The following is a 224,184-nucleotide window of genomic DNA, read 5'->3' on the forward strand; positions in this document are numbered from 1 at the left end:
CCCGGACCCTGCGTCAGCTCCAACATCTGCTCGACACCTACCGCGAGCACTACAACCACCGCCGCCACAGCGCCCTCACCGCCCGCGCCACCCCGCACCACGCCTGGCACACCGCCACCCGCCACGGCGGCCCCCAAGCCCTACCCATCCAAACCGACGCGACCATCCACCGATCCCGCGTCTCCACCACCGGCACCATCACCGCCGGCAGCACCCGCATCGGTGTCGGCTGCACCTGGCGCGGACACACCCTCACCGCCATCCGCGACCACCAACACATCACCGTCTACACCACCGAAGGCCACCCCATCGGCCACGCCACCATCACCAACAGCACCTACACGCGCCTCACACCCACCACTGACACACGTCCCGGGACACACCCTTGACACACCTACCGGGACATGACAGCCCCCGCGAGGGCCGCTTCGTACCAAGATCTCCACAGCGTCAGCAGCTACTGGATCGAGAAGGACGTGGCTCACCCGTGGCCGTCGAGGAAGCCGGCAACGGCCCGGCGGAAGTCGTGTGGGTTCTCGACCCACGGCAGGTGGCCGGATCCGGGCAGGCTGACCCGTTCGCAATGGGGCAGCGCCTTCTCCAGCGAGTCGACGCCCCAGCGGGGACGGATGCCCTCGGGGCCGTCGACGATCAGCACGGGGAGGTCGAGTGCTCGGCACCGCGCGGCGATGTCGGACTCCCTGAGCTCCTGCTTCACCTCGGCGTTGACGGCCCGGTTGCAGTCGTGGTTGATGCCCAGCCACGGGGTTGCCATGCCCTCGGCGTGCGTCATGGCGGCGTCAGGGTCGGCGAAGTCGGCCGACCACTGCAGGATCGCCCGTTCGCGTTCCTCGGCAGGTGTGAGGGTGCGTGCACCCAGCACCTCCCACCGGTTCAGGTGGGGCCCGAGTCGCCGCCTGAGATTCCGCTCGTAGTGCGGGTGCCAGCTTCGTTCGGGGTCGATACCGGTGCCGGAGACGTAGATCAGGTGACTGACCCGTTCCGGGTGCTCGATCGCGTACCGCAGCGCCAGGTACGCGCCCCACGAGTGGCCCAGCACCGCCGTTCGCGGTCCGGCCAGGTGTTCACGTACCGCGTCGAGATCGGCGACGAAACGGCCGACCGAGTACGGACCACGCCGCTCGGAGCGCCCGCAACCACGCTGGTCCCACCGGATGACGCGGGCGTGCCGGTCGAGCAGCCGGGCGACCGGGCCGAGGTGGTCCCACAGGCCCGGACCGCCGTGGCAGAGCACCAGCGGCGGCCCGGCGCCGACCTGGTCGGCCCACAGGCGACAACCGTCTTCGGTACGCACGTCCGCAAGTTCGGCGGCGACCGGGCGCTCACGTTCCGGGTCGTGTCAGTCGGGCCCGAGGTGACGCACATGGGCTGGATCTGGCTGACCGGCTACGTGCTCGACCGCCGGGGCAACGCGACCGCGAAGCGGGACATCTTCGTGCAGGTCGCGGGGCTGCGCCGAGCCGGCGGGCCGCCGCCGGATCAGTTGCGCGTGCCGGCGAACAGGGTCCAGGCGTCGATCTCGGTCGGCGCCAGCGGCCGCGCCGGCAGGTAGGACGCCAGGTCGCGGAAGTCCGCCACGGCGTTGTGCACGCACACCGCCAGCGAGAAGTGCAGCAGTTCCCGCGCCACCTGCGCGTCGGGCGCCGTGACGTCGCCGAGCAGCGGGCCGCGCACGTCGAGCGCGAACACCACGTGGCAGGCACTCTGGTCGGCCTTCACCACGCAGTAGTAGCGCCCGGCCTCGGCCAGCCGGTTGCGGATGTTCGCCCAGGCCATCGCCCCGGAGATGTCCGGCACGTCGGCGCCGGCCGCGCAGGCCATCCGGAACACCCAGCGGGCCGGATCGTCCGGCGACACCGCGCCGTAGACCAGCACCAGGCCGCCGCGGTGGAACACGGCGAAGCCCTGCACGTCGGGGGTGAGGTGCAGGAAGTCCGGGGTCCAGACCCGGTCGTACTGCCGCTCGGCCAGGGACCGCAGGTATGTCACGGCCTGACCGGCGGCCTGACGAGCGTCTACGCCCATGCGTTCTGGTCCTCCCCCGAGGGATCACGGAGCCTCACGCTACGAAGCGCTTCGATCACGGATCAAGGTGCACCGATCGACTCTGGATGGTCGGTCCCGTGAACGGGACCGAAACCGCTCCGAGTCCCACGGATAGGACTACGGGGCGGCTCCTCCGATCGGTCAACACCCGACGCGCGGCTGCGCGCGTACACCGGCCGCTGTTGTTAGCGTGGATCGCGGACCGCCACGGCGGTCCGGCCACCCCTCGCCCGACGGCCCGCGCGTCCCGGTGACGCCCCGGGACGCGGTGCGGCGATCCGCCATGGAGGGGGTGCGATGACCGCGGTGCCGGAGGGGCCCGAGCCGGGCGGCGGCCGGCCGAAGCCCGGCGCGCCGGTGGACACCCGGCGGCGGCGGTGGGCCGGACGGGCGCGGGCGCTGGGCGAGGCGGCGCGCGTGCGGACCCGGCGCTTCTGGGACGGCGCGCAGCCGACGCTGCGGCAGCTCTGGTGGACGGAGGAGCCGGTGACGCCGGTGACCACAGTCGACCGGCGCGTCCCGGAGCCGCTCGCGGTGCCGGCGCAGGGCCAGGTGTACGTGTTCCTGGTGCGCGCCACCTACACCTGGTCGTCGGAGACCGCCCGGCCGGAGCTGTTCGGCTGGTACGTGGACTACTTCCAGCAGCAGGCCACGCAACGCCTGCACCGGCTGGCCGTCCGGTGCGCGGCGGAGGTGCCGCCGCACCGTCCGCGCGACCTGCACGCCGCGCTGACCGCCGCGCTCGCCGACGAGGACCCGCCACCCTGGACGTACGCGCGCGGCGAGGTGACGTTCGCCTGCGAGCCGGACGTCACAGTCCATCTGGACGCGCGGGTGCGCAAGCTGCTCCAGCCGTACTGGGAGCAGCGCATCGCGCTGGAGTGCGAGCGCGACCTGGCCCGGCGCCGTGCCGAGTACGCCGAGGAACGCGACCGGCGCGAGCGGCCGACCTCGACGCGAGCCGGGAAGGACGGCGAGCCGGCCACAACGGCACCGACTGCCGACGGGACCGGGCCGGCAGGCGCGGCACGGGACGCGCGAGGGATGCCAGGCGAGGCGGGCCGGGCGCGGCGTGGATCGCGGCCGGGCGGACCGGTGGAGTCCTTCACCCCGTTGGAGCCGTTGCTCCCCCCGCCCGCGCCGCGTACGGCCCCGGGACAGCGGCCCCGCCCGGGCGAGCCGGAGCCGCCCCAGGTCTGAGCCGGGGCGTCAGCCCGGAACGGCGGCGGTGTCGGGGCGGGCCTGGCGGGCGCAGGGCTCTCCGCGCGGCCCGCCGATCCGGTAGTACCCGGGAGCGCCTCGGGTTCCGTCCCGGCGGCCGCCTCTCCTACGTTCAGCCGACCAGGGCGGCGTACCGGCCGCGCCGGTCCAGCAGCGCGTCGTGGGTGCCGGACTCGACGATCCGGCCGTGGTCGAGCACCGCGATACGGTCGGCGTCGCGGACGGTGGAGAGCCGGTGCGCGATGGTCACCACTGTGCGGCCCCGGGCCAGTTCGTCCAGCGCCCGCTGGACCGCGCGCTCGGTCTCGGTGTCCAGCGCGCTCGTCGCCTCGTCGAGCACCAGGATCCGCGGGTCGCGCAGCAGGGTCCGGGCGATCGCCAGGCGCTGCTGCTCGCCGCCGGAGAACCGGTGGCCGCGCGAGCCGACCATGGTGTCGTACCCGTCGGGCAGCGCGCTGACGAGGTCGTGGATGCGGGCGGCGCGGGCGGCGGCCTCGATCTCGGCGTCGGTGGCGTCCGGGCGCGCGTACCGGAGGTTGTCCCGCACGGTGCCGTGCAGCAGGTACGTCTCCTGGCTGACCACGCCGACGACGGCGGCCAGGTCGGCCGGGCGCAGGTCGCGCAGGTCGATCCCGTCGATGGTGATGCGGCCGGCGTCCGGGTCGTGCAACCGGCTGATCAGCGCGGCGAGTGTGCTCTTGCCGGAGCCGGTCTCCCCCACCAGGGCGAGGCTGGTGCCGGCCGGGACGTCCAGGCTGACGCCCGCGAGGGCGGCGGTGTCGCTGCCCGGGTAGCTGAAGGTGACGTCCTCGACGCGCAGGTGGCCACGGGCGGTGGCCGGGTCGAGCGGGACCGGGCGGGCCGGCTCGGCGACCTCGACGGGCAGGTCGAGGTATTCGAAGATGCGGGCGAACAGGGCGAGCGACGCGGTGAGCGTGACGCCGACGTTGAGCAGGCCCATCAGCGGCCGGAACAGGTTGCCCTGGAGCGCGGTGAACGCGACGAGCGTGCCGATGGTGAGCGTGCCTGCGGTGCCGGGCAGGCCGGCGCTCAGGTAGATCACCGCGGGGATGGCGGCGAAGACGATGCTCATGGCGGCCATCCGCCAGCGCCCGGCCAGCTCCGAGCGCAGTTCCAGGTCGACCAGGCGGGCCGAGGAGGCGGTGAACCGGTCGACCAGGGCCGGGCCGGTGCCGAGCGTCTTGGCCAGCCGTACGCCGCTGACCGACAGCCCTTCCTCGATGGTCACGGTGAGGTCGGCCAGTTCACGCTGGCGCTGGGCGGTGATCTCCCGGCGCAGCCGGGCGACCCGGCGGGTGAGCCAGAGCGCGGGCGGCAGCACGACCGCCGAGACGAGGGTGAGGCGCCAGCTCAGCGCCAGCATGGCGACGGTCGTGGCGACCACAGTGGTGAGGTTGGCGGCGATCGAGGCGGCGGTGGAGGTGACCACCGCCTGCATGCCGCCGATGTCGTTGGTGATGCGGGACTGCACCTCCCCGGTGCGGGTGCGCACGAAGAAGCCGATCGACTGCCGCTGGAGGTGGGCGAAGACGTCGGCGCGCAGCCGGTGCATGACCTCCTGGCCGACGCGGGTGGAGATCCAGGTCTGCGCGACGCCGAGCACGGCGGTCACGGCGGCGACAGCGACCATGCCCGCGACCAGCCAGGTCAGCAGCGTCAGGTCACGCTCGGGCAGGGCCCTGTCGATCACGGTACGCAGCAGGAACGGCGTGGCCATCGCGATGACCGAGGACGCCACGATGATCGCCACCACGGTGGCGAGCGGGCCGCGGTGTGCGGTGAACAGGCCGCCGATGCGGCGCAGCGACACGTCGCGGGCCTGGGCCTTCTCGGCGGGGGAAACGGTGCGGCCGTCACGGCGGCCGTCGGGGATGCGATCCAAGAGTGCTCCTCATGCAGGGGGACGATACTGAGGTTACCTCAACATGAGGGAACAACAACAAAGGCTGTTACCGTATTCCCCGTGAACGGCAGCGACGAGAGCCTGGCCGAGACGTTCTGGGCGGTGACCCGCCGGCTGCGGCACCAGACCAAACGCGCGCTGGAGCCGTGGGAGATCAGCCCCGGGCAGGCGCGGGCGCTGGGCGTGCTGATGCGTCACGGCGCGCTGCGGCCCGGCGCGCTCGCCGAGCACCTGCGCATCGCGCCGCGCTCGGCCACCGAGGTGGTCGACGGGTTGCAGGAGCGGGGCCTGGTCGAGCGACGGCCCGACCCGGGCGACAGGCGCGCCACGCTGGTCGCCCCCACCGCCGAGGGCGAGCGGGTGGGCACCGCGATCCGGCAGGCCCGGGCCACCGAGGCGGAACGGTTCTTCGGCGCGCTCGCACCGGACGACCGGGCCGAACTGACCCGCATCCTTCGCCTGCTGCGCGAGGACTGAGCACCAGGCCGGCCACCTGGACCGGCGAGGCCGGAAGCCGGCCGTCGGCGCCGAAGTCGGCCGGAAGACCGGCCGCCGGAAGCGTCAGCGCAGGCCGGCGGCGATCGCGTCGACCAGCAGCGCGCCGAGCGTACGGGCCATCACGGCGCGGGCGGCCTCGACGTCGAGCCCCATCGAGTCGCGCATCATCGACCACGCCGACCAGGTGCCGGCCACCGTGAGCGCGTCCAGCAACTGCGCGCGGCCCGGCCCGGCCTGCGCCAGTTCCGGGGCGAACACCGCCTCGATCTCCTGCCGGACCCGGGCGACCGCCGCCTCCCGGTTGCGCCGCAACTGCGGGGAGAACGGTTCCCGCAGCGCCGACGCGCGGGCCGAGGGCGCCAGCACCTCCAGCAGCCGGGCGCGCTGCTCGCAGAACGCGGCGATCCGGGCGGTCAGCGGCAACTCCGGCGGCACCGGCCGCCAGAGCGTGGCCTGCCGCTCGCCGACCCGCCGCCCGGTCGCGGCGAACAGCGTCTCCATGTCCTTGAAGTTGGTCCAGAGCGTGCGCAGCGACACCCCGGCCCGCTCGGCGATCCGTTCCCCGGTGGGCCGCAGGTCACCGGAGTCGATCAGGGCCAGGTGCGCCTCCACGATCGCGGCCCGGGTCCGCTCGGCCCGCGCCGCCCGGCCGTCCACCCGCTCCGGCGGGTCGGCCTCCACCTCGATCATGGGTACGGGATCTCCTGTTGCTCGGGTACCGGCGGCCACTCTACGTGCGTGCCGCCGGGCGACCGGCACCCGGCCGCCCGGCGGCAGCACGGCGGTCAGGACGTCGGAACGGCGTCCGCCGGCGGGTTCGTCGGCGGCTCGGTGAACTCGGTGACCGCGCCGTCGCCGTCGTCGGTGGTGTACGCGGGACCGAAGTACTCCTGCACGCCGTTGCTCACCTTGGTGAGCCGCACACCGCCGTAGCCGGCGTGCACGCCGTCGGCGTACCGGAAGGGGGTCAGGCCCGGGCCGCGGAAGCCGCCCTTGCGCACGGCCTCGACCAGCTTCTCCCGGGTGGGGTCGGGCCCGGCGGCGAGCATGGCCTGGACGAACGTGTACGCCATCGAGTAGCCGTAGATCGCGTTGCCGTCGACCGGGTTGCCCGCGTTGTACTTCTGGTGGATCTTGGTGAACTCCTGGATCCACGGGTTCGCGGTGTCGGCCACGTTCGGCAGGTAGTTGTCGGCGACCATGCCCTCGAGGATCACCTTCTTGTCGCCGAGCTGGGCCGACAGCGTGGTGTAGTCGGCGCCCACGTTGGAGACCACCCACTGCGCCTTGAAGCCCTGCCCGGCGGCCTGGCCCATGGCCAGCGCGGTGAAGCCGGGGATGGTCGCCGAGATGACCACCTGGCAGCCGGCCGCGCGCAGCGCCCCGATCGCCGGGCCGACCTGCTGGTTGGTGGTGGTGTACGTCTGCTTCGCCGCGACCGGGCCGAGGACCTGCTCGACGCCGGCCAGCGAGTCCCGCCCGAAGTCGTCGTTCTGCCCGAAGTGGCAGACCTTCGCGCCGGGGAACTCCCGCTTGACGTAGCTCGCCAGGATCTTGCCCTCGACGGTGTAGTCGGGCTGCCAGCCAAACGTGGTCGGGTACTTGTCCGGCTGGTTCCAGTTGCGGCTGCCGGAGGCGACGAACAGGTCCGGCACCTTCTGCGTCTTGACGAACTCCAGCACGTTCGTGTGCGTGGGCGTGCCGAGGCCGCCGAGCAGCGCGAAGACCTTGTCGTCGAGCACCAGCTTGCGGACCACGTTCTCGGTGTTGGCGGGGTTGTAGCCGTCGTCCATGACCTTGTAGACGATCTTGCGGCCGTGCACGCCGCCCTTGCTGTTGACGTGCTCGAAGTACGCCTTGGTGGCGGCGGAGATCTTCGAGTAGCCGGGCGCGGCCGGTCCGGTGAGCGGTTGGTGGGTGCCGATGACGACCTCGGAGTCGCTGACGCCGGGGACGTTCTCGGCGGCCTGCTTCTCATCGTCGGCGCAGGCCGGCAGCGCGGCCAGCAGGGCCAGGCCGGCGGCGGCCGCGAGAACGCGGCGGGTGGTGGGGCGCATGGTTCTCCAATCCGGTGCGACGGTGCGAACGGTGGGTGGAACCGGTGGGGTCAGCGGTCCGGCGACCGGCGGGCGGCGCGACGGCGGCGCAGCGCGGCGCGCAGCCGGGCGCCGACGGCACGCACGCCGCCCTGGAGGCCGCCCGGGGCGGCGAGCATGACGACGATGAGGATCAGGCCGAACACGGCGAGCGCGAGGTTCCCCTCCAGCCGCCGGGCCAACCCGGCGGACAGGCTGAGGTGTTCGGTGAGCAGGCCGGGCAGGTCCTGGAGCGCGACCAGCAGCACCGCTCCCCAGACCGCACCGGCCAGGCTGCCCAGCCCGCCGATCACGATCGCCATGAGCAGGAACAGCGACAGGTCCAGCGGGAACTTGCCGGGCGCGACGGTGGCGGTGAGCATCGCGTACACGCCGCCGCCGAGGCCCGCGCAGGCGGCGCTGACCACGAACGCGAGCACCTGCGTGCGGGCCACCGGGATGCCGGCGAGCCGGGCCGCGACCTCGTCGTCGCGGACCGCCCGCAGGGACCGGCCGAAGCGGCTGCGTACCAGGTTGGCCAGCAGCAGCATGGTGAGCAGCGCGGCGGCCAGCGCGATCCAGGCCAGCCAGCGTTCCGGCTGGAAGTAGGCGCCGAGCGCCGCCGGTGGCGTCTGCGCCGGGAACCGCAGCCCCTGCTCGCCGTTGAACACGCCGGTGAAGATCGTGGTGACCGCCGGGACGAGCGTCGCCACCGCGAGCGTCACGCCGGCCAGGTAGGGGCCGCGCAGCCGGGCCGCCGCCAGCCCGACGACGAGTCCGCCGAGCGCTGTCACCGCGACGGCGACGAGCAGCGACGCCGGCAGCGTCCACCAGCCGCGTACGGCCCGCTCGTCGAGGGCCTGCTGGGTCAGCGCCACGGTGTACGCGCCGGTGGCCATCAGCGCGCCGTGCCCGAGCGAGAGCTGGCCGTTGAGTCCGACCAGGACGGTGTGCCCGGCGGTGACGCAGAGGAACGCGCAGACGCGCGCCACCTGGAGGTTCTGGTACGGCGCGAGCTGGTTGGTGACCAGCACGACGAGCGTGCCGGCGAACACGGCGACGGCCAGGTGGCGCAGCAGCGTGGAGCCGCGCGCCTCGCGTCCGGCCGGCGCGCCGGGGAGCAGCCGCCGCAGCGCCGACGGTGCGGCGGGCGCGATCTCGGTGGGGGTGCTCGTCACACGTGCCTCGCTCTCGCCGCGGAGAAGAGCCCGCCGGGGCGGACCAGCAGGACGGACAGCAGCAGCACCAGGACGGCCAGCGGGGTGGTGTCCGGTCCCAGGTAGCCGGTGACGTAGGACAGGATCAGCCCGACCAGCAGGCCGCCGACCACCGCGCCGACCGGGCTGTCCAGGCCGCCGACCACGGCGGCGGTGAACGCGACCACGAAGACCAGGTCCATGGCGTGCGAGTGCAGGCCGAGTCCGGTGGGGACGACGAGCATGCCGGCGAGCGCGCCGACGCCGGCGGCGAGTGCCCAGCCCAGCGTGAGCATCCGGCCGACGCTGACGCCGAGCAGCCGGGACACCTCGGGGGCGAACGCGGCGGCCCGCATCCGCAGCCCCACCGGGGTACGGGTGAACAGCAGCGCGAGCAGCGCCACCACAGTCAGCGCCGCGCCGAGCACCCACAGGTCGTACGGGGACAGTGCGGCCACCCCGCCGATGGTGAGCGCGTCGGTGTCGAACGGCGCCGGTGCGGGCCGGTAGTCGTTACCGAAGACCATGCCGAGCACCGCCTGGATGACGAGCACCAGCCCGAGCGCGACGATCACCTGGTTGAGCGGGCCGCCGGGGCCGGCGAACCGCATCAGCACCCGCTCCACCAGCGCGCCCAGCGCCAGTCCGGACAGGATCGCGGCGGCCAGGCCCAGCCAGTACGAGCCGGTGGCGGACACGACCGCGTACCCGACGTAGGCGGTGGCCACGGCCATCGCGCCCTGGGCGAAGTTGACCACCCGGGCGGCCCGCCAGATGAGCACCAGCGCGAGCGCGAACGCCGCGTAGACCGCCCCGGCGGCGAGCCCGTCGAAGGTGAGGAACCAGAACCGCTCCATCCGCGACCCCTTCCTAGAATCCGAGGTACGCGTGCCGGAGCTGGTCGTCGTCGCGCAGCCGGGCGGCCGGCGCGGCCGTCACGACCCGCCCGAGCGACATGACGATGCCCTGGTCGGCGACGGACAGCGCGGTGCGCACGTTCTGCTCGACGAGCAGCACGGTGAGCCCTCGTTCGTCGCGCAGCCGCCGCAGCAGCGCCATGATCTGCGCGGCCACCTTGGGCGCCAGCCCGAGCGACGGCTCGTCGAGCAGCAGCAGCCGGGGCCGGGCGATCAGCGCCCGGCCGATCGCGAGCATCTGCCGTTCCCCGCCGGAGAGCTGGTGCCCGGCGTGGTCACGGCGGCGGGCCAGGGCGGGGAACAGCTCGTACACCTCGTCCTGCGCGCGCCGGGCGTCGGCCCGGTCGCGCCGCCACAGCCCGCCCAGGCGCAGGTTCTCCGCCACCGTCAGCTCGGTGACCACGCCGCGCCCCTCGGGCACGTGCGCCAGGCCGCGCCGGACCAGGTGTTCCACCCGGACGCCGCGCAGGTCCTCGCCCGCGTACCGGACGCGGCCGCCGGTGGGCCGCAGCAGACCCGAGAGGGTACGCAGCAGCGTGGTCTTGCCCGCGCCGTTGGCGCCGAGCACGGCGGTGACGGTGCCGGCCGGGACGGTGAACGCGACGTCGCGCAGCACCGGCACGGGTCCGTAGCAGCAACTGAGCGCCTCCACCTCCAGCACGGCGGTCACGACGCGCTCCCGGTCGGCTCGGCGGGCACGTCGGCGCCCAGGTACGCCTCGGTGACCCGGGGGTCGTCGCGGATGCGTTCCGGCGGCCCGGCCGCGATCACCTTGCCGAAGTCGAGCACCACCAGTTCCTCGCAGACCGACATGACCAGGTCCATGTGGTGCTCGACGAGCAGCACGGCGCAGCCGTCGTCGCGTCCGGGCAGCGCGCGGACCAGGTCGGCCAGCTCGGTCACGTCGTCGGCGCCGAGACCACCGGCCGGTTCGTCGAGCAGCAGCAGCCGGGGCCGGGCGATCAGCGCGCGGGCCAGCGCGACCCGCTTGCGCACCGGGTACGGCAGGGTGGCGGGCGCCGCGTCGGCGTACTTCTCGATGCCCAGCTCGGTGAGCAGGTCCAGCGCCCGGGCGCGCAGCCGCCGTTCGTCGTCATCGCTGCGGGGCAGGCCGAACAGCGCGGCGGCGAAGCCGGCGCGGGCGGTGTGGCTGGCACCGGCGACCACGTTCTCCAGCACGGACAGCCCGGCGAACAGACCGACGCCCTGGAGCGTGCGGGCGATGCCGAGCCGGGTGAGGGCGTGCGGGCGGGGCCGGAACGGCCGGTCGTCCAGGGTGAGCGAACCCTCGGTCGGCCGGACGAAGCCGCAGACCACGTTGAACAGGGTGGTCTTGCCGGCGCCGTTGGGGCCGATCACGCCGACGATCCGGCCGGGCGGCACCCGCAGCGAGACGTCGTCGAGGGCGACCAGGCCGCCGAAGCGTACGCCGACGTGGTGCAGCGCCAGGCCCGGTTCGACGGTGGCTGTGGCCGGTGGGCTCATCGTCACCTCGTGCCGGTCGACGGAGCGCGGAAAAACTAATTACACCGGGAGTGTACTTTTCTCTGCCGCCGCGTCAATGCCCAGGCGATCACCGCTCACTTCTGGGGGTTACCGGCCTCCTACATGCACGGTCGGTGCGATCATCCCGGCATGCGGTCGCGGGCTCGGCGCAGGAACGTCTGCTCCGCCGCGTTGCCGGTGCCGGCGATCGCCGCGTCGTACGCCTGTCGCGCCTGCTTCGGACGGTCCAGCCGGCGCAGCAGGTCGGCCCGGATCGCGTGCCATACGTGGTAACCGGCCAGGTCCAGACGCTCCACTTCAGCCAGTCCCGCCGCCGGTCCGCGTACCTCGGCGAGCGCGACCGCCCGGTTCAGCGCCACCACCGGTCCCGGGGCGACGGCCGCGAGCTGGTCGTAGAGCGCGAGGATCTGTCTCCAGTCGGTGGCGGCGGCGGTGGGCGCGTCCGCGTGCACCGCGCCGATCGCGGCCTGGATCTGGTACGGGCCGGGCCGGTCCCGGCGCAGGCACCGGCGGACCAGTTCCTGGCCCTCGGCGATCAGCTCCCGGTCCCACCGCCCGCGGTCCTGCCCGGACAGCGACACCGGCACGCCGTCCGGGCCGGTCCGGGCGTCCCGGCGCGCCTCGGTGAGCAGCATCAGCGCGAGCAGGCCGAGCGCCTCCGGCTCGTCCGGCATCAACGTCACCAGCAGCCGGCCCAGCCGGATCGCCTCGGCGCCCAGCTCGGCGCGGCCCAGCCGCTTCCCCGCGCTCGCCGTGTGCCCCTCGTTGAAGATCAGGTACACCACGGCGAGCACGCCGCGCAGCCGGTCCGGCAGGTCCGCGTCGCGCGGCACCCGGTACGGGATACCGGCGTCGCGGATCTTCGCCTTGGCCCGGACCAGGCGCTGCGACATGGTGGGCTCCGGCACCAGGAAGGCCCGCGCGATCTCGGCGGTGCTCAGGCCACCGAGCAGGCGAAGCGTCAGCGCCACCCGGGCGGGAGCGGCGAGCGCCGGGTGGCAGCAGGTGAAGATCAGGCGCAGGCGGTCGTCGGGCACGGGCCCCTCCTCGGTGGGCGGGTCGGCGGCGTGCAGCAGGGCGGCCTCGGCGTGCCGGGCCGCCCGGGTCGCCTCGCGCCGCAGCCTGTCGATCGCGCGGTTGCGGGCGGTGGTGATGATCCAGCCGGCCGGGCTGGCCGGTGGCCCGTCGGCGGCCCACCGCGACGCGGCGACGGTGAACGCCTCCTGGACCGCCTCCTCGGCGAGGTCGATGTCGCCGAGGAGACGGACCAGGACGGCTACCGCGCGGCCGTACTCGGCCCGGAAGACCCGTTCGACGTCGGTCATCCCTCGCCCTGGAACGGGCGGACCTCGATCGGCAGCGTGGTCGCGAGGGCGTAGCGGCGGCCCCAGTCCAGCGCGGCGTCCAGGTCGGCCGCCCGGATGATGGTGACGCCGCCCAGGTACTCCTTGCCCTCGGCGAACGGCCCGTCGGTGACCAGCACCTCGTCGCCGGCCGGGCGCAGCACGGTGGCGGTCTGCGGGTCGTGCAGGCCGTTGCCGAACACCCAGCACCCCGCCTCCCGCAAATCCCGGCCGATGGCCTCGACCTCGCGCATCACCCCGGCCAGGAACTCCGGGTCCGGACGGCCCTCGCCGGCCGGCTGGTACATGCTGATCAGGTACTGCTTCATCGGTGTCTCCTCACCGCCGGGGACGGCCCGCGCCGCCCTCTCACCCTCCACACGAACGACTGATGCCGGTTTCGACACGCCGGGCCGGGTGAATCCGGCCGGGAGCCGGGTACGCCGTCGCGTGCGCCGTCACCGGGTCGTCGTCGTGGGAGCCGGGTTCTCCGGTCTGGCCTGCGCGCTCGCGCTGGACGCGGCGGGCGCCGAGGTGCGGGTGCTGGAGGCCCGGGACCGGGTGGGCGGCCGGACGCTGAGCCGCCCGCTACCAGGCGGCGGCTGGCTGGACCTCGGCGCGCAGTGGATCGGCCCGACCCAGGACCGGATGTACGCGCTCGTCGCCGCGTACGGAATGACGACCTTCTCCTCCCCCGCGCACGGCGCGGCGGCGCTGCTGCTCGGCGGACGCCCGGCCACCGGCGAGCCGCCGGGGCTGTCCGCGCTGCTGGGCAGGCTCGACGAGATGGCGGGCGCACTCGACCCGGCCGCGCCGTGGCGGGCCGCCGAGGCGGCACGGTGGGACCGGATCACGTTCGGCGGCTGGCTCGACGCGAGCGCTGCCGACCCGGTCACCGCCGGGTACGCGGGCCGGATGCTCGCCGGTGGGCTGCTGGCCGCCTCGCCGGACGAGGTCTCGCTGCTGCACATGCTGTTCTACCTGCGCAGCGGCGGCGGCACCGGGCCGCTGCTGCGCATGGCCGGTGGCGCGCAGCAGGACCGAATGGCGGGCGGTCCGGCCGCGCTGGCCGAGCGGATGGCCGCCGCGCTGCCACCGGGAAGCCTGTGCCTGCGCGCCCCGGTGGACGGCGTCGCGCAGGACGGCGACGGTGTGCGGGTGCGCTCCGTCGGCGAGACGTACCACGGCGACGCGGTGGTGGTCGCGCTGGCGCCGACACTGGCCGGGCGCATCCGGTACGACCCGCCGCTGCCGCCGCTGCGCGACGGGCTGACCCAGCGGATGCCGATGGGTGTGGCGCTCAAGGTGCACGCGCTCTATCCGGAGCCGTTCTGGCGGGCCGACGGCCGCTCCGGGGTGTCCAGCACCGACACCGGGCCGCTCACCGAGACGGTGGACAACTCGCTGCCGGACGCGCCGGGCGGGGTGCTCACCGCGTTCAGCTACGGCGCACAGGCCCGGGCGCTGCGCCGGCTTGCGCAGGACGCGCGCCGGGACGCGCTGTGCGACGCGATCGCCGCGATCTTCGGCCCGGCCGCCGCGCGCCCCGACGACCTCGTCGAGTACGACTGGTCGGCGGACGAGTGGACGCGCGGCTGCTTCTGCGGCGTCCTGCCACCCGGCGCGTGGTGCGCGTACGGCCCGGAACTGCGCACGTCAGTGGGCCGGGTGCACTGGGCCGGCACCGAGACCGCGACCCGGTGGAGCGGCTATCTGGAGGGCGCGGTGACCGCCGGCGAGCGCGCCGCCGCCGAGGCGCTCGCCCAGCTCGGCTGAGCACCCGATTCAGCGAGATTCTTCGATGCAATCTATTGAAAGGTTTCTCCGTCCTGTGCCCTAATGACGACAGTTCCTTTCGTCATACTCCCGCCGCCGGAGCGCGGCAACCCCCAGGGAGGACAGATGCACAGTTCGATCCGATCGGCGCTGCGCGCGGCCGGAGCCGCGCTGCTCGCCACCGTCACCGTCGCCGCCGCGACCCTGTCCGCGGCGGCACCCGCCTCCGCCGCCCCGGCCGGACTACCCGGCATGGACGTGTCCAGCTACCAGGGCAACGTGAACTGGTCCGGGGCGTGGGCGAACGGCGCCCGGTTCGCGTACGTCAAGGCGACCGAGGGCACGTACTACACCAACCCGTACTTCGCCCAGCAGTACAACGGCTCGTACAACGTCGGGATGATCCGCGGCTCGTACCACTTCGCCCGCCCCGACACCACGAGCGGCGCCACACAGGCCAACTACTTCGTCGACCACGGCGGCGGCTGGTCGAAGGACGGGCGGACGCTGCCCGGCGCGCTGGACATCGAGTACAACCCGTACGGCGCGACCTGCTACGGCCTGAGCCAGGCGTCGATGCGCAACTGGATCGCCTCGTTCGTCAACCAGTACCACGCCCGCACCGGCCGGTGGGCCACCATCTACACCACCACCGACTGGTGGAGCACCTGCACCGGCAACACGTCGCAGTTCGCCGCCAACAACCCACTGTGGATCGCCCGCTACGCCGGCAGCGTCGGCACGCTGCCCGCGGGCTGGGGCACGTACTCGTTCTGGCAGTGGTCCTCCTCCGGGGTCTTCCCGGGTGACCAGAACGTCTGGAACGGCTCACTCGACCGGCTGCGCGTCCTGGCCTGCAACGGACCCTGCTGACCCCGGCCCGGCGTGGCGGGCGGTGCCGGTCCCGCCACGCCCAGGCCGCCCCCTTCCCGAGGAGGCTGCGATGTCCACCCCTGTCACCCGGCGGACCGTGCTGCGCGGCGCGGTCCTGCTCGGCGCCGCCGCCGGCGTCGGCGCGCTGACCCAGATCGGCTCCGGCCCCGGCGCGCGGGCCGCCGCCACCCGGGTCGACCAGCCGACCATCGCCAACTGCGCGACCTGGGGCGCCCGCCCGCCCTCGTCGCCGGTGAGCGTGGTGGCCAGCCGGCCCAACAAGATCATCGTCCACCACACGGCGTTCCCGAACACCACCGACTACAGCCTCGCCCAGGCGTACCGCAACTCCCGCGACATCCAGGATCTGCACATGGACGGCAACGGCTGGCTCGACTCCGGGCAGCACTTCACAAACAGCCGGGGCGGCTACCTGACCGAGGGCCGGCACGGCAGCCTCTACGCGCTGCTGCACGGGCAGACCATGGTGCAGGGCGCGCACTGCGTCGGGCAGAACAGCCAGGCCATCGGCATCGAGAACGACGGCATCTACCTGGACGTGCAGCCACCGCAGGCGCTCTGGAACAGCCTCGTCACGTTCTGCGCCTTCACCTGCCAGCAGTACGGCATCGCGCCCACCGAGATCTACGGGCACAAGGACTTCAACGACACGCAGTGCCCGGGCCTGCTGCACGACCGCCTGCCGGAGCTGCGCCGTACCGTCGCCGCCCGTCTCGGCGGCTGACCCACGGGGGTACGCGGGGCGCCCGGGTGCGACGGGCGCCCCGCGACGCGTCAGTCCTCGCTTATATAAGGCGCTCGTGATAAAAAGGGGTCGTGCACGCCTTCGACGTTCTCGGCGACCCGGTCCGGCGCCGGATCCTGGAGCTGCTCGCCGACGGCGAGCAGCCCGCCGGCGCGCTCGGCGAGACCGTGCGGCGCGAGTTCGGCATCAGCCAGCCCGCCGTCTCCCAGCACCTCAAGGTGCTGCGCGAGCACGGCTTCACCACGGTGCGCGCCGAGGGCACCCGCCGCCTCTACGCCGTGGATCCCGGCCCGCTGCGCGAGATCGACGCGTGGTTGGACGGGTTCCGCCGCTTCTGGACGCCGCCACTGGCGGCGCTCGCCACCGAGCTGGCCCGGGGCCGCCGCGAACGACGACTGCGCGCAGACGACACCGACGACGAGAGGACCGACCCATGATCGACGTGACCGGACAGATCAGCGCCGTCGAGCGCCGCATCGGCGACCGTACGCTGCCCGCCGGGCAGGCGCGGGTGCTCACCATCGCCCAGACGTACGGCGCGCCCGTCGCCGACGTCTTCGACGCCTGCACCAACCCGGAACGGATACCCCGCTGGTTCCTGCCGGTCTCCGGCGACCTGAGTCTCGGTGGCCGCTACCAGCTGGAGGGCAACGCGGGCGGCACCGTCGAGCGCTGCGACCCGCCGCACGGGTTCGCCGCGACCTGGGAGTTCGGCGGCGAGGTGAGCTGGATCGAGGTGCGGCTGCACGAGGCCGGCCCCGGTCGCACCCGTTTCGAGCTGGAACACGTCGCGCACGTCGACGACCAGCGGTGGACCGAGTACGGTCCGGGCGCCGTCGGCATCGGCTGGGATCTGGCGCTGGTCGGCCTGGCCTCCCACTTCGCCGCCGACGGTACGGGCGTCGATCCGGCCACCGCAGCCGACTGGATGGCCTCACCCGAGGGCCTGCGCTTCGTCACCGAGTCCAGCAGAAGCTGGACGACGGCAAGCATCGAGGCCGGCACTCCCACCGAGCAGGCCCACACGGCAGGCGACCGGGTAACCGCGTTCTACACAGGCGCCCCCACTCCCTGACCCCCCGCCCCGCCCCCCGCCCCCCTCTCCCCGTCGATCTTGCACTTTGCGCCCGCAGAATGTCCGATAGGCGCGTTATGAGGGGCACCAAAGCGCAAGATCGACTATGAGGGCGGCCCAGGTCTTGGAGATCTTGGTAGGAAATGGCCCTCATAGGGGCACTTTCGTACCAAGATCTCTCAGGATCTCGTGATGCGGGACGGCCTTCTCTGCAGTCAAGATGCGCGGCCGGCTCGGGCAGGCGAATGTGGCTCGACGTCGCGAGGCGCGCGTGGTCGGAACGTCGACGTGAGCGGACGAGCCGAGGCAGCGGGCGGGGAGGGCGGGGCCGGACGGAGATGTCCGTGGTGGACGGTGACGTCGGTGTGCCGTCCCCGGGGCGAAATGCGGCGGTGGGATGTCGGTGGGGTGGGGCAGACTGCGGGGCATGCCGATCCGCTCCGTCACCGACCTGACCACTGCGCTCGACGCGGGTCAGACGGTCAAGTACCTGCACTTCTGGGGGCACCGGCCACGGCGTGACGGCAGCATCGGCGCGAGTTGCCTGAGCCAGTGGTGGCCGTCGGCGTTCACCGTGGACGGCCGGGAGTTCGCCACCGCCGAGCACTGGATGATGTGGCACAAGGCCACCCTGTTCGGCGACCACGCGATCGCCGAGCGGGTGCTGGCCGCCGGGCATCCGCACCGGGCCAAGGCGCTCGGCCGGCAGGTCCGCGACTTCGACGAGGCGACCTGGGTGGCCCGCCGCTACGAGATCGTGGTGGCCGGCAGCGTCGCCAAGTTCTCGCAGGACGAGGCGTTACGGCGATTCCTGCTCGGCACCGGCGACCGGGTGCTGGTGGAGGCCAGTCCGACCGACCGGGTCTGGGGCATCGGCCTGACCGCCGACGACCCGCGTGCCGCCGACCCGGCGACCTGGCGGGGCGGCAACCTGCTCGGGTTCGCCCTGATGGAGGCGCGCGCCACGCTCGCCGGCCGAGGGGGTGACGCCTGACCTCGGGCGGCAGGTGCGGGTAACGTGCTGCGGCGTGACCGCGTACTCGCACTGCTCGTTCTGCGGCGCGGCCTACCCGGCGGACGCCGGTTGGCCACGCGTCTGTTCCTCCTGCGGGGAGACGGTGTGGCGTAATCCGCTGCCGGTGGCGGTGGCGGTGCTGCCGGTCCGCACGCCGGAAGGACTCGGCGTGGTGGTGGTACGCCGCGACATCGAACCGGCCCGGGGGCAGCTCGCGCTGCCGGGCGGCTTCATCGAGTACGGCGAGGAGTGGTCCGAGGCGCTCGTCCGTGAGCTGCGCGAGGAGACCGGGCTGCGGGCCGAGGCCGGCGAGGCGCGGCTGTTCGCGGTGCACGGCGCCCCGGCCGGCGGCACCATGATGGTCTTCGGGGTGCTGCCCGAGCGGCCGGTCGGCGACCTGCCGCCGTCGGCGCCGACCGAGGAGGCCACCGAGTGGCTGGTGCTCACCGATCCGGTCGAGCTGGCCTTCTCCACCCACAGCCGGGTGCTCGCCGACTTCCTCGCCGGGCAACGCCCGCTCTGACCTAGGCGACCCGGGCAACGCCCGCTCTGACCGAGGCGACCCGGGCAGCGCCCGGCCCTGACCGAGGCGACCCGCCAGCGCCGGACGCCCCGGCCGGCTCAGCCGGCAACGGCCGCGGCGCGGTCAGCCGCCCGCCGGGACCGGCTGGGGTGAGAACGGCACGGCGGCCGGTGCCTCGACGGCCGGTTCCCCCGCCGGGTGCCGCCACAGCCCGCGCCGCCGCAGGATCGGCAGCACGCCCTCACCGAACCAGTAAGCCTCCTCCAGGTGCGGGTGGCCGGAGAGGATGAACTCGTCCAGGCCGAGCGCGTGGTACTCGGCGATCCGGTCGGCGACCTCGGTGTGGCTGCCGACGAGCGCGGTGCCCGCGCCGCCGCGTACCAGCCCGAACCCGGCCCACAGGTTCGGCGAGACCTCCAGCCCGTCGCGGGAGCCGCCGTGCAGGTCGAGCATCCGCCGCTGCCCCTCGGACTCGCTGCGCCGCAGCCCTTCCTGCACGGCGCGCACGTCGGCCTCGGGGATGCCGTCGAGCAGCTTGCGGGCCTGGGCCCACGCCTCCTCGGCGGTGTCGCGGCTGATCACGTGCAGCCGGATGCCGTACCGCAGCTCGCGACCGGCATCGGCGGCGAGCCCGCGGATCCAGTCCAGCTTGCCGGCCACCTGCGCGGGCGGCTCGCCCCAGGTCAGATACACGTCGCTGTGCCGGACCGCCACCGGCCCGGCCGCACCGGAGGATCCGCCGAAGTAGACGGGCGGCACCGGGTCGGGCACCCGGCTGAGCCGGGCGCCCTCGACCCGCACGTGGGCGCCGTCGTGGCCGACCGTCTCGCCGCGCCACAGCGCCCGCACCACGTGCAGGAACTCGCCGGTACGCGCGTAGCGGGCGTCCTTGTCCAGGAAGTCGCCGTACGCGCGCTGCTCGGCGGACTCGCCGCCGGTGACCACGTTGAGCAGCAGGCGCCCGCCGGACAGGCGCTGGAAGGTGGAGGCCATCTGCGCGGCGAGGGTGGGTGAGAGCAGGCCGGGCCGGAACGCGACGAGGAACTTCAGCCGCTCGGTGACCTCGGTGAGCATGGCGGTGGTCAGCCAGGCGTCCTCGCACCAGGCGCCGGTGGGGGTGAGCGCCCCGGCGAAGCCGAGCTGCTCGGCGGTACGGGCGATCTGCCCCAGGTACGCGACGCTCGCGGGCCGCGCGCCACCGGCGGTGCCGACCGGTACGCCGTGTCCGCCGCCCACGATGTCCCGGCTGTCGCCGTAGGTCGGCAGGAACCAGTGGAAGGTGAGCGACATGGTGTACCTCCGGTGCGGGATGGGGCGGGTCGCCTCCTGAGTGGTGGGACGACCACACCGACACACTACCCATAAAACCTATCGGGTTGGTAGGTTGCTGTCGCCCGCCGACGGCCGGGCCCATCCCTGACCGAGGAGTCGCCATGCGTACCCCCAGATCCCGCCGCCGGCCGCTGGCCGCGCTGCTCACCACCCTCGCGCTGCTCGCCGCGACGGCGCTGACGGCCTGCGGCGGCGAGGCGGCCGACGCCAGCGGCGGCGGCGACGGCCCGCTGCGCATCGGCTACCAGCGCTTCGGCGGGCTCAGCCTGGTCAAGGCGCGCGGCGACGCGAAGAACGTCACCTGGTCGCTGTTCGAGAGCGGGCCGGCGCTGACCGAGGCGCTCAAGGCCGGCTCGATCGACATCGGCCAGGTCGGCGAGGCGCCGCCGGTCTTCGCCGCCGCCGGGAAGATCCCCTTCTCCGTGGTCGGTACCTCCCAGCCGATCCCGCAGGGCGAGGCGGTGCTGGTCAAGGCGGACAGCCCGTACCGGGGATTCGCCGACCTGCGCGGCAGGACGGTCGCGCTGAACAAGGGCTCCAACGTGCACTGGCTGCTGGTCAAGCTGCTGGAGGCGAACAAGATGACGCTCGCCGACATCAAGGTGAAGTACCTCAAGCCCGCCGAGGGGCGGCCCGCGTTCGACAACGGGCAGGTCGACGCGTGGATCATCTGGGACCCGTACTTCGCGCTGGCCGAGCAGCCCGGCGTACGGGTACTCGCCGACGCCACCGGCCTGGCCGGTAACCGCGAGTATGTGCTGGCCGCCCCGGACGCGGTGAAGAACCGCACCGCTGACGTACGGGCGTTCCTGGACACGTACCGGCAGACCACCGACTGGGGCATCGCCCACCCGTCCGAGCGGGCCGCCGTCCTCGCACCGGAGCTGAAGATCCCGCTCGACGTGACCACCCGGGCGCTGGCCCGCAGCGCCAAGCCGCTCGCCCCGGTCACCCCGGAGATCGGCGCGGAGTTGCAGGCCATCGCGGACAGCTTCGTGGAGCTCAAGCTGGTGCCCGGACCGGTCGACATCGCCGGCCGGGTGGACGGCCGGTTCAACGAGGCGTTCCAGTGAGCGGTCCGGCGCTGGCCGAGGCGACCGCGCCTGCCGTACCCGATCGGGTGAGGCCGCGGCGGTCGCGGGCCCGCGCGTCGCGGCGGTGGCGGCGCGCGGCGAGCCCGGTCGTGCTGGTGCTCGCCTGGGAGGCCGCCGCGCGCACCGGGCTGCTCGCCGCGGAGAAGTTGCCCGCGCCCAGCGCGGTGCTCGCGACCGGGTGGCGGCTGGCGCGCGACGGGACGCTCGGCGTGCACCTGCTCGACTCGCTCACCCGCGCCGCGCTCGGCCTGCTCATCGGCGGCGGCCTGGCGCTGGTGCTCGGCGCGGCGGCCGGGCTGCTGCGCCTCGGCGACGACCTGGTCGACCCGCCGGTGCAGATGGCCCGGATGCTGCCGCACCTGGGCCTGGTGCCGCTGCTGATCATCTGGGTCGGCATCGGCGAGTCGCTGAAGGTCACGCTGGTCGCGCTCGGCGCGTTCTTCCCGATCTACTTCAACACGTACGCCGGCATCCGCGACATCGACGAGCGGCTGGTGGAGGCGGCGCGTACCTGCGGTCTCGGCGCGGCGGCCCGCCTGCGGCACGTGGTGCTGCCCGGCGCGCTGCCGGCGCTGTTCCTCGGGCTGCGGCTGGCCATCGGCGCGGCCTGGCTCAGCCTGGTCGTCGGCGAGCAGGTGAACGCGCAGACCGGCGTCGGCTTCCTGATGATGGAGGCGCGCGAGTTCAGCCAGACCGACGTGGTGGTGCTCGGCCTGCTCGTCTACGCGCTGCTGGGGCTGGCCTCCGACCTGCTCATCCGGTACGCGGAGAGGAGGACGCTGGCGTGGCGACGCGGACTGCGCGCGACCTGACCGGGCCGGTGCTCACCGCACGCGCGGTGACCCGGGCGTTCGGCCCGGCGGTGGTGCTGGCCGGTGTCGACCTGACCATCGCCGCCGGGGAGACGGTGGCGCTGCTCGGCGGCAGCGGCTCCGGCAAGAGCACGCTGCTGCGCGTGCTGGCCGGGCTCGACGGCGACGCGGGCGGCGAGCACGCGGTGCACGGCACCGCCGCGGTGGTGTTCCAGGAGCACCGGCTGCTGCCGTGGAAGCGGGTGGCGGACAACGTGGCGCTCGGCCTGACCGGGCCGGACGTGGGCGACCGGGTCGGCCGCGCGCTGGCCGAGGTGGGGCTCGCCGACCGGGGCCGGGCCTGGCCGGCCGAACTGTCCGGCGGGCAGGCGCAGCGGGTAGCGGTGGCCCGCGCGCTGGTCCGCGAACCGGACCTGCTGCTGCTGGACGAGCCGTTCGGCGCGCTGGACGCGCTGACCCGGCTGCGCATGCAGGGGCTGCTGCGGCGGCTGCGCGCCCAGCACGGCTTCGCCGCGCTGCTCGTCACCCACGACGTGGAGGAGGCGCTGCTGCTGGCCGACCGCGTCCTCCTGCTCGACGACGGCGTGATCGCCGAGGAGGTGCCGGTACGCCTCGGCCCGTCCCCGAGCCCCGACGACCCGGCCCTCGGCGCGCTGCGCCGCCACCTGCTCGACCGACTCGGCGTACCCGCCGGCTGACGGCCGGGCCGCCGCCCACCTGCGAGGGATCGATGAAAAGTCCTACTGATTGAATAGGAAAGGCAGCGTCGCCTACCCCGGAGGTCAGCAGTGAGTCAGTCCCCGTCCCCCGCCGAAGCCGTCCACGACGCCGACCGGAGCCGGCAGTGGCTCGCCGGGCAGGCACACGGTCCGGGCGTCGACCGCGACCGGCTGCTGGAGGTGGGCGCGGCGATGGCCGCGGTGACCGCCGCCGCCGCGGAGCGCGAGCCGGTCGCGGTGGCGTCCGCGCCGGTCGGCGTCGACCCCGGCGCGCCGATCGTCAAGCCGCTGCCGGCGGACCTGCTGCGCCCGCTGGACACCAACGCCGAGATGCGCTGGCCGTCGATGGCCGGCCAGGGGTACGTGGTCCCGATCGACCGCTTCTTCGTCCGCAACCACACCGTCACCCCGCACCTGGACGCGGCCACCTGGCGGCTGCGCCTGTTCGGCGACGGCCTGCGCGGCGCGCCGACCCGGGACGACGCGGTCGAGTTCGACCTCGACGAGCTGCGCCGGCTGCCCGCCGAGGAGCACGCGGCGCTGCTGGAGTGCGCCGGCAACGGGCGGCGCTACTTCGCCGAGCAGCAGGACGAGCCGACCCCGGGCGTGGCGTGGGGGCTGGGCAGCGTCGGCGTGGCCCGGTGGCGGGGCGTGCCGCTCGGCACGGTGCTGCGCCTGGCCGGACTGCGTGACGAGGCGGTCGACGTGATGCCCGAGGGCCTCGACCCGGACTACGTCAGCGGCGGCGTCAACCTCGGCCGGGTACGCCGACCCATGCCGGTAGCGAAGGCGCTCGACGACGTGCTGCTGGCGTACGAGATGAACGGCGAGCCGCTACCCCCCGACCACGGCTTCCCGGTGCGCGTCGTGGTGCCCGGCTGGGTCGGCGTCTCCTCGATCAAGTGGGTCGGGGCGATCGAGGTCTCCACCACTCCCCTGTTCTCGCCGTGGAACACGCAGTTCTACCGCATGTTCGGCCCCGGTCACCCGGCCGACGGCACCGTGCTCACCGCCCAGCCGGTCCGCAGCGCGTTCGAGCTGTCCTGGGACGCCCGGGTGCCGGTCGGCGAGGAGACGATGCTCACCGGCCGTTCCTGGTCCGGCAACGGCCCGATCACCCACGTCGAGGTGGACACCGGCGACGGATGGCGCCCCGCCGACCTGGTCGCCGCCGACCGGGGCGGCGCCTGGCAGCGCTGGACCGTCCGGTGGCGCCCCCCGGCCGCGGGCCGGCACGTGCTGCGTGCCCGCGCCACCGACTGCACCGGCGCCGTCCAGCCCGACCGGGCCGCGCCGAACGACCTCGCGTACCTGTTCGACGCCGTGGTGGCCCACCCGGTGACCGCCTGCTGACCGCCGCTCAGGTGGTGCTGAGGTAGGGCGGCGGCACGGTGTCGGTGAGCCACACCCCGTTCGCCGAGCGGTAGAACAGGTACCCGGCCTCGGCCATCGCCGCCGCGTCCACGGTCAGCACCACCACCGCGCCGCCCCGGCGCGCACCGACGCGCCGGGCCGTCGCCACATCAGCCGACAGGTGTACGTGGTGCCGCCCGCCCCGGCGCAGCCCCTGCGCCCGGATCGCGTCCAGCACGGCCTCGCCGGTGCCGTGGAACAGCCGGGACGGCGGCGCGGCCGGGGTGAGGCCGAGGTCGACCGGCACGGAGTGCCCCTGGTTGGCGCGGATCCGGTCGGCCCCGTCCGGACCGGCCTCCACCGCGAAGCGCTGCTTGTCGTTGCCCGCTACCACGGCGTCCAGTTGGGCTCGGCTGATCCTCAGCCCGGCGAGCACGTCGGCCACAGGCACCCAGCCGGCCCGGTCGAGTCGCAGCCCGTACGCGTCGGGCCGGTGCCGCAACGCCAGCGACAGCCGCTTGCTCACCCGAACAAGATCGCGATGTTCCACAGGCCCAGTGTGATTCCGCAGCCGTCCCCTGTCGACGCAGTTCCCCTGCCCGCCCTCCCCTTCGCCTCGCCTCGCCTCGCCCCGCCCCGCCCCGCCCCGTCGATCTTGCGGTTTCGGACCCTCGGATGTCCGGTTCGCGCTCTTCGCCGGGGCAGGAAGCCCATGATCGACGAGCCGGGGAGCCGAGGGTCGGGACGGAGGCGGGACGGACGGAAGGGCGGGTGAGCGGGCGGGACCGGGCGGGCGGGAAACACGTGGGTCAGGCGGCGGCCCGCTCGGGGAGAGGGCGGCGGCGGTGGGACGGGTCGGTCAGCGTGGGCGGGGACCAGGCGCCGTCGGGCTGGTAGAGGTTCGTGCCCGGCGGGACGATCTCGTCGATCCGGTCCAGCACCGCGTCGTCGAGCGTCAGCTCCGCCCCGGCCAGCAGCGCGTCCAACTGGTCCATGGTGCGCGGCCCGACGATGGTCGAGGTGACCGCCGGGTGCGCGGCGGTGAACGCCACGGCGAGCTGCGGCAGCGTGCAACCCACCTCGCCGGCGAGCGCGACCAGGTCCTCCACGGCGGCGTACTTGGCGGTGTTGCCCGGCAGCGCCGGGTCGAACCGGGCCGGGGTGAGCGCCGGGCGGCCCGCGCCGAGGTCGACGGGCCGGCCCTGCCGGTACCGGCCGGACAGGAACCCGGAGGCCAGTGGGCTCCACACCAGCACACCCATCCGGTAGCGGCGGCAGACCGGCAGCACCGACGTCTCGATGCCGCGCGCCAGGATCGAGTACGGCGGCTGCTCGGTGCGGAACCGGGCGAGCGCCCGCCGCTCGGCGACGTGGTGCGCCTCCACGATCTCCTCGGCCGGGAAGGTCGAGCAGCCGAACGCGCGGATCTTCCCGGCCCGGACCAGGTCGGTGAGCGCGCCGAGCGTCTCCTCGACGTCGGTGGTGTGGTCGGGACGGTGTACCTGGTAGAGGTCGATCCAGTCGGTGCCCAGCCGGCGCAGGCTGTCCTCGACCGCCCGGACGATCCAGCGTCGCGAGTTGCCGCCCCGGTTGGGCCCCTCCCCCATCGGGAAGTGGACCTTCGTGGCGAGCACCACGTCGTCGCGGCGGCCGCGCAGGGCCTTGCCGACGATCTCCTCCGACTCGCCGGCCGAGTACATGTCGGCGGTGTCCACGAAGTTGATCCCCTGATCGAGTGCCCTGTGGACGGTCCGGGCGCAGTCGTCGTGGTCGGGGTTGCCGACCGCGCCGAACATCATGGTGCCGAGGCAGTGGACGCTGACCTCGATGCCGGTGCCGCCGAGGACGCGATAGCGCATGTGAACTCCCTGGATTGCCGCGCCGGCCGGGTGGCGCGCGGTCCGGTCACGGTAGGAGTTCGAGTGCGCTGGAGGTCAACCGTCGGCGGATTCCGCGCTGCCGGCGAGATAGCCGGCCGCCTGCAACTCGAACAGCTCGCGGTAGAGCCCACCCTGCGCCATCAGCGTGTCGTGGTCGCCTGACTGCACGAGCCGGCCGTGGTCCATCACGAAGATCCGGTCGGCGTGCCGGACGTTCGCGAGCCGGTGGGTGATCAGCACGACGGCCCGGTCCGGGTGTCGCCGCAGGTGCTGGAAGAGGGCGTGCTCGGCACGCGCGTCCAGCGCTGCGGACGGCTCGTCGCAGATCAGCAGCCGGGCGTCGCGGTAGAGGCCGCGTGCGGCCACCAGCCGCTGCCACTGCCCGCCGGACAGGTCCTGGCCGTCCTTGAACTGCCGGTCCAGCAGAGTGTCGTACCCGAACGGCAGCTCGCTGATCATGTCGTGGGCGGCGGCGTCGCGGGCGGCGGTCTCCACGCTGGGTCCCTGCGCGCCGGCGCGGTCGTGGCGGCCGACGCGGATGTTCTGCCGGGCGGTGAACGGGAACCTCCACCAGTCCTGGCTCATCACCGCGACCTGGGCGGCGGTCTGGCGTGGGTCCAACTCGGCGGCGTCCACGCCGTCCCAGCGGATCGTGCCGCCGGTGGGTCGGTACAGGCCGGCGATCAGCTTGGCGAGCGTGGTCTTGCCGGAGCCGTTCTCCCCCACCAGCGCGATCACCTCACCGCGCCGGAACGTGAGGCTGACCTCGTCGACCGCCGCGCTGTCGGTGTCCGGGTAGCGCAGGCTGACCCGGTCGACGTCGATGCGCGTGAACCCGTCGACAGGCAGGTGCCCGCCGGCCGGGATCCGCCGGGTCGCCCGGTCGAGGAAGTCGCGGTAGTCCTGGTAGTAGAGCGCGTCCTCGTAGAGCGAGTTGGTGGCGAAGATGGCGGTGCGCAGGCTCGTACGCGCGGACTGGAGCGCGAGCAGCGCGGTGGCCGCGGCCGCGAGTGCCACCACGCCCCCGACGAGCAACGCGCCCAGCACCACGTAGAGCCCGAACGTGGCGACGCCGGTGATGGACAGGCCGATCGCCCGGGTGACCGTCTGCGCGCGGGCCAGGCGCAGTTCGGCGCGGGTCTCCAGGCGCGTCATGAGGTGGTACTCGGAGAGCAGGAAGTCGCGCATCTGGTACGCGCGGATCTCGGCCGCCGTGTGCCGGTTGGCCATCAGGTCGCCCAGCATCCACTTGCGTCGCCGCCGGGTGATCCGGGCGAGCCAGTCGACGTGCTGGCGGCGGGCCATCCGTACCGCCGTCACCGCCTCCGGCGCCGCGGCCACGATCAGGCAGGGCAGCAGAAGCGGGTGGATGATCGTCACGGCGGTTGCCGTGGCGATCACGCCGACCACGCCGGTGACCAGGTTGACCGTGTCGTTGACCAGGGAGCCCGCCTCGACCAGTCCGCGGTCGCGGGCGCGGTCCATCTCCTCGGCGAAGCCGGCGTCGTCGAAGGCCGCCAGCTCCACCGCTGAGGTCGTCTCGAACAGCCGCCGCTCCACTGTGAAGTTGATCTGCGGTACGAGCCGGGCCTGCGCCCATCCGGCGGCGATGGTCAGCGCGCCGCGCCCGGCGACGGCGGCCGCCGCCAGCGTCAGGGCGGGCAGCGCCGCCCGGATGCGGTCCGGTGTCGGGCCGGCCGCGAACAGCTGGTGGAGCACTCCGGTGGTGGCGAGCAGGCCCAGCGTGGTGAGCACGCCGGCGGCGACGTTGAGGCCCAGCGACGCGGCGGTGTCCCGGCGGCTGGTCGCCCAGGCGAGGCTGATCGCCTCGCGGATCAACGCGGGCAGCCGGCGTGCCACCGACCAGAATCCGGTGTGGGCCAGCTCGGTGGCCCGGTGCATCCAGTGCGGATCGACGAGCTCGGGCAGGGTCGTCTCCCCGGCCGGCTCCTCCGGGTCGGACGGCGGACGTGGGTGGATCACCCCGGCCATGGCACCCCCCCTCGACGCGTTCGGGCAGCAACGCTGGATACTACGTTCAGCTATCGGAGGATGTCATTCAGTAGTCGGCGTGTCGTACAGGTGTCCCAACGGCGTGTCCCGCGGCGGTGACCGGAATGACCCGCCCGCACGGTGGTCGCCGCCGGGTCGCGTCGCGCGCGACCGGTCCGGGTGGCAGGCTTGTGGGGTTCGCCGGCGTGCGCCGGCCGACCGCCCGTCGTGAAGGAGAAGATCGACCCGATGGCTGTGGACGTCACCACCACCGACGAATGGCAGGCGCTGCGCAAGCACGCCGAGGCGATGCGCGCCACGCACCTGCGCGACCTGTTCGCCGCCGACGGGCAGCGGGGTGAGCGGCTCACCGGTGAGGTCGCCGACCTGCACGTGGACTACAGCAAGAACCTCGTCACCGACGAGACGATCGCACTGCTCGGCGCACTCGCCGAGCGGGTCGGCCTGACCGGCCGGATCGCGGCGATGTTCGCCGGGCGGCACATCAACGTCACCGAGGACCGGGCGGTGCTGCACACCGCGCTGCGCCTGCCGGCGGACGCGTCGCTCACCGTGGACGGCCAGGACGTGGTCGCCGACGTGCACGCCGTGCTGGACCGCATGTCGACGTTCGCGCAGCGGGTGCGCTCCGGCTCGTGGCGGGGCCACACCGGCGAGCGGATCACCACCGTCGTGAACATCGGCATCGGCGGGTCGGACCTCGGGCCGGTGATGGCGTACGAGGCGCTGAAGGCGTACCGGGACGCGGGCATCAGCTGCCGGTTCGTGTCGAACATCGACCCGACCGACATCCACGACAAGACCGCCGACCTGGACCCGGCGAGCACGCTGTTCGTCGTGGTCTCCAAGACGTTCTCCACCCAGGAGACGCTCGCCAACGCCGACCAGGCGCGGCGCTGGCTGCTCGCCGGGCTGGACGCGGACGACGACGCGGTGGCCCGGCACTTCGTCGCGGTCAGCACCAACGAGCAGCGGGTCCGGGACTTCGGCATCGACCCGGAGAACATGTTCGGCTTCTGGGACTGGGTGGGCGGGCGCTACTCGCTGCCGTCCGCGGTCGGCCTGTCGGTGATGCTGGCGATCGGGCCGGACCGGTTCCGCGAGATGCTGGCCGGCTACCACGCGGTCGACGAGCACTTCCGGTCCGCGCCGGTGGAGCGCAACGTGCCGGCGCTGCTCGGCCTGCTCAACGTCTGGTACACCGACTTCCTCGGCGCGGAGACCCACGCGGTGCTGCCCTACTCGCAGTACCTGCACCGGTTCCCCGCCTACCTCCAGCAGCTCACCATGGAGAGCAACGGCAAGTCGGTACGCGTCGACGGATCGCCGGTGACGTACCCGACCGGGGAGATCTTCTGGGGCGAGCCGGGCACCAACGGGCAGCACGCGTTCTACCAGCTCATCCACCAGGGCACCCGGCTGATCCCGGCGGACTTCATCGCGTTCAGCCGGCCCAACCACGACCTGGGCGACATGCACGACCTGTTCATGTCGAACTTCTTCGCCCAGACCGCCGCGCTGGCGTTCGGGCGGACCCGGGAGCAGGTGGAGGCCGAGGGCACCGCGCCCGAGGTGGTGGCACACCGGGTGATGGCGGGCAACCACCCGACCACCTCGATCCTGGCGCCGAAGCTCACGCCGGCGACGCTGGGTCAGCTGATCGCGCTCTACGAGCACATCACGTTCACCGAGGCCGCGATCTGGGACATCAACGCCTTCGACCAGTGGGGTGTGGAGCTGGGCAAGGTGATGGCCAACCAGCTCGCGCCGAAGCTCACCGGGCCGGACCCGGACCTGGCCGACGTGGACACGTCGACCGCCGAGCTGATCCGCCGCTACCGGGCCGAGCGCGGCCGGAGCTGACCGCACCCCGTGGCGTCCCGCGTAGACCGGGCGGGACGCCACGGGTCAGCGGCGCAGCAGGTCGGCGTGGGCGGCGCGCAGCCGGGTCAGCGCCGCGTCGCCGGCCGGCGCGCGGCGGTCGAGTTCGGCCCACGCCTCGGCGAGCGCGTCGGCCAGCGCCCGCAGCTCGGCGGCGTGCCGCCGGCTGGACTGCCGGTGCAGCTCCTCCAGGCGACGGGCCCAGCCGGCGCTGATCGCGGCGACGCGTTCGGCGTCCGCGCGCGCCTGGGCGCCGGTGCGGGCGGCGGACGCGGGCACGATCGCGGCGACCGGCCGGGGATCGCCGTCGCGGGTGACGACTGTGACGGTGTCGGTCAGCTCGGCCAGGGAGACGAGCTGGGTGAGCCGGGTGCGGACCTCGCGCAGCGGCAGGGCGCGCGGCTGGGGGGATTGGTCGGCCAGTGCGGGGACAGCCATGGACAGATGTTCACGTCCGGGTACGACAATTTCGGCGGTCAGGCGGTCCACTCCGGCGCCAGCACGGACCAGACCTCCAGATCGGCGCGGCCGTCGGGCGTCGGTGCGGCACCGCGCATGACGCCGTCGCGGCTCATGCCGAGCCGTCGCGCGACGGCGACGCTGCGGTCGTTGCCGGTTTTCGTGACCCACTCGACGCGGTGGATGCCGCGCTCCCGCACCGCCCAGTCGATGACGAAGCGGGCGGCGCGGGTGACCAGGCCCTGCCCCTCGGCGCCGGGTTCCAGCCAGCAGCCGGCCTCGCACACCCCGCGTTCGGTGCTCAGCGACACGAACAGCACGCCGCCGACGAGCGTGCCGCGCTGCCAGATGCCCCAGATGCCGCCGTCGTCGCGGGCCCACCGGTCGGCGTACGCCTGGAGGACCTTGCGCGCCGACTCGGCGTCGGTGGCGACGAAGGACGCGCCCACCCAGGGCGAGATGTGGTCGCGGCAGCGGTCGAGGTTGGCCAGGAACTCGTCGGCGTGCCAGGGCGACAGTGGCCGCAGCTCGGCGTCATCGGTGAGGGCGTGGGCGAACATCAGGGGAAGCTAGCAGGACCGTCGCGCTTTTGTCGGTCGGTCCCTCTACGGTCTGCGCCGTGAACGCCGTCCAGACGTACCGATATCTTCAGCCGTCCGCGCTGCGCGCCGCCGGTCTCGATCTGCAGACCTGCGGCGGCCCGGCGGCCAACCCGCGCTTCTTCGCCGGGTTCCTCACCGCCCCGGCCGCGTCGGCGGCCGGGCTGCTCGCCGTCGCCGAGGTGGCTCGCACCCGCTACCACCAGCCGGTCAACCCGGCCAGCCTGGACCCGGTGGTCACCGGCAGCCGCGGTCGTCTGCGGTTCGAGTCGTTCTCCGGCTGCTGCGGGGTGTACGCGCGGATGGACGTGCTGCCGGCCGGGCTGGACGGCGAGATCAGCGGCCACGGCACCACGAACGTGGACGTGAACCCGCCGCTGCGGGAGGCGCTGGCCCGGGTGGGCGGCATCGAGCCGCTGCACGTGGCGGTCGGCCCGGACGACCTGACCGTCTCCACCATGGACGGCTCGGTGGTCGAGCGGAAGGTGCCGCTGCCCGGCCGCTGGCTGCGCGGCTTCGCCGAGGTGCACGTGCTCACCGCCGGCTTCGAGCCGCGCGCCGAGATCGCGGCGGCGGAGGCGGCGGCGTTCCTGCGCCGGCTGCCCGCCGCGACCGACCGCAGTGTGCTGTGGGCGGTGCCCGCCGGGCGTACGCTGCGGCTGACCTCCCGCCCGGTGCCGGGCGCTGTCTGCCTGGCCGGCGCGGGCCGGCTCGCGGCGCTGCGCGGCGTGCTGCGGCACGCGCGCACCCTGCGGGTGTACGGCCCGGCGGCGCGCGCCGGGTCGCCGGCCGTGCCGAGCACGTGGGAGCTGGACACCGGGGCGTTGCGGCTGTCGCTGACGCTGTCCCCCGAGCCGTACCGGGGGTTGTCCGGTGAGGGCGCCGCCCTGGCGGCGCTCGCCGGTGACGACGTGGTGGACGACGCGGAGCTGGTCGGCGCGCTGCTCAACTGGGATCCGACCGTCGACGTCGCCGCGCTGGCCGACGCCGCCGCGCTGCCCGACGAGCGGGTGCGTGCCGCGCTCGCCCAGCTGGGCACCGCCGGGCGGGTCGGGTACGACGTGGCGGACGGGGCGTACTTCCACCGGGTGATGCCCTACGACGCGGGCCGCGCGGAGCGGGACAACCCGCGGCTGGTCGGCGCGCGTGCGCTCGTCGAGCGCGGCGCCGTCGAGCGCGACGGCGAGAACGCGACGGTACGCACCGACGCCGAGACCTACCGGGTACGCCGGCACCCGGACGGCGCGTACTCCTGTTCCTGCCGCTGGTGGGCGCGGCACCGCGGGCAGCGGGGGCCGTGCCGGCACGCGCTGGCCGTGTCGATGGTCGCGGCGCCGGTGGGGGCGCTGTCGTGACCGGCTTCGTCGAGGCGGTGGTGCGCGGCAGGATGTCGCAGGTCCGGTCGGCCCTGGCCGGGTTGGACGAGCCGGCCCGGCGGGCACTCGGCGACGAGCTGGTCGCCGACGTGCGCCGCAGGCGGGACGCCTGGTGGTGGCAGGGCGAGGCGGCGACGCTGGCGGTCGCAGCGGTGGGGACGTTGAGCACCCCGACGAAGGTGGCCGCGCTGCTCGGCCGCCGCTCGGTCTGGCTGAACGGCGTCGACGCGGCGCCGGCGGTCGACGTCGCCCGGGAACGCGGGGTGACCTGGCTGGCCGACGTGGCGTACAAGCTGGCCGACCGGCTCCCCCGGGACCGGATGGTCGCGGGCTGGCGGTTCGTCGCCGGCCTCCTGACGGCCGAGAAGGCTCCGCCGCCGACCGGGGACGACTTCGTGCGAGGCTGGGCCGCGGCGCAGGGCTGGCCGGACCCGCGCGGGACGCGACCGCCGACCGTGGACCGGCTGCGCGCGGACCCGTTCCTCGACGCGCTGTTGCCGCGCCTGTTCGAGGTGGACGGGGTGGGCACCGAGCTGGCCCGCGGCGACGGTACGGGCACGGAGGCGGTGCCCCGGGCACTGGTGGCGCTGGCCGCGGAGGGCCGGCTCGACCGGGCGGTCCTGCTCAACGGCGTCCTGGGCCGGCTGTTGCGCGGCGACCGGCCGGGCGCGCTGCGCCCGTTCCTGGTCCTGCACGACCTGCTGGCGCCGACCCCGGACGAGGTGGCCGTGCGGTCGAGCGCCTACCTGCGGCTGCTCGCCGACGGGCCGGGGCCGGTGGCCCGCGCCGCCCAGCGGACGCTGCGGCAGGCCGGTGGCGTCGCCGAGCCGGAGGCGCTGTGGGAGGCCGCCCGGACGGTGCTGGCCCGGCCGGAGAAGGCGCTGGTCCGGGCGCAGGTGTCCTGGCTCGACCGGCTGGCCCGGCAGCACCCGGACCGGGCCCCGGAGATCGGTGCGGTGCTCGCCGTGGCGGCCGGCCATCCGGACGCCGGCCTGCGTGAGCGCGCGCTGACGCTGGCGCAGCGCCACGGTCACCGGCCGGTGGCCGTCGCCTCAGTGGCCGAGGCCCGCGACGACCTGCCGCGGCCGCTGCCGGCAGCGGCCGCGCCGCCGCCGATCCAGGACGTGGACGAACTGGTGGAGGAGGTCGCGGCGTCGCTCGGCCGACGCTGGCCCGCGCTGACGGCGGAACGCGTCATGGACGGGCTGGTCCGGCTCGGCACCGCCGACCGCGAACGGCTCGCGGCGGCGCTCCTGCCTGTGGTGCGCCGCGAGCGGGTCGGCGCGTACGACCATCCCTGGTCGGTGTTCAACATCTCGGTCCAGATGCACGGGCTCCTGCTGGCCGTCTGCGGCGCGGCCGAGGCGGCGACCCGGCGCGACCAGTGGAGCACGCTGCTGGCCGAGTCCCGCCCGCGCGCGCCGCTCCCGTTCCGGGGTGGTCCGCCGGTTCCGGCCACCCGCCGGCCCGCGCCCGTCCAGCTCGCCTGCACCCGGCTGGCCGAGATCGGGCAGCGGCTGGACGGACGCAACGATCCGGGCCTGCTGTCCGCGCCGACCTCGGTCACCGGGGCGATCGAGCCGGTGGCGCTCTACGAACGGCTGGCGGCGCTGGGTGACCGTCCGGTGTGGCGCTGGGATCTCGCGCAGGCTCTGCTGCGCCTGCCGGCCGGCGTCGACGGGCCGCTGGCCGAACGCGCCGCGGCGCTGCGCACGCCGGCCGGTGACGAGCTGGCCCGCTGGCTGCGCGGCGACGCCGTGCCGGCCCCCGCGCAGCAGGTGGTGACGGTGGGCCGGCGGGCGCGGTCGGCCGGGTACGACTGGGGCTACGACCAGCTGCCCGAGGGCCGGACGCTCGTCGCGCTCACCCCGCCGGACGGCGTCGAGGACCGGCTCGGCCTGCTCACCCTGACGCCCACGCCGATCGGCCGGTGGACCGACGGCTGGGGTGACGTCTGGCCGGCCGTCCTGCCCGGCCACCGGGGCGTGGTCGCCGCCCACCTGCTGCCCGAGGTGGCCGGCGCGGCGCAGGAGGACACCCTCGGGCACGCCGCGGCCCTGCCGGTGCTGGCCGAGTGCACGGGCGCGGGCGGACCGGCCCTCGATCTGGCGCTGGCCTACGGGTTGTGCGCTCGCCACGAGGCGGACCGGGTGGCCGCGCTCGACGCGGTGCTGATCCTGGCCGCCGGCGGTGACCTGGACGCGCCGGCGACCGGCGGGCACCTCGGCGCGCTGGCGGCCGGCGGGCAGGTGACGCTGACCCGGGCGGTCACGCCGCTACGCGACGCGGTGGCGGCGGGCGCCCCGCTGAGCGTGTGGCTGCTGCTCGCCGCGGCGTTGCCGCCGCTGCTGGCCGCGCCGACGCCGCCCCGGGGCACGCCCGACCTGCTGGCGCTGGCGGCGGAGACGGCGGCCGCGACGGGCGTGCGGATCGAGGTACCGGGGCTGGCCGACGTGGTGGCCCGGGGCGGCGGCAGCCGGCTTGTCGCCGAGGCGCGCCGGCTCACCGCCGCCCTGGCGGGGTGAACCTGGCCGCCGGCCGGACCCGCGCGGCGGTCGTCCCGGCCCCGCGGTGGGTGCCGCGCGTGAGGGTGGTCATAACCGCTGGACGACCGCCGCGGCGGTGCTGCTAGCCTTCTGGGCAGGTCATGAGCGCCAGCGCGAAGCCCCGGCTCGCTGGCCGGCAACCCTCCTCCGCGGTGGGGTGCCCCGGGTGAAGACCAGGCACCGGCAGCCGCCGGTGCAAGCGTGGCCTGGCACCCAGGTCAGCAACAGACCAGGGAGACCGATGTCCGCACCACCCTCCACCCCGTCCGGCGACGTCGCCGCGTACCCGGCCCGCTTCACGCTGGTCAAGCGCCGCCACGTCGACCTGATGCGGGTGTGCAGCGACGCCTGTCGCCTCGCGCGCTGAGCGAGCGCCACCCCTCCTTTCCCCGTTCCACCCTTCTCCGGCCCGGCCGTCCGTCCGGCGGGCCGGCGCCGACGCGCACCCCGCGCGTCCATCCACTCTGGAGAGACATCGTGCGTTTCCGTACCGTCCTGACCCGTGCCGCCGCCGCCGGCGCGGCCGCCCTGCTCGCCGTCACCGCGCTCACCGCCTGCGGCAACGACGACACCGCCGCGGCCGACAACCCGTACGGCCTGCTCCAGCCCGGCGTGATCCGCGCCGGCACGCTCACCGACGCCCCGCCGAACGTCTTCCTCTCCGACGGGAAGTTCACCGGCTTCGACAACGAGCTGCTGCGTGCCGTGGCCGACAAGATCGGCCTGAAGGTGGAGTTCGTCGGCACCGACTTCTCCGGCCTTCTCGCCCAGGTCAACAGCGGCAAGTTCGACGTGGGCAGCTCCTCGATCACGATCACCGAGGCGCGGAAGAAGACGGTCGACTTCGGCAACGGCTACGACTTCGGCTACTTCGGCCTGGACGTGCCGGCCGGCTCCTCGATCACCGGCTTCGACCAGCTCGCCGGCAAGCGGGTGGTGGTGGTCCAGGGCACCGTGCAGGACGACTACGCCACCAAGCAGAACCTCGACCCGGTGCGGGTGCCGGACTACAACAGCGCGATCAACCAGCTCAAGGCCGGTACCGCTGACGCGTGGATCGCCCCGGCCGAGATCGGCGACAAGTCCGCCGCCGACAGCAACGGCAAGATCAAGGTCGCGGCGAAGCAGCTCAGCCCCACCCCGACGGCGTACGCGGTGGCGAAGGGCGACGACAAGCTGCGCGAGGCGCTGAACAAGGGCCTCGACGAGGTCATCGCCGACGGCACGTGGAGCCGCCTGCAGGCCGAGTACTACCCGGGGCGGCCGATCCCGGCCGGCTTCAAGCCTGGCAGCGGGTCGGTGGCGGTGCCGTCGCCGTCAGCGGCTTCCTGAACCGGTAACCGAGTACGAGCGGGGCGGACGGAGCGGACATGGATCCACTGAGCACGCTGTGGGAGACGTTCTTCGACTGGGACTCGATGCGCGAGGCGCTGCCCGAGATGCTCACCGTCGGGCTGCCCAACACGCTCACCCTGGCGGTCTCCGCCGCCCTGCTCGGCTCGGTGCTGGGCATGCTGCTGGCCGTCGCCGGCATCTCGCGTACCCGATGGTTGCGGTGGCCGGCGCGGGTCTACACCGACGTGTTCCGCGGCCTGCCGGCCGCGGCGACCATCCTGCTCATCGGCGTGGGCCTGGCGCCGCTCGGCATGCAGGTGTGGGGCCCGAACCCCTATCCGCTGGGCGTGCTGGCGCTGTCCCTGATCGCCGCCGCCTACCTCGGTGAGATCTTCCGGGCGGGCATCCTGAGCGTCGAGGCCGCCCAGTTGGAGGGCGCGCGGGCGCTCGGCTTCTCCTGGGGCGAGGCGATGCGCCTGGTGATCATCCCGCAGGGTGTACGCCGGGTGCTGCCCGCGTGGGTCAACCAGCTCATCGCGCTGATCAAGGACTCCAGCCTGGTCTACTTCCTCGGCCTGCTGGCCAGCCAGCGGGAGCTGTTCCGGATCGGGCAGGACTACGCGGCCAACACCGGCAACCAGTCCGCGCTGCTGCTGGCCGGGTTGTTCTACCTGGTGCTGACCGTGCCGCTGACCCACGCGGTGAACTGGCTGGACCGGCGCCTGCGGCAGGGCCGCCCGGCCGCGCCGCCCGAGCCCGAGCCCGACGCCGAGCCGGCGGATCTCACTCCGTCCGGAAAGAACCCGCGATGACCACCACGACCTCGGTCAGCCTGGCCGTCCGCGACGTGCACCTGGCCTTCGGCGCGCACCGGGTGCTGCGCGGCGCGGACCTCGACGTGGCCCGGGGCCGGGCGGCCTGCGTGATCGGCCCGTCCGGCTCCGGCAAGTCGACGCTGCTGCGCACCATCAACCGGCTGATCGAGCCGGACCGGGGCGACGTGCTGCTGGACGGGCGCAGCGTGCTGCGCGACGACCCGGACGCGCTGCGCCAGCGCGTCGGCATGGTGTTCCAGCAGTTCAACCTGTTCCCGCACCTGAGCGTGCTGCGCAACATCACGCTGGCGCTGCGCAAGCTGAAGAAGCTCGGCGAGGACGAGGCGGTGGCGCTGGCCCGCGCCCAGCTCGACCTGGTCGGCCTGGCCGGCAAGGCGGACGCGCGGCCCGCGCAGCTCTCCGGCGGCCAGCAGCAGCGCGTCGCCATCGCGCGGGCGCTCGCGCTGCGTCCGCAGGTGATGCTGTTCGACGAGGCGACGAGCGCGCTGGATCCGGAACTGGTGAAGGGCGTGCTCGCGGTGATGGCGGACCTGGCCGCCGCCGGGATGACGATGGTCGTGGTCACCCACGAGATGGGGTTCGCGCGCAGCGTCGCCGACACTGTGGCGTTCATGGACGCGGGCGTGGTGCTGGAGGCCGGGCCACCGGAGGCGGTGTTCGAGGCGCCGGAGCACCCGCGGCTGCGACGCTTCCTGTCCCAGGTGCTCTGAGCAGGCCGGTCAGCCCTTCACCGCGCCGATCAGCACGCCCTTGACGAAGTGCCGCTGGATGAACGGATAGACAGCGACGATCGGCGCGACGGTCAGCACCACCACCGCCATCTTGACCGCCTCGGTCGGCGGCATGGTCACCCCGCTGCTGCCGCCCGAGGTGTGCGGGGCCTGCCCGGCCAGCAGGTAGCTCTGGAGCACCCGCTGGATCGGATACATGTCGTTGCGGTCGATGAACAGCAGCGCGTCGAACCAGACGTTCCAGTAGCTGACCGCGTAGAACAGGCCGACCACGGCGATCACCGCGCGGGACAGCGGCAGCACGATGCGGGCGAGCGTCCGGAAGTCGCTCGCGCCGTCGATGCGGGCGCTGTCCAGCAGTTCCGACGGGATGCCCTGGAAGAACCCGCGCACCACGACCAGGTTGAACACGCTGATCGCCGGCGGCAGGACCAGCGCCCAGATGGTGTCCTTCAGCCCCAGCCCGGTGACCACCAGGTAGCGCGGCACCAGCGGCGGATAGACCAGGAACGGGATCAGGAAGTACGCCAGCAGCCAGCGGTGGCCCAGCGAGCCCGGCCGGGACAGCCCGTACGCGGCGAGCACGGTGACCGTGAGCGCGATGGCGGTGCCGAAGACGGTGACCAGCGTGCTGATCCACAGCGCCCGGGTGACCGCGCCGCCGGCGAAGATCGTCTCGTACGCGGACGTGTCGATCCCCCGGGGCACGACCACCAGGCCGCCGGCCCGCGCGATGGTCTCCCGGGAGGAGAGGCTGGTCACCAGGATCACCCAGAGCGGGAACAGCACGCCCGCCACCAGCACGGTGAGCATGACGGCCTTGAGCCCTTGGCCGACCGGGGTGGGCGGTTCCTGCCACACCGGCCGGCGGGATCGGGTGCCGGACGCCCGGCGGATCAGCGTGGTCATGACTTCGAGTAGATCCCTCGTTCGCCGAGCATGTGCGCCACGCGGTTCGCGGCCAGGATCAGCACCAGCCCGATGACGGCCTTGAACAGTCCGGCCGCCGCGCCGTAGCCGTAGTTCCCGGTGGCGATGGAGAAGTGGTAGACGAAGGTGTCGAGCACCTCGGCGGCCTGCCGGCCGACGGCGTCGCGTTGCAGCAGGAACTGCTCGAAGCCGACCGAGAGCGCGTCGCCCAGGCGCAGGATGAGCAGGAGCACGATCACCGGGCGCAGGCCGGGCAGCGTGATGTGCCACAGCCGCCGCCACCGGCCGGCGCCGTCCGCTGCGGCGGCCTCGTAGAGGTTCTGGTCGATGGTGGACAGCGCGGCGAGGAAGACGATGGTGCCCCAGCCGACGTCCTTCCACACCGCCTCGACGGTGACCAGGACGATGAACGTGTCCGGGTTGGTCATCACGTTCCACGGTTGCATCCCGGCCTCGCGCATGCTTTGGGCGAGCAGCCCGGCGCCGCCGAGCATCGCGACGAAGAACGTCACCACCAGCACCCAGCTGAAGAAGTGCGGCAGGTAGACGATCGTCTGGATCAGGCCGCGCAACCGGCTGGACAGCAGGTTGTGCAGCGCGATCGCCAGCAGGATCGGCAGCGGGAAGAAGAAGACGAGCTGGAACGCGGTGATCGCCAGCGTGTTGCGGAACGCGTCCCAGAACGCCGGGTCGTCGAACAGCAACTGGAACTGCCCGAAGCCGATCCAGTCGCTGTGCAGGAACGCCTGCCACGGGTTGTCGCCCAGGTAGGGGTTGTAGTCCTGGAACGCGATCACGTTGCCGGCGATCGGCAGGTAGCTGAAGATCAGCAGGATGAGGAAGCCGGGCACCACCATCGCGAGCAGTTGCCAGTCCCGGCGCAGCCGGGTGCGCAGCGGCACCCGGCGGCGGGACGGGCGGCGTCGGGGCGGGCGGCCCGGTGGGGCCGGCGCGTCCGGCCGGGCCCGTTCGGGCCCGGCCAGGACGGCCGGCTCGTTCACCGGCCCTCCTTGGGCAGCGAGTCGGCGAGCAGTCTGCGGGCCTCCTCGCCGCCGTTCGCCTTCCACTCCGCGACGATGGCGTCCACGTCGCTCAGCGGCCGGCGGCCGCGCAGCACGTCGGTGAACTTGTCCTCGGTGGGCACCTGGTTGGCCTTGTAGGCCGCGGGCATCTCCAGCTTCACCCCGGCCCAGGGGTTGGGCTCCATGTGCTTGACCATCTCGTTGGAGTACGCGAGCACGTCCGGCACGAAGCGCGGGGTGTCCGGGAACGGCCCGATGGTGGGGTTGCGGCCGCTGATGAAGAAGTACTGGTTGGCGATCTCCTTGAACGCCAGGTCGGTCTTGACGGGACCGTTCGGCGACGGGGTGTGGTGTTTGCCCGCCACGCCGAAGTCGCGTAGCTGGGCCTCCTGGCTGCCCAGCGGCGCGGAGCACCAGTTGATGATCCGCAGCAGTTCCTGGACCCGGTCCTTGCCGAGGCCCTTCTTGACGAACGTGTAGGAGATGGGCTCGTCGTCGCCCCAGACCAGCGGGTCGCCCCCGGTGGCGGAGAAGACCGGCACCGGCTGGATGTTCAGCTTGGGGTTGGTCTTCTGGTGCTCGGCCTGGGCGCCCTGCCAGAAGCCGACACCGTCCTGGAGGAACACGATCGCGCCGTTCTTGGCGAACAGCTGCTTGGCGTCCGCGCCCTTGCTGGCCACGACGTCCGGGTGGACCAGGCCGTCCGCGTAGATCTTGGCCATGACCTCCAGCGCGCGGCGGAACTCCGGGGTCTCGTACTTGAACTCGGGTGTGCCGTCCGGCTTGACCCGCCACCCGCCCTTGTGGCCCGGCACCTTGTGGAACATCTGGATCATGGCGAAGACGTCGTTGAACGCCCACACCTTGCGCGCCGGGTCGGTGACCTGCTTGGCCGCGGCGAGCAGGTCGTCCAGGTTCGACGGCACGCCCAGGCCGCGCGCGTCGAGCACGTCCTTGCGGGTGAACAGCGCCCACGGGAACGGGCCGTCCGTGGGGTTGGGCACGGACATGATCCGCTCGTTCCACACCGCACGCCGCCAGGCCCCGGTGGGGAAGCTCGCCAGCATCGGGTACGCGGCGGCGGCGTCGCCCCTGAGGTGGTCGGTCAGGTCCTCGAAGAGCACCTTGATCGCCTCGGCGAAGCGCGGGATCTTCTCCACCTCCCACCCCGGCACGCACAGCAGGTCCGGTACGTCCCGCGCGCCGAGCATCGCGTTGAGCTTGTCGGCGTACGTGTTGCCGTCCTGGATGGTGAAGTTGACGGGCACGCCCAGCTCGGCGTTCACGGCCTGGAGGTAGGCGCTCTGCGCGGCTCCGGGCGGCGCCGGGCCCCACGCGGGGGTCATGGCGGTGACCTGCTTGCCGCTGGTGCCGGGCTTGTCGGTGATGGCGTCGACGAGGTTCGCCGGGTAGCTGGTGTAGCCGTCGGGCACCGGGCGCGTACCCGTGATGTCGGGTTTGATGCCGCCGGGCAGGTCCTTGCGGGTGGGCAGCAGGCCGGAGACGGCGTCGAGGTTCTGGGCGGCGCCGGAGCCGGCCGGCTTCTCCGAGCAGCCGGCGAGCAGCGGGCCGGTGGCGGTGGCGGCCACGCCGAGGCCGACCAGGCCGAGGAAGCGGCGGCGGGAGGAGCCCGGGTCGGGGTGGTGCGCGGTCATCGGTCCCCCTTCGGGAAGGGAAGCGCAGTGGATTAGTTCGTATGGATGGTCAACAAACTAATCACGACCGTGAGCTTGCACAAGGGCGGACCGCATCGACACGACGGTCAGGCCGGGCAGCGGTCGGACAGCGCGTACCGGGTGAGGACCACGTCGCCGATCTGGCGCACCTCGACCACCCGGGCCCGGCGCCCCGGGTGCCACGGGAAGCGGCCGTCCCCGACGAAGCGCGGCGCGCGCCCGTCCCCCACGAAGAACGGCGCCACGACCAGGTGCAACTCGTCGGCCAGGCCGGCGGTGAGGAACTGGCGGTGCACCGTCCCGCCGCCCTCCACCATCAGGCGCGTGACCCCGCGCCCGGCCAGGTCGGCCACCACCGCCTCCGCGGTGGCCGGATCACCCGCGTCGACCACCGTGGACACCGCGCCCACCTGCTCGCGGGCCTTGTCCACCACGCCGCTCGGGCAGTACACCAGCTTGAGCCCGTCGCCCGCGGTGAAGAACCGGGCCCGCGGGTCGAGGTCGCCGCTGCCGGTGACGGTCACCTTCACCGGCGACGGCGGCAACCCGCGCGCCGCCCGCTCGGCGCGCCGGTGCTCGCTGCGCACCAGCAGGCGGGGGTCGTCGCGGCGCACGGTGGCCGCACCGACCAGGATCGCGTCGCACCCGGCCCGTGTCGCGTCCACGCGGTCCAGGTCGTCGTCGTTCGACAGCAGCAGCCGCTCGGTGCTCGCGTCGTCGATGTAGCCGTCGATCGACATCGCGCAGCTGAGCAGCACGTACGGCCGGGTGGTCACGGCACGAACGGCAGGTCGAGGGCGTGATCGGCGCGGGTCACCTTGGCCGCCAGGTAGCCGGCGTTGGCCGGCGACAGGTGCACACCGGTGGACACCCGGTCGGCCACCGTCACGCCCAGCCGTTCGAGCTGGGCCGCCTTGTCCGGGTTGTTGCTGAGCAGGGACACCCGGTCCACGCCCAGCGCGGTGAGCATCTGCGCGGCCACCGTGTAGTCGCGCTCGTCCGCGCCGCGCCCGAGCGCCAGGTTCGCCTCGTACGTGTCGAGGCCGCCGTCCTGGAGGGCGTACGCGTCGAGCTTGGCGTACAGGCCGATGCCGCGCCCCTCCTGCCGCAGGTAGAGCAGGTAGCCGCCGGCCTGGGCGATCCGCTCGACCGCCTCGCGCAACTGCGGGCCGCAGTCGCAGCGCTGGCTGCCGAACACGTCCCCGGTGAGGCACTCGCTGTGCGGGCGGACCAGCGGCGGATCGGCGTCGGCGTGCTCACCGAGACCGAACGCCAGGTGCTCACGGCCGTCGACGAGACCGTGGAAGGTGTGCACGCGGGCCGTGGTCACGTAGCCGTCGGGGAACCGGAGCGGAACCGTCACGCGGGTCCGGACCGTCGCGGTGGGCAGCGTTTCGTCCATGGTTCTCCTGTCGTCCGGTCGCCGGGCGGACCCGGCGACGCACACCTCGCTCCCCCACCGTAGGCGGGATCACCGACAGTTGCCGGGCTCGCGCCGAGGCAGCCGCCGTGCGAGCAGCACCGCAGCGCCGGGGAGGCTGGCCACCAGGACCAGCGCGCCGTACACCGTGCCGGTCGCCACACCCTGCGCGGCGGTCAGCCCGGCCGAGGCGAACGCCCAGGCAGCCACCCCCTCGCGCGGCCCGAAACCACCCACGTTCAGCGGCACCGCCATGGCCAGCAGGGCCAGCAGCGTCAGCGGCAGCAGGTGCGACAGCGGCGCGTCCGCGCCGGCCGTGCGGGCGGCCACCACGAACGTGGCCAGGTGACCGGCGAACACCACGGTCGAGGCGACCACCACGCCGGCCCAGGTCCGGCGGCCCAGCACCCCGGAGCGGACGTCGGCGACAGCGGTCCGGGCGGCCCGGGCGAGGCGGGACGCCCCGGAGCGGGGCACCGCGCGGGCGGCGAGCACCAGCGCCAGCGCGACCACGGCGAGCACCGCCGCGAGGGCGGGCAGGTACCGGCGTACCGGCGACGGGAACGCGGCGAGCAGCGCCACCGCGATGACCACCTGCACCACCTGCCCGGCGGTGCGCTCCCACACCACCGCCCGCACGCCCCGGGCCACGTCCCCGGCGTCGCGGCCGTGCCGTACCGCCCGGTGCACGTCGCCGAGCACGCCGCCGGGCAGTGTGGAGTTGAGGAAGACCGCCCGGTAGCAGTGCGCCACCGCGGCGCGCATCGGCAGCCGTACGCCCAGCCCACCGGCGACCAGCGACCAGCGCCAGGCGCAGCAGACGGTGGTGATCACGCCGATGCCGAGCGCGGCGGCCAGCGCGGGCGCGTCGATCAGCCGCAGCCCGGCCAGGAACGGGCCGGTGCCCACCGAGGCGACGAGCGCGGCGAGCACCACGAGCCCGAGCAGCGGGCGGATCCAGGCCCGGCCGGTCCGGGCCCGGCGCGGCGGCGCGGGCGTGACAGCCGGTACGGGTCCGGCGACGGCGACGGCGACGGCGACGTGTGACAAACGGTCCTCCCTCGTTCCCACCGGTTGTCACGTGCCGGCAGCCGGTTCGGTTCAGCCGGTGAGCAGGTCCGCGTGGTGCAGCACCACGTCGAGCCGTCCGGCGGCGGCCTCGGCGAGCCGCCACTCCTGATACGTCGCGGCGGGCCCGGACAGATGCGGTCGTTCCTCGACGGCCGCGTCGACCCAGCCGGTGAGCCACTCGGCGGCCAGTTCCGCCTGCTCCGGGCCGAGCCGCCACGGGGTCGGCCGCACGAGCGTCTCGACGCCGTGGCGGCGGAACGCGGCCACGGTGACGTCCACGGCGTCCGGCCCGAGCAGCGCCCGGCCGTCGACGGTACGACGCTGGTGGGCGTTGAACGCGGCGGTCAGCTCAGCGTCCAGCGGGTCCGGCGGGGTGAACTCGGCCCGTCCGGTCACGGTGAGCGCGAACAGCGTCAGGTGGCCGGCGCAGGCCGCCGCCATCCGCTCGACCTCCTCGGCCGTGAGCATGTCCAGCAGCGCCGACGCGGTGATCAGGTGGGCGTCGGCCAGGTCGGCGGCGGTCAGCCGGGTCACGTCGGAGCCGCGCGTGGTCACGGTGACCTCGGCGCCGTCGGCGGCGGTGAGCCGCCCGGCCCGGGCCAGCGCCAGCAGGTCCGCGTCGCGTTCGTGCAGCACCCAGCGTTGCGGGCCGGGCAGCCGGGGCGCGAGCCAGCGGGCCATCGAGCCGGTGCCGCTGCCCAGGTCGTGCACGACGAGCGGCCGGCCGGTGGGCAGCCGGTCGCGGACCGCGTCGGCCAGCTCGGTGCTGCGGGCCGCCGCGTCGGCGGGCTCGCGCAGTCGCAGCCAGTCCGCGAAGCCGGACGGGAGTGAGGTGGTCATGCCGCGGTCGCCTCCTTCAGTGCCGTCGCCAGCCGGTCCACGGTGACCGGCCAGCCGGTGAGGGTGTGCCGCCGCTGCCGGGCGGCGCGGCGCAGCCGGTCCCGCAGGCCCGGGTCGGTGAGCCAGCGGCGCAGCGCCGCGGCGGTCGCGCCCGGGTCGCCCGGCGGCACCAGCAGGCCGGGCCGGTCGCCGCCGGGGGCGTGCCCGAGCGTGTCCGGCAGGCCGCCGGTGTCGCTCGCCAGCACGGGTACGCCCCGGGCCAGCGCCTCGGTGACCACCATCCCGTACGTCTCCCGCCGCGACGGCTGAACCAGCAGATCGGCCGCCGCGTACGTGGCGGCCAGGCCGGGTCCGGTGCGCGGACCGGTGAGCCGGACCCGGCCGGCGAGGCCGGTGGCGGTGAGCCGCCCGCGCAGCCGGTCGGCGAACGCGCGGTCCCGGTCCGGTGGACCGACCCAGTCGCAGGTCCAGTCGAGGTCCGCCACCTCGCTGAGCGCGGCGGCGAGCACGTCGTGGCCCTTCACCGGGGTGACCGCGGCGACGCAGAGCAGCCGTCCCCCGCCGGGCGTGCCGTCGGCGACGGGCGCCGGGTCGACGCCGGGCGGCGCGACGGTCACCCGTTCGGGGCGCAGCCGGTAGCGGTCGAGCAGCCGGTCGCGGGTCCACGCGCTGGTGGCGACCACTGCGGTGGCCGCCGCCAGTGACCGCGCCTCCGTCTCGCCCTCGATCGGCAGGTGCACCAGGATCACCAGCCGCAGCCGCGCGGCGTGCGGGGCGAGCACGTCCGGCACGGTCGAGGCGACCAGGCCGTCGAGCAGCACCGGCACGCCGTCGGGCAGCCCGCCGAGCAGTCCGGCAAGGTCGGCTCGCTCCCCCGGCCCCGGGTGCGGCCAGCCGCCGGGTACCTGGTGTTCGCGTACCGTCCAGCCGCGCGCGGCCAGGCCGCGGCAGACCCGGCGGTCGTAGGCGTTGCCGCCGCTGGGGTCCGCCGGGTCGTCGATGTCGCCCGGCAGCACCACGTGGACGACTGTCATCCGGTCAGAGCGACCGCTCGTAGCTCGCCCACGCGATGTGCGACTCGTGCAGGGTGACGGTGATCCCGGCCAGGCCCTGCGCGCCCTCCCCCAGCCGGCCGGCCCCCACCGCGTCGGCGAGCCGGTCGGCGATCGTCCGCGCGAGCACCTCGGTGGTGGTGTTCACCCCGGCGAAGGCGGGCTCATCGTCGAGGTTGCGGTAGTTCAGCTCGGCGAGCACGGCCTTGAGCTGCTCGGTGGCCAGCCCGATGTCGACAACGATCCCGTCGTCGTCCAGGTCGGCGCGGCGGAACGTGGCGTCGACGACGAACGTCGCCCCGTGCAGCCGCTGCGCCGGGCCGAAGACCTCGCCGCGGAAGCTGTGGGCGACCATCATGTGGTCCCGGACGGTCACGCTGAACACGATCACTCCTCGCCGTAGGTGATGAGATGACACAGCGCCGGCAGCTCGCCCGAGGCGAGCCGGTCCAGCACGTCGGGCAGGTCGTCGAAGCGGGACCGGCCGGTGAGCAGCGCGTCGAACACCGGGTCGGCCAGCAGCTCCAGGGCGAGCGCGAGCCGGTCGGCGTAGCTGCGGTCGGCCCGCCGGGGCGAGACGGTGCCGACCTGGCTGCTGCGGATACCCAGCCGCCGGGAGTGGAACGCGCCGCCCAGCGCCAGCGTGACCGGCCGGTCGCCGTACCAGCTCAGCTCCAGCACGGTGCCCTCGGGGCGCAGCAGCTCCAGGCCGCGTTGCAGCCCGTCGGCGGTGGCGCTGGCGTGCACCACCAGGTCGCGCTCGCCGGTGGCGTCGGCGGGCGTGGCGAAGCCCGCGCCGAGCGCGGCGGCCACAGCGGCGCGGGCCGGGTCGGCGTCGACGAGTTCGACGCGTACGCCGGGGAAGCGGGTCAGCAGCGCGGTCACCGCGCAGCCGACCATCCCGCCGCCGATCACCGTGACGCGGTCGCCGACCAGCGGGGCGGCGTCCCAGAGCGCGTTGACAGCCGTCTCCACGGTGCCGGCCAGCACGGCGCGTTCGGCAGGCACGCCGTCCGGCACGACGGTCACGGCGCCGGCCGGGACCACGTACGCGCTCTGGTGCGGGTAGAGGCAGAAGACGGTACGGCCGAGCAGCCGCTCGTCGCCCGCCTCGACCGTGCCGACGCTGAGGTAGCCGTACTTGACCGGTGCCGGGAAGTCGCCCTCCTGGAACGGCGCCCGCATGGCGGCGTGCTGGTCGGCCGGGACGCGGCCGGTGAACACCAGCGTCTCGGTGCCGCGGCTGACGCCGGAGAAGCGGGTCCGGACCAGCACCTCACCGGGGCCGGGGGCGGCGAGCCGGACCGGCCGGATCTCGCCCTCGCCGGGGGCGCGGAGCCAGAACGCGTGGGCGTCGACCGTCACGAACTCTCCTCTTCCCCGCATTCCGACCGAGTTGTCGATCATAGACACGGAAGCGGGGCGTCCGCGGTTCGAACCGCCCGCGACCCGATGCTCAGGCGGCGCGCCGGCGCTGCTCCGTACGCCAGGTCTCCGGCTCGGCCCGGTCGGCGTGGCGGTCCCCGGCCAGTTCCATCGCGCGGTGAGCAGCGGTCAGCGCGTCACACGGCGCGACCCGACCGTCACACAGCAGGCTCTCGCACCGGCCGGCCTCGTCGGGCCGGTGGGCGACTGCAACGTCGTACGCGGCCCGCCAGAGCAACGGGTCGGTGACTCCCCGTGGCAGGTCGGCGTCCAGACTGGACCTGTTGCGGATCGTGTCGGGCACCGTGTCCCCCTTTGCGTCGTCGCTACCGTCCCAGTGACCGGTTGAGCGCAGATCAAACCTCTCACCTGCGTACACGTCGCGACCAGCGGTGTTTGTCACGCCGGATAGGCGCGCGTCTCGGCTGCCTTGACCGCCGCCCAGACCGCGCGGCCGGGGATCAGTCCGAGATGGGCCGCGGCGGCGGGCGTGACGTCGGCGGCGACCTCGACCGGCCCGGCCAGTTGCACGCGCAGATTGTCGCCGTGGCGTTGCACGCCGGTGACGGTGGCGGCCCACACGTTGCGCGGGCTGCCCTCCGGCCGGGACGGGTGCAGCGCGACGGCAGCCGGCGGGTACGCGACGAACGCCTCACCGTGGACGGTGTCGGCGGTGGTGAGCGTCAGTTCACCGACGGTGACGGTGTGTCCGTCGGCGCGGCCGCGGTGCAGGTTGAGGCCGACCAGCCGGGCCACGTAGTCGGTGCGCGGCCGGGCCGTGACGGTTGCCGCGTCGCCGTCCTGCACCACCCGGCCGTGCTCCACGATGACCAGTCGGTCGGCGAGCACCAGGGCGTCGAGGGGGTCGTGGGTGACGAGCAGCGTGGCGCCGGGGTGCGCGCCGAGGTGGCGCTGGAGTTCGGCGCGGGTGTCCAGCCGGGTCCGGGCGTCGAGCGCGGCGAGCGGCTCGTCGAGCAGCAGCAGCGCCGGGTCGACGGCGAGCGCGCGGGCCAGCGCGACCCGCTGCGCCTGGCCGCCGGAGAGCTGCCGGGGCCGGCGCCGGGCCTGGTCGCCGAGGCCGACCCGGTCCAGCCACTCCTGGGCCCGGGTGCGGGCGGCGCGCTTGCCGACGCCCCGGCGGCGCGGCCCGAACGCCACGTTGTCCAGCGCGCTGAGGTGGGGGAACAGCAGGTAGTCCTGGAACACCACGCCGACCGGCCGTCGTTCCGGCGGTGTCCACACCCGGCGGTCCGGCCGGTCCAGGTCGGCGCCGTCGAGCGTGAGGTGACCGGCGCTGAGCGGATGCAGCCCGGCGAGCACCCGCAGCGCTGTGGTCTTGCCGGCGCCGTTGGGGCCGAGCAGCGCCACCACCTCACCGGCGGCGATGCGCAGCCGCACGTCGAGGGTGAACCCGTCCCGCTCGGCGACGAGATGCGCGTCCAGCACACTCATGTCGTCCCGACCCATTTGTCGCGCAGCGCGGCGAGGATGACCACGGAGACGGTGAGCAGGATCAGGCTCAGCACGATCGCGGCCTGCAGGTCGGTCTCCAGCGCCAGGTAGACCGCCAGCGGCATGGTCTGGGTGCGGCCCGGATAGTTGCCGGCGAAGGTGATGGTGGCGCCGAACTCACCGAGCGCGCGGGCCCAGCAGAGCACCGCCCCGGCCGCCACGCCCGGGGCGACGAGCGGCAGCGTGACCCGGGTGAAGGTGGTGAACCGTCCGGCGCCGAGCGTGGCGGCGGCCTCCTCGTACCGGGGGTCGGCGCCGCGCAGCGCCCCCTCGACGGCGATGACCAGGAACGGCATGGCCACGAACGCCTCGGCCAGCACCACCCCGGCGGTGGTGAACGGCAGCGTCACGCCGAACGTCTCGTCCAGCCACGACCCGATCAGGCCGCGCCGGCCGAAGACCAGCAGCAGCGCCACGCCGCCGACCACCGGCGGCAGCACCAGCGGCACCGTGACCAGCGCCCGGACCAGCCGCCGCCCGGGGAACTCCACCCGCGCCAAGAGCCAGGCCAGGGGTACGCCGAGCGCCACGCAGAGCAGCGTGGCGACGGTGGCGGTCTCCAGCGACAGCCGCAGCGCGGTGAGCACACCCGGCTCGGCCAGCCGCTGGGGCAGCGTGGTCCAGGGTGCCCGGAGCAGCAGGCCGGCGAGCGGCAGGACGAGGAAGGTCAGGCCGAGCCCGGCGGGCACGAGCAGGGCGATCGGCACCCGCTGGCGGCGTACGGTGCGGCTCATGCGCCGGGCGGCGCCTGGAACCCGGCGGCGGTGAGCACGGCGAGCCCGGCGTCCGAGCGGACGAAGTCGACGAAGGCGCGGGCGCCGGCCGGGTTGCCGGCGGCGCGCAGCACCACGATCGGGTAGTCGTTCACCGCGCGCGCCGACTCGGGGAACTCGACCGCGTCGAGCCCGGGTGCGGCGCGGACGTCGGTGCGGTAGACCAGCGCGGCGTCGACCTCGCCGAGACGCAGCTTGGCCAGCGCGCCCTTGACGTCCTGTTCCAGCGTGGCGGGGGTGAGCCGCACACCGGCGGCGTCCAGCGCGGTACGTGCGGCGGCACCGCAGGGCACCTGCTCAGCGCAGAGCGCCACCTTGACGCCGGGGCGGGCGAGGTCGGCCAGGCCGCCGACCCGGGCCGGGTTGCCTCGGGGTACGGCGACGACGATCTGGTTGCGCACCAGCACTGCCGGTTCACCCGCCGCGTCACCGGCGTCGGTGACCGTCTTCATGGTGGCCGGGGAGGCGGCGGCGAACACGTCGGCGGGCGCGCCCTGGGTGATCTGGGTGGCGAGCCCGGAGCTGCCGCCGAAGTTGAACGTGACGGTGCTGCCGGGGTGGGCGGCCTCGTACTCCTTGCCGAGTGTGGTGAACGACTCGGTGAGCGAGGCGGCGGCGAACACGGTCACCGGACCGGCGCCGTCGGGACCGGCCGGTTCGCCGGCGCCACCGCAGCCGGTCAGGCCGAGCGCCGCCACCAGCGCGGCGGCGAGCGCGGCGCGGATCCGCCGTACGGTCACGGGCTGGTCCTTCCCCTGGGGGTGGCGGGGGCGCGCTCGACCACGACGGTGGTCGACTTGATCACCGCGACGGCGACGGAGCCGACCTGGAGGTCGAGGTCGTCGACGGCCTCCCGGCTCATCAGCGACACCACCCGGAACGGGCCGGCCTGGATGTCCACCTGGGCCATCACGGTGTCCTTGACGACGGCGGTGACGATGCCGCGCAGCCGGTTGCGGGCCGAGGACAGCTCGGGATGGCCGGGCGCGCGGACGAACGCTGCCACGTCGGCGCCGTCGAGCACCCGGTGGCCGTGCTCGTCGCGGGTCGCAGGCAGCTTGCCGGCGTCGATCCAGCGGCGGACCGTGTCCGCGCTGACCCCGAGCAGTTCGGCTGCCTCGCCGATCCGGAACACCGTCACGCGCTCACCCTAGCGGCCCGCAGGTGCGAGCCGGAAGGGGCATTGCCGCTCGCAGCCGCGAGCCGCCAGGCGGCTTGGGAACCGGAACTGCGGTTCAGTCGCCCGGGGTGATCCGGACCCGCCGCAGCAGCTGGGCGTTGAGCGCCACCACGATCGTCGAGGCGGACATCAGCACCGCGCCCAGCGCCGGGCTGAGCGCGATCCCCGCCCAGGCGAGGACACCGGCGGCGAGCGGGATCGCCACCACGTTGTAGCCGGCCGCCCAGGCCAGGTTCTGCCGCATCTTCCGGTACGACGCCCGGGACAGCCGGATCACTCCGCCGACGCCACGCGGGTCCGAGCCGGCGAGCACCACCCCAGCGGACTCGATCGCCACGTCGGTGCCGGCGCCGATGGCCAGCCCGACGTCGGCGCGGGCGAGCGCCGGTGCGTCGTTCACGCCGTCGCCGACCATCGCCACCGTCAGTCCCCGGCCGCGCAGCTCGGCCACCGCCTTGTCCTTGTCGGCCGGGAGCACCTCCGCGAAGACCTCGTCGACGCCGGGCCGGAACCCGAGGTCGGCGGCGACCGCCTCGGCGACCGGGCGCGCGTCGCCGGTGATCATCACGATCTTGCGTACGCCGAGCTCGCGCAGCTCGGCCACGGCGGCCCGCGCCTCCGGGCGGACCTGGTCCTCCAGCCCGAACGCGGCGGTCACCTCCGGCGGACCACCCTCGGGCAGGCGGACCAGGTGCAGCACCGCGGCGCCCCGGCCCGACCACTCCTGCGCGGCCCGGGCCAGGTCGTCCGGCACCGCGGCGTCGAGTTCGCGCAGCAGGGCCGGCCCGCCGACCGCCCAGTCCACGCCGTCCACGGTGGCGCGCACGCCCCGGCCGGTCAGCGCCCGGAAGCCGCGTGCGGCCGGGCGCGCACCACGGGCGTCGGCGGCGGTCACGAGCGCCCGGGCCAGCGGGTGCTCGCTGTCGGCCTCCACCGCGCCGGCCAGGGCCAGGGCGGCCGTCTCGTCCGTCCCGCCGGTGGTGGCCACCCCGGTCACCGTGTGCCGGCCGGTGGTGAGGGTGCCGGTCTTGTCGAACAGGACGGTGTCGACGGTCCGCATCCGCTCCAGCGCGAGCCGGTCCTTGACCAGGATGCCGGCGCGGGCCGACAGCGCGGTGGACAGCGCCACCACCAGCGGGATGGCCAGGCCGAGCGCGTGCGGGCAGGCGATCACCAGCACGGTCACGGTGCGTACCACCGCCTGGTCGGGATCGCCGAGCAGTGCCCAGACCGCGAACGTCGCCAGGCCGGCGAACGCCGCCAGGTAGAACAGCAGCGCGGCGAACCGGTCGGCGAGCACCTGCGCGCGCCCGCCGGAGGCCTGCGCCTCGGCGACGAGCCGCCCGATGCCGGCCAGCGCGGTGTCCGCGCCGACCGCCTCGACGCGTACCCGGAGGGTGGAGTCGGTGGCGACGGTGCCGGCGACCACCCGGTCCCCGGCGGCGCGGGCGACCGGCCGCGACTCTCCGGTGATCATCGACTCGTCCAGTTCGGCGGCGCCCTCGACGATCCGCCCGTCGGCCGGCACCCGCCCGCCGGGGCGCACCAGCACCAGGTCGTCCACCCGCAGCTCACCGACCGGCACCGGATGCGGCTGCCCGGCGTCGTCCAGGCGCTCGGCGTCGTCGGGCAGCAGCGCGGCGAGGGCGCCGAGCGCGCCGCGTGCCTGCCCGACCGCCCGCATCTCCTGCCAGTGGCCGAGCAGCATGATGGTGACCAGCGCGGCCAGCTCCCACCAGAAGTCCAGGTCGAACAGGCCGAGGCTGGTGGCGGCCGAGGCGAGGTACGCGACGACGATCGCCATCGAGATCAGCAGCATCATCCCGGGGGCACGTTCGCGCAGCTCACGCAGCCCGCCGGTGAGGAACGGCCAGCCGCCGTACGCGAACACCACGGTGCCGAGCACCGGGCCGGCCCAGCGCACACCCGGGAAGTCCAGCGAGTAGCCGAACCAGTCCATCACCATGTGGCTGGTGGCGACGATCGGCACGGTCAGCGCCAGGCTCAGCCAGAACCGGCGGCGGAACTGCTCCGGGTCGTGCCCGGCGTGCGCGCCGTGACCGCCGCCGTGGTCGTCGTAGTGGCCGGTGTCGTGACCGGATCCGTGCTCCATGACCCCACAATACCCCCTGGGGGTACCCGTCCGCATCGACTCGGTGACGTGGCGCGGGCGACAGCGGAGGTCATTACCTGTCGTAGACGGTCACCGGGATGCCGCGGTCGGACAACGCGCGCCGGATCAACGGCTCGATCCGCTGCCACGAGCCACCGGCCAGCCCGCAGCCGATGCGTGGCATGTGCACCGACGCGCCCAACTCCTCGGCGTGCTCGGCCACGGCCGTCAGGCAACGCTCCACCGCGTCGTACCGGATCGGCGGCCCGGCGCTGCCCCGGCGCATCCCGCGCTGGCCGACCATGTTGGCCACCCACAGGTCCGGCGCGACCCGGACCAGCCGGACGGCGCCCAGCCCGAAGTCGTTGCCGGCCCGGTGCCGGTGCCACTCCCGGTAGTCGCATTCCGGCTCCGGCCACCGCCGCGAGACGGCGAGGACGAAGCCCTTCCCCCAGCCGCCCAGATCGTTGCAGACGTGCGCGACGATCTTGGGGCCCTTCGCCTGTGGGCTCGTCGCGTCGCCGCGCACGATCCGGAACTCCGACATGCCCGGCATGCTGCCGCAGGGGTACGACGTTCAGCGCTGCGGGCGGGCGCCGACGCTCGGCCGGTCGGCCGGGGTCCGGCCCTGCCAGGGCCACCGGCCGTCCAGCTCCACCTCGAGGGAGAAGCTGAGGAACGTGCGGACCAGCACGATCAGCGCCAGCACGCCGACGCTGGTGAACGTGGGCGACACCGCCACCGTACGGATGATGTCGCCGCCGACCAGGAACTCCAGGCCGAGCAGGATGGCCCGGCCGACCCCCTGCCGGTACGCCCGGTAGTGCGCGACCACCTGGCGGGTCCGGGCGCAGCGCACCGCGAACACCGCCGTGGCGACCGCGACGCCGACCGCGATGACGAGCACCCCGGCCAGGTCCAGCAACGCTCCGACGTGCTGGACGATCTCCTTCGTCGACACCCGGCACCCCCGCACCAGCCTGGCGTACGGCCGGTCGCGGGGGCGGCGTTTCCGCGCTCCCGGTCGACGGGAGCGCGGAGGCGTGCTCAGTCCTGGGCCTGCCAGCGGTAGAAGACGGTGGCCACCGAGTCCTGCGGGCCCTGCCACGTCTCCGGCCGGTACGGCTCGATGTACGGGCCCAGGTCCTGCATCACCTTGCCGAAGGCGGGCTTGTCGCCGTGCTGGTCCCGGGTCGCCTCGGCCGCGGACGTCTCCTGTTCGAGCAGGTGCACGTAGACGTCGTCGATCGAGTAGAGCCAGCGCCCGGTGACGCCGAGGTCGGTCGGGAGCGACCCGGCGTCGGACTCGGCGAAGACCCGTGCGACGTCGGGTTCGGCACCGGGCTTGATCCGCCCGACGATCACGGTGAGCGTGGTGTCGGCGGGTGGCTCCCCCTCGGGCGCCCAGTGGTAGAACTCCTTCGCCACCGAGTCCGAGGGGTTCTTCCAGTAGCGCGGGTACGGGGTGACGTACGGGCCGATCTCCTCGGCGATCTTCTGGAAGGCGGGCAGGCCCCGGGTCTGCCCGGAGATCCGCGGGTCCTGCTCCCGCTCGATCACGTGGATGTAGAGGTCGTGGTGCGACAGCAGGTAACGGCCGATGACGCCCAGGTCCTGCGGCCGGGTGGCCTGGTCGTAGTGGCCGAACACGCCGCCGACGATCTGCTCGCTGCCGGGGACCATGTGACAGACGATCACGTTGCGGAAGACCATGACTGCTCCTTGATGATTGCGACGGGGGCGGCGGCGCGAGGCGGCGGCGCCGTCAGGCGGTGAAGGTGACGGGCAGTTCCAGCAGGCCGCGGAACGGCGAGGCGGCGGGGAGCCGGCGCACCTCGGCGAGCGGCACGCCGAGACGCAGTCCGGGCAGCCGGCGCAGCAGCGCGCCGAGCGCGAGTTCGGCCTCCATCCGGGCCAGTGAGACGCCCAGGCAGTAGTGGACGCCGTGCCCGAACCCGAGGTGCGGGCCCCGGACCCGGCGCAGGTCCAGCCGGTCCGGGTCGGCGAAGTGCGCCGGGTCGTGGTTGGCCGCGTTGATCGCCACCCCGACGATCGCGCCGCGCGGGATGCGGACGCCCTGGTAGTCGACGTCCTCGGTGGCGATACGCGGGCTGGCCACGGGCAGCGGCCCGTCGAAGCGCAGCAGTTCCTCGATCGCGGCGGGCAGCAGGCGGGGCGAGTCGCGCAGCAGTTCCATCTGCTCGGGGTGGGTGAGCAGGGCCAGCACGGCGTTGCCGAGGAAGTCGGCGGTGGTCTGGTGCCCGGCGAACAGCAGCAGGAACGTGGTGGTGACCAGTTCCGCCTCGGACAGCGTCCCGTCCCGGTCGACGGCCTTGATGAGCGCGCCGATGATGTCGTCGGCCGGGTCGTCGCGTTTGGCGCGGACCAGCCCGGCCAGGTAGTGGTGCAGCCGGAGCTGGGCCTCCTGCACCGCGGCGCGTTCCTGCGCCGGCGGCCGGCTGGTGGAGCCGGAGGTGCGGATCACCTGGGTCCAGTCGAGCACCCGGTCGTGGTCGGCCGGCGGCACGCCGAGCAGCTCGCAGATGACAGTCATCGGCAGCGGGATGGCGAACTCGTGCATCAGGTCCGCCTCGCCGTGCGGCGCCATCTTGTCGATGAGCTGTTCGACGGTCGACGCGATCCGGGGGCGCAGCGCCTCGATCCGCCGCGGCGCGAACGCCTGCGACACCACCCGGCGCAGCCGGGTGTGCTCCGGCGGGTCGGAGTTGAGCATGTTGCGGTTCAGGCCCTCGGAGTTCGGGCCGAAGATCTTCAGGTAGTGCTGCCCCGGGCCGTACAGATCCTTGGACAGGCGCGGGTCGGTCAGCGCGGTGCGGGCGTCGTCGAATCGGGTGATCAGCCAGGAGTCGAAGCGCGGCGAGCCGACCGGGCAGACCGGCCGCTCCGCGCGCAGCCGCGCCAGCGCGGGGTACGGATCGGCCGCGAACCCGTCGGTGTAGAGCTCGCTCGCCGGCATCACGTCGTCGGTCATCGCCCCTCCCCCGGCTCGCCGGCCACGCTGTGCAGCACCTGGTAGGTGTGCCGGTCGGCGGACTCACGCAGCTCACGGATGATGCTCAGCAGCCGGTCCCGGTGCGTGCTGCGGCCGAACGCGTCGAGCCGCTCGCGGTCCGCCCAGTCGCTGATGATCAGGTAACTGCGCGGGTCGTCGGCGTCACGGACCAGGTCCTGGTGCAGGCAGCCGTCCAGCGTGCGGATCTGTTCGGCGGCGGTGAGCCACTCCGCCTCGAAGCGCTCCTCGCAGCCTTCCCGGGTCCGCATCGACAGCACGGTCCGGACCCGGCTCACCGGACGCTCCCGAAGACCAGGTGCAGGTGCTTGCGCAGCGCGTCCGGATCGACCGGCGCGCCCCGGAACCCGATGTGCCCGTCCGGGCGGATCAGGTACAGGCCGGTGCCGGCCAGGCCGTACGCGCCGCGGAAGCGGCGCTCGGCGTCGCGCACCACCGGCGGGTCGAGCAGTCGCGGTTCGTCGGCGTCCGGGTCCAGCAGCAGGTACGCCTCGAGTTCGCCGCCGGTGAGCCGGCGCGCGTCGGCGCACAGGCCGGTCAGCGCGGCCAGTTCCCCCGCGCCGGCTGTGCGGTCGGCGTAGAGCAGCAGCGTGTGCCGGGTGCCCCGGGTGAGGTCGCGCAGCCGCAGCGGGTGCCCGACGCCGCGCCGGCGCAGCCCGTCGACGTCGGGCGCGATGTCGCCGGGGCGGGGCGCGTCACCGAGCGCGGCCGGGTCGGCGACGGTCTCCCCGACCAGCGGGCTGCCGGCGTAGCTGAGCAGCATCGACATCTCCTGGAGGAACTGCCGTTCCAGGTCGGCGCGGTCCACCTCCTCGGTGCCGGCCATCCGGACCGCGCGGCCGACGATCTCCTCGCCCTCCGGGCGCCGCTCGGTCTCGTAGCTGTCCAGCAGGCCGGGCGCGGCGAGCCCGCGTACCGCCAGGGCCAGCTTCCACGCCAGGTTCCAGGTGTCCTGGATGCCGGTGTTCATGCCCTGCCCGCCGGCGGGCGGGTGCAGGTGGGCGGCGTCCCCGGCGACGAACACGCGGCCGTCGCGGTAGCGGTCGACGATGCCGTGGCTGATCCGGAACACCGAGGACCAGCGCAGGTTGCTCGCCCGGGTGCCTGGTGGCGCGAGGCGGTCCAGCGCGGCCTGCACGTCGTCGATGGTCGGCTCGTCGAGTTCCTCGCTGAAGCCGGGCGGGGCGTCGCGCCCGCCGGTCTGGGCGAAGAAGCGGGGCGGCGCGAGGGTGGCGATGCGGTAGCGGTGCGCGCCACGCAGCGGTACGCAGACCAGCATCCCGTCCATCTGCCCGTCGGTCATGTGCAGGAACCGCAGCAGGTGCCCGTCCGGCATGTCCCAGTCGACGTCGACGTCCACCAGCATGAACAGCTGCGGGAACCGGCCCAGTCCGCCGGTGAAGGTGAGCCCGAGCCGCTCCCGTACCCGGCTGTGCGCGCCGTCGGCGCCGACCAGGTACGCCGCGCGTACCGTCTCGGTGCCGCCGTCGGCGGTGCGGACGGTGGCGGTCACGCCGTCGGCGTCCTGGGTGAAGTCGACGAGTTCGGCGCCGCGCTGCGGACGCACCCCGAGCGTGGCCAGCCGGTCGGTGAGGATCCGCTCGGTCTCGTACTGGGGCAGGCCGAGGTGGGCGTACGGCAGGCCGGGCAGTTCCCAGCTCATCCGGTGGGTCTGCTCGCCGTTGACGAAGACCATGTTGCCGGTGAGCCAGATGCCGGCGTCCATGGCGTCCCGGACGACGCCCTGTTCCTCCCAGATCTCCATGGTGCGGCAGTGCACGCCGATCGCCTTGTCGGCGTGGCCGGGCGGGGTGACCTGTTTGTCGATCACCAGGCAGTCGATGCCCCGCCGGGCCAGTTCGACGGCGGCGGTCAGCCCGGTGGGCCCCGCCCCGACGACGAGTACGTCTGTTGTCCTGTGCACGTCGGCCTCCCAGCCCGTGGTGGGGTGTCGGCGATCGTCCGCGTCGGGCACGACGTGGAACAGCCGGCGCCGGATGTCGAGAAGGAACGGTGCGATCGGTCCGGCCTGCGCCGAGGCGTGGGCCGGGTCGCCGATCCAGGCGAGGAACGGCGCGGCGCCGTCCCACTCGGCGAAGATGTGGTGGATGTCCGAGCCGGGTTCGCGCAGTAACTGCTCGCGGCGGTAGCCGGGTATCGCGGCCATCCGCCGGACCACCTCGGGGTAGCCGCTGTGGAACTCGGCGAGCCGGTCGCGCGGCACGGTGAGCTCGACGTCCACGTAGACCGGACCCGTCCCGTCCCCGGTCTCGCGCATCAGCGGGTAGCCGGGGTCGCCGTCCGGCTCGGTCAGCGGCCGGAGCAGGTCGGCCAGGCGGGCCGCCACCGGCCCCCGCCGGTACGCGCGCAGCGCCGCGTCGTCGGCCCACTCGGTGACGACGACGAAGCCGCGCGGGTCGAGGGCGTCGCGCAGCAGCTCGTGCCGCAGGTTGCCGGGAAGTGCGCCGAGCTGCCCGGCGACCGTCTCGAAGGCCGGCCCGACCGCGGGCTCGCAGCCGGGGCGCGCGCGCAGCCGGAGCATCGTCCTGATCATGCAGCCCCCTCGAACGGTGCCGTCGTCGTGCCGCGACCCTGCCGCAGCGCGCGTCACCGCCTCGTCACCGTCGGCCCGCCGGACGTCCGGCGCCGGTGACGCCACCGGGACGGCGCAGGCTTATTGCAAAACCCTGGCAACAAGTCTCGACAGGGTCGCGTATCGGTAACTATCGTGAGCGGCATGACTCCTTACGACTTGGATGTGCGGGCCTGGCAGGAGAGCTGGGACCGGCAGCAGGAGGCGTACCTGCCCGACCGGGAGCACCGCTTCGCCGCGATGCTCGACGCCGTCGAGGCGGTCGCCGGCGACCGGCCGCCACGCGTCCTCGACCTCGCGGGCGGCACCGGATCGATCAGCCTGCGGACACTGGCCCGCCGGCCCGACGCCGAGGTGACGGTGCTCGACCTCGACCCGGTGCTGCTCACCCTCGCCGAGGCGGCGCTGGCCGGGCGGGCCGCTGTGGTGACCGCCGACCTCAACCGGTCCGACTGGGCCGCCGCGCTGCCGCACCGCGACTACGACGCCGTGCTCACCGCGACCGCCCTGCACTGGCTCGACGGCCCGCGCCTCGCGCGGCTGTACGGCGAGATCCGCGACGTGCTGCGCCCCGGCGGCGTGTTCGTCAACGCCGACCACATGCCCGACGAGGCGCTGCCGACGCTGACCGACCGGCTGCACACGCGGGCGGGCAAACTGCGGGCGGCCCGGCACCGCGCGGGCGCGGCGCTGTCCTGGTCGGACTGGTGGGAGCGGGCAGCCGACGATCCGGTGCTCGGGCCGCTGGTGGAGAAGCGGCGGCAGATCTACCCGACCGGGCACAGCCCGGAGTGGAACCCGCCCGCGGCCTGGCACCTGGACGCGCTGCGCGCGGCGGGCTTCACCGAGGCCGGCGTGCTGTGGCGCGGCGGCGCGGACGCCGCGGTGGCCGCACTGCGCTGAGCCGGCGCCGCCCGGCCGGGCGGCGGCCGACGCCACGCGGGCCCCGAGGTCGGCGCACGGTCAGGACAGCAGGCGGGCCAGTTCGGTACGCGAGCGCACGCCCAGCCGGTGGAAGACGTTGCGCAGGTGGTGGTCGACGGTCCGGGTGGACAGGCACATCCGGGTGGCGATCTCCCGGTTGGTCGCCCCTTCCGCGACCAGCCGGGCGATGTGCAGCTGCTGCCCGGTCAGCAACTGCTCCGGGCCGTGCCGCACCGGCCCGACCGACTCCCCCGCCGCGCGCAGTTCCTCCCCCGCACGGTCGGCCCACACGGTGGCGCCGAGCAGCGTGAACGCCTCCCGGGCCCGGTGCAGGTGCGCCCGGGCGTCCCGGGGCCGGCGCCGGCGGCGCAGCTCGCGGCCGAACAGCAGCTCGGTGCGGGCGCGCTCGAACCGGTCGGTGTCGGCCGGGTGCAGCCGCAGCGCCGCGTGGAACTCCCGTTCGGCCTCCGGGCCGCCGCGCGGCGCGAGCAGCGCCCGGCAGCGCGCTGCGAGCGCCCGCCGCGACGGGCTCGCCGTGCTGCTGGCCCAGTGGTCGAACACGGCGAGCGCGGCGGCCGGCCGCCCGCCGTCGTGGGCGGCGGCCTCGACGAGGTACGGGGTGGCCATCACCTGGACGAGCACCTGCCCCCGGCCGGTGCCGGTGCGGGCCAGCGCGGACAGCCGGGCCACCGCGTCGGCGTACCGGCCGTCGATCAGGTCCAGCACGCCGAGCGCCCACCGGGCGTACGCGTCGGGCCGGCTGCCCGGTGCGGCCCCGTCGCCGATCTCGGCGATCCGGGCCAGCGCGGCGTCCCGGTCGGCGCGGACCGCGGCCAGCACGGCGAGGATGCCGAGGTGCACCTGGGCGCAGACGTGCTGACCGGTGGCGCGGGCGGCGCGCACGCCCTCGCGGGCGGTCTGGGCCGCGGCCTCGTGCCGGCCCAGCCAGTACTCGGCGACCGCCCGCAGTTCCAGCGCCCGGGGCAGCAGGGACAGCTCGCCGCGCGAGCGGGCCACCTCGACCGCCCGGCCGGCGAGCCGGTGCGCGGGACCGTCCACGGCGACGAGCAGGGCGGCCGCGGCGGCGCAGACGAGCGCGCCGGGGGTGAGCGCGGGACCGGTCAACCGGCCGCCGAGGACGACGACGCGGCGCAGCGCCGGCCCACCACGGGCGTGGTCGCCGCGCAGCGTCGCGCCGACGCCGGTGGCGAACGTGGCCGGCAGGTCGAGGTCGGGCGGGTCGCCGGGCCGCCGCAGCGCCTCGGCCCGGCGGGCCACCTCGGCGTACCGGTACTGGTCGCCGGTGACGCAGATGGCCTCGCCGGCCCGGACCAGCGCCAGCAGCGCGGCCCGCCGGTCGGCCGGCGCGACCGCGTCGGCGGCGGCCAGCAGCGTGGCGACCGCGGCGGCGGGCGCGTCGCAGCGCAGTTGCATCTCGCCGCGGAGCAGGTCGGCCCGGCCACCGGCAGGCGGCCCGGCGGTCACCCCTCGTAGCAGCCCCCGGGCCCGGTCCGGGTCGCCGGCGGTCCAGGCGCACCGCGCCGCCGCGATGGTCAGCTCGGCCGCGCGCCCCGGGTCGGGGCTCAGCTCGGCGGCCCGGCGCAGCACGACCGCGGCGGCGGCGCGGTCCGGCACCTCGTCGACCGCCGCGGTCAGCTCGGCGGCGAGCACGTCGGCCGGGCAGTCGGCGGCGGTGGCGTGACGCAGCGCCCGGCCCAGCGTGCCCTCGGCGAGCGTGCCGGCCAGCAGCAGGTGCGCCGCGCGCAGGTCGGCGAGCGGCGCGACGGCGGTGATCATCGTGCGGGCGAGCGGGTGCGGGAACGTCACCCCGCCGGGCCCGGTACGCAGCAGCCCGGCCGCTTCGGCGGGGGCGAGCGCCTCGACGGTGAGCCCGGCCGCCCACGCGGCGCGGACCAGCGTGGCCGGGTCGTCGCCGGGGTCGAGCGCGGCGAGCAGCACCATCCGCCGGGTCGGGACGGGCAGCCGGTCCAGGCGGGCCCGGTACGCGGCGGCGAGCGAGCCGTCCACCGGCGGCGTGCCGGGCAGCGGCGCCTCGCCCCGCCACTGGGCCGGGGTGAGCGTGCCGGCCAGGTCGGCCAGCGCCGCCGGGCTGCCCCGGCTGAGCGCGGCCAGCGCCGTGGCCACCGCCACGGGCGGCCGCTCCCGCAGGCCGGCGAGCATCGCGTGGCACTCGTGGGCGTCCAGCGGGCGCAGCCGGTGGGCCGGTACGCCGTCGACGGTGGCCGGTGCGGTGGCGGTCAGCAGCATCGCCACCGGCAGCCGGCGCAGCCGGCGCGCCACCACCGCCAGGGTCCAGGCGCTCTGCGGATCGCCGGTGTCGAGGTCGTCCACCGTGCACAGCAACGGCCGGTCCGCCGCGACGGCGGCGAGCAGGGACCGCACCGCGGCGGCCAGGGCCAGGCGCTGCTCGGCCGGGCACCCGTCGCCGCCGAGCGCGCGTCGCAACAGCCGGCGTTGCCGCACCGGGAGTGCGGTGTCCGCGTCCAGCACCGGGTCGAGCAGGCGGTGCAGCCCGGCGTAGGGCAGTGTCGCCTCGTCGGCCAGGCCGGCGCCGGCGAGCACCGCGCGCTCCCCCGCCCACCTGCGGGCGTACGCCAGCAGGGCGCTGCGCCCGGAGCCCGGCGGCCCGTGGAACAGCAGCGCACCGCCGTCGTCGCGGTCGAGGAGCCGGCGGATCGCGTCGCACTCGTCGTCCCGGCCCCACAGGTCTATATGCACTGTCGATGCAGAAACCATTCATGCAGTGTCACAGATGGGCAACCCGCCGGAAAAGAGGCGGACGCGCTCCCGGGGTGACCGCCGTGGCGGCCACCCCGGGAGCGGAGGGGATCAGGAGCTGGGGCAGGTGTTGCGGTACTCCTGGATCGCCGACCCGGTCGGGCCCGGGCAGAGGAACTGCTCGTAGCGGGTGTCGTCGTCGACGAACCGCTTCAGCCAGGCCACCGTCTGCTTCGCCGTCGGCGTGTTCGTCGTCTGCGGGAAGAAGTGGCTCGCGTTGTTCAGCTCGAGGTACGCCTTCTCCGACGACGACGGGATGCTGTTGTAGAACGGGATCGAGTGGGTCGCCACCGGCGCCACGCTGTCGCTCTCGCCGCCGATGATGAGCGTCGGCACCCGTACCTCGGACCAGGTCTTGTCCAGGTTCCACGGAGCGAGCGGGACGGCGGCCTGCAACGACGGCCGGGCCGCCGCCGCCTCCAGGCTGCCGCCACCGCCCATCGAGTGCCCGGCCACGGCGAGCCGGGACGAGTCGATCCGGCCCCGCACCGAGCTGCGCTGGGTCAGGTAGTCCAGCGCGGCCAGGAGCTGGCGGCCCCGGCTGTCCGGCTGGTCCAGCCGGGTGATGGTCTCGATGCCGATGACCACGAAGCCGTGCGAGGCGATCCGGGGACCGAGCCAGCTCAGGCTGGACCAGGAGGCGGTGTAGCCCGGCGAGATGGCGACCGCGCCGAAGGTGCCCTCGGCGGTGCTGGTCGGGTAGTAGATGACGCCGCCGCCGAAGCCGGTCACGCTCAGCGAGGAGACGTTTATCGACGAGGTGGCGAACGGGCCGCGGCTGGCCTCCAGGATGGCGTTCGTGGGCGCCGGGCCGCGCTCGTAAGGGCTTGCCGCGCTCGCCGCCGCCGGGACGGCGAGGGCGCCGCCGGTGGCGAGCAGCGCGGCCACGGCGAGGCGGGCGAGGGCACGGACGGGGGTACGGGAACGGGTGGTGGTGGGCACGTCGGTCACTCCTTGCGCCGGAATTACATCGACATGCGTCAGCATCGATGCCCTGCCGCCGGTGCGCATCGGTGAAATCACCGGTCCCCCGGCAGTGACCCGGCCGTGACATGCACGGCGGACGATTGCCCCATGCACCCGAGGCGACGGCACCTGACCCGGCGGCACCTGCTCGGCGCGACGGCGGCGGCCGGCGTCACCGGCCTGGCCACCGGCTGCGAGCCGGACCGCCCGGCGGGCGGGACCGCGGCGCCGGACGACGCGCCCGCCCTGGATCCGGCCAGTTGGGACAGCGTCCGCGCCCAGTTCGCGCTCGACCACTCCCGGGCACACCTGGCCACGTTCGTCTTCGCCCCGCACCCGGCACCGGTACGGGCCGCCGTGGCGGTCCACCGCGCCGGCCTCGACCGGGACGCCTCGGGCTACCTGGGGCTCCACGAGGAACGGCTGGACCGCGCGGTGCTGGACGCGGCGGCCGGGCACCTCGGCACCCGGCCGGAGCAGATAGCGCTCACCGACTCCACCACCATGGGCCTCGGCCTGGTCTACAGCGCGATCCGGCTGCGAGCGGGCGAGGAGGTGCTGACCACCGAGCACGACTTCTACGCCACGCACGAGTCGCTGCGGTTGCGCGCCGAACGCGACGGGGTGACCGTGCGCCGGGCCCGCCTCTACCGGGACGCCGCCACGGCCACGGAGGACGAGATGGTCGCCGGGCTGACCGCGGCGCTCACGCCCCGCACCCGGGTGGTGGCGCTGACCTGGGTGCACTCCAGCACCGGCGTGAAACTGCCGGTACGCCGGCTGGCCGAGGCGGTCCGCGAGCGCAGCCCCGAGGCGTTGCTCTGCCTCGACGCGGTGCACGGCTTCGGTGCCGACGCCTCCACACCCGAGCAGCTCGGCTGCGACGTGCTCGTCTCCGGCTGCCACAAGTGGCTGCTCGGGCCGCGCGGCACCGGCCTGGTCTGGGCCGCCGAGCGGGCGTGGGCCCGGATGACGCCGGTGGTCCCGACCTTCGACGGGCGGGCCATCGGGCGTTGGATGGCCGGCGGGACCGGCGGGGCGCCCGTGCCGCCGGGCCAGGCGCACACGCCCGGCGGATACCACAGCTTCGAGCACCGGTGGGCGCTCGCCGACGCGTTCACGTTCCACCGGCGCATCGGCCCGGCCCGGGTCGCCGAACGCACCCGGGAGCTGGCCGGCCGCCTCAAGGAGGGGCTGGCCGGGATCCGGGGCGTCCGGCTGGTCACGCCGCGCGCCGCCGACCTGTCCGCCGGGGTGGTCTGCTGCGAGGTGCCGGGCGTGCCGCCGGACCGGGCGGTGGACCGGCTGCGGTCGGCCGGGGTGGTCGCAAGCAGCACCCCCTACCGGCCGTCCTACCTGCGCTTCGGCGCGACGATCGCCAACGGCGAGCAGGACGTGGAGGCGGCGCTGCGGGCGGTCCGCACCCTGGTGTGAGCCGTTCCGGCTGTCACTCGGTGAACTCGCAGAAGGACAGCACCCTGTCGAACCGCCGGGCGGCGAGGTCGTCGTGGCGGATCAGGAACCGCGCGTTGACGTACTCCTCGTCCGGCACGCCGAACTGGGCCAGCGGCACCCATTCGCGCATCACCCGCTGCTGTTCCTCGTACCGGGCCTCCATCCGCTCCGCGCGGGGCAGGGACCACAGCTGCTGAACCCGCTCCGGGTCCATCATGATCGCCTCGGGCGGATCCTGCGCCGAGAGGGTGTAGCCGCCGACGAAGACGTCGTCCGGCAGGTGCCAGTTCCGCTCCGGCCAGAGCTGCTCGACCAGCGCGCTCATCTCCTTGCGGTGCGGCATGTCGCGCAGGAGCTGGATCTGGGTGTCGCACAGCCACTCCTCCGAGCGGTCGAGCCAGTCCGGCAGCTCCGCCTGGAGCCCCGCGTACATCTCGTGCTCGGGGGCGAGGAACGGCTCCATCTCGGTGTCGGCGGGCACGACGTACTCACCGTCGGCCGTCTCGGCGCCGGCCGGGACGTACACGACCCGCGCGAACTCCTGCTCGGGCTCGATGCCGCAGGCGTCCAGTGCGCTCTCCTGGTCGAGGAAGAACAGCAGCGTGCCGTCGGCCGGCAGGGCGAGGCCGGGAACCCGGGGCAGCGCCGCGCAGTCGAGCCGGAGCAGGAACGGCAACGGGAAGCCCTCCGAGCACGTGGGCCACGGCATGCCCACCGGCAGCCGCGGCCGCCCGCCCCGCCGCCCGACGTGCACACCCTCCTCGCGCTGCCAGGCGTGGATCGGGAACCGGATCAGCTCCGCGAAGCGGGCCACCTCGTCCTCGGGCACGCCCTGCTCGATCGCCGCCCGCCGGAATTGATCTCTCTCGTCCATGATCGTGGAGGGTAGCCCCACCGTCCGACATGGAGCGCGGGCCGGGATCAGATCCCGGTACGCGGCCGCACCGCCGGCGACCAGGTGACGTCGTAGCGCTCGGCGGCCACCGCCTCGGCGAACGCGGTCGCCGCCGCCGGTGAGCCGGCGATGCGCCAGTCCTTCTCCTTGTCCACCTCGAACCAGATCAGCCCGATCAGGCCCGGATAGCGGGGCAGGGCGCGGAACGTGTCCCGGATCCACCGCGCCTTGTGCCCGGCGGCGTCGGCGGCGCCGGTCTCGGTGACCACGAGCGGCTTGCCGGTGACCTTGCGGATCTCCGCGATCGTCGGGCCGAAGATCTGGTCGAACGACCAGTACGTCTTGGTGAACGCGCCGCTGCCGTAGTAGCCGGTGACGCCCACCCAGTCGACGTACTCGTCGCCCGGGTAGAGCCCGGTGAGCCCGGCGGTCGTCTTGTCCCAGCGGGCGTTCGGGCTCCACACCCAGGTGACGTTCGTGGCGCCGGCCTCGGCGAAGACGTCGTGGACGTGCCGCCAGGCCCGGACGTAGTCGCCGGGGCGGTTGCCGTTGGCCCGCTCGCACCAGGGGTACCAGTCGCCGTTCATCTCGTGCGCGAAGCGGATCGCGACCGGGTAGCCCAGCGACCGCACGCCGTCGGCCCAGGAGCGCAGGTACGCGTCGAAGTCGCCGCGCGCGATGCGGGACAGCCGGTAGTCCGGCTGGGTGGCGCGCAGCCGGTCGATCTGCCTGTCGGTCAGCTCGGTACGGCGGGCCGCCTTGTCGACCGTGTGGTCCCACGGCTCCCAGCCGAGCATCGGCATCATGCCCCGCTCGGCGATCCGGTCGAACAGGCTCCGGTCGAACGCGGCCGACGCCCAGTCCGCGCCGAAGAGCATCACCTGCGGCGCGCGCCCGGCCGCCTCGGCGAACCTGTCGACCGGCGCGAAGTCGTACGGTCCCTTGTCGGTCATCACGCCGAAGAACGCCTGCCCGGCCGGCGGGAACGGGCCGCCGCGCGGGCTCGGCGCGACCGCCGCCGGCACATCGGTGCTCGCCTGCGGCGTCGCCGGGGCGGGCTGTCGCGCCGCGACGTCGGTGGCCGGGTCGCGCCACGCGCCCGGCGCCACCACGAAGGCGTACGCGAGCAGCAGCAACCCGGCCAGCGCCAGGCCCATCCGGGGCAGCGTCGGCCTCAGCACGGCACACCGCCCTCGGTCACGGTCCGGGGCACCACCTGCGGTTCCCGCGCCGCTTCGGCGGCCCGGTCCCGGCGGGCCCGCAGACTCTCCACCCAGGAGATCAGCGGTGGCGCGAGCCCGGTCAGCAGCGTCAGCACCGGCCAGACCCGCAGCAGCGGGTAGTCGTGATCCAGCGCGAAGCTCGCCGCGAGCAGCCCGGCGGCGGCGAGCGCCCAGCACAGGTGCAGCCGGAACGTACGCGCCGACTCGACGGTGCGCAGCGCGCCCTTGGCGGTGACCACGAAGCCGAGCTTGCGGCGCAGCAGCGCGCCCGCCGCGGCGGCCACGTACACCGGTCCGGCGAACAGGGCGAGCGCCATGCCGGCCATGCCCACCTCCTCCCGCTCGTGCGGGGCGATGTTGAAGCGGCGCAACCACAGCCAGAGCAGGAACCAGGTGCCGACGGTGGAGCCCCACAGCGTCGCCCAGACCTGCGGGTCGAGCCGGCCCGCGTCGACACCGGTCAGCAGGTAGAGCGCGGTGGCGGCGTTACCCAGCAGCAGGCTCACCGCCACGCTCGGGTAGTAGAACTGGAGCAGGCGGTACTGCCAGCGGCGGCGGGACGGCAGCTCGCGCGGCGTACGCAGCTCGCAGCGGAGCAGGATCTCGCAGATCCCGGCCGCCCAGCGCTTCTGCTGGTTGAAGTAGTCCGCCCAGGAGGTCGGTCCCTCGCCGAGCGCCACCACGTCCGGGGTGTAGACGCCCTTCCACCGGTTGCCGGTGGCCGGGTTGACGGCGGCGTGCACGCGGATGCTGGTGAGGTGGTCCTCGATGATCGAGTCCTGGTAGCCGCCGATGGTCCGCCAGGCCGCCGGGCGGTAGAGGTGCCCGGTGCCGGTCAGCAGCGGCGCGTCCAGTCCGTTGCCGCCGCGGGCGATCAGCCCGTTGTAGAGGTACTGCTGCACCGAGGCGCCGTGGGCGACGAAGTTCTGGTGCATGTTGCCGTACACCTGGGGGGTCACCACGAACGCGACGTCCGGGTCGCGGAAGTAGCCGAGCGTGCGTTCCAGGAAGTTCGGCAGCGGCACGTGGTCCGGGTCGACGTTCGCGACCACGTCGTAGCGGTGCTCGTGCTCGGCCCGCCAGGCGTTGTGGTTGCCGGACTTGGTCCGGGCCCGGAACTCGCCGCCGGGCCGGTTGTACTCGGGCCGGCCCTTGCGGGTGAAGTGGCGGACGCCCAGCCGCGCGGCCATCGCCCGGACCGCCGGGTCGTCGCCCTCGTCGAGGATCCACACGTCGACGTGCCCGCAGTAGACGATCTCCCGCAGCCGGCGCAGTGTCCGCTCGGCGACCTCGATCGGCTCCTTGCTCGGCACGATCGTGGTGAGCAGGGCGACCCGCAGGCCGACCGGCGGGTCGACGGGCACCGGATCCCGGGCGTGGTAGGCGAAGACCCAGACCACCACGTTCTGGGCCAGGCGGATCAGCTCGACGCCGACGACGACGCAGAACGCGAGCCGGGCGGCGACGGTCTGCCAGCCGCCGAGCCCGACGACGCCGGGCCCGGGCACGTGCTGGGGCAGCAGCAGCCAGCCGACGAAGACCAGGCCGGCGGCGCTGTTGACGAGCACCAGCAGGGTCAGGACCAGCCGCGCGGCGACCGAGGCGGTGGGGCGGAACTCGACCGCCGCGTCGGGGCGGCGGGGCGGTCGCAGCGGGCCGGTGGTGGCGCCGCACCGCGCGTACGCGAGGCGGGCGCGGACGTTGCGCTGCCGGCGGTCCGGATCGGCCGGCGTCCCGGGCGGGACGGGTGCGATCGGGCGGGCGCCCGGCGGCCCGGCCGTCGTGGCGCGGGACGGGCGTGTATCGGCGGCGACTGCCACGTTTCCCCCATGGTCTGCAGGCTCAGGAGCCGACCGAATGCTAAGCCGACAATCAACCGCAAAAAGGGTGAATCAGGCAGACATCGCCCGTTCGTCGACGGGTCAGACGGTCAGCCGGGAAGCTGGGCCGCCACGGCGGGCAGCGCGACGAGAGCCAGCACGGCGACGGCCCCGGCGGCACGCGCGCGGGACAGGGCGACCCCGCCGAGCACCGCCCAGGCGGGCACCGTGAACAGCAGGTTCACCGCCGACCAGACCGGCACGGCCTGCGCCAGCGCCAGCATTCCGAGCGCCGGCACCAGCGCCCAGGCGGTGCAGATCGCGGCGGCGTACCGCAGCGGGAGGCTGAACAGGGCCAGCCCGGCCAGCACGCCGCCGAGCGCGGCGACGCCGAACAGGTCGCCGGGCGTGGCCGCCAGCACGGCGGCGCCGGGTCGCACGCCGGACGCCAGATGACCGCCGTCGCGCAGGCCGGCGGCGAGCAGCGCGGCGACCGGGAGCAGCCCGAGGAGCACCGCGGCCAGCCACCTGACCGCGACGCGGCGACGGAACGCCAGCACGGTCCAGCCGTGGCCGGCGAGCAGCAGCAACGCCACCGGCTGGCACAGGCCCAGCAGCAGCACCGCGCCCGCGTAGGGCACGAGCCGCCGCGGGGCCGGCCGGTCCAGCGCGGGCACCAGCAGCCAGGTGGCGAGCACGGCGGCGAACACCGCCAGGGCGTACGGCTGCGCCTCCTGCGCGTACCGGATCGAGGTCGGCAGTACCGCCAAGATCGCCCCGGCCGCCAGGCCGGCGGCGGGCGTGGCGATCCGGGCGGCGAGCGCGCCGACGAGCGCCGCGGCCCCGATCATGGCCAGCAGCGACGGTACGCGCAGCGCGAGGTCCGCCGCGCCGAACAGCGCCGCCCAGCCGCGCAGGAGCAGGTGGTACGGCCCGAGCGCGACCTCGTCGCCGGTCAGCGCGGCGCCGATCCCCGGCCACGGCGACGTGACCGCGCGCCGGGTCGCGAGTTCTCCGGCGCTCGGCGCCGAGGCGGCGATCCGGGCGGCGCCGAGCGCGCCCATCACTGCTGCCGGCAGCAGCCACGCCGCGATCCGCCAGCGCCGCGCGGCGGTCGCGGCGCGGGCGGTGGCCCGGCGCGGCCGGTCCTCACCCCACGGGTCCTCGACCGCGGCGTCCCCGAGCCGGGGCAGGACCATGGTGTCCGCGTCCATCATCGTGACTCACGCATCCCTGTGGGTGCCGGCGACCGGGATCCAGCCGGGGCTGGATGACATCCTGGAGCCTACTGAGCCAAAAACGACATAACACCAATATGAGATGAAAGGGTCCGCCGGCCGCCCCGTGGACGACCGGCGGACCCGGCTCAGCGAAGGTCGGTGGTCGTCCAGCGGGGCGAGGCGGCGGTGATCTCGACGGTGTCGCCGGTCAGCGTCGTCCGCGCCTGGACGTCGCGCCGGGCGCTCGTGCCCACCCAGACGTCGACCTCTCCGGGCTCCACCACGCGCCTGAGCGTGCGGTCGGTGAAGGCCAGCCGCGTGTTCGGCACGGTCAGCTCGACGGTCACCGAGGCGCCCGGCTCCAGGCGCACCCGCCGGTAGCCGAGCAGCTGCGCCACCGGCCGGGTCACCGAGGCGACCAGGTCACGGCCGTAGAGCTGCACCACGTCGTCACCGGCGACCGGGCCGGTGTTCGTCACGCGCACCGACACCCGCAGCGCCTCGCCGGTCGGCACCTCGGCCGGCACGGTCAGGTCGGTGTACGCGAACGTGGTGTAGGACAGCCCGTGCCCGAACGGCGCCACCGGCGTCGCCGGCAGGTTGGTGCCGTTCATGCCCGCCCCCAGCTCCGGGTGCAGGTACGAGTACGGCTGCGCGCCGGCCGAGCCGGGCAGGCTGACCGGCAGCCGGCCGGACGGGTTGACCCGCCCGGAGAGCACACCCGCGATCGCCCCCGCGCCCTCCTCGCCCGGGAAGAACGTCTGCACCACCGCCGCGCACCGGGACAGCGCCCAGCCGAGCGCGTACGGGCGGCCGGTGAGCAGCACGAGGACCACGGGGGTGCCGGTGTCCAGCACCGCCTCGACGAGCTGGCGCTGCACGCCGGGCAGCTCCAGGTCGTCCCGGTCGCAGCCCTCACCGACGGTGCCGCGGCCGAACAGGCTGGCGTGGTCGCCGACGACGAGGACCGCCACGTCGGCGGCGGACGCGGCGGCGACCGCCTCGTCGAACCCGGAGCGGTCCGCCGAGTCCACCTCGCAGCCGGCCGCGAACGTGACCTCGTCGGCGCCGAACTCGGCGCGTACCGCCTCCAGGACGGTCGGCACCTCGAAGCCGGTCTCCACGCCCGGGTGGTGCGCCAGCACGTGGTTGAGGAACGAGTAGCAGCCGAACAGCGCGCCCTGCCGATCGGCGTTCGGGCCGACGACCGCCACCCGGCGGCCCGCCGGCAGCGGCAGCACGCCCTCGTTGGCGACCAGGACCACCGACTCCTCGGCGAGCCGGCGTGCGATCGACCGGTGCTCCGGCGAGTCGAGGTCGATCGCGCCCGGCGGCTCGTCGTCGAACGTGGCGTCGAGCAGCCCGAGTTCCTGCTTCTGGCGCAGGACGCGCAGCACCGCCCGGTCGACGAGCGCCTCGTCGACCCGGCCGGCCCGCACCGACTCGGTCAGGGTCAGGAAGGCGTCGCCGGTCGGCAGCTCGATGTCGAGGCCCGCGCTCAGCGCCTGCACCGCCGCGTCCGCGTTGTCGGCGGCGACGTGGTGCAGCAGGTTGAGGAAGGCGACACCGTAGTAGTCGGCCACCACCGTCCCGTCGAAGCCCCACCGGTCCCGCAGCAGGCCGGTGAGCATGGTCGGGTCGGCGGCCACCGGCACGCCGTCGATCTCCGCGTACGAGTGCATGACGCTGCGCGCGTCGCCGTCGCGGATCGCCATCTCGAACGGCGGCAGCAGCACGTCGGCGAGTTCCCGGGGACCGGCGTGCACCGGGCCGAAGTTGCGCCCGGCCCGCGAGCCGGAGTAGCCGGCGAAGTGCTTCAGCGTCGCGAGCACGCCCTGCGACTGGAGTCCCCGCACGTACGAGGTGCCGATGGTGCCGACGAGGTACGGGTCCTCGGCGATGCACTCGTCGACCCGGCCCCAGCGCGGATCCCGGATCACGTCCAGCACCGGGGCCAGTCCCTGGTGGATGCCGAGCGCGCGCATCGAGGCGCCGATCGCCGCCGCCATCTCGGTGACCAGGTCGGGATCGAACGCGGCACCCCAGGCCAGCGGCGTCGGGAAGGTGGCCGCCTTCCACGCCGACAGGCCGGTCAGGCACTCCTCGTGCACGATGGCCGGGATGCCCAGCCGGGTGCCGGTCACCAGGTCCCGCTGGAACTTCCACAGCCATGCCGCGCGGGCCGCGGCGTCGACCGGGCGGGTGCCGTAGGCGCGGGTGAGGTGACCCAGGCCGTGCCGGGAGAAGTCGTCGAGCCGGCCGGTGTCGGCGAACTCGCCCTGCAGGGGCGCGACCGCCTCACCGTCCTCCTTCTCCCAGAACCCGACGAGCTGCGCGACCTTCTCCTCGATCGTCATGCGAGCGAGGAGTTCCCGCACGCGCGTCTCGGCGTCGGGCCCGTCCGGCCGGTCGTGGTCCGAGCCTGCCTGAGCCGGTACCGGCCCGTCCACCACCGCGTGGACCTCTGTCATGGTGTGCCTTTCCACTGGTTGTGCTGGTGCCGCTGCCGCTCAGCCCTTGACCGCGCCCTGGAGGCCGCCCACGATCTGCTTCTCCGCCAGGGTGAAGAACAGCAGCGCCGGCAACATCGCCAGCGACGTGAAGGCGAGGACGCCCGCGGTGTCGGTGGTGTACTGGCTGGAGAAGTTCTGCACGCCCAGCGGCAGGGTGTGCAAGCTGACGTCCCCGAGGACGAGCAGCGGCAGGAGGAACGCGTTCCAGCTCGCCACGAACGCGAGGATGCCGACGGTGACGACCGCGGGCCGCGACAGCGGCAGCACGATCCGCCAGAGGAAGCCGAGCCGGCCGGCGCCGTCGATGGCGGCCGCGTCCTCCAGCTCCCGCGGGATGGCCGACAGGAACGGCCGCAGGATGACGATCGTCAGCGGCAACGAGAAGGCCACCTGCGGAAGGATCACCGCGTAGTAGGAGTTGATCAGGTTCAGGTCGCGCAGCATGAGGTACAGCGGCAGGATCGCCGCGCCGGCCGGGAACAGCAGGCCGAGGGTGAAGAAGGTGTAGAGCCCTTCGCGGCCCCGGAACGTGTAGCGGGCGAGCACGAACGCGGCGGCCATGCCGAGCACCACCACGCCGAGCGTGGTGCCGAGGGCGACCACCGCGCTGTTGAACGCCTGCCTCCAGAAGTCGCTCTGCGTCAGCACCCGGTAGTAGTTGTCCCAGACCCACGGGTCCGGCAGGCCGGCCGGGTCGTCCACGATCTGCGGCGTGGTCCGGAAACCGCCGACGACGACGTACACCACGGGTGCGATCGACACGGCCGCGACCGCGAGCGCGATCGCGTACGTCAGCGGCGAGCTCCACTGCACCGGCCGGCGCCCGGCCGAGGGGGCGGATACGGAGTTCACGGCCACTGTCACTTCCCCTTCCGGGTGATGGCGCCCTCGATGTCCCGGCGGAGCAGGAAACGCTGGAACAGCAGCGCCGCGACGAACGAGATGGCGAACAGGATCACGGCGACCGCGTTGCCGTAGCCCCAGAGCCGGGCGAAGAAGCCGTTGTCCACCATGTACGTCGCCATGGTGGCCGAGGCGCCGAGCGAGCGCACCGCCGGCACCGAGGTCACCCAGACCATGTCGAAGACCTGCAGCGAGCCGATCATCGACAGGAACATCCAGATCCGGATGGTGGGGCCGAGCAGCGGCAGCGTGACGTGGCGCTGGATCTGCCACCAGCTCGCGCCGTCGATCTCCGCGGCCTCGTTCAGCTCCTGCGGCACGTTCGACAGGCCGGCGAGCAGCAGGATGATGGCGAAGCCGACGTACTTCCAGGTGAGGACGAACAGCAGCGTCCAGATCACCACGTCCAGGTCGGCCAGCCACGCCTGCACCAGGCCGCCCAGCCCGATCGACTGCAGCAGCGCGTCGAGCGTGCCGTTCTCGGTCAGGATCAGCTTCCACATGATGCCGACGGTGACCTCGGCCAGCACGTACGGCACGAACACCAGCAGGCGGAACGCCGAGCGCCCGCGGAAGCGGCGGTTGAGCAGGAGGGCGATGCCCAGCGCGACCGGGCCCTGGATCAGCAGCGACCCGAACACGATGATCGCGTTGTTGCGCAGCGCGTCGAGGAAGATCGGGTCCTGGAAGGCGAGCGTGTAGTTGCGGAAGCCGACGTACTCGGTGGGCGGGCCGACGCCGCGCCAGCGGAACAGGCTGTAGTAGAACGCGAAGCCCATCGGCACCAGCACGAACATCACGTAGATGACGATCGCGGGCGTGGTCAGGCCGATGATCTCGTACCACTTGCGACGGGTCTCGGCGCGGCGGGAGGCGGCCCGTGCGCCGGGCCGGAGGCCCGCCGGCGGCGCTTGCGCGCCGACGGCGGGCGTACGGGTCTGCGATGCGGACGTCACTTGCTTGCGGCCGCCTTCATGGCCGAGACGACCTTCTCAGGTGTCCCGTTGCCGGCGAAGATCGCGACGATCGCGTCGTTCATCGCGGTGCCGACGGTGCTGCCGAAGGCCGTGTCCAGCCAGAGCTGCACGTAGGTGGCCGAGGAGGTGGCCTCCAGGATGGACTTCAGCGCCGGGTCGGTGACGCCGTCGGCAGCGCCCTTGGCGACGGGCAGGCCGGTGCCGGTGGCGGCGTAACCCTTCTGCACCTCGGGGCTGACGATGTACTTGAGGAACTCGACGCACTCGGCCGGGGCGTTCTTGGCGCAGGCGAAGCCGTCGCCGCCACCGAGGGCCGCCTTCGGGTCACCGGCGGAGCCGGAGATCGCCGGCACCGGGAACCAGCCGAGGAACTTGCCCAGGGCCGCCTTGTCCGTGGCGACGGTGTCCAGCGTGCCGCGGTTCCAGTCGCCCATCAGCTCCATCGCGGCCTTGCCGTTGGCGAGCAGGCCGTTGGCGCTGGTCGGGTCGTTCTGACCCGGCGTGGCGATGAAGTTGTTCTGGAACGGCTTGGTGTCGATGAAGGTCTTCAGGTCCTGGCCCGCCTTGACGAAGCACGGGTCGTCGAAGGTCCGGTCCTTGGAGGCCTTCTTCAGCGTGTCGACCGAGCAGGCACGCAACGCGAAGTTGTACCACCAGTGGGCGGCCGGCCACTTGTCACCGGCGCCGAGGGCGATCGGGACGACGTTGATGGCCTTGAGCTTGGCGACCGCGGTGTTGAGTTCGTCGAAGGTGGTCGGCGGCGCCGTGATGCCCGCCTTCGCGAACATGTCCTTGTTGTACCAGATGCCCTCGATGCCCATCCGGAACGGCAGGCCGTACTGCTTGCCCTCCACCTGCCAGATCTCGGCGGCGCTGCCGATGTCGGCCACCTCGCCCTTCACCTGGTCGGTGATGTCCTTGAGGTAGTCGGCCTCGACCTGCTCGCGCATCTCGCCGCCGCCCCACGCCTGGAAGATGTCCGGCGGGTCGTTGCTCAGCAGCGCGGCGGGGAGCCGGGTGCGCTGGAGCTGGTTCGTCTCGATCGCCTCGATCTCGATCTTGACGGTCGGGTGGGCCGCGGAGAAGTCCTTGGCGACCTTCTCCCAGTACGTCTTGCCGGGCCCGTCCTGCGACGCGTTGTGCCACCAGGTCAACGTCACCGGGTTCTTGTACAACTCGCTCTCGGCGGCCTTCTCCTCGTCGCCACCACCACTGCACGCGGAGGCCAGCAGAGCGCTTGTCACAAACAGTGCCAGGACGGCGCCAGCACGGCGCTTCATCACCATAGATGTCTCCTCGACCACTCAGTCGGGTTACCTGCCGGGGAGTTTTACAGGGCCGTAACGTGAAGTCAATCGGTATCGATAACGTTTTCGACATCGTCTTCGATCCCCCTGGGAGAGCCCTCTATCATCGTCGGCGTGGTGTTCCAGGAGCGCGTCAAGATGTCGGACGTGGCACGTACGGCCGGCGTCTCGGTGGCAACTGTATCCAAGGTCGTCAATGGCCGGTACGGCGTCGCGCAGGCCACCGTCGAGCGCGTCCAGCAGGTGATCCACGAGCTCGGGTACGAGGCCAGCCTGGGCGCGCAGAGCCTGCGCAGCCACCGCACGAACGTGCTGGGCATCCTGGTCGCCGAGTTCGAGCCGTTCTCCACCGAGCTGCTCAAGGGCGCGTCGCGCGAGGTCGCCGGCAGCGGCTACCAACTGCTCGCCTACTCCAGCGGTGACGGCGAGGGCGCGGCCATAGGGTGGGAGCGGCGCTCCCTGGCGCGGCTGTCCGGCACGCTCATCGACGGTGCGGTGATCGTGACGCCGACCGTGGTCGAGACCAAGCACGGCTTCCACGTGGTGGCCGTCGACCCGCACACCGGCCCGTCCGGCCTGCCCACCGTCGACTCCGACAACTTCGCCGGCGCGGTGCTGGCCACCAACCACCTGCTGTCGCTCGGGCACCGGCGGATCGCGCACATCAGCGGCCGGCCCGACCTGGAGTCGGCCCGCCTGCGCGAGGCCGGGTTCCGCAAGGCGATGGCCGACGCGGGCGTGCCGGTGGACGAGCGGCTCGTGCGGGTGGGCGGCTTCCGCACCGAGACCGCCGCCAGCACTGCGGCCGAACTGCTCGCGCTCGCCGACCGGCCGACCGCGATCTTCGCCGGCAACGACCTCTCGGCCATCTCCACCGTGGATGTGGCCCGCGGCCTCGGCCTGCGCGTACCGGAGGATCTGTCGGTCATCGGCTTCGACAACATCCCCGAGTCGGCGCTCGTCGACCCGCCCCTCACCACGATCCGGCAGCCGCTGCAACGCATGGGCGCCGAGTCGCTGCGCCTGCTGATCGACCTCATCGCCGGCGTCGAGCGGGACACCCACATCCAGCTCCCCACCGAGCTGGTCGTCCGGGCCTCCTGCCACCCGCTGCGCTGAGGCGCCGGCTCACCCTCCCCGCCCAGGTGATTGACGGACGGCTATCGGCGTCCGTAATGTTTCGGGCTACTTCCGGAAGGTTGATCGGAAGTTTCGGAAGCCGCTTCATCAGTCCATCCTGGCGCCCGCCGAACCGTTCCACGGCGCGGCGTCTCCGGCACCGCCACCGCCGGCCCCCGGGCCGCGCGCACCCTCCCGAAAGGAACGACCATGAAGCTGAGACGATGGCTCGCCGCCGGCGCCGTCGCCGTCGCGACCGCCACCGCCCTCAACGTCGTCCCCGCGACGGCCGGACGCCCGTACGACCCGGCCGCGCAGAGCCTTCGCGAGCTGGCCAAGCGCCACGGCCTGTATGTGGGCACCGCCGTGGACATGGCCGCCCTCAACGACGCCTCCGAGCCGCGCTACCGCGAGCTGGCCGCGTCCGAGTTCTCCACAGTCACCGCCGAGAACGTGATGAAGTGGGAGAGCCTCGAACCCACCCGGGGCACCTACAACTGGGGCCCGGCCGACGAGCTGGTCGAGTTCGCCCGCAAGAACAACCAGCGGGTCCGGGGCCACGTGCTGGTCTGGCACAACCAGTTGCCCGCGTGGCTGACCAGCGGCGTCGCGGACGGCTCGATCAGCAAGGCCGAGCTGCGCCAGATCCTGCGCGACCACATCACCGCCGTGGTCACCCACTTCAAGGGCAAGATCTGGCAGTGGGACGTGGTGAACGAGGCGGTCAGCGACCCCTGGGACACCCCGTCCACCCTGCACTACAAGGGGTTCTGGGCGCAGAACCTCGGGCCCGGCTACATCGCCGACGCGTTCCGCTGGGCCCGCGCCGCCGACCCGAAGGCGCTGCTGTTCTACAACGACTACAACATCGAGGCGTTCGGCTCCGGCAACCCGGCCGACGACAAGACGCAGTTCGTCTACGACATGGCCCGTGACCTGAGGGCCAAGGGCGTGCCGATCGACGGCGTGGGCGCACAGGGCCACCTGGGCACCCAGTACGGCAACTTCAGCACGCTCCAGGTGGCCGCGGCGCTGCGCAAGTTCGCCGGGCTCGGGCTGGCCACGGCCCTCACCGAGGTGGACGTGCGCAGCCAGATCACCGAGGGGGTGGAGGCCGGCGACTCCGCGGAGATCAACCCGCGCCTGCAGGCGTCCGCGGCGAACTTCAGCGTGCTGATGCAGGCCTGCCTGGCCGAGCGGCACTGCCTGTCGTTCACCCTCTGGGGCTTCACCGACAAGCACTCCTGGGTGCCCGGCGCGTTCTCCGACCCGCCGGAGGGCCTGGCCACCGTGTACGACGAGAACTACCAGCCGAAGCGCGCGTACCACGAACTGAAGGCCGACCTGATCTTCTCCGGTCCGCCCTACGTGCTGCCGCGCATCCCGCAGCACCCGCGCCGCTAGACGACGGGCGCACCACGGCGGGGCCGGTCCGATGACCGGCCCCGCCGCCTGTGCCCGGCCGGTCCGCGCTCACGCCGCCCGGCGCCGGCCCAGTTCCGACTCCAGCCGGCCGATGAGCGTCTTGCGGGCCTTGCCGCCGCGTTCCCGGCGCAGCGCCGCGTCGAGCTGGCGGGTGTCCAGGTCACGGACCAGCTTGACCGCCTCGGTCACCGGCAGCTCGTTGATCTGCTCGGCGGCGGTGGCGTCCCGGCGGGCCCGCTTCGCCGGGCCGGTGTTCGGCACGTACTGCCGGCCGGAACGCGACGCGCGGCGCTTGCGGGTGTCGGTGGCCCGCCGTTCGGGCTCCGACAGCTCCTCCCACGCCTGTTTAGGCAGGTAACGGCGCGTTTCGCCGCCGTTGCGGGCGCGCGTGTCACCGCTGCGGGTCTGCCACTTCTCGCCGCCCCAGCGTTGCAGCGAGCGCTGCCGTGCGTCCTTCGGGCCCTCGAATCCCCCGCCGGCCTTCTTGTACTCGTTCGTCAGCAGCTGCGACTTGCGGGCCGACCACTGCCCCGGCCGTCCGCCCTTGTCGGAGGCCCGGATCTCGGCCTTGAGGCGCTCGCGCAGTTCCGGCTCGGTGTACTTCGCCATGACGAGGCGTTACCCGGACCGGCAGCGGCCATGCCGGTCAGCCGGACGCCGGCCGGTAGACCAGATCCATCGTGTCGGTGCGGCCGGACCAGTCCAGCCGCAGCCGCCAGCACCCGGCGGCCGGCAGGTCGACGATGGACGGCCCGGGTCCGCCCGCCACCTCCCGGACGACAGGGGTGTCCGTCCCGTCCCGCGTCGCGGTGATCACCAGAGGCGTCCGCGGCGCCGGCTCGGACCGGCCGGGGCGCGCCACCCAGAGGATCTTGTTGTTCGCGCCGTCGCCGCGCGCGTGCACCAGCGGGTACGCGAACAGGATCGCCACGATGTCGCCCCCGGTGCCGAAGACGTGCCGCACCCGGGTGTCGCCGGTGAAGCCGGCGTCCGCCCAGTCCGGCAGCCGGCCGGTCTCCAGCCGCTCGGCGCAGGCCGCCGGCACGGCCGGTCCGGTGGCGGCCGGCCCCGAGGTCGCCGGCGCGCCGGCCGGGACCGTGGCCGGGCCGGAGCACCCGGCCAGCAGCAGGACCGGCATCAGCAGGACTCTTCTCGGAACGGACATCCGGCCTCCCCCGTCGACGACTCTCGTCACCAGGACACCGGCCGGCGCCCCGAGGTTCCCGCCGCACTCACTCGAGCGAGGACGCGACGTCCAGCGCCTGCTCACGGGTGAGGTCTCCCTCCAGCCGGTAGCTCACCCCGGCCCGCTCCCAGATCAGCGTGGCGGCGGACAACCGCGCGGTGGCGACCCGTTCCGTCCCCGAGCGGTCCACGTACGCCAGCGCGTGCGGGCCGCCGACCCAGATCGCGAATTCGCCGCCCACGTGGGTGAGCGTCACGTCCGCCCCGAGGGACCGCTTGTGGAACACGATGTCGAGCGAGCCGTCGAAGGCGTCCAGCCGGACGGTCCCGCCCCGGTAGAGCAGGCTGGCGACCCGGTGGGCGCCGGTGCCGTCCGGATCGGCGACCAGCACCCGTTCCGGCGCGCCGAGCCGGGCCGGCACCCGGATCGGGAAGCGCACCTGCCGCTGCGCCTCGGCCAGGGCGACCTCGTGCTGCGCGGGCAGCGGCGACGGCGTACCCGTCGGCGGCGTGGCGGGCGCGGTGTCCACGACGACCCCGGAGAACCGCAGCAGCCCGGTCACCGCGTCGGCGAGCGCGGCCCGCCCCGGCGGCAGCGCCGCCACGAGCAGCGCGGCGAGCGCGGCGGCCAGCACGTACCGCCACCGGCGGCGCGGCGCAGGCGCGTCGAGCCGGGCCCGGACCCGGGCGGTCAGGTCCGGCGTCCGCGCCGGCTCCAGCCAGCCGGTCAGCTCCCGCAGCTCCCGTTCCAGGTCATCCACGGTGCGCCACCTCCCGGTCCAGCAGGGCCCGCAGCTTCGCCAGCGCCCGGTGGGTCCGGGACTTCACGGTGCCCCGGGCCACCCCCAGCACCGTCACCGTCTCGTCCTCGCCGAGGTCGAGCAGGTAGCGGCAGACGATCACCTCGCGGTCGCGGGCGGGCAGCCGGCGCAGCGCCCCGACCAGCGCGGCCCGGCGCTCGGCCGCCAGCACCGCGTCGAGTCCGTCCTCGGCGGTGACCGCCGCGACCGGGTCCGCCGCCGCCGCGCGCAGCGTCAGCCCGTCGCGCCGGGTCCGGGTCCGGTGCAGGTTCCGGGTCTCGTTGGCGACGATCGCGAGCAGCCAGGACCGGAACGACGCCTCGGCCCGGTAGCGGGACAGTTTCCGGTACGCCTTCACGAACGCCTCCTGGACCACGTCCTCGGCGTCCGGACCGGCGCCGAGCAGCACCGCCGTCCGGTACGCGGACGCGGTGTGCCGGGCGACCAGGGCGTCGTACGCCTCCCGGTCGCCGGCGCGTACGCGGGTGACGAGGTCGTCGTCGTCCAGGGCAGCCTCCGCCGTCGGTCCGCTTCCATGACACCGCCCGGGGCGGCCGGGTTCCATCAGGCGTTTGACCGGGTGCCGGGGCGGAAAGAGTGGCGGGATGAGCTGGGCGAGAAGAGCCGTACCCGCAGCCGTCGCCGCCGTCGCCGCGCTGGCCGCGCGGGATCTGCTGCAACGAGACCACGCGCTGCGCCGCAACTTCCCCGTGCTGGGCCGCGCCCGGTACCTGATCGAGTCGATCGGCCCGGAGCTGCGGCAGTACATCGTGGCCGGCAACGACGAGGAGCGGCCCTTCACCCGCGACCAGCGGCGCTGGGTGTACGCCTCGGCCAAGCAGGAGAACAACTACTTCGGGTTCGGCACCGACAACGACATCGAGCACACCTCCGGCTATCCGATCATCAAGCACCGCACGTTCGGTCGGGCGGTGCCACCGTCGGCGCCGACCGCCGGGCACGACGTGACGCTGCCCTGCGCCAAGGTGCTCGGCGCGGCGCGTGGCCGGGCGCGGGCGTTCCGCCCGGAGTCGGTGGTGAACATCTCCGGGATGAGTTTCGGCTCGCTGTCCGCCAACGCGGTGGAGGCGCTCAACCGGGGCGCCGCGCTGGCCGGTTGTCTGCAGAACACCGGCGAGGGCGGGCTGTCGCCGTACCACCGCAACGGCGGTGAGCTGGTCTTCCAGCTCGGCACCGCGTACTTCGGCTGCCGCGACGAGCAGGGCCGGTTCAGCCTGGAGCGGCTCAAGGACCTGGTGGCGTCGGCACCGGTACGCGCGCTGGAGATCAAGCTCAGTCAGGGCGCCAAGCCGAGCCTGGGCGGCCTGCTGCCGGCGGCGAAGGTCTCCGCCGAGATCGCCGCCACCCGGGGCATTCCGGCCGGTCAGGACTGCGTCAGCCCGTCCCGGCACGCCGAGTTCTCCGACTGCGACAGCCTGCTCGACTGGGTGGAGCTGCTCGCCGCCGAGACCGGCCTGCCGGTCGGCATCAAGTCCGCCGTCGGCGACCTGGGGTTCTGGGAGGAGCTGGCCACGCTGATGCGCGACACCGGGCGCGGCGTGGACTTCGTGACCGTCGACGGGGGCGAGGGCGGCACCGGCGCCGCGCCGCTGATCTTCAGCGACTCGGTCTCGCTGCCGTTCCAGCAGGGCTTCTCCCGGGTCTACCGCACCTTCGCCGAACGCGACCTGCACGAGAAGGTGGTGTTCGTCGGCGCCGGCAAGCTCGGCCTGCCGGACAACGCGGTGGTGGCGTTCGCGCTCGGCGCCGACATGGTCAACGTCGGGCGGGAGGCGATGCTGGCGATCGGCTGCATCCAGGCGCAGAAGTGCCACACCGACACCTGCCCGACCGGGGTCGCCACGCAGAACGCGTGGCTGGCCCGAGGTCTGGACCCGGCACGCAAGTCGGTACGGGCCGCGAACTACATCCGTACGCTACGCCGCGACCTGGTCAAGGTGGCCGAGGCGTGCGGTGTCGAGCACCCCGGGCTGATCGGCACCGACGCGGTGGAGATCCTCGACGGCCGGACCTCGTCGATCCCGCTGGACCGGGCGTTCGGCTACCGGCCGGAGTGGGGGATGCCGTCGGCAGCGGACCGGGCGGAGATCGTGCGGCTGATGACTGCCGAGGCGCCGCAGGGTGGCAGCGCGCCGCCCTCCCCCACCGCCGTCGGCTAGTCCGGGCTGCGGAAACCCGGTCGGCCGCCGCGCCGCCGCGGCGTACAGTCCGCCGCATGGCTGTGGACACGAGGCCGGCGGTGCGCGCCGGCCGAATACGGCTGCTCCCGCTGGGCGTGGTCTTCCTGACCGTCGGTCTGTCCACCGCCGTGGTGCTGCCGTTCCTGTCGCTGTTCCTCGACCGCGAGGTCCACGCCAGTCCGTTACGGGTGACCGTGTTCCTGGTCGTCGCCCCGCTGTCCGGGGTCGTCGCCTCCGCGCTGATCGGCCGGCTGTCGGACCGCCTGCCGATCCGGCGCGCGCTTCTCGTCGGCGCCGCGCTGGCCGGTGTGGTGGGCGCGGGGACGACCGCGTACGTCCGCGACTACTGGATCCTGCTGGGGCTGACCGCGACAGCCACCGCGCTGGCGAACTCGCTGTTCCCGCAGTCGTTCGCGTACACCCGGGCGCTGTTCGACAGGGACGATCCGACGCGGGCCGCGTTCGGCGTCAGCCTCATGCGTACCGTGTTCTCGCTGGCCTGGGTGGCCGGGCCGGCGCTGGCCGCGGTGCTGCTCGAGGCCGGCGGCTTCCGCCTGGTCTACGGCATGGCCGCCGTCATGTACGCGCTGGCCGCGCTGGTGGCCGCGTTCCGGCTGGAGGAGCTGCCGCTGCCGGCGCGGCGGGTCGCGGGCGATCCGGACGGCGCGGCGCCCGGCCCGCCCGGCGCGTCCCGGTTGCGGCTGGCGTCGACGGCGCTCGCGTTCGTCCTGCTCCAGTGCCCGCTGACGCTCGCCGTGCAGGCGCTGCCGCTGTTCATCGACGCCGAACTGGACGACGACCCCTCCCGCGCCGGGCTGGTGCTGGGCCTGTGCGCGGCGCTGGAGATCCCGCTGATGCTCGGGCTGGGCGCGCTGACCGCGCGGGTCCGGCTGCGGCCGCTGATCCTGGTCGGCGGCGCCTGCGGGGTCGCCTACTACGCGACCGCAGCGACGGCGCCGGGCGTGGCGGTCCTGTTGCTCGCGCAGCCGGTGAACGCGCTGTTCATCGCCGCGGTGTCCGGCGTCGGCATCGCCTACGTGCAGGACCTGCTGCCGGGCGAGCCGGGCCGGGCCACCACGCTGTTCACCAACACGTTCCCGATCGGCGCCATGCTCGCCGGGCCGCTGCTCGGGCTCTCCGCGCAGGTCGGCTACCGGTGGGCGTACGGCATGAGCACCGCGCTGTGCGCGGCCGGGCTGCTGGTGCTGCTGCTGACCCGGCCGCGCGCGCGGTCCGCACCGGTGCCCGTGGGCGGGTGACCCACGGGCACCGGGATCAGCTCGGGGCGGGCGGCCGGCCGGCGGTGGCCGCGATCAGCAGGGACAACTCCCGGACGAGGTCGTCCATGCTCTGCCCGCTGCTCGCCCGCACCAAGCCGAGAGCCAGGTCGGCGAGCAGGTAGAACCCGAGGGTCCGGGCCTGCTCGCCGGGGAACGCGGCGAGCAGATCCTCGGCGCCGGCGAGGTCACCCCGGTGCTTGGCCGCGATCACCCCGGCGGCGCGCTGCACCAGTTCCGCCGCCTCGGGGGTGGGCCCGCTCACCGGATCAGATCTTCGGCGTCGCGGCGCGGGCGGCGTCGAAGCGTGCGATCACGTCCGACCAGTTCACCAGGTTCCACAGGCGGTCCACGTAGTCCGGGCGCACGTTGCGGTACTGCAGGTAGTAGGCGTGCTCCCAGGCGTCGAAGACCAGCAGCGGCGTGGTGCCCTGGCCGACGTTGCCGTGGTGGTCGTAGACCTGCTCGACGATCAGCCGCTGCCCCAGCGGCTCCCAGGCGAGCACGCCCCACCCGGAGCCCTGCACGCTCTTCGTGGCCGCCGACAGCTGGCCGGCGAACGCGTCGAACGAGCCGAAGTGCTCGTCGATCGCCGCGGCCAGCTCGCCGTCCGGACGGTCACCGCCGTCCGGCGACAGGTTCCCCCAGAAGATCGTGTGCAGCACGTGCCCGGACAGGTTGAACGCGAACGTCTTCTCCAGCCCGACCAGCCGGCCGAAGTCACCCCTCTCACGCGCCTCCGCGAGCTGCTCCAGACCGTCGTTGGCGCCCTTGACGTACGCCGCGTGGTGCTTGCTGTGGTGCAGTTCCAGGATCTCGCCGGACATGGCGGGCTCCAGGGCGCCGTAGTCGTAGGGCATGTCGGGCAGGGTGTAGAGCGCCATCGATCCTCCACTTTGTTGCCATAGCATTGCTGTTGCCAACATAGTGCAACAAGAGGATGGTGGCACTCCCATCCCGCCGCGCGGTCAGCGGCGCCGCACCAGCACCACGTGGTCGATCAGCTCGCCGGTCCGGCCGTCCGGCCCGGTGGCGGTACGGCGTGCCGCGCCCAGCCGCTCGGTGTCCCAGCCGCCCGGGTCGAGGTTCATCGCGACCAGGATCTCCTCCGGTTCGGCGAACCGGTGGTGGCCGGCGTCAGGCCCGGCCCAGGGCGGCGGCGCGCCATGCTCGACGACGAGCAGCCGGCCGCCGGGCGCGACCGCCTCGGCCGCCGGGGGCAGCACCGTCTCCCGGGGCAGGACCAGAGGCGACTGGAAGAACTGCGCGGACACCAGGTCGTACCGGCCGGGCGGGAAGCCCTGGGTGAGGTCGTGCCGGACGGTGGTGATCCGCTCCGCCACCCCGGCCCGTTCGGCCTCCACGGCGAGGCGGTCCAGCGCGACGGACGAGATGTCCACGGCGGTGACCCGCCAGCCCTGCGACGCCAGCCACACCGCGTCGCCGCCCTCACCGCTGCCCAGGTCGAGCACGGTGCCCGGGGGCAGGGTGCCGGCCACCTCGGCCAGGACCGGGTTGACCCGGCCGCTCCAGATCCGGTCCCGCTGGCCGTACCGCTCGTCCCAGAACCGGGCCGGGTCGGTGTCCGCCGCCGGGTGCTCGTGGTGGTGCCCCGTCATGTCCGCCTCCTCGCCGCCGGGCGTCTCCCGCCCGGGCACCGCCATCGTGCGCCGCACCTCACCGGACAGCAAGGAACCTTGCCGTTCCGGCAAACGAACACAACCGGACGAGCAGGGGGGTGGCGGACGGCCGACCGTCGCGCTACCGTCGAGCCGATACCCCAGGGGGTATAGCCGATCCGGAAGGAGAACGCCCATGCGCGAGGTCGACCTGACCACGTTCGCCACCGCCCACGCCGGCGGGGCGACGGTCATCGACGTCCGGGAGACCGCCGAGTACCTCGGCGGCCACGTCCCCGGTGCCCGTTGTGTGCCACTGGGTCATCTGCCCGCCCAGATGACGCAGGTGCCCCGCACCGGCCCCGTCTACGTGATCTGCGAGGCCGGCGGACGCAGCCGGGTCGGCGCCGAGCTGCTCGAACGCGCCGGCATCACCGCCCTGTCGGTGACCGGCGGCACCTCGGCCTGGGTGCGCTCGGGCCGCCCGGTCACCGCGGGCAGCCGGCCGTGACCGGCCTTCCGGAGACGGCTGCCGCTCCACGCACCGGCTTCCTCCGCCGCCTGCTCGGCCCCCGCGTCGCCCGGGTCACCCCGGCGGAGGCGGCGGCGCTGTCCGGCGCGGGCGCGCTGCTGCTCGACGTCCGGGAACCCGCCGAGTGGCGGGCCGGGCACGCCCCCGGCGCCCGGCACATCCCGCTCGGCCAGCTCGCGGACCGGCTGTCCGAGGTGCCGGCGGACCGGCCCGTGGTGACCGTCTGCCGGTCCGGCGCGCGGTCACGGCGGGCGGCCAAGCTGCTCGCCGCGGCGGGCTACGAGGTACACGACCTGACCGGCGGCATGCGGGCGTGGACGAACGCCGGGCTGGCGGTACGAGCCAAGGGCGGCAGGCCGGGCCACGTGGCCTGAGCAGACCCTCATCACCAGGAGAAGGAGCACGGCCGATGTTGTTCACCCAGTACTACCTCGACTGCCTGTCCCAGGCCTCGTACCTGATCGCCGACGACCGCACCGGCCGCGCCGTGCTCGTCGACCCGCGCCGGGACATCGACGAGTACCTCACCGACGCGAAGGCGCACGGCCTGACGGTCGAGGGCGTCGTCAACACCCACTTCCACGCCGACTTCCTCGCCGGGCACCTCGAGGTGGCCGCCGCGACCGGCGCGTGGATCGGCTACGGAAGCCGGGCCGAGACCGAGTACCCGAGCCGCAAGCTCAGCGACGGCGAACGGATCAGCCTCGGCGACGTGACCCTGGAGATCATGGAGACCCCGGGCCACACGCCGGAGTCGATCAGCATCCTGGTCTACGAGCGCGCCGACGACCCGGTCCCGTACGGCGTGCTGACCGGCGACGCGCTGTTCATCGGCGACGTGGGCCGCCCCGATCTGCTCGCCTCGTTCGGCGTGACCGCCGAGGAACTCGGCCGCATGCTCTACGACAGCGTGCAGCACAGGCTGATGGGCCTGCCCGACGAGGTGCGCGTCTTCCCCGCCCACGGCGCCGGCTCGGCCTGCGGCAAGAACCTGTCCACCGAACGGCAGTCCACCATCGGCGAGCAGCGCCGCACCAACTACGCCTGCGCCCCGATGAGCGAGGAGCGCTTCCTCGCCCTGGTCACCGGCGGGCAGCCGGCCGCGCCCGGCTACTTCGCCTTCGACGCGGTGCTCAACCGCAAGGCGCGCGAGCTGTTCGACCACGCCCGGCCGGCCCGCCCGCTCACCCCGGCCGAGTTCCTGGCCGCCCGGGCCGACGGCGCCGTCGTGGTCGACGCCCGCGACCCGCAGGAGTACGCGACCGGGCACCTGCGCGGCGCGCTCAACGTCCCGGCCGACGGCCGGTTCGCCGAGACCGCCGGCAGTGTCGTCGCGCCCGACCGGCCGGTGCTGGTGGTGGCCCCGCAGGACCGGGAGGAGGAGATCGTCGTCCGTCTCGCCCGGATCGGCTTCGACCGGGTGATCGGCTACCTGCGCGAGCCCGAGGGCGCCTTCCTGGAGATGGTCGCCGAGATGACCCGGGCCAGCCGGGTCACCGCCACCGAGCTGCGCGCGGCCCTCGACGGTCCGGACGCGCCGGTGGTGCTCGACGTCCGCAACGCCGGTGAGCGCGAGCAGGGTGCCGTCCAGGGCTCCCTGCACATCCCCCTCGCCGAGCTGACGCGGCGCCTCGACGAGGTGCCGGGGGACCGGCCGGTCGTCGTGCACTGCGCCGGCGGCTACCGCTCCTCCGTCGCCGCCAGCCTGCTGCGCAACGCCGGGCACGCCGACGTGTCCGACCTGCTCGGCGGGTACGGCGCCTGGCAGGGCCTGCACGCCGCGGCGTGAACCACCGGGCCGGGCGGGGGCCCCCTCCCCCGCCCGGCCCGGGTCGTCCCGCGCGGTCAGGATTAGCACTCCCCTCGCATGGGCAGACATTTGTCATCGGACACGCGAACGAGGGAGCTGACGGCATGGCGAAGGGCGACATCGACACCTACCAGCAGGACGGGCAGTGGAAGAACCGCCCGGAGGGCAACGAGCGCGCGAGCAGCCGCCACGACACCAAGGCGGAGGCCGAGGCGGCCGGCCGGGAGTTGGCGGCCGAGCGCGGCGCCGAGCACGTGATCAAGAAGCAGGATGGCACGATCGGCGAGAAGAACACGTACCCCCGCGAGCGCGACCCCCGGGACATCCCGGGCTGAGCCCGCACCGCAGGCACGTCACGGCGCCGGACCCCGCACGGGTCCGGCGCCGTATCGCGTACCCGCTGGTAGTGAGTGGCTGGCTAAAAACTTTTGTTCGGTTCCTACAACGGTCCCCGCTCAGGGTTCGGCCGTTACGACATGGCGCCGCCCGCGCCCAGCCGGAAAGGTGAGGCGAGCCGGGGGCATCGCCGCGCCCGGCGCGCAGGAGTGGGTCAACCGAAGGGGACGGTCACGTGTTCACCCGTGTCGCCATCGTCAACCGTGGTGAGGCCGCGATGCGGCTCATCCACGCGGTCCGGGAACTGGCCGCGGAGACCGGCAGCCGGATCGAGACCGTCGCGCTGTACACCGACGTCGACCGTACCGCCACCTTCGTCCGCGAGGCGGACGTCGCCTACGACCTGGGCCCCGCGTCCGCCCGCCCGTACCTCGACCTGAAGACCCTGGAGCGCGCGCTGGTCGAGACCGGCGCGGACGCCGCATGGGTGGGCTGGGGTTTCGTGGCCGAGGATCCGGCGTTCGCCGAGCTGTGCGAGAAGATCGGCGTGACGTTCGTCGGGCCGAGCCCGGACGCCATGCGCAAGCTCGGCGACAAGATCGGCGCGAAGCTGATCGCCGAGGAGGTCGGCGTGCCGGTCGCGCCGTGGAGCCGCGGCGCGGTGGAGAGCCTGGACGACGCACTGCGTGCGGCGGCCTCGATCGGCTACCCGCTGATGCTCAAGGCCACGGCCGGTGGCGGCGGGCGCGGCATCCGGGTGATCCGCAGCGACGCCGAGCTGGCCGACGCCTACGAGCGCACCAGCCAGGAGGCGGCGCGGGCGTTCGGCAGCGGCGTGGTGTTCCTGGAGCGCCTCGTCACCGGCGCCCGGCACGTCGAGGTCCAGGTGATCGCCGACGGTCAGGGCACCGCGTGGGCGCTCGGCGTCCGGGACTGCTCGGTGCAGCGGCGCAACCAGAAGGTGATCGAGGAGTCCGCGTCGCCGGTGCTGAGCCCCGAGCAGACCGCGGAGCTGAAGACGTCGGCGGAGCGTCTGGCGGTCGCGGTCGGCTACCGGGGCGCGGCCACCGTCGAGTTCCTCTACCACCCGGGCGACCGGCTGTTCGCGTTCCTGGAGGTCAACACGCGCCTGCAGGTCGAGCACCCGATCACCGAGTCCACCACCGGGTTCGACCTGGTCAAGGCGCAGCTGCACGTGGCCGGTGGCGGGCGGCTGAACGGTGAGCCGCCGGTCGAGCGCGGGCACGCGATCGAGGCGCGGCTCAACGCCGAGGACCCGGACCGCGACTTCGCGCCCTCCCCCGGCCGGATCACACGGCTGGACCTGCCCGCCGGGCCGGGTATCCGGGTCGACACCGGGGTGAGCGAGGGCGACACCATCCCGGCCGACTTCGACTCCATGATCGCGAAGATCATCGCGTACGGCCGGGACCGGGACGAGGCGCTGGGCCGCCTGCGCCGGGCGATGGCGAACACCACTGTGGTCATCGCCGGCGGCGCCACGAACAAGAGCTTCGTGCTCGACCTGCTCGACCAGCCCGAGGTGATCGACGCCAGCGCGGACACCGGCTGGATCGACCGGGTACGCGGCGAGGGTCGCCTGGTCGCGCACCGGCACTCCGCCGTGGCGCTGGCCGCCGCCGCGATCGAGGCGTACGAGGAGGACGAGACCGCCGAGCGGCAGCGGCTGCTGTCCACCGCGGCCGGCGGACGCCCGCAGGTGCAGCACCGCAGCGGCCGGCCGCTGGACCTGAAGCTGCGCGGTGTGACCTACCGGATGCGGGTGGCCCGGGTCGGCGCGCACCGGTTCCGGGTCGGTGTCGAGGCCGGTGGCGACGTGCGCACCGCCGACGTCGAGCTGGACCGCTTCGACCGGCACACCGGCCAGATCGCCGTCAACGGCGCCCGGTTCCGTCTGCTCACCGACACCCACGGCCCGGTCCACCTGGTCGAGGTGGACGGCGTGACGCACCGGATCAGCCGCGACGAGGGCGGCGTGCTGCGCTCCCCCATGCCGGCGCTGGTGGTCGCCACGCCGCTTCAGGTCGGCGCGGAGGTCGAGGCCGGCGCACCGGTGCTGGTGCTGGAGGCGATGAAGATGGAGACGGTGCTTCGGGCGCCGTTCCGGGCCCGCCTCAAGGAGTCGTCTGTGGCGGTCGGCACCCAGGTCGAGGCCGGTGCGCCGCTGCTGCGCCTGGAGCCGATCGCGGAGGAGGGCACCGAGGCGGCCGCCGGCCCGGCCGGACCGGCGGTCGAGCTGGACCTGCCCACGGCGCCCGCCGACGTGCCGGCGCGGTCCCGGGCCGAACGCGGCCAGGAGGACCTGTGCGCGCTGCTTCTCGGCTACGACGTGGACCCGCACGACGAGCGGCGGGTGCTCGACGACTACCTGGACGCGCGCCGGGCGGCCGCCGAGGCCGGGCACCGGCCGCTGGCCGAGGAACTGGAACTGGTGAACGTCTTCGCCGACCTGGCCGAGCTGAGCCGTAACCGGCCCGGCGGCGACGACGGGCCGGGCGGGCACGTGCACAGCGCCCGCGAGTACTTCCACACCTACCTGCAGAGCCTCGACGTCGAGCGGGCCGGTTCGCCGGACTCGTTCCGGGCCCGCCTGGCCAAGGCGCTCGCCCACTACGGCGTCACCGAGCTGGACCGCTCCCCCGAACTGGAGGCCGCGGTCTTCCGGATCTTCCTGGCCCAGCAGCGGGCCGCCGCCGACGCCACGGTGATCGCCGCGCTGCTGCGTTCCTGGCTGCGCGAGCCGCCGCCGGACGAGGCGCTGCGCGAGCCGGCCGGCCTCGCGCTGGAGCGGCTCGTCGCGGCCACCCAGGTCCGCTTCCCGGTGGTCGCCGACCTGGCCCGGGGCGTGGTGTTCGCCTGGTTCGCCCAGCCGCTGCTGCGCCGCAACCGGGCCCGGGTCTACGCCCAGGTCCGCACCCACCTGCGGCACCTCGACGCGCAGCCGGACGCGCCGGACCGCGCCGAGCGGATCGCCGAGATGGTGCGCAGCACCGAGCCGCTGGTCCGGCTGCTGGGCCAGCGCCTGGTCCGCAACGACGTGGACAACGCGGCCATGCTGGAGGTGCTGACCCGCCGCTACTACGGCAACAAGGCGCTCACCGAGGTCAGCACCCGCACCGCCGGCGGCTGCACGTTCGTGGTGGCCGGGCGCAACAGGTCGAGCGTGGTCTCGGCCGCCGTCCGGTTCGACGCGCTCGGCGACGCGCTGCGCGGCCTGGCCGAGGTGGCCCGGGACTGCGAGGCCGTCGACGCGGACGTCTACCTGGCCTGGGAGAACCAGCCGGAGGACCTGGACGCCACCGCCACCGCCCTGCTGGAGGTGGTGAACGCGCACCCGCTGCCGCAGCAGGTGCGCCGCCTCACCACCACTGTCGCCGGGCGCGCCGGCGCGGTGATGCACCACCACGTCACGTTCCGTCCGGCGCAGGGCGGCGGGATGGCCGAGGAGCGCCTGATCCGGGGCCTGCACCCGTACATCGCGCAGCGGATGCAGCTGGAACGGCTGCGCGAGTTCGACCTGACCCGGCTGCCGTCGCTGGACGAGGAGGTGTACCTGTTCCAGGCGGTCGCCCGGCAGAACCCGTCCGACCAGCGGCTGGTGGCGTTCGCGCAGGTGCGTGACCTGACCGGGCTGCGGGAGCAGGACGGCCGCCTGGTGGCGCTGCCGACCACCGAGGACACGGTGGCGGCCTGCATCGACTCGATCCGCCGGGCGCAGTCGCGGCGGCCGTCGAAGTCACGGTTCCCGACCAACCGGATCGTCGTCTACGTGTGGCCGCCGAGCGAGCTGACCCGCGAGGAGATGGAGCTGATCGCCGGCCGGGTACGCCCGACCACAGTGGGCGCCGAGCTGGAGGAGATCCTGTTCATCGCCCGGCAGCGCGACCGGCGTACCGGCGAGCTGACGAAGGTCGGCGTGCGGATCACGTTCGACGTGACAGGGCACGCGCAGCTGACGGTGGGCGAGCCGCCGGCCGAGCCGGTCGAGCCGCTCGACGACTACCGGCTGAAGGTGCTGCGCGCGGCCGGGCGCAACACGGTCTACCCGTACGAGCTGACCGGCCTGCTGGGCGACTTCGTCGAGCACGACCTGGACGCGCACCACCGGCTCGTGCCGGTGGACCGGCCGAAGGGCCGCAACACGGCGGCGATCGTGGCCGGCGTGGTCACCACGCCGACCCCGCGGCACCCGCAGGGCGTGACCCGGGTGGTGCTGCTCGGCGACCCGACCAAGTCGCTCGGCGCGCTGTCCGAGCCGGAGTGCCGGCGGGTGATCGCCGCGCTGGACCTGGCGCAGCAGATGGGCGTGCCGCTGGAGTGGTACGCGTTGTCCGCCGGCGCCCGGATCTCGATGACCTCCGGCACCGAGAACATGGACTGGGTGGCCGCGGCGCTCAAGCGCATCGTGGAGTTCACCCAGGACGGTGGTGAGATCAACATCGTGGTGGCGGGCATCAATGTCGGCGCGCAGCCGTACTGGAACGCCGAGGCGACGATGCTCATGCACACCAAGGGTGTTCTGGTCATGACGCCGGAATCGGCGATGGTGCTCACCGGCAAGCAGTCGCTCGACTTCTCCGGCGGCGTATCCGCCGAGGACAACTTCGGCATCGGCGGCTACGACCGGGTGATGGGCCCGAACGGCCAGGCGCAGTACTGGGCGCCGGACCTGCCGGCCGCGCGGGACGTGCTGATGGCGCACTACGACCACACGTACGTCGCGCCGGGCGAGCACGCCCCGCGCCGGGCGGTCACGATGGACCCGGTGGACCGGGACATCTGCGGCTACCCGCACGCGGTGGCCGGCAGCGACTTCGCCACGGTGGGCGAGATCTTCTCCGCCACCGCGAACCCGGACCGTAAGAAGCCGTTCGACATCCGTACCGTGATGCGGGCCCTCGCGGACCAGGACCACCCGGTGCTGGAGCGGTGGGCCGGCATGGCCGACGCGGAGACCGCTGTGGTGCAGGACGTGCATCTCGGCGGCATCCCGGTGTGCCTGCTGGGCATCGAGTCCCGGTCGGTGCCCCGGCACGGCTTCCCGCCCACCGACGGCCCGGACACGTACACCGCCGGCACGCTGTTCCCGCGCTCGTCGAAGAAGGCCGCGCGGGCGATCAACGCGGCCAGCGGCAACCGGCCGCTTGTCGTGCTCGCCAACCTGTCCGGCTTCGACGGCTCGCCCGAGTCGATGCGCAAGCTGCAACTGGAGTACGGCGCGGAGATCGGCCGGGCGATCGTCAACTTCCGCGGCCCGATCGTGTTCTGCGTGATCTCGCGCTACCACGGCGGTGCGTTCGTGGTCTTCTCCAAGGCGCTCAACCCGGACATGACGGTGCTGGCGATCGAGGGGTCGTTCGCCTCGGTGCTCGGTGGCGCGCCCGCCGCCGCCGTGGTGTTCGCCGGCGAGGTCGCCGCCCGCACGGCCGCCGACGCGCGGGTACGCGACCTGGAGGCGAAGGTCGCCGCCGCGGCCGGCACCGAGCGGGCGACCCTCACGGCCGAGCTGGACGAGCTGCGCGCGTCGGTGCGGGCGGAGAAGCTGGGCGAGGTGGCCGCCGAGTTCGACCGGGTGCACAGCATCCAGCGCGCGGTCGAGGTCGGTTCGGTCGACGCGGTGGTTCGCGCCGCCGAGCTGCGGCCCCGCGTCATCGAGGCGATCGAGGCGCGTCTGCGCTGACACGTCGCACCGCCGGACGGCGGGCGGGCCTTCGGGTCCGCCCGCCGTTTCGCGTGCGCCGGTAGTTGACGGGCCGTCCGTCGCATGGTGTGCTCAATCGGTAATGGAAACCGTATTCGTTAGCGATGACGGAGGACCCATGTCGCTCACCGTTCCGCCCGCCCTGCTGCACGCCGCCGAGACCGGTCCCGTGAACGAGGAGGAGTTCGTCGCCTGCGTCCGCGACTCCCTGCCGTACGCGTGGGAGACGGTCAGCCGGGTGGCCGCCGACCTGGCCGCGTCCGACGCCGAGTTCGCCGACAACGTGGTGCCGCCGCCGGGCGACGCCGAGCGCGGGCAACTGCTGCGCGCGATGGCCAGCGACGCGATCCGCGCCGGTCTGGAACGGCACTTCGGGGTGACGCTGGCGTTCCAGAACTGCCACCGGGTGGCAGCCTTCCGCCCCGGCGCGGCCGGCTCCGAGGCGTACCGCCGGTTCACCTCCAGCCGGGGCCAGCTGCTCAACCAGTCCCCCACGCTGCGCAACTGCTGACCGGGACGCGCGGGCGGGCGGGCCACCGCCCGCCCGCGGCACCGCTCAGCCGGCGCAGCGGTCGCAGGTGCCGAAGATCTCCAGGGTGTGCCCGACGTCGGTGAAGCCGTGCTGCGCGGCGACCTGGTCGGCCCACCGCTCCACGGCCGGGCCGGCCACCTCCACGGCCCGGCCGCAGCGGCGGCAGACCAGGTGGTGGTGATGGCGGCTCTGGCTGCACCGCCGGTAGAGGTGCTCGCCGCCGGGTAGCCGCGCCGAGTCGATCTCGCCGTTGTCGACGAGCATCTGCAGCGTCCGGTACACCGTGGTGAGGCCGACCTTCGCCTGCCGCTGGACGAGCATCTGGTGCAGCTGCTGCGCGCTGTGGAAGCCGTCCAGCTCCCGCAGCAGCGCCAGCACCTCGGCGCGCTGGCGGGTGTTGCGGGTCGCCCCGGTCGTCACCTGGGTCACCGTCGCCTCCCTCGTCCGGGCGCCCGCCCGGCACCCTCGGCCGGCCGCGGCCGCACCCGGCGCGCCACGTGACACCCGGAACCATTATGCCTTCCGGCCACACCACCGATGCCCGGTCGGCGCCGGTCCACCGGACCGGGTGTGACGTGATCGACCACGCCGGCCGGAACTATCCGGCATCCCGCGCCGACAAACGGTACGAACACCGGATCTTCGAGGGGACGACGTCATGCCCAGCACCACCAGCCGCCGCTTCCTGCGCCAGGCGGCCCTGATCGGCACCGCCGTGCTCGCCGCGTCGGTCACCGCCTGCGGGTCCTCGGACACGCCGTCCCCCGCCACGTCGCCCTCCGCTTCGGCCTCGGCCTCGGCTCCGGCGAGCGCGGCGGCGGGCGTGCTCACCGTCCGCGACCCCTGGGTGAAGGCCGCCGACAAGGGCATGACCGCCGCGTTCGCCACGCTCGCCAACGACGGCGACACCGACGTCACGATCACCAAGGCGGCCACCGAGGTCTCTCCCATGGAACTGCACGAGATGACCATGAAGGACGGGAAGATGGTCATGCAGGCCAAGGAGGGCGGCATCGTGATCAAGGCACGCTCCAGCACGACGCTGGAGCCCGGCGGCGACCACCTGATGCTGATGAACCTCGCCGAGCCGGTCAAGGCCGGCGACGAACTGACCTTCACGCTCACCTTCGCCGACGGCCGGACCCAGACGTTCACCGCGGTGGCGAAGCCGTTCACCGGCGCCCAGGAGTCCTACGCACCCGGTCACGGTGAGACCCCGATGCCGGAGATGAGCATGAGCCCGGCGTCATGAGCGACAGTCCCGCCACGGCCCGCCGGGTCAGCCGGCGTGGCCTGCTCACCGGCGGCGCGGTGGCCGCCGGGGGCGCGCTGGCCGGCGCCGGCGCCCTCACCGCCGTCCGTTCCGGCAGCCCGGGGGTACGCCCCGGCAACGCCGTCCCGGTGGCCCAGGTGGGCGACGCGGTCGAGCCGTTCCACGGCGTCCGGCAGTCCGGGGTCACCACCGACCCGCAGGCACACGCGGCGTTCGTCGCGTTCACGCTGCGCCCCGGCACCGACCGGGCGGCGCTCGGGCGGATGCTGCGGCTGCTCTCCGACGACGCGGCCCGGCTCACCCAGGGCCGCCCGGCGCTGGCCGACACCGAACCGGAACTGAGCGTCCTGCCGGCCCGGCTGACAGTCACGTTCGGCTTCGGTCCCGGGCTCTACGCCGCCGCCGGGCTCGACGACCGGCGGCCCGCCTCGGTGGCCGAGCTGCCCGCGTTCGGCATCGACCGGCTGCAACCCCGCTGGTCCGGCGGGGATCTGCTGCTGCAGATCTGCGCCGACGACCCGCTCACCGTCGCCCACGCCCAGCGGGTTCTGGTCAAGGACAACCGACCGTTCGCCGTCGTCCGCTGGGTGCAGCAGGGCTTCCGCCGGGCCGCCGGCGCCGAGCCGGGGCGTACCCAGCGCAACCTGTTCGGGCAACTGGACGGCACCGCCAACCCGAAGCCCGGCACGCCGGCGGACACCGCGGTGTGGGTGACCGACGGACCGGACTGGCTGCGGGACTCGACCACGCTCGTCGTACGGCGGATCAGCATGAACCTGGAGACCTGGGACCTGCTGGGCCGCGCCGACCGGGAACTCGCCGTCGGGCGGCGCCTCGACACCGGCGCGCCGCTGACCGGCCGGGCCGAACACGACGAGCCGGACTTCGCCGCGCTCGGCCCGGACGGGCTCACCGTCATCCCCGACTTCTCGCACCTGACCCGCGCCCACGTCACCGACGACCGGCAGAGGATCCTGCGCCGGCCGTACAACTACGACGGCGTGCCGACGCCCGAGGGCGACGCGGACAGCGGGCTCGTCTTCGCCTCGTACCAGGCCGACATCGCCGGTCAGTTCCTGCCCATCCAACGCCGGCTCGCCGAGCGCGACCTGCTCAACGAGTGGACCACCCCGATCGGCTCCGCCGTGTTCGCCGTACCGCCCGGCTGCCCCGAGGGCGGCTGGATCGGCCGGCAACTGCTCGGCTGACCACCACAGGAAGGCGCGCCATGCGTACCCGTTCCGTCACCGTGCTGCTCGCCGCGGCCCTCACCGCCCTGCTGCTGGCCCCGGCAACGCCCGCGGCGGCGCACAACTCGCTCCAGGAGGCCACGCCGGCGCGCGACGCCCGGCTCACCGCCGCGCCGACGCAGGTCACGCTGCGGTTCATGCAGGGACTGAACCCCTCCTTCACCACGATCACGGTCAGCGACACCGGTCAGCGCAAGGTTCCCACCTCCGCACCGGCGGTGAACGGTGCCACCGGCACCGTGACGATCGACGAGCCGCTGGGCAACGGCACCTACACGGTCGCGTACCGGGTGGTGTCCCGCGACGGCCACCCGGTCCAGGGGTCGTACCGCTTCACCGTGGCCGACCCGGCCGCGCCCGCACCGTCGGCTGCCGCGTCGTCGGCTGCCCCGTCATCAGCGGCTCCCGCGTCGGCGGCGGCGTCCGCGGCGGCCGGCGCGGACGCCGCGAGCGAGCCGGACGCCTCGGGCGCGCGGTCCGGCGACGACGGCCCGCCGGTCGCGCTGCTTGCGGGTGGGGCGGTCGCCGGGCTGCTCGTGGTCGCCGGAATCGTGTTGCTGCTCGCGCGCCGGGCACGCGCTCACCGCACGGACCACTGACGACCGGGCCGCACGGCGGGGCCGGCCACGGGTGAGCGGGCCGTGCCCGTCTCAGCGGGCGGGCGGCGGGCCGACGCTGCGGCGCGGCACCAGCGTCGGCGCGATCGTCTGCCGCAGCGGCCCGACGGTCTGCGACTCGATCTGCGCCAGGAGCAGGTCCAGGCTCGCCGCGGCGACAGCGCCGAAGTCCGGCCGGACGGTGGTCAGCGGCGGGATGAAGTACGCCGCCTCGGGCACGTCGTCGAACCCGACCACGCTGATGTCGTCGGGGACGCGGCGGCCGTGCTCGTGCAGCGCCCGCAGCACGCCCAGCGCGAGGTGGTCGTTGGCGGTGAAGACGGCGGTGACCTCCGGCATCCGGGCCAGCATCTGCCCGCACCGGTAGCCCGCCGCCGCCGACCAGTCGGCGTGGACCAGCGGCGGGATCTCGGCGCCGGCCTGCCGCAGCGCCTCGCGCCATCCCTCGATCCGGCCGGCGCTGTCGAACCAGTCCGACGGCCCGGACACGTGCCACACCGTGCGGTGCCCGGCGGCCAGGAGGTGCTCGGTGGCGGCCCGGGCGCCGGCGACCTGGTCGACAGTCACCAGCGGGATCGGCCGACGCGGGTCGCCGTCGACGGTCACCAGCGGCACGTCCTGGGGCAGCCGTTCCAGCGCCTCCCCGGCGGACTCGACCGGCGCGATCACCACGATGCCGGCGACCCGGTGCGCCAGGTGCCGTTCCACGGCGGCCGAGATGGAGCGGTGGTCGAGGTCGCGGACGCTACCGACGCTCACCGCGAAGCCGGCCTCGGCGGCGGTCTGCTCCAGCGCCGCGAGCAGCGACGCCGGGCCGTAGAGCGTGGTGTTCTGCGCGACCACGCCGATCACCTGGGACCGGCCGGTCACCAGCGCGCGGGCCGCGCGGTTGGGCCGGTAGCCGAGTTCGGTGATGGCGGCCTGCACCCGCAACCGGGTCTGCTCACGCACGTTGGGATGCCCGTTGAGAACCCGGGAGACCGTCTGGTGCGACACCCCGGCGAGGCGGGCCACGTCCGTCATCGCAGGACCGCGCACGGCCACCTCACTTTCGCCACTGCCCGCGGCCACACCCGGTCGATCTCGACCGGACCGTCCCGGGTGGCGACAGTCTACGCCAGCGTTCCCATCGGTATCGGCACCGTCGATCGCCCGTTCCCGCCGTGGCGCGGCGATATCGGGGAATCGACGGGCGACTCATTCCCTTCCGTTACGCAGTGGCACGAACAGGCAGCTCGGAGCGGGTGGAATTGCGCCCGGGGTGCGGCATTTCCGGCGATTGCCGGAGCCGCACCCCGGGTTATCGAAGATGTGTCAACGACCGCGAATGGTGACCGTTGTCACGGTGTCGTCAGCGAGAACTGCCGCACCGTCACCGCGCCGCCGAGGGATTGGGTGGCGTAGTTGAAGAAGCCGAACCGGTAGCCCATGAAGAACTGCCACGCGTTGTTGAGCGTCAGCGCGTTACCGAGCGACACGAAGTTCACCCCGTCGGTGCTGTAGGAGAACCGCGCCTGCCGCCCCGAGCCGGGCCGGATGTCGGCGTTCGCCCGCAGCCAGATCCGCCCGCCGGACACCGCCGCACCGGCGATCTCCGTACCGGTGCTCGTGGTGTTCCAGTTCGAGCCCATGGTCAGGCCGTTCGTCATCACCACGCGGGTCGCGCCGTTGTCCCGCCGTACGCCGATCCAGGCCGAGCTGTCCCGCAGCATCGCCAGGCCGGCCCGGTCACCGTCGCGCATGGTCGAGTAGTCCAGCTCGATCGTGCCGGTCGAGGTCGGCCCCTGGATGCGGTGGGTGAGCGTGTTGCGGGCCCGGTACAGGTCGTTCGTGACGGTGGCGGTCTGCAACCGCAGGCCGTTGTTCACCGACCACCTGCTGTTGTCCGGGTTGTGGTTCCACTCGTACTGCGGGCCGAGCGTGGTGCCGGAGAACGTGTCGGTGCCGGTGAGCGGCTTGACCGGGCGGGTCGGCAGCGGGTTGGGGTAGCTCGCGCCCCAGGCGCCGTTGACGGTCTGCACCTGCGGCCAGCCGTCGGAGGTCCAGGTGATCGGCGCCAGCGTCGGCATCCGGCCGCCCGGGTACGCGTCGGTGAACGCCATGTAGTACCAGGCGCCGGTCTGCGTCTGCACCAGCCCGCCCTGGTGCGGCACGCCGCCACCGGAGATCGGGCCGGGCAGGTTGAGCAGCACCTGCCGCTGCTCGTACGGGCCGAACGGGCCGTTCGTGGACTTCAGCACGTACTGGCCGTTGGCCGGGCGGGTCAGCCAGATGTAGTACGCGCCGTTGCGCTTGTAGAAGCGCGCGCCCTCCAGCGTGCCGATGCTCGACGGCGTCTGGTAGACCTGCTGGGCCCGGACCTGACTGCGCCCGTCGGCGGAGAGCTGGGCCACGCTGATCGTGCCGTTGCCGTACGCGACGTACATGGTGTCGTTGTCGTCGATCAGCAGGCCGGCGTCGTAGTAGCAGTTGGGGATGGTGGTCAGACGGCTCCACGCACCGTCCACGGCCGCGGCGGTGTAGATGTGGGTCTGCGCGAAGTCGATGCACCCGGCCCAGTAGAACGTGCGGTTGCTCGGCCGGTAGTTCAGCGTCGACGCCCAGATGCCGTCCACGTACGCCTGCTCGCCGGCGCTCAGGTCGTACTTGGTGCCGAACTCCAGCCGCGGCACCGAGTGCCCGGCGAACTCCCAGTTCACCAGATCCCAGGAGCGCAGCACCGGCGCGCCCGGCGAGTAGTGCATGGTGGAGGCGGACATGTAGTAGACGTCGCCGACCCGGATGATGTCGACGTCGGCGAAGTCCTGCCAGACGGCCGGGTTGGTGAAGCTGCCGCCCGGGTTGCCGGGGTTGTCGCCGACGCGGACGAGCTGCCACTGCTGGTTCGCGCCGTTCCAGTCGTCGTACTGGACGATGTTGCCGCCGTCGGTGGTGGAGGCGTTCTGCACCTCCATCACCTTGTTCGAGTTCCGGTTGATCAGCCGGACGTACCCGCCGTCGGAGTCGGCCAGCCGGAACTGCTGGTTGGTGCCGCCGTGGTCGGTCCACTGGACCACCGCCGCGCCGTTGGCGGTGGACGCGCCGGTCACGTCCAGCACCTTGCCGGAGTGCCGGGACCGCAGCCGGTAGTAGCCGCCGCCGGAGTCCACGAACTGCCACTGCTGCCAGGCACCGTCGTTGCGCGTCCACTGGGTGATCCGCGCCCCGTCGTTCGTCGCCTGGTTGTACAGGTCCAGCGCCTTGCCGCTGTTGCGGTTCACCAGCACGTAGTACGCGCTGGTGTCCACGGTGGCCGCGGAGACGGGCGCGGGCACGGCGCCCACCACCACGCCGCCGACAAGCAGCGCCACCACCCCGGCCAGCAGCCGGGACAGGCGTCCACGTCCACGGGACAGTCGAGCCGTCACCATGATCCTCCTTCGTCGACCTTGTGCCCGGGCACGGCGGCACGCGCCGACGACGTCGGCGTTATCGCTAACAGCGATGCCCACCCAGGCGGGAGCCGGATCCCTGGCAACTGCGGCGCAGATCGCGCCCGGAACGGCCCGCGAGCGGTGCCGGTGACCCTATCCATCGACTGTGAGCGATAACATGTCGTTCGTCAAGCCGTAACGCGGGGCACCGCCGCGCGGGCCGGCACGATCGGCCGGCGAGGGCTCAGAAGCCCCGGGCGAGCCGGTAGTACGCCTGGTTCCAGCGCAGCTCGTCGGCGAAGCGGTGCGGACGGGTCTCGGCGTCGATGACCACCAGCTCGGTCCGGGCCATCGCGGCCAGGTCGCGCAGCTCCTCCACGCCGACGGCCTGGGACAGCACGGTGTGGTGCGGCGCGCCCGCGGTGATCCACGCCTCCGCCGAGCCGGCCAGGTCGGGCTGCGGACGCCACACCGCGCGCGCCACCGGCAGGCGGCGCAGCGGGTGCGGCGGCGGCACCACGTCCACCGCGTTGGCGACCAGCCGGAACCGCTCCCCCATGTCCGCCATGCCCAGCACGACAGCCGGGCCGGGCGCGGCGTCGAAGACCAGCCGGACCGGGTCCTCCCGCCCGCCGATGCTCAGCGGGTGCACCTCCGCGCTCGGCACGTCGGCGGCGATACTCGGGCACACCTCCAGCATGTGCGCGCCGAGGATCAGCTCCTGGCCGAACGTCAGGTCGTAGGTGTAGTCCTCCATGAACGAGGTGCCGCCCGGCACGCCCACGGCCATCGCCTTGAGCGTGTGCACCAGCACCGAGGTCTTCCAGTCCCCCTCACCGCCGAAGCCGTAGCCGTCGGCCATCAGGCGCTGCACCGCGATCCCGGGAAGCTGGCGCAGCCCGCCGAGGTCCTCGAAGTTCGTGGTGAACGCCCGGAATCCGCCGGCCTCCAGGAACGCGCGCAGGCCCAGCTCCTGACGTGCCGCGTACCGCAGCGAGTCGTGCCGGTCCCCGCCGGGCCGCAGCTCCGGCGCCACCCGGAAGGTGTCGTCGTACTCCTTGACCAGGTCGTCCACCTGCGCGTCCGCCACCTGGTCGACGGCCGCGACCAGGTCGTTGACGCCGTAGGTGTTCACCGAGACGCCGAAGCGCAGCTCCGCCTCGACCTTGTCGCCCTCGGTGACCGCGACGTCGCGCATGTTGTCGCCGAAGCGGGCCAGCCGCAGCGTCCGCACCGCCGACCAGCCGATCGCGGCGCGGGCCCAGGCCGCGACCCGCCCGACGACGCGCGGGTCGGTGACGTGCCCGGCGACGGTCTTGCGGGCCACCCCGAGCCGGGTCTGGATGAACCCGAACTCCCGGTCGCCGTGCGCGGCCTGGTTGAGGTTCATGAAGTCCATGTCGATCTCGTCCCACGGCAGCGCCACGTTGGCCTGCGTGTGCAGGTGCAGCAGCGGCGTGCGCAGCGCGTCCAGCCCGGAGATCCACATCTTGGCCGGTGAGAACGTGTGCATCCAGGCGATCACCCCGACTGCGCCCTGCGTGGCCGCGTCCCGGCAGGCGGCGAGGATGTCCGCGCTGGAGGTGAGGACCGGCTTCCAGACCACGCGTACGGGGATGTCCGGCGACTCGTCCAGGCGCGCGGCGATCAGCCGGGACTGCTCGGCGACCTGCCGCAGGGTGTCCTCGCCGTAGAGGCCCTGGCTGCCGGTGAGGAACCAGACCTCGGGCTGGGGGTGAGTTGCCATGTTGTTGCCTTCCGCGCTAGGAACCGTCACTTGAACCGGATGCCGATGAGGCGCTGGAGGAGGATGAACGCGAACAGCAGGCCGCCGATCACGATCTTCGTCCACCAGGAGTTGAGGCTGCCGTCGAACGTGATCAGCGTCTGGATCACGCCCAGCACCAGCACGCCGAGCACGGTGCCGAAGACGTATCCGGAGCCACCGGTGAGCACGGTGCCGCCGATCACCACGGCGGCGATCACGTCCAGCTCCATCCCGACGGCGATCAGCGGCGCGCCGGACAGCGTGTAGAACGACAGCAGGATGCCGCCGATCGCCGAGCAGAGCCCGCTGATCGTGTAGACGGCGATCCGGGTCCGCGCCACCGGCAGGCCCATCAGCAGCGCCGACTGCGCGTTGCCGCCGACCGCGTACACGTTGCGGCCGAACCGGGTGTACGCCAGCACGTACGCCGCGATCAGCACCACCGCGAACGCGATCAGCACGCTGATCGACACGAAGTTGCCGGCCGGGTCGCCGATGCGCTGCTGCGACATCGAGGTCCAGAAACCGTCGGTGATGGAGATGGAGGCGTCGCTGATGAACGTGCACATGCCCCGGGCGAAGAACATCCCGGCGAGTGTCACGATGAACGGCTGGATCTCGAAGAAGTGGATCGCGCAGCCCATCAGGAAACCGAGCGTCGGGCCGATCAGCAGCGCGATCACCAGCACCAGGGCGGCGGGCAGGCCGTCACGCAGCAGCGCGGCCGACACCATCGCGGTCATCGCCACCACCGAGCCGACGGACAGGTCGATGCCGCCGGTGAGGATCACGAACGTCATGCCCACCGCGACGACGAGCAGGAAGCCGTTGTCGATGAAGACGTTGAAGACGACCTGGACGTTGGAGAAGGCGCGGTACTGGGACACGCCGATGCCGTACATGACCAGCAGCAGGGCGAGCGTGGCCAGCACCGGGACGTGCCGCCGGGGCAGGCTGGGCCGCCAGGACCGGCCGGTGGTCAACGACGTGCTGCTCATGCCGGCACCTGCTCCTTCTCCCGCTGCGGTGCCGCCGGGCCGGGTTCGGCCCCGCGCCGTCGCCGGCGCAGCCGGGCCCGGAACGCCGGGGCCTGCACGAGGCAGACGGCGATGACGACGACCGCCTTGAACAGCAGCGACGTCTGCGGCGAGATGTTCATCGCGTACACGGTGGTGGTCAGGGTCTGGATGATCAGCGCGCCGAGCACGGTGCCCCCGAGGGAGAACCGGCCACCGGCCAGCGACGTGCCGCCGATGACGACGGCCAGAATCGCGTCCAGCTCGATCCACAGGCCGGCGGCGTTGCCGTCGGCGCTGGAGACGTTCGCGGTGACCATGAAACCGGCGAGCGCGGCACAGGCGGCGCTGATCACGTAGACGAGGAAGACGATGCGCCGCGACCGGATGCCGGCGAGCCGGCTGGCCTCGGCGTTACCGCCGACCGACTCGACGATCAGGCCGAGCGCGGTACGGCGGGTGAATGCGGCCACGAGCAGCGCGGCGGCGAGCGCGATCAGGATGGCCAGCGGCAGCGTCAGGAAGTGCCCGAGCCCGATCGCCCGGTACGGCCCGGAGTTGATCGTGATGATCTGGCCCTCGGTGACGAGCTGGGCGATGCCCCGCCCGGCCACCATGAGGATCAGCGTGGCGATGATCGGCTGGATGCCGATGACCGCGACGAGTATCCCGTTCCAGGCGCCGAGCACGAGCGCGGCGCCGAAGGCCAGTGCGAGCGCGGTGGCCACCGTGGCCGGGCTGTTCTGGTCGGCCGCCCCGCTGATGTGCAGGCAGGCGATCGCGCCGCTGATCGCGCAGAGCGAGCCGACCGACAGGTCGATGCCGCCGGTGGCGATGACGAGCGTCATCCCGAGCGCGACCAGGATCAGCGGCGCGCTCAGCCGGAGGATGTCGATCGGCGTGCCGTACAGGTGGCCGTTCTTGACCTCGACGGCGAGGAAGCCGGGACGGTAGACGGTGTTCGCGGCGATCATGACCACGAGCACGAGCGCCGGCCAGAACAGGCGGTGGCCGGTCAGCGGGCGGAGGCGGTCGGCGACGGCGGTCATGGGGTCACCTCCTCCCGGGACGTTCCACTGGCGATGGTGCGCATGACGCGGTCGGCGTCGAGCGTGTCGTCGTTGTCGAGCTGGGCGACCATCTCCCGGTCGCGCATCACCGCGACCCGGTGGCTCAGGCGCAGCACCTCCTCCAGCTCGGCGGAGATGAACAGCACCGCCATGCCGCCGTCGGAGAGCTGCACCACCAGCTTCTGGATCTCGGCCTTGGCGCCGACGTCGATGCCGCGGGTCGGCTCGTCCAGGATCAGCAGGCGCGGCTCGGTGATCAGCCAGCGGGCCAGCAGCACCTTCTGCTGGTTGCCGCCGGAGAGGTTGCGCACCGGCAGCTCCGGGTTGGCCGGGCGGATGCTCAGCGCCTCGACGTACCGGCGGACCAGCTCGTCCTGGCGGCGGCGCGGGATCGGGCGCAGCCAGCCGCGCGCGGCCTGCATCGCCAGGATCATGTTCTCCCGGACGGTGAGTTCCGGGACGATGCCCTCGGCCCGGCGGTTCTCCGAGCAGAACCCGACGCCCTGGCCGATGGCCTGGATCGGGTTGCGGACCGGCGCCCGGCCACCGTCGAGCCGGACCTGGCCGTGGTCGGCCCGGTCCGCGCCGAAGATCAGCCGCGCCACCTCGGTCCGGCCGGAGCCGAGCAGGCCGGCCAGGCCGACCACCTCACCGGCGTGGATGCGCAGGCTGAACGGGGCGACCGCGCCGCGCCGGCCCAGCTCGGTGGCGTCCACGAGCGGGGCCGCACCGCCGGCGTCCACGAGCGGGGCCGCACCGCCGGCGTCGACAGAGGCGCGCTTCTGCTGCTCGTCGAGCCGCTCCAGCACGTCCAGCTCCTGCCCGATCATCTTCTCGACCAGGCTGAACTGCGGCAGTTCCTCGGTGCGGTACTCCCCCACGAGCCGGCCGTTGCGCAGCACCGTGATCCGGTCGGCGATGCCGTAGACCTGGTCGAGGAAGTGGGTGACGAACAGGATCGCGATCCCCTCGTCGCGCAGTTGCCGCATGATCCGGAACAGCTGCGCGACCTCGCCGGCGTCCAGGCTGGACGTCGGCTCGTCCAGGATCAGCACCCGGGCCCGCACGTCGATCGCCCGGGCGATGGCGACCATCTGCTGCACCGCGAGCGAGTACGAGCCGAGCGGCGCGGAGACGTCGAGGTCGAGGTCGAGCCGGGCCAGCAGGTCGCGGGCACGGCGGCGCATCTCGCCCCAGCGCACCGCGCCGAACCGGCGGGGCTCCCGGCCGATGAAGACGTTCTCCGCCACCGACAGGTTGGTGCAGAGGTTGACCTCCTGGTACACGGTGCTGACACCGGCCGCGGCGGCCTGCATCGGACCGGAGAACGAGACCTGGTCGCCGTCGAGCGTGACGACGCCCGCGTCGGTCCCGTAGACGCCGGTCAACACCTTGATCAGGGTGGACTTGCCGGCGCCGTTCTCGCCCATCAGGGCGTGGACCTCGCCCGGGAACAGCCGGAAGTCGACGTCGTGCAGCGCGCGGACCCCGGGGAAGGTCTTGCTGATGCCGGTCATGGTCAGGACCGGACGGTTACCCGTCATCCCATCGGACCTCTTCTTCGACGGTGGTGGTACGGGGGCCGCCGTCGGTTGCGACGGCGACCCCCGGGTGACTCAGTACTTGCGGTTGGGCAGTGCCTCCTTGGCCTGCTCCTGGGTGAACGTGGTCTCCTCGGTCTCGATCCGGGCGGGCACCTCCTCGCCGGCCTTGACCTTCTTGACCAGGTCCATCAGCTGCGGGCCGAGCAGCGGGCTGCACTCGGCGATGAAGTTGAACTTGCCGTCCGCGAGGGCCTGCATGCCGTCCTTCACCGCGTCGACGGTGATGATGGTGATGTCCTTGCCGGGCGTCTTGCCGGCCGCGGTGATCGCCTCGAGCGCGCCGAGGCCCATGTCGTCGTTGTGCGCGAAGAGCACGTCGATCTTCGGGTTGGCCTTGAGGAACTGCTCCATCACCTGCTTGCCGCCGGCGCGGGTGAAGTCACCGGTCTGCGAGGCGACGATCTTCAGGTTGGGGTTGGCGGCGATCGCCTCGGCGAAGCCCTTCTTCCGGTCGTTGGCCGGCGCCGAGCCGGTCGTGCCCTGCAGCTCCACGATGTTGACCGGGCCGGACGCCGACTTCTTCTGCTCCACCAGCCACTCGCCGGCGAGGCGGCCCTCCTTGACGAAGTCCGAGCCGAGGAACGTCTTGTAGAGCGACTTGTCGGCCGAGTCGACGGCGCGGTCGGTCAGGATCACGGGGATCTTGGCGTCCTTGGCCTCCTTGAGCACGGTGTCCCAGCCGGACTCCACCACCGGCGAGAAGGCGATCACGTCGACCTTCTGCTGGATGAAGTTGCGGATCGCCTTGATCTGGTTCTCCTGCTTCTGCTGGGCGTCGTCGAACTTCAGCTCGATGCCCGCCTCGGCCGCCGCCTCCTTGATCGAGGTGGTGTTTGCGGTACGCCAGCCACTCTCGGCGCCCACCTGGGAGAAGCCCAGGACGATCTTGTCGTTGCCGTCGCCGGAACCGCCGCCGGTGTCGCTGTTGCCGCACGCGGCCATGCTGGCGGCGAGCAGCACGCCGGCGAACGCCGCGATGACCGTGCGTGCCGTGCTCCTGCTTCTCATCGATTCTCCTCCGGGGTTGGATGTTCCGGGCACACGGCCGGCGGGGAGCCGGAGCGGCCCGGGTGTGGTGGTGGGGGGTGCGCGGCGCGGTCCGCGGTCAGTGCGCCGGCGGGCGTTGGCCGTACACGTTCTGGTAGCGGTCGTAGAGCGAGTCGATGTCGGCCGGCGCGATCGGCACCGGCCGGCCGAGCGCGCGGGCCAGGTGGGCGGTGCGGGCCACGTCCTCGCACATCACCGCCGCCTTGACCGCCGCCCGGGCGTCGCGGCCGATGGTGAACACGCCGTGGTTGCGCATGAGCACCGCGGGTGAGCGGTGCCCGGACAGCGTGCTGACGATGCCCTTGCCGATGTCGTCGCCGCCGATCAGCGCGAACGGCCCGATCGGGATCTCCCCGCCGAACTCGTCGGCCTGCGCGGTCAGCCAGCACGGGATCGCCTCGCCGCGGGCCGCCCAGGCGGTGGCGTAGCCGCTGTGCGTGTGCACGACGCCGCCGACCTCGGGCATCGCGCGGTAGACGTAGGCGTGCGCGGCGGTGTCGCTGGACGGGGCGCCGTCGCCGTCGACCACCGCGCCGTTGAGGTCGCAGACCACCATGGCCGCCGCGGTCAGGTCGTCGTAGTCGACGCCGCTGGGCTTGATGACCATCAGATCCTGACCGGGTACGCGGGCCGACACGTTGCCGGCGGTCCAGGCCACCAGGTCGTAGCGGGTCAGTTCGCGGTGCAGGCGCGCCACCGTCTCGCGCAGCGCGTCGACCTGGCTGTTCATCCGACCACCTCCAGGGTCGCGGCGGCGCGGTCCGCGGCGGCGTCGGCCGCCGCGTTGCGGATCGCCCGCAGGCGGAGCATGACGTCGTTCGCGCCACGGCCGAAGTGGTCGTGCAACGCGCGGTACTCGGCGTACAGGGCGTCGTAGGCCCGCACGTTCTCCGGTACGGGCCGGTAGACGGCCTCGTCGATGCGCCCCATCGCGGCGGACGCCTCGTGGATCGTCGGGTACGCCCCGGCGGCGACAGCCGCGTGGATGGCCGAGCCGAGCGCCGGGCCCTGGGCGGAGCCGATGATGCTCAGCGGCCGGTCGGTGACGTCGGCGTAGATCTGCATGAGCAGCCGGTTGGAGGTGAGCCCGCCGGCCACCACCAGGTCGTCGACCGGCACACCGGCCTGCGCGAACGCCTCGACGATCATCCGCGTGCCGTACGCGGTGGCCTCCAGCAGCGCGCGGTAGACGTCCGGCGGCCGGGTGGCGAGCGTCAGCCCGACGATCATCCCGCTCAGGTCGTGGTTGACCAGCAGGGACCGGTTGCCGTTCCACCAGTCCAGCGCCACCAGCCCGTGCGCGCCGACCGGCTGGGCGGCGGCGGCCTCGGTGAGCCGCTCGTGCGAGTCGAACCCGGCCGGGGCGGCGTGACGGACGAACCAGCCGAAGATGTCCCCCACCCCGCTCTGCCCGGCCTCGAAGCCCCAGGCGCCGGGGCTGATGCCGCCGTCGACCACGCCGCACATACCCGGTACCTCGGCCGGGTGGGTGCCGTTGAGGACGTGGCAGGTGGAGGTGCCCATGATGGCGACCAGCCGGCCGGGCCGCAGCGCCTGGGCCGACGCGGCGGTGACGTGGGCGTCGACGTTGCCGGCCGCGACCGCGATGCCCTCGGGCAGTCCGGTCCAGGCGGCGGCGCGGGCGCTGAGCGTGCCGGCCCGCGCGCCCAGCGGCAGCAGCGGACCGTCCAGCTTGGTCACGAAGTCGGCGAAGCCGGGGTCGAGCGCGGCCAGGTAGTCCGGCGACGGGTAGCTGCCGTCCTGCCGGATGCCCTTGTAGCCGGCGGTGCAGACGTTGCGGGTCTCGGCGCCGCAGAGCTGCCACACGATCCAGTCGGCGGCCTCGATGAAACGCTCGGCCCGCCGGTAGACCTCCGGATCCTCCTCCAGGATCTGCAGGCCCTTGGCGAACTGCCACTCCGCGGAGATCTTGCCGCCGTAGCGGCCGAGCCACGGCTCGCCGCGTTCTTCCGCCAGCGCGTTGATCCGGTCGGCGTGCGGCTGCGCGGCGTGGTGCTTCCAGAGCTTCACCCAGGCGTGCGGACGGTCACGCAGTTGCGGGATCTCGCACAGCGGTGTGCCGTCGGCGAGCGTCGGGAGCACGGTGCAGGCGGTGAAGTCGGTACCGATGCCCACCACCCGGGACGGGTCCACGCCGGCTTCGGCGAGCGCGGCCGGCACCGCGTGGCGCAGCACGTCGCGGTAGTCGTCCGGATCCTGGAGGGCCCAGTCCGGGGGCAGCGCCGGGCCGCCGTCGGGAAGCGCGGTCTCGATGACCCCGCGCCGGTACTCGTGCACCGCCGTACCGAGTTCGGCGCCGTCCCGGACGCGGACCACGAGCGCCCGCCCGGACAGCGTGCCGAAATCGACACCGATCACGTACCGGTCGGACGCGTCCACTTCGCTCATTTGCACCTCCGCCGTGTCACGGAGTTAGTGTTAGCGCTCACATATACATCCGTCAAGACACCTCCGGGCAACAGCTGCGTAACGAGGAACCACCCTCGCCGGACCACCGCGGCCGGGCGGCACGGACCGGCGGAGCCGTGCCCGGAGGAGATCCACACGGACGCGGTCCCGGTCCGGCCGCCGAGTCCCGGCGAGCGTCTTGTTAGCGACAACAATCGATGCCTCGGTGGATCCTCGGGCGGCCGTGATCGGCGCTGCGGGCTCCGGCCTGCGGGGAGGGTCTCCCGAGGTCGCACAGCGCCCCTCAGCGGCACTTTTCCCGGCCCCGACACCCGCGCGAACGGTCGCCGACAGAGGGCTGGCGGATCACCTTGCTATTTACAGGGTTTGATGTCAGCGATAACATTCTCGCCATCCCTGCTTCGTGGCGCCGCCGTCCGGGAAACCCCGGCGCCGCAGCCGGGCGGCGACGCGGACGGCGACCCCGTCGACCGCCGGACCCCACCACCCACGAGCGCCCGCCGGTGACCGGCCGGCCCCTCTCCACTGCCGTGCCGCGTACGTCCCCGCGCACCCCGGGCGACGCCGCGCGACCGGCGGGCCGCTCCCAACCGGACGCCGGCACGGCCGGCGCCCGGCGACCGAGGAGGATCAGTGCGCAGATGGACCCGACGGACGCTCGCCGTCCTGGGCGTCGCGGCGGTGGCGCTCGCCGCGACAGTCACCGACCAGGCCCTGGCCCCGCGTCCCGCCCGGGCGCTGGACAACGGCGTCGCCCGTACCCCGCCGATGGGGTGGAACACCTGGAACACCTTCGGCTGCAACATCAACGAGACCCTCATCCGCCAGACCGCCGACGCGATGGTCAGCAACGGCCTGCGCGACCTCGGCTACAAGTACGTCGTCGTGGACGACTGCTGGTTCGACCCGAACCGGGACGCGCAGGGCAACCTCCAGGCGCACCCGCAGCGGTTCCCCAGCGGGATGAAGTCGCTCGGTGACTACCTGCACGCCCGGGGCCTGCTGTTCGGCATCTACCAGGTACCGCTGGACAAGACCTGCGCCCAGGTCGGCGGCGCGTTCCCCGGCGCCACCGGCAGCCTCAACCACGAGTACCAGGACGCGCGGCAGTTCGCCGCCTGGGGCGTGGACTACCTCAAGTACGACTGGTGCTCGTCCACCGGCACCATCAACGACCAGGTGGCGCGGTTCGGCATCATGCGCGACGCGCTGGCCTCCACCGGCCGGCCGATCGTCTACAGCATCAACCCCAACAGCTACCACGCCAAGACCGGGCCGCAGCGCAACTGGAGCGACGTGGCGAACCTCTGGCGGACCACGGAGGACATCACCAACGCCTGGAACACCGGCCAGACGAACGGCTACCCGATGGGCATCCAGAACATCGTCGACGTCACGGTGCCGCTGGCCGGGTACGCCGCGCCCGGCGGGTTCAACGACCCGGACATGCTCGAGGTCGGCCGAGGTGGCATGAACGACACGGAGATGCGCAGCCACTTCGCGCTCTGGGCGGTCCTGGCCGCGCCGCTGATGATGGGCAACGACGTACGGTCGGCGAACGCGGCCACGCTGGCGATCCTGCGCAACGCGAACCTGGTCGCGATCAACCAGGACACGCTCGGACGTCAGGCGGCCCAGGTCTCCTTCGACGGCACCCGGCGGGTGCTGGCCAAGCCGCTGGCAAACGGCGACGTGGCGGTCGCCCTGTTCAACCAGGGCGGCTCGACCACCACCGTCTCCACCACGGCTGCGGCGGTGGGCAAGAGCGGCAGCTCGTTCACGCTGCGCGACGCGTGGACCGACGCCACCTCCACCAGCACCGGCACGATCTCCGCCAGCGTGCCCGCGCACGGCACCGTGGTCTACCGGGTCAGCGGAGGCGGCACCACCACCCCGCCGCCGGTCCCGACCACGTTCCGGCTGCGCAGCGAGTCGTCCGGCCGGTGCCTCGACGTGGACAACGCCGGCACCGCGAACGGCACCGGGACGCTGGTCTGGGATTGCCACAACAACGCCAACCAGCAGTTCACCGCCAACGGCCAGGCGTTGCAGGTGCTGGGCAAGTGCCTGGACGTGCCGACGAACGCGACGGCCGGCACCCGGGTGCAGATCTGGGACTGCAACGGCGGCACCAACCAGCAGTGGACCGTCAACGGCAACGGCACGGTGAGCAACGGGCGCTTCCCGTCGCTGTGCCTGGACGTCGACAACGCGGGCACCGCCAACGGCACCCGGGTGATCGTCTGGACCTGCCACGGCAACGCCAACCAACGGTGGAGCCGGGCGTGAGCGGCTACGGCCGGTGAACGGCGGCCGGCCGGACGAAGGGGCGAGCGTCCGGCCGGCCGTCACCGGGCGCCGGCCGCCCGGCGCTTGTTCCAGATGTCGAACGCCACCGCGACGAGCAGTACCAGGCCCTTGACCACCGACTGGACGGACTGGTCGACGCCCATGAGCTGCATCCCGTTGCTCATCACCGCCATGATCAGGCCACCCACCATGGCGCCGACCACGGTGCCGACGCCACCGGTGACCGCCGCGCCGCCGATGAACGCCGCCGCGATCGCGTCCAGCTCGAACATGTTGCCCGCCGCCGGCTGGGCCCCGTTGGAGCGGGACGAGTAGATGACGCCCGCCACGGCGGACAGGAAGCCCATGTTGACGAAGATCCAGAAGTTGACCCGCTTCACCCGTACGCCGGACAGCATCGCCGCGGGCAGGTTGCCGCCGATGGCGTACACCTGGCGGCCGAACACCGTGCGGCGGGTGAGCAGGCCGTAGACGAGCACGAGCACGGCGAGCACGATCAGCACGATCGGCAGGCCCCGGGCGTGGGCGAGCTGCCAGGCGAACCACATGACCACGGCGCCGACCACCACGATCCGCAGGACGAACAGCGGGAACGACTCCACCGGCTGCTCGTGGCGCACCCGGGCGATCCGGGTGCGGAACACGCTCACCGCGTACCCGACCACGGCGAAGGCGCCGATGAACAGCGTGAACGCGTCGTAGCCCTGGCCGCCCAGCAGGCCGTTGAGGAAGCCGGCCGCGACCCGCTGGTACTCCTCCGGGAACGGCGACAGCGAGATGTTGTCCAGCACGCGCAGCGTCAGACCGCGGAACAGCAGCATGCCGGCCAGGGTGACGATGAACGCCGGGATGCCCGCATACGCGACCCAGAGCCCGTGCCACGCGCCGACCGCGACACCCACCGCGAGTGCGGCCAGGACGCCGGCCCACCAGGGCATGCCCTCGCGGATGACCAGCACCGCCGAGACCGCTCCGGTGAGCGCCACCACCGATCCCACGGACAGGTCGATGTGCCCGCCGATGATCACGATGACCATGCCGATGGCGAGCACCAGGATGTAGGAGTACTGGAGGACGATGTTCGTCAGGTTGCCGGGGCTCAGCGAGACGCCGTCGGTGAGGACGGCGAACAGCGCGACGATCACCACCAGGGCGATGTAGATGCCGCTCTGCCGCAGGTTGCCCAGGATCAGCGCACGCGGGTCGCTGGTGCCGGTGTGCAGGCTCGCCGCCGCGCCGGTGTCCGGCGTGGCGACCTTCGTGGCGGGGGGAGGCTTCGTGCTGGTCATCGGACGAGATCCCTGTCCTTGGTCATGAGTTCCATCAGGTTCTCCTGGGTGGCCTCGGCCACCGGCGTCTCCCCGATGATCCGGCCGGCCGCCAGGGTGTAGATGCGGTCGCACATGCCGAGCAGCTCGGGCAGTTCGGAGGAGATGAGCACGACGGCCTTGCCGTCCGCCACCAGCCGGTTGACGATCGTGTAGATCTCGAACTTCGCGCCCACGTCGATGCCCCGGGTCGGCTCGTCGAGGATCAGCACGTCCGGGTCGGTGAACAGCCACTTCGCCAGCACGACCTTCTGCTGGTTGCCGCCGGAGAGCTTGCCCACCGACATCACCGTCGGCGCCTTGATGTTCATGTCGCGCCGGCCCCGCTCGGCGACCTGGATCTCGCGATTGCCGTCGATCCAGCCCCGCCGGGCCAGCCTGTCGAGCGCGGCGGCCGAGACGTTGCCGCGGACGTCGTCGATGAGGTTGAGGCCGTAGTGCTTGCGGTCCTCGGTGGCGTACGCGATGCCGTTGGCGATGGCCTCGGCGACGGTGCGCGCCCGTACCTCACGGCCCCTGACGAACAGCCGGCCCCTGATGTCCCGGCCGTACGCCCGGCCGAACACGCTCATCGCCAGCTCGGTGCGCCCGGCGCCCATCAGGCCGGCGATGCCCACGACCTCACCCGCGCGCACGTGCAGCGACGCCCGGTCGACGACCAGGCGGTCCTGGGTCGGGTGGCGCACCGACCAGTCCTCGATCCGCAGCACCTCGTCGCCGGGCGTCACGCTGCGGGCCGGGTAGAAGGCGGCCAGGTCGCGCCCGACCATGCCGCGGATGATCCGGTCCTGGGTGACGGCGCCGTCGGACATGTCCAGCGTCTCGACGGTACGGCCGTCGCGGATGACTGTGGTCGAGTCGGCGACGGCGGTGATCTCGCCGAGCTTGTGCGAGATCATGATGCAGGTGATGCCCTGGTCTCGCAGCCGGCGCATCAGGTCCAGCAGGTGCGCCGAGTCGACGTCGTTGAGTGCCGCCGTGGGCTCGTCGAGGATCAGCAGCCGTACCTTCTTGGACAGCGCCTTGGCGATCTCCACGAGCTGCTGCTTGCCGACGCCGAGCTGGATGACCGGGGTGACCGGGTTCTCGTGCAGCCCGACCGACCGCAGCAGCGCCGCGGCCTCCGCGTTGGTCCGGTGCCAGTCGATGAGCCCGCCGCGGCCGCGGCGCTCGTTGCCGAGGAAGATGTTCTCGGCGATCGACAGGTAGGGCACCAGGGCGAGTTCCTGGTGGATGATGACGATGCCGCGGGCCTCGCTGTCCTGGATCCCCCGGAACCCGACCGGCTCGCCGTCGAAGACGATCTGGCCGTCGTAGCTGCCCGCCGGGTAGACCCCGGACAGCACCTTCATCAGGGTGGACTTTCCGGCGCCGTTCTCACCGCAGATCGCGTGGATCTCGCCGCGCCGTACGGCGAGCGAGACGTCCTGGAGCGCGGCCACGCCCGGGAAGGTCTTCGTGATGCCCCGCATCTCGAGGATGTGATCGCTCATGGGTATCCGTCCTGCTCGTGGTCGAGGTGTCCGGAGCGGACGGGCCCGGTGGCGCGGCGGCCGCCGGGCCCGTCGCCGCGCTGGTCATCCGGCGCGTCCGGCGGCGACCTCCTGCTCGGTCAGGTAGCCGGAGTCGATCAGGACGGACTTGATGTCCTCCTTGTAGACGGTCTGCACCGGCAGCAGGAACGCGGGCACGACCTTGACGCCGTTGTTGTACGCCTTGGTCTCGTTGGCCTTCGGCTCCTCCTTGCGCAGGAACGCCTCGGCGGCGACGACCGCCTGCTCGGCCAGCAGCCGGGTGTCCTTGAACACGGTCGAGCTCTGCACGCCGTCGTTGATCAGCTTCACCGAGGCGACCTCGGCGTCCTGGCCGGTCACCACCGGCATCTTCTTGGCGCCGCCGCGGTAGCCGGCGTTCTGCAGCGCGGTGATGATGCCGCGGGACAGGCCGTCGAACGGCGACAGCACGCCGTCGACCTTGCTGCCGTCGTTGTAGCTGGAGGTGAGCAGGTCCTCCATCCGCTTCTGCGCGGTCTCCTGCTGCCAGCGCAGGATGGCGGCCTGCTCGATCTTGGTCTGCCCCGACTTGACCTTCAGCGTCCCGGCGTCGAAGTACGGCTTGAGGGTGTCCATCGCGCCGTTGAAGAAGAACCCGGCGTTGTTGTCGTCCAGCGAGCCGGCGAACAGCTCCACGTTGAACGGGCCCGTGGCGGTGCCCTTGGCGCCGTCCTTGGTGAGCAGGCCGAGGCCGACCAGGAGCGCGTTGGCCTGCGCCACGCCGACCTTGTAGTTGTCGAAGCTGACGTAGAAGCTCACGTTCGGGCTGTTGCGGATGAGCCGGTCGTAGGAGATGACCGGGATCTTCGCGGCCGCGGCGGCCTGGAGCTGGCCGCTGAGCGCGGTGCCGTCGATCGGGGCGATGACCAGCACGTCCGCGCCCTGCGTGATCATCTGGTCGATCTGCTGCGACTGGGTCGGGATGTCGTCCCCGGCGTACTGCAGGTCGACCTTGTAGCCCTTGGCCTGGAGCTTCTCCTTCACCGAGTTGCCGTCGGCGATCCACCGTTCCGAGGTCTGCGTCGGCATCGAGACGCCGATCGTCAGGTCGCCGGGCTTGGCCGAGCTGGTGTCTCCGCCGCCTCCCGCGCCCTCGCCGCTGCAGGCGGCCAGGCTGATCGCGAGCGCGGCACCGCTGAGTGCGGCCAGAAGTCGTCTGCGCACGAGCGTCCTCCCTGTCGTGGCGGTCCCTGTGACACAGGTAACCCTCACGGGGAGTGTTAACGCTCACAAGTTGCCCCGTCAACCAATCGCGCGAAATGCGCATGTCTCTTTCTCGTAACAGAGACGGCGCTCCAGGTCGGACGCGACGGCGTGGCGGAGCACCGCGGGGGCGGCGCGCGCCGCCCCCGCGGTGGCCCGGATCAGGTCGCGGAGCAGGTGGGCGTCATGCCCGATCCGCTCCCGTTGCCCTGGAAACCGAACTCGGTGCTCTGACCGGCGCCGAGCTGGCCGTTGTAGCTCACGTTCGCGAACCGCACCGTGCCGTTGTTCCCGCTGGCGGTCGCGCTCCAGGTGTTGGTGATGCTCGCGCCGCCCGGCAACGTCATGGTGACAGTCCATCCCCGGGTGCCCGACGAACCCGCCGTCACCTTCACCGTCGCCACGAACCCACCGGTCCAGGAGTTCAGCGACACCGAGGCCGAACATCCACCCTGGCCCGGCGGCGGGGTGGTCGGGTTGTTCGGCGGCGGCGTCGTGGTCGGCGGCGGGTTGTTGCCGCCGGCGTTCAGCGCGTCGAGCACCGCGTTGTACGCCGCCTTCTTGTTGCCCGCGCAGTCGAACAGCAGCGCGTTGTCCGAGCCGCGCCACGAGTCGCAGTCCCGCACGCCCCACACGGTGATGCCGGTGCAACGCGACACCGCCAGGCAGGCCCGGGTGACGGCGGCGTAGACGTTCGCCTGGTTGCCGCCGGTCATCACGTCCAGCTCGGTGATCTGCACCTCGACGCCCAGGTCGGCGAAGCGCTGGAGGTTGGCCTGGTAGTCGCCGGGGATCGTGGTGCCCAGGTGCGACTGGAAGCCGACGCAGTCGATCGGCACGCCGCGCGACTTGAAGTCGCGGACCATGTTGTAGATGCCGGTCGACTTCGCGTTGATGCCGTCGGTGTTGTAGTCGTTGTAGCAGAGCTTCGCGCCCGGGTCCGCCGCGCGGGCCGCCCGGAACGCCGCCTCGATCCAGTCGTTGCCGGTGCGCTGGAGGTTCGAGTCGCGGCGCCCGCCGCTGCCGCCGTCGGCGAACGCCTCGTTCACCACGTCCCAGGCGTAGATCTGCCCCCGGAAGTGGGTGGCGACCTGGGTGACGTGGTTGATCGCGGCGTTGCGCAGCGCGCTGCCGGACAGGCCCTGCGCCCACGACGGCTGCTGCGCGTGCCAGAGCAGCGTGTGCCCGCGTACCGACATGCCGTTCGCACGGGCGTGGCTGACCAGCCGGTCGCCGCCGGTGTAGCTGAACCGCCCCTGCTGCGGCTCGGTGGCGTCCCACTTCATCTCGTTCTCGGCCACCACGGAGTTGAACTCGCGGTTCAGCACCGTGGCGTACGTGTTGTCGGACAGCTTGCCGGTGGCGACCGCCGCGCCGAAGTAGCGGCCCTTCTCGGCCGCCGCCGCGCGCAGCGTGGTGCCGGCGCTCGCGGCCGGCGCCAGGGCCACCGCCATGCCGGCGGCGAGCGCACCGGCCAGGAGGCCGGTGGTCAGCAAGGCTCTCTTTCGTCTCATGCGGATTCCTCTTCCGGGGGGTTACGCGATGGTGGTGGTGCGAGTCCCCGACCCCGCGTCCGGCGACGGTGTCGGGGTACGCCCAGCGCGGCTCGCCCGGTGAGCCTTGCGGCGCTCATGCCCTGCCATCGACTGTGAGCGATAACATCCCCCGGCGTCAACCCCTGCCGCCTAGGGATAGACGTCCTCGTGCGCCTTGCGGTAGTCGACGATCTCGTCCAGCCGGCCGGCCGCCGCGTGCGTCACCCAGGCCGGGTTGCCCAGCAGCGCGCGGCCCAGCGCGACCAGGTCGAACTCCCCGTCCGCCAGCCGCGCGGCCAGTCCCGCCACCGACTCCGGGCCGTCCGGGCGCAGGAAGTCCCGCCGCAGCCCGACCGAGCCGACGGTGATCGACGGCAGGCCGGTGAGACGCTTGGCCCAGCCGGCCAGGTTCAGCGTCGAGCCGGGGAACGCCGGCTGCCAGAAGCGGCGCTGCGAGGCGTGCAGCACGTCCGCGCCGGCCTCGGCGAACGCGCCGAGGATCCGCGCCAGCTCGGCCGGGGTCTCGGCGATCCGCGCGTCGAACGCCCGCTCCTTGAACTGGGAGAACCGCACGATCACCGGGAGATGCGCCGGAACCTGCGCGCGGACCGCGCGGACCACGGCCGCCGGGAACGCCGCCCGCCGCTGCGGCGAGCCGCCGAACGCGTCGGTGCGGCGGTTCGTGTACGGCCACAGGAACTCGTCCAGCAGGTAGCCGTGCGCGGCGTGGATCTCGATCGCGTCGAACCCGGCCCGGACCGCGACCCCTGCCGCGTCCCCGTACGCCGCGAGTAGGGTGTCCACGTCGGCGGCGGTCATCGCGTACGGCGCGGGACGGCCCGGCTCGCGTACCCCCGAGGGGGTCCACGCCGGACGGCCGTCCACCGGCTCGCGGAGGCTGCCCAGGTGCCACAGCTGCGCGGCGATCCGGCCGCCGGCGGCGTGCACGGCCTCGACCACGCCCCGCCAGCCCGCCTCGGCCGCGCCGGCGGTCATCCGCGGCACGGTGTCCTCGTGGCCGGCGCTGGGATGGTCGACCAGCACGCCCTCGCTGACGATCAGGCCGACGCCCGACGCGGCGCGGCGCCGGTAGTACTCGGCCATCTCGGGCGTCGGCACGCCGCCCGGCGCGCGGCTACGGGTCATCGGCGCCATCACGAAGCGGGACGGCAACGACAGGCCGGCGACGGTGACCGGCTCCAGCAGCGGCGTCACCGGCGATGCGGTGTCCAGGATCGCGTTCATGACCCGACGCTAGGAGTTGACACCGGTGTCAAGGGCAAGCGCTCAGGCGGCCGGATCCCGGGTGTCCTCGGTCACCGTCATGTCGGACACCACGTCGTCGAGCACCGCGACGGCGTGCGCGAGCCGTGCCATCTCGGCGGTCATCCGGGCCCGCTCCTCGCGCAGCCGGTCGGTGAGCCACGAGGTGCGGATCTCCGGATCGGTCACGCAGGGCAGCAGCTCGGCCATCCGGCGGCTGCTCAGTCCGGCGTCGAACAACCGCTGGATGAGCCGGACCCGGTCCACCGCCGACTCGGCGAAGACCCGCTGCCCGCTCGGCGTCCGCAGGGCGGCGAGCAGGCCCTGCTGCTCGTAGTACCGGATGGACCGGGCGCTCACCCCGGTACGCGCCGACAGCTCCCCGATCCGCATCGCGCCTCCCCGCTCGCCGGACCTCCATCATCGAGCATGCCGCGCCGGTCAGGACAGCAGCTCGACGTACCCGTCGGTGCCGTGCACGCGGATCCGCCCGCGGTCGGGGATCAGCCGGGTCGCGTCCGGCACCGCCACCACCGCGGGCAGGCCGTACTCGCGGGCGATCACCGCGCCGTGCGTCATCAGGCCGCCCACCTCGGTCACCAGGCCCGCGGCTGCGACGAACAGCGGCGTCCAGCTCGGGTCGGTGTGCGCGGTGACGAGGATGTCGCCCGGCTCCAGGTCGGCGCCGGCCAGGTCCGCCACGACCCGCGCCCGTCCCTCGACGACGCCGGCTGAGACCGCCAGCCCGGCCAGGGCGCCCGGCGGTACGTCGTCCCGCCGGTACGAGCCGTTGAGGGCCTCGCCGTCGGAGGTGAGCACCCGGGGCGGGATGAGCGCCTGGTGCGACCGGAACTCCTCCCGGCGCCTGCGGATCAGCCCGGCGTCCACCCGCCCGGTGGCCGCGACCTCCCGGAACTCGTCGAACGTCAGGTAGAAGACGTCCTCGGCGGCGGCGAGCACACCGGCGCGGGCGAGCCGGCCGGCCTCCGCCATGAGCGCCTGCTTGTAGACGGCGTAGCGGCTCACGATGTCGTACTTCGGGTACTCCCGGTAGCCGGCGAACGTTCGTACCCGATCGATCATCGCCTGCGTCTCGGCGGCCTTGCGCTCGCCGTCGGGCAGGGCGCGCAGGCGGTCCAGCACCTCCCGGGCCTTCGCCTCGGCCCACTCCCGGCCCTGCGCGAAGCGGCGCGCGGCGGCACCCGGCGCGAAGGTGCGGACGTTGTCCAGGATCAGCGGCACCAGCGTGGCCGGGCGCTCGCTCCACCGTGGCCGGGTGATGTCGATCTCGCCGACGCAGCGCATGCCGTACCGGTCCAGGTAGCCCTCGACGGCCGCGCGCACCGGCGCGCCGCCGGGCAGCTTCGGCAGCTCGTCCAGGAACCCGTCGTCGGCGGCGTCCCGCAGGAACGCCACCGCCTCGGGGTACGCGCGGACCACGTCGGCCACGTCGAGCAGCGCCAGGCCCATCTCGGCGGTGACGTTGCCGGGCGCGGACAGCGTGAGCGTGTCGGCGGCGTCGCGTTCGCCGAGCCACTCCCCCAGCTTGTCGTTGAGCCACCAGGTGGCGTGCATCCCCGCCATGATCACCTGGGCGCTCAGCGGATCGGTGAGCACCCGCTTGTGCTCGGCGAACGCCTCGACCAGGAAGTCGAACAGCTCGGGTCCGGAGCGGCCGCGGACGCCGCGGCGCAGGGCGGCGAGAGACTCCCGGCTGCGTTCGACGAGCGTGGTGACGATCGCCGGGTCCGTGTCGATCGGGGGTGGCGGCCCACCCGCGGGCGGACCGGCCGGGGCCGGGTCCGGCGCGGCCGGTACGACGTCGCGGGCGAGGACCGTCTCCAGCGCGTCCCGGGTGAGCGGGTCGGCCCGGCCGATCATGCCCAGGAACGCGGCGCGGCCCGACACCGTGGACAGGTGCGGCGTCGCGTCGACGAACAGCCGGCCGCCCGCCTCGTGCATCGGCGCCATGGCGGTCAGCCGCCACATCGACAGGCCCAGCGGCCTCATCGCGTCGGTCATCATCTGCTGGTGGCCGACCGACAGATAGACGTGGAACCGCCCGTCGGCCGCGGCCGCCGGCACCGGGAACAGCGTGGTGATCGGCCGGCTCTGGAGGATGTGGACGTCGTCCCCGGTCACTGCCCACTCGACGTCCTGCGGGCAGCCGAAGTACGCCTCGATCCGCCGGCCCAGCGCGGCGAGGCGTACCGCCTGCGCGTCGGTCAGCGCGGGCTGGGCCTGCCGCGCCGGGTCGACCGGTGTCTCCCGGGTGCCGCCGCCGGGCACCGCGTGCACCGCCCGCGCCTTCGCGCCGATCGTCCGGCCGGCCACCGCGCCGTCGCGCACCGTGAAGACGTCCGGGTTCACCAGGCCGGAGACCAGGGCCTCACCGAGACCGAAGCCGGCCTCCACCGACACCACCGTCCGGTCGCCGGTGACCGGGTCGGCGGTGAACATGACCCCCGCCGCGTCCGGGACGACCATCCGCTGCACCACCACCGCCATCTCCACGGCCCGGTCGTCGATGCCGTGGCGCCGCCGGTAGGTCACCGCACGGTCGGTGAACAGGGAGGCCCAGCAGCGGCTGACGTGCCGCAGCACCTCGGCCGTGCCGACCACGTTCAGGTAGGTGTCCTGCTGGCCCGCGAACGAGGCGTCCGGCAGATCCTCCGCCGTCGCGCTCGACCGCACGGCGTACGCGACGTCCGCGCCGAGCCCGGTCAGCGCGGCGGTGACCGCTGCCGCGACCTCGCCCGGCAGCGCGACCCGCTCGACCGCGCGACGGACCTCGGCGGCGGCCGCGCGGATCGCCGCCGGGTCGTCCGCGTCCACGCGGGCGAGCCGGTCCAGCGGACCGGCCAGCGCCGGCGTCCGCGCCACGGCCAGCCGGAAGGCGTCGGTGGTGACGCAGAGACCCGGAGGTACGCGCACCCCGTCGATCCGCGTCAGCGCCCCCAGGTGCGCGCCCTTGCCGCCGACCGCGGCGATCCGCGTCTCGTCCACCTCGTGCAGTTGCCACACGTACCGTCCGGTCATGCCGTGCCCCCGTTTTCGCAGCTCGACCCGCATCGGCCGCTGATTCTGCGGCATAACCGGGGCCTTGCGGCAAGACCCGGGGTGCGATATACGTTGATAGTGGCGAGGAGAGGTGTCTCCTTGCCTTTCGTTTGTCCGCACCACCGCCCCCTGCCCTGACCCGCTGCCGTCACGTGAGTCAGATCTCCCCGCCCCGGGTGGAGTGCCGAGGGCGCGACGGGGCAAGAAGCGACCACGAGGCCGTGACGCGGCCCGGACGAGCGGGACCGGACGGGGTGGGGGAGACTCGGGCGATGAGCGGCGCTGACACCGACCCGCGTACGCGTGCCGACGTCTTCGCCGTGGACGCGGAGATCGGGCCGGACCTGGCGCGCATCGACTGGCCGGCGCACCCCCTGGGCCCGCCGGACACCTGGCCGCAGAGCCTGCGGACCGCGGTGCGGATCCTGCTGTCCTCCCGGTTCCCGATGTGGATGGCCTGGGGCCCGCAGCTCAGCTTCTTCTGCAACGCCGCCTACCGGCGGGACACGCTCGGCCGCAAGTACCCGTGGGCGCTGGGGCTACCGGCGAACGAGGTGTGGGCGGAGATCTGGGACGACATCGGCCCGCGCGTCGACACCGTGCTGCGCACCGGCGAGGCGACCTGGGACGAGGGCCTGCTGCTGTTCCTCGAGCGCGCCGGCTACCGGGAGGAGACCTACCACACGTTCTCCTACAGCCCGTTGCGCGACGACGACGGCGGCCTGGTCGGGATGCTCTGCGTGGTCAGCGAGGACACCGAGCGGGTCATCGGCGAGCGGCGGATGGCCACGCTGCGCGACCTCGGCTCGGACCCGAGCGTCATCCGCACCGAACAGGAGACGCTCGCGTTCGTCAGCCGCCAGCTGGCCCGCAACCCGCAGGACCTGCCGTTCACGCTCGCCTACCTGTACGACGACGACGGCGGGGCCCGGCTGGTGGAGGCGACCGGCCTGCCGGACGGGCACCCGGCGGCCCCGGCCACGCTGTCGCTCGGCGACCCGGCCGCGCCGTGGCCGGCCGGAGCCCTCACCGAGGGCGAGTCGGTGCGGGTCGCGCTCGACGGCCCGGCCTTCGCGGACCTGCCGGCGGGTGTCTGGCCCGCCGCGCCGGCCGAGGCGCTGCTGGTGCCGCTGCGGCAGCAGGGCGGTGCGCCGTACGGGTTCCTGGTCGCCGGGCTGAACCGCTACCGGGCGCTGGACGACGGGTACCGCGGCTTCGTGGAGCTGACCGCCGGGCATCTGGCCACCGGCATCGCCAGTGCCCGCAGCTACCAGGCGCAGCAGCGGCGGGCCGAGGAGCTCGCCGAGCTGGACCGCGCGAAGACCGCGTTCTTCTCCAACATCAGCCACGAGTTCCGCACCCCGCTCACCCTGATCATGGGTCCGCTGGACGAGCTGCGCGGCCGGTTGCCGGACGCCGACGAGCAGGTCCGGGCCGAGCTGGACGTCATCCGCCGCAACGGCCTGCGCCTGGGCAAGCTGGTGAACAGCCTGCTCGACTTCTCCCGCATCGAGGCCGGGCGGATGCAGGCCCGCTACGAGCCGGTGGACCTGGCCGCGGTGACCGCCGACCTCGCGAGCGTCTTCCGGTCGGCCATCGAACGGGCCGGCCTGTCCTTCGAGGTCGACTGCCCGCCCCTGCCCGAGCCGGTGCACCTGGACCTCGGAATGTGGGAGAAGGTGGTGCTGAACCTGCTCAGCAACGCGCTGAAGTTCACCTTCGACGGCGCCATCCGGGTGGAGCTGCGCGGCGAGGGCGACACGGCGGTGCTGCGGATCTCCGACACCGGCATCGGCGTACCCCCCGACGAGATGCCGCGCCTGTTCGAGCGGTTCCACCGCATCGAGAACGCCCGCTCCCGCTCCGACGAGGGCAGCGGCATCGGCCTGGCCCTGGTCCGGGAGCTGGTCACGCTGCACGGCGGCGACATCGACGCGATCAGCACCGTGGGCCGGGGCACCACCTTCACGATCCGGCTGCCGTTCGGCACCGGCCACCTGCCGGCCGACGCGCTCGCCCCGGCGGGCACCGGCCGGACGCCGGCGTCGGCCGAGCCGTTCGTGCAGGAGGCGCTGCGCTGGCTGCCGGCCGAACCGGGCACCGCCGCCGGCGGGGACGACCCGGCCGGCGGACCGGTCCAGCCGCTGCCCGGTGGGGCGCCGGCCCGCGTCCTGGTGGCCGACGACAACGCCGACATGCGGGAGTACCTCACCCGGCTGCTGCGTTCGGCCGGGCACGAGGTGCACGCGGTCGCCGACGGGCAGGCCGCGCTGGACGCGGCCCGCGCGCACACCCCCGACCTGGTGGTCAGCGACGTGATGATGCCCCGGCTCGACGGCCTGCAACTGGTCGCCGCGCTGCGCGCCGACCAGCGGACGGCCGGCACCCCGGTGCTGCTGCTGTCCGCCCGCGCCGGGCAGGAGGCCTCGATCGAGGGGCTGGAAGCAGGCGCCGACGACTACCTGGTCAAGCCGTTCCCGGCCGCCGAGCTGCTGGCCCGGGTCCGGGCGAACGTGGAGCTGGCGCGGCTGCGCAACCACCACGCCCGCTGGCGTACGGCGCTCGTCGACTCGTTGCAGGAGGCGTTCTTCGTCTGCGACCAGGACGGCGCGGTGGTCGAGATCAACGCGGCGTTCACCGGCATCCTCGGCTACGGGACCGAGGACCTGCCCTACCCCGCGGTGCACCCGTGGTGGCCGGACCGGGAGGCCGAGCCCGAGGCGCACCGCCAGGTGGCGGAGGCGTTCTCGAGACTCGTGGGGCAGACCCGGGGGACGTACACCGTGCCGGTGACCCACCGCGACGGGCACCGGATCTGGATCTCGGCCGCGTTCAACCGGGTCGACGACCCGGACACCGGCCGCCGGGTGATCGTCGGCACGTTCCGCGACGTCACCGCCGAGCACTACGCGGTGCAGCGGGAGACCGCCCTGGCCGGGCTCAGCATGCGGCTGTCGCAGGCCGACGACCTCACCGACGCGCTGCACGGAGTGCTGGACGAGCTGCGCAAGCTGTGGCGGGCCGCCGGCGTGCTCACCGCCGTCTTCGGCGGCCTGCCCGCCCCCGAGGTGACCGCCACCGACCCGGCGGCACGGTGGGACACGCTGCCGCCGGAGCGCCGGCAGGCGCTGCTCGCGCTGCGGGACACCCCGCTGCTGACCCCGGTGGCGACGCGTACGCACGGCGCAGGCATCGCCGTCGAGCACCCGCACGGCACCATGACGCTCTGGATCGACCTGGGTGAGAAACGGCCCTTCACCGAGCAGGATCAGACGCTGCTGGCGCTGCTGGCCGGCCACATCGCTCAAGGGCTGCACCGGGTGCACCAGATCGACCAGCAGCGGGAGACCGCGCTGGCCCTGCAACGGGCGATCCTCGGCCCGGCGCAGCTCCCCGCCGGTTTCGCGGTGCGGTACTCCCCCGCCGCGATGCCGCTCAAGGTCGGCGGCGACTGGTACGACACCGTCGAACTGCCGGACGGGCGGATCGGCATCGTGGTCGGCGACTGCGTGGGACACGGGCTGCGGGCCGCGACGGTGATGGGTCAGCTGCGCAGCGCCTGCCGCGCGCTGCTGTTGCAGGATCCGAGCCCGGCCCGGACGCTCGTGGCGCTGGACCGGTTCGCCGCGCTGCTGCCGGGGGCGTCCTGCGCCACCGTCTTCTGTGGCGTGCTCGACCCGGTCACCGGCCTGATGCGCTACTCCAGCGCCGGTCACCCGCCGGCCATCGTGGTCCGCGCCGACGGCACTCCCGAACTGCTGCAGCACGGCCGGTCCCGGCCGCTGGCCGTACGCCCCGGGCAGGAACGTCCGGAGGCGGAGGCGACGGTGCCGCCGCGCGCCACCCTGATGCTCTACACCGACGGTCTGGTGGAACGCCGCCGTCAGCCGATCACCGCCGGCATCGCCCGCGCCACCGACGCCATCCAGCAGGGCCACCACGCGCCGGTCGAGGTGCTGGCGACCGACATCATGGACCGGCTCACCCCGGACGGGGGCTACCACGACGACGTGGCCCTGCTGCTCTACCGCCACCCCGGGCCGCTGGAACTGGAGTTCCCCGCCGAGTCGACGCGCCTGGCCGAGGTCCGCAGTGTGCTGCGGGGATGGCTGGACCGCTGCGGGCTGGCCCCGGCCCACGCGTACAACATCCTGGTGGCGGCCGGGGAGGCGTGCGCCAACGCGATCGAGCACGGGCACCGCGACGATCCGGGCGGCCGGATCCGGCTGCGCGCCGCCGCCACCGCCGGCGCGCTGCGCCTGAGCGTCACCGACAGCGGCAACTGGCGCGACCGGGACCAGCCTCCCGACCCGCACCGCGGCCGGGGACTCGTGCTCATGCGCGCGCTGATGGACAGCATCAGCGTCACCCCGGGGGCCACCGGCACCACCGTCGACATGCAGGCGAGGATCACGCCATGAGCACGTCCCTGACTCTGACCACGAGCGACAGCCCGGACGGCGTCCGCGTGCTGGCAGCCGTCGGTGAGATCGACATGAGCAACGCGTCCACCTTCGCCGACGGGCTGGCCGACGCCGTACGCCCCGACGGCGAGCCCCTGGTAGTGGACCTCACGAAGGTGGAGTACCTGGACAGCGCCGGGCTGGCCGCGCTGTTCCCGCACGCCGACCGGATCACGCTGATCGCCGGCCCGCTGCTGGAGCCGCTGCTGACCATCTCCGGGCTGGCCGACCTCACCACGGTCCGCAGCGCCTGACGCCGCAGCGCCAGACGGCTTAGCGGCGTCAGGCGCTGTCGCGGGTCGGGCGCCGTCGGCCCTGTCGCCTGGCCAGGCGCTGCCGCGGGGTCAGGCGCCGTTGCGCACGATCACCAGCGGCGAGTGGGCGTGGTGCAGCACCGCGTGGCTGACCGAGCCGAGCAGCAGCCCGCCCAGCGCGCCCCGGCCGTGCGCGCCGACCACCACGAGCTGGGCGTCCTTCGACTCCTCCACCAGCACCCGGGCCGGGGCGCCGCGCAGCGACCGCTGCCGTACCGGCACGTCGGGGTAACGCTCGGCCCAGCCGGCGATCGACTCGGCGAGGACACGCCGGGACTCCTCGGCGAGCGCCTCCGGGTCGTACACCAGCGGCAGGATGTCGCCGGGGCCGATCGGGGTGGGGTACAGCCAGGCGTGCACCACGATCAGCGACGCGTCCCGGCGAGCGGCCTCCTCGTACGCGTACCCGACCGCCGCGGTGGACAGCTCGGAGCCGTCCACGCCGACCACGACCGGGCCGTCGGCGCGCGCCTCCCCACGCGTCACCAGCACCGGGCAGTGCGCGCGGGCCGACACCTGGAGCGTGACCGAGCCGATCAGCAGGCCGGCGAACCCGCCGAGGCCGCGGTGGCCGAGCACGATCAGCGCCGCCTCACGGGACTCGGCGACCAGCACCGCCGCCGGCGCGCCGTCGACCACCACGCCGGTGACAGGTACGTCCGGCGCGACCTTGCCGGCCTCGGCGACCGCCTCGGCGACGACCCGTTCGGCCTGGTTGCGCAGGCCGGCGCCGGCGGGCGCGCCCGGCGCCGGGGTGAGCGGCGCGCGGGTCAGCGGCCAGATGAAGGCGTGCACCACATGCAGCGGCCGGTTCCGGTCGGCGGCCTCGCGGGCGGCCACCCGGACCGCGTCCAGCGAGGCGGCGGAGCCGTCCACGCCCACCACGACGGGGGCCTGCGAGTGGATCGTCATGTCGTCCTCCTTCACTCGTCCCCAGCCTGCCGGTCAGGCGGCCGGCCCGGCAGGGCCGACGGCCCCGGCGTGAGGGCCGTTGGTCCCGCGGAAGCGGCGGGTCAGCCGCAGCACCAGCCCGGGCAGTACGCCGATCGCGGCGCAGGCGAGCAGGTCGAGCGCGCTGAGCGGGGACGTGCCGAGCAGCTCGCGCAGCGGCGGCAGCAGCACGCCCGCCACCTGCAGCACAGCGGAGACGGTTACCGCCACCGGCAGCGCGAGGTTTCGCTCGCGCGAGCCCGGGGTACGGATCGCGCGGACCGCCAGCGCCACGCCGAGCTGGGCCAGGCCGAGCACCACGAACACGACCGACTGCCACGGCCGGTCGGCCGCCGCGGCCCACACCCCGGCGCCCAGCGTCGCCGCGGCGATCAGCCCGCCGGTGACCAGCACGTCCCGGCCCAGGCCGGCACCGAGCACCGACTCCTGCGGGGAGCGGGGCGGCCGGCGCAGCGTGCCCGGCTCGGCCGGCTCCGCTCCGAGCGCCACTCCGGGGACGCCGTGGGTGAGCAGGTTGATCCAGAGGATCTGCGCCGGCAGCAGCGGCACCGGCAGGCCGAACAGCGGGCCGAGCAGCATCACCGCGATCTCGGCCACGCCACCGGCGAGCGCGTAGCGCAGGAAGCGGCGGATGTTGTCGTAGATCCGGCGGCCCTCGCCGATGGCGGTCGCCACGGTGGTCAGGTCGTCGTCGACGAGCACCAGGTCGGAGGCCTGCCGGGCCACCTCGGTGCCGCCGCCCATCGCCACGCCGATGTCCGCCCGGCGCAGCGCCGGGGCGTCGTTGACGCCGTCGCCGGTCATCGCCACCACGTGCCCCCGGTTCTGGAGGCCGGCGATGATGTCGAGCTTCTGTTCCGGCTGGGTCCGCGCGTACACCCGGGTCTCGGGGTGGGCGCCGCCCGGGTCGCCGTCGTCGCCGTTGGCGAGCGGGTCGCCGTCGCGCCAGAGCCCGAGCCGTCCGCCGATCGCGGCGGCGGTCGCCGGGTGGTCGCCGGTGATGAGGACCAGCCGGATCCCGGCCTCCTCGAAGCCGGCGGCGATGCCGGGTGCCGCGGCGCGCAGCGGATCGCCGACCGCGACCAGGCCCAGCGGGCGCAGGCCGGTCGGCCGGGCCGGGTCGGGCAGGGTGTCGACCACCGCGGACGCCACCGCCAGCACGCGCAGCCCTTCGGTGGCGAGCCGGTGCGCGGCGTCGGTCAGCTCGGCCAGTTCCGCGGCGTCGGCGTCCACCAGCGGCGCGGCCAGCAGGTTCTCCGGCGCACCCTTGCAGACCACCAGGTAGCGCCCGTCACAGCGGCGGTGCACTGTGGTCATCCGGCGCAGATCCTGGTCGAACGGGGCCTCCGCGACGCGGGGCCAGGCGTCCCGGGTGGTGTCCGGGTCCAGGCCGCAGCGGGCGCCGAACGTGACGAGCGCGGCCTCCAGTGGGTCACCGATCGCCGTCCACTCGGGCCGCTCGTCGGTCGGCGGCGTCACAGTGGCGTCGTTGCAGAGCAGCCCGGCGCGGGCGAGGGCACGCAGTTCGTCGGGGGCGCTCACCGGCTCGCCCCGGTGGTGCACCTCGCCGTCGGGCGCGTAGCCGGTGCCGGTGACCGCGTAGCGGTCGCGGCCGGGGACGACCGCGTACTGCACCGCCATCCGGCCCTCGGTGAGCGTGCCGGTCTTGTCGGAGGCGATCACGGTGACCGAGCCGAGGGTCTCCACCGCGTGCAGCCGGCGGGGGATGGCGCGGCTACCGGCCATCCGGCGCGCGCCCAGGGCGAGCGCCAGCGTGACGACGGCGGGCAGCGACTCCGGTACGGCCGCCACCACGAGGCTGACGGCGGTGACGGCCATCTGCGTGACCGGCCGCCCGTCGAGCACGCCGATGGCGAAGACCAGCCCGGAGAGCACCACGGCGGTCAGGCCGAGCACGCGGCCGAGCGAGGACAGGCGTCGTTGCAGCGGGGTGGGCGCCGGCCGGGTCGCCGCGACAAGGGCGCTGATCCGGCCCAGCGCGCTCGCCGCGCCGGTGCGCGCCACGGTTCCGGTGGCGCGGCCGGTGGTGACCACGGTGCCGGCGCTGGCCTCCTCCCCCGCGACCCGGGCCACCGGCACCGACTCGCCGGTCAGCGCCGACTCGTCCAGGCTGAGGCGTACCGCGTCGGTGAGGTCCAGGTCTGCGGGTACCACGTCGCCGGCCTCCAGCCGGACCAGGTCGCCGCGGACCAGGTCGGCGGCGGGCAGCACGAGGTCACGGCCGTCGCGGACCACACGCGCGGTCGGTGCGGCGAGCCGGTCCAGCGCGGCGACGGCCCGGTCGGCGCGTACCTCCTGCACCACGCCGATCGCCGTGTTGATCAGGACGACCAGCACGATCACCGCGGTGTCCGGGTAGTCACGCAGCAGCGTGGTCACCACGGCGGCGGCCAGCAGCAGCGCCACCAGCGGATCGGTGAGCTGGCGGAACACCCGGCCGGCCAGCCCGCGCTTGCGCGGGGCGGCAACGGTGTTCGGCCCGTCGGCGTGCAGCCGGGCGGCCGCCTCGGCCGAGCCGAGCCCGGTCGCGGGGGCCGGAGAGATCTCGGTGGGCGTCGTCGCTGTCGCCGGCCCGCCGTTGATCACCACATCGTCCTCCATGTCGTCGCCGCCCGCGCCGGGCAATCCCAGCATGCCGCGGGGGCGGGCACGGATCGCAGGGCCGAGGGCCTGTCGGATCCGGGACCAACGGCCCCCTCGTCACGGGACAGCGCGGCGCCCGGCGCGCCGGTAACGTCCGCTCGGTGAACCGGACACGCGCCGCCACCGGACCGACACCTCCGTCTCGTCACCGGTGGCTCCGGTCGACGCTCGCAGTGCTCCTCCTCGCATCGGCCGGGTGCGGGAGGGGGTTCGGGGAGGAGAGTGGCGACGCGCTGGCGCGCGACACCGCGGCGGCGGAGGCGAAGCAGCTCAACACGGAGCTGGGGCACCGCAACCGGGCGCGGGACGCCGGGTCGATCGCAGCGGCCGAGATCGTCCAGGAGCCGACGGACGCCGCGTCCGGCGGCGGGGCGACAGTCCGGCGGGAGGCGCTGGCCTGGTCCGGGCGCACGGCCGGGAACGAGCGGGCCACCGTCGACGTGCGGTTCGTGGTGACGGTGCCGGAGCAGCCGCCGGTGTCGATCGGCGGCGCGAGCAACAGCGCCGGTGAGGCCGCGCGCTGCTACCGCTACGAGTTCGAGCTCTACCGCTACACGACGTACCACGAGATCGACTGTCCGAGCGGCCCCGCTCCCTCGCCGCCCACCGCCGCGCCGGTGCCGAGGGTGCCCGAGGACGGGCGGCAGCGGCTCACCGCCGTGCTGCGCACCGCCACCCCGGAGACGCTGGCGGGCGCGGTGCGGGCGGCCTTCCCGCAGGACTGGATCACCGTCGACACGACGGTGCACGAGGGCGCGCTGGTCGCCGCCGTCGGCGTACCGGCCGAACGGGACTGCCTGCTGCTCGTCCGTACGCCGGCCGGGAAGATCGAATCCCCCGGGTACGACCGGATCTGGCTGGAGCCGGGCGAGACCGGCTGCCGGACCGCGCTCTACGTGGCACCGCCGCGCTGACGTACCGGTTTGCCGCGTGGCCGCCGGGGCACCTGACGGTCATGACGGATCCGGAGCAGTTCCAGCGGCAGCAGGAGGGCGCGCTCGAGCGCGGGCAGGTGTTCCAGGACGCCGAGGGGCGGCGTACCCGGGATCCGGGCGCCGGGGCGGAGAACGCGGAGAGCGAAGCCGACCGCAACGCCGAGCGTCTGGCGCGCGGCGAGGTGGGCCCGGGCGTCCCGGAGGACTGACGCGCCGAGGCGGTGTCAATGTAGCGTTGACAGGTGACCCTGGACCACCTGTCCGAGATCGCCGCGGCCCGGGTCCGGCTGGACGACCGCGAGCTGGACCTGATCGACCGGGCCCGGCACGACGGTGCCACCTGGGCCGAGATCGCGCGGGCGCTGGGCCTGGGCAGCCGGCAGGCCGCCGAGCAGCGTCGGCAACGCCTCGTCGCGGCCCGGCGGGCCCGCCTGTCCCGGCTCGATCCGGCCGGCGCCCCCGACCTGCCCGTGCTGCGGGCGGCGGTCACCGACCTGCACCGCTGGATCGAGGCGGACCGCGCGTGGGACGGCCGCTTCCCCCGCGCGGCGTTGACGCGCCGCACCTGCGCGCTCGCCCTGGACGCCGGTGCCGGGCCGCTGCACACGCTGGCCGCGCACCTCGCCGACGACCTGGCCGGGGCCGGGCGGCGGCTGCCCGCTCCGGCACGCGACGCCGCCCGGCGCATCGCCGCCGCACTGTCAACGTCCCATTGACGCGCGCCCGAGGCATTGCCCGGGCACGACTCAACTCCGGAGGATGTGAGTCCACCAGACTCAATCTCTCGGGGGACCCATGCGCCGCAACGCCGTCCTGTTCGTGACCGTCTCCCTGCTGTCCGGCCTCGGCGGCAGCGCCATGGCCCTGGTCTGCGGCATCTGGATCCTGGACCTGACCGGTTCGACCGGGCTCGCCGCGCTGGCCGGGCTCTGCGTCTACGCCCCGACGCTGGCCGGCCCGTGGCTCGGCGGCCTGCTCGACCGGGTGCCCCGGCGTCCGCTGGTGATCGGCGTCAACCTCGCGCTCGCCGCCGCGCTGCTGAGCCTGCTGGCGGTACGGGGGCCCGGCGAGGCGTGGCTGATCTACGCCGTCTCGCTCGCCTACGGGATCGGCTACGTGCTCGTCGACGCCGGCGAGACCGCGCTGCTGCCCGCCGCTCTTCCCCCGGCCCGGCTGGCCGACGTCAACGGCTGGCGGTCGAGCGCGCAGGAGGGTGTGAAGCTGGTGGCGCCGCTGGCCGGGGCGGGCCTGTACGCGTGGCGGGGCGGGCACGTCGTCGCGGTGCTCGCCGCCGTCGTACCGGTGCTCGTGGCCGCCCTGTACGGCGCGTTGCGCCTGACGCGGACCGTCCCCGCTCCCCCGGCCACACGCCCGGCGAGGGTGCGGGACGGGCTCGCCGCGCTGCCGGCCCGGCGGGCGGTACGCGTACCCGTGGCGCTCGCGGCGGTGTCCATCGCGATGTCCGGCTTCACCACCGCGGCGCTGTACGACGTGGTGGTGACGGACCTGGCGCTGCCGTCGACGTTCCTCGGTGTGCTGGCGAGCGCGCAGGGCGGCGGGTCACTGCTCGCCGGGCTCGTCGTCGGCCGGCTCGTCCGTCGCCACGGCGAGATCACCGTCGGTGCCGCGGGCGCGGTCCTGTTCGCCGCCGGCTGTCTGGGGCGCTGCCTGCCCTGGTGGCCGGGCACTGTGGCCGCCTCGGTCGTCGTCGGTGTGGGTCTGCCGTGGACGCTCGTCGCGGCGGTCACCGCCGTGCAGACGTACACGCCGCAGGCGATGCTCGGGCGGGTCGCCGGGACCGCGAACACCGCGATGTTCGGCCCGATCACGCTGGCCATCCCGCTCGGGTCGGCGGCGGTCGCGGCCGGCGGCCGGCCGCCGCTGGTGCTCGCCGCGGTGGCGTGCCTGGCCGCGGCAGTGGCGGCGGCCGTCCGGCCGCGTCGTCAACCGGCGGCCGGCGGGCCGGACAGGTGGCGGATCAGCTCCGGCCGGGAACGCAGCCGCAGCTTCCGGTAGACGTTGCCGAGGTGGTACTCGACGGTCTTCGGTGACAGGAAGACCCGGGCCGCGATCTCCCGGTTCGTCAGGCCCTCCGCCACGTGCAGGGCGATCAGGCGTTCCTGGCCGGTCAGCCGGTCGACGGTCCGGTCGCCGGGTTCGGGCGGCCGCCGGCCGGTGGCGTCGATCTCGGTGCGGCACCGCCGCGCCCAGCCCTGCGCGCCAAGCGCCTCGAACAACCGCAGCGCGGCGTGCAACTGGACCCGCGCGTCCCGGCGGCGCCGTGCCCGGCGCAGCCGCTGCCCGTAGCTGAGCAGCGTCCGGGCCCGTTCCAGCGGGACGACGGCGGGATCGCACCGGGCCAGCGCCGCCGCGAAGACCTCGTCCAGGTCCGGTTCGCCGGCGAGCAGGCCCTCGACGCGCGCGGCGGCGGCCCGGGCGGCGGCACCACCCGTACCGGCCAGGTCGCGCAGCCGCCGCGCCGACCGCTGCGGGTCGGACAGGTGCGCGTACGACTCGGCCAGCTCGGCCGCGACGGGCAGCCACCCCGGTTCCGCGATGCCGCCGTCGCGCTGGGCCCGGCGGACCCGTTCAAGCTCGGTCACGGCGTCGTGCCAGCGCGCTCCCACCACCGCCGCGACCCCGGCGGCGTAACGGAGCCGGACCTCGATCTCCCGGAACTCGCCCGGCAGGAGCCGGCGGGCGTCCTCGACGTGCGCGAGCGCCTCCGGCTCGTCGCCGAGCAGCGCCTCCACCAGGGCCAGCGCGCCCAGCGCCTCCGCCCGCAGCACCGGAAGCGCCACCTGCTCGGCGATCCGGACCGCCTCGGCGGCGGCCTGGTACGCCGCGTGCAGCCGCCCGGTGCGCCACTCCAGCCCGGCGAGCCGGGGCAGGGCGTACGCCAGCAGGAACACGTCGTCGGTGGCGCGGGCCCGGTCGATCTCCGGTTCCAGCAGCGCCCGCGCGGTGTCGTGGTCCCCGATCCAGCAGAACACCTCGGCCAGCTCCGCCGCCGATCCGTCGGCGTGGCCGGCGCAGGCGGCAACCAGGGTACGGGCCGACGTGACCCCATCGGGCAGCCCGGCCAGCACCTGCGCCGCGGCCAGCCGGATCGGCCCCTTCGGCCAGGTCGCGCCGGCGTCCGCGGCGGACAGCTCGGCCACCCGCGCGCACAGCGGCACCATGCCGGTGACGTCCAGCCGTGCCCAGAACTGGTTGACGCGGGCGCTCATCAGCCGGGCCGCGCCGAGCGGATCCGCTTGCGCGTACGCCTGCGCGTCGGCCAGGTACGCCTCGGCGGCCGCCGTGTCACCGTGCTGCTGCGCCAGGTGGGCGAGCAACGGCTTGACCCGGCAGCGCAGGTCGGCGCGCCGGGTCAGCCCGATCGCCTCCTCCCCCAGCGTGATCGCGTGCCGGCTCGCGCCGGCGTTGGCCCAGGCGCGGGACGCGGCGGCGAGCCGGGACGCGCGTACGTCCGGGTCGGGGGTGAGACGGGCGGAGCGCTCGTACGCGCGGGCCTCGGCCACCACGCCGCCCCGCCGTTGCGCCCGCTCGGCGGAGCCGGCCAGCAACGCGGCGACGCCTTCGTCGGGCACCGTGGTGGCGGCCGCGAGATGCCAGGCCCGGCGGTCGGCGGTGTCGTCGCCGGTGAGCGCGGCAGCCACCGCCAGGTGGGCGGCCCGCCGCCGGCCGGGGCCGGCGACCGAGTGCACAGCGGCGCGGGTCAGCGGGTGGCGGAACGTCACCTCGCGGTCGGTCACCCGGATCAGCCCGGCGTCGACCGCCGGGTCCAGCACGCCCAGGCGCAGCCCGTCCGCCGCCAGGATCCGCTCCAGCAGCGCCGGGGTGGTGGCCTCGGTGACCGCGCAGGCGACGAGAGCACGCCAGGTGTCGTCGGGCAGCCCGCGGGCGTGCGCCAGGACGGTCATCTCGATGCGGTCGACGAGCACGAGAGGCTCCCGCAGCGGCAGCCACCCGTTGCGGTGCTCCTCGGACAGCGTCGCCGGCAGTTCGGTCAGCGCGAGCGGGTTGCCGGCGGTGGCCGCCGCCAGGTCGGCGGCGACCCGGCGGTCCAGCCCGGCGCGCATGGCGAGCCGGATCGCGTCGTCCCGCGCCAGACCGGTCAGCGGCAGCTCCGGCAGGCCGGGCGCGGGGAACGCGGGGGCGTCGCGGGCCGCGAAGACGACGGCGACCCGGTCCGCGAGCAGCCGCCGGGCGGTGAACAGCAACGCCTCCGCCGAGGCCGGGTCGATCCAGTGCGCGTCGTCGACCAGGCAGAGCACCGGCGTGTCCTCGGCCGCCGTCGTGAGCAGGCTCAGCGTCGCCACGTACGCGGCGAGCCGGTTGACCGGACCGGAACCGCCGCCGATGGCGAAGACGGTACGCAGCGCGTCGGCCTGCTGAGCGGGCAGATCGCCGAGGCGGTGCAGCAGCGGGCGCGCCAGTTGGTGCAGCGCGGAGAACGGCAGCTCCGCCTCGAACGGGGCGCCGGTGGCGCGCAGCACCCGCATTCCGGTGGACCGGGCGGCACAGTGCTCCAGCAGCGCCGTCTTGCCCACCCCCGCCGCGCCGCGCAGCACCACGGCGCCGCCGTGACCGTCGACCGCGTCGGCCAGCAGCGCACCGAGCCGCGAGCACTCGTCGGCGCGCCCGAGCAGGGCGTGCTCACCGGTGTCCGTGGCCGTGCCGACGGCACCGGCCGGCGCCGGACCGCTGCCCATGACCGCACGCTAGCCGCCGGCACGGTCCGGGCGGACGGGCGCGACGCGAACCCGACAGGGGGCCCGCGCGGCCTCGTCGACTAGGAGGAACCCGGATCCGGGGGCCGTCACGGATCCCTAGCGTCGTCTCCAGTCGTCCGGCCGGTGACCACCGGCGGAACCGGGACGGCGACACGACTCCGAGGGGAGACACCATGATCGGGAAGAGAGCGGCCGGGGTGCTGGCGGCGGGACTGCTCGCCACCGGGTTCGGGGTGGCGTCCGGCCCGCCGGCGCAGGCCGCGACCGGCCACTACGCCATCGTCAACTACGGCAGCGGCAAGTGCCTGGAGGTGGACCGGGCCGGCGCCCCGTCGTCGCTCGGCGGCCGGGTCGTGCAGCGCACCTGCGACGGCCAGGCCGTGCAGCGCTGGTCGCCGGTGGGCCGGGACACCTACACGTTCGTCAACCAGTTCAGCGGCATGTGCCTGGACGTCCGCAACGGGGTGAACGCCGACGGCACCCCGTTGCAGCAGTGGGCCTGCACCGGCACGTCGAGCATGAAGTGGACGGTCGACCCGAACTCGTTCGCCGGGGTGCACCAGATCAAGTCGCAGATCGGTGGCCGGTGCATGGACGTGCGGAGTGGATCGGACGCCGACGGCGCGGCCGTCCAGATCTACCGCTGCACCGGGTTCGGCAACCCGGCCCAGGTCTGGTCGTTCTCGGCCGTCTGACCGGCGCGGATGCGGCCCGTCCCCAGGGGTGAGGGGGACGGGCCGCACGATCGTCAGCGCCAGGTGTCGCTGACGGCCCGGGTGCCACCGGCCGGCGTGGTGAGCGTCCGGTTAGCGCCGGACTCCCAGATCACCGTGCCGTCCGGGTTCTTCTTGACGTACTTGTACTCGACAGCGGTGTTCGCGGGCAGGTCGACGGTGGCCCGCCAGACCGGGTAGGCGGCCGGCGAGAGCGCGACGGCGGCGGCCGGGTTCCAGCCGCCGAGCGCCGGGATGTTGCCGACCACGAACACGTTCTGCCCGTAGACGGTGGTCGCGGTGGCGGAGAACGTGGTGGCCACGGTCGTGCTGACGGTGTCGCCGCGGAACGTCTCGGTCACCGCGTACGTGCCGCCGGCCGGGGTGGTGAACGTCCGGTTCGCGCCGGACTCCCAGGTGACGGCGCCGGCGGCGGTCAGCTTGACGAACTTGTACTCCACCGCGGTGGACCGGGGCAGGCTGACGGTGGCGCGGTAGGCGCCGCCGCCCTGCGCGGCGAGCTTGACGCCGTTCGCGGGCGTCCACGAGCCCAGCTCGGGGATGCTGCCGACGACGTATACGTCCTGCCCGGCGGCCAGGTTCGCGGCGACGGTGAACGTGGTGGCGATCCGGTCACCCGGGCTGACGGTGGGCGACGCGGTCGGGGAGGCCGACGGGGACGCGGTCGGGGAGGCCGACGGGGACGGGCTCGCGCCCGGCCGGGCGTTCACGTGGATCGCGACCGCGTCGTTGGCCGGGAGGGTCACTGTGGCCCGGCCGCCGGACACGGTCACCGTGGAGCCGGTGCAGCCGCTGCCGGTGGCGACGCCGGAGATGACGTCGCAGTACCGGCCGTCGGCGAGCCCGGTGACGAAGGTGGCGGTGGTGGCCGAGCCGGAGTCGTTGATGCCGATCCACGCCCGGTCGCCCCGGTGGAAGCCGATCACGTTGCTGTTCACCGTGGTGAAGTCCGAGACGGTCTTCACCGGGCGGGCCGCGTTGGCCCAGCCGACCATGCCCTTGACGCCGGTGGTGCGGCTCAGGCAGTTCCAGGCGGCGCCGCAGACGGTGTCGGTGACCCGGCCGGTGCCGTCGTGCGGTGGGGACTGGTTGCGGTTGGACCAGGTGAAGCTGTCGTAGACCGACGGCTTGCCGTGCGGGTAGGCCAGCGCGAAGTAGTTCGCCAGCACGTAGTCGGTGCCGTTCTTGTACGACAGCACCACGCCGTCGCGCTCCAGGTCGTGGTTGGTGACCATGGAGAAGACGTTGGCGCCGGGCGCGTCGAGGTTCCAGTTCGGCACGTTCGCCAGCGCCGAGATCGAACCCTGGAACGCCGAGCGGATGCCCTTGGCGTACGCGAAGTCGAGCACGTCGCCGTTGCCGATGTACGCGCGGGCCTGCAACGCCGGGTTGCTCGCCCCGTCGAAGATCTCCTGCGCGACGTACGGGCGGCGGCCCTCGACGACGGTGTTGTTCAGCTTGCCGAGGATCGCCGCGAAGTCGTCCTTGCGGATGTGCTTGACCGCGTCGACCCGGAAGCCGTCGACGCCGAGCCCGATCAGGTCGTTCAGGTAGCCGGCGATCTTGTTGCGGACCGCTTCCTTCTCGGTGTAGAGGTCGGACAGCGACAGCAGCTCGCAGCTGGTCACCTGGGCCTCGTTGTTCCAGTCGCTGATCGTACCGCCGGTCGGGCAGTTGTCGCCGGGGCGGTGGAAGTCACCGTCGCCGTACGGCACGGCCGGGTAGTTGTAGCCGGAGAACTCGGTGCCGGCGTAGCCGCGCGTACCGGCCGGGTTGTTGGTGCCGGCCATGTGGTTGACCACCGCGTCGACGTAGACGCGCACACCGGCGTTGTGGCACGCGGTGACCATCGCCGCGAACTGCTGGCGGTTGCCGAACCGGCTGTCCAGCTTGTACGACACCGGCTGGTACACCTCGTACCAGGGGTACGCGCCGTCGGCGCTGGCGGGCAGCTTCACCGACTCCTGCGGCGGCGCCACCTGCACCGCGCCGTATCCGGCCGGTCCGAGGTGGTCGGTGCAGGCGGCGGCGACCGAGGTCCAGTTCCATTCCCAGAGGTTGGCGGTCACCTCGCTGTCGTTGAGGACGACGGCGGCGCGGGCGGGGGTGGGGACGGTGGTGGCGGCGGCGACGGCGACCGTGCCGCCGGCCGCGACGAGCGCGGCGGCGAGCAGCAGGCGACCGGCGCGGCCACGGGGGTGTGGCCTGGCGGAGTGCATGGCTGGGGGACCTCTTCCGTGGGTTCGAAAGGGTGAGCGGGGGTGGGGCGGCCGTCCCGGGTAGCGAACACCATGCGCCATCCATGAAAGTCTTTGCAATAGCTTGCGGCAAAGTTTTCGAAACCAGCAGGCAACACGAGTGGGCTCAGATTCGTGACCACCAGCGGCGATCCAGGCTGGACCGAGCGGGTCGGCGCTCGACCGAGATCCCGATGCTCGGGACGGAGCGAACCGCTACGCGGGACGACCGCAAGTTCCGAGCAGATTTTCCAACGTTTGCGGGCGGGCGGGTGCGTGCCGCTGATCCCCCGACACCCGCCGGACACGGACGAGCCCCGGCCCGTCGCGGCGCGACGGGCCGGGGCTCGCTCAGATGTGGCGGATCAGGCCAGGTCGAAGCGGTCCAGCTCCATGACCTTCGTCCAGGCGGCGACGAAGTCGCGGACGAACTTCTCCCGCGCGTCGTCGCTGGCGTAGACCTCGGCGAGCGCCCGCAGCTGCGAGTTGGAGCCGAAGATGAGGTCGACCGCGGTGGCGGTCCACTTCACCTGGTCGGTCGCCAGGTCCCGGATCTCGTAGACGTGCTCCTCGGACTCCGCCGCCTTCCACCGGGTGCCCGGGGAGAGCAGGTTGACGAAGAAGTCGTTGGTGAGCACGCCGGGCCGGTCGGTGAGCACGCCGTGCGCGGCACCGCCGACGTTGTTGCCGAGCGCGCGCAGGCCGCCGACCAGGACGGTCATCTCCGGCGCGGTCAGGTTCAGCATGTACGCGCGGTCGACGAGCAGCACCTCCGGCTGGGTCTTCTCGCCCGGCCGCAGGTAGTTGCGGAACCCGTCGGCACGCGGCTCCATCACCCGGAACGACTCGACGTCGGTCTGCTCCTGGGTGGCGTCGGTACGACCCGGGTGGAACGGCACCGTGACCTCGACGCCGGCGTCACGCGCCGCCTGCTCGACAGCGGCCGAGCCGGCCAGCACGATCAGGTCGGCGAGCGAGATCTGGGCGCCACCGGCGGCGTTGAACTCCTGCTGGATGCCCTCCAGGGTGGAAAGCACGGTGGCGAGCTGCTCGGGCTGGTTGACCTCCCAGTTGCGCTGCGGCTCCAGCCGGATCCGCGCGCCGTTGGCGCCACCGCGCTTGTCGGTGGAGCGGTAGCTCGCGGCCGAGGCCCAGGCGGTGGAGACCAGCTGGGCGGTGGTGAGGCCGGACTCCAGCACCTTCGCCTTGAGCGCGGCGACGTCGGCGTCGTTCACCAACTCGTGCGCGGCGGCCGGCACCGGATCCTGCCAGAGCTGGGCCTCGGGCACCCACGGGCCGAGGAAGCGGCTGACCGGGCCCATGTCCCGGTGCAGCAGCTTGTACCAGGCCTTGGCGAACGCCAGCGCGAACTCGTCCGGGTTCTCCAGGAAGCGGCGGGAGATCTTCTCGTACGCCGGGTCCACGCGCAGCGACAGGTCGGTCGTCAGCATGGTCGGCTTGTGCTTCTTCGACGGGTCGTGGGCGTCCGGGATGATCGCCTCGGCGTCCTTGGCGACCCACTGCTTGGCGCCGCCGGGGCTGGTGGTCAGCTCCCACTCGTAGCCGAAGAGGATCTCGAAGAACCGGTTGCTCCACTGGGTCGGCTTGTCGGTCCAGGTGACCTCGAGGCCGCTGGTGATCGTGTCTCCGCCCTTGCCCTCGCCGTAGGTGCTCAGCCAGCCCAGGCCCTGCGCCTCCAGCGGCGCGGCCTCCGGCTCGGGGCCGACGTGCGCGTCGGCGGGGCCCGCGCCGTGGGTCTTGCCGAACGTGTGGCCGCCGGCGATCAGCGCGACGGTCTCCTCGTCGTTCATCGCCATCCGGCGGAACGTCTCACGGATGAAGTGCGCCGCCGCGAGCGGGTCGGCGTTGCCGCGCGGGCCCTCCGGGTTGACGTAGATCAGACCCATCTCGGTAGCGCCGACGCCGGCCACCATCTCCTTCTCGGAGGCGTAGCGCTCGTCGCCCAGCCAGGTGTCCTCGGGGCCCCAGAAGATCTCCTCCGGCTCCCAGACGTCCTCCCGGCCGAAACCGAAGCCGAAGGTCTTGAAGCCCATCGACTCCAGCGCCACGTTGCCGGCGAGCACCAGCAGGTCGGCCCAGGAGATCTTCTGGCCGTACTTCTGCTTGACCGGCCAGAGCAGCCGGCGGGCCTTGTCCAGGTTGGCGTTGTCCGGCCAGCTGTTCAGCGGGGCGAACCGCTGCCCGCCGTCGCCGGCGCCACCGCGGCCGTCCTCGATGCGGTAGGTGCCCGCGGCGTGCCAGCTCATCCGGATCATCAGGCCGCCGTAGTGGCCGAAGTCGGCCGGCCACCAGTCCTGCGAGGTGGTGAGCACCTCGGTGATGTCCCGCTTGAGCGCCTCGACGTCGAGCTTCGCGAACTCCTTGGCGTAGCTGAACTCCGGGCCCAGCGGGTTGCCCTTGGACGAGTGGGCGTGCAGCACCGACAGGTCGAGCTGGTTGGGCCACCAGTCGCGGTTGCTGCGCGGACGACCGCCGGTCTTCGGGGTCGGCGAGTCGATCGCCGGGTTCTCGCTCTCGCTGCCGTGCGCGGTCACCGAGTCGTGCGCGACCGGGCAGCCGGCCGCCTCCTTGGCGTCCACGCCCTGCGGGCTGACGGGCCGGTTGTCCTGGGTGTCGCTCATCTGCTTCCTTCCGAACTGGCGGATCACTGGGCGGTGGTGCCGGCCGCGCAGCCGGGGCAGGTGCCCCAGTAGACGACCTCCGCCTCGTCCACCACGAAGCCGTGGTCGTCCGAGGCGGTGAGACAGGGGGCGCGGCCGACGGCGCACTCGACGTCGGCGATGGCGCCGCAGGAACGGCACACGACGTGGTGGTGGTTGTCTCCCACCCGTGACTCGTAGCGGGCCGTGGCGCCGGCCGGCTGGATGCGCCGGATCAGCCCGGCGTCGGTGAGTGCCCGGAGCACGTCGTAGACCGCCTGGTGGGACACGGTGGGCTGCTCGGCGCGGACCAGGGCGATCACCGTGTCGGTGTCGACGTGCGGGTGGTCGCGCAGCGCGGACAGCACCGCCACGCGGGGCCGGGTCACCCGCAACGAGACCGCCCGGAGCTGCGTCTCGAAGTCGGCCGTCATGCGACGACCTTAGTCCGGTCTTTTGGAATCAATCAAGTTTTTGCCCAGGTGTGTCGGCCGTCACATCATCGCCCTCCGGGCACACGAAACGGGGGTGCCGCGCCAGGCGCGGCACCCCCTCCCCGGAAAAGGGCTCAGGCGGCGGAACAGGTCGCCGTCGGGGTGTTGCTGTTGCCGTTCTTGTAGAGCGTGATGCCGAAGTTGTTGCCGTTGCCGTTCGGCCGCGCGGTGAGCGTGCCGCTGGTGCCGCTGATCGACGCGTTCCAGCTGTTCTGCAGGCTCTGCCCGCCCTGGGTCTGGATGCTGACCACCCAGTTGCTGGTGCCGCTGACCGAGAAGGTCACGTTGAACCGGTCGCCCCACTCCTCGGCGCGGCTGACGCTGACCGTGCAGCCACCGTTGTTCGGCGGCGGGGTGGTCGGGTTGCCACCGCCGGTCCCGCCGATCGTGATGTTGGAGTTTCCGCTGCTCTGATAGCCCTCGGTGGCCAGGATCTGGTAGTCGTGTGAACCGAGGTTCATGCCGTAGCGCGACCAGGCGTCGAAGTGGTTGCCGGAGGTGATGGTGCCGCCCACGCGCTTCGACTGGCGGACGCTCCAGTACTGGTAGAACGTCCGGGTGCCCTCGATCGAGGGGGCGTTGACCCGCTGCGTGCGGTAGATGTCGTACGTGCCGCCGTCGGAGGACACCGAACCCATGTAGCCGCTGCCCGGCGGGCGCCAGCTGCCCCAGCTGTCCACGATGTAGTACTCGACGAGCGGGTTGCGCGTCCAGCCGTAGAGCGTCAGGTACGCGTTGCCGGACGGGTTGAAGCTGCCGGAGTAGCTGACCGTGCGGCGGCCGCCCGGGTTCCAGCCCTTGCCGGCGACGAAGTTGTTGATGTTGCTCCACTGGGTGCTGTACTGACCACCGTTACCCATGGTCATGGAGACGTTGCCACTGTCCTTCCAGAAGGAATAGAAGTAGCCGTTGTTGGTGCCGGTGGAGTTCGACGTGACGGTGGTGTCGGCGTAGGCCGGACCTGACGCGACGGCCGTCGCCCCAGCGGCGATCAGCGCCACGGCACAGGCGCCGCCGAGGGCCATCCTGAGGCGTCCGCGCCTGCGGATGCCCGTACGGACGGGGGCGTCTTTCATGGACGGGTTTCCTCCCTGTGACGGCTGGCGGGCGGCCAGCTTCCGGTGGCGCGAGCCGCGGGTGCTCGCCCGCCCGCGGACGGCGGGACCGGGGCGGCAGCCGCGCCACGGTGGTGGTCGGACATCGACGTCAATCGAGATACGCCGATGGCCACAGTATTGGAGCCCCGGTTCATCCTGTCAACAAGTTCCGGAAATGTTGTGGTAACCCGGGCCGGGGTTCTGAGCGGGCGTTACGGCCGCCGGAAAGGGTCTCCGATCAGCGTCGACGGACCGGAGAAAGGCGATCGATGGCCACCGGAAGAGACAGCATCCCGAAAGTTTTCGGTCCCGTTCCGGATCAGCACCGCCCTCGCCGCTCGGCCCACGCGAGCGGACCGGGCCGGGCGCCACCGTCCACATTTGACGGCTCGCCGGACGCTCGGTTCAATGACGGCCGGACCGGATCGGACCCGATTCCGGCCGGGTGAACCGAGGACGCCGCGCACCGGCAGGGCGTCCGTCATCACCGGAGGGACCGCCCTGTGACACCCGATGCCCCCGGCGCGCGCCCGCGGCCGCGCCGGATCCCGCGCGGCGTCGTCGCCGCCGGCGCCGCCGGACTGGCGGCGCTGAGCCTGGCGGTCGCCGCCCTCAGCGGGAGCGTCGCCACCGCGCGCGACGACGAGCCGGTCGGCCGGGCCGTCTCCGCCGAGCACCTGGCCGCCATCCGGACCGCTGCCCGCTCCTGCCCCGCGCTGACCCCGGCGCGGCTGGCCGGGCAGTTGATGGCCGAGTCGGGTCTGGACACGCGGGCCGAGCGGACCGCGTCCGGCGGCCAGGGCCTGGCCGGGCTGGACGACGAGCGGTGGCGGACCTGGGCGCCGTGGCCGGACGCGCAGCGCACCGACGGTGCCGCCAACATCCTCGCGCTCGCCCACCACATGTGCGACCTGGCCGGGCAGGTGCGCGCGGCTGCCGTCCCGGGCGACCCGTGGCGGTTGTCGCTCGCCGCGTTCCACACCGGGTTCGAGGAGGTACGCGCCGCCGAGGGGGTGCCCTCGGCGGCGGTCCCGTACGTCGACGAGGCCGGCCGGTACGCCGCCTACTACGGGCGGCAGGACGGCTTCGCCGAGCCCGGCCCGGCCGGCGGCGAGGGCGAGCGCCGGCAGCCCAAGGCGGTCCCCGCCGCGTACGTCCGCCTCGTGGTCCGGGCCGGCTCGGTGTGCCCGCAGGTGCCGCCGGCCGCCGTCGCCGCGCAGCTGATGGCCTCCTCCGGTTTCGACCCGAACCTGCTCGGCGACGGTGGCCGCAAGGGCATCGCCCAGTTCCGGCCCGAGCTGTGGCGTGCGTACGGCCCGTCCGGCGCCTCGCCGTGGGATCCGCAGGCAGCGGTGCCGGCGGCCGGCGCCACGCTCTGCGCGCTGCGGCGGGAACTGGCCGCGCTCGACGGCGACCCGGACCTGCTGGCGCTGGCGGCGTACCGCGACGGGACCGACGCCGTGCGCCACACCGGCGGGAACTTCGACACCGGGACGCAGGCGTTCCTGCGCACGGTCCGGGAGTTCACCGACTTCTACGCCCTCGACGGCCGGCTGCGGGGCGCCCCGGCGACTTCCGGCACGCCGTCGCCCGGCACGCGGACGCCGAAGCCGCCGGCCTCGTCGGCCGCGCGCCCGTCCACGTCGGCGCCGGAAGCGGGCACGTCGAAGGAGCCGGCGAAGCCGGCCGCGCCGGTCCGCCCGGCCGGCGCGAAGCAACTCGTCGGCAAGGAGACCGGCCTGTGTGCCGGCGGCGGCAGCGGGGACGGCGTACGCGTCGTGCTGCGGGCCTGCCGGGAGGAGCGTTCCCAGTGGTGGACGTTCGCGTCCGACGGCAGCGTCCGGGTCGAGGGCGGCCTCTGCCTGGACGTGGCGTGGGGCGAGAAGCGCGATGGCGTGCCGGTGCAGACGGCGTGGTGCAGCGGCAACCCGGCGCAGAAGTGGGAGTGGATCGAGAGCCAGGGCCGGCGGTCGCTGTTCAACCGGGCGACCGACCGCTGCCTGGACGTCGACGGGCACGCCGCGGGCGCACCGCTGAACGCCTGGACCTGCGTGTTCAACGTGAAGCAGACCTGGTCGCTGCGCTAGCGGAGCGACCAGGCCCGCCGGCCGAGCCGGGTCAGGGGGTCGAGCCGATGACCAGCCCGAACGCCCCGCAGCAGGCCAGACCGACCACCGGCAGCAGGACCAGCATGACGCTGTAGTTGGACCACAGGCCGAACCGGGTGACGTCGGTGCCGTAGCCGTCGTACACCCGGTTGCGCCACCCGCCGAAGCGGAACGCGAGGTGGTGCGCGGCCCCCGGCTGCACCGCGAGCGTCGTGGTGACGAGCGGGACGCCCATGAAGTCGGTGTACCGGACGTCGTGCGCGCCGGCCGGCACCGCGACGTGCCAGGTCCCCTCGCCGGGGATGGCGACCACCTGGCGGTTGATCTTGAAGCGGCTGGTCACCGGCACCGGGATCAGGTACGGCCCGCGGTTCACCGAGACGACGAGCACCCCGCAGCCGGGCGGCGGGGTGATCGGGTGCGGGTAGGCGATCAGCGGGCTGACGCCGCCGGGCATCGGCGGGTACGGCTGCGAGGGGAGGTAGGACACGGCTGGATTCTGGCACGGCCGCGCCAGCCGTCGATCCCCCGCCGGTCAGCCGGCTCCGGTCGCCCCGGCGTCGGCGAGCAGCCGCTGTCGCATGAGGAACTTGCGGACCTTTCCGGTCGGCCCGGTGACCACGTCGTCGTCGGGGACCGTCACCACCCGGCGCAGCGTCGCGGCCACCGACGGCCCCAGCGCGGCCCGGACCCGGTCGGTACGGTCGTGCGCCGGATCGGCGTCGGCGGCGAGCAGGAGCAGCACGTCGGTGACGGCAGTGCCGTCCTCCCCCGTCGCCGCGAGGACGGTGCAGTCGCGGACGTCCGGGCAGTGCCGGAGGATGCGCTCCTCGGACAGCGCGGTGTACAGCCAGGTGCCACCGCCGAGGTCGACCGCGTCGCTGGCCCGGTCGACGTGGTGGTAGTCGCCGGCCGCGTCGCGGTACATCAGGTCGCCGGTCAGGTAGTAGCCGCCCAGCCGGGTGCGGTACGTGGTGACCGAGTCGTTCCAGTAGCCGAGCGCCAGGGTCGGCGACTTGAGGCCGACGTGCCCCACCTGCCCCGGCGGGACCTCCTCGCCGGTGTCCACGTCGAGCAGCGCGATCTCGGCGAACGGGTACGGCCTGCCGACGCAGCGGTCGTAGCGGTCGCTGCCGAGCCGGTGGGTGATCCGGAACGCGCCGTGCCCCATCTCGGTGGAGCCGAGCATGTCGACGAACTTGGAGCCGGGGACGTCGACCATGCCGTCGCGGGTGTACGCGGGGTGGCTGCCGACGGCGACGAGCCGGCGTACGTGCGCCTCGTGCGCGCAGTCACCGGTGTTGAACCAGTTGCGCACCGAGCTGAGGTCGCGGGTGGTGAGGTCGACCCGGGCCAGCTCGGACCAGGTCACCGCGAAGCCGAACACGCCGGTGGGGCGCCACCGTTCGATCGCGGAAAGGATCGTCTCCGCGCTGCGCGCGAACGGGCCGCCCTGCGCGGACAGGCAGAGCAGCTGGTAGCCGTTGCAGAGTGCCTGGTTGAGCGTGATGATGCCGGCGGCGTGCGCGGCCGGCAGCGCGGACATCTCACGAACCTCGCCGTACGGCCGGGACTCGGTGAGCCGGACCGCGCGGATCGCGGCGAACAGGCCGTGGTGCGAGTGGACGATCGCGGCGGGCACCCGGGTGGTGCCCGAGGAGTGGGTGATGACCACCGGTTCCTCGGGGTGGTGCCGGTGGTGCGGCGGCGCCTGAGCCGGGTCGCCGGTGCCGGTCTGCGCCGCGTCGCCGAGGATCGGCGCGCCGAGGTCGTGCTCGGCCAGGGCGGCGTGGTCGGCGTCGACCACCACCCCGGCCCCGCGCAGCCGCCTGACGAACTCGGCGGCCAGCGGGACCGGCATGTTGCCGTTCATCAGCGCCGGGATCGCGCCGAGCCAGGTCAGCGCCAGGAAGTTGAGGAACACGTCTGGTGCGGAGGTCACGTACACCGCGATCGGGTCGGCCCGGTGGACGCCGCGCTCCCGGAACCACGCCGCCCGCGCCGCGACCCTCTCGGTCAGGGTGGCGAGCGACAGCGGCGTCCAGGCGGGGATGCCGTCGACGTCGGCGTCGAACGTCACGCGGGGCATGTCCATGTCGGCGCCGTGCTCGGCCAGCCGGAGCAGCACGTTACCCGCGCCCAGCTCCATGTCGGCCGCCAGCGTCGCCCGGAAGTTGTCGGCACCCAACGAGTGGCCTCCTCAGCTGACACGCGTCGCGGCCGCGCCCCGTACACCGGCCGCCGAGCGGGGACACGATCAGGCTAGAGCGCCCGCCACGCTGAGACAATGGTCGATGCACGGACGGTCAGGAGACCTCGCGGTTGAACAGGTGCGACGACCAGAACAGACTGGCGGCGGCCAGCCCGGACATGATGAGCGCGCCCTGCCACACCACGGTCTGGGTGATCTGGCCGGCGAACAGCGCACGCATGCCGTCGGTGGCCCAGGCGAACGGGTTCCACACCGCGACCCGCTGGATCCACATCGGCGCCAGCACGAGCGGAATGAGCACGCCGGCGAGCAGCGACACCGGCTGGCCGACGGTGTTCACCAGCACGCCGAGGCTGTTCTCGTTGCGCACCAGCAGCGCGATGTCGTACGAGATCGAGGTGCTGAGCAGCACCATCACCGACAGCAGCGCGTACGACACCAGCAGGTTCGCCAGGTGCACCCGCAGGCCGAACGGCAGCGCCACCAGCGTGACCACCACCGCCTGCACCACGTTGAGGCACACGTGCATCAGCGCCCGGCCCAGCAGCAGGCCGGTCCGGCTCACCGGCGTCACCCGGCACCTGTCGATGATGCCCGCGCGCAGCGCGCTGAGCAGCCCGTACCCGGCGAACAGGCCGCCGAACAGGCCCATCGCCACGAACAGGCCGGGCACGTAGATGCGGTACGCGTCGGCGTACGACGAGGCGCCCCGGTCGACCATCACCACCTTGAGGAACGGCGCGAACAGGATCAGGTAGGTGATCGGCTGAGCCAGGCTGAACGCGACCATCACCGGGTTGCGCACCATCAGGCCGGCCTCCTGCTGGAAGATCAGCCAGGTGTCGCGGACGAGTTTCACGCCGTACTCCTCTCGGCGGCCGGTCACTCGGCGAGCGACCGGCCGGTCTTGGCCAGGAACACGTCGTCGAGGCTGGGCCGGCGGGCCTCGATCGCGCCGGGCTCGATGCCCCTGTCGTAGAGCGCCCGCATGATCTGCGGGATCGCGGTGGCGGCGCTGTCCACGTAGAGCCGCAACGTGCCGTCGACCGGCTCGGCCGCGTGCACGTACGGCGCCTCGGCCAGCAGCTTCGTCGCGGCCGGCAGGTCACCGCCGGCCTCGTCCGCGACGTCGGCGGTGGCGAAGTCGATGGCGACCACGTCGCCGGAGATCTCGCGTTTGAGCGCCGACGGGGTGCCCTCGGCCACGATCCGCCCGGCGTCGATGATCGAGACCCGGTCGCAGAGGCTGTCGGCCTCGTCCAGGTAGTGCGTGGTGAGGAAGATGGTCATGCCCTCCTCGCGCAGCCGCCGTACCTCCTGCCACATCCGGACCCGGCTGGGCGGGTCGAGCCCGGCGGTGGGCTCGTCCAGGAACATGACCTGCGGCGAGTGGATGACGCCGAGCGCGACGTCGAGGCGGCGGCGCTGCCCGCCCGAGTACGTCTTGATCTTGCGGTCGGCGAAGTCGCCGAGCTGGAACGCGCGGATCGCGCCGACGGCCAGGTCGTGCGCCACCGACTTGGACAGCCCGTGCATGCGGGCCTGGAGCACCAGATCCCGGCGGGCGGTGGAGTCGTCGTAGGTGCCGCTGGCCTGTGCCACGAAGCCGATCCGCCGCCGGACCTGCGCGGGCGCGCGCAGCAGGTCGACACCGGCGATGGTGGCCGCTCCCCCGCTGGGCCGGATCAGCGTGGCGAGCATCCGCAGCGTGGTGGACTTCCCGGCGCCGTTCGGGCCGAGGAACCCGACGATCTCGCCGCGCCGGACCGCGAAGTCGACGCCGCGTACCGCGTCGACAGTGGTGGCGCCGCGCCCGCGTCCGACCCGGAAGGACTTGCGTAGGCCGGTGGCCTCGATCATCGAGCCTCCTCGTGCGGCACGACGCCGGCGCGGGTGCGTCAGGTCAGGCTAGTTCCGCGCCGACCGTTGGACAACGGTCGATGCGTCAGGCGTCAGGAGCCGTCCGTGCCAACGCGGCGAGGTGCGCCGCCGCCGCGCGGGCGCCGCCGGCCGCCGCGAACGACTCACCGACCCGGCGCGCCCCGGCCCGGTACGCCGGCTCGTCGAGCACCGCGCTCAGCGCGGCGGTCAGCTCCGCCGGGGTCGCCGAGCCGAAGGAGACCGCCAGACCGGCTCCGGCCCGGCACACCTGGCTCGCCACCGCCGGGTGGTCGTGCCGGATCGGCGCGACCACCACCGGCACGCCGTGGGCCAGCGCCTCGGAGACGGTGCCCAGCCCGCCGTGGGACACCAGCGCGTCCAGTCGCGGCATCAGCTCCAGCACCGGCACCCGCGGCGCGACCAGCACGTGCGGCGGCGGGTCGGGCACCAGGCCGGGCCCGGCCGTGAGGATCACCTGGACCCGGCCGGCGAGCGGCGCGGTCGCCGCCGTCATCCGCCGGAAGAAGTCGGCGGCGAGATGCTCGGCCATCGTGCCGACGGTGACCAGCACGTGCCGGCGGCCGGGATCCCACGCCTCCCAGGCGAACGCGGGCGCGTTCGGCCGCCGTCCCAGTGCCGGCCCGGTGAGCACACAGCCCGGCGGCAGCGGCGCCGGACCGGTCAGCGCCGTCGTGGTCAGCCCGATCACGAGGTACGGCGAGAAGCGCAGGTCGATCGTCTCGTCCACGGGTACGTCGGTCATCGCCCACACCCGCTGGACCTGGGCGCGTACCCAGCCGGTGAACTCGGGCATCTCCCCGGTGGGCGGCGTCAGCTCCAGCATGCCGACGCAGAACGTCGCCCACGGCAGCCCGCGGCGGTGCGCGGCGAGCGCGCCGGCCAGCGCGTACTGGTCGGCCACCACCACGTCCGGCTCGTACCGCTCGACCGCCGCGTCGGCGGCGTCGCGGATGAACCGGTTGGCGGGCAGCACGTGCCCCTCCCAGAGGCTGCGCACCGAGGCCGCCCCGGACGCGCCGTCGGGCCGGTAGTAGCGCTTGCCGGTCGGGAACAGCACGGCGTCCGGACCGACCAGCGGGCGCAGGTCGCTGCGCGGCCCGACCCAGGCCACCTCGTGCCCGGCCGCCTCCAGTTGCTGGGCGATGGCGACCGGGGCGTGCAGATGGGACTCCACCGGCAGCACGACGAACAGGAAGCGGGCCACGTCGATATGATCGCACGCGCGTTGACATCCACCGGCGTCACTGATCTGATCCGTGTCGTGACGGTACGCGTATGACGGCGATCGACGCCGTCTCGGTGTTCCTGCCGCAGCGCCGGGTGCCGGTCGAGAGCCTGGCCGCGCCGCTGGGCCTGACCGACATGCAGGTCCGCCTGTTCGGCCGCTTCCACGGCCTGACCGAGGTCCGCCGCGACCCCGGGCTGTCCCTGACCGACCTGCTGCTGCGCGCGGCGGACGGCCTCACCGCGCTGCCCGCGCTGCGGCGGCGGGTGCGGTTCGTGGTGTACGGGCGGGCCTTCCCGGTGGTCACCCCCTATCCGGTCAACCCGCTGCACGAGGTGTGCCGCACGCTCGGGCTGAGCCACGCGCTCGCGTTCACGCTCACCCAGCAGTCCTGCGCGAGCGCGCTCGCAGCGATCGACGTGGCCGGGCGGCTGCTCGCGTCCGAACCGGACACGCCGGACGGCCCGCCGCTCGCGCTGGTGCTCACCGGGGAGAAGGCGTTCACCCGCGACGCCCAGTTCATCCCGGAGACGTCGGTGTTCAGCGAGGGCTCGTCGGCCTGCCTGCTCAGCGCCGGTGGCGGCCGGGACCGGCTGCTCGCGTACGCATGCCACCAGCGGGGCGAGTTCGACGTGGCCGGCGGCGAGTCCCCGGCGCGGTTCCAGCGGGCGTACCGGCCGGCGCTGGCCGAGGTGATCGGCCGCGCGCTGGACCGGGCCGGGACGGCGCTGTCCGAGTTGCGGCTGGTGCTGCCGCACAACGTGAACCTGATGACCTGGAAGCGGCTGTGCCGGCTGATCGGGCTGCCGCTGGACCGGGTGCTGCTGGACAACGTGACCGAGACCGGCCACGTGTTCTGCGCCGACGCGTTCGTCAACTACCGCACCGCCCGGCAACGCGACCTGCTCCGGCCGGGTGACCGCTACCTGGTCGCGGCGGTCGGCGCCGGGGACGGCGCGACGTTCGCCGCCATGGTGTTCGAGCACTGACCGGCGTACGGGAGGGCGGCATGGACGACGGGCTGCGCCTGCTGCGGGCCGCACGCCGCACGGTCACCGGCCCGGCCGCGCTGCTCGCCGATCCCGTGCTGCGCGAGCGCAGCGCCGGCTACCTGACGGACCTGACCCGGCCGTACGGGCTGCGCGTGCCGGACGGGCTGTTCGACGCGCCGTCGGCGGCGCTGGGCCAGTCGTACGGGGAGATAGCCGCCGAACTGATCCCGGCGGTCGTGCCGCCGGACGAGCCGGTGGACCTGCTGGTGCTGGCGTTCGCCGTGCACGACATGCTGCCCGGACGGGCCACCGCGGCGTACCTCAGTCACGTGTGCCCGGGCACGCCGATGTCGTTCGCGCTCTGCGACCAGGGTTCGGCGGCGACGTTCACCGGGCTGCGGATCGCCCGCGACTACGGGTGCCGCCGCGCCCTGCTGGTCACCGTCGAGCAGGCGGTCCTGCCGTACGACGCGGCGGTGCCCGTACCGGCGCGCCACCGGGCCGTGGCCATGCTCTACGGCACCGCGGCCGGCGACAGCGCCCGGACCGGCGGGTCGCGGGTGACAGGGCTGCGCCAGCACGCCGACGTCGGCCCCGGCGACGTCGCGGCGCTCGCGGCGGGCGAGGTGCGCGAGCTGACGGCCGGGCGTACCGATGTCGCGGTCGTGCTCGGCGCCGATCTCGCGGCCGCGTGGCCCGGTCCCGGCGGCGGCGCGGTGACCACCGGTCCGGAGCGGCAGCCGTCCACCGGGGTCTGGTGGGCGCTGCTGGACCGTCTCGCCGGCGACGCGGCGCGGTCCCGGCCGGTGGTGGTGGCCGACTACGAGCCCGGCCTGGGCTACCTGAGCGTGGCCGCGCTGGCGCCGGCGGGCCGGTCAGAGCCAGTCGGCGAGCGCGGCGCGGACGAACGCGCACAGCCGCTCGTTCGCCTCCGGAGCGCCGACGGTGATCCGGACTCCGGCGCCCGGTAGCGCCATCACCAGGATGCCCGCCTCCCGGGCCCGCTCGGCGAACGGCACGGCCCGCTCCCCCAGCGGCAGCCACACGAAGTTGGCCTCGCTGGGCGCGACGGTGAGGCCGAGGCCGCGCAGCGCGCCGATCAGGCGGGTACGCGCCGCCACCAGGTCGGTGCACCGCCGGGTCAGCTCGGCGCCCACCTCCGGTGTCAGGCTCGCCACCGCGGCCGCCTGGGCGAGCGCGGAGGGGAAGAACACCGCTCCGGTGAGCGCGGCGGCCCGGGTGAGCCGGGGCGGCACCACGGCGTACCCGACGCGCAGCGCGGCGAGGCCGTACGCCTTGGAGAACGTGCGCAGCACGCAGACGTTGCCATACGCGCGGTACAGGTCCATCCCGTCCGGTGAGCGCGGGTCGGTGACGAACTCGCGGTACGCCTCGTCAACGATCACCGGCACGTCGGCCGGGACGCGGTCCAGGAACGCCTCGACGTCGTCGCGGCGCAGCGCCGTACCGGTCGGGTTGTTGGGGTTGCACAGCAGCACGCACCGGGTCCGGTCGGTGACCGCGTCGGCCATCGCCGGCAGATCGTGGTCGTACCCGTCCATCGGGACCGGCACCGCGCGAGCGCCGGCGTTGCCGATGATCAGCGGGTAGCCCTCGAACGACAGGGCCGGGTGGACGACGTCCGGGCGCGGCCCGAGGGACTGCACGAGGTGCTGGCACAGTCCGGCCGAGCCGGGGCCGACGAGGATCGCCTCGGGGCCGACGCCGAGCCGCGCCGACAGCGCCGCCACCAGCGCCGACGACGTGCGGTCCGGATAGCGCTGGAGCGTCGCGGCGGCCTCGGCGACCACCCGCCGGATCCCCGGCAGCGGCGGGTAGGGCGTCTCGTTCATGGACAGGTCGGCCGGGGGTTGCGTCCCGACGGCGGTGGCAGGCGTCATCATCGTTCACTCTCCGACGGGACCGGTGGGGACGGGGTGTGCGCGTGCCGGTCGGCCAGCAACCCCAGTTGGTAGAGCCGGTCGACGGCGGACAGCGGCCGCACGTGGGTGCCGGAGAGGTTGCCGGCGGTGAGCCCGAGCAGCCGGGGGTTGGCGGCGGTGCGGCGCATCATCCGCGCGCCGAGCAGCTTCGGCAGCCCGGACACGGCGGTGATCATGCGGGAGGCGTTGTGGCTGACGGTGGCGACGTGGTCCAGCCGGGGCCGCCGGGCCGCCTCGAAGGCCCGCAGCGCCCGGTCCACGGCGGCCGGTTCCGGTGTGCCGCCCTCGGCGGCCAGGCAGGCGGCGAGCGTCTCGGCGTCACCGAGGGAGCTGTTGACGCCCTGCGCGGCCATCGGGTGCACCGCGTGGGCGGCCTCCCCGGCGAGCGCGAGCCCCGGTACGCCCAGTCGCGCGCTGCGCAGCCGGTACACCGCGAGCAGTTGGCGCCGGTGCAGGCTCGCGCGCAGGGCCTGGCCCAGCGGGCGGATCGCCGGGACGTCGGCGAGCAGCCGTCCGCACCACGCCTCCAGGTCCACGCGACCCCGGAACTCGCCCGGTGTGACCTGCGCGTAGAGGCGGCACCGCCCGCCCGGCAGCGGGTAGACCAGGCAGAGTCCGCGGGCGGTGCGGTAGGCGGACACCTCGTCGGCCACCTCGGCGCCGTTCACGTCAAAGGCGACCAGGCCGTGCGGGTACTCCCGGCGTTCCACGCCGATCCCGGCCGCGCGGCGCAGCGGCGAGGACATCCCGTCGGCCGCGACCACCAGCGGCGCCGCGACGTCCCGCTCGGTGCCGTCCGCGACGACCCGGACGCCGTCGATCCGCCCGCCGCTGTCACGCCGGACGCCTGTCACCCGCACGCCCCACCGGACCTCCACCGTGGCGGGGAGCCGGCCGGCCAGCACCGCGCGCAGGTCGCCGTAGTCCGCGCAGAGGATCTGCCGGTACGCCCCGGGCAGGCCGGCGTAGTCCAGGCAGAGCAACGGCTCGCCGGACGCGTCGCGGATGGCCAGCCGCCCGACCGGGCGCGCGCCGGTGGCCCGCAGGGCGTCCAGCGCGCCCCAGGAGTCGAGGATGCGGACCGTCTCGGGCTGGAGGATCTCGCCCTTGGCGATCGACGTGGGAGCGCGCTGCCGGTCGAGCACGAGCACCCGCAGGCCGAGCGCGCCGAGCGCGTGGGCGCAGGCCAGCCCGCCGGCGCCGGCACCGGCCACCACCACGTCGGCGGTCATCGGGCCACCGCGCCCGGTGCGGCGCCGGATCGCGCGGCGGCGGCCCGGCGGTACTCGCCGAGCGTCCGCAGCGCGAGTGCCTGGGTGATCACCGCGTTCGGGTAGCGCATGTGGTGGCGGATGTAGTTGCAGACCCGGGCGGCGGGCCAGGCACCGTCCGGTCCGGCGGCGGCCACCAGCCAGGCGACGCCCCGGTCCACCGCCCCGGCGGCGTCCGGGTCGCCGGTGGCGAGCAGGCCCTGCACCGCCCAGGACGTCTCCTCGGCGGTGCCGCCGGTGCCGTCGCCCGGGCCCCACGAGCCGTCGGGCAGCTGGGTGCCGCGCAGCCACCGGGCCGCGCGGCGTACCACCTCGTGCCGGGCGTGCCCGACCCGGGACAGCGCGGCGACCACCACCGCGGTGCCGGAGGTGTGGTCGCGGTACCAGAGGTTCTCGAACGTGCCGTCGGGTGCGGCGCGGGCCAGCAGCCAGGCCGCGGCGCGGGCGATCGCCGGGTGGTCGTCCGGGTGCCCGGCGTCGTGCAGCGCGAGGATCGCCTGGCTGGTGATCGCCGGGCAGGGGCCGTCGTTGGCGAGCCGGGTGTCGCGGACCCACAGGCTCCACGAGCCGCGGCTGTCCTGGCGGCCGGCGAGCCACGCCAGGCCCTGGCGCAGCACCGGGTCGGCGCCGGCGCCGGGGAGTCCGGCGAGCGCGGCGAGGATCTCGGCGGACTCCAGCGTGACCGGCCAGCCCCGGGCGTTGGAGTAGCTCCACCCGCCCGGCGGCACGTCCAGCACCTCGAACGCCTCCGTCTTGCGGGCGGCGTGCAGGAACTCCCGGGTGGCGTGCAGCCGGGGGTCGTCGGCGTAGCCGGCCGCGATCAGTCCGGTCGCCGCGTACCCGGTGCGGGTGAGGTCCAGGTTGGTGACCGCGTCCCAGGACCCGTCGGGGCGGACCGCGCGGCGCAGCCAGCCGACGACGGCGCGGGCGATGTCGGGTGCCTCGCCGCTGCGGGCCAGGCCGAGCAGGACGAGCGCGGCCGGCCACGGGTCCTCGCTGAGCGCGCCGGTGCGGCCCTCGTGGTCGTGGATGGACCGCAGCAGCCGGACCGCCGCCGGACGGGCCCGGCGCAGCGTGGCCCGGCGCAGCCGGCCGGTGGGCAGCATGTCTGCCTGCATCAGGGCGAGCCCGACGAACGGCGCGGTACGGAACGACAGGCGCTGCCGGCGTACCCGGTCGAACAGGACGATCTCCAGCGGCAGCCGGCGCAGCGGGCCGGCCTCGGCTGTCATCCCGGCCATGGTGAGCAGTTGCCGGCACAGCAACGAGATCGCCGGATCGGTGATCGTGTCGACGCCGCCGAGCGCGGCCAGCCGGGCGCGGCCCGCCGCAATCGCGTCGGCGCTGTCCGCCGGTGCGCTCAGCGCCAGCGCGGCGACCGCCACGGCGGTGGGTACGACTGCGGTGCCGGCGCCCACGACGCCACCCCAGCCGCCGTCGTCGTGCTGTGCGCGGCGCAGCCAGGCGGTCCCGGCGTCGACCAGGTCGGCGCAGCCGGACGGGTCGGCGGCGTGCAGCGCGGCGACCGCGCCCGCGGTGCCGAGCACCGAGGCGGGTGGGTCGTCGCCGAAGGCGCCGTCGGGGCGGCGGCGGCGGAACAGCGCCTCGGCGCCGTCGGTGAGGGCCTTCCCGACGGCCTCGGCGGTCACAGCGGTCATGGCGCGTCCTCCAGCGGCAGTCGACTGCGGGTGGCGAGGGTCAGGCCCGCCACCGGCGGGCCGAGTTCGTGCCGGACGCGCATGCCGCGCTGCGCCAGCCAGGTCAGCAGCACCATCGGCAGCGCGAGCGCGAGCTGCACGGCGACGCCGAGGCCGAGGCCGACCGCTGCCGAGGCCAGGACGACCCGCTCGACGACGAGGACCGAGTGGGCGCGCAGCGCCACCCGGACGGGCATCCCGTCGCGGCGCGCCACCAGCGGGGCCAGCGCGACGACGCCGGTGGCCAGGACGACGAGCACAGTCGCCAGGTACGCCATCCGCGTGCCTGTGCCGGCCAGCAGCCCGGCGGTCACCGCGGCGCAGATCGTGACGGCGTAGAGCGCCACCACGGTCCGTACGGCCACCGGCACGCCGCGCCCCACCGGCAGCGTGCGGTAGCCGCCGGCGCGGTCGCCGTCGATGTCGCGCAGCGCGCCGACCAGGTTGGACATCGCGTCGTGCGACCAGAACGCGACGACGAGCGCGAGCAGCACCGGTACCGCCCAGGCGCGGTCCGGCGCGATCCCGGCGGCGAGCGCGCCGTAGCCGAGCGCGACCGCGCCGAGCGCGCCCCGGACCAGGTTGCCGGCGATCCCCCGGGCCTTGAACCACCTGCTGTACGCGACGATGCCGCACCCGGCCAGCAGCGCCGCCAGCGTGGTGCCCCATCCGTCCAGCACGGCGAGGACGCCGAGCGCGGCGAAGCAGGCGCTGCCGCACCACAGCGCCGTGCCCGCGCGCAGCCGGCTGGACGGGATGGGCCGGTGCGGTTTGCTGCCGGCGTCGAGGTCCCGGTCGAAGTAGTCGCCGAGGTAGTGGCCGCCCAGCCAGCCGGCGGTGGGCGCGGCCCAGGCCGACAGCAGCAGCCACGGGTCGTGGCGGCCACCGGCCACTGCGGCTCCGGCCAGGCCGACCAGTCCGACGTACCAGAGGGTGTAGGGCCGCCAGGTCTCCACGTGGGCCCGCAGTGCTCGCACGGCGCCGGCCGTGCTCACGCCATCTCGCTCGTCATCCAGGCCGCGATGCCGGTGAGCACGTCCGCGCTCGCGGACGGGTTGAGCACTGCGAGTTCGGCGCGGGCCCGCTCGGCGTGCTCCACCATCCGCCGCCGGGCACCGGCGACCGCACCCACGTCGTCGAGCAGGGCGGTGACCCACTCGACATCGCCGGGACCGGCGCCGCGGCGGTGCAGCACCGCCAGCAGCTCCACCCGTGCGGCGTCGCCGATCGCGTCGTACGCCAGCAGCAACGGCAGCGTGGGGCGGCCGTTGTTGAGGTCGCTCGTCGCGGGTTTGCCGGTCTGCTCCGGGGTGGACAGGTAGGACAGCAGGTCGTCGCGGATCTGGAACGCGGTGCCGAGGTGCTCGCCGTAGCGGGCCAGCGCGGCGGACACCAGCGGGTCGGCGCCGCCGAGCAGCGCGCCGATGTGGCACACGGCGCGGAACAGCGAGCCGGTCTTGAGCCGGATCATCTCCGGGTACCAGCGGGCGCCCGCGTCCAGGTCGCCGACGAGCCGCTCCTCCAGCGCCTGGCCCCGGCACAGGTCCTGGCCGGCCTCGGCGAGCGCGGTGACGGCGGCGACGACCGAGGCCGCGGGGGCCGCCCGACTGCCCTCCACGATCGCCTGGAAGGCGTGGAAGATGAGGTGGTCGCCGGCCACGATGGCGCCGGGGATGCCGTACGCGACAGGGACCGCCGGGCGGCCGCGGCGCAGCGTGTCGGCGTCGATGATGTCGTCGTGCACGAGCGTCGCGACGTGCAGGTACTCGGTGCCGAGCGCGGCGGCGAGGACGTCCCGTGGCGATCCGCCCACCGCCTCGGCGGCGTGCAGCGTCATCATCGGGCGGAGCATCTTTCCCGCCGGCAGCAGCGCGTAGCGGACGATCGCGTCGAGCCGGTCGGGCGTCTCCGGCCACCGCCGGCCGAGTTCGGCGCGCAGCAGCCGCCCCGATTCGCTACGGGCCAGGTCGTCGATGAAGGGCGGATATCGCGTGGAGCCAGCAACCGTCATGACGCGTCGACCCTTTCGCCAGGGATCGGCTAGTCGCCACGCGAGACGTTACCGGTAGGCCCTCCCCGGAACAACCATTGATAAATACGCATGGACATGGGTGGCCACAAATGTCGCGACAGCATTCTTCAGCACATTGACCGAAGCACCGAGAAATCCACCGTTTGGCTCACGGCCGCCATCTCGATGCATATACGTCAATGTTCGGGCGCACGGGACGGCACCGGACAGGTGCGACCACCGCGCCCGGGTCAGGCGCCGGCGGCGAACTCCATGAGCGTCAGCCCGTCGGTGCCGTGGTAGGTGCGCCGGGGCGCCAGACCCGCGGCGGCGGCCAGCGCGGCGAACTCCGGCACCCCGCGCTCCCGGCCGCCGACGAGCACCAGCATCCGCAGGTCGTACGGCGACAGGTGCGGCACGTGCGGCATCGTCGGCAGCACCTCGATGACGAGCACCCGGCCGGTGGTCCCGGCCGCCTCGGCGCAGCGCCGCAGGATCGCGGTGGCGTGGGCGTCGCTCCAGTCGGTGAGCGCGCGGGAGACCACGTACACGTCGGCGCCGGGCGGCAGCGGGGCGAAGAAGTCCCCGACCACGGTCTCGGCCCGGCCGGCCAGCCCGCACGCGGCGAACGTCGCGGCGGCGGTGGCCACCGGCTCGTCGCGGTCGACGAGCGTGCCGCGCAGGTGCGGATGGGCGCCCAGCACCTCCCGCAGCAGCCCGCCCGCGCCCCCGGCCACGTCGACCACGTGGCCGGCCTCGTGCCAGGGGTAGAGCGCGGCGACCTCCGGCGCGGTGAACCGCTGCTGGCTGAGCATCAGCGCGTCGAAGTAGGCCCGGTGGTCCGGGTGGGCGTCGAGGTCGGCCCAGAAGTCGCGCCCGTGCACCTCCCGGTAGCCGGGCCGGCCGGTGCGGATCGCGTGCGGCAGGCCCGTCCAGGCCAGGTCCATCCGCGCGCCGAGGCCGGCGAGGTCCAGGTAGGCGCCATGGCCGCCGCCGTCGCGGTCGCAGAGCAGCTCGCCGACGTCGGTCAGGCCGAAGACGTCCGGCGACACCTCGACGAACACGCCCCGGTGCACGAGGTAGCGCAGCAGGCGGCCCAGCGCGGCGGCGTCCGCGCCGCAGGCCTCGGCCAGCTCACCCAGACCGGTGACGCCCGCGGCGATCCGGTCGGGCACGCGCAGCGTCACCGCCGTACGGACCGCGAACGGGGTGGCCAGGTCGGTGAGCCGGTCGAGCCGTTCCCCCGCGTCACCCTCGATCGGGACATCGATCGACACCGGCGCCTCCTCCCGCGTCGCGGGCCGGCACCGCCGCCCCCGCCGGTGCGCATGCTTCCAGGCGCACAGCGGGTGAGTCAACGACGACGGCTGGTGAGGACATTCATGGACGTGGAACAATTCGCGGACCAGCCGAGGCGCGCAGACCGGAGGGATCATCGATGACCACATCCATCGCGGCCGAGGTCCGGCTCGTCTCCGGCGCGCTGGGCGCCGAGGTCCACGGCGTCGACCTGAACACGCTCACCGACGAGGGCTTCGCGCTGATCCACGACCTGCTGCTCAAGCACCAGGTGGTCTTCCTCGCCGGCCAGACCGGGCTGACGCCGCAGGCGCACGTCGCGTTCGGCCGCCGCTTCGGCGAGGTGGAGCTGCACCCGTACCTGCCCCGGCTGGACGGGCACCCGGAGATCGTCGTCATCGACTCCGCCGACGGCGGCAAGGTCGACGTCTGGCACACCGACATGACGTTCCACCAGAGCCCGCCGATCGCCTCGATCCTGCACCTGATCCAGTTGCCCGAGGTCGGCGGCGACACCATGTGGACCAACCAGTGCCGGGTCTACGAGGCGCTCTCCGCGCCGATGCGGGATCTGCTCGACGGGCTGACCGCCATCCACGTCATCCGGATCGGCACCGAGTTCACCAGCCGGGCCGAACACCCCGTGGTCCGGGTGCATCCGGAGACCGGGCGCCGCTCGCTGTACGTCAACCGGCTGTTCACCTCGCACATCCCGCAGCTGACCCGCAACGAGAGCGACGCACTGCTGGAACACCTGTTCACCTTCTCCGAGAGTCCCCAGTTCACCTGCCGCTACCGGTGGCGGACCGGGGACGTCGCGGTGTGGGACAACCGGGTCACCCAGCACTACGCCGTGAACGACTACGACGGGCTGCGGCGCGGGCAGCGGATCACCGTGCTCGGCGACCACCCGACCGGCGACGAGCCCCGGTGGGAGCACTACGTCCCGGCGCCCGGCGAGCGCTACTGGCCGGGCCGGGTCAACGCGGTGGAGAGCTACTGACCGCCGGTCACCAGGTGACCGGGAAGGAGGCGATGCCGCCGTTCATCCGGTCGTGCCGCCACGGGATCTCCGCCAGCGGCACCGCCGGCGAAAGCGCCGGCATCCGGGTCAGCAGCGCCCCGAGCGACAGCTCCACCTGCATCCGGCCCAGCGCCGTGCCGAGGCAGAAGTGCGGCCCGAAGCCGAAGGTCAGGTGCGGTACGCCGGGCCGGCGGTCGATGTCGAAGACGTTCGGCTCGGGGAAGAACCGGGGGTCGCGGTTGCCGGCCCACGGGATCGCCATCACGCAGTCGCCGGCCCGCATCGCGACCCCGCCGAGGACCAGGTCCTCGCGGACCACCTGCACCCGGAACATGGCGCTCACCGACGTGTAGCGCAGGATCTCGTCGGTGGCCGCGGCGAGCTTGCCCGGCGCGGCGCGCAGCTTCGCCAGCTGCTCCGGGTGCTGGAACAACGCGCGCAGGCCCGCGCTCGTCGAGTTGATCTCCAACCCGCCCAGCAGCACGCCCATGGCCAGCTCGACCAGTTCGGCGTCGACCAGTTCGTGCGCGCCGCCGCCGCGGACCCACGCCGAGAGCAGGTCGTCGCCGGGCTCGGCGCGCTTGCGCACGAGCTGCCCGGCCAGGTAGTCCCGCAGCTCGGCCTGCGCGGTCGCGGCGGCGGCCGAGCCGTACGCGGTGACCGAGTTCAGCCCCTCGATCCAGGCGTAGAACCGGGGCCGGTCGGCGGCCGGGACGCCGAGCACGTCGCACACCACGAGCACCGGCAGCGGCGCCACCAGTCCGGCCACCACGTCGGCCGGGCGCGGACCGGCGAGCATGGCGTCGACCAGCTCGTCCACCAGCCGCTGCACCCGGGGCCGGAACGTCCCGATGCGCCGGGCGGTGAACGCGCGGCCGGCCACCCGCCGCACCACGGCGTGCGCCGGACCGTCCATGTTCAGCTCGCGGGGTCCGCCGCCGTCCGGTGTCGCCGTCGCGCCCAGCGGCAGCCGGGAGAAGCGGGGGTCGGCCAGGACGGTGCAGCAGTCCTCGTAGCCGAGCACGAGCCAGGCCGCCCGTCCGTCGGGCAGCCGCACCCGGCTGACCGGCTCGGCGACGACCATCTCCAGCAGCTCGGCGGGAAGGTCACCGGTGAACGGTTCGAACGGATAGGAACGCAGCCCGGAATTGACTGTCACCGGGCCACCGGGCGGCTGATCGCGGTCCACCTCGGGCATCGGCTAAGAGTCCAGCATCGGTTAGTCCGGCGTCAATATCCGCCGTGTGCGTTCGCGGCCTTCCGCGTACCGGCGTCGATCCCCTAGCATCGGTTCTCCAGGGCTGCCGTTTCGCCGCGCGGATTGGTGGGATTTGACTGCGCCGCTGCGATTTCTGATGTCGACGTGGGGCTGGCGGTCGCATTTCTACAGCCTGGTCCCGCTCGGCTGGGCGTTGCAGGCCGCCGGTCACGAGGTACGGGTGGCGAGTCACCCGTCGATGGCCGCCACGATCAGCGCGGCCGGGCTGGCGGCCGTACCGCTGGGCGCGGACGTCGACTTCGCCGAGGCGTTCGCCGGCCGGATCGGCGCGGTGGCCCCGCTCGCCGGTTCCGCGCCGGCCGGCGCCGTCGAGCCGGCGATCACCGCCGACGGCGGGGTGGTCCGGTTCGCCGACGCCGTCCTCGGCGACCTGGTCGCCTTCGGCCGGTCCTGGCGGCCGGACCTGGTCCTCTGGGAGCCGTTCAACCTGGCCGCGCCGGTGGCCGCCGCCGCGCTGGGCGTGCCGGGCGTGCTGAACCTGTGGGGGCCGGACTCCTCGACCACGCTGCGCCTGGACCCGGACGAGGTGGTCGGGCCGCTGGCCGCCCGGTTCGGGTTGCGCGCCGCCGACGTGCCGCTGGACGGCGTCCTGACGCTCGATCCGGTGCCGCCGCCGATGCAGGTGCCGATGCGGCGTCCCGGCCGTCCGGTGCGGTTCGTGCCGTACAACGGCCCGGCTGTGGTGCCGGACTGGCTGCGCCGCCCGGCGGAGCTGCCCCGGGTGTGCGTCACGGCGGGCACCATGATGGCCGGCGCCGGGCTGCACGACCGGCTCGACCTGGGCGGGGTGATCCGCGCGGTGGCCGGGCTCGACGTGGAGGTCGTCGTGGTGGTCGAACCGCGCCAGCACGAGGGGCTGGGCCCGCTGCCGGCCCGGGTCCGCCTGGTCGACGGGCCGCTGGCGGTACGCCTGGTGCTGCCCACCTGCGCCGCGCTCGTGCAGCAGGGCGGGGCCGGCACCACCATGACCGCGCTCGCGTACGGCGTGCCACAGCTCGTCCTGCCCCAGGTCAGCGACCAGCACTTCAACGCCGGACGGCTGGCGGTCACCGGCGCCGGCACGTGGCTGGCGGGCGAGCAGGCCACCGCCGACGCGGTCCGGGACCTCGTCGGCGACCTGGTCGGCGACGGCCCCCGGCGGCGGGCCGCGGCGCTGATGCGTGACCGGGTCCATGCCATGCCCTCCCCCGCCGACCTGGTGCCGACGCTCGCCGCCCTGGCCCGGGGCGGCCCGATCTGAGGAGTCGCAGATGACGCAGGACCCGCCGGCCATCCCCTACCCGCTCGCGCCGGCTCCGACGATCTACCACCCGTCGCCGGACTACACCCGGATGCGTGAGTCGTGCCCGGTGGCCCGGGTCGAGCTGCCCGACGGGGCGTGCGCGTACCTGGCCACCCGGCACGCCGACGTGCGCCGGGTCTTCACCGACCAGCGGTTCAGCCGGGCCGCCGCGGCCGGCCCGAACCGCCCGACCCGGGAACTCGGCTCGCTCGCCGAGGACTCGCTGATCGGGATGGACCCGCCGCGGCACACCACCATGCGCCGGGCCGTCTCGCACGCGTTCACCGTCCGCCGGGTGGAGGAGCTGCGCCCGCGGGTGGCGGCGCTCGTCGACCGCATGATCGACGACCTGGAGGCGGCCGGTCCGCCGGCCGACCTGATCACGCACGTCTCCGGTCCCCTGCCGATCTCCGTGATCAGCACGCTGTTCGGCATCCCGGAACGGGACCGCGAGCGGGTACGCCGGTGGTCGGACGCGCTCGTCGGCGACTGGGACGCCGACCCGGACGCGCCGCGGGCGGCGCTGGAGGCGTTCCGCGAGCTGATCGACCTGCGGCGGCGCGAGCCCGGCGACGACCTGATGAGCGCGCTCATCGCGGTCTGGGACGACCACGACGACCTGACCGAACGGGAGCTGGTGTCGGTCACCGCCGGGATCTTCGTGGGCGGGCACGAGACCACCACCAACCAGCTCAACCTGTTCCTGCTGGTGCTGGCCCGCCATCCCGAGCATCTGGCCGGGCTGCGCGGCGACGATCCGGTGGCAGTGGCCCGGGCGGTCGAGGAGCTGTCCCGCTTCATCCAGCTCGGCGACAACGGGGTGCTGCTGCCCCGGGTCACGACCGAGGAGGTGGAGCTGGGCGGCGTACGCCTGCCGGCCGGCGCCGCGGTGCTGCCGGCGATCGCGTCGGCCAACCGGGACGCCACGGTGTTCCCGGGCGCGGACACGCTCGACCTGACCCGCGTGCACAATCCGCACCTGGCGTTCGGCGCCGGACCGCACCACTGCCTGGGCGCGGCGCTGGCCCGGATGGAGTTGCAGGAGGCCCTGGGCGCGCTGCTGCGGCGGCTACCAGGGCTGCGGCTCGCCGTCGACGAGGCGGAGCTGCGGTTCCGGCCGGGGCTGGTGGTACGCAGCCTGGAGTCGCTGCCGGTGACCTGGGACGCGTGACCGGAGGGTGGCCGGTCAGCCGCCCGCCGACCCGGGGACGACCCGGGTCGGCGCGGCGGGGTCGAGCGCCGCCTCCACCGCCACCTCCTCCACGCCGCGCAGCAGCCGTTCCGCCTGCTCCTCGGTGAAGCAGCCGAAGTCGAAGATGACCTGGAGGTGGACCGTCTCCGGCTGGTCCTCGACGGTGATGAAGACCTGCTCGGGCAGGTGGTCCAGCGGGCCGTCCCAGACCAGGAACGTCTCGTCGGCCCGGCGGCGGATCCGCTCGGCGTTCACCGGGTCGTCGTGCAGCCCGCCGTCGGCCGCCTGCCGGGTGGTCACCCGCCGGTCGTTGATCCGGCAGCTGATCCGGGCCGGGTACCCGCGTTCGGCGTCCAGCCGGTCCGAGACCTCGGCGAGCTGCGCCGGGTCGTAGTAGGCGTACTTCCCGGCGGAGACCGCGGCCCGGCGGGCGCGCGCCACCACCTCGTCCACAGTGGTGCCGGCGGTGTCCACGCGGAGCACGCCGTTCTGGCTGAGCGGGGCGATGGCCTCGGCGAAGCCCGGCCGGAACCGGTTGCCGACGATGAGCTTGGCGGTGAGCGGGCTGACGCCGGTGGCCCGGCCGATCGCGATCGCGATGACCGCGAGCAGCACGCGCGAGGTGTCCGTGCGGGTCCGCGCCGCGATGGCCCGCACCGCCAGGTACGCCGCGGGCGAGCTGAACCGGCCGTGCCAGTACCGGTGGCCCCGGCGCCCGCCGGCCGCCGGCTCACCGAACGTCAGCGGCGGGACGTCCCGCAGATGTTCGGCCCAGTGGCGTACGGCCCGGTCGCTGAGCCGGCGCAGCGGCGGCGTCTCCTCCCGCCGGCCCAGGTCGAGGATCTGCACGGTACGCGGGTCGGCGACCCGGCGGACCGGCCGGCCGGCCAGGCCGAGATCGGCCAGGATGAGGGACGTGGCGGTGCCGTCCACCACGAGGTGGTCGATCGTCAGCACCCGGTGCACCAGCGCCCCGCGGTGCCGGATCACCGCCATCCGCACCGACCAGTCCCGGTAGAGGTCGTAGTGGCTGAGCAGGCGGGCGTGGCCCAGGTCGTAGGCGAACGCGGCCACGTCGGCCGGGTCCGCGTCGTCGGGTACGTCCACCACGTCCAGGACCGTCTCGCCGCCCGCCGACACGACCTGGCACGGGCCGCCGCCGTCGCCCGCGCCGAGCCGCATCCGCAGCGCCGGGTGCCGGGCCATCAGCGCGGCGAACTCGGCCGCCACCTGCTCGATCGTGACACCCGCCGGCATCGGGTGGGCGCCGCTGACGTTGTGCGTCCAGCCGGTCTCCCGCATGTCCTGCATGATGGCCTTCTGCCCCCAGGTCAGGGGCGCGGTGCCGGCGCCCGGCCCGGCGAACGCCACGGGAACCTCAGCCTGGACCGTCTGCGCGAACACCCGCTCATCAGAGCAACGCGCATCGGTGTGTGTCAACGTGACGGCGCACGGTTACGCTGCCGTCCATGCGGGACGCCGTCCGGGTCTGGATCGTCCCGGTGGCGGTGCCGGCGGACGAGCTGGCCCGGTACCGGGCGGTGCTCGACGCGGACGAGCGGGACCGGGCCACGCGGCTCGGCACCGGGGCGCTGCGGGACCGGTTCACCGTGGCGCACGGCGCGCTGCGCGTCCTGGCCGGGCGGGCCACCGGCGCGCCACCGGCGGCGCTGACCTGGCGCCGGGGCCGGTACGGCAAACCGGCGCTGACCGGCCTGTGGCGCGGCCTGCACACGAGCCTGTCCTACTCCGGCGACCTGGTGGCGGTCGCGCTCAGCGAGGGCCGCCCGGTCGGGGTGGACATCCAGCACGTCGCGCCGGGCGGTGACCCGGTGTCGGCGTCCGCGCGCTTCTTCGACCCGCGGGAGGCCCGGCACGTCGCCGCCGGACCGGACCCGGCCGGCCGGGCGCTGCGGTTCACCCGGCTGTGGGCGCGCAAGGAGGCGGCGGTCAAGGCGGCCGGGGGCCGGCTGTGGCCCAACCTCGCCGTGCCGGTGCACCGGGTCGACGTGGTCGAGTGCGTCGACCCGGCCGGCCCGCACCGGCTCGCTGACCTGCCCGCACCCGCCGGGCACGCGGTGGCGGTCGCGCTCGCCGGCGACCGGCCGTACGCCGTCGAGTGCCACACCACCCTCGGTCACGATCGGTGACGATCGCCGTACCCGTTGACACCTGCCGATGCCCCCTGCTCTGATGACTCCATGCCGACGCGCATGATCGACTCGCGGGACGCCCGGTGCTAGAACACGACGCGCCGGCCGATGCGCCGCCCCGTGCCCAGGTCGTCGACCGCCTGACCGTCCTGCTGACCCGCATGCTCCGGCCGGACGCGCCGGTCACCGAGCAGACCCAGCTGATGGACGACCTCGGCCTCAGCTCCTCGCTCGGCCTGGAGCTGCTGCTGTCGCTGGAGGACGAGCTGGAGATCCAGATCGACGTCGAGGAACTCGACGAGGATCGGATGGCCACGCTCGGCGACCTGGCCGACTACATCACCGCCAACTCCACCCCGCGCTGAGCAGGCCGAGACGTGAACCGGCCCGGCCTGAGCGTGGTGGTGCCCGCGCACGAGAACGGCTCCGCGCTCGACGCGACGCTGCGGTCGCTGACCCGGCAGACGCTGCCGCCCGGCGACTTCGAGGTGATCGTCGGCGACGACGGCTCGGCCGTGGCGCTGGGCCCGGTGGTGGACGCCTACCGGGACCGCCTGCGGATCGACTACGTCCGCAGCGAGCGGAACCGGGGCCGCAGCGCCAACCGCAACGCGGCGGCGGCCCGGGCCCGCGCGGACACGCTGATGTTCCTGGACGCCGACACGGTGGCCCATCCCGGGCTGCTGGAGCGGCACCGCGACTTCCACGCCGGTCGCGCCGGGCGGCCCGGGGTGCTGCTCGGCCAGCGGTACGACCTGGACTGGGCCGGCGCGGACGCGCTGCGCCGGGGCGATCCGGTCGCACCGGCGATGCTCGACGCCGAACGCGGCGACCCGCGGCTGGAGGACATCGCCCTCCCGCAGCGGACGGACGACTTCCCGAGCGCGCCCTGGGTGCTGGGCCTGACCCACAACGCGTCGGTGGACCACGAGTCGTTCCGGCGGGTCGGCGGGTTCGACGAGGCGATGGTCAAGTGGGGCTTCGAGGATCTCGACTTCTTCTACCGGGTGTTCCACCTGCACGGCGCGCCGCCGGAGCTGTTCCGGCTGGACGTCGACGCGCTCTCGTACCACCTGCCGCACTTCCGCAAGACGTCGAACGGGCTCGCCTCGATGGACAACATGAAGTACCTGCTGCGCAAGCACCTGCGCTACGACGTCGAGGTGCTGTACGGGCTCAACACGTTCGGCCGGCACCTGGGCCGGATCCGGCTCTACGGCCAGGCCATCGAGGCGTACCGGGCCGGTGGGCTGGGCCGGCCCGACGTGCTGCCCGCGTCGCTGCGCGAGGAGCTGGCGGCGAGCGCGGCGCTGGTCGTCGGCAACGGCGTGTCCACGCTGGATCTGGGCGCCGGGTCGCACACGTTCGACCACGACGCGCCGGTCGGCGAGACGAACTCCCACCTGCTCGGCACCGTGCTCCAGCAGTTCAAGGCCGGCGCGCTGGACCTGATCGTCAACGTCGACATGTGGCGGTGCCTGCTCCCCGAGGATCTGCCCGCGTTCCTCACCCGGGGGCTGCTCAAGGCCGACCGGATCGAGCTGGTCGCCACCCGTACCGGACCGGACCAGCGCGCTCTGCTGCCGGTGCCGCTGGTCGCCGACCTCGACTACGTGGCCGACATGCTGCGCCCGCACTTCACCGTCGCCGTCGCCGCGTCCGGCGCCGCCACGGTGATCACGCTCCGCTGAGATCCCGGCCGGCCGCTCAGCCGGGCCGGCCGCTCAGCCGGGCCGGCCGCTCAGCCGGGGCGGGCCAGGACGAGGCTGACGTTGTGGCCGCCGAAGCCGAACGAGTTGGACAGCACCGCGTCCACCGCCGCCACCCGCGCCTTCTCGCGGATGTGGTCGACCTCGCCCGCCCGCTCCGGGTCGTCCAGGTTGTACGTGGGCGGCAGCAGGCCGCGGCGCAGCGCCTCGACCGCGATCGCCGCCTCGATCACGCCGGAGACGCCGAGCATGTGCCCGGTCACGCCCTTCGTCGAACTCAGCGGCGGCGGGGCGGCGCCGTAGACCTCGGCGAGCGCGGCCAGCTCGGCGGCGTCCCCGGCCCGGGTGCTGGTGCCGTGCGCGTTGACGTACCCGATGTCGCCGGGCACCAGCCCGGCGTCGCGGACGGCCATCCGCATGCAGCGGGCCGCGCCGGCGCCGTCGGGGCGCGGCGTGGTCGGGTGGTGGGCGTCGTTCGTGGCGCCCCAGCCGAGCACGTCGGCGTGCCGGTGGGCGCCCCGCGCGGCGGCGTGCGCGGCGCGTTCCAGCACGAACACCCCGGCGCCCTCGCCGAGGACGAGCCCGTTGCGGCGCCTGTCGAAGGGGCGGCTCGCGGCCGCCGGGTCGGCCCAGCCGCGGGCCAGCGCGCGGGCGTTGCCGAACGCGTCCGCGAACGTCGGGAACAGCGGTGCCTCGGCGCATCCGGCGAGCACCACGTCCGCCTCGCCGGCGCGCAGGATGCGCAGCGCCTCGCCGATCGACTGCGCCCCGGCCGCGCACGCCGTGCCGATCGACGACGTGTAGCCGTGGATGCCGAACTTGATCGCGATGCGGGCCGCGCCCATGTTCGGCAGCGTCCCGGGCAGCATGTACGGGCTGACCCCGAACCGGCCCCGCCCGGCACGGGCGAGCACCTGTTCCTCCAGCGTGGACAGACCGCCGACGCCGGAGACGACGACCGCCACCCGGTACGGATCGACGTCCCGGCCGATCCGCAGTCCGGCGTCGGCGAGCGCGTCCTCGGCGGCGCGCAGCACCATCACGATCGACCGGTCCACGACGCGGGACTCCGGGCCGGGCAGCACGCTCGCCGGGTCGATCGCCGGGGCGAACGCGGCGACGTCGACGACGCCGTGCAGCGGATGGCCGGCCGGGGGCCGGGTCAGCCCGGACCGGCCGTCGCAGACCGCGTCGAACACCTCGGCGGCGGTCGCGCCGACCGGGCTGACCAGTCCGATCCCGGTGACGGTGACCGGTTCGCGCACGCTCACCGGGCCCGCTGCGCCGGCGTGGGCGCCGGGACGCCGCGCGGCCGGGTGCCGTGCCCCGACATCGGTCAGTGCGCCGAGGCCGGTGCGATGCGCGCCGCCACCGTCCGGCTGAACTCGCCGACGGTCATCATGGCGAGGTCCTCCGCCTCGTCGTCGTCGAAGGCGACCCCGAACCGGTCCTCCACGCGTACGGCCAGCTCGGCCAGGCCGAGGGAGTCCACGTCGAGCCCGGCGGGGCCGAAGACGGTGTCGTCGTCGACGTCGGAGACGTCGTACTTCATCTCGGTGAGTGCGGCGAGGAGGAACGCGCGGATCTCGTCGGTCATGTCCGGTGTTTCCCTTCCACGGTGTCCTGGCGGCGCGCTCGACCTGCTCGACGGAACGTGTGAGGCGCGGAGCGACACTCCGCGTAGCATCGACCTTACTCGATCGGGTTGGTTTGGCAAGGTGCCCGGTCGTTCAGCCGTACCGGAAGCCGGTCGTACCCGCGCAGCATCAACGCCCGGCGCGGGCCGGGCTCGGCGGTCAGCGCCGGGAAGCGGTCCAGCAGCCGGGGCAGCACCAGCCGTCCCTCGGCGCGGGCCAGCGTCGCCCCGAAGCAGTAGTGCGGCCCGGCGCTGAAGGCCAGGTGCCGGTTGTCGGCGCGGGACGGGTCGAAGCGGTCCGGGTCGGGGAAGCGGCGGGGGTCCCGGTTCGCCGCGCCGGTCAGCACCACCACGGTCCGGCCGGCCGCCACCGGCAGACCGGCGACCTCGGTGTCCACGGCGGCGTAGCGGACCGCGAAGTGCACCGGCGGCTCGTACCGCAGGATCTCCTCGACGTACGACGCGGCCAGCGACGGCTCGGCGCGCAGCGCGGCCCGGGCGTCCGGCCGCTCGGTGAGCAGCACCAGCCCGTTGCCGAGCAGGTTCGCGGTGGTCCGGAACCCGGCGTTGTACATGATGATGAGGTTGGCCAGCAGCTCGTCGGAGGTCAGCCGGCCGGGCTCGTCGTCCAGGCCGCGCAGCAGCGCCGAGACGAAGTCGTCGCGCGGCGCCGCCCGGCGCGCGGCGACCAGGCCCGTGAAGTACGCGGTCAGCTCCGCCGCCGCCACGTTCGCGGCCCGGACCTCGCGCATGGACCGGCGGCCGATCTCCAGCACCGCGTCGAACGCGCGGACCCGGGACGGGAACCACTCCCGGTCCGCCTCCGGCACGCCCAGCAGCTCACCGATGACGTCACTGGGCAGCCGGAGCGCGAAGCGCGCCATGAAGTCGACCGGCCGGCCGTCCGCGCCCTCGGCGGCGAGCCCGTCGAGCAGGTCGTCGGCGATGCGCCCGATGGCCGGTTCCAGCGCGGCGACCCGGCGCGGGGTGAGCGCCTGGGAGAACAGGTGCCGGACCCGGAGGTGGTCGCCCTCGGCGGCGTTGAGCATCGACGACTGGAGGATCCGGATCACCTGGTGCTCGCGCCAGCGCACGCCGGCCCGGTCCAGGTACTCGGCGCCGAGCACCCGGAAGACCGGGTCGCGCAGCACCCGGTTGACCGCGTCGTATCCGTGCACGACGAGCGCGTGCGGATCGGCGGGCCGCAGCGCGACCGCCTCCCCCGCCTCGTGCAGCCGGGCGTAGAACGGGTACGGGTCACGCCGTACCTCGTCACCGAGCAGCTCGTCGAGGGAGATGGTCACGCGCATGGCCGCTCCTCGCGAATGCCGGCGAGCATGTCGGCGGTGGTGTGCGCCCGGATGCCCGGCGGCACCGGCTCGGCGAACCGCGCGACGACCGCCCGGACGTGGGTCTCGGCGGCCTCGGCCAGGCCGTCGTACACGGCCGCGAACAGGTCCCGGGCGGCCCGGCGCGGCCATCCCGCGGGGAGCAGTTCCAGCGGCAGCCGCGGGTCGAGCGTGGGGAACCGCCGGTACGTGTCCATCACCTCGGTCCGCGCCCGCACGGCCGCGGCGCCGTCGACGGAGCCGAGCCGCGACACCATCGGGGTCCACCGGCGCAGGAACGCCTCGTACTGCCCGCTGATCGCGTCGACGTCCCAGGCGTCCACGGGCGCGCGCTGACCGATCGCGTCCAGCGCGTCCTGCCGTCCCCGGAACACCGTGACCGCGCCGAGGGCGAGCGGGGCGAGCCGGGCCCGCGCGGGCGCGGTCAGCTCGTACGGCGAGATCCACAGTCCGTCGTAGAGCGGCGCGAAGCCGAGCCAGCGCAACTGGCCGCGCAGCGCCCGGCGTTGCGCCCCGTGGTCCTGCGGCAGCGAGAAGGCGACGACGGTCCAGCATCCGTCCCACGTCTGCACGTCGGTCGTGGAGGCGATGATCCAGTTCCCGCCGGCGGACAGGTACTCGGCGGCGGAGCGGCTGAGCCGGTAGAAGCTGTTGCGGCCCTGCCGGCTGCCCTCCAGCACCCCGCGGCGGGCCAGCCGGCTGATCGCGGTACGCGCCCCGGCGCTCGTCACCCCGGTCTCGCCGAGCAGGGCGACGATCGCCGCGGACGGCAGGTCGGCGCGGGTACGCAGCGTGTAGTCGGCGAGCAGCGTCACCGCGACGTTCTGCGGCGAGGTGCCGGCCTGCCGCCGGGGCAGCCGGGCGGCCGGCCCCTCGTCCGGGTAGATCTCCTCGATGTCGAACGGGTTTGCCACGCGCGCTCCGGGCTGGGCTCAGGGACGGTGCACCGACTGTAGACGAACGCCGCCGCATCTCATCGGGGCACATCGATTGACACTTCAGCGTCCGGCGGGAACACTATGTGCCACACGACGGAGCCGGGCCGGGCGAGACACGTCAATGGGCGAGACGCGACACCGCGGCGGTCCGGGCCGCCGGCGCGGCGCGCGCCCGCCCGTCACCGCCCGCACAGGGCGATCGAAGGAGATTCCGTGAGAATCAGAGCCAAGATGGTGGTGGCCCTGGCCGCGTCGCTGGTGGCGGCCGGCCTGGTACTCCCCGCCGTCCAACCCGCGTACGCGGCGTCGCTGACCGAGGTGACCAGCTTCGGCGACAACCCCGGCCGGATGCGCATGCACGTCTACGTCCCGGATGCCCGCCCGGCCCGGCCCGCCACCGTGGTGGCCATGCACGGCTGCGGCGGCTCCGGCCCCGGTTTCTACTCCGGCAGCGAGTTCGCCGGGCTGGCCGACCGGTACGGCTTCATCGTCATCTACCCCAGCGCGACCCAGCAGGCCGGCTTCGGCAACTGCTTCGACACCTGGTCCGACGCGGCCAAGCGGCGCGGCGGCGGCAGCGACCCGGTGTCGCTCATCTCGATGGTCCGCTACGTCCAGCAGCAGTACGGCGCCGACCCGGACCGGGTCTACGCCACCGGCAGCTCGTCCGGCGGCATGATGACCAACCACATGCTGGCGCTCTACCCGGACGTCTTCAAGGCCGGCGCGGCGTTCATGGGCGTGCCGTTCAACTGCTTCGCCGGCGCCGCCGACTATCCCCCCGGTTCCAGCCAGTGCACCGGCGGGAACATGAACCGCACCCCGCAGCAGTGGGGTGACGCGGTCCGCCAGGCGTACCCCGGCTACACCGGGCCCCGGCCCCGCGTGCAGTTGTGGCACGGCACCAACGACACGCTGGTGCCGTACTCGCTGCTCCAGGAGACGATCGAGCAGTGGACGAACGTGTTCGGCCTCAGCCAGACGCCCACGTCCACCGACACCCCGCAGTCCGGCTGGAACCGGCGGCGCTACGCCGACGGGACCGGCACCGTGCAGGTCGAGGCGTACAGCATCCAGGGCGCCGGGCACAGCCTGCCGTCGGCCGGCATGGCCGCGGCCGCGGTGGCGTTCTTCGGCCTGACCACCACGCCGGGCCCGACCACGCCCCCGCCGGGCCCGACCACGCCCCCGCCGGGCCCGACCACACCTCCGCCGGGCCCGACCACGCCCCCACCCGGCACCGGCGCCTGCTCGGTGAGCATCGAGCTGAACGCCTGGAACAACGGACTGACCGAGAACATCACCATCAGCAACACCGGCCCGACCGCGGTGAACGGCTGGTCGCTGACGTTCACGCTGCCCGGCGGCCAGACCATCACCTCGGGCTGGAACGCCTCCTACTCCCCCGCCTCGGGTCAGGTGACCGCGCGCAACCTCTCGTACAACGGGGTCATCCCGGCTCGCGGCTCGACCACCATCGGCTTCCAGGCCATGCACACCGGCAACACCGCCCGGCCCGGCTCGTTCAGCCTCAACGGCGCACCCTGCACGTTGACCTGACCGGCACCCGCACTCCGGCGTTCCTTCCCACGGCGCCGGGGACGGCCCCGCGACCCGCACGGTCGCGGGGCCTTTCACGCGTACGCCACGCCCACCTCGGGCGAAACGTTGAACCAGTCGGTTCAGTGTCGTACGGTGAACCTCGTGGTTCAGCAAGAGACGCTCGACCGGGTGTTCGCCAGCCTGGCCGACCCGACCCGGCGCGACATCCTGATCCGGCTGGGCGCGGGCCCGGCCACCATCAGCGAGCTCACCGAGCCCACCGGGATGACCCTCACCGGCATGCGCAAGCACGTCCGCGCGCTGGAGGACGCGGGCCTCGTGGTGACGCGCAAGGTCGGCCGGTCCCGGCAGTGCCGGCTCAGCGAGGCGCCGCTGGACTCGGCGATGGCCTGGATCGCCTTCTACCGACGGCTCTGGGCCCGTCGCCTCGACGGCCTCGACGCCTACCTCACACTCACCACGGAGGACCGCGACCATGACGCTCGACATGCGAGTGACACGACACCTTCCGGGCACCCCTGACGAGGCGTTCGACGCCTACACCGACGCCGGCAAACAGAAGATCTGGTTCGGCATCCTCGACGAGGAGCCCGGCATCGTGGAGATCGACGTCGACCTGCGGGTCGGCGGGAGGCAGACCGCGGTCTGGGGCCCCTCCCCCGACATGCTGTTCCGCGAGACGCAGACGTTCCTGGAGATCGACCGCCCGCACCGGCTGGTCACCGAGTCGACGGGCACCGGCCCGGACGGCACGACCATGACCACGCGCATCGAGGTCACCTTCGAGGCGCGCGACGGCGGCACGCTGATGACTGTGGTGCAGAGCGGCTTCCCCACCCCGCAGCTGCGCGACTTCTTCGTCGGCGAGGTCTGGACCGGGGCGTTCGCCCGCATCGAGGCGTACCTGACCCGGGAGCACGCCGAGGAGACCTCCCGTGGCTGACCTGCCCCGCACCGCCGTCGTCGCGCTCGCCACCGCCGTCGCGGTGGTCGTCAACCTGATCGTGTACGCGATCGGCCGGGCGGCCGGCGGCAGCTTCCTATTCACCGCCGACGGCCGGCGGGTCGAGGTCGACGCGGTGACCGTCGCGGGTTTCAGCGCGCTGCCGCTGGCGCTCGGCCTCACCGCCGTCGCCGTGCTGGCGTCCCGGTTCGCCTGGGTCGTCCGGGCGGCGCTGATCGTCGGCCCGGCACTCGCGGTGCTCACGGTCGCCACCATGACGCTGCCCGCCGACCTGGACGCCACCAGCACGATCACGCTGGCGGCGTGCCACCTCACGCTCGCGCCGATCATCGTCGTCGCGGTGACCGCCCTCGGCCGGCGCGCACGCCGCGCCACCGCGGGCCCGGTGGCCGGGTAGACAACCACCACCACCATCTTGCCGACACCGCGTTGCTAACATGGCGACATGGTGTCGACAAGTTTGGGAGGTGGCGGCTGATGTTCCTGGCCATTCGCGAGCTGGGGTTCGCGCGGCTGCGGTTCGCCCTGATGGGGGCCGTGATCGCGCTGATCTCGGTGCTGATGGTGATGCTGTCCGGCCTGTCCGTCGGGCTGGTCCGTGACGGCGTCTCCGGCCTGCAGAACCTGCCGGTCACCTCGTTCGCCTTCGCCCACGGCGTGCAGCACGACTCGGCGTTCTCGCGCAGCGTGGTGGACGCCTCGGCGGTGGACACCTGGCGCGACCAGCCGGGCGTGGCCGAGGCGACCCCGTTCGGCAACACGCTCATCAACGGGCGTACCGACGGTGGCACCGAGGTCGACCTGGCGCTGTTCGGCGTCGAGACCGGCTCGTTCCTGTCGCCCGCCGTCAGCGAGGGCGACCGGCTCGGCCCGGCGGACGGGATCGTGGTGAGCCCCACCGCGATCGACGCGGGCCTGCGCGTCGGCGACACCGTGACGGTGGACCGGCTGGGCACGCGGCTGCGCGTCGTCGGCGTCACCGAGCAGCAGGACACGTTCGGCCACGTCGACGTGGCGTACGTGCCGCTGGCGACGTGGCAGGCGGTCAAGTCCGGCACCCCGGCCGGTACGCAGGTGCCGGCCCAGGCGGCGCAGGAGATCACCGCCGTCGCGGTCCGCGCGGCCGACGGCGCCTCGGTCGACCTGGCCGCCGGTGACAAGGCGGCGGGCACGGAGAGCCTGACGCTCGACGAGTCGTACGGCGCCTCGCCCGGCTACACCGCCGAGACCACCACGCTCCAGCTGATCCAGGGCTTCCTCTACGCGATCTCGGCGCTCGTGGCCGGCGCGTTCTTCGCGGTCTGGGCGATCCAGCGCAAGCAGGAGGTCGCCGTGCTACGGGCACTGGGCGCCTCGACCCGCTGGGTGCTGCGCGACGCGCTCACCCAGGCACTGATCCTGCTCGCAGTCGCCATCGCCGTCGGCATGGGGATCGGCCTCGGCCTCGGCGCGCTGATCTCCGGCGGCAACGTCCCGTTCGCGCTGCACGCGCAGAGCATCGCCGCCGCCGCGGCCGGCCTGCTCGTGCTCGGCCTGGTCGGCGCGGCAGCCGCCGTCGTCCGCCTCACCTCCATCGACCCGGCGACCGCCCTGGGAGGCAACCGATGAGCACCCGGCCCACAGCGTCCGCCTCGACGACGGGCACCGCCCCGGCCGGCCTCGGCCTGTTCATGCGCGGCGTCCACCTGCGCCACGGCGACGGCGCGGAGACCGTGCACGCGCTCGACGACGTGGACCTGACCGTCGCGCCCGGTGAGCTGGCCGCGATCGTCGGGCCGTCCGGCGCGGGCAAGTCCAGCCTGCTCGCCGTGGCCGGCGGGCTGGCCCGCCCCGACGAGGGCACCGTCACCGTGGCCGGGCACGACATGACCGTGTCCAGCCGCCGGGCGCGCACCGAGCTGCGCCGCCGGCACGTGGGGTTCGTGTTCCAGTCGGGCAACCTGCTGCCCGCGCTGACCGCCGCCGACCAGCTGCGCCTGCCGCTGCGGCTGGGCGGGCGACGGGAGCGGACCGGTCGTGACCCGCTGGAGATGCTCGCGCACGTCGGCCTGGCCGGTAAGGCCGACCGGCGGCCGCACCAGCTCTCCGGCGGCGAGCGCCAGCGCGTCGGCATCGCCCGGGCGCTGATGACCGAGCCGTCGGTGCTGCTGGTGGACGAGCCGACGGCGGCGCTGGACCGGGCCCGCAGCCACGACATCGTGCAGCTGCTCGCCCAGGAGGCGCGGGAGCGCTCGGTGGCCGTCGTGATGGTCACTCACGATCACGACGTGCTGCAATACTGTGACACCATCTACGAGATGATCGACGGCAAGCTCGCCACGAGCAGCTGACCGCGACGAGCAGGGAGCGACGCGGACCGGACGCGGCGGCGGGAGACACGGGGAGGTCGCGGTGCCGAAGATCCAAGCCTCGACCGTCGCGGAACACCGGGCCGCGCAGCGGGCGGCGTTGCTCGACGCCGCCCGCGCCCTGCTCTCCGAGCATCCGGAGCAGATCCCCAGCCTGGCCGACGTGGCCCGGCACGCCGGGCTGGCCCGGTCCAGCGCGTACTCGTACTTCAAGTCCCGCACCGACATGTTCGACGTGCTGGTCGCCGACACGTTCCCCCGGTGGTCGGCCTTCGTCGAGAAGCGGATGGCCGAGGCCCGCACGCCGGGGGCGAGGATCCTGGCGTACGTCGAGGCCAACCTGCAACTGGTTGCCCGGGGCGACCACGCGCTGGCCCGGGCACTGGCGTCGGCGGGCAACAGCGAGGTGCTGGCGACCTCCAGCCGGCTGCTGCACGACAGCCTCGAGGCGCCGTTGCGCGCCGCGCTCACCGAACACGGGGCGAGCGACCCGGACCGGATGGCGGAGCTCGTCCAGTCGGTCGTCTATGCCCTGAGCCGCATGATCGAGAACGGTCTCGGCCTTCCGGCCGCCACCGGCCTCGCCCGCGAGCTGCTCACGCCGTACCTGCGTCCGGACGCCGGCTGACCGCGCCCCTCCGGGACGGCCGGCGACCGCGCCGCCACCACATCCGCTGAGAGACGACGGCCCGGGTCGTCGCGACGGCCGCACCCACCGGTGCGCGCCGGGCGACGGCCCGGGCCGTCGCGTGTCCGGAGCCGCCGGGAGGCGTGCCGGCGTTCCCGGCGGAGGGCCGCCGACGCCGGCGGGGTGCGGCAGTCCGAACGATCGGCACGGGCCGCCGACCGGTGAGCGGCGGCCGGCACTGCCGTCCGATCAGGAGGAACCGAACGATCGACCGCCGCATCGACGGTCATCATCGGTCGGCGTTCCGCCTAGTGGAACAGCAGCTCAGAGGCGGTGCGGCGAACTAAGTTACTGATCAGTAGCCCGTTGACGGCATGTGAACCCGGCCCTACCGTTCCACTCAATCGAACGGCGTACGGTTCATCCGAACGCTCTCGGCCTCGCCGAGTGCGGCCCGAAACAGGAAGTCCGAGGCATGCCTGACGACAAGCTTCTCGCTCTTCTCTCCCCCACCCGGCTCGGGCGTCTCACACTGCGGAACCGGGTCTTCGTCCCCGGCCACACCACCAACTTCGGACTGAACAATGTGCCCACCCGCCGCCACGTCGCCTACCACGCGGAGCGGGCGCGCGGCGGCGCCGGCCTGATCATCACCGAGGCGATCCGCGTGCACCCCACCAGCGCGGGCCGCAGCATCAGCCTCGGCAGCTTCGACGACTCGTCGATCCCGGCGTACGCGGCGGTGACCGAGGCCGTGCACGAGCACGGGGCCCGCATGTTCGCCCAGATCATGCACGCCGGACGGCAGGCCAACGGCGACGCGACGCGTACCGCCGCCTGGTCCTCGTCGCCGGTGCCGTGGGCGGCCGGCTCGCACGTGCCGCACGCGATGGGACGCCGGGACATCGCCGTCGTCGTCGAGGCGTTCGCCGCCGCCGCGCGGCGCATGCGCGAGGCCGGCTTCGACGGCCTGGAGGTGCACGCAGGCCACGGCCACCTGCTCCAGCAGTTCCTCTCACCGCACACCAACACCCGCGACGACGCGTACGGTGGCAGCCTCGACAACCGGATGCGCCTGACCCGCGAGGTGCTGGCCGCGGTTCTCGCCGCCGCACCCGAGCTGCCCGTCGGGCTGCGGGTCAGCGCCGACGAGTTCCTGCCCGGCGGCCTCGACCCGGCCGCGGTGCTGGAGATCGTCGGGAGGCTGCGCGCCGAGTTCCCGCTCGCCTACGTGCACGTCAGCCACTCCGCCTACCACGGCAGCTACTCGCTCGCGACGCAGATGGCGGACATGAGCTTCGGCCACGCCCCGTTCCGGCACCACGCGGCGCTGTTCAAGCAGGAGTTCCCGGACCTGCCGGTGCTCGCGGTGTGCCGGCTGGACAGCCTGCCGGAGGCGGCCGAACTCGTCGCCGCCGGCGAGGCCGACCTGGTCGGCCTGGCCCGCCCGCACATCGCCGACCCGCACCTGGTCCGCAAGGCCGAACAGGGCCGCCAGCACGAGGTACGCGCCTGCCTGGCCTGCAACCAGGGCTGCATCGGCCGGCTGGAGACCAGCCTGCCCATCTCCTGCGTGGTGAACCCGGAGGTCGGCGCCGAACGGGAGTGGGCCGACGCCTGGCCGGAGCTGCCCGGACCGTCCGGCGCGCGGGACGTCCTGGTCGTCGGCGGCGGGCCGGCCGGCCTGGAGGCGGCGCTCTCCGCGCACCGGGCCGGGCACCGGGTGACAGTTGTCGAGGCGCGCGACCGGCTCGGCGGACAGGTCGAGGTCGCCGCGCGCGTACCCGGCCGGGAGCGGCTCGGTCTGCTCACCCGTGACCTGGCCCGCGACGTGGCGGCCGCCGGCATCCCGGTCCGGCTCGGCCACCGCGCCGGCGTCGAGGACGTGCTGTCCGGCGGCTACCAGGACGTCGTCCTCGCCACCGGCTCCCGGCCCGTCCGCCGCGACCTGCCCGGCGGTCCGCCGGTGATCGACGTCTGGCAGGCCGTCGACCACCTGGCCGACCCCGGCTACCGGCCGGCCGGCACCGTCGTCGTGCTCGACGACGAGGGCACCTGGTCGGCGGCGTCGGTCGCGGAGGCGTTCGCCCGGCGGGGCGCCCGCGTCCACCTCGTCTCCCCCACCGCCACGGTGAGCGCCAAGATCACCACGTACTCGCGGCTGGCGCTGCTCAAACGCTTCGCGGACCTGGGGATCGCGGTCCACCCGATGCGGACCGCCCGCGCGGCGGGCACCACGGCGGTGGCGCTCGGCGGCCCGCTCGCCGGCGGCGACACGCTCGTCGAAGGCGTCACCACTGTCGTCGACGGCGGCTCGGCGCAGGCCGCTGACGAGTTGTACCGGCAGCTCGACGCGCTGCCCGACGGCCCGCGCATCCACGTCGTCGGCGACGCGAACGCCCCCCGCACCGCCTTCGAGGCCGTCTACGAGGGACGCATGGCCGGCGCGTTCCTCGGCGCCTTCGACACCGCGTCCGCCGAACGCGTGCGGTACGCCCACTGACCCGTCCACCCCGGTCGCGGTGCACCGCGGACCGGACCTCCCCCACCTGCAGAGGAGACAAGCATGCTGGACATCGAGGAGCGCCTCACCCTGGATGAGCGTTCCGCCGTGGACTTCGTCCTCGGCCTGCGCAAGCGCTGGGCGGACACCGTCTATCCGGCGCTGCGCGAGGAGTACGGCGCCAGCGGCGCGTCGGCCACGACGATCGCCGACGCGAGCCAGGTGCTGCGCGGTCTCCCGCTCTACCCGTGGTTCAGCCACCTCGAGCGGGTGCAGCAGAAGATGCTCTGGAAGGTCGCCGGCGACGCGGTGCTCAGCCGCCGCGAGGAGCTGACCGGCCAGCTCACCGCGCTGCCCGAGCAGCCGAAGGGCTCGCTGGCGCTGAACCCCGACCTGGAACTGCCCGACTGGTACACCGACTACGACATCCACATCCAGCCCGGCAGCTTCTTCTCCGACGACATGTCGGCCTACGTGTACGAGTTCGGCGCGCGCATCGTCATGCTGCGCGACAACGACGGCTACAAGTTCCACACGCTGTTCGCCCAGACCGCGCTGCCCGAGTTGCCCGCGGCGACCCGGATCGTCGACATCGGGTGCGGCTTCGGCAAGAGCACCCGCCCGCTGCCGGCCAAGTACCCGACCGCGCAGGTGATCGGCGTGGACCTGGCCGCCCCCGGTCTGCGCCTGGCGCACGCCGAGGCCGAGGCGACCGGAGTCGCGATCGACTACCGGCAGGCCGACGGCCGGGCCACCGGCATCGAGTCGGACAGCTGCGACGTGGTCACCGGCACGATGGTGCTGCACGAGATGCCGGCCGCCGCGATCCGGGAGACCATCCTGGAGGCCGCGCGCCTGCTCAAGCCGGGCGGCTCGCTGCGCTTCCTGGAGTTCATGCTCACCGGCGACCCGCTGCGCGACGCCACCGTCTACGAGCACGCCGAGCGCAACAACGAGCCGTTCTTCCACGACCTGTTCGGCTCCGACCTGATCGAGGTCTGCACCGAGGCCGGTCTGACCGACGTGTCGTGGACCCCGTTCGACGAGCGCCGCAACGGCGTCCAGCCGCAGGGCTGGGGCGACCGTCCCGAGTGGCACTTCCCCTGGGCCGTACTGGCCGCGACCAAGCCGGAGGCGTGATGAGCACCGAGTTCGACTACTTCGGGGATCCCAAGGTCGGCAAGCTGCTCGACCTGGTGCTGCAGCTCTCCACCGAGCTGCACGTGACCCGCCAGCGGGTACGCGTCGTCGAGGCGCTGCTGACCCGCTCCGGCGCGCTCACCGCGGGCGCCGTCGACGGGTTCGTCTCCACCGAGGAGGAGCAGCAGATCCTCGACCGGGAGCGGGACGAGCTGCTGGCCCGCCTCATGCGCATCCTGACCGAGCACGGCCCCGCGGAGCACCCGCTGCGGGACCAGTGGGAGGCGGCGCTGAGCGAGAAGACCGGCTGATGGGCACACCGGACGCGCCCGGTCTGATCGACGGCTACCTGCAGCTGTGCGAGGACCGCGAACTCGACGAAGCGGGGCGCCTTCTCGCGGAGCGGGCGCGGTTGGTCTTCCCGGGCGGCCGGGAGTACTCGTCGCTGCGGGAGATGGCGGCCGCGTCGACCGGAACCTACCGGTGGGTGCGCAAGCACCGGGACCGCTACCTGGTGGGTGAGGCCGACGGGCGGGTCACGGTGACCTCGCTCGGGCGGCTGTACGGGGAATGGCTCGACGGCACTCCGTTCGAGGACATCCGCTACGCGGACGTCTTCGTGCTCGACGGCGGACTGATCGTCGAGCAGCACGTCTACAACGATCTGGCACTCGTCGCGCAGCAGCGCGACAGCTGATTCCCCCGCCTCCGCCGCTCCGGCGGCGGAGGCGGTCTCCCCCGACTCATGACGAGGTGTGTGCATATGAAACGAAAGTGGGCTCTGCTCCCGGCGGCGCTGGCCGCCACGCTGGTCCTGGCCGCCTGCGGCGGCGGCTCCGACGACGAGGCCGGCGGCGAGGGCAAGGAGGCGAAGCTGACCATGGCCATCGCCTCCGCCGTGATCGGCCCGAAGGAGGAGGTGGCCGTCTACGCGGTCGCCAAGGAACTCGGCTACTTCGCCGAGGAGAAGCTGACCGTCGAGACGATCAACGCCGACGGCTCGGTCGCCGCCCTCCAGGCCGTCGCGTCCGGCAGCGGCGACATCACCCCCGCCGATGCCGGCTCGGCGCTCGGCGCGGCGGAGAAGAACGTGCCGATCAAGGCCATCGGCGGCCTGGTGCAGAACTGGCCGTGGGTGATGGCGGTGAAGCCGGACTCCCCGATCACCGGCGGCGCTGACCTGCGCGGCAAGAAGATCGGCGTGATCAGCCTGGCCTCCGGCTCGGCCCCGTACGCCCGCGCCTACGTCAAGGCCGCCGGCCTGGACCCGGCCAAGGACGTCGAGCTGCTGCCGGTGGGCGTCGGCGCGCAGGCCGCCGCCGCGCTCAACGACGGCAAGGTCGACATGCTGGCGCTCTACACCCAGGCGTACGCGGTCATCGAGAACGCCGGCACCGAGCTGAAGTACCTGACCAACCCGGACGTGTTCTCCGGCATCCGGTCGCTGACCTTCAGCGTCGGCGCCCGTGACTTCGACGCCAAGAAGGACTCGTACGAGCGGTTCCTGCGCGCGGCGTACAAGGCGATGCTCTTCTCGGCCAAGAACCCCGAGGCCGCTATGAAGATCGGCTACAAGGTCTTCCCGCAGATCCTCGCCGGCAAGTCCGCCGACGAGCGCCTCAAGGCGGACACCGAGAGCCTGACCGCCTGGCTGAAGACGGCCACCCCGGCCAGCGGCGACCCGGAGCAGTTCGGCGACTGGGGCGCGATCAGCGACGAGGAGTGGGCGAAGACCCAGGCGTACACCAAGGAGGCCGGGCAGATCACCGGCGAGGTCGACCTCAAGAAGCTGTGGGACCCGAGCCTGCTCTCCGGCGCGAACGACTTCGACAAGGCCGCGGTGCTGAGCAAGGCCGCGAACTACACCGCCTAGGCAGCGGACAGCGGAAGGGATTTCGATGGCCATCAAGGCGACGGCCCGCCGGGCGCAGACGCAGGCTCCGGCATCGGTGTCGGAAGACTCCTGGATCGAGATCGACGGGCTGGACAAGGAGTACCGGCCCCGGAAGTCGGCACCGACCCAGGCGTTGAGCGACATCAACCTGACGGTACGTCGCGGCGAGTTCATCTCGGTCGTGGGACCGTCCGGGTGCGGCAAGACCACTTTGCTGAAGATCCTCGCCGGGCTCAGCCCGAAGACCGGCGGCGCGGTACGGATCGCCGGGCGGGACGTGACGAAGCCCCTTCCCGAGGTCGGGATGGTGTTCCAGGCACCGACGCTGCTGCCGTGGCGCACCATCTTCGACAACGTGATGGTGCCGGCGGAGATCCAGCGACTGGATCCCCGCCGGCACCGGGAACGCGCCCAGCAGTTGCTCGAGATGGTCGGTCTCAACGGCTTCGAGCAGAAGTACCCGCACGAGCTCAGCGGCGGCATGCAGCAGCGGGCCGGCATCTGCCGGGCGCTGGTGCACGACCCGGCGGTACTGCTGATGGACGAGCCGTTCGGCGCGCTCGACGCGATGACCCGCGAGTACATGAACGTGGAGCTGCTGCGCATCTGGCAGGAGAGCAACCAGACGATCGTGCTGGTCACGCACTCCATCCCGGAGGCGGTCTTCCTCTCCGACCGGGTGGTCGTGCTCAGCCCCCGGCCGGGCCGGATCGCGGAGGTCATGGACATCGACCTGGAGCGGCCGCGTGACCTCGGCGTCATGTCGTCCGACCGGGCCGGGGTCTACGTGGAGCGGATCCGCCGACACTTCAACGCCGCCGGCGTTATCGACTGACGAGGGACAGCCATGGCAACAAGCAACCTGGTCCGCGAGCCGGCCCAGCCACCGGCGCCGTCCGCCCGGCCCGCCAAGCCCGCCCGGCGCAAGTTCGACCTCCGCGAGAAGCCCCAGCTCTGGCTGGTCCCGACGGTCTTCGTCGTGGTCGTGCTGGCCTGGGAGTACGGCGTCCAGCTCATCGGCGTCGACGAGTACGTCCTGCCGCTGCCGTCGAGCGTGGTCGAGTCGCTGTGGCAGCAGCTCGGCGACGACCAGTTCTGGGGTCACTTCTGGGTGACCACCCAGGAGGCGCTGCTCGGGTTCGTGATCGGTGTCGGGGCCGCGCTGCTCCTCGGCACGTTCATCTCCCAGATCAAGATCGTCGAAGCCACCCTGATGCCGTACATCGTGGCCTTCCAGACCGTGCCGAAGGTCGCCCTGGCCCCGCTGTTCGTGGTCTGGTTCGGTTTCGGCCTGACCAGCAAGGTGGTCATGGCCGCGGTGATCTCGTTCTTCCCGATGCTCGTCAACGTCATCGAGGGTCTGCGGGCGGCCGACGCCGACAAGATCCAGATGCTGACGGTGTTCGGCGCGAGCAAGACCCAGATCTTCCGGATGGTCCGGCTGCCCAGCGCGCTGCCGTTCATCTTCGCCGGCCTGGACATCGGCATCGTCTTCGCCATCCTCGGCGCGGTCGTCGGCGAGTTCATCGGCGCCAAGGAGGGCCTGGGCTACCTGCTGCTGCAGACCAACTACAACTTCGACATCGCCGGCATGTTCGCCGTCCTGGTGGTGCTGTCGGTGATGGGTCTGGTGGCGCACTTCGTGATCCGGCTGCTGCAGAAGCGGCTGGCCTTCTGGGCCGAGGACACGAAGGTGATCGGCGCGTGACGACAGCTGACGGGACCGTCGTGACGCGTGCGGAGCACCGGCCGGGCGTGGTTCACGCCCGCCCGGCCGGTGGCCGGACGGGAGAGGCAGGACAGAGGACATGAACACCGATCCGAACCGGTTCGACGGGCGGGTGGCACTGGTGACCGGGGCGGCCCGCGGCATCGGCGCCCGGATCGCCGCGACCCTCGCCGAGCGCGGCGCGACGGTGGCGCAGGCCGACCTGCTCGACGACTGGGCGGAGGCCGAGCTGACCGGCGGTGCGCACACCCGGCACCGGCTCGACGTCCGGTCGGCCGCCTCCTGCGCCGATCTGGTGGCCGAGGTCGTGGACTCCCACGGCCGCCTGGACCTGCTCGTCAACAACGCCGGGATCGTCCGGCGCGGACCGGCGGCGACGATGTCGGAGGAGGACTTCACCACCGTCCTGGACGTCAACCTGACCGGCACGTTCCGGATGTGCCAGGCCGCGTACCCGGCGCTGCGGCAGACCTGCGGCGCGGTGGTGAACATCGGCTCCACGAACGGGCACGTCGCCGTACTGAACACGCTCGGATACTGCGTCAGCAAGGCCGGCGTGATGCACATGGCACGCGTGCTGGCGCTCGAGTGGGCGCCGGACCGGATCCGGGTCAACGCCGTCGGACCCACGATCGTGCCCACCGACATGACCGCCGACGTCCGCGGCGACGACGCGTACCTGGCCGACAAGATGGCCTCCATCCCGCTGGGCCGGATGGCGCTGCCGCAGGACGTCGCCAACGCGGTCGCCTACCTGCTCAGTGACGCCGCCGCCATGACCACCGGGCAGACGATCTTCGTCGACGGCGGCGTCACCATCCACTGACTTCCCCCTCTCCGACCCCTTCTGTGAGGACCACCATGCCCAAACCGGATACCGCGGCCGCGCTGGCGGCCGTCGACGCCCACTTCGACGAGTTCGTCGAGGAGCTCCAGCAGCTGTGCCGCATCCGCAGCCGCCGCCAGGAGCCGGAGCAGATGGAGGCCACCGCCGAGTTCATCGCCGGGTCGGTCCGCCGCTGGGGCGGCGAAGCCGAGATCATCCCGTGGGAGCAGTCGTACCCGTACGTGCTGGCCGAGGTGCCGGGCGAGGGAGACAAGGCGCTGCTGCACTTCACCCACTACGACGTGGAGGTCGAGCCGGCCGGTGACGACGCCGACTGGATCAGCCCGCCGTACGCGGCGGAGATCCACGACGGCCGGCTGTACGCCCGGGGCGTGGCCGACGACAAGGGCGTCGTCATGTCCCGCATCCACGCGGCGGCGGCCTGGAAGCTGGCCGGGCTGACCCCGCCGGTGACCAACCGGATCATCTTCGAGGGCAAGAAGTGGCTGCACAGCCCGGGCCTGGGCTCGTTCGTGCAGGCGCACGCCGACCGGCTCGCCAGCGACGCCGCGCTGTGGGAGAACTCCTGGCTCGACGGCGAGGACCGGCTGCTGCTCAAGCTCGCCGAGAAGGGCGTGCTCTACCTGCGCCTCACCGCGCAGACCCTGCCACGCGACCTGACCAGCCAGAACACCGCGCTGCTGCCGGCCGCAACGGCCCGGCTGGCGGCCGCCCTGGCGCAGTTGCAGCGGCCCGACGGCACCGTGACGATCCCCGGTTTCGCCGACGACGCCCGGCCGCCGACGGACGAGGAGCGGGCGCTGCTGGAGAAGGTGGCGTTCGACGGGGACTTCCTGCGCAAGCGGGCCCAGGTCGACCGGTTCACCGGTGACCTGGACGACCAGGGCGCCGCGGTCGCCATCCGTACCGTGCCGACGCTCACCGTCGCCGGTTTCGCCGGCGGCGACATGCGCGACGACGTGACGCTCGGCATCCCGTCGACCGCCTCGGCGAAGCTGGAGATCCGGCTGGTGCCGGGCCAGGACCCGGACCGGGTGCTCGGCTGCGTCCGCGACCACCTGGCGGCGACCGGCTTCGGTGACCTGCGCATCGAGGTGATGGCGACCAGCCGGCCCAACCTCACCGACCACCGCGACCCGTTCGTCGCGCTGGTCGCCGACGCGGCCCGCCGGGTGTACGGGACCGAGCCGGTGATCGAGCCGTACACGCAGTGGATCGGCAACCAGGGCGTGATCGCCGACCTGCCGATCGTCGGTGTCGGCGTGTCCCGCGCCGACTCCGGTGTGGACGGCCCGAACGAGAACATCCGGCTGGACGACTACAAGGCCGGTATCAAGCACGTCATCGAGGTCATGGCGGCGCTGGCGGTGGCCGAGTGACCCGGGCCCGCGGCGTGGCCCGCCGCGCCTACGTCGACGTGCCGTGGGGTCAGGTGCACTACCGGCACGGCGGCGACGCCGACGCCCCGGTGCTGCTGATCCTGCACCAGTCCCCGCTCTCCTCGGCCACCTACGACGCGGTGATCGAGCCGCTGGCCCGCCGCGGCCTGCGGGTGATCGCCCCGGACACGCCGGGGTTCGGCATGTCCGACGCGCCGCCGCGCCCGTGGTCGATCCCGGAGTACGCGGCCGGGGTGTGGCAGTTCGCCGACGCCCTCGGGCTGTCCCGGGTGCACCTGCTCGGGCAGCACACCGGCGCGATCGTCGGCGCCCAGGCGCTGATGTCGGCACCGGAGCGGGTGCACCGGCTGATCCTGCAGGGCATCCCGCTCTACGACGAGCGGGAGCGGGCGGAGAAGAAGCGGTCGTACGCGCCCGGCTACGTGCCGGCCCGCGACGGCGGGCACCTCAAGGTGATCTGGGACCGGGTGTACGGCCTGTACCCGCGCCTGACCCCGGAGGAGGCCGACCGCCAGGTCACCGAGTACCTGCTGACCGGTCCGGACTACGCCACCGCGTACCGGGCGGTGTTCGACCACCACGTCGACACCGCCGCGCTGGACGCGCTGCCCATCGTGCTGCTGCACGGCGCCGACGACCTGCTGGACCGGATGACGCCGCAGGTGCGGGCCGCGCTGCCCGGCGCCGAGCTGGTCACCATCCCCGGCGGCACCGACTTCGTGGCCGACGAGCAGCCGGAGGCGTTCGCCGACGCGGTCGCCGCGCTGGTACACGCCGACCTCGGGCGGGAGGTGGCGGCATGAGCGCCGGCACCCCGGCCGCCGAGGCGAAGGTCGTACCGGCGAACACTGTCTACACCGCCACCGTCGAGGTCTCCGGCGGCCGCGGCGGCAGCGCCCGGTCGCTGACCGGTTCGCTGCGGGTCGACCTGACCCGTCCCGCCCAGCGGGGTCCGGACGCGCCCGGCACCGACCCGGAGGAGCTGTTCGCGGCCGGCTACGCGGCCTGCTTCGACAGCGCGCTCGCCGTCGCCGCCCGGCAGGCCGGCGTCAAGCCCGGCCCGACGACGGTGACCGCCTCGGTCTCCCTCGGGCAGACCGAGGACGGCCGGTACGCGATCGCCGTGGTGCTGGACGTGTCCGCGCCGCAGTGCCCGCAGGCCGACCTGGAGCGCGCGGTGGAGCTGGCCGACCGGATGTGTCCCTACTCGAACGCCCTGCGGGGCAACACCGCGGTGGCGATCCGGGCCGATGGCCACCGCTGACCTGACCCAGCCCGCAGCGGTCCGCCACCCGGCGGATCCGCAGCGGCCCGCCGGCCCGATGGCCCTGGCCGTCGGGCTCGGCGCGGTCTACCTGATCTGGGGCTCGACCTACCTGGGCAACCGGGTGGCCCTGGACAGCATCCCGCCGCTGGTCGCCACCTCGGCCCGGTTCCTGGCCGCCGCGCTGCTGCTGTTCGCGGTGGCGGCGCTGCGCCGGGGACCGGCCGGGCTGCTGCTGCCCCGGCGGCAGTGGGGCGGGGTGGGCGCCAGCGGGCTGCTGATGGTCGGTGCGGGCAGCGCGCTGCTCGCCCTGGGCCAGCAGTACGTGCCGACCGGGCTGACGTCGCTGGTGGTGGCCGGCATGCCGCTGTGGGTGCTGGTGTTGCGGCTGGCGGTCGGTCCGCGGCCGTCGGCGCTCGCGGCGGTGGGCGTACTGGGCGGGGTGGCCGGGCTGGCGCTGCTGTTCTCGGTACCGACGAAGGGATGGCACCTCGGCGGGATGCTGCTGCTGGTGGTCTCCACGATGGTCTGGGCGCTGGGCTCGACGCTGTCGCAGCGGCTGCACATGCCGGCCGACCACCTGGTCGGCACTGGCTGGCAGATGCTCGTCGGCGGTGTCGCGGTGGCGGTGGCGAGCATGGTCAGCGGTGAGCTGGGACGGTTCGACCCGGCCGGCGTGACCGGCCGGTCCTGGCTGGCGTGGACCTACCTGATGCTGGTGTGCACGGTGGTCGGCTTCAGCGTCTACACCTGGTTGCTGCGCAACGCGCCGATCCAGCTCGCGTCCACCTACGCGTACGTCAACCCGGTGGTGGCGGTCCTGCTCGGCATGATGGTGCTGGATGAATCGTTGTCCGGACGACAGGTGCTCGCCGGTGCCGTGGTGCTCGCCTCGGTGGCGCTCGTCATCGCGCGGGAGCGACCCCGGCAGGCCGACGGCCTCCCGCCCGGGAAGACCCCCGTCGCGCCCGCCTGACGCCCGGCGATCCCACGCACGTACGTCGACAGTGGAGGAAGAGAGATGATCACGACAGCGGTCGTCGAGAGCACCGCCGGCCGGACCCGGTCCGGTCTGGGACGCGCCCTCGACATCGTCAACATCATCGCCGAACGGGCACCGGAGACCCTCGGCGTGTCGACGATCGCGCGGGAACTGGGTCTGCCGAAGGCGGTCGCCCACCGCATCCTCAAGGAGCTGGTGGCCGACAACTTCCTCACCTTCAACGAGGAGACCAAGCGGTACCGCCTGGGCACCGGCGCGCTGGCGGTGGGCCTGGCCGCGCTGCGTGCCCTGGACGTGCCGGACATCGCGCGCCGGTACCTGGTCCGGCTGGTCCGCGACAGCGGCGAGACCGCCACGCTGTCGGTGCGGCAGGGCTGGTCGCGCGTCTACATCGACCAGGTGCTCTCGCCGCACGAGGTCCGGATGTCGGTGTCCCTGGGCACCAGCCACGCGCTGCACTCCGGGTCGTCGTCGAAGGCGATCCTGGCGGCCCTGCCGGACGCCGAGGTCGACGACTACCTCGGTCACCACCCGCTGGACGCGGTCACCCCGGCCACCATCACCTCCACCGCGAAGCTGCGGGCCGACCTGGCCCGGGTCCGGCGTCAGGGGTACGCGGTGAGCATGGGCGAACGGCAGAACGGCGCGGGGAGCGTGGCCGCGGCGGTGCGCTACGCGACCGGGCAGGTGTTCGGCTCGATCTCGCTGTGCGGGCCGCAGAACCGGTTCACCCCGGAGGTGTGCGCCGCGCACGGTGCGCTGGTCGCCGCGGCGGCGGCGGAGATCTCCGCCGAGCTGGGTTTCCGGCCACCGGCGCAGCGTGTCGCCGGGCGGACGGGTCAGGAACAGAACTGGGGAGGTGGAACAGGTGAGTGACGGACCGCTGACGGGCCTGCGGGTGCTTGACGTCTCGACGATCCTCGCCGGGCCGCTGTGCTGTCAGATCCTCGGCGACTACGGCGCCGACGTGATCAAGATCGAGCACCCGACCATGGGTGACAGCATGCGCGGCCACGGCAAGGCCAAGGACGGCCATCCCCTGTGGTGGAAGGAGATCTCCCGCAACAAGCGGCTGGTCGGGCTGAACCTGTCCGCGCCGGAGGGCGCGGCGCTGCTGCTGCGGCTGGCCGAGCGGGCCGACGTGCTGGTGGAGAACTTCCGGCCGGGCACGCTGGAGCGCTGGGGCGTCGGCCCGGAGGAGATGCACCGGGTCAACCCCGGTCTGGTGATCGCCCGGATCACCGGCTTCGGGCAGACCGGCCCGTACGCCTCCCGCGCCGGGTTCGGCACGCTGGCCGAGGCGATGAGCGGGTTCGCCCACCTGACCGGTACGGCCGACGGCCCGCCGACGCTGCCCGCGTTCGGGCTGGCCGACAGCATCTGCGGCATCGCCACTTCGTCTGCGGTGATGATGGCGCTGTGGCACCGGGAGCGCTCCGGCGGCCGGGGCCAGGTCGTCGACATGAGCCTGCTGGAGCCGATCATGACCGCTGTCGGTCCCGGCCCCACCGTCTACGACCAGCTCGGCGTGGTGGAGCAGCGGCAGGGCAACCGCTCGACGAACAACGCGCCGCGCAACACGTACCAGACCAGGGACGGGTCGTGGGTGGCGATCTCCACCAGCGCCCAGGCCATCGCCGAGCGGGTGCTGCGGCTGGTGGGCCACCCCGAGGTGATCGACGAGCCGTGGTTCCGGACCGGCGTCGGGCGGGTGGCGCACGCGGACCTGCTCGACGAGTACGTGGGCTCGTGGATCGCCGAGCGGACCCGCGACGAGGTGGCCGCGGCGTTCGCCGAGGCCGGTGCCGCTGTCGCCCCGGTCTACAGCGCCAAGGACATCGTCGAGGATCCGCACGTCCGGGCCACCGAGATGATCACCACGGTCGACGATCCCGACCTCGGCCCGATGCGGATGCACAACGTCATGTGGCGGATGTCGGAGACGCCGGGCCGGATCCGGTTCACCGGACGCTCCCCCGGCGCCGACACCGACGCCCTGCTCGTCGAGGAACTCGGCTGCGACCCGGCCGAGATCGCCGACCTGAAAGCCCGTGGCGTCGTCGCCTGACGACGCCGACAGCCGAAACGCGAGGAACCCCGTGGGCACCACTGCCAGAACCGCCGACCGCCTGCTCGACGCCGTGCAGGCCGGTGTCACGATCTACGACCTGGGCCGGCGGCTGACCGTCGGCATGCCGCAGTCGCCGAACCACCCGGCGTTCGGGCTCACCCTGCCCCGCCGCCACGGCGACATGGTGCGCGCCGACGGCGGCTCCGCCGCCAACGACCTGCTGGTGATGGGCACGCACGTCGGCACGCACGTCGACGCGCTCGCGCACGTCTCCCAGGACGGCCGGCTGCACGGCGGCGCCGACGCCGCCGACGCGCAGGTCGGCGGCCGGTTCGACGAGCTGGGCGTGCACACCGTCGCGCCGATGGTCCGCCGGGGCGTACTGCTGGACGTGCCCGCCGCGCTGGGCGTCCAGGCCTGCGAGCCCGGTTACGAGATCACCCCCGCCGACCTGGACGCCGCGGAGTCCCGGCAGGGCACGCCGGTGGGCGCCGGTGACGTCGTGCTCATCCGCAGCGGGTGGGGCCGGCTGTTCGACCACGAGGACCGCAACCAGTACATCGGCAAGGACTCCGGCGTGCCGGGGGTCGGCGCGGACGGCGCGACCTGGCTGGCGCAGCGGGGCGTGCACGCGGCGGGCGCGGACACCATCGCCTTCGAGTGCCTGCCGCCGGGCAAGGGTCACAGCACGCTGCCGGCGCACCGGATCCTGCTGGTGGAGCACGGCGTCTACCTGATCGAGACGATGGCGCTGGAGGAACTGGCCCGCGACGGGGTGCACGAGTTCACCTTCGTCATGGCGCCGCTGCCGCTGTACGGCGCCACCGGCTCCCCGGTGCGCCCGCTGGCGGTGACCGGCCGTGGCTGAACCGACGCTGGGCCGCCACCTGGCCACCTTCGCCGCCGACACCGCCGCCGAGACGCTGCCCGACGAGGTGGTCGCCAGCGTCCGGGCCCGCGTCCTGGACGTGCTCGGGCTCTGCGTGGCGGCCCGGCCGCTGCCGACCAGCCAGGCCGCCCTCGCCTACGTCGCCGAGCAGGGCGGACGCGGCCAGGCCACTGTCGTCGGCCTGGACGAGAAGGCGCCGGCCGCGCTGGCCGCGTTCGCCAACGGCGTGCTGGCGCACTCGCTCGACTACGACGACACGCACCTGCCGTCGGTGCTGCACCCCAGCGCGTCGGTGGTCCCGGCCGCGCTGGCCGCCGCCGAGGCGTCCGGGGCGTCCGGGCGGGAGACGGTCGCGGCCATCGCCGTCGGCCTGGAGGTGTGCGTCCGGCTCGGCATGGCCGGTTACGACCCGGCCGCCGGCAACTCCGTCTTCTTCGAGCACGGGCAGCACGCCACCTCCATCTGCGGCACGCTCGGCGGCGCGGTGGCGGCGGCCCGGCTGCTGAAGCTGGACGCCGACGGCGCGCTCGACGCGCTCGGCGTGTCCGCCTCGATGGCCGCCGGTCTGATCGAGTCCAACCGCAACGGCGGCACCGTCAAGCGGATCCACTGCGGCTGGGCGGCGCACGCAGCGGTGAGCGCCGCGCAGCTCGCCCGGCACGGCGTGACCGGCCCGCCGACGGTGCTGGAGGGACGCTTCGGCTTCTTCCAGGCGTTCCTGCGCGGCGAGTTCGACGGCGACGAGATCGTCCGCGGGCTCGGCACCGACTGGGCGGTACCGGGCATCTTCTTCAAGCCGTACCCGGCGAACCACTTCACCCACGCCGCCATCGACGCGGCGATCGCGCTGCGCGAGCGCGGGCTGCCGCTGGACGAGATCGAGTCGATCACGCTCGGCGTGCCGACGCCGACGGTGCGCACCATCGGCCAGCCCATCGAGCGCAAGCGGGCGCCGCAGACCGGCTACGAGGCGCAGTTCAGCGGCCCGTACGCGGTGGTCGCCGGCCTGATCGGCGGCGGCGGTCTCGGCGTGGACCTCGCCGACTTCACCGACGCCCTGGCACACGAGCCGCAGCGGCGGGAGCTGATGGCGCGGGTCGACGTGGTGGGCGACGAGCGGTGCGACGCGATCTTCCCGCACCAGTTCCCGGCCGTGCTGCGGGTGGTCACCCGCGACGGACGGGAGTGGGTGCAGGAGGTGCTCGCCAACCGGGGCGGGCCGCAGCGTCCGCTCAGCGACGCCGAACTGGCGGTCAAGTTCCGCACCAACGCCGCCGCCCTGCCGGAGGCGACCGCCGACCGCATCACCGAGGAGGTCCACCGGCTGGACCGGGCCCCCGACGTCCACGGCCTGATGGGCCTGATCAACCGCCGCTGAACCGAGCACGAGGAGCAACACCATGAGCACCTACGACCTGCTGCTGACGAACGTCCGCGTGGTCCGGCACGACCGGCCCGAACCCGAGCTGATGGACATCGGCGTCACCGACGGGCGGATCAGCCGCGTCGCTCCGCAGATCGACCCGGCGGAGGCCGCCCAGGTCGTCGACGGCGGCGGCCGGCTCGCCTTCCCCGGCGTGGTGGACGCGCACCAGCACTGGGGCATCTACAACCCGCTGAGCGAGGACGCCGTCTCGGAGAGCCGCGCCTCGGTGCAGGGCGGCGTCACCACGGCGCTGAACTACATGCGCACCGGTCAGTACTACCTCAACCGGGGCGGCCGGTACGCCGACTTCTTCCCCGAGGTGCTGTCCGCGACCGAGGGCCGCTCCTACATCGACTACGGCTTCCACCTGGCGCCGATGTCGCGGGAGCACATCGGCGAGGTGCCGTCGCTGGTCGAGGAGCACGGCGTCACCTCGTTCAAGATCTTCATGTTCTACGGCAGCCACGGCCTGCACGGCCGGTCCGCCGACCAGAACTCGTTCCTCATGATCCCGGAGGGCGAGCGGTACGACTACGCCCACTTCGAGTTCGTGATGCGGGGCGTCCAGGCGGCCCGGGAGCGTTTCCCCGAGCTGGCCGACGAGATCTCGCTGTCGCTGCACTGCGAGACCGCCGAGATCATGAGCGCGTACACCAAGCAGGTCGAGCAGGACGGCACGCTGCGCGGGCTGGAGGCGTACCACGCGTCGCGGCCGCCGCACTCCGAGGGACTGGCCGTGTCGATCGCGTCGTACCTGGCGCACGAGGCCGGGCTGCCGAAGATCAACCTGCTGCACCTGACCTCGGAGAAGGCCGTCGACGCGGCGCTGCGGATGGCGCGGGCGTTCCCGCACATCGACTTCCGCCGTGAGGTGACCATCGGTCACCTGGTCGCCGACATCGACACCGCGCACGGCCTGGGCGGCAAGGTCAACCCGCCGCTGCGCCCGCGCGCCGACGTCGAGGCGCTCTGGGGGTACGTCCTGGACGGCAAGATCGACTGGGTGGTCAGCGACCACGCCTGCTGCAAGGACGAGGTCAAGTTCGGTGAGCCGCGCGACGACATCTTCGTCGCCAAGTCCGGCTTCGGCGGCGCCGAGTACCTGCTGCCCGGCCTGGTCACCGAGGGCAGCCGGCGCGGCCTGTCGTACCAGCGGGTGGCGGAGCTGACCTCGTGGAACCCGGCGCAGCGCTTCGGCCTGCGCAACAAGGGCGCGCTGGTGCAGGGGTACGACGCCGACATCTGCCTGGTCGACCCGGACTCGACCTGGACGGTGCGCGCGGAGGACTCCGAGTCGACGCAGGAGTACACGCCGTTCGAGGGCTTCGAGCTGACCGCCCGGGTCACCGACACCTTCGTCCGCGGGCAGCACGTGCTCGTCGACGGCAAGGTCACCGGCGAGCCGGCCGGCCGCTACCTCGCCCGCCCGCAGCGGTAGGGGGAACGACCGATGGCGGTGGCGCGCAGTTACCTCTACGTGCCGGGCGACCGGGCGGACCTGCTGGACAAGGCGGCCGGGCGGGGCGCGGACGCGCTCGTGCTCGACCTGGAGGACGCGGTCACGCCGGCCCGCAAGGCGCACGCCCGGGAGACGGTCGCCGGGCACCTGGGCGCCGCCGCGCCGTCCGGCCCCGAGCTGTGGGTGCGGATCAACAGCGACCAGGTCGAGGCGGACGTCGAGGTGCTCTCCCCGGCGGCGGCCGGGGTCTGGGTGCCGAAGGCCGAGCCGGAGCTGCTCGCCGAGGTCGACGCCGCGCTGACCCGGGCGCAGCGGCGGCTCGGCCCGGACGCCCCGGCGTTCCGAATGGTGGCGCTGATCGAGACCGCCCGGGGCGTGCTCACCGCGCCGCGGGTGGCCGCCGCGCCGCGGGTTCTGCGGCTCGGCCTCGGCGAGGCGGACCTCGCCGGTGAGCTGGGACTTCAGCCGGGGCCGGACCGGGCGGAGTTCGCCCCGATCCGCTCCCAGGTCGTGGTCGCGTCGGCCGCGGCCGGCATCACCCCGCCGGTGGGACCGGTGGAGACGACCCTGCGCGACCCGGAGCGGCTGGAGCGGACCACCCGGGCGCTGCTGCGGCAGGGCTTCCGGGCCCGCAGCGCCATTCACCCCGGGCAGATCGCGACGATCAACGAGGTGTTCACCCCCACCGAGGCCGAGGTGGCCTCGGCCCGCGCCGTGCTGGACGCGCTGGAGCGGGCCGAACGCGGCGGCTCCGGGGTGGCCACCGACGCCGGCGGGCGGCTGCTGGACCGGGCGGTGGTACGGGCCGCCGCCGAGGTGGTACGCCGCGCCGAGGCGTCCGCCGGGTGACACGTGACGCCGGGCCGGGGACCGTCGACGGGTGCGACGTGTCCCGGCCCGGCGTGGGTCAGGGCGTGCCGAGGGTGGCGCGGGCGGCCAGGATGTGCGCCCGCATCACCGATCCGGCCCAGGCACGGTCGCGCGCCTCGAACGCGTCGATCAGCTCCCGGTGGTGCGACATGCTGCGCGCCATCGCCGCCTCGTCGTACCGGCGGAACGTGCGGTTCACCAGCGGCGTCTGCACCACCGCCCCGAGCAGCGCGCTCAACCGGCGGTTCCGCCCCGCGCCCAGGATGATCTCGTGGAACTGCGCGTTGCAGACCGCGATCCGGTCCGCCCGGTCCCGCCGCTGACCGGCCGCGTAGCCCTCCATCTCGGCGCACAGCTCGCGCAGCCGGGCGATCTCCTCCGGGGTGATCCGGGCCGCGGCCAGCTCGGCGCCGTACCCCTCCAGCAGGGCACGCAGCTCGAAGATCTCCTCCAGGTCCTGCTCCCGCCAGGCCGGGACGGTGGCGCCCCGGTTGGCCTCCCAGTCCACCAGGCCCTCGGCGTGCAGCCGGCGCAGCGCCTCCCGTACCGGGGTGCGGCTCACCCCCACCGCGGCGGCGAGATCCTCCTCGGAGAGCTTCTTCCCCGGCTCGTACGCCCCACCGAGGATGCGCGTCTTGATCGACTCGTACGCCGACTGCGTGGCCCGGCCCATGCGTCCCCCCTCTGTTCACCGATGGTGAACCTACATCGACGCGGTGGAACCGCCGTTGACGGCGTACTCCGAGCCGGTCACCTGCCGGGCCCGGTCCCCGGCGAGGAACAGCACCACCTCGGCGACGTCCTCCGGCTCGTTCATCCGGCCCAGCGGCAGCCGGCGCAGCTCGTGCACCACGTGGTCGGCGGCGGCGGAGACGTCGATGCCGAGCCGGAGCGCGACCGACTCCAGGTAGGCGTCCATGGTCGGGGTCCGGGTCGGGCCGGGCGGCGGCTGGGTGTTCACCGGCTTCCACTGGCCGGTGCTCGCCGGCCAGTGCGCGTACGCGCTGCCCGGCGAACCGTTCAGCCAGGTCTTCGAGGCCGGCGCCAGCGCGCACCGGCCCGGCGACGACGTGCCGACCAGCACCACCGACTACCCGGCGTACGCGGGCGGGTTCGGCTGGCTGGGCGGCACCGCCGACGTGCTGCTGGCGATGGGCCACCGGTTCGACCGGGTGGTGCTCGACGCCGGCAACGTGGACCTGCGCGGCCGGATCAACTCGTCGTACCTGGGCCCCCGGGAGCGGCCCACGGTGCGGCTGCCAGGTGGCGGGGGGTGCCGCCGACGTCGCGGCGGCGGCACGGGAACTGGTGCTGCTGCACGGAGCCCGGGATCCGCGCCGGATCGTGCGCGCGGTCGAGCACGTGACCGCCGCGCCCGCCCCGGACGCGATGGTGCGGCTGCACACCCGGTGGGGCGTGGTCCGGCTCGGCGCGGCTCCGCGGCTGGAGGAGGTCGCCACGGACGGCGAGGTGCTGCGCGCCCACCTGACCGCGCTCGGCGTACCCGTCGACGGCGCGGCACCCCGGCCGCCGGTCACCGCAGCCGAACGCGCCGCGGCCGTCGGCGTGCTGCGGCGGGCCGCCGTACGCGGCTACTCAGTGGCGAAGGGAACGGACAGAGGATGACTGACGACGATCTCGGTGAGCTGCGCCGGCAGGTACGGAAGCTGGTCGGCGAGTGGCGCGACGGCGACCGGTTCCGGCCGGTGTGCGACGCGTGGCTGCGCTCGTACGACACGGAGTTCAGCCGCGCGCTGGCCGGCCGGGGCTGGATCGGCCTGACCTGGCCGCGCGAGTACGGCGGGCAGGCCCGCTCGAACCGGGCCCGGCTGGTGGTCACCGAGGAACTGCTGCGCGCCGGGGCGCCGGTGGCCGCGCACTGGATCGCGGACCGGCAGATCGGCCCGGCCGTCCTGCGGTACGGCTCCCCCGCGCTGCGCGAACGGTACCTGCCGGCGATCGCCGCCGGGACGGTGACGTTCTGCCTCGGCATGAGCGAGACCGAGTCCGGCAGCGACCTCGCCTCGGTGCGCACCACGGCCCGCCCGGACGGCGACGGATGGCGGCTCACCGGCGGCAAGATCTGGACCAGCCACGCCCACCGGTCCACGCACGCCTACGTGCTGTGCCGCACCGGCACCGGCGACGACCGGCACGAGGGCCTGACCGAGCTGATCGTGGACATGTCCGCTCCCGGCGTGACCGTCCGGCCGATCGTCGACCTGCGCGGCGAGCACCACTTCAACGAGGTCCTCTTCGACGACGTGCACGTGCCCGGCGACCACGTGCTGGGCACCGCCGGCAACGGCTGGACGCAGGTCACCGAGCAGTTGTCCTTCGAACGCGGCGGGATGGAGCGGGTGCTCAGCACGTACCCGCTTCTGGCCGCCACCGTCGACGCGTGCGCCGGACGGCGGGACGCGGACGCCGCGCTGGGCGAGGCGCTGGCCCGGCTGGCCGGGCTGCGCGGCCTGGCCTGGCGGATCGCCGGTGAGCTGGACGCCGGGCAGGCCCCGGTGCACGCGGCGGCGGTGCTGAAGGACCTGGGCACCGAGTTCGAGGCCGACGTCGACGAGATCGCCCGTACCGTGCTCGACGCCGAGCCCGACCCCGACGGCGACGGACCGGCCGGGTTGCTCGCCCAGGGGCTGCTGGCCGCGCCGGGCTTCTCGATCCGCGGCGGCACCACCGAGGTGCTGCGCACCATCATCGCCAAGGGTGCCGCCCGCGCGCCCCGGCACGGCGGCGACGAGCTGCGGGAACTGGCCGACGACGTGCTCGGCGGGCACGGCGGCGACCCGGACGGCCTGCCCGCGCTCTGGTCCACGGTGCACGGGCTCGGCTGGACCGGCGTGTCGGTGCCGGAGGGCTCGGGCGGCTCGGGCGGCACGCTCACCGACCTGGCCGCGCTCGTACGCGGGCTGGGCCGCCACGGCGTCTCCCTGCCGCTGGCCGAGACCGTGCTGGCCGCCCGGCAGCTCGCCGCCGCCGGTCGCGCCCTGCCCGGCGGAGTCGCCACCGTGGTCGCCGGCGGCGGGCTCGCGGTGGCCGGCGGGCGGCTGCGCGGCACGGCCGCCCGCGTGCCGTGGGCCGCCGCCGCGCGGACACTGCTGGTGTACGCGGGCGACGACGCGTTCGTGGTGCCCGCCGACCACCCCGGCGTCCGGGTCGTGCCCGGCCGCAACCTGGCCGCCGAGCCGCGCGACGACGTGACGCTCGACGTCCCGGTCACCGGCGACATGCGGCTGACCGGCGCCGCGCCCGCCGCGGCGGTACGCGCCGAGGCGGCGGTGCTGACCGCCGCCGCGCTCACCGGCGCGCTCGATGCCGCCGTGGAGCACACCCGGCAGCACGTGACGACGCGGGAGCAGTTCGGCCGGCCGCTGCTGGCGTTCCAGGCGGTCGGGCAGACGCTGGCCCGGATGACGGCGCACACGCTGCTGGCCGGCACCGCGCTGGACGCCGCGCTGGCCGGCCCGGACCCGCTGCGGGTCGCCGCCGCGCGGGTGCTCACCGGGCGGGCCGCGACGCTGGTGGCGCGCGGCGCGCACCAACTGCACGGGGCGATGGGCGTGACCCGCGAGCACCCGCTGCACCTGTCCACCCGCAGGCTCTGGTCCTGGCGGGACGAGAACGGCACCCAGCAGTTCTGGGCCGCCACGCTCGGCGCGGCGCTGGTGCCGCGCGGCAGCGCCGGCGTCTGGTCCTGGCTGACCGAGCAGGAGGATGAGTCATGAGCAAAGTGGAACTGCACAACACCGAGGGGTGCTGGACGCTCACGCTGAACGACCCGGACCGGCGCAACGCCATCGACGCGGAGATGCGCGACGCGCTCGGCGACGCGATCGCCGAGGTGGCCGCCGACCGGCACGCCCGTACGCTCGTGGTCACCGGCGCGGGTACGGCGTTCTGCGCCGGCGCCGACCTGCCCGCCATGTTCGGCGAACCAGGCCGCGGCGTCGCGGAGATCCGCGCCGACCTGCACCGCGTCTACGACAGCTTCCTGCGGGTACGGGCGCTGCCGATCCCGACGATCGCCGCCGTGCAGGGACCGGCGGTGGGCGCCGGGCTGAACCTGGCGCTGGCGTGCGACACCCGGATCGTCGGGCCGAAGGCGAAGCTGATCGCCTCGTTCACGAAGCTCGGCCTGCACCCCGGCGGGGGCTGCACCTGGTTCCTCACCCGGGCGCTCGGCCCGGAACGCGCCCTGCGGCTGCTGCTCGACGGCGGGAGCGTGGACGGCCCCGAGGCGGTACGCGTCGGGCTCGCCGCGACGCTCGCCGACGACCCGCTGGCGGCCGCGCACGAGCGGGCCGAACGGTGGGCGGCGCTGGACCCGGCGCTGGCCCGCGACATCAAGACGTCGGTACGCACCGCGGAGACGGCCGGCTTCCCGGCCTCCCTGGAGTTCGAGTCGTGGGCGCAGGCGTCCTCGGCGACCGGGCCGGCGATCCAGGAGGCGGTGGCCGCGTTCCGCAGGTGACCGGTCGGGTACGCCCCGGGCCGGCGCGCCCGCCCGTGTCCCCGCCGCGGCTGTAGCCGTTCTCGAGCCGGCCCGCCTAGCGTCGGCTCGACCAGCCGCGCCGGTCGCGGCGGGCACAGGGACAGGGGGGCCGGCTGTGCGGATCCGACAAGCGGCGGAGGCGGCTGCCGGGCCACAGGCCCCGGTCGCGGTCGTCGACCGGCCCGGCACGGGCGGCGGACGGCACGTACACGTCGAGGTCGTCGGTGCGTGAGCGGATGACCCGGCGAGGGCTGTTCGGCCTGACCGCGGCGGCCAGCGGCGCCGGCCTCGCCCGGTGGGACGCCCCGGCGGACGCCGTCCCGTTCGGCCCGGTCACGGTGCCGCCCGGTGACCCGCGGTACGAGGAGCTGACCACCCGGGCCTACAACGGCCGGTACACGGGCCGGCCGGCTCGGGTGCGGCTGGTCGGCACACCCGAGCAGGTGGCCGACGCGGTCGGTGAGGCGGTTCGCGACGGGCTGCGGATCGGCGTCCGCAGCGGCGGGCACGGCTTCGCCGACGTGCCGGACCATCCGGACGTGCGGGTGCTGATCGACGTGTCGCAGATGAACGCGATCGGCTACGACCCCGGGCGGAAGGCGTTCGTGGTGGAGTCCGGCGCGACGCTCGGGCAGGTGTACCGGACGCTGTTCCTGGGCTGGGGCGTGACCCTGCCCGGTGGCACGTGCCCCGACGTGGGGATCGGCGGGCACGTCGCCGGTGGCGGCTACGGCGCGCTCTCCCACCGGTACGGCGCGATCGTCGACCACCTGGAGGCGGTCGAGGTGGTGGTGGTCGGTGCGTCCGGCCGCCCCCGCACCGTGATCGCGTCACGTGATCCCGGCGACCCGAACCACGACCTCTGGTGGGCGCACACCGGTGGCGGCGGCGGCACCTTCGGCGTGGTCACCCGCTACTGGTTCCGCTCGCCGGGGACGCGGGGCGCGCCGGCCACGCTGCTGCCGAAACCGCCGGCCTCGCTGCGCCAGGCGATGGTGGCGTGGCGGTGGGACGACGTCGACGAGGTGGGATTCGCCCGGCTGCTGACCAACTACACCGACTGGCACGCGGCGCGGCCCGACGCCGACCTGCACGCCGGTCTCAGCCTCCTGCACCGCGCGACCGGCGAGATCCGGCTGGACGTGCAGACCTCCGGTGACGACCCGCGCGCCGTGGCGTTCGTGGACGACTACGTGGCGGCGATCGGCGCCGGGGTCGGCGCGGAACCGGCGGTGCAGGCGTTCACCTGGCCGTGGCTGCGCGCCACCACGTCGTCCTATCCGGGCCTGAGCCGCTACCGGATGAAGTCGAAGTCGGCGATGCTGCGGCGGCCGTGGACCGAGGGTCAGATCGCCACGATCCACCGCTTCCTGCAGCGCGGGGGCCCGGAGTTCTACGGCGCCGGGGCGTACCTGAGCAAGTTCGGCGGGCGGATCGGGCGGGTGCCGGCCGACGCGACCGCGATGCCGCACCGGGACGCGCGGCTGAGTTCGTTCTTCGAGACGGCGTGGCTCGACGAGGCCGAGGACGCGACGCAGCTGGCCTGGGTACGCGACCTCTACCGCGAGGTGCACGCCGACAGCGGCGGGGCGCCGGTGCCCGGCGAGGCGTACAGCGGGGCGTTCGCGAACTACCTCGACACCGATCTGGCCGACGAGGCGCTCAACACGTCCGGCACGCCGTGGCACGAGTTCTACTACCGGGACAACTACCCCCGCCTGCAGCGGGTGAAGGCGCGCTGGGATCCGCGGGACGTGTTCCGGCACCGGATGTCGGTCCGGCCGGCCTGACCGGCCGGGCGCCGCTCTCGCCGGGTTGGGGGCCGACGGCGAGAGCGGCTGCTCCCGAGGGCCTCAGCGGCCCTTCCGCCGGTGGTACGCGGCCATCGTCAGCGGACCGAAGACCAGGACCAGGCCCACCGAGATGCCCACCACCCAGGCGATCTGTTCGACCGTGGCGTCGCCGTGCATGAGCCCGCGGGCGGCGGTGGCCGCGAAGCTCATCGGGTTGGCGTCGGCGATGATCTGCATCCACCGCGGCATGGTCTCGGTCGGCACGAAGATGTTGCTGGTGAAGACCAGCGGGAAGACCACGATCATGCTGGTCGAGGCGACCGTCTCGGGCGCCTTGGCCACCACGCCGAGGGTGGTGAAGATCCAGCTCACCCCGAACGCGAACAGGATCAGCACGAGCACCGCGAAGATCGTCCCGGTCAGGCTGCCCCGGAATCCGAGCAGCACGCCGAGCGTGATGGTCAGGGTGAGCGCGACCACGTAGCGGAACATGTCGGCGAGCAGGCTGCCGACGATGGTGGCCGGCTGCCAGAACGGCAGCGTGCGGAACCGGTCGAAGATGCCCTTGGTGATGTCCGTGTTCAGGGCCGTTCCGGTGTAGACGGACATCATGACCACGGTCTGCACCAGGATGCCGGGCAGGAACAGCTGGAGGTAGTCGCTCGTCGACCCGCCGATCGCCCCGCCGAAGAGGTGGGTGAAGACCAGCAGGAAGATGAACGGGAACAGGATCATGTCGACGAGCTGGGCCGGGTGGTGCCGGAAGGTGGCCAGCGCCCGCCAGAGGTGGGTCAGCGACGCGGCCAGCGGCCCCGGTCGCGGTGGCCGCGGGTACGCGGTCAACGACCGCCGCAGCACGTCCTCCAGGACCGCGGACGGCTGCTCGGCGGGAACGCCGGCGGGGGTCTCGGTGGTGACGCTCATGCGACGTTCTCCTTCTGCGGCGTCTCGGCGGCGGGCGTGTGGTCCGCGTCGACCTTGTGCCCGGTCAACGCCAGGAACACCTCGTCCAGGCTGGGCTGGCCGAGCGAGAACTCGCTGACCCGCAGGCCCGAACGGTTGAGGCGGATCAGGGCCTCGGCGGCGGCGTCCGGGTCGTCGACCCGGGCGGTGAACGCCGCCGGGTCGGCCGCGTACTCCACTGTGGTGCCGAGCACCGCGCCCAGCATCTCTCCGGCACGGGGCCGGTCCTCCGGGCTGACCAGGCGAACGTGCACCGCACCACTGCCGACCGACGCCTTCAGCTCGCCCGGCGTGCCCTCCGCGATGATCTTCCCGCGGTCGATCACGGCGATGCGCTGGGCCAGTTCGTCGGCCTCCTCCAGGTACTGCGTGGTGAGCAGCACCGTGGTGCCGACCGACACCAGCGCGCGTACCGCGTCCCAGACCTGGAGGCGACCCTGCGGGTCCAGCCCGGCGGTCGGCTCGTCGAGGAACAGCAGCTTGGGCGCCACCACGATGCTCGCGGCGATGTCCAGCCGCCGCCGCATGCCACCGGAGTAGCCCTTCACCAGGCGGTCCGCCGCATAGGCGATGCCGAACGCCTCCAGCAGTTCGCCGGCCCGGCGACGGGACTCGGACCAGGAGTGCCCGAGCAACCGGGCCACCAGGACCAGGTTCTCCTCCCCGGTGAGGCCCTCGTCGACCGAGGCGAACTGACCGGTGAGGCTCACCAGGCGGCGCACCGCCTCACCCTCGGTCGCCACGTCGTGTCCGAACACCCGGGCCGTGCCGCCGTCCGGCTTGAGCAGCGTGGCGAGCGTGCGGATCGTGGTCGTCTTGCCCGCGCCGTTGGGGCCGAGGAAGCCATAGATCATGCCTTTCGGCACGTTCAGATGGACCCCGTCCAATGCGCGAACCGTCCCGAAGACCTTGACCAGGCCCTCGATCTCGATCGCAGAATCCGACTGTGCTTCCAATTCCCTCTCCCCTGGGCACGATGATGGTTGCCACGAATCCGGGCAGGATTGACCGCCAAGGCCAATGGCCGATTCGGTCGAGCTCACCGTACACCAGGGACAGAGGAGAACGCACATGGAAAATATTGCTATTCCAGGCTTGACAAGTCGCCGAATATGCTGTCAAGCCCTTGATGAAACCGCAGGTCAAGGGCGAGGCTACATTCGCCTTGACATCGCCGTAGACAGCTCGATCCGACCGGGCATCAATTGCGTCCCCATTGACGCGACGCCATGTCGTCCACGAATCAGCGGAAGTCGTCCACATGGTCACGCGCCCACTGCGCAAACGTGCGACCTGGCCTTCCGACGACCTCGGCGTAGTCACCGCTGACCGCCGGCGGCTCTTTCTCCCATTCCACGAAATAGCCCAGGATGTGATCGGCGATGATCTCCGGCCACCCCTCGCGCAGCATGTTCTCCCGCGCCTGCTCCGGGCTCAGCTCCTCGATGCGGATCGGCCGCCCCAGCGCCGCGCCGATCGCCTCGATCTGCGCGCGCTGCGTGACCTGCTCCGGTGCCGTCAGCTCATAGGTCCTGCCGACGTGCCGGTCCTCGACCAGCGCCCGGACCACCACGTCGGCGATGTCCGCCTCGTGGATCGGCACCGCCGGTACGTCCAGGTACGCGCTGCGCACCACACTCTCCGCCCGGATCGACGGGCCCCACACGTCGATCTTGGTGGTGGCGAACTCGCCCGGCCGGACGAAGGTGAACTCCAGTCCGGAGTCACGCACCGCGCCCTCGACCGTGTGATAGGGCCGCCCGGACGAGGAGAGCACCACGATCCGCCGCACGCCTGCCTCACGCGCGATCGCCACCACCTCCTCCGGCCGGTCGAGCACCCCGTCGCCGTTGATCGAGATGAGGTACATCCGCTCGACACCGGCGAACAGCGCCGGCAGCGTCTCCATCCGGCCCAGGTCGCCGGCGACCACCTCGGCGCCGTCCGGCAGCCCGGCGGTCCGCGGGTTACGGCTGGAGGCCCGTACCTTGTGCCCCTCCGCCAGCAGTCCGGCCACCGCCCGGCGTCCCACACTGCCGGTCGCGCCGGTCACCAGAATCGTCATCGCGTCCTCCTCGGTCGGTGCTCCATGGCCACGGCGATCCTGCGGCGCACCGGTCGAGTCCGGCTCGAAGCACGCGCGACGGTCCACCGGTCCTCCACGGCTTCTCGAGCCGCGACGAACACGATCGGGACCAGTCGACGAAAGAGGGACGCCCGTGGAACACCTGTTGGCGCTCGCGGCCGGCAGCGAGCAGGAGAGCCGGGCCGTGCTGACCGAGGACGACGCCGCTCTGCTGCTCACCGAGATCGCCGGCCGGGCCACGCTGTTCGACGGGCCGCCCGAGCCGGTGACGGTCCAGATCGACCTCGGCACAGCCGGCAAGCAGCTCGGCTACCTGGTCACCGTCGGGCCCGGCGGGAGCACTGTGGAGCCGGGCTGGTCGGCGGACGCGCCCGCGCGGATCCGGCAGGATCTCGCCGAACTCCTGCACGCCGTGTACGGGCGCCCCGGTGGTGGTCACGCCACCCGGGAGATCGAGCTGATGCCCGCCCCGCCGCCGGAGGAGGTCGACCCTGCGGCGGTGTTCCGGCGCCGCCGCGCCGCCGCCCTGGCGGTGCACCAGCTGGTCAAGGCGTCCTCGGCGGAACCCGCCGACCTGGACACCCTGGCCCTGCGGTTCGGCTCGGACAAGTGGGGCGACCACTGGTACACGCCGCACTACCAGCGCCACTTCGCGCCGTACCGGGAGGACCGGATCAGGCTGCTGGAGATCGGCGTGGGCGGGTACGACGCCCCGGACCAGGGCGGCGAGTCGCTGCGGATGTGGAAGCACTACTTCCGCCGCGGACTCGTGCACGGCCTGGACATCTTCGACAAGTCCCGGATCGACGAGCCGCGACTGCGGACCCACGTCGGTTCGCAGGCCGACCCCGTCTTCCTGGCCGGGCTCGCCGCGCGGATCGGGCCGCTGGACGTGGTGATCGACGACGGAAGCCACCTCAGCGCCGACGTGATCAGCTCGTTCCGCACCCTGTTCCCCCTGGTCCGCCCCGGCGGCCTGTACGTCATCGAGGATCTGCAGACGTCGTACTGGACCGGTTGGAACGGCGGTCACCCGGAGTCCGGGCACCCGGACACCTCGCTCGGTTTCCTGCGGACCCTGGTCGACGCCCTGCACCACCAGGAACGCCTCGACGTCCCGGCGGCCGAACTGGATCGCTGGGTCGGTGCGCTGCACGTCTACCACAACATCGCCTTCATCGAGAAGCGCCTCAACGCAGAGCAGGGGTCGCCGGCCTGGATCCCACGCGACCTCGACCCGTCGGTGTGGATGTACCCCCAGCCGGAGGAGGAGAAGTGACGATCCTGGTGACCGGAGCGACCGGAAGCGTCGGCCGACACGTCGTCGGCGAGCTGCTGGACCGGGGCGAACGGGTGCGGGCGCTGACCCGCACCCCGGAGACCGCCGGCCTGCCGGAGAAGGCGGAGGTGGTACGCGGCGACCTGCTGCGCCCCGAGACGCTGGAGCCGGCGCTCGCCGGGGTGACCCGGCTGTATCTGTTCCCGGTGCCGGACACCGCCGAGCAGTGCGTGGACCTGGCCGTACAGGCCGGGGTCGAGCGCGTCGTGGTGCTCTCCTCCGACGCGGTGAACACCCGCTACGAGGTGGCGGGGGACAGCATCGACGACCACGAGAAGGTGGAGAGCGCGGTGGAGCGCTCCGGCCTGGCCTGGACCTTCCTGCGACCGGTCGCGTTCGCCGGCAACACGCTGTTCTGGTCGCACTCGATCCGCGCCGAGAGCGTGGTGCGGGCCGCGTACCCGCAGGCGGCGCAGGCGTTGGTGCACGAGGCCGACATCGCCGAGGTGGCGACGGCGGCGCTGCTCAGCGACGCCCACGACGGCAAGGGCTACACGCTCACCGGCCCCGAGGCGGTGACCCAGGTGGCGCAGGTCCGGGCGATCGCGGACGCGATCGGCCGGGAGGTCCGCTTCGAGGAGATGACCCCGGAGGCGAAACGGGCCGAGATGCTCCAGTACCTCCCCGCCGACTCGGTCGACATGATCCTCGGCTACTTCGCCATCGCCGAGCGGCATCCCGACCCGGTCACCGACGCGATCGAACGGGTCACCGGCCATCCGGCCCGCAGCTTCGCCGACTGGGCCGTCGACCACGCGGACGCGTTCCGCTAGGAGGACAGATGTACGGAGCCGACCTCGCCGAGGTCTTCGAACTCATCCACCAGGGCCGGGGTAAGGACTACCTGGCCGAGGCCGCGGACGTCGCCGAGCGGATCCGTGCGCGCACGCCGGGCGCGGACTCGCTGCTGGACGTCGCCTGCGGTACCGGATCCCACCTGCGGGCGTTCGCAACGCTCTTCGGTCACGTGGAGGGCCTGGAGATCTCCGAGCCGTTCGCGCGACGGGCCGAGAAGGCGGTCCCGGGGGCGACCATCCACGTCGGTGACATGCGGGACTTCGACCTGGGCCGCCGGTTCGACGCCATCACCATCATGTTCGGCTCGATCGGCTATCTGCGATCGGCCGAGGAGCTGACCGCCACGCTGCGGGTGTTCCGGCGGCACCTCGTGCCGGGCGGCACGCTGGCCGTCGACCCCTGGTGGTTCCCCGAGACCTACCTGGACGGATACGTGTCCGGCTCGCTGATCGAGGTCGACGGCCGGACCATCGCCCGGGTGTCGCACTCGTGCCTGGAGGGCGACGCCTCGCGGATGGACGTGCACTACGTCGTCGCCGGCCCGGAGGGCGCCCGGCACTTCGTGGAGAACCACCTGATCCGGCTGTTCAGCCGGGAGCGGTACCTCGCCGCGTTCGCCGAGGCCGGCTACCCGGACACCACGTACATCGAAGGGCTCAACTCCGGCCGAGGCCTGTTCGTCGCCACCCGCGACCGCGACCCCGGCGGAGCGGACGAGGGAGGACCATCGTGACGGACGAGACGACCGACGTACTCGTCGTGGGCGCCGGCCTGGCCGGCCTCTCGGCGACGACGTTCCTGGCCCGGCGCGGTGTCCGGGTGCGTCTGGTGGAGCGGCACCCGGGCACGTCCCTGCACCCGAAGGCGGCGGGCCAGAACCCGCGCACCATGGAGCTGCTCCGGATGGGGGGTGTGGCCGACGAGGTCGCCCGGGCCGGCGACATCCGGGGCGCCACCGGCGACTTCACCATCCGCATCGTCGAGACCGTGGGCGGCCCGGTGTTGCACTCGTTCGCCGAGAGCGTCGCCGACATGGTCGCCGCGACCGCACCGTGCACCGCCGAGGGCTGGGGCTTCGCCTCGCAGGACGCGGTCGAGCCGATCCTGCTGGAGGCGGCCCGCAAGTTCGGCGCCGTCGTGGAGTACGGCACCGAGATGGTCGGCTTCCACCAGGACGGGCAGGGGGTGGAGGCGGTGCTGCGCCGGGCCGACGGCGCCACCGACCGGGTCCGCGCCCGCTATCTGGTCGCCGCGGACGGGCCGGAGAGCGCGGTACGGGAGCGGCTGGGCATCCCGCGCACCGGTTACGGCACACTGTCCCACTTCGTCGGGATGATCTTCGAGGCGGACCTGTCAGACGTGCTGCCGCCCGGCTCGACCGGCTGGTACTACATCCAGAACCCCGCGTTCACCGGCAACTTCGGGCCGACCGACAAGCCGAACCGGCACACGTTCTTCGTCGAGTACGCGCCCGACCGCGGCGAGTCGCCCGACGACTTCACGCCGCAGCGCTGCGTCGAGCTGATCCGGACGGCCGTGGACCGGCCGGGGCTGGAGCCGGCGCTGCTCGACGTCCAGCGCTGGGGCATGGCCGCCCTGGTGGCCGAGCGGTGGCGCGAGGGCCGGGTGTTCCTGGCCGGGGACGCCGCGAAGGTGACTCCCCCGACCGGCGGCCTCGGTGGCAACACCGCCGTCGGCGACGGGTACGACATCGCGTGGAAGCTCGCGGCGGTGCTCGACGGCACGGCCGGCGACGGACTGCTCGACTCGTACGAGGCGGAGCGCCGGGCCGTGGCGCACCTGGTCGTCGACGAGTCGTACGCCGTCTACGTCCAGCGCATGGCGCCCCACCTGGCCGGCACCGCCCCGGCCGGGGTCGGCTACAACGAGGTGATCCTCGGATTCCGCTGCCTGTCCGGCGCGGTGCTCCCCGAGCCGGACGACGACGGCGCGCGGGTCGAGGATCCACTGCGGCCGAGCGGGCGGGCCGGCTTCCGGGCGCCCCACGTGTGGATCACCCGGTCCGGCGCGCGGGCCTCGATCCTCGAACTGTTCGGTGACGGGTGGGTGCTGATCGCCGGGGACGAGGCGTGGCGGGGCACCGGCGAGCCGGTGACCGTGCACGTGGTCGGCGCTGATCTGCTCGACCCCGAGGGCGAGCTGCGCGACCGCTACGGCATCGGTGCCGCCGGCGCGGCGCTGGTCCGCCCGGACGGCATCCTGGCCTGGCGCACCTCGGCGCCGTACGACCCGGCCACGCTCGGCGGCGTGCTGGACCGGCTGCTGTCCCGCTGACCCCCGCGACACGTGAGCCCCGACCCGGCCGGGTCGGGGCTCACACGTGCCGGGCGCCTATCGCGTCCGGTGCCTGGTGGTGAGGCGCTCCAGCTCCGGCACGACCTCGACCGGGCTCGGCGTCTCCGCCATGGTCCGGCTCAGCGCACCAGCGCTCTCGGCGAACGACGGCTCGTCCAGGATCCGCACGAGATCCGCGCGCAGCCGGGCCGGGCTCAACTCGAACGACGGCAGGAACCGGCCGGCGCCGCACGCCTCCAGCCGCTGGGCCCGGTAGATCGCGTCCCACATCCAGCCCATCGCGACCTGCGGCACCCCGTACGCCGCGGCGGTCGCCCAGGTGCCGGCGCCGCCGTGGTGCACGATCGCCGCGCAGCTGGGCATCAACGCGTGCAGCGGCACCCGGTCGACCACCCGGGTGTTCGCCGGCACCGCCGGCACGTCCGCGAGTTCCTCCTCGCTGAGCAGCGCCACCGCCTCGATGTCCAGATCCTCGATGGCCGCGAACAGGTCAGCCACCCGGACGGCGTTCGGGAACGACGTCTGCCGGATCGTCTCGCCGAGGGTGAAGCAGACACGCGGCCGCTCCGGATCGGCGCGCAGCCAGTCCGGAACCACGGCCGGCGTGGGACCGTTGTACGCGACGTAACGCATCGGCACGGTGGGCAGGCCCAGCTCCAGGCGTACGCCCGGCGGCATCTGGTCGATCGTCCAGTGCCCGGTGACGATCTCCTCGTCGAACCGGCAGCCGTGCCGGTCGAGCACCAGCGACAGCCACTCGGCCAGCGAGTCGTCCCGCTGCTCCTCCGGCAGCTCGGCCAGGCGGCCGAGCATCGCCGCGCGGACGCCGTAGAACGTGTCCGGGAAGGACAGGATGCGGGCGCTGGCCGCGCCGCTGGCCCTGGCGGCGACCGCGCCAGCGAAGGTGAACAGCTCCCAGATCACCAGGTCCGGCTGCCAGTGCCGGGCGTACGCGACCAGCTCGTCGACCATCGAGTCGTTGTTGATCTGGGCGTAGTACGTGGCGGTCAGCAGCGAGTTCGAGGCGATCATGAACTCGGCGTCGAGGTGTTCCGGCCGGTGCTCCAGGAAGTCCGGAGCCGAGTGGTGGGCGTACATCCCGGCGCCGACGTGCCGGGCCACCTGCTCCATCTTGTGGTCGTCACCGACCGGCACGGCGGTCAGCCCGGCCCGCACGATGCTCTCGGTGAGCGCCGGCTGGCTGGCCACCCGTACCTCGTGCCCGGCCGCGCGCAGCGCCCAGGCCAGTGGCACGGCACCGTTGAAGTGCGCGTCCATCGCGAAGGACGTCAGGAGAATCCGCATCGCCGCCGCCTCAGGATCCGGTCACCGGGAACCGGAGCACACCGCGGACCACTGGCGAGCGCAGCCTGCGCACCACCCGTTCCCGGTAGGTGATCCCGGTTCCGGACTCGGCGAGCGACCGCACCGCGGCCTCCGCCTGCACCCGGGCCAGCGGCAGCACCAGACCGGCGTAGCCCCCCTCGGCCGGATCGAGGACCGGGCCGGGCTCGCGGGACAGGTCGAACCGGTCCGGCTCGGTGAAGACGCCCGGATCCCGGTTGGCCGCGCCGATGGCCACCACCACCTGGCCGTCCGCCGGTACGGCGGTCCCGGCGTACTCGACCTCCTCCTCCGCGATGCGGTTCTCCAGCCGTATCGGCGGCGAGTAGCGCATCGTCTCGGCGACCGCCGCGGCGGCCAGCTCCGGCTCGGCGCAGACCCGCTGCCACTGCTCGGGGTGGTCGAGCAACGCCTCCACCGTGTTCGCGGTGAGGGTGGTCGCCACCTCGACGCCGGCCACCGCCAGGAGCACCGCCACGGCGAACACGTCCGCGTCCGGCGCGTCCGGCCGCAGCGGGCCGAACGTGTCCGGCCCGGCGAGCAGGTCACGCAGCTCGCGGACCGCGGCGAGCACGGCGCGCGCGTCCGGGTACCGCGGCGGGCACAGACCGGCGTCGAGCGCGACACCGGCGTCGCGCACGAGCGCCGCGAACCGCTCCCGCTGTTGCGCCGGCACGGCCAGCAGGTCCGCCACCAGGTCCGTGACCGCCGGCCGGACCACGTCGTCGACCAGGTCGAACTCGGCCGGCAGGCCGGCCCGGCGGCCGGCGACCAGATCCGCCGCCGCCTTGCGGTGCTCCTCCACGCCCGGCGCGCCGAGCACCGGCGCGAACAGCCGTCCCCAGCGGTCGTAGTCGGCGCGGCCGGCGTTGAGGAACGCGTCGTCCAGCGGCAGGACGTGGCACAGCTTCGGGTTGTCCCAGACGTCCTGGAACAGGTGTTCCTGCGCGGCCGGGCCGCCGCGGTGCCGCGGCTGCAACCGCGCGTCGGCGAGGATCCGCCGGGCCGTCTCGTGCTGCCCCGTGACCAGCGCGCCGGCCTCGCTGCGGTGCAGTGCGCCCTGCTCCCGCAACCGGGCGTCGACGGACACCGGATCCTGCGCCTCGGCGCGCAGCAGCAGGGCGTACGGGTCGCCCCGGGTGCCGTAGATGAACTGGAAGCCCCGGATGGTGAGCAGGTGCCGGCCCAGGTCGCCGGCGCTGACCTGCGCGGTGGGCGCCTCCGGCCGGGCCACCTCGGGCCGCAGGTGCGCCAGGACGGCGTCGGCCAGCGGCCGGTGCACGGCGCTCGGCAGCGCGTGCCCCATGCCCTTGATCTCCACGAGCCGGGCGCGCGGGATCAGGTCGGCCAGGTGCCGCCCGTGCGGCGGAGGCGCGGCCGGGTCGTTCGGCGCCTGGATCACCAGGGTCGGCACGTCGAGACCGCGCAGCTCGGCGCCGCGGCTGCGGGGCGGCAGGCCGACCAGGTAGTGGGCGATCGGCTCCTCCCACGTCCCGGCGTGCTCCATGGCACGCTCCTCCCAGGTGCGGTACTCGGCCTCGTCGAACGGCACGCCGTCGCCGTTGAGCAGCCGCCACTTGCCGACCTGTTTGGCCAGCATGCTCTCCCGATCGGTGGCGGGCTGCTGCACGTGGGCGAGCATGTCGAGGAAGCGCTGGGTGGGCACGGGCAGGCCGTCGACTGTCGACTCGCCCCGGAACGCGGCCTCGATCCCGGCGTCGAAGTCGACGTCGAGGGCGCCGCCCAGCATCAGCGTGAGGCTGCGCACCCGGTCCGGGTGGTTCAGCGCCATCACCTGGGCCAGCGAAGCGCCCATGGACAGGCCGAGGACGTGCGCCGCCTCGACGTCCCAGGCGTCGAGCACGACGACCGCGTCCGCGGCCAGGTCGTCATAGGTGTACGGGTGCTCGCCGTAGTCGCGCCGCGTCGACCGCCCGGTGTCGCGGTGGTCGTACCGGATGACGTGCAGGCCGCCGGCCGCCAGCGTCTCGACGAACTCGTCCGGCCAGCCGTACGCGGACAGGTTGCCGCCCATGATCAGCAGAAGGGCCGGGTCGGCGGGGTCACCGAAGTCCTGGCTCCAGATCCGCACGTCACCGGCGGTTGCCACTCGTTCTGTCATCAGGTTGCTCCATCGGGGGCGAGAGTGAGCAGGGACAGGTCGAACGGGACGGACGGGGACGCCACCTTGCGCGCCGACTCGACCACCAGCCCGGCCGAGGCGGCGAAGGTGGACCACTCGTCCCGGGTACGCAGACGGCCGCCGAGAAACACCAGCATCCGCAGGTCGAGCAGGGTGAACTGCTCGTTGGAGGCGTCCTCGGGCAGGTCGTCCCGCTCCAGCACGAGGATCCGGCCGCCCGGCTCGAGCGCCTCGGTGCACCGCAGCAGGATCCGGCGGGCGTCCTCGTCGGACCAGTTGAGCAGCACGAAGGACAGCGCGATCACGTCCGCGCCGGTGGGTAGCGGCTGGAAGAAGTCACCGGCCACCGCGTCCAGCCGACCGGCGAGACCGGCCGCCTCGAAGTTCGCCCGGGCCCGGGCCGCCGGCAGCGGCAGTTCGACGAGGGTGCCGGTGACGTGCGGCGCGGTCCGGGCGATCGCGGCGAGGAAGCCGCCGACTCCGCCGCCCACGTCCATCACGTGCTTCACGCCGCTCCAGTCGTACGCGGCGGCCGGCTCGTCGTAGACGACGTCCTGGTCACAGGCCATCAGCTCGTCGAACGACTCGGCCAGCTCCGGCTGGGCGGTCAGGTCGTCGTAGAACGACCGGCCGTACACCGTCTCGTAGCTGGGCCGGCCGGTGCGGACCGCGTCGAGCAGGCGGAAGAACGCCAGGTCGGCCCGGGAGACGGCGTTGGTGAGGTCGAACCAGGCCCGCTGCTGGGCCGGGTGGTCCTCGGCCAGCAGGCGGCCGACGGCGGTCGGTTCGATCGTGCCGTCCGGCGCCTCGGTGAACACGCCCACCGCGACGAGGTGCCGGATGATCCGCAGCAACGCGTTGGGGTCGGCGCCGGCCGCCCGGGCGAGCGCCGCCGGGGTGCGTGCCCCGGCGGCGATGTGGTCGACGAGCCGAAGCGTGGCGGCCACCCGGACCGCCATCGGGGTGTGCAGGCCGCCCAGCCGCAGCAACGTGTCCAGCTCGTTCATGGACGGCCGGGCGGTGGCCGCGGGCACGGCCGTGTCAACGTCGGGCATGAGCCCAGCTCCTCCGGATCTCGGTGGGGGAAGGACGCGGGCCGCCGGTCACGGGCGCCATCCGTCGCCGGCCGGCCACGGCTCGGCGAGCTGCCGGTAGGTGCCGATGTAGTCCGGCCAGTCCCGGTGGTCCCGGATCTTGCCGTCGACGATCCGGATCAGGTGGATCTGCTCGCCGGAGAACCTGCGGCCGGTCGCCGGCATGCTGACCAGGTCGCCGATCTGCCGCCCGTACAGCACCAGGCGGGCGCGGACCCAGTTGCGGTTCTCCTCGTAGCCGATCTCCTCCAGGTACGCCTCCTCGGAGAAGGTCATCTTCAGCCACTTGACGGCCAGCACGAACGCCTCGGGGCCGAGCAGGTCGTTGAAGTGCTCCATGGCGCCCGGGTTGAGGTACTCGGGGTGGATGAATTCCGCCGCGTCGTCGGTCTTTCCGGTGTTGTACGCGTTCACCATTCGCTTGACGACTTCGATCTGTGCGCTCACAGTTACTCCCAACGGGCAGCCGATGAATTGAGTAATCAAATTATCGAGCGTCCGGAGCGCAGCGGCAAGGCGCTTCCGGGCGGCTCGGGCAATTCCATAGCCAAATTGCAGCGCCGCTCGAACGACCCTTTAGTGAGCCTCCAGACCGGCGCGGTTGGCTGCGCGGGGACAGGGCTGCACAACCAGGAGGATCAGTGGACGACACCGCGTACAAGACGACAGTCGCCGCCGCGTTCGACCGGGCGGCGGCGAGCTACGACCGGCTCGGCGTCGAGTTCTTCACACCGATGGGCGCGCGGCTCGTCGAACGCGCCGATCCCCGGCCTGGCCAGCGCGTTCTCGACGTCGGATGCGGCCGCGGCGCGAGCCTGTTCCCGGCCGCCGAGCGGGTCGGCGCCCAGGGCCGGGTGGTCGGCATCGACATCGCGCCGGCGATGGTCGGGCACACCCGCGCCGAGGCCGCCCGGGCCGGGCTGCGGCACGTCGAGGTACGCGAGATGGACGGCGAGCACCCGGATTTCCCGGATGCCTCCTTCGACCTGGTCCTGGGCAGCTACAGCGTCATTTTCATCCCGGACGCGCCGCAGGCCATGGCGCGCTATTCACGACTGCTGCCCAGCGGCGGGAAAATGGCATTCACGAGCCCGGTCTTCACCACCGACACATTTCCTTTCCTGCCGCCGATGTTCACTCCGCTCATCGACCGGGAATTGTTGCGCCGGCTGCCGGAGCAGTGGCAGCCGGACGCGCTGCGCCGCCGGTTCAACAGCTGGCTGCAGGACCCGGAGGATCTCCGCTCGACGATGCACGCCGCCGGTTTCCGCACCACCGAGGTGGTCGACGAGCCGGTACGCCTGGTCGCGGAGAGCGGCGCCGCGTGGGTCGACTGGTCGCACACCCAGGGCATGAGGCTGCTCTGGCAGCATCTTCCGCCGGCCGAGGCCGCCGCCCTGCGCGACCGGCTGATCCCCGCGCTGGACGCGCTGCGCGACGGCGACGGCCCGGTCCGGATGGACGTCCCGGTCCGCTACGTGATCGCGGAACGCTGACCCAGCGCCGTCCGGGCCGCCGCCACGGCACGCCGGTCCGCCTCCGCGCCCGCGGGGCGGGCCGGCAGCAGCGACACCACCCGGGCGCGACCGGCCCGGACCGCCGGATGGCGACGGGCGATCTGCGCGAGCGTCTGCCCCGGGCCGGTCTCCACCACCACCCGCGCGCCGTCACCCAGCAGCCGGTCCAGCGCCGGCCAGAACCGGACCGGCTCCACCGGGTGGCCCGCCCAGTAGGCGGGATCGGTGGCCGCCGCGCCGAGCGGCTCGCCCGTGTATCCGGAGTAGAGCGGCACGCGGGGCGGCGCCACCGGCAGCCCGGCGACCACCTCCTCGGCGCCGGCGTTCGCGGCGGCCAACGCCGGCGAGTGGAACGGCGTCCGCGACGGCACCGGATGACACCTCAGACCGGCGGCGCGCAGTGCCGCCGCCACCTCGCCGAGAGCCGGCTGCGGACCGGCCAGCACCACCTGGCGCGGCGCGTTGTACGCACCGACCACCACGTCACCGATGAGGAACGGGTGTACCCGCTCGGGCGCGGCGGCCACCGCCAGCATGCCCCCGGCCGGGGCGTCCCGTGCCCGCCGTACCCGGTCCCGTACCAGCCGCACCGCATCCGGTAGCCGGAAGACGCCGGCGAGCACGGCTCCCACCAGTTCGCCCAGGCTGTGCCCGAGCAACGCGCCGGGCCGCACGCCCCAGCTCAGCACCAGCCGAGCCAGGGCGTAGTCGACCGCGAACAGCAGCGGCTGGGCCCGGGCGACGTCGTCGATCGGCGTACGCGGCACGGCGGTGAGCCAGTCGTGGCGCAGGCACGGCTCGGCGAAGAGTTCGAGCACCTCGTCCATCGCCGCGGCGAAGACCGGCTCGGCCGGGTAGAGACCGGCAGCCATCCGTTCGTGCTGTGCTCCCTGGCCGGGGAGCAGGAAGGCGGTCCCGGGACTCATCCGGACGCCAGGCGCGCGTTGACGAAGCGCACCATCTCGTCCGGGGTCCGCAGCTCGGCCACCCCCTCCTCCGGCAGCGTCACCCCGTAGTCGTGCGACAGGCGGCTGGTCACCTCGAGTACGGCGAGGGAGTCGTATCCCAGGTCCGCGAAGTCCGCGCCACCGACATCGTCGGCGAAGGTGACCGACTCGTCCTCACCGGCGCACTCCCGCATCACCCGCATCAGCTCCGGCACCGTCAACTCAGCCATGTCCCTGCCTCTCTCTCCTGGTCGTTAGCGCCGGACCACCATGGCGCTGTTGAAGCCGCCGGCGCCGCGCGCCAGCACGAGCGCCGCCCGGCCCCGCACCGGCCGGGGCGCGCCGGTCACCAGGTCCAGCGCGTAGTGGTCCGGAACGTCGATCGCCGGCGCGGTCGGGGGCACCTGCCCCTCCCGCAGCGCGATGAGGGCCGTGACCACGTCCAGCGGCGCGGCTCCGGCGGCGAGCCGGCCGGTGCGGGCCTTGGGCGCGGTGACCGGCACCCCGCGCGGGCCGAAGACCTCCTCGATCGCCCGTGCCTCGGCGGCGTCCTCGTCCGGCGTACCGGCGCCGTCGGCCATCACCATCGCCACCTCGTCCGGCCGGACCCCCGCGTCGGCCAGTGCAGTGTCCATCGCGCGGCGCAGGTTGGACGGGCGGCCGGTGCCGGGGGCGGGGTCGAACGAGGCGCCGTAGCCGGCGATCTCGCCGTACCGGGGCGCGCCGCGACCGGCCGCGTCCGTCGCGGACTCCAGCACCAGCAGCGCGCCGCCCTCGCCGGGTACATAGCCGCCGGCCGCCCGGTCGAACGGCAGGTAGGCCCGGTCCGGCCGGTTCCCGGTGGCGAGGCGGCCGGACGCCAGGTGTGCGGCCAGCCCGTACGGGCACAGCGACGAGTCCACCGCGCCGGTCAGCACCGCGCGGCTGCCCTTGCGGATCTTGCGACGGGCGTGCGCGATCGCGTCGAGCCCGCCCGCGTCGTCGGTGACGAACACACCGACCGGTCCGCGCATGTCGTGCCGGATCGCCAGCTGGCCGGTGTTGACCGCGTAGAACCAGGCGAACGACATGTAGGTGCTGACGAACCGGCGTCCCCGTCCCCACAGCTTCTCCAGCTCCCGCTGGCCGAACTCGAAGCCGCCGGCCGAGCCGGCCGTCACCACGCCGAGGTCGAGCGAGGACAGCGCCGTGGTGTCCAGGCCGGCGTCGTCGAGCGCCCACCGGGCCGCGGCGAGACTGTACCGGGTCATCACGTCGGTCTGCGGCAGCAGCCGTCCGGGCACGTGCGCGGCGGGGTCGAACCCGGGCACCTCCCCGGCCAGCCGGCCGGGATAGCCGTCCGCCTCGAACCGGGTGATCTCGTCGATGCCGTTGTCCCCGGCCAGCGCCGACCGCCAGTGCGCGTCCCGTCCGAGCCCGTGCGGCGACAGCACGCCGACGCCGGTCACCACCACGGCCGTCATGCGGCCCCGCCCGGCACCCGGCGCAGCACCATCGCGCTCTGGAACCCGCCGAACCCGCTGCCCACCGTCAGCACCGTGCGGACCGGCTGCTGCCGGGCCACCAGCGGGACGTAGTCCAGGTCCAGCTCCGGGTCGGGGTCGTGCAGGTTCGCCGTCGGGGGCACGAACCCGTGCTCGATCGCCAGCGCGCTCGCCACCACCTCGATCGACCCGATCGCGCCGAGCGAGTGCCCGATCATCGACTTGATCGAGCTGATCGGCGTGGCGTACGCGTGGGGGCCCAGGCTGTGCTTGAACGCCGCGGTCTCGTGGATGTCGTTCTGCCGCGTCGCCGTGCCGTGCGCGCTGACGTAGTCGACCTCCCGGGGTGCGGTGCGCCCCTCGTCGAGGGCGGCGGTGACGGCCGCCGCGAGTTCCCGGCCGTCCGGCCGCAGCCCCGTCATGTGGTAGGCGTTGCTGCGCGAGGCGAAACCCGTGATCTCGGCGTAGATGTGCGCCCGCCGGCGCATCGCCGACTCCATCTCCTCGACAACGAGCGTCGCCGCGCCCTCCCCCAGCACGAAACCGTTGCGGGTGCGGTCGAACGGACGGGAGGCGTGCTCCGGGTCGTCGTTGCGCGGGGAGGTGGCCCGGATCGCGTCGAAACAGGCGACGGTGATGGGAGTGATGGGCGCCTCGGTGCCGCCGGTGACCATCGCGTCGACGGTGCCCTCCCGGATCAGCTCGCAGGCGTACCCGATGGCGTCCAGGCCCGAGGTGCACCCGGCCGAGACGGTCGTGGCCGGGCCCTCCGCCCCGGCGACCCGGCACGTCTCGGCTGCGAGCGAGCTGGGCACGAAGTAGTCGTAGAGGTACGGGCTGGCACGTCGGTGGTCCACCAGCCACCTGCGGCCGGCGTCGCTCATCGCCACGTACTGCTGTTCCAGCTTCTCGGTACAGCCGACCGCGCTGCCCATGCTGACCCCGACGCGGTGGGCGTTGCTCTCGGTGATCTCCAGTCCGCTGTCGGCCAGCGCCTCACGGGTGGCCACCACGGCGAACTGCGCCGCCCGGTCCAGCCGGTGCGCGTCCGCCTGGCTCAGGCCCTCCTGGCGCGGGTCGAAGTCGCACTCGGCGGCGATCCGGGACCGGTAGCCGGCGGCGTCGAACAGCGAGATGGCGCGGGTCGCGGTGCGCCCGGCGAGCAGTTGCTCGCGGAACGCCTTGACGCCGGTCGACCCGGGTGCCACCACGCCCATGCCGGTGATCACGACACGCCGGGTCACGGCGTCACCGTGCGGCTCTGGCGGCACGTGTACAGGTTCGGCTCGCCGGTGCTCAGCGCGCGCAACGCGGCCTGGTGCGGCGTGAACTCCGGCCGGGACACGGCCCGCCGGAACGACACCGCGTCCCGCCAGTGGGCGACGTTGACGTAGCTGCCGGGATCCTCGGTGTGGCGCAGCAGCGTGTGGCCGAGAAAACCGGGCTGCTCGCCGAAGTACGCGCTGGTCTCGGCGAAGGTCTTCTCGAACTCCTCCGGTGTGCCGTGCACGGTGAACCTGTTGACGAAAACCACCGGACCGTCCATGTCAATCTCCTCGCGCAAACGCTTGACCATCACGGTCGAATCTGCTCTGAGGCTGTCGGACCGATCTCGCAACCCACTCAACAAACGGCTGACCCGCCGGCTGTCGAGCACGTCTCGAGCCGCCACTGACACCGTCGGAATCCCCACAGCGAGGAGAGGGGTTCGCGAAGTGACGGGAAACGACGATCGGATCGCCCTGGTCACGGGCGCCACCAGCGGCATCGGACTGGCGATCACGGAGCTGCTCGCACGGCAGGGCATGCGCGTGTTCGTCTGCGCCCGGGACGCCGCACGGGTGTCGCTGACGGTCAAGCGGCTGCGGGAGGAGTCCCTGGAGGTCGACGGACAGGCCGCGGACGTGACCGAGCCGGACCAGGTCCGGGCGTTCGTGGCCGCCGCGGTCGACCGGTTCGGGCCGGTGGACGTGCTGGTCAACAACGCCGGACGCAGCGGTGGCGGGGTCACCGCGCGCATCACCGACGAACTCTGGGCGGACGTGCTGGCGACGAACCTCACGAGCGTCTTCCGGATGACCCGGGAGGTGCTGACCGAGGGCGGCATGCTGGCGCGCGGCAGCGGCCGGGTGATCAACGTGGCGTCGACGGCCGGCAAGCAGGGCGTGGTGTACGGCGCACCGTACAGCGCGTCCAAGCACGGCGTGGTCGGCTTCACCAAGGCGCTCGGGCTGGAGCTGGCCAAGACCGGGATCACCGTGAACGCGGTCTGCCCCGGCTACGTGGAGACCCCGATGGCCGAACGGATCCGCCAGGGATACGCCGACTTCTGGGAGACCACGACGGACGCGGTCCGGGAGCGCTTCGAGGCGAAGATCCCGCTCGGCCGGTACAGCACGCCGGCCGAGGTGGCCGGCCTGGTGGGTTACCTCGTGTCGCCGGCTGCGGCGCCGGTGACCGCGCAGGCGATAAACGTCTGCGGCGGCCTGGGCAACTTCTGAAGGGGGACCGATGGCACATCACATGGAGCACCGGATCACCGTGGCCGCGCCGCCGCACGCCGTCTTCGACCTGGTCGCCGACGTCCGGCGCTGGCCGCACGTCTTCCCGCCCACTGTGCACGCCGAGCAGGTCGAACGCCTGGCCGACGGCGAGCGGATCCGCATCTGGGCCACCGCGAACGGGCAGCCCAAGACGTGGCTGTCCCGCCGCCGGGTCGACCGGGAGGGCCTGCGGATCGCGTTCCGGCAGGAGGTGTCGCAGGCGCCGGTGGCCGCGATGGGCGGCGAGTGGATCCTCACCCCGGCCGGCGGCGGCTCCACCGAGGTGCGTCTGCTGCACGACTTCGACGCCGTCGGTGACGATCCGGACGCCGTGGACTGGATCCGCCGCGCGGTGGACGGCAACAGCGACGCCGAACTGGCGGCGCTGCGAGCGGCCGCCGAGCGCGACGACGCCGAGGATCTGTACTCGTTCGACGACACGGTGACCGTGCGGGGCGACCAGGCCGACGTCTACGGGTTCCTCAACGAGGCGGACCGGTGGCCGCAGCGCCTGCCGCACGTCGCCAGGGTCGACCTCCGGGAGGAGACGCCCGGCCTGCAACTGCTCGACATGGACACCCGTACCGCGGACGGGCACACGCACCGGACCACATCGGTCCGGGTCTGTGTCCCCGACGAGCTCATCGTCTACAAGCAGTTGCGCACCCCGCCGCTGCTGTCGCTGCACACCGGCCGGTGGTCGCTGCGCGAGGCGGGCGGGGCGCTCATGGTCACCTCCACCCACACCGTGGTGATCCGTCCCGAGGCGGTGCCGGAGCTGCTCGGCGCGGACGCCACGATGGCGCAGGCCCGGCAGCGGGTACGGCAGGCGCTCGGCGGCAACAGCCGTGCGACGCTGCAGCGCGCGAAGGAGTACGCCGAGGCACGGTTCGCCCGGGCGCGCTGACCGGGCGGGCGGCCCCGGCCCGGGGCCGCCCGCCCGGATACGCGACGCGGCGTCGCGGGTCAGGTGACCGAGAGGGCGCCGTCCACTGTGAGCACCGTGCCGTTGAGGTACGCGGCGTCCGGCTGGGCGAGCCGGTGGATCCAGTCCGCGACCTCCTCCGGCCGGCCCACCCGGCCCACCGGAACCCGGACCGCGATGTGCTGGAGGAAGCCCTCGTACTCGGCCGCGGACATGCCGGCGCGCACACCGACGCCGGTGTTCACCACGCCCGGAGCGATGCCCACCACCCGGATGGCCCGCGACGCCAGCTCCACCGCCCAGGAGCGGGTGAGCGAGTCCAGCGCCGCCTTGGTCGCGGCGTACACCGCGTTCTGCGGTGCCGCGCGCAGCCCGAGAGCCATCGCCGAACCGACGTTCACGATCGTCCCACCGGACTCGGTCAGGGCGGTGAGGGCGCACTGGGTCAGCAGGACGGGCGCCAGCACGTTCGTCTCGAACTGGACCCGGACCGCCTCCGGATCGAGGTCGGACAGCGCGCCGAAGACGCCCACCGCCGCGTTGTTGATCAGGACGTCCACCGCCCCGAACTCGAGCAGGGCCCGGTCCACCACGATCTTCCCGGCGTCCGGACCGGTGATGTCGGCCACGAGAGTGGTGATGTTCGGATACCCCGTCGCCGTCTCCGCCAGCGGCTCCGGCGACCGGCCCACCACGAGGACCCGGGCACCCCGGTCGGCGAAGGTCCGCGCGGCCGCCCGGCCTATTCCGCTGCCACCTCCGGTGATGATCACCGCTTGTGATGTCGTCATGGCCTGAACGTAAGGTCGCCGACTCAAGGCAGGCTCTACGGACGGTCGTCCCGGGTGACCCGCCGTTCCCGGACCTTCAACACGCCGTTCTCCCTGACCAGCACGTCCTCGCAGACGCACATCAGGTGCAGGCGCGGCTGCTCGTCCCGCCGCGTCGCGATGATCTGGGTGTAGCTGCGGACCGTGAGGGCACCGTCGCTCCGGACGGTCACCGCCGGCATCAGCACACAGTGCCGGTGCACCTCGCCCTTGCCGGCGAGTTCCGCCGCGGAGCGCCGGACCCCGGCGGTCAGTGCCGCCCGGCCACGGACCGGCTCGGGCAGCGACGGGGGCAGGAACGTCCCGTCCTCGGTGAACGTCTCCGCCCATCCGGCCGCGTCACCCGCGTCCAGCAGCTGCATGTGGTGGGCGTAGAAGCTCTGCACCTCGGCGTAGAGGGTGGCGTCGATGCCGGCTGCGGTCGTCACGTCGTTCTCCTTCGTCCGGTCGGGCCCCCAGCCTCACCCGGATGCTTCGACGGATCGTCCAGGCCCGCTCGAGCACGGGTGGCCAGGATCGGGTCGGGGAAGGGAGGCCCAGCATGTACGGAGCCGAGCTGGCCGACGTGTACGAGGCCGTCTATCGCAGCCGCGGCAAGGACTGGAACGCGGAGGCACTGTTCATCGCCGAGCTGATCCGGGACCGGTTCCCGGCGGCGGACTCGCTGCTCGACGTCGCCTGCGGCACCGGGGCCCATCTGGCCGGCTTCGCGAAGCTCTTCGGCCGGACCGAGGGCCTGGAGTACGCCGAGGCGATGCGTGCGGTCGCCGAGCGCCGGCTGCCCGGGGTGCCGCTGCACGCCGGCGACATGCGCGACTTCCGGCTGCCCGCCCGGTTCGACGCGGTGACCTGCATGTTCACCGCGATCTCGTACGCCGGCACGCTGGCGGGGATGCGCGCGACGGTCCGCTGCATGGCCGCGCACCTGGTGCCCGGCGGGGTGCTGGTGATCGAACCCTGGTGGTTCCCGGAGAAGTTCATCGACGGCTACGTCTCCGGCGAGGTGGTGCGCGACGGTGACCGGACTATCGCGCGGGTCTCCCGGTCCACGAACGAGTCCGGCGTGACCCGGCTGGAGGTCCGCTACGTCGTCGCCTCGGCGGCCGGCATCACCCAGTTCACCGAAGTCGACCGGCTCGCCTTGTTCACGCTCGACGAGTACCTGTGCGCCATCGAGGACGCCGGCTGCGCCGCCGAGTTCCGGCCGCCGGACCCGTCCGGCCGGGACGCCATCGTCCCGGCCGGACGGGGGCTGTTCGTCGGCGTCAAGAGGGCCTGACGGCCGGACGGTGTCGCCGGTGCTCGGCGGTGAGCCGTTCGAGCAGCGGCACCACCTCGACCGGGCTGGGCGTGGCGACCGCCTCACGACGC

General features: G+C 73.7%; 203 protein-coding genes and 1 riboswitch. Of the genes, 90 read left to right on the forward strand and 113 right to left on the reverse strand.

The window, feature by feature from the left end:
- Positions 1 to 389 (forward strand): hypothetical protein (locus NMK34_RS17715; protein WP_318334351.1); only part of this gene is annotated, 389 nt, incomplete at its 5' end.
- Positions 390 to 481: 92 nt separating this feature from the next.
- On the opposite strand, the gene NMK34_RS17720 is transcribed toward NMK34_RS17715, so the two are convergent.
- The gene (locus NMK34_RS17720; RefSeq protein ID WP_318334352.1) at positions 482 to 1,315 is read right to left on the reverse strand and encodes an alpha/beta hydrolase; all 834 of its coding nucleotides are present in this window, start codon (positions 1,313 to 1,315) and stop codon (positions 482 to 484) included.
- Positions 1,316 to 1,500: 185 nt separating this feature from the next.
- Positions 1,501 to 2,046, reverse strand: a complete 546-nt coding sequence (locus tag NMK34_RS17725) for a hypothetical protein (RefSeq protein WP_318334353.1) — start codon at positions 2,044 to 2,046, stop codon at positions 1,501 to 1,503.
- A gap of 318 nt (positions 2,047 to 2,364) precedes the next feature.
- Here NMK34_RS17725 and NMK34_RS17730 point away from each other — a divergent pair, with 318 nt between their 5' ends.
- Positions 2,365 to 3,267, forward strand: a complete 903-nt coding sequence (locus NMK34_RS17730; RefSeq protein WP_318334354.1) for a hypothetical protein — start codon at positions 2,365 to 2,367, stop codon at positions 3,265 to 3,267.
- A 133-nt stretch (positions 3,268 to 3,400) separates the two neighbouring features.
- Here NMK34_RS17730 and NMK34_RS17735 read toward each other — a convergent pair whose 3' ends face one another.
- A complete protein-coding gene (locus tag NMK34_RS17735) occupies positions 3,401 to 5,182 on the reverse strand; it encodes an ABC transporter ATP-binding protein (RefSeq protein WP_412098955.1) in 1,782 nt (593 codons plus the stop codon).
- Between the two features lie 90 nt (positions 5,183 to 5,272).
- Here NMK34_RS17735 and NMK34_RS17740 point away from each other — a divergent pair, with 90 nt between their 5' ends.
- Entirely contained in the window at positions 5,273 to 5,689 is a 417-nt protein-coding gene (locus tag NMK34_RS17740; RefSeq protein ID WP_013286718.1) for a MarR family winged helix-turn-helix transcriptional regulator, read from the forward strand.
- A gap of 84 nt (positions 5,690 to 5,773) precedes the next feature.
- On the opposite strand, the gene NMK34_RS17745 is transcribed toward NMK34_RS17740, so the two are convergent.
- The 8 genes from NMK34_RS17745 to NMK34_RS17780 all read right to left on the reverse strand — a co-directional run bounded on the left by NMK34_RS17745 (position 5,774) and on the right by NMK34_RS17780 (position 13,076).
- Positions 5,774 to 6,400, reverse strand: a complete 627-nt coding sequence (locus tag NMK34_RS17745) for a TetR/AcrR family transcriptional regulator (protein ID WP_318334356.1) — start codon at positions 6,398 to 6,400, stop codon at positions 5,774 to 5,776.
- 95 nt (positions 6,401 to 6,495) lie between these two features.
- Positions 6,496 to 7,767 carry an ABC transporter substrate-binding protein gene (locus NMK34_RS17750; protein ID WP_318334357.1) on the reverse strand — a complete coding sequence of 424 codons (1,272 nt, stop codon included), beginning with the start codon at positions 7,765 to 7,767 and terminating at the stop codon, positions 6,496 to 6,498.
- Positions 7,768 to 7,817: 50 nt separating this feature from the next.
- Positions 7,818 to 8,963, reverse strand: coding sequence for a branched-chain amino acid ABC transporter permease (locus tag NMK34_RS17755; RefSeq protein WP_318334358.1), 1,146 nt, complete (start codon positions 8,961 to 8,963; stop codon positions 7,818 to 7,820).
- Entirely contained in the window at positions 8,960 to 9,838 is an 879-nt protein-coding gene (locus NMK34_RS17760) for a branched-chain amino acid ABC transporter permease (protein ID WP_013286722.1), read from the reverse strand. Before NMK34_RS17760 ends, NMK34_RS17755 begins: the two co-directional genes overlap by 4 nt.
- Before the next feature lie 13 nt (positions 9,839 to 9,851).
- Positions 9,852 to 10,568 (reverse strand): ABC transporter ATP-binding protein, encoded by a 717-nt coding sequence (locus tag NMK34_RS17765; RefSeq protein WP_318334359.1) that lies wholly within the window; start codon positions 10,566 to 10,568, stop codon positions 9,852 to 9,854.
- Positions 10,565 to 11,383, reverse strand: coding sequence for an ABC transporter ATP-binding protein (locus NMK34_RS17770; protein WP_318334360.1), 819 nt, complete (start codon positions 11,381 to 11,383; stop codon positions 10,565 to 10,567). Before NMK34_RS17770 ends, NMK34_RS17765 begins: the two co-directional genes overlap by 4 nt.
- Before the next feature lie 140 nt (positions 11,384 to 11,523).
- A complete protein-coding gene (locus NMK34_RS17775) occupies positions 11,524 to 12,729 on the reverse strand; it encodes an RNA polymerase sigma factor (protein WP_318334361.1) in 1,206 nt (401 codons plus the stop codon).
- On the reverse strand, positions 12,726 to 13,076 hold the full coding sequence (locus NMK34_RS17780) for a YciI family protein (protein WP_318334362.1): 351 nt from the start codon (positions 13,074 to 13,076) through the stop codon (positions 12,726 to 12,728). Before NMK34_RS17780 ends, NMK34_RS17775 begins: the two co-directional genes overlap by 4 nt.
- Between NMK34_RS17780 and NMK34_RS17785 the strand changes: the two genes are divergently transcribed.
- The 7 genes from NMK34_RS17785 to NMK34_RS17815 all read left to right on the forward strand — a co-directional run bounded on the left by NMK34_RS17785 (position 13,054) and on the right by NMK34_RS17815 (position 18,775).
- A complete protein-coding gene (locus tag NMK34_RS17785; protein ID WP_412098896.1) occupies positions 13,054 to 14,523 on the forward strand; it encodes a flavin monoamine oxidase family protein in 1,470 nt (489 codons plus the stop codon). The genes NMK34_RS17780 and NMK34_RS17785 overlap by 23 nt on opposite strands.
- Before the next feature lie 126 nt (positions 14,524 to 14,649).
- On the forward strand, positions 14,650 to 15,396 hold the full coding sequence (locus NMK34_RS17790; protein WP_318334363.1) for a lysozyme: 747 nt from the start codon (positions 14,650 to 14,652) through the stop codon (positions 15,394 to 15,396).
- 70 nt (positions 15,397 to 15,466) lie between these two features.
- Positions 15,467 to 16,141, forward strand: coding sequence for a peptidoglycan recognition family protein (locus NMK34_RS17795; protein ID WP_318334364.1), 675 nt, complete (start codon positions 15,467 to 15,469; stop codon positions 16,139 to 16,141).
- Positions 16,142 to 16,233: 92 nt separating this feature from the next.
- On the forward strand, positions 16,234 to 16,599 hold the full coding sequence (locus NMK34_RS17800; protein ID WP_318334365.1) for an ArsR/SmtB family transcription factor: 366 nt from the start codon (positions 16,234 to 16,236) through the stop codon (positions 16,597 to 16,599).
- Complete coding sequence (locus NMK34_RS17805; RefSeq protein WP_318334366.1) at positions 16,596 to 17,237, forward strand: SRPBCC family protein; 642 nt, start codon at positions 16,596 to 16,598, stop codon at positions 17,235 to 17,237. The genes NMK34_RS17800 and NMK34_RS17805 overlap by 4 nt, the downstream gene beginning before the upstream one ends.
- A 397-nt stretch (positions 17,238 to 17,634) precedes the next feature.
- Positions 17,635 to 18,231, forward strand: coding sequence for an NADAR family protein (locus tag NMK34_RS17810; RefSeq protein WP_412098897.1), 597 nt, complete (start codon positions 17,635 to 17,637; stop codon positions 18,229 to 18,231).
- Between the two features lie 34 nt (positions 18,232 to 18,265).
- Positions 18,266 to 18,775, forward strand: a complete 510-nt coding sequence (locus NMK34_RS17815; protein ID WP_318334368.1) for an NUDIX domain-containing protein — start codon at positions 18,266 to 18,268, stop codon at positions 18,773 to 18,775.
- A gap of 123 nt (positions 18,776 to 18,898) precedes the next feature.
- Here the strand turns inward: NMK34_RS17815 and NMK34_RS17820 are convergent, their stop codons facing one another.
- Complete coding sequence (locus tag NMK34_RS17820) at positions 18,899 to 20,065, reverse strand: LLM class flavin-dependent oxidoreductase (RefSeq protein ID WP_318334369.1); 1,167 nt, start codon at positions 20,063 to 20,065, stop codon at positions 18,899 to 18,901.
- A gap of 143 nt (positions 20,066 to 20,208) precedes the next feature.
- Between NMK34_RS17820 and NMK34_RS17825 the strand changes: the two genes are divergently transcribed.
- The 4 genes from NMK34_RS17825 to NMK34_RS17840 all read left to right on the forward strand — a co-directional run bounded on the left by NMK34_RS17825 (position 20,209) and on the right by NMK34_RS17840 (position 24,085).
- Positions 20,209 to 21,180, forward strand: a complete 972-nt coding sequence (locus tag NMK34_RS17825; protein ID WP_318334370.1) for a sulfonate ABC transporter substrate-binding protein — start codon at positions 20,209 to 20,211, stop codon at positions 21,178 to 21,180.
- On the forward strand, positions 21,177 to 22,013 hold the full coding sequence (locus tag NMK34_RS17830) for an ABC transporter permease (protein WP_318334371.1): 837 nt from the start codon (positions 21,177 to 21,179) through the stop codon (positions 22,011 to 22,013). Before NMK34_RS17825 ends, NMK34_RS17830 begins: the two co-directional genes overlap by 4 nt.
- Positions 21,986 to 22,711 (forward strand): ABC transporter ATP-binding protein, encoded by a 726-nt coding sequence (locus tag NMK34_RS17835; RefSeq protein WP_318334372.1) that lies wholly within the window; start codon positions 21,986 to 21,988, stop codon positions 22,709 to 22,711. The genes NMK34_RS17830 and NMK34_RS17835 overlap by 28 nt, the downstream gene beginning before the upstream one ends.
- A 90-nt stretch (positions 22,712 to 22,801) precedes the next feature.
- On the forward strand, positions 22,802 to 24,085 hold the full coding sequence (locus tag NMK34_RS17840; protein WP_318334373.1) for a sulfite oxidase: 1,284 nt from the start codon (positions 22,802 to 22,804) through the stop codon (positions 24,083 to 24,085).
- 7 nt (positions 24,086 to 24,092) lie between these two features.
- On the opposite strand, the gene NMK34_RS17845 is transcribed toward NMK34_RS17840, so the two are convergent.
- From NMK34_RS17845 to NMK34_RS17855, 3 genes are all read right to left on the reverse strand, one after another.
- Positions 24,093 to 24,635, reverse strand: a complete 543-nt coding sequence (locus tag NMK34_RS17845; protein ID WP_318334374.1) for an RNA 2'-phosphotransferase — start codon at positions 24,633 to 24,635, stop codon at positions 24,093 to 24,095.
- Between the two features lie 259 nt (positions 24,636 to 24,894).
- Positions 24,895 to 25,944 (reverse strand): aldo/keto reductase, encoded by a 1,050-nt coding sequence (locus tag NMK34_RS17850; RefSeq protein WP_318334375.1) that lies wholly within the window; start codon positions 25,942 to 25,944, stop codon positions 24,895 to 24,897.
- A 75-nt stretch (positions 25,945 to 26,019) separates the two neighbouring features.
- Complete coding sequence (locus tag NMK34_RS17855; protein ID WP_318334376.1) at positions 26,020 to 27,957, reverse strand: ABC transporter ATP-binding protein; 1,938 nt, start codon at positions 27,955 to 27,957, stop codon at positions 26,020 to 26,022.
- A 249-nt stretch (positions 27,958 to 28,206) separates the two neighbouring features.
- On the opposite strand from NMK34_RS17855, the gene pgi reads away from it, so the two are divergent.
- Entirely contained in the window at positions 28,207 to 29,841 is a 1,635-nt protein-coding gene (pgi, locus tag NMK34_RS17860; RefSeq protein WP_318334377.1) for a glucose-6-phosphate isomerase, read from the forward strand.
- A 45-nt stretch (positions 29,842 to 29,886) separates the two neighbouring features.
- Here pgi and NMK34_RS17865 read toward each other — a convergent pair whose 3' ends face one another.
- Both NMK34_RS17865 and NMK34_RS17870 read right to left on the reverse strand, forming a co-directional pair.
- Positions 29,887 to 30,297 carry a type II toxin-antitoxin system Phd/YefM family antitoxin gene (locus NMK34_RS17865; RefSeq protein WP_318334378.1) on the reverse strand — a complete coding sequence of 137 codons (411 nt, stop codon included), beginning with the start codon at positions 30,295 to 30,297 and terminating at the stop codon, positions 29,887 to 29,889.
- A 38-nt stretch (positions 30,298 to 30,335) separates the two neighbouring features.
- A complete protein-coding gene (locus NMK34_RS17870; RefSeq protein WP_318334379.1) occupies positions 30,336 to 30,878 on the reverse strand; it encodes a GNAT family protein in 543 nt (180 codons plus the stop codon).
- A 59-nt stretch (positions 30,879 to 30,937) separates the two neighbouring features.
- On the opposite strand from NMK34_RS17870, the gene NMK34_RS17875 reads away from it, so the two are divergent.
- From NMK34_RS17875 to NMK34_RS17900, 6 genes are all read left to right on the forward strand, one after another.
- A complete protein-coding gene (locus NMK34_RS17875) occupies positions 30,938 to 32,272 on the forward strand; it encodes an SWIM zinc finger family protein (RefSeq protein ID WP_318334380.1) in 1,335 nt (444 codons plus the stop codon).
- Positions 32,269 to 34,818, forward strand: coding sequence for a hypothetical protein (locus NMK34_RS17880; RefSeq protein WP_318334381.1), 2,550 nt, complete (start codon positions 32,269 to 32,271; stop codon positions 34,816 to 34,818). The genes NMK34_RS17875 and NMK34_RS17880 overlap by 4 nt, the downstream gene beginning before the upstream one ends.
- Positions 34,819 to 34,936: 118 nt before the next feature.
- Positions 34,937 to 35,047, forward strand: a riboswitch (SAM riboswitch).
- 33 nt (positions 35,048 to 35,080) lie between these two features.
- On the forward strand, positions 35,081 to 35,206 hold the full coding sequence (locus tag NMK34_RS17885) for a hypothetical protein (RefSeq protein ID WP_318334382.1): 126 nt from the start codon (positions 35,081 to 35,083) through the stop codon (positions 35,204 to 35,206).
- Positions 35,207 to 35,316: 110 nt separating this feature from the next.
- Positions 35,317 to 36,171, forward strand: coding sequence for an ABC transporter substrate-binding protein (locus NMK34_RS17890; protein ID WP_318334383.1), 855 nt, complete (start codon positions 35,317 to 35,319; stop codon positions 36,169 to 36,171).
- Between the two features lie 38 nt (positions 36,172 to 36,209).
- Positions 36,210 to 36,986, forward strand: a complete 777-nt coding sequence (locus NMK34_RS17895; protein WP_318334384.1) for an amino acid ABC transporter permease — start codon at positions 36,210 to 36,212, stop codon at positions 36,984 to 36,986.
- Positions 36,983 to 37,720: an amino acid ABC transporter ATP-binding protein gene (locus tag NMK34_RS17900; protein WP_318334385.1), complete on the forward strand. Its 738-nt coding sequence runs from the start codon at positions 36,983 to 36,985 to the stop codon at positions 37,718 to 37,720. The genes NMK34_RS17895 and NMK34_RS17900 overlap by 4 nt, the downstream gene beginning before the upstream one ends.
- Positions 37,721 to 37,729: 9 nt before the next feature.
- Here NMK34_RS17900 and NMK34_RS17905 read toward each other — a convergent pair whose 3' ends face one another.
- The 22 genes from NMK34_RS17905 to NMK34_RS18010 all read right to left on the reverse strand — a co-directional run bounded on the left by NMK34_RS17905 (position 37,730) and on the right by NMK34_RS18010 (position 58,340).
- On the reverse strand, positions 37,730 to 38,650 hold the full coding sequence (locus NMK34_RS17905) for a carbohydrate ABC transporter permease (RefSeq protein WP_318334386.1): 921 nt from the start codon (positions 38,648 to 38,650) through the stop codon (positions 37,730 to 37,732).
- Positions 38,647 to 39,672 carry an ABC transporter permease gene (locus NMK34_RS17910; RefSeq protein WP_318334387.1) on the reverse strand — a complete coding sequence of 342 codons (1,026 nt, stop codon included), beginning with the start codon at positions 39,670 to 39,672 and terminating at the stop codon, positions 38,647 to 38,649. The genes NMK34_RS17905 and NMK34_RS17910 overlap by 4 nt, the downstream gene beginning before the upstream one ends.
- Positions 39,669 to 41,348 (reverse strand): extracellular solute-binding protein, encoded by a 1,680-nt coding sequence (locus tag NMK34_RS17915; protein ID WP_318334388.1) that lies wholly within the window; start codon positions 41,346 to 41,348, stop codon positions 39,669 to 39,671. Before NMK34_RS17915 ends, NMK34_RS17910 begins: the two co-directional genes overlap by 4 nt.
- A 107-nt stretch (positions 41,349 to 41,455) precedes the next feature.
- Entirely contained in the window at positions 41,456 to 42,145 is a 690-nt protein-coding gene (locus NMK34_RS17920) for a RibD family protein (RefSeq protein WP_318334389.1), read from the reverse strand.
- On the reverse strand, positions 42,142 to 42,771 hold the full coding sequence (locus NMK34_RS17925) for a GTP cyclohydrolase II (protein ID WP_318334390.1): 630 nt from the start codon (positions 42,769 to 42,771) through the stop codon (positions 42,142 to 42,144). Before NMK34_RS17925 ends, NMK34_RS17920 begins: the two co-directional genes overlap by 4 nt.
- A 69-nt stretch (positions 42,772 to 42,840) precedes the next feature.
- On the reverse strand, positions 42,841 to 43,746 hold the full coding sequence (locus NMK34_RS17930) for a lysylphosphatidylglycerol synthase transmembrane domain-containing protein (protein WP_318336371.1): 906 nt from the start codon (positions 43,744 to 43,746) through the stop codon (positions 42,841 to 42,843).
- Positions 43,747 to 43,890: 144 nt separating this feature from the next.
- The gene (locus NMK34_RS17935) at positions 43,891 to 44,700 is read right to left on the reverse strand and encodes a class I SAM-dependent methyltransferase (protein WP_318334391.1); all 810 of its coding nucleotides are present in this window, start codon (positions 44,698 to 44,700) and stop codon (positions 43,891 to 43,893) included.
- The gene (locus tag NMK34_RS17940) at positions 44,697 to 45,734 is read right to left on the reverse strand and encodes a glycosyltransferase family 4 protein (protein WP_318334392.1); all 1,038 of its coding nucleotides are present in this window, start codon (positions 45,732 to 45,734) and stop codon (positions 44,697 to 44,699) included. The genes NMK34_RS17935 and NMK34_RS17940 overlap by 4 nt, the downstream gene beginning before the upstream one ends.
- A gap of 4 nt (positions 45,735 to 45,738) precedes the next feature.
- Positions 45,739 to 46,137 (reverse strand): 6-carboxytetrahydropterin synthase, encoded by a 399-nt coding sequence (locus NMK34_RS17945; RefSeq protein WP_318334393.1) that lies wholly within the window; start codon positions 46,135 to 46,137, stop codon positions 45,739 to 45,741.
- Positions 46,138 to 46,139: 2 nt separating this feature from the next.
- Positions 46,140 to 47,159: a zinc-dependent alcohol dehydrogenase gene (locus NMK34_RS17950; RefSeq protein ID WP_412098956.1), complete on the reverse strand. Its 1,020-nt coding sequence runs from the start codon at positions 47,157 to 47,159 to the stop codon at positions 46,140 to 46,142.
- A gap of 49 nt (positions 47,160 to 47,208) precedes the next feature.
- Positions 47,209 to 47,481 (reverse strand): hypothetical protein, encoded by a 273-nt coding sequence (locus tag NMK34_RS17955; protein ID WP_318334395.1) that lies wholly within the window; start codon positions 47,479 to 47,481, stop codon positions 47,209 to 47,211.
- Between the two features lie 95 nt (positions 47,482 to 47,576).
- Positions 47,577 to 48,629, reverse strand: a complete 1,053-nt coding sequence (locus tag NMK34_RS17960) for an ABC transporter ATP-binding protein (RefSeq protein WP_318334396.1) — start codon at positions 48,627 to 48,629, stop codon at positions 47,577 to 47,579.
- Positions 48,626 to 49,423, reverse strand: a complete 798-nt coding sequence (locus NMK34_RS17965; RefSeq protein ID WP_318334397.1) for an ABC transporter permease — start codon at positions 49,421 to 49,423, stop codon at positions 48,626 to 48,628. The genes NMK34_RS17960 and NMK34_RS17965 overlap by 4 nt, the downstream gene beginning before the upstream one ends.
- On the reverse strand, positions 49,420 to 50,202 hold the full coding sequence (gene modA / locus NMK34_RS17970; RefSeq protein ID WP_318334398.1) for a molybdate ABC transporter substrate-binding protein: 783 nt from the start codon (positions 50,200 to 50,202) through the stop codon (positions 49,420 to 49,422). The genes NMK34_RS17965 and modA overlap by 4 nt, the downstream gene beginning before the upstream one ends.
- Positions 50,199 to 50,603 (reverse strand): TOBE domain-containing protein, encoded by a 405-nt coding sequence (locus NMK34_RS17975; protein WP_194799132.1) that lies wholly within the window; start codon positions 50,601 to 50,603, stop codon positions 50,199 to 50,201. The genes modA and NMK34_RS17975 overlap by 4 nt, the downstream gene beginning before the upstream one ends.
- A 94-nt stretch (positions 50,604 to 50,697) precedes the next feature.
- A complete protein-coding gene (locus NMK34_RS17980) occupies positions 50,698 to 52,755 on the reverse strand; it encodes a heavy metal translocating P-type ATPase (RefSeq protein WP_318334399.1) in 2,058 nt (685 codons plus the stop codon).
- Between the two features lie 73 nt (positions 52,756 to 52,828).
- Positions 52,829 to 53,302, reverse strand: coding sequence for a macro domain-containing protein (locus NMK34_RS17985; RefSeq protein ID WP_318334400.1), 474 nt, complete (start codon positions 53,300 to 53,302; stop codon positions 52,829 to 52,831).
- A gap of 30 nt (positions 53,303 to 53,332) precedes the next feature.
- A complete protein-coding gene (locus NMK34_RS17990; RefSeq protein WP_128138377.1) occupies positions 53,333 to 53,716 on the reverse strand; it encodes a DUF1622 domain-containing protein in 384 nt (127 codons plus the stop codon).
- Positions 53,717 to 53,802: 86 nt separating this feature from the next.
- Positions 53,803 to 54,468, reverse strand: a complete 666-nt coding sequence (locus tag NMK34_RS17995) for a TcmI family type II polyketide cyclase (RefSeq protein ID WP_318334401.1) — start codon at positions 54,466 to 54,468, stop codon at positions 53,803 to 53,805.
- A gap of 52 nt (positions 54,469 to 54,520) precedes the next feature.
- Positions 54,521 to 55,747 (reverse strand): cytochrome P450, encoded by a 1,227-nt coding sequence (locus NMK34_RS18000; RefSeq protein WP_318334402.1) that lies wholly within the window; start codon positions 55,745 to 55,747, stop codon positions 54,521 to 54,523.
- Positions 55,744 to 56,064 carry a putative quinol monooxygenase gene (locus NMK34_RS18005; RefSeq protein ID WP_120569519.1) on the reverse strand — a complete coding sequence of 107 codons (321 nt, stop codon included), beginning with the start codon at positions 56,062 to 56,064 and terminating at the stop codon, positions 55,744 to 55,746. Before NMK34_RS18005 ends, NMK34_RS18000 begins: the two co-directional genes overlap by 4 nt.
- A complete protein-coding gene (locus NMK34_RS18010; protein ID WP_318334403.1) occupies positions 56,061 to 58,340 on the reverse strand; it encodes an FAD-dependent oxidoreductase in 2,280 nt (759 codons plus the stop codon). The genes NMK34_RS18005 and NMK34_RS18010 overlap by 4 nt, the downstream gene beginning before the upstream one ends.
- A gap of 183 nt (positions 58,341 to 58,523) precedes the next feature.
- Here NMK34_RS18010 and NMK34_RS18015 point away from each other — a divergent pair, with 183 nt between their 5' ends.
- Positions 58,524 to 59,282 carry a class I SAM-dependent methyltransferase gene (locus NMK34_RS18015; protein WP_318334404.1) on the forward strand — a complete coding sequence of 253 codons (759 nt, stop codon included), beginning with the start codon at positions 58,524 to 58,526 and terminating at the stop codon, positions 59,280 to 59,282.
- 60 nt (positions 59,283 to 59,342) lie between these two features.
- Here the strand turns inward: NMK34_RS18015 and NMK34_RS18020 are convergent, their stop codons facing one another.
- Positions 59,343 to 62,060, reverse strand: a complete 2,718-nt coding sequence (locus NMK34_RS18020; RefSeq protein WP_318334405.1) for a LuxR family transcriptional regulator — start codon at positions 62,058 to 62,060, stop codon at positions 59,343 to 59,345.
- 93 nt (positions 62,061 to 62,153) lie between these two features.
- Positions 62,154 to 63,044 (reverse strand): alpha/beta hydrolase, encoded by an 891-nt coding sequence (locus NMK34_RS18025; protein WP_318334406.1) that lies wholly within the window; start codon positions 63,042 to 63,044, stop codon positions 62,154 to 62,156.
- A gap of 132 nt (positions 63,045 to 63,176) precedes the next feature.
- Here NMK34_RS18025 and NMK34_RS18030 point away from each other — a divergent pair, with 132 nt between their 5' ends.
- On the forward strand, positions 63,177 to 64,502 hold the full coding sequence (locus tag NMK34_RS18030) for an aminotransferase class V-fold PLP-dependent enzyme (RefSeq protein ID WP_318334407.1): 1,326 nt from the start codon (positions 63,177 to 63,179) through the stop codon (positions 64,500 to 64,502).
- A 13-nt stretch (positions 64,503 to 64,515) separates the two neighbouring features.
- Here NMK34_RS18030 and NMK34_RS18035 read toward each other — a convergent pair whose 3' ends face one another.
- The 8 genes from NMK34_RS18035 to NMK34_RS18070 form a co-directional block, all read right to left on the reverse strand.
- Positions 64,516 to 65,397, reverse strand: coding sequence for a YwqG family protein (locus tag NMK34_RS18035; RefSeq protein WP_318334408.1), 882 nt, complete (start codon positions 65,395 to 65,397; stop codon positions 64,516 to 64,518).
- Between the two features lie 47 nt (positions 65,398 to 65,444).
- Complete coding sequence (locus tag NMK34_RS18040) at positions 65,445 to 66,599, reverse strand: glycoside hydrolase family 26 protein (RefSeq protein ID WP_318334409.1); 1,155 nt, start codon at positions 66,597 to 66,599, stop codon at positions 65,445 to 65,447.
- Positions 66,593 to 68,461 carry a glycosyltransferase family 2 protein gene (locus tag NMK34_RS18045; protein ID WP_318334410.1) on the reverse strand — a complete coding sequence of 623 codons (1,869 nt, stop codon included), beginning with the start codon at positions 68,459 to 68,461 and terminating at the stop codon, positions 66,593 to 66,595. Before NMK34_RS18045 ends, NMK34_RS18040 begins: the two co-directional genes overlap by 7 nt.
- A gap of 110 nt (positions 68,462 to 68,571) precedes the next feature.
- Positions 68,572 to 69,678, reverse strand: coding sequence for a glycosyltransferase family 39 protein (locus NMK34_RS18050; RefSeq protein WP_318334411.1), 1,107 nt, complete (start codon positions 69,676 to 69,678; stop codon positions 68,572 to 68,574).
- A gap of 149 nt (positions 69,679 to 69,827) precedes the next feature.
- A complete protein-coding gene (locus NMK34_RS18055; protein WP_318334412.1) occupies positions 69,828 to 72,152 on the reverse strand; it encodes a beta-glucosidase family protein in 2,325 nt (774 codons plus the stop codon).
- Positions 72,153 to 72,191: 39 nt separating this feature from the next.
- Positions 72,192 to 73,058: a carbohydrate ABC transporter permease gene (locus NMK34_RS18060; protein ID WP_318334413.1), complete on the reverse strand. Its 867-nt coding sequence runs from the start codon at positions 73,056 to 73,058 to the stop codon at positions 72,192 to 72,194.
- Entirely contained in the window at positions 73,055 to 74,053 is a 999-nt protein-coding gene (locus tag NMK34_RS18065; RefSeq protein WP_013286792.1) for a carbohydrate ABC transporter permease, read from the reverse strand. The genes NMK34_RS18060 and NMK34_RS18065 overlap by 4 nt, the downstream gene beginning before the upstream one ends.
- Positions 74,050 to 75,354, reverse strand: coding sequence for an ABC transporter substrate-binding protein (locus NMK34_RS18070; protein WP_318334414.1), 1,305 nt, complete (start codon positions 75,352 to 75,354; stop codon positions 74,050 to 74,052). Before NMK34_RS18070 ends, NMK34_RS18065 begins: the two co-directional genes overlap by 4 nt.
- 141 nt (positions 75,355 to 75,495) lie before the next feature.
- On the opposite strand from NMK34_RS18070, the gene NMK34_RS18075 reads away from it, so the two are divergent.
- Positions 75,496 to 76,500, forward strand: a complete 1,005-nt coding sequence (locus tag NMK34_RS18075; RefSeq protein ID WP_318334415.1) for a LacI family DNA-binding transcriptional regulator — start codon at positions 75,496 to 75,498, stop codon at positions 76,498 to 76,500.
- Between the two features lie 210 nt (positions 76,501 to 76,710).
- Complete coding sequence (locus tag NMK34_RS18080; RefSeq protein ID WP_318334416.1) at positions 76,711 to 77,904, forward strand: endo-1,4-beta-xylanase; 1,194 nt, start codon at positions 76,711 to 76,713, stop codon at positions 77,902 to 77,904.
- A gap of 69 nt (positions 77,905 to 77,973) precedes the next feature.
- Here the strand turns inward: NMK34_RS18080 and NMK34_RS18085 are convergent, their stop codons facing one another.
- The 4 genes from NMK34_RS18085 to NMK34_RS18100 form a co-directional block, all read right to left on the reverse strand.
- Entirely contained in the window at positions 77,974 to 78,534 is a 561-nt protein-coding gene (locus NMK34_RS18085; protein ID WP_318334417.1) for a DUF5872 domain-containing protein, read from the reverse strand.
- A gap of 37 nt (positions 78,535 to 78,571) precedes the next feature.
- Entirely contained in the window at positions 78,572 to 79,090 is a 519-nt protein-coding gene (locus tag NMK34_RS18090) for a hypothetical protein (RefSeq protein WP_318334418.1), read from the reverse strand.
- A 67-nt stretch (positions 79,091 to 79,157) separates the two neighbouring features.
- Positions 79,158 to 79,871 carry a hypothetical protein gene (locus NMK34_RS18095; protein WP_318334419.1) on the reverse strand — a complete coding sequence of 238 codons (714 nt, stop codon included), beginning with the start codon at positions 79,869 to 79,871 and terminating at the stop codon, positions 79,158 to 79,160.
- Positions 79,864 to 80,475 (reverse strand): RNA polymerase sigma factor, encoded by a 612-nt coding sequence (locus NMK34_RS18100; protein WP_318334420.1) that lies wholly within the window; start codon positions 80,473 to 80,475, stop codon positions 79,864 to 79,866. Before NMK34_RS18100 ends, NMK34_RS18095 begins: the two co-directional genes overlap by 8 nt.
- A gap of 40 nt (positions 80,476 to 80,515) precedes the next feature.
- On the opposite strand from NMK34_RS18100, the gene NMK34_RS18105 reads away from it, so the two are divergent.
- Together NMK34_RS18105 and NMK34_RS18110 are read left to right on the forward strand one after the other, a co-directional pair.
- A complete protein-coding gene (locus tag NMK34_RS18105; protein WP_318334421.1) occupies positions 80,516 to 82,090 on the forward strand; it encodes an FMN-binding glutamate synthase family protein in 1,575 nt (524 codons plus the stop codon).
- Positions 82,091 to 82,170: 80 nt separating this feature from the next.
- Positions 82,171 to 83,370: a sugar efflux transporter gene (locus tag NMK34_RS18110; protein WP_318336372.1), complete on the forward strand. Its 1,200-nt coding sequence runs from the start codon at positions 82,171 to 82,173 to the stop codon at positions 83,368 to 83,370.
- 16 nt (positions 83,371 to 83,386) lie between these two features.
- Here NMK34_RS18110 and NMK34_RS18115 read toward each other — a convergent pair whose 3' ends face one another.
- From NMK34_RS18115 to NMK34_RS18125, 3 genes are all read right to left on the reverse strand, one after another.
- The gene (locus tag NMK34_RS18115) at positions 83,387 to 83,653 is read right to left on the reverse strand and encodes a hypothetical protein (protein ID WP_064445659.1); all 267 of its coding nucleotides are present in this window, start codon (positions 83,651 to 83,653) and stop codon (positions 83,387 to 83,389) included.
- 4 nt (positions 83,654 to 83,657) lie between these two features.
- A complete protein-coding gene (locus NMK34_RS18120) occupies positions 83,658 to 84,272 on the reverse strand; it encodes a superoxide dismutase (protein ID WP_318334422.1) in 615 nt (204 codons plus the stop codon).
- Positions 84,273 to 84,356: 84 nt separating this feature from the next.
- Positions 84,357 to 85,052: a class I SAM-dependent methyltransferase gene (locus NMK34_RS18125; RefSeq protein WP_318334423.1), complete on the reverse strand. Its 696-nt coding sequence runs from the start codon at positions 85,050 to 85,052 to the stop codon at positions 84,357 to 84,359.
- A 151-nt stretch (positions 85,053 to 85,203) separates the two neighbouring features.
- Here NMK34_RS18125 and NMK34_RS18130 point away from each other — a divergent pair, with 151 nt between their 5' ends.
- The 6 genes from NMK34_RS18130 to NMK34_RS18155 all read left to right on the forward strand — a co-directional run bounded on the left by NMK34_RS18130 (position 85,204) and on the right by NMK34_RS18155 (position 93,918).
- The gene (locus tag NMK34_RS18130) at positions 85,204 to 85,518 is read left to right on the forward strand and encodes a rhodanese-like domain-containing protein (protein ID WP_318334424.1); all 315 of its coding nucleotides are present in this window, start codon (positions 85,204 to 85,206) and stop codon (positions 85,516 to 85,518) included.
- Positions 85,519 to 85,568: 50 nt separating this feature from the next.
- Positions 85,569 to 85,913 (forward strand): rhodanese-like domain-containing protein, encoded by a 345-nt coding sequence (locus NMK34_RS18135; RefSeq protein WP_318336373.1) that lies wholly within the window; start codon positions 85,569 to 85,571, stop codon positions 85,911 to 85,913.
- 35 nt (positions 85,914 to 85,948) lie between these two features.
- Positions 85,949 to 87,328: an MBL fold metallo-hydrolase gene (locus NMK34_RS18140; RefSeq protein ID WP_318334425.1), complete on the forward strand. Its 1,380-nt coding sequence runs from the start codon at positions 85,949 to 85,951 to the stop codon at positions 87,326 to 87,328.
- 125 nt (positions 87,329 to 87,453) lie between these two features.
- Positions 87,454 to 87,684, forward strand: a complete 231-nt coding sequence (locus NMK34_RS18145; RefSeq protein ID WP_318334426.1) for a DUF2188 domain-containing protein — start codon at positions 87,454 to 87,456, stop codon at positions 87,682 to 87,684.
- 236 nt (positions 87,685 to 87,920) lie between these two features.
- Positions 87,921 to 93,386 carry a carboxyl transferase domain-containing protein gene (locus NMK34_RS18150; protein ID WP_318334427.1) on the forward strand — a complete coding sequence of 1,822 codons (5,466 nt, stop codon included), beginning with the start codon at positions 87,921 to 87,923 and terminating at the stop codon, positions 93,384 to 93,386.
- 139 nt (positions 93,387 to 93,525) lie between these two features.
- The gene (locus NMK34_RS18155) at positions 93,526 to 93,918 is read left to right on the forward strand and encodes an SCO5389 family protein (protein ID WP_318334428.1); all 393 of its coding nucleotides are present in this window, start codon (positions 93,526 to 93,528) and stop codon (positions 93,916 to 93,918) included.
- A gap of 45 nt (positions 93,919 to 93,963) precedes the next feature.
- Here NMK34_RS18155 and NMK34_RS18160 read toward each other — a convergent pair whose 3' ends face one another.
- Positions 93,964 to 94,368 (reverse strand): transcriptional repressor, encoded by a 405-nt coding sequence (locus NMK34_RS18160; protein WP_318334429.1) that lies wholly within the window; start codon positions 94,366 to 94,368, stop codon positions 93,964 to 93,966.
- A 229-nt stretch (positions 94,369 to 94,597) separates the two neighbouring features.
- Between NMK34_RS18160 and NMK34_RS18165 the strand changes: the two genes are divergently transcribed.
- Genes NMK34_RS18165 through NMK34_RS18175 form a run of 3 tightly spaced genes read left to right on the forward strand, consistent with a single transcriptional unit; the run spans position 94,598 to position 97,061 of the window.
- Positions 94,598 to 95,191, forward strand: a complete 594-nt coding sequence (locus NMK34_RS18165; protein ID WP_318334430.1) for a copper chaperone PCu(A)C — start codon at positions 94,598 to 94,600, stop codon at positions 95,189 to 95,191.
- Entirely contained in the window at positions 95,188 to 96,420 is a 1,233-nt protein-coding gene (locus tag NMK34_RS18170; RefSeq protein WP_318334431.1) for a Dyp-type peroxidase, read from the forward strand. Before NMK34_RS18165 ends, NMK34_RS18170 begins: the two co-directional genes overlap by 4 nt.
- Before the next feature lie 20 nt (positions 96,421 to 96,440).
- Positions 96,441 to 97,061, forward strand: coding sequence for a copper resistance protein CopC (locus tag NMK34_RS18175; RefSeq protein WP_318334432.1), 621 nt, complete (start codon positions 96,441 to 96,443; stop codon positions 97,059 to 97,061).
- A 51-nt stretch (positions 97,062 to 97,112) separates the two neighbouring features.
- On the opposite strand, the gene NMK34_RS18180 is transcribed toward NMK34_RS18175, so the two are convergent.
- The 9 genes from NMK34_RS18180 to araB form a co-directional block, all read right to left on the reverse strand.
- Positions 97,113 to 98,102 carry a LacI family DNA-binding transcriptional regulator gene (locus tag NMK34_RS18180; RefSeq protein WP_209310301.1) on the reverse strand — a complete coding sequence of 330 codons (990 nt, stop codon included), beginning with the start codon at positions 98,100 to 98,102 and terminating at the stop codon, positions 97,113 to 97,115.
- Positions 98,103 to 98,419: 317 nt separating this feature from the next.
- Entirely contained in the window at positions 98,420 to 100,489 is a 2,070-nt protein-coding gene (locus tag NMK34_RS18185) for an RICIN domain-containing protein (RefSeq protein WP_318334433.1), read from the reverse strand.
- Positions 100,490 to 100,736: 247 nt separating this feature from the next.
- Positions 100,737 to 102,239, reverse strand: coding sequence for an L-arabinose isomerase (gene araA, locus NMK34_RS18190; protein ID WP_318334434.1), 1,503 nt, complete (start codon positions 102,237 to 102,239; stop codon positions 100,737 to 100,739).
- Between the two features lie 26 nt (positions 102,240 to 102,265).
- Positions 102,266 to 103,258 (reverse strand): galactofuranose ABC transporter, permease protein YjfF, encoded by a 993-nt coding sequence (gene yjfF / locus NMK34_RS18195; protein WP_013286824.1) that lies wholly within the window; start codon positions 103,256 to 103,258, stop codon positions 102,266 to 102,268.
- On the reverse strand, positions 103,255 to 104,325 hold the full coding sequence (locus NMK34_RS18200) for an ABC transporter permease (protein ID WP_194799093.1): 1,071 nt from the start codon (positions 104,323 to 104,325) through the stop codon (positions 103,255 to 103,257). Before NMK34_RS18200 ends, yjfF begins: the two co-directional genes overlap by 4 nt.
- Positions 104,322 to 105,890, reverse strand: a complete 1,569-nt coding sequence (locus NMK34_RS18205) for a sugar ABC transporter ATP-binding protein (protein WP_318334435.1) — start codon at positions 105,888 to 105,890, stop codon at positions 104,322 to 104,324. The genes NMK34_RS18200 and NMK34_RS18205 overlap by 4 nt, the downstream gene beginning before the upstream one ends.
- 72 nt (positions 105,891 to 105,962) lie before the next feature.
- Positions 105,963 to 106,958 carry an ABC transporter substrate-binding protein gene (locus NMK34_RS18210; protein WP_262011900.1) on the reverse strand — a complete coding sequence of 332 codons (996 nt, stop codon included), beginning with the start codon at positions 106,956 to 106,958 and terminating at the stop codon, positions 105,963 to 105,965.
- Between the two features lie 97 nt (positions 106,959 to 107,055).
- Complete coding sequence (locus tag NMK34_RS18215; protein WP_135240597.1) at positions 107,056 to 107,727, reverse strand: L-ribulose-5-phosphate 4-epimerase; 672 nt, start codon at positions 107,725 to 107,727, stop codon at positions 107,056 to 107,058.
- Positions 107,724 to 109,406 (reverse strand): ribulokinase, encoded by a 1,683-nt coding sequence (gene araB / locus NMK34_RS18220; RefSeq protein WP_318334436.1) that lies wholly within the window; start codon positions 109,404 to 109,406, stop codon positions 107,724 to 107,726. Before araB ends, NMK34_RS18215 begins: the two co-directional genes overlap by 4 nt.
- Before the next feature lie 654 nt (positions 109,407 to 110,060).
- Between araB and NMK34_RS18225 the strand changes: the two genes are divergently transcribed.
- Complete coding sequence (locus NMK34_RS18225; protein ID WP_318334437.1) at positions 110,061 to 111,716, forward strand: glycoside hydrolase family 27 protein; 1,656 nt, start codon at positions 110,061 to 110,063, stop codon at positions 111,714 to 111,716.
- A gap of 59 nt (positions 111,717 to 111,775) precedes the next feature.
- Here the strand turns inward: NMK34_RS18225 and mmsB are convergent, their stop codons facing one another.
- The 7 genes from mmsB to rph form a co-directional block, all read right to left on the reverse strand.
- A complete protein-coding gene (gene mmsB / locus NMK34_RS18230) occupies positions 111,776 to 113,026 on the reverse strand; it encodes a multiple monosaccharide ABC transporter permease (RefSeq protein WP_318334438.1) in 1,251 nt (416 codons plus the stop codon).
- Positions 113,023 to 114,558, reverse strand: coding sequence for a multiple monosaccharide ABC transporter ATP-binding protein (gene mmsA / locus NMK34_RS18235; protein ID WP_318334439.1), 1,536 nt, complete (start codon positions 114,556 to 114,558; stop codon positions 113,023 to 113,025). The genes mmsB and mmsA overlap by 4 nt, the downstream gene beginning before the upstream one ends.
- 84 nt (positions 114,559 to 114,642) lie before the next feature.
- Positions 114,643 to 115,782, reverse strand: a complete 1,140-nt coding sequence (gene chvE, locus NMK34_RS18240; protein ID WP_318334440.1) for a multiple monosaccharide ABC transporter substrate-binding protein — start codon at positions 115,780 to 115,782, stop codon at positions 114,643 to 114,645.
- A gap of 200 nt (positions 115,783 to 115,982) precedes the next feature.
- Positions 115,983 to 117,335 (reverse strand): endo-1,4-beta-xylanase, encoded by a 1,353-nt coding sequence (locus NMK34_RS18245; protein WP_318334441.1) that lies wholly within the window; start codon positions 117,333 to 117,335, stop codon positions 115,983 to 115,985.
- A gap of 171 nt (positions 117,336 to 117,506) precedes the next feature.
- A complete protein-coding gene (locus tag NMK34_RS18250) occupies positions 117,507 to 118,601 on the reverse strand; it encodes a 12-oxophytodienoate reductase (RefSeq protein ID WP_318334442.1) in 1,095 nt (364 codons plus the stop codon).
- A gap of 42 nt (positions 118,602 to 118,643) precedes the next feature.
- Positions 118,644 to 119,012 carry a MerR family transcriptional regulator gene (locus tag NMK34_RS18255; protein WP_030499140.1) on the reverse strand — a complete coding sequence of 123 codons (369 nt, stop codon included), beginning with the start codon at positions 119,010 to 119,012 and terminating at the stop codon, positions 118,644 to 118,646.
- A 48-nt stretch (positions 119,013 to 119,060) separates the two neighbouring features.
- Positions 119,061 to 121,658, reverse strand: coding sequence for a rifamycin-inactivating phosphotransferase (gene rph / locus NMK34_RS18260; protein ID WP_318334443.1), 2,598 nt, complete (start codon positions 121,656 to 121,658; stop codon positions 119,061 to 119,063).
- A gap of 293 nt (positions 121,659 to 121,951) precedes the next feature.
- Here rph and NMK34_RS18265 point away from each other — a divergent pair, with 293 nt between their 5' ends.
- Together NMK34_RS18265 and NMK34_RS18270 are read left to right on the forward strand one after the other, a co-directional pair.
- Positions 121,952 to 126,100, forward strand: coding sequence for a SpoIIE family protein phosphatase (locus NMK34_RS18265; RefSeq protein WP_318334444.1), 4,149 nt, complete (start codon positions 121,952 to 121,954; stop codon positions 126,098 to 126,100).
- On the forward strand, positions 126,097 to 126,396 hold the full coding sequence (locus NMK34_RS18270; protein WP_318334445.1) for an STAS domain-containing protein: 300 nt from the start codon (positions 126,097 to 126,099) through the stop codon (positions 126,394 to 126,396). The genes NMK34_RS18265 and NMK34_RS18270 overlap by 4 nt, the downstream gene beginning before the upstream one ends.
- Before the next feature lie 90 nt (positions 126,397 to 126,486).
- On the opposite strand, the gene NMK34_RS18275 is transcribed toward NMK34_RS18270, so the two are convergent.
- A complete protein-coding gene (locus NMK34_RS18275) occupies positions 126,487 to 127,368 on the reverse strand; it encodes a universal stress protein (protein WP_318334446.1) in 882 nt (293 codons plus the stop codon).
- A 33-nt stretch (positions 127,369 to 127,401) separates the two neighbouring features.
- Positions 127,402 to 130,062 carry a cation-transporting P-type ATPase gene (locus tag NMK34_RS18280; RefSeq protein ID WP_318334447.1) on the reverse strand — a complete coding sequence of 887 codons (2,661 nt, stop codon included), beginning with the start codon at positions 130,060 to 130,062 and terminating at the stop codon, positions 127,402 to 127,404.
- A 182-nt stretch (positions 130,063 to 130,244) separates the two neighbouring features.
- Here NMK34_RS18280 and NMK34_RS18285 point away from each other — a divergent pair, with 182 nt between their 5' ends.
- From NMK34_RS18285 to NMK34_RS18300, 4 genes are all read left to right on the forward strand, one after another.
- Positions 130,245 to 130,985: a hypothetical protein gene (locus NMK34_RS18285; RefSeq protein WP_318334448.1), complete on the forward strand. Its 741-nt coding sequence runs from the start codon at positions 130,245 to 130,247 to the stop codon at positions 130,983 to 130,985.
- A gap of 41 nt (positions 130,986 to 131,026) precedes the next feature.
- A complete protein-coding gene (locus NMK34_RS18290) occupies positions 131,027 to 131,215 on the forward strand; it encodes a hypothetical protein (RefSeq protein ID WP_013286843.1) in 189 nt (62 codons plus the stop codon).
- Positions 131,216 to 131,248: 33 nt separating this feature from the next.
- Positions 131,249 to 131,722, forward strand: coding sequence for a hypothetical protein (locus NMK34_RS18295; RefSeq protein ID WP_318334449.1), 474 nt, complete (start codon positions 131,249 to 131,251; stop codon positions 131,720 to 131,722).
- A 79-nt stretch (positions 131,723 to 131,801) separates the two neighbouring features.
- Positions 131,802 to 133,022, forward strand: coding sequence for an MFS transporter (locus NMK34_RS18300; protein WP_318334450.1), 1,221 nt, complete (start codon positions 131,802 to 131,804; stop codon positions 133,020 to 133,022).
- Here the strand turns inward: NMK34_RS18300 and NMK34_RS18305 are convergent.
- Positions 132,950 to 135,724 (reverse strand): LuxR family transcriptional regulator, encoded by a 2,775-nt coding sequence (locus tag NMK34_RS18305; protein ID WP_318334451.1) that lies wholly within the window; start codon positions 135,722 to 135,724, stop codon positions 132,950 to 132,952. The genes NMK34_RS18300 and NMK34_RS18305 overlap by 73 nt on opposite strands.
- Positions 135,725 to 135,918: 194 nt before the next feature.
- Between NMK34_RS18305 and NMK34_RS18310 the strand changes: the two genes are divergently transcribed.
- Positions 135,919 to 136,440, forward strand: a complete 522-nt coding sequence (locus NMK34_RS18310) for an RICIN domain-containing protein (RefSeq protein WP_318334452.1) — start codon at positions 135,919 to 135,921, stop codon at positions 136,438 to 136,440.
- Between the two features lie 53 nt (positions 136,441 to 136,493).
- On the opposite strand, the gene NMK34_RS18315 is transcribed toward NMK34_RS18310, so the two are convergent.
- The 4 genes from NMK34_RS18315 to NMK34_RS18330 form a co-directional block, all read right to left on the reverse strand.
- Positions 136,494 to 138,698, reverse strand: coding sequence for a carbohydrate-binding module family 20 domain-containing protein (locus NMK34_RS18315; RefSeq protein WP_318334453.1), 2,205 nt, complete (start codon positions 138,696 to 138,698; stop codon positions 136,494 to 136,496).
- Between the two features lie 383 nt (positions 138,699 to 139,081).
- Positions 139,082 to 141,358, reverse strand: a complete 2,277-nt coding sequence (gene katG / locus NMK34_RS18320) for a catalase/peroxidase HPI (RefSeq protein WP_318334454.1) — start codon at positions 141,356 to 141,358, stop codon at positions 139,082 to 139,084.
- Positions 141,359 to 141,381: 23 nt separating this feature from the next.
- Positions 141,382 to 141,810 (reverse strand): Fur family transcriptional regulator, encoded by a 429-nt coding sequence (locus tag NMK34_RS18325; RefSeq protein WP_318334455.1) that lies wholly within the window; start codon positions 141,808 to 141,810, stop codon positions 141,382 to 141,384.
- A 134-nt stretch (positions 141,811 to 141,944) separates the two neighbouring features.
- The gene (locus NMK34_RS18330; protein ID WP_135240612.1) at positions 141,945 to 142,946 is read right to left on the reverse strand and encodes a glycoside hydrolase family 11 protein; all 1,002 of its coding nucleotides are present in this window, start codon (positions 142,944 to 142,946) and stop codon (positions 141,945 to 141,947) included.
- Between the two features lie 524 nt (positions 142,947 to 143,470).
- Here NMK34_RS18330 and NMK34_RS18335 point away from each other — a divergent pair.
- Positions 143,471 to 145,054, forward strand: a complete 1,584-nt coding sequence (locus NMK34_RS18335; RefSeq protein WP_318334456.1) for a ricin-type beta-trefoil lectin domain protein — start codon at positions 143,471 to 143,473, stop codon at positions 145,052 to 145,054.
- A 31-nt stretch (positions 145,055 to 145,085) separates the two neighbouring features.
- Here NMK34_RS18335 and NMK34_RS18340 read toward each other — a convergent pair whose 3' ends face one another.
- The 5 genes from NMK34_RS18340 to NMK34_RS18360 all read right to left on the reverse strand — a co-directional run bounded on the left by NMK34_RS18340 (position 145,086) and on the right by NMK34_RS18360 (position 150,393).
- Positions 145,086 to 145,565, reverse strand: coding sequence for a hypothetical protein (locus NMK34_RS18340; RefSeq protein WP_318334457.1), 480 nt, complete (start codon positions 145,563 to 145,565; stop codon positions 145,086 to 145,088).
- A 45-nt stretch (positions 145,566 to 145,610) separates the two neighbouring features.
- Positions 145,611 to 147,263: a class I adenylate-forming enzyme family protein gene (locus tag NMK34_RS18345; protein WP_412098899.1), complete on the reverse strand. Its 1,653-nt coding sequence runs from the start codon at positions 147,261 to 147,263 to the stop codon at positions 145,611 to 145,613.
- Between the two features lie 118 nt (positions 147,264 to 147,381).
- Positions 147,382 to 148,146 (reverse strand): ABC transporter permease, encoded by a 765-nt coding sequence (locus tag NMK34_RS18350; protein WP_318334458.1) that lies wholly within the window; start codon positions 148,144 to 148,146, stop codon positions 147,382 to 147,384.
- Between the two features lie 23 nt (positions 148,147 to 148,169).
- Complete coding sequence (locus NMK34_RS18355; RefSeq protein ID WP_318334459.1) at positions 148,170 to 149,147, reverse strand: ATP-binding cassette domain-containing protein; 978 nt, start codon at positions 149,145 to 149,147, stop codon at positions 148,170 to 148,172.
- Positions 149,148 to 149,232: 85 nt separating this feature from the next.
- Positions 149,233 to 150,393, reverse strand: a complete 1,161-nt coding sequence (locus tag NMK34_RS18360; RefSeq protein WP_318334460.1) for a glycosyltransferase — start codon at positions 150,391 to 150,393, stop codon at positions 149,233 to 149,235.
- Between the two features lie 71 nt (positions 150,394 to 150,464).
- On the opposite strand from NMK34_RS18360, the gene NMK34_RS18365 reads away from it, so the two are divergent.
- Positions 150,465 to 151,403 (forward strand): 3-oxoacyl-[acyl-carrier-protein] synthase III C-terminal domain-containing protein, encoded by a 939-nt coding sequence (locus NMK34_RS18365; RefSeq protein WP_318334461.1) that lies wholly within the window; start codon positions 150,465 to 150,467, stop codon positions 151,401 to 151,403.
- A 20-nt stretch (positions 151,404 to 151,423) separates the two neighbouring features.
- The gene (locus tag NMK34_RS18370; protein ID WP_318334462.1) at positions 151,424 to 152,377 is read left to right on the forward strand and encodes a 2-hydroxy-acid oxidase; all 954 of its coding nucleotides are present in this window, start codon (positions 151,424 to 151,426) and stop codon (positions 152,375 to 152,377) included.
- On the opposite strand, the gene NMK34_RS18375 is transcribed toward NMK34_RS18370, so the two are convergent.
- The 6 genes from NMK34_RS18375 to NMK34_RS18400 form a co-directional block, all read right to left on the reverse strand.
- The gene (locus NMK34_RS18375; RefSeq protein ID WP_318334463.1) at positions 152,282 to 153,310 is read right to left on the reverse strand and encodes an aminotransferase class I/II-fold pyridoxal phosphate-dependent enzyme; all 1,029 of its coding nucleotides are present in this window, start codon (positions 153,308 to 153,310) and stop codon (positions 152,282 to 152,284) included. The genes NMK34_RS18370 and NMK34_RS18375 overlap by 96 nt on opposite strands.
- Positions 153,307 to 154,581, reverse strand: a complete 1,275-nt coding sequence (locus tag NMK34_RS18380) for an NAD(P)/FAD-dependent oxidoreductase (protein WP_318334464.1) — start codon at positions 154,579 to 154,581, stop codon at positions 153,307 to 153,309. Before NMK34_RS18380 ends, NMK34_RS18375 begins: the two co-directional genes overlap by 4 nt.
- Positions 154,578 to 156,278, reverse strand: coding sequence for a prenyltransferase/squalene oxidase repeat-containing protein (locus NMK34_RS18385; RefSeq protein ID WP_318334465.1), 1,701 nt, complete (start codon positions 156,276 to 156,278; stop codon positions 154,578 to 154,580). The genes NMK34_RS18380 and NMK34_RS18385 overlap by 4 nt, the downstream gene beginning before the upstream one ends.
- Positions 156,275 to 157,312 (reverse strand): UbiA family prenyltransferase, encoded by a 1,038-nt coding sequence (locus NMK34_RS18390; protein ID WP_318334466.1) that lies wholly within the window; start codon positions 157,310 to 157,312, stop codon positions 156,275 to 156,277. The genes NMK34_RS18385 and NMK34_RS18390 overlap by 4 nt, the downstream gene beginning before the upstream one ends.
- Positions 157,309 to 158,328 carry a polyprenyl synthetase family protein gene (locus NMK34_RS18395; protein ID WP_318334467.1) on the reverse strand — a complete coding sequence of 340 codons (1,020 nt, stop codon included), beginning with the start codon at positions 158,326 to 158,328 and terminating at the stop codon, positions 157,309 to 157,311. Before NMK34_RS18395 ends, NMK34_RS18390 begins: the two co-directional genes overlap by 4 nt.
- A 251-nt stretch (positions 158,329 to 158,579) precedes the next feature.
- The gene (locus NMK34_RS18400) at positions 158,580 to 159,605 is read right to left on the reverse strand and encodes a methyltransferase (protein ID WP_318334468.1); all 1,026 of its coding nucleotides are present in this window, start codon (positions 159,603 to 159,605) and stop codon (positions 158,580 to 158,582) included.
- A 161-nt stretch (positions 159,606 to 159,766) separates the two neighbouring features.
- On the opposite strand from NMK34_RS18400, the gene NMK34_RS18405 reads away from it, so the two are divergent.
- A complete protein-coding gene (locus tag NMK34_RS18405; RefSeq protein WP_318334469.1) occupies positions 159,767 to 160,630 on the forward strand; it encodes a TauD/TfdA dioxygenase family protein in 864 nt (287 codons plus the stop codon).
- 7 nt (positions 160,631 to 160,637) lie between these two features.
- Here NMK34_RS18405 and NMK34_RS18410 read toward each other — a convergent pair whose 3' ends face one another.
- Entirely contained in the window at positions 160,638 to 161,849 is a 1,212-nt protein-coding gene (locus tag NMK34_RS18410; RefSeq protein ID WP_318334470.1) for a cytochrome P450, read from the reverse strand.
- Positions 161,850 to 162,006: 157 nt separating this feature from the next.
- Here NMK34_RS18410 and NMK34_RS18415 point away from each other — a divergent pair, with 157 nt between their 5' ends.
- Both NMK34_RS18415 and NMK34_RS18420 read left to right on the forward strand, forming a co-directional pair.
- Entirely contained in the window at positions 162,007 to 163,170 is a 1,164-nt protein-coding gene (locus tag NMK34_RS18415) for a nucleotide disphospho-sugar-binding domain-containing protein (protein WP_318334471.1), read from the forward strand.
- Positions 163,171 to 163,180: 10 nt separating this feature from the next.
- Positions 163,181 to 164,383: a cytochrome P450 gene (locus tag NMK34_RS18420; RefSeq protein ID WP_318334472.1), complete on the forward strand. Its 1,203-nt coding sequence runs from the start codon at positions 163,181 to 163,183 to the stop codon at positions 164,381 to 164,383.
- A gap of 15 nt (positions 164,384 to 164,398) precedes the next feature.
- Here the strand turns inward: NMK34_RS18420 and NMK34_RS18425 are convergent, their stop codons facing one another.
- Positions 164,399 to 165,808, reverse strand: coding sequence for a condensation domain-containing protein (locus NMK34_RS18425; RefSeq protein ID WP_318334473.1), 1,410 nt, complete (start codon positions 165,806 to 165,808; stop codon positions 164,399 to 164,401).
- 65 nt (positions 165,809 to 165,873) lie between these two features.
- On the opposite strand from NMK34_RS18425, the gene NMK34_RS18430 reads away from it, so the two are divergent.
- The 3 genes from NMK34_RS18430 (at position 165,874) to NMK34_RS18440 (ending at position 168,248) form a co-directional block, all read left to right on the forward strand.
- Positions 165,874 to 166,554, forward strand: a complete 681-nt coding sequence (locus tag NMK34_RS18430; RefSeq protein ID WP_318334474.1) for a 4'-phosphopantetheinyl transferase family protein — start codon at positions 165,874 to 165,876, stop codon at positions 166,552 to 166,554.
- 86 nt (positions 166,555 to 166,640) lie between these two features.
- Positions 166,641 to 166,922 carry a phosphopantetheine-binding protein gene (locus tag NMK34_RS18435; protein WP_318334475.1) on the forward strand — a complete coding sequence of 94 codons (282 nt, stop codon included), beginning with the start codon at positions 166,641 to 166,643 and terminating at the stop codon, positions 166,920 to 166,922.
- A 12-nt stretch (positions 166,923 to 166,934) separates the two neighbouring features.
- Positions 166,935 to 168,248, forward strand: coding sequence for a glycosyltransferase family 2 protein (locus tag NMK34_RS18440; RefSeq protein ID WP_318334476.1), 1,314 nt, complete (start codon positions 166,935 to 166,937; stop codon positions 168,246 to 168,248).
- 50 nt (positions 168,249 to 168,298) lie between these two features.
- Here the strand turns inward: NMK34_RS18440 and NMK34_RS18445 are convergent, their stop codons facing one another.
- The 4 genes from NMK34_RS18445 to NMK34_RS18460 form a co-directional block, all read right to left on the reverse strand.
- On the reverse strand, positions 168,299 to 169,537 hold the full coding sequence (locus tag NMK34_RS18445; protein ID WP_318334477.1) for a beta-ketoacyl-[acyl-carrier-protein] synthase family protein: 1,239 nt from the start codon (positions 169,535 to 169,537) through the stop codon (positions 168,299 to 168,301).
- Between the two features lie 65 nt (positions 169,538 to 169,602).
- Entirely contained in the window at positions 169,603 to 169,863 is a 261-nt protein-coding gene (locus NMK34_RS18450; protein ID WP_013286876.1) for an acyl carrier protein, read from the reverse strand.
- A 95-nt stretch (positions 169,864 to 169,958) separates the two neighbouring features.
- Complete coding sequence (locus tag NMK34_RS18455) at positions 169,959 to 171,212, reverse strand: cytochrome P450 (protein ID WP_318334478.1); 1,254 nt, start codon at positions 171,210 to 171,212, stop codon at positions 169,959 to 169,961.
- Positions 171,203 to 172,165, reverse strand: a complete 963-nt coding sequence (locus NMK34_RS18460) for a PaaX family transcriptional regulator C-terminal domain-containing protein (protein WP_318334479.1) — start codon at positions 172,163 to 172,165, stop codon at positions 171,203 to 171,205. Before NMK34_RS18460 ends, NMK34_RS18455 begins: the two co-directional genes overlap by 10 nt.
- 237 nt (positions 172,166 to 172,402) lie before the next feature.
- Between NMK34_RS18460 and NMK34_RS18465 the strand changes: the two genes are divergently transcribed.
- The 25 genes from NMK34_RS18465 to NMK34_RS18585 all read left to right on the forward strand — a co-directional run bounded on the left by NMK34_RS18465 (position 172,403) and on the right by NMK34_RS18585 (position 196,166).
- Positions 172,403 to 173,749 (forward strand): PHB depolymerase family esterase, encoded by a 1,347-nt coding sequence (locus NMK34_RS18465; RefSeq protein ID WP_318334480.1) that lies wholly within the window; start codon positions 172,403 to 172,405, stop codon positions 173,747 to 173,749.
- A 144-nt stretch (positions 173,750 to 173,893) separates the two neighbouring features.
- Positions 173,894 to 174,274, forward strand: coding sequence for a metalloregulator ArsR/SmtB family transcription factor (locus NMK34_RS18470; RefSeq protein WP_318334481.1), 381 nt, complete (start codon positions 173,894 to 173,896; stop codon positions 174,272 to 174,274).
- On the forward strand, positions 174,228 to 174,695 hold the full coding sequence (locus NMK34_RS18475; protein WP_318334482.1) for an SRPBCC domain-containing protein: 468 nt from the start codon (positions 174,228 to 174,230) through the stop codon (positions 174,693 to 174,695). The genes NMK34_RS18470 and NMK34_RS18475 overlap by 47 nt, the downstream gene beginning before the upstream one ends.
- A complete protein-coding gene (locus NMK34_RS18480) occupies positions 174,688 to 175,113 on the forward strand; it encodes a DUF6069 family protein (protein ID WP_318334483.1) in 426 nt (141 codons plus the stop codon). Before NMK34_RS18475 ends, NMK34_RS18480 begins: the two co-directional genes overlap by 8 nt.
- An 80-nt stretch (positions 175,114 to 175,193) precedes the next feature.
- Positions 175,194 to 176,324 carry an ABC transporter permease gene (locus tag NMK34_RS18485; RefSeq protein ID WP_318334484.1) on the forward strand — a complete coding sequence of 377 codons (1,131 nt, stop codon included), beginning with the start codon at positions 175,194 to 175,196 and terminating at the stop codon, positions 176,322 to 176,324.
- A complete protein-coding gene (locus tag NMK34_RS18490; RefSeq protein ID WP_318334485.1) occupies positions 176,321 to 177,046 on the forward strand; it encodes an ABC transporter ATP-binding protein in 726 nt (241 codons plus the stop codon). The genes NMK34_RS18485 and NMK34_RS18490 overlap by 4 nt, the downstream gene beginning before the upstream one ends.
- 61 nt (positions 177,047 to 177,107) lie before the next feature.
- Positions 177,108 to 177,692: a TetR/AcrR family transcriptional regulator gene (locus NMK34_RS18495; RefSeq protein WP_135240649.1), complete on the forward strand. Its 585-nt coding sequence runs from the start codon at positions 177,108 to 177,110 to the stop codon at positions 177,690 to 177,692.
- A 475-nt stretch (positions 177,693 to 178,167) separates the two neighbouring features.
- The gene (locus NMK34_RS18500; protein WP_318334486.1) at positions 178,168 to 180,195 is read left to right on the forward strand and encodes an FAD-dependent oxidoreductase; all 2,028 of its coding nucleotides are present in this window, start codon (positions 178,168 to 178,170) and stop codon (positions 180,193 to 180,195) included.
- Between the two features lie 63 nt (positions 180,196 to 180,258).
- Entirely contained in the window at positions 180,259 to 181,335 is a 1,077-nt protein-coding gene (locus NMK34_RS18505; protein WP_318334487.1) for a class I SAM-dependent methyltransferase, read from the forward strand.
- On the forward strand, positions 181,335 to 181,646 hold the full coding sequence (locus tag NMK34_RS18510; protein ID WP_318334488.1) for a hypothetical protein: 312 nt from the start codon (positions 181,335 to 181,337) through the stop codon (positions 181,644 to 181,646). The genes NMK34_RS18505 and NMK34_RS18510 overlap by 1 nt, the downstream gene beginning before the upstream one ends.
- Positions 181,646 to 182,032: a hypothetical protein gene (locus tag NMK34_RS18515; protein ID WP_318334489.1), complete on the forward strand. Its 387-nt coding sequence runs from the start codon at positions 181,646 to 181,648 to the stop codon at positions 182,030 to 182,032. Before NMK34_RS18510 ends, NMK34_RS18515 begins: the two co-directional genes overlap by 1 nt.
- Before the next feature lie 66 nt (positions 182,033 to 182,098).
- Entirely contained in the window at positions 182,099 to 183,208 is a 1,110-nt protein-coding gene (locus NMK34_RS18520) for an ABC transporter substrate-binding protein (RefSeq protein ID WP_318334490.1), read from the forward strand.
- A gap of 25 nt (positions 183,209 to 183,233) precedes the next feature.
- Entirely contained in the window at positions 183,234 to 184,064 is an 831-nt protein-coding gene (locus NMK34_RS18525) for an ABC transporter ATP-binding protein (RefSeq protein ID WP_013286891.1), read from the forward strand.
- Positions 184,065 to 184,076: 12 nt separating this feature from the next.
- On the forward strand, positions 184,077 to 184,937 hold the full coding sequence (locus NMK34_RS18530) for an ABC transporter permease (protein ID WP_030268404.1): 861 nt from the start codon (positions 184,077 to 184,079) through the stop codon (positions 184,935 to 184,937).
- A gap of 100 nt (positions 184,938 to 185,037) precedes the next feature.
- Complete coding sequence (locus NMK34_RS18535; RefSeq protein WP_318334491.1) at positions 185,038 to 185,784, forward strand: SDR family NAD(P)-dependent oxidoreductase; 747 nt, start codon at positions 185,038 to 185,040, stop codon at positions 185,782 to 185,784.
- A gap of 35 nt (positions 185,785 to 185,819) precedes the next feature.
- Positions 185,820 to 187,184, forward strand: coding sequence for a M20/M25/M40 family metallo-hydrolase (locus NMK34_RS18540; protein ID WP_318334492.1), 1,365 nt, complete (start codon positions 185,820 to 185,822; stop codon positions 187,182 to 187,184).
- A complete protein-coding gene (locus tag NMK34_RS18545; RefSeq protein WP_318334493.1) occupies positions 187,181 to 188,008 on the forward strand; it encodes an alpha/beta fold hydrolase in 828 nt (275 codons plus the stop codon). Before NMK34_RS18540 ends, NMK34_RS18545 begins: the two co-directional genes overlap by 4 nt.
- A complete protein-coding gene (locus NMK34_RS18550; RefSeq protein ID WP_318334494.1) occupies positions 188,005 to 188,469 on the forward strand; it encodes an Ohr family peroxiredoxin in 465 nt (154 codons plus the stop codon). Before NMK34_RS18545 ends, NMK34_RS18550 begins: the two co-directional genes overlap by 4 nt.
- Positions 188,456 to 189,445 carry an EamA family transporter gene (locus NMK34_RS18555; protein ID WP_318334495.1) on the forward strand — a complete coding sequence of 330 codons (990 nt, stop codon included), beginning with the start codon at positions 188,456 to 188,458 and terminating at the stop codon, positions 189,443 to 189,445. The genes NMK34_RS18550 and NMK34_RS18555 overlap by 14 nt, the downstream gene beginning before the upstream one ends.
- Before the next feature lie 45 nt (positions 189,446 to 189,490).
- Complete coding sequence (locus tag NMK34_RS18560) at positions 189,491 to 190,348, forward strand: IclR family transcriptional regulator (RefSeq protein WP_318334496.1); 858 nt, start codon at positions 189,491 to 189,493, stop codon at positions 190,346 to 190,348.
- Positions 190,341 to 191,540, forward strand: coding sequence for a CoA transferase (locus tag NMK34_RS18565; RefSeq protein ID WP_318334497.1), 1,200 nt, complete (start codon positions 190,341 to 190,343; stop codon positions 191,538 to 191,540). Before NMK34_RS18560 ends, NMK34_RS18565 begins: the two co-directional genes overlap by 8 nt.
- A 31-nt stretch (positions 191,541 to 191,571) precedes the next feature.
- Positions 191,572 to 192,411: a cyclase family protein gene (locus NMK34_RS18570; protein ID WP_318334498.1), complete on the forward strand. Its 840-nt coding sequence runs from the start codon at positions 191,572 to 191,574 to the stop codon at positions 192,409 to 192,411.
- Complete coding sequence (locus NMK34_RS18575; protein ID WP_318334499.1) at positions 192,404 to 193,810, forward strand: MmgE/PrpD family protein; 1,407 nt, start codon at positions 192,404 to 192,406, stop codon at positions 193,808 to 193,810. Before NMK34_RS18570 ends, NMK34_RS18575 begins: the two co-directional genes overlap by 8 nt.
- A 22-nt stretch (positions 193,811 to 193,832) precedes the next feature.
- Positions 193,833 to 195,296, forward strand: coding sequence for a dihydroorotase family protein (locus NMK34_RS18580; protein ID WP_318334500.1), 1,464 nt, complete (start codon positions 193,833 to 193,835; stop codon positions 195,294 to 195,296).
- A gap of 12 nt (positions 195,297 to 195,308) precedes the next feature.
- Positions 195,309 to 196,166 carry a CoA ester lyase gene (locus tag NMK34_RS18585; protein WP_318334501.1) on the forward strand — a complete coding sequence of 286 codons (858 nt, stop codon included), beginning with the start codon at positions 195,309 to 195,311 and terminating at the stop codon, positions 196,164 to 196,166.
- Between the two features lie 58 nt (positions 196,167 to 196,224).
- On the opposite strand, the gene NMK34_RS18590 is transcribed toward NMK34_RS18585, so the two are convergent.
- Positions 196,225 to 196,860 carry a GntR family transcriptional regulator gene (locus tag NMK34_RS18590; protein ID WP_318334502.1) on the reverse strand — a complete coding sequence of 212 codons (636 nt, stop codon included), beginning with the start codon at positions 196,858 to 196,860 and terminating at the stop codon, positions 196,225 to 196,227.
- A gap of 30 nt (positions 196,861 to 196,890) precedes the next feature.
- Positions 196,891 to 197,271, reverse strand: a complete 381-nt coding sequence (locus NMK34_RS18595; protein ID WP_318334503.1) for an SDR family oxidoreductase — start codon at positions 197,269 to 197,271, stop codon at positions 196,891 to 196,893.
- Between the two features lie 179 nt (positions 197,272 to 197,450).
- On the opposite strand from NMK34_RS18595, the gene NMK34_RS18600 reads away from it, so the two are divergent.
- From NMK34_RS18600 to NMK34_RS18615, 4 genes are all read left to right on the forward strand, one after another.
- Positions 197,451 to 197,813, forward strand: a complete 363-nt coding sequence (locus NMK34_RS18600) for a hypothetical protein (RefSeq protein WP_318334504.1) — start codon at positions 197,451 to 197,453, stop codon at positions 197,811 to 197,813.
- On the forward strand, positions 197,810 to 199,924 hold the full coding sequence (locus NMK34_RS18605; protein WP_318334505.1) for an acyl-CoA dehydrogenase family protein: 2,115 nt from the start codon (positions 197,810 to 197,812) through the stop codon (positions 199,922 to 199,924). The genes NMK34_RS18600 and NMK34_RS18605 overlap by 4 nt, the downstream gene beginning before the upstream one ends.
- Positions 199,921 to 200,670 (forward strand): enoyl-CoA hydratase, encoded by a 750-nt coding sequence (locus tag NMK34_RS18610; RefSeq protein WP_318334506.1) that lies wholly within the window; start codon positions 199,921 to 199,923, stop codon positions 200,668 to 200,670. Before NMK34_RS18605 ends, NMK34_RS18610 begins: the two co-directional genes overlap by 4 nt.
- A gap of 245 nt (positions 200,671 to 200,915) precedes the next feature.
- A complete protein-coding gene (locus tag NMK34_RS18615; RefSeq protein ID WP_318334507.1) occupies positions 200,916 to 202,481 on the forward strand; it encodes an FAD-binding oxidoreductase in 1,566 nt (521 codons plus the stop codon).
- A gap of 63 nt (positions 202,482 to 202,544) precedes the next feature.
- On the opposite strand, the gene NMK34_RS18620 is transcribed toward NMK34_RS18615, so the two are convergent.
- From NMK34_RS18620 to NMK34_RS18630, 3 genes are all read right to left on the reverse strand, one after another.
- Positions 202,545 to 203,408: an ABC transporter permease gene (locus tag NMK34_RS18620; protein ID WP_318334508.1), complete on the reverse strand. Its 864-nt coding sequence runs from the start codon at positions 203,406 to 203,408 to the stop codon at positions 202,545 to 202,547.
- Positions 203,405 to 204,403, reverse strand: coding sequence for an ATP-binding cassette domain-containing protein (locus NMK34_RS18625; protein ID WP_318334509.1), 999 nt, complete (start codon positions 204,401 to 204,403; stop codon positions 203,405 to 203,407). The genes NMK34_RS18620 and NMK34_RS18625 overlap by 4 nt, the downstream gene beginning before the upstream one ends.
- Before the next feature lie 287 nt (positions 204,404 to 204,690).
- On the reverse strand, positions 204,691 to 205,512 hold the full coding sequence (locus NMK34_RS18630) for an NAD(P)H-binding protein (RefSeq protein WP_318334510.1): 822 nt from the start codon (positions 205,510 to 205,512) through the stop codon (positions 204,691 to 204,693).
- A gap of 154 nt (positions 205,513 to 205,666) precedes the next feature.
- On the opposite strand from NMK34_RS18630, the gene NMK34_RS18635 reads away from it, so the two are divergent.
- From NMK34_RS18635 to rdmE, 4 genes are read left to right on the forward strand one after another with little or no spacing between them, the layout of a single operon-like run.
- Positions 205,667 to 206,812, forward strand: a complete 1,146-nt coding sequence (locus tag NMK34_RS18635) for a class I SAM-dependent methyltransferase (RefSeq protein WP_318334511.1) — start codon at positions 205,667 to 205,669, stop codon at positions 206,810 to 206,812.
- Positions 206,809 to 207,645 carry an NAD(P)H-binding protein gene (locus tag NMK34_RS18640; protein ID WP_318334512.1) on the forward strand — a complete coding sequence of 279 codons (837 nt, stop codon included), beginning with the start codon at positions 206,809 to 206,811 and terminating at the stop codon, positions 207,643 to 207,645. The genes NMK34_RS18635 and NMK34_RS18640 overlap by 4 nt, the downstream gene beginning before the upstream one ends.
- A gap of 8 nt (positions 207,646 to 207,653) precedes the next feature.
- On the forward strand, positions 207,654 to 208,403 hold the full coding sequence (locus tag NMK34_RS18645) for a class I SAM-dependent methyltransferase (protein ID WP_135240683.1): 750 nt from the start codon (positions 207,654 to 207,656) through the stop codon (positions 208,401 to 208,403).
- Positions 208,400 to 209,965, forward strand: a complete 1,566-nt coding sequence (rdmE, locus tag NMK34_RS18650; RefSeq protein ID WP_318334513.1) for an aklavinone 12-hydroxylase RdmE — start codon at positions 208,400 to 208,402, stop codon at positions 209,963 to 209,965. Before NMK34_RS18645 ends, rdmE begins: the two co-directional genes overlap by 4 nt.
- A 57-nt stretch (positions 209,966 to 210,022) precedes the next feature.
- Here rdmE and NMK34_RS18655 read toward each other — a convergent pair whose 3' ends face one another.
- From NMK34_RS18655 to NMK34_RS18670, 4 genes are read right to left on the reverse strand one after another with little or no spacing between them, the layout of a single operon-like run.
- Positions 210,023 to 211,291: an activator-dependent family glycosyltransferase gene (locus NMK34_RS18655; RefSeq protein WP_318334514.1), complete on the reverse strand. Its 1,269-nt coding sequence runs from the start codon at positions 211,289 to 211,291 to the stop codon at positions 210,023 to 210,025.
- Between the two features lie 10 nt (positions 211,292 to 211,301).
- Complete coding sequence (locus NMK34_RS18660) at positions 211,302 to 213,452, reverse strand: P450-derived glycosyltransferase activator (protein ID WP_318334515.1); 2,151 nt, start codon at positions 213,450 to 213,452, stop codon at positions 211,302 to 211,304.
- Positions 213,452 to 214,528, reverse strand: coding sequence for a methyltransferase (locus NMK34_RS18665; protein WP_318334516.1), 1,077 nt, complete (start codon positions 214,526 to 214,528; stop codon positions 213,452 to 213,454). Before NMK34_RS18665 ends, NMK34_RS18660 begins: the two co-directional genes overlap by 1 nt.
- A gap of 48 nt (positions 214,529 to 214,576) precedes the next feature.
- Positions 214,577 to 215,014, reverse strand: coding sequence for a SnoaL/DnrD family polyketide biosynthesis methyl ester cyclase (locus NMK34_RS18670; protein ID WP_135240688.1), 438 nt, complete (start codon positions 215,012 to 215,014; stop codon positions 214,577 to 214,579).
- Positions 215,015 to 215,208: 194 nt separating this feature from the next.
- Here NMK34_RS18670 and NMK34_RS18675 point away from each other — a divergent pair, with 194 nt between their 5' ends.
- Positions 215,209 to 216,063, forward strand: coding sequence for a class I SAM-dependent methyltransferase (locus NMK34_RS18675; protein ID WP_318334517.1), 855 nt, complete (start codon positions 215,209 to 215,211; stop codon positions 216,061 to 216,063).
- Here the strand turns inward: NMK34_RS18675 and NMK34_RS18680 are convergent.
- The 5 genes from NMK34_RS18680 to NMK34_RS18700 are packed head-to-tail and all read right to left on the reverse strand — an operon-like array spanning position 216,042 to position 220,061.
- Positions 216,042 to 217,010 (reverse strand): acyltransferase domain-containing protein, encoded by a 969-nt coding sequence (locus NMK34_RS18680; protein ID WP_318334518.1) that lies wholly within the window; start codon positions 217,008 to 217,010, stop codon positions 216,042 to 216,044. The two genes, NMK34_RS18675 and NMK34_RS18680, sit on opposite strands and share 22 nt — an antisense overlap.
- Positions 217,007 to 217,261, reverse strand: coding sequence for an acyl carrier protein (locus tag NMK34_RS18685; protein WP_135240691.1), 255 nt, complete (start codon positions 217,259 to 217,261; stop codon positions 217,007 to 217,009). The genes NMK34_RS18680 and NMK34_RS18685 overlap by 4 nt, the downstream gene beginning before the upstream one ends.
- A 24-nt stretch (positions 217,262 to 217,285) precedes the next feature.
- Entirely contained in the window at positions 217,286 to 218,494 is a 1,209-nt protein-coding gene (locus NMK34_RS18690; RefSeq protein ID WP_318334519.1) for a ketosynthase chain-length factor, read from the reverse strand.
- Positions 218,491 to 219,759: a beta-ketoacyl-[acyl-carrier-protein] synthase family protein gene (locus NMK34_RS18695; RefSeq protein ID WP_135240693.1), complete on the reverse strand. Its 1,269-nt coding sequence runs from the start codon at positions 219,757 to 219,759 to the stop codon at positions 218,491 to 218,493. The genes NMK34_RS18690 and NMK34_RS18695 overlap by 4 nt, the downstream gene beginning before the upstream one ends.
- A complete protein-coding gene (locus tag NMK34_RS18700) occupies positions 219,756 to 220,061 on the reverse strand; it encodes an antibiotic biosynthesis monooxygenase family protein (RefSeq protein WP_135240694.1) in 306 nt (101 codons plus the stop codon). The genes NMK34_RS18695 and NMK34_RS18700 overlap by 4 nt, the downstream gene beginning before the upstream one ends.
- Before the next feature lie 169 nt (positions 220,062 to 220,230).
- Here NMK34_RS18700 and fabG point away from each other — a divergent pair, with 169 nt between their 5' ends.
- Positions 220,231 to 221,016 (forward strand): 3-oxoacyl-ACP reductase FabG, encoded by a 786-nt coding sequence (gene fabG, locus NMK34_RS18705; RefSeq protein ID WP_318334520.1) that lies wholly within the window; start codon positions 220,231 to 220,233, stop codon positions 221,014 to 221,016.
- A 10-nt stretch (positions 221,017 to 221,026) separates the two neighbouring features.
- Positions 221,027 to 221,965, forward strand: a complete 939-nt coding sequence (locus tag NMK34_RS18710; protein WP_318334521.1) for an aromatase/cyclase — start codon at positions 221,027 to 221,029, stop codon at positions 221,963 to 221,965.
- Positions 221,966 to 222,024: 59 nt separating this feature from the next.
- Here the strand turns inward: NMK34_RS18710 and NMK34_RS18715 are convergent, their stop codons facing one another.
- Together NMK34_RS18715 and NMK34_RS18720 are read right to left on the reverse strand one after the other, a co-directional pair.
- Positions 222,025 to 222,774, reverse strand: coding sequence for an SDR family NAD(P)-dependent oxidoreductase (locus NMK34_RS18715; RefSeq protein WP_209310306.1), 750 nt, complete (start codon positions 222,772 to 222,774; stop codon positions 222,025 to 222,027).
- 35 nt (positions 222,775 to 222,809) lie between these two features.
- Positions 222,810 to 223,241, reverse strand: coding sequence for a nuclear transport factor 2 family protein (locus tag NMK34_RS18720; protein ID WP_318334522.1), 432 nt, complete (start codon positions 223,239 to 223,241; stop codon positions 222,810 to 222,812).
- Positions 223,242 to 223,354: 113 nt separating this feature from the next.
- On the opposite strand from NMK34_RS18720, the gene NMK34_RS18725 reads away from it, so the two are divergent.
- Positions 223,355 to 224,092: a class I SAM-dependent methyltransferase gene (locus tag NMK34_RS18725; RefSeq protein WP_318334523.1), complete on the forward strand. Its 738-nt coding sequence runs from the start codon at positions 223,355 to 223,357 to the stop codon at positions 224,090 to 224,092.
- The last annotated feature ends 92 nt before the right edge of the window (positions 224,093 to 224,184 follow it).

Source organism: Micromonospora sp. BRA006-A (assembly GCF_033433935.1).
Lineage (GTDB): Bacteria > Actinomycetota > Actinomycetes > Mycobacteriales > Micromonosporaceae > Micromonospora > Micromonospora aurantiaca.

Coding starts and splice junctions, on each gene's coding strand:
- NMK34_RS18050 (WP_318334411.1), bottom strand. CDS start 69,678: ATGATGGACGCGGACACCATGGTCCTGCCCCGGCTCGGGGACGCCGCG.
- NMK34_RS18300 (WP_318334450.1), top strand. CDS start 131,802: ATGCGCCGCAACGCCGTCCTGTTCGTGACCGTCTCCCTGCTGTCCGGC.
- NMK34_RS18215 (WP_135240597.1), bottom strand. CDS start 107,727: ATGAACAGCCAGGTCGACGCGCTGCGCGAGACGGTGGCGCGCCTGCAC.
- NMK34_RS18715 (WP_209310306.1), bottom strand. CDS start 222,774: ATGACGACATCACAAGCGGTGATCATCACCGGAGGTGGCAGCGGAATA.
- NMK34_RS18270 (WP_318334445.1), top strand. CDS start 126,097: ATGAGCACGTCCCTGACTCTGACCACGAGCGACAGCCCGGACGGCGTC.
- NMK34_RS18170 (WP_318334431.1), top strand. CDS start 95,188: ATGAGCGACAGTCCCGCCACGGCCCGCCGGGTCAGCCGGCGTGGCCTG.
- araB (WP_318334436.1), bottom strand. CDS start 109,406: ATGAGCGAAGTGGACGCGTCCGACCGGTACGTGATCGGTGTCGATTTC.
- NMK34_RS17805 (WP_318334366.1), top strand. CDS start 16,596: ATGATCGACGTGACCGGACAGATCAGCGCCGTCGAGCGCCGCATCGGC.
- NMK34_RS18185 (WP_318334433.1), bottom strand. CDS start 100,489: ATGGTGACGGCTCGACTGTCCCGTGGACGTGGACGCCTGTCCCGGCTG.
- NMK34_RS18250 (WP_318334442.1), bottom strand. CDS start 118,601: ATGAACGCGATCCTGGACACCGCATCGCCGGTGACGCCGCTGCTGGAG.
- NMK34_RS18530 (WP_030268404.1), top strand. CDS start 184,077: ATGGCAACAAGCAACCTGGTCCGCGAGCCGGCCCAGCCACCGGCGCCG.
- NMK34_RS17730 (WP_318334354.1), top strand. CDS start 2,365: ATGACCGCGGTGCCGGAGGGGCCCGAGCCGGGCGGCGGCCGGCCGAAG.
- NMK34_RS18315 (WP_318334453.1), bottom strand. CDS start 138,698: ATGCACTCCGCCAGGCCACACCCCCGTGGCCGCGCCGGTCGCCTGCTG.
- NMK34_RS18510 (WP_318334488.1), top strand. CDS start 181,335: ATGAGCACCGAGTTCGACTACTTCGGGGATCCCAAGGTCGGCAAGCTG.
- NMK34_RS17905 (WP_318334386.1), bottom strand. CDS start 38,650: ATGACCACGCTGATCCGCCGGGCGTCCGGCACCCGATCCCGCCGGCCG.
- NMK34_RS18310 (WP_318334452.1), top strand. CDS start 135,919: ATGATCGGGAAGAGAGCGGCCGGGGTGCTGGCGGCGGGACTGCTCGCC.
- mmsA (WP_318334439.1), bottom strand. CDS start 114,558: ATGAGCGATCACATCCTCGAGATGCGGGGCATCACGAAGACCTTCCCG.
- NMK34_RS18130 (WP_318334424.1), top strand. CDS start 85,204: ATGCGCGAGGTCGACCTGACCACGTTCGCCACCGCCCACGCCGGCGGG.
- NMK34_RS18535 (WP_318334491.1), top strand. CDS start 185,038: ATGAACACCGATCCGAACCGGTTCGACGGGCGGGTGGCACTGGTGACC.
- NMK34_RS18105 (WP_318334421.1), top strand. CDS start 80,516: ATGAGCTGGGCGAGAAGAGCCGTACCCGCAGCCGTCGCCGCCGTCGCC.
- NMK34_RS18420 (WP_318334472.1), top strand. CDS start 163,181: ATGACGCAGGACCCGCCGGCCATCCCCTACCCGCTCGCGCCGGCTCCG.
- NMK34_RS18415 (WP_318334471.1), top strand. CDS start 162,007: ATGTCGACGTGGGGCTGGCGGTCGCATTTCTACAGCCTGGTCCCGCTC.
- NMK34_RS18090 (WP_318334418.1), bottom strand. CDS start 79,090: ATGTCCGTTCCGAGAAGAGTCCTGCTGATGCCGGTCCTGCTGCTGGCC.
- NMK34_RS18560 (WP_318334496.1), top strand. CDS start 189,491: ATGATCACGACAGCGGTCGTCGAGAGCACCGCCGGCCGGACCCGGTCC.
- NMK34_RS18140 (WP_318334425.1), top strand. CDS start 85,949: ATGTTGTTCACCCAGTACTACCTCGACTGCCTGTCCCAGGCCTCGTAC.
- NMK34_RS18210 (WP_262011900.1), bottom strand. CDS start 106,958: ATGAGAAGCAGGAGCACGGCACGCACGGTCATCGCGGCGTTCGCCGGC.
- NMK34_RS18405 (WP_318334469.1), top strand. CDS start 159,767: ATGACCACATCCATCGCGGCCGAGGTCCGGCTCGTCTCCGGCGCGCTG.
- NMK34_RS18155 (WP_318334428.1), top strand. CDS start 93,526: ATGTCGCTCACCGTTCCGCCCGCCCTGCTGCACGCCGCCGAGACCGGT.
- NMK34_RS18620 (WP_318334508.1), bottom strand. CDS start 203,408: ATGAGCGTCACCACCGAGACCCCCGCCGGCGTTCCCGCCGAGCAGCCG.
- NMK34_RS17900 (WP_318334385.1), top strand. CDS start 36,983: ATGACCACCACGACCTCGGTCAGCCTGGCCGTCCGCGACGTGCACCTG.
- NMK34_RS18630 (WP_318334510.1), bottom strand. CDS start 205,512: ATGACGATTCTGGTGACCGGCGCGACCGGCAGTGTGGGACGCCGGGCG.
- NMK34_RS18550 (WP_318334494.1), top strand. CDS start 188,005: ATGAGCGCCGGCACCCCGGCCGCCGAGGCGAAGGTCGTACCGGCGAAC.
- NMK34_RS18385 (WP_318334465.1), bottom strand. CDS start 156,278: ATGACCGCTGTGACCGCCGAGGCCGTCGGGAAGGCCCTCACCGACGGC.
- NMK34_RS18485 (WP_318334484.1), top strand. CDS start 175,194: ATGTTCCTGGCCATTCGCGAGCTGGGGTTCGCGCGGCTGCGGTTCGCC.
- NMK34_RS17960 (WP_318334396.1), bottom strand. CDS start 48,629: ATGAGTGTGCTGGACGCGCATCTCGTCGCCGAGCGGGACGGGTTCACC.
- NMK34_RS18500 (WP_318334486.1), top strand. CDS start 178,168: ATGCCTGACGACAAGCTTCTCGCTCTTCTCTCCCCCACCCGGCTCGGG.
- NMK34_RS18505 (WP_318334487.1), top strand. CDS start 180,259: ATGCTGGACATCGAGGAGCGCCTCACCCTGGATGAGCGTTCCGCCGTG.
- NMK34_RS18685 (WP_135240691.1), bottom strand. CDS start 217,261: ATGGCTGAGTTGACGGTGCCGGAGCTGATGCGGGTGATGCGGGAGTGC.
- NMK34_RS18450 (WP_013286876.1), bottom strand. CDS start 169,863: ATGACCGACGAGATCCGCGCGTTCCTCCTCGCCGCACTCACCGAGATG.
- NMK34_RS18410 (WP_318334470.1), bottom strand. CDS start 161,849: ATGCCCGAGGTGGACCGCGATCAGCCGCCCGGTGGCCCGGTGACAGTC.
- NMK34_RS17745 (WP_318334356.1), bottom strand. CDS start 6,400: ATGATCGAGGTGGAGGCCGACCCGCCGGAGCGGGTGGACGGCCGGGCG.
- NMK34_RS18305 (WP_318334451.1), bottom strand. CDS start 135,724: ATGGGCAGCGGTCCGGCGCCGGCCGGTGCCGTCGGCACGGCCACGGAC.
- NMK34_RS18015 (WP_318334404.1), top strand. CDS start 58,524: ATGACTCCTTACGACTTGGATGTGCGGGCCTGGCAGGAGAGCTGGGAC.
- NMK34_RS18000 (WP_318334402.1), bottom strand. CDS start 55,747: ATGACCGACGACGTGATGCCGGCGAGCGAGCTCTACACCGACGGGTTC.
- NMK34_RS17980 (WP_318334399.1), bottom strand. CDS start 52,755: ATGGAGCACGGATCCGGTCACGACACCGGCCACTACGACGACCACGGC.
- NMK34_RS17965 (WP_318334397.1), bottom strand. CDS start 49,423: ATGAGCCGCACCGTACGCCGCCAGCGGGTGCCGATCGCCCTGCTCGTG.
- NMK34_RS18370 (WP_318334462.1), top strand. CDS start 151,424: ATGGACGACGGGCTGCGCCTGCTGCGGGCCGCACGCCGCACGGTCACC.
- NMK34_RS18265 (WP_318334444.1), top strand. CDS start 121,952: ATGAGCGGCGCTGACACCGACCCGCGTACGCGTGCCGACGTCTTCGCC.
- NMK34_RS17940 (WP_318334392.1), bottom strand. CDS start 45,734: ATGACAGTCGTCCACGTGGTGCTGCCGGGCGACATCGACGACCCGGCG.
- NMK34_RS18520 (WP_318334490.1), top strand. CDS start 182,099: ATGAAACGAAAGTGGGCTCTGCTCCCGGCGGCGCTGGCCGCCACGCTG.
- NMK34_RS18645 (WP_135240683.1), top strand. CDS start 207,654: ATGTACGGAGCCGACCTCGCCGAGGTCTTCGAACTCATCCACCAGGGC.
- NMK34_RS18330 (WP_135240612.1), bottom strand. CDS start 142,946: ATGAAAGACGCCCCCGTCCGTACGGGCATCCGCAGGCGCGGACGCCTC.
- NMK34_RS18085 (WP_318334417.1), bottom strand. CDS start 78,534: ATGGCGAAGTACACCGAGCCGGAACTGCGCGAGCGCCTCAAGGCCGAG.
- NMK34_RS18700 (WP_135240694.1), bottom strand. CDS start 220,061: ATGGACGGTCCGGTGGTTTTCGTCAACAGGTTCACCGTGCACGGCACA.
- NMK34_RS17750 (WP_318334357.1), bottom strand. CDS start 7,767: ATGCGCCCCACCACCCGCCGCGTTCTCGCGGCCGCCGCCGGCCTGGCC.
- NMK34_RS18610 (WP_318334506.1), top strand. CDS start 199,921: ATGAGCAAAGTGGAACTGCACAACACCGAGGGGTGCTGGACGCTCACG.
- NMK34_RS18245 (WP_318334441.1), bottom strand. CDS start 117,335: ATGAGACGAAAGAGAGCCTTGCTGACCACCGGCCTCCTGGCCGGTGCG.
- pgi (WP_318334377.1), top strand. CDS start 28,207: ATGGCTGTGGACGTCACCACCACCGACGAATGGCAGGCGCTGCGCAAG.
- NMK34_RS18605 (WP_318334505.1), top strand. CDS start 197,810: ATGACTGACGACGATCTCGGTGAGCTGCGCCGGCAGGTACGGAAGCTG.
- NMK34_RS18145 (WP_318334426.1), top strand. CDS start 87,454: ATGGCGAAGGGCGACATCGACACCTACCAGCAGGACGGGCAGTGGAAG.
- NMK34_RS18665 (WP_318334516.1), bottom strand. CDS start 214,528: ATGCCCGACGTTGACACGGCCGTGCCCGCGGCCACCGCCCGGCCGTCC.
- NMK34_RS17885 (WP_318334382.1), top strand. CDS start 35,081: ATGTCCGCACCACCCTCCACCCCGTCCGGCGACGTCGCCGCGTACCCG.
- NMK34_RS18175 (WP_318334432.1), top strand. CDS start 96,441: ATGCGTACCCGTTCCGTCACCGTGCTGCTCGCCGCGGCCCTCACCGCC.
- NMK34_RS18275 (WP_318334446.1), bottom strand. CDS start 127,368: ATGACGATCCACTCGCAGGCCCCCGTCGTGGTGGGCGTGGACGGCTCC.
- NMK34_RS18515 (WP_318334489.1), top strand. CDS start 181,646: ATGGGCACACCGGACGCGCCCGGTCTGATCGACGGCTACCTGCAGCTG.
- NMK34_RS18555 (WP_318334495.1), top strand. CDS start 188,456: ATGGCCACCGCTGACCTGACCCAGCCCGCAGCGGTCCGCCACCCGGCG.
- NMK34_RS18070 (WP_318334414.1), bottom strand. CDS start 75,354: ATGAAGCGCCGTGCTGGCGCCGTCCTGGCACTGTTTGTGACAAGCGCT.
- NMK34_RS18080 (WP_318334416.1), top strand. CDS start 76,711: ATGAAGCTGAGACGATGGCTCGCCGCCGGCGCCGTCGCCGTCGCGACC.
- NMK34_RS18205 (WP_318334435.1), bottom strand. CDS start 105,890: ATGACGGGTAACCGTCCGGTCCTGACCATGACCGGCATCAGCAAGACC.
- NMK34_RS18180 (WP_209310301.1), bottom strand. CDS start 98,102: ATGACGGACGTGGCCCGCCTCGCCGGGGTGTCGCACCAGACGGTCTCC.
- NMK34_RS18380 (WP_318334464.1), bottom strand. CDS start 154,581: ATGACCGCCGACGTGGTGGTGGCCGGTGCCGGCGCCGGCGGGCTGGCC.
- NMK34_RS17950 (WP_412098956.1), bottom strand. CDS start 47,159: ATGATCGACAACTCGGTCGGAATGCGGGGAAGAGGAGAGTTCGTGACG.
- NMK34_RS17865 (WP_318334378.1), bottom strand. CDS start 30,297: ATGGCTGTCCCCGCACTGGCCGACCAATCCCCCCAGCCGCGCGCCCTG.
- NMK34_RS18030 (WP_318334407.1), top strand. CDS start 63,177: ATGCACCCGAGGCGACGGCACCTGACCCGGCGGCACCTGCTCGGCGCG.
- NMK34_RS17725 (WP_318334353.1), bottom strand. CDS start 2,046: ATGGGCGTAGACGCTCGTCAGGCCGCCGGTCAGGCCGTGACATACCTG.
- NMK34_RS18395 (WP_318334467.1), bottom strand. CDS start 158,328: ATGACGGTTGCTGGCTCCACGCGATATCCGCCCTTCATCGACGACCTG.
- NMK34_RS18020 (WP_318334405.1), bottom strand. CDS start 62,060: ATGGTTTCTGCATCGACAGTGCATATAGACCTGTGGGGCCGGGACGAC.
- NMK34_RS17935 (WP_318334391.1), bottom strand. CDS start 44,700: ATGACCACCTCACTCCCGTCCGGCTTCGCGGACTGGCTGCGACTGCGC.
- NMK34_RS17855 (WP_318334376.1), bottom strand. CDS start 27,957: ATGGCCGGGGTGATCCACCCACGTCCGCCGTCCGACCCGGAGGAGCCG.
- NMK34_RS17775 (WP_318334361.1), bottom strand. CDS start 12,729: ATGACCGACGTCGAACGGGTCTTCCGGGCCGAGTACGGCCGCGCGGTA.
- NMK34_RS17820 (WP_318334369.1), bottom strand. CDS start 20,065: ATGTCGCTCACCTTCCACTGGTTCCTGCCGACCTACGGCGACAGCCGG.
- rph (WP_318334443.1), bottom strand. CDS start 121,658: ATGACCGGACGGTACGTGTGGCAACTGCACGAGGTGGACGAGACGCGG.
- NMK34_RS18325 (WP_318334455.1), bottom strand. CDS start 141,810: ATGACGGCCGACTTCGAGACGCAGCTCCGGGCGGTCTCGTTGCGGGTG.
- NMK34_RS17925 (WP_318334390.1), bottom strand. CDS start 42,771: ATGGACGAAACGCTGCCCACCGCGACGGTCCGGACCCGCGTGACGGTT.
- NMK34_RS18710 (WP_318334521.1), top strand. CDS start 221,027: ATGGCACATCACATGGAGCACCGGATCACCGTGGCCGCGCCGCCGCAC.
- NMK34_RS17770 (WP_318334360.1), bottom strand. CDS start 11,383: ATGAGCCCACCGGCCACAGCCACCGTCGAACCGGGCCTGGCGCTGCAC.
- NMK34_RS18365 (WP_318334461.1), top strand. CDS start 150,465: ATGACGGCGATCGACGCCGTCTCGGTGTTCCTGCCGCAGCGCCGGGTG.
- NMK34_RS17850 (WP_318334375.1), bottom strand. CDS start 25,944: ATGCGCTATCGCGTCCTCGGCGGCACCGGCATCGAGGTCAGCGTCCAC.
- NMK34_RS17915 (WP_318334388.1), bottom strand. CDS start 41,348: ATGACCGCGCACCACCCCGACCCGGGCTCCTCCCGCCGCCGCTTCCTC.
- NMK34_RS18690 (WP_318334519.1), bottom strand. CDS start 218,494: ATGACGGCCGTGGTGGTGACCGGCGTCGGCGTGCTGTCGCCGCACGGG.
- NMK34_RS18475 (WP_318334482.1), top strand. CDS start 174,228: ATGACGCTCGACATGCGAGTGACACGACACCTTCCGGGCACCCCTGAC.
- NMK34_RS18010 (WP_318334403.1), bottom strand. CDS start 58,340: ATGATCAGGACGATGCTCCGGCTGCGCGCGCGCCCCGGCTGCGAGCCC.
- NMK34_RS18655 (WP_318334514.1), bottom strand. CDS start 211,291: ATGCGGATTCTCCTGACGTCCTTCGCGATGGACGCGCACTTCAACGGT.
- NMK34_RS17825 (WP_318334370.1), top strand. CDS start 20,209: ATGCGTACCCCCAGATCCCGCCGCCGGCCGCTGGCCGCGCTGCTCACC.
- NMK34_RS18590 (WP_318334502.1), bottom strand. CDS start 196,860: ATGGGCCGGGCCACGCAGTCGGCGTACGAGTCGATCAAGACGCGCATC.
- NMK34_RS18680 (WP_318334518.1), bottom strand. CDS start 217,010: ATGAGTCCCGGGACCGCCTTCCTGCTCCCCGGCCAGGGAGCACAGCAC.
- NMK34_RS17780 (WP_318334362.1), bottom strand. CDS start 13,076: ATGAAGCAGTACCTGATCAGCATGTACCAGCCGGCCGGCGAGGGCCGT.
- NMK34_RS18035 (WP_318334408.1), bottom strand. CDS start 65,397: ATGGACGAGAGAGATCAATTCCGGCGGGCGGCGATCGAGCAGGGCGTG.
- yjfF (WP_013286824.1), bottom strand. CDS start 103,258: ATGAGCAGCACGTCGTTGACCACCGGCCGGTCCTGGCGGCCCAGCCTG.
- NMK34_RS18525 (WP_013286891.1), top strand. CDS start 183,234: ATGGCCATCAAGGCGACGGCCCGCCGGGCGCAGACGCAGGCTCCGGCA.
- NMK34_RS17785 (WP_412098896.1), top strand. CDS start 13,054: ATGCTGATCAGGTACTGCTTCATCGGTGTCTCCTCACCGCCGGGGACG.
- NMK34_RS18255 (WP_030499140.1), bottom strand. CDS start 119,012: ATGCGGATCGGGGAGCTGTCGGCGCGTACCGGGGTGAGCGCCCGGTCC.
- NMK34_RS17760 (WP_013286722.1), bottom strand. CDS start 9,838: ATGGAGCGGTTCTGGTTCCTCACCTTCGACGGGCTCGCCGCCGGGGCG.
- NMK34_RS18355 (WP_318334459.1), bottom strand. CDS start 149,147: ATGATCGAGGCCACCGGCCTACGCAAGTCCTTCCGGGTCGGACGCGGG.
- NMK34_RS18580 (WP_318334500.1), top strand. CDS start 193,833: ATGAGCACCTACGACCTGCTGCTGACGAACGTCCGCGTGGTCCGGCAC.
- NMK34_RS18290 (WP_013286843.1), top strand. CDS start 131,027: ATGACGGATCCGGAGCAGTTCCAGCGGCAGCAGGAGGGCGCGCTCGAG.
- NMK34_RS18455 (WP_318334478.1), bottom strand. CDS start 171,212: ATGCGCGTGACCATCTCCCTCGACGAGCTGCTCGGTGACGAGGTACGG.
- NMK34_RS18430 (WP_318334474.1), top strand. CDS start 165,874: ATGCGGGACGCCGTCCGGGTCTGGATCGTCCCGGTGGCGGTGCCGGCG.
- NMK34_RS18055 (WP_318334412.1), bottom strand. CDS start 72,152: ATGACAGAGGTCCACGCGGTGGTGGACGGGCCGGTACCGGCTCAGGCA.
- araA (WP_318334434.1), bottom strand. CDS start 102,239: ATGGCAACTCACCCCCAGCCCGAGGTCTGGTTCCTCACCGGCAGCCAG.
- NMK34_RS18165 (WP_318334430.1), top strand. CDS start 94,598: ATGCCCAGCACCACCAGCCGCCGCTTCCTGCGCCAGGCGGCCCTGATC.
- NMK34_RS17995 (WP_318334401.1), bottom strand. CDS start 54,468: ATGGTCTTCCGCAACGTGATCGTCTGTCACATGGTCCCCGGCAGCGAG.
- NMK34_RS18280 (WP_318334447.1), bottom strand. CDS start 130,062: ATGCTGGGATTGCCCGGCGCGGGCGGCGACGACATGGAGGACGATGTG.
- NMK34_RS17985 (WP_318334400.1), bottom strand. CDS start 53,302: ATGTCGGAGTTCCGGATCGTGCGCGGCGACGCGACGAGCCCACAGGCG.
- NMK34_RS17870 (WP_318334379.1), bottom strand. CDS start 30,878: ATGTTCGCCCACGCCCTCACCGATGACGCCGAGCTGCGGCCACTGTCG.
- NMK34_RS17810 (WP_412098897.1), top strand. CDS start 17,635: ATGTCGGTGGGGTGGGGCAGACTGCGGGGCATGCCGATCCGCTCCGTC.
- NMK34_RS18585 (WP_318334501.1), top strand. CDS start 195,309: ATGGCGGTGGCGCGCAGTTACCTCTACGTGCCGGGCGACCGGGCGGAC.
- mmsB (WP_318334438.1), bottom strand. CDS start 113,026: ATGACCAGCACGAAGCCTCCCCCCGCCACGAAGGTCGCCACGCCGGAC.
- NMK34_RS18200 (WP_194799093.1), bottom strand. CDS start 104,325: ATGACCGCCGTCGCCGACCGCCTCCGCCCGCTGACCGGCCACCGCCTG.
- NMK34_RS17895 (WP_318334384.1), top strand. CDS start 36,210: ATGGATCCACTGAGCACGCTGTGGGAGACGTTCTTCGACTGGGACTCG.
- NMK34_RS18375 (WP_318334463.1), bottom strand. CDS start 153,310: ATGATGACGCCTGCCACCGCCGTCGGGACGCAACCCCCGGCCGACCTG.
- NMK34_RS18725 (WP_318334523.1), top strand. CDS start 223,355: ATGTACGGAGCCGAGCTGGCCGACGTGTACGAGGCCGTCTATCGCAGC.
- NMK34_RS17790 (WP_318334363.1), top strand. CDS start 14,650: ATGCACAGTTCGATCCGATCGGCGCTGCGCGCGGCCGGAGCCGCGCTG.
- katG (WP_318334454.1), bottom strand. CDS start 141,358: ATGAGCGACACCCAGGACAACCGGCCCGTCAGCCCGCAGGGCGTGGAC.
- NMK34_RS18120 (WP_318334422.1), bottom strand. CDS start 84,272: ATGGCGCTCTACACCCTGCCCGACATGCCCTACGACTACGGCGCCCTG.
- NMK34_RS17795 (WP_318334364.1), top strand. CDS start 15,467: ATGTCCACCCCTGTCACCCGGCGGACCGTGCTGCGCGGCGCGGTCCTG.
- NMK34_RS18125 (WP_318334423.1), bottom strand. CDS start 85,052: ATGGCGGTGCCCGGGCGGGAGACGCCCGGCGGCGAGGAGGCGGACATG.
- NMK34_RS18490 (WP_318334485.1), top strand. CDS start 176,321: ATGAGCACCCGGCCCACAGCGTCCGCCTCGACGACGGGCACCGCCCCG.
- NMK34_RS18540 (WP_318334492.1), top strand. CDS start 185,820: ATGCCCAAACCGGATACCGCGGCCGCGCTGGCGGCCGTCGACGCCCAC.
- NMK34_RS18100 (WP_318334420.1), bottom strand. CDS start 80,475: ATGGAACCCGGCCGCCCCGGGCGGTGTCATGGAAGCGGACCGACGGCG.
- NMK34_RS18660 (WP_318334515.1), bottom strand. CDS start 213,452: ATGACAGAACGAGTGGCAACCGCCGGTGACGTGCGGATCTGGAGCCAG.